Origin of the sequence: Streptomyces sp. NPDC055966, assembly GCF_042269865.1 — a bacterium.
Taxonomy (GTDB): Bacteria; Actinomycetota; Actinomycetes; order Streptomycetales; family Streptomycetaceae; genus Streptomyces.
This window is the reverse complement of the sequence record NZ_JBHJYK010000001.1, coordinates 278,570-507,186: the sequence shown is the minus strand read 5'-3', so window position 1 is coordinate 507,186 and position 228,617 is coordinate 278,570. Positions and strand designations below refer to the sequence as shown.

The 228,617-nt window shown below is 71.7% G+C and carries 204 protein-coding genes, 4 tRNA genes and 2 pseudogenes (1 of these 210 cut by a window edge); 140 read left to right on the top strand and 70 right to left on the bottom strand.

What is annotated here, in order from left to right; all coding sequences use genetic code 11:
- Positions 1–849 carry the 3' portion of a DMT family transporter gene (locus ACFC8N_RS02355; RefSeq protein WP_376285603.1) on the top strand. Its footprint begins 72 nt before the window's first position, so only the last 849 of its 921 coding nucleotides appear in the window; its start codon lies off the left edge, out of view; the stop codon is at positions 847–849.
- 59 nt (positions 850–908) lie between these two features.
- Positions 909–1,814, top strand: a complete 906-nt coding sequence (locus ACFC8N_RS02350) for a LysR family transcriptional regulator (protein ID WP_356022871.1) — start codon at positions 909–911, stop codon at positions 1,812–1,814.
- 117 nt (positions 1,815–1,931) lie between these two features.
- Here the strand turns inward: ACFC8N_RS02350 and ACFC8N_RS02345 are convergent, their stop codons facing one another.
- The gene (locus ACFC8N_RS02345) at positions 1,932–2,225 is read right to left on the bottom strand and encodes a hypothetical protein (protein WP_376285600.1); all 294 of its coding nucleotides are present in this window, start codon (positions 2,223–2,225) and stop codon (positions 1,932–1,934) included.
- A 112-nt stretch (positions 2,226–2,337) separates the two neighbouring features.
- Complete coding sequence (locus ACFC8N_RS02340; protein WP_376285598.1) at positions 2,338–2,823, bottom strand: DUF1203 domain-containing protein; 486 nt, start codon at positions 2,821–2,823, stop codon at positions 2,338–2,340.
- A 112-nt stretch (positions 2,824–2,935) separates the two neighbouring features.
- On the opposite strand from ACFC8N_RS02340, the gene pepN (ACFC8N_RS02335) reads away from it, so the two are divergent.
- Positions 2,936–5,512, top strand: a complete 2,577-nt coding sequence (pepN, locus tag ACFC8N_RS02335; protein WP_376285595.1) for an aminopeptidase N — start codon at positions 2,936–2,938, stop codon at positions 5,510–5,512.
- Positions 5,513–5,577: 65 nt separating this feature from the next.
- Here pepN (ACFC8N_RS02335) and ACFC8N_RS02330 read toward each other — a convergent pair whose 3' ends face one another.
- Positions 5,578–6,495, bottom strand: a complete 918-nt coding sequence (locus ACFC8N_RS02330; protein ID WP_376285592.1) for a LysR family transcriptional regulator — start codon at positions 6,493–6,495, stop codon at positions 5,578–5,580.
- A 57-nt stretch (positions 6,496–6,552) separates the two neighbouring features.
- Here ACFC8N_RS02330 and ACFC8N_RS02325 point away from each other — a divergent pair, with 57 nt between their 5' ends.
- Positions 6,553–7,734 (top strand): MFS transporter, encoded by a 1,182-nt coding sequence (locus tag ACFC8N_RS02325; RefSeq protein ID WP_356022859.1) that lies wholly within the window; start codon positions 6,553–6,555, stop codon positions 7,732–7,734.
- Between the two features lie 25 nt (positions 7,735–7,759).
- Here the strand turns inward: ACFC8N_RS02325 and ACFC8N_RS02320 are convergent, their stop codons facing one another.
- Entirely contained in the window at positions 7,760–8,779 is a 1,020-nt protein-coding gene (locus ACFC8N_RS02320) for an aspartate-semialdehyde dehydrogenase (RefSeq protein ID WP_376285588.1), read from the bottom strand.
- 308 nt (positions 8,780–9,087) lie between these two features.
- Between ACFC8N_RS02320 and ACFC8N_RS02315 the strand changes: the two genes are divergently transcribed.
- Together ACFC8N_RS02315 and ACFC8N_RS02310 are read left to right on the top strand one after the other, a co-directional pair.
- Entirely contained in the window at positions 9,088–9,633 is a 546-nt protein-coding gene (locus ACFC8N_RS02315; RefSeq protein ID WP_376285587.1) for an RNA polymerase sigma factor, read from the top strand.
- A 1-nt stretch (position 9,634) separates the two neighbouring features.
- Complete coding sequence (locus ACFC8N_RS02310; protein WP_376285584.1) at positions 9,635–10,516, top strand: hypothetical protein; 882 nt, start codon at positions 9,635–9,637, stop codon at positions 10,514–10,516.
- Between the two features lie 52 nt (positions 10,517–10,568).
- On the opposite strand, the gene ACFC8N_RS02305 is transcribed toward ACFC8N_RS02310, so the two are convergent.
- Positions 10,569–11,111, bottom strand: coding sequence for a CGNR zinc finger domain-containing protein (locus ACFC8N_RS02305; RefSeq protein WP_356022850.1), 543 nt, complete (start codon positions 11,109–11,111; stop codon positions 10,569–10,571).
- A gap of 124 nt (positions 11,112–11,235) precedes the next feature.
- Between ACFC8N_RS02305 and ACFC8N_RS02300 the strand changes: the two genes are divergently transcribed.
- The 6 genes from ACFC8N_RS02300 to ACFC8N_RS02275 all read left to right on the top strand — a co-directional run bounded on the left by ACFC8N_RS02300 (position 11,236) and on the right by ACFC8N_RS02275 (position 17,708).
- Positions 11,236–11,682, top strand: coding sequence for a VOC family protein (locus ACFC8N_RS02300; protein WP_356022847.1), 447 nt, complete (start codon positions 11,236–11,238; stop codon positions 11,680–11,682).
- Positions 11,683–11,684: 2 nt separating this feature from the next.
- Complete coding sequence (locus ACFC8N_RS02295) at positions 11,685–12,590, top strand: pyridoxamine 5'-phosphate oxidase family protein (RefSeq protein ID WP_376285581.1); 906 nt, start codon at positions 11,685–11,687, stop codon at positions 12,588–12,590.
- Positions 12,591–12,599: 9 nt separating this feature from the next.
- Positions 12,600–13,079: an NUDIX hydrolase gene (locus tag ACFC8N_RS02290; RefSeq protein WP_356022843.1), complete on the top strand. Its 480-nt coding sequence runs from the start codon at positions 12,600–12,602 to the stop codon at positions 13,077–13,079.
- A 210-nt stretch (positions 13,080–13,289) separates the two neighbouring features.
- Positions 13,290–15,047 carry a TIGR03767 family metallophosphoesterase gene (locus ACFC8N_RS02285; RefSeq protein ID WP_376285578.1) on the top strand — a complete coding sequence of 586 codons (1,758 nt, stop codon included), beginning with the start codon at positions 13,290–13,292 and terminating at the stop codon, positions 15,045–15,047.
- An 80-nt stretch (positions 15,048–15,127) separates the two neighbouring features.
- On the top strand, positions 15,128–16,276 hold the full coding sequence (locus tag ACFC8N_RS02280) for a serine hydrolase domain-containing protein (protein ID WP_362819588.1): 1,149 nt from the start codon (positions 15,128–15,130) through the stop codon (positions 16,274–16,276).
- A 151-nt stretch (positions 16,277–16,427) separates the two neighbouring features.
- Entirely contained in the window at positions 16,428–17,708 is a 1,281-nt protein-coding gene (locus ACFC8N_RS02275; RefSeq protein ID WP_376286244.1) for a glycosyltransferase, read from the top strand.
- Between the two features lie 17 nt (positions 17,709–17,725).
- Here ACFC8N_RS02275 and ACFC8N_RS02270 read toward each other — a convergent pair whose 3' ends face one another.
- The 3 genes from ACFC8N_RS02270 to pepN (ACFC8N_RS02260) form a co-directional block, all read right to left on the bottom strand.
- Positions 17,726–18,535, bottom strand: a complete 810-nt coding sequence (locus ACFC8N_RS02270; RefSeq protein WP_376285575.1) for an SGNH/GDSL hydrolase family protein — start codon at positions 18,533–18,535, stop codon at positions 17,726–17,728.
- 161 nt (positions 18,536–18,696) lie between these two features.
- A complete protein-coding gene (locus ACFC8N_RS02265) occupies positions 18,697–19,746 on the bottom strand; it encodes a hypothetical protein (RefSeq protein WP_356022834.1) in 1,050 nt (349 codons plus the stop codon).
- Between the two features lie 207 nt (positions 19,747–19,953).
- Entirely contained in the window at positions 19,954–22,551 is a 2,598-nt protein-coding gene (pepN, locus tag ACFC8N_RS02260; protein ID WP_376285572.1) for an aminopeptidase N, read from the bottom strand.
- Positions 22,552–22,712: 161 nt separating this feature from the next.
- Between pepN (ACFC8N_RS02260) and ACFC8N_RS02255 the strand changes: the two genes are divergently transcribed.
- Complete coding sequence (locus ACFC8N_RS02255; protein ID WP_356022830.1) at positions 22,713–23,369, top strand: DsbA family protein; 657 nt, start codon at positions 22,713–22,715, stop codon at positions 23,367–23,369.
- 123 nt (positions 23,370–23,492) lie between these two features.
- Here ACFC8N_RS02255 and ACFC8N_RS02250 read toward each other — a convergent pair whose 3' ends face one another.
- Entirely contained in the window at positions 23,493–24,140 is a 648-nt protein-coding gene (locus ACFC8N_RS02250) for a superoxide dismutase (protein WP_376285569.1), read from the bottom strand.
- Between the two features lie 124 nt (positions 24,141–24,264).
- Positions 24,265–25,656, bottom strand: coding sequence for an amino acid permease (locus ACFC8N_RS02245; RefSeq protein WP_376285566.1), 1,392 nt, complete (start codon positions 25,654–25,656; stop codon positions 24,265–24,267).
- A 390-nt stretch (positions 25,657–26,046) separates the two neighbouring features.
- Here ACFC8N_RS02245 and ACFC8N_RS02240 point away from each other — a divergent pair, with 390 nt between their 5' ends.
- Both ACFC8N_RS02240 and ACFC8N_RS02235 read left to right on the top strand, forming a co-directional pair.
- On the top strand, positions 26,047–26,652 hold the full coding sequence (locus ACFC8N_RS02240; RefSeq protein WP_356022824.1) for an acyl carrier protein: 606 nt from the start codon (positions 26,047–26,049) through the stop codon (positions 26,650–26,652).
- Between the two features lie 179 nt (positions 26,653–26,831).
- Positions 26,832–27,413 carry a biotin transporter BioY gene (locus ACFC8N_RS02235; protein WP_376285562.1) on the top strand — a complete coding sequence of 194 codons (582 nt, stop codon included), beginning with the start codon at positions 26,832–26,834 and terminating at the stop codon, positions 27,411–27,413.
- 112 nt (positions 27,414–27,525) lie between these two features.
- On the opposite strand, the gene ACFC8N_RS02230 is transcribed toward ACFC8N_RS02235, so the two are convergent.
- The gene (locus ACFC8N_RS02230) at positions 27,526–27,861 is read right to left on the bottom strand and encodes a hypothetical protein (RefSeq protein ID WP_376285559.1); all 336 of its coding nucleotides are present in this window, start codon (positions 27,859–27,861) and stop codon (positions 27,526–27,528) included.
- Positions 27,862–28,019: 158 nt separating this feature from the next.
- Entirely contained in the window at positions 28,020–29,444 is a 1,425-nt protein-coding gene (locus ACFC8N_RS02225) for an amino acid permease (RefSeq protein WP_356022817.1), read from the bottom strand.
- Between the two features lie 228 nt (positions 29,445–29,672).
- Between ACFC8N_RS02225 and ACFC8N_RS02220 the strand changes: the two genes are divergently transcribed.
- Positions 29,673–30,158: a ribose-5-phosphate isomerase gene (locus tag ACFC8N_RS02220; RefSeq protein WP_376285556.1), complete on the top strand. Its 486-nt coding sequence runs from the start codon at positions 29,673–29,675 to the stop codon at positions 30,156–30,158.
- A gap of 56 nt (positions 30,159–30,214) precedes the next feature.
- Positions 30,215–31,024 carry a DNA-formamidopyrimidine glycosylase family protein gene (locus ACFC8N_RS02215; RefSeq protein ID WP_356022812.1) on the top strand — a complete coding sequence of 270 codons (810 nt, stop codon included), beginning with the start codon at positions 30,215–30,217 and terminating at the stop codon, positions 31,022–31,024.
- A gap of 14 nt (positions 31,025–31,038) precedes the next feature.
- On the opposite strand, the gene ACFC8N_RS02210 is transcribed toward ACFC8N_RS02215, so the two are convergent.
- Positions 31,039–32,286, bottom strand: coding sequence for a GNAT family N-acetyltransferase (locus ACFC8N_RS02210; protein WP_376285553.1), 1,248 nt, complete (start codon positions 32,284–32,286; stop codon positions 31,039–31,041).
- Positions 32,287–32,484: 198 nt separating this feature from the next.
- Here ACFC8N_RS02210 and ACFC8N_RS02205 point away from each other — a divergent pair, with 198 nt between their 5' ends.
- Both ACFC8N_RS02205 and ACFC8N_RS02200 read left to right on the top strand, forming a co-directional pair.
- Positions 32,485–33,669, top strand: coding sequence for a PP2C family protein-serine/threonine phosphatase (locus ACFC8N_RS02205; protein WP_362819581.1), 1,185 nt, complete (start codon positions 32,485–32,487; stop codon positions 33,667–33,669).
- 101 nt (positions 33,670–33,770) lie between these two features.
- The gene (locus ACFC8N_RS02200) at positions 33,771–34,286 is read left to right on the top strand and encodes an HD domain-containing protein (RefSeq protein ID WP_376285550.1); all 516 of its coding nucleotides are present in this window, start codon (positions 33,771–33,773) and stop codon (positions 34,284–34,286) included.
- Between the two features lie 51 nt (positions 34,287–34,337).
- Here the strand turns inward: ACFC8N_RS02200 and ACFC8N_RS02195 are convergent, their stop codons facing one another.
- The gene (locus ACFC8N_RS02195; protein WP_376285547.1) at positions 34,338–35,531 is read right to left on the bottom strand and encodes an acyltransferase family protein; all 1,194 of its coding nucleotides are present in this window, start codon (positions 35,529–35,531) and stop codon (positions 34,338–34,340) included.
- Between the two features lie 431 nt (positions 35,532–35,962).
- Here ACFC8N_RS02195 and ACFC8N_RS02190 point away from each other — a divergent pair, with 431 nt between their 5' ends.
- Positions 35,963–36,157 carry a hypothetical protein gene (locus tag ACFC8N_RS02190; RefSeq protein WP_356022800.1) on the top strand — a complete coding sequence of 65 codons (195 nt, stop codon included), beginning with the start codon at positions 35,963–35,965 and terminating at the stop codon, positions 36,155–36,157.
- A gap of 68 nt (positions 36,158–36,225) precedes the next feature.
- On the opposite strand, the gene ACFC8N_RS02185 is transcribed toward ACFC8N_RS02190, so the two are convergent.
- Positions 36,226–36,296: transfer RNA gene (locus tag ACFC8N_RS02185), tRNA-Gly, on the bottom strand.
- A 191-nt stretch (positions 36,297–36,487) separates the two neighbouring features.
- On the opposite strand from ACFC8N_RS02185, the gene ACFC8N_RS02180 reads away from it, so the two are divergent.
- The 5 genes from ACFC8N_RS02180 (at position 36,488) to clpX (ending at position 41,296) form a co-directional block, all read left to right on the top strand.
- Positions 36,488–36,564, top strand: a tRNA-Pro gene (locus ACFC8N_RS02180).
- A gap of 190 nt (positions 36,565–36,754) precedes the next feature.
- Positions 36,755–38,140, top strand: coding sequence for a trigger factor (gene tig / locus ACFC8N_RS02175; protein ID WP_376285544.1), 1,386 nt, complete (start codon positions 36,755–36,757; stop codon positions 38,138–38,140).
- Between the two features lie 351 nt (positions 38,141–38,491).
- Positions 38,492–39,097 carry an ATP-dependent Clp protease proteolytic subunit gene (locus ACFC8N_RS02170; protein WP_351026752.1) on the top strand — a complete coding sequence of 202 codons (606 nt, stop codon included), beginning with the start codon at positions 38,492–38,494 and terminating at the stop codon, positions 39,095–39,097.
- 67 nt (positions 39,098–39,164) lie between these two features.
- Positions 39,165–39,839 (top strand): ATP-dependent Clp protease proteolytic subunit, encoded by a 675-nt coding sequence (locus ACFC8N_RS02165; protein WP_356022796.1) that lies wholly within the window; start codon positions 39,165–39,167, stop codon positions 39,837–39,839.
- A 170-nt stretch (positions 39,840–40,009) separates the two neighbouring features.
- Positions 40,010–41,296 carry an ATP-dependent Clp protease ATP-binding subunit ClpX gene (clpX, locus tag ACFC8N_RS02160; RefSeq protein WP_071374342.1) on the top strand — a complete coding sequence of 429 codons (1,287 nt, stop codon included), beginning with the start codon at positions 40,010–40,012 and terminating at the stop codon, positions 41,294–41,296.
- A gap of 147 nt (positions 41,297–41,443) precedes the next feature.
- Here the strand turns inward: clpX and ACFC8N_RS02155 are convergent, their stop codons facing one another.
- Entirely contained in the window at positions 41,444–42,454 is a 1,011-nt protein-coding gene (locus tag ACFC8N_RS02155) for a hypothetical protein (protein ID WP_356022794.1), read from the bottom strand.
- Positions 42,455–42,591: 137 nt separating this feature from the next.
- Between ACFC8N_RS02155 and ACFC8N_RS02150 the strand changes: the two genes are divergently transcribed.
- The 11 genes from ACFC8N_RS02150 to ACFC8N_RS02100 all read left to right on the top strand — a co-directional run bounded on the left by ACFC8N_RS02150 (position 42,592) and on the right by ACFC8N_RS02100 (position 58,069).
- Entirely contained in the window at positions 42,592–45,222 is a 2,631-nt protein-coding gene (locus ACFC8N_RS02150) for a valine--tRNA ligase (RefSeq protein WP_376285539.1), read from the top strand.
- 118 nt (positions 45,223–45,340) lie between these two features.
- A complete protein-coding gene (locus ACFC8N_RS02145; protein WP_356022789.1) occupies positions 45,341–46,855 on the top strand; it encodes a folylpolyglutamate synthase/dihydrofolate synthase family protein in 1,515 nt (504 codons plus the stop codon).
- 10 nt (positions 46,856–46,865) lie between these two features.
- Positions 46,866–47,228 carry a DUF4233 domain-containing protein gene (locus ACFC8N_RS02140; RefSeq protein ID WP_356022786.1) on the top strand — a complete coding sequence of 121 codons (363 nt, stop codon included), beginning with the start codon at positions 46,866–46,868 and terminating at the stop codon, positions 47,226–47,228.
- A 63-nt stretch (positions 47,229–47,291) separates the two neighbouring features.
- A complete protein-coding gene (ndk, locus tag ACFC8N_RS02135) occupies positions 47,292–47,705 on the top strand; it encodes a nucleoside-diphosphate kinase (RefSeq protein WP_071384776.1) in 414 nt (137 codons plus the stop codon).
- Between the two features lie 335 nt (positions 47,706–48,040).
- A complete protein-coding gene (locus ACFC8N_RS02130; RefSeq protein ID WP_071374336.1) occupies positions 48,041–49,060 on the top strand; it encodes a rod shape-determining protein in 1,020 nt (339 codons plus the stop codon).
- A gap of 162 nt (positions 49,061–49,222) precedes the next feature.
- A complete protein-coding gene (gene mreC / locus ACFC8N_RS02125) occupies positions 49,223–50,164 on the top strand; it encodes a rod shape-determining protein MreC (RefSeq protein WP_356022783.1) in 942 nt (313 codons plus the stop codon).
- A gap of 14 nt (positions 50,165–50,178) precedes the next feature.
- A complete protein-coding gene (gene mreD, locus ACFC8N_RS02120; RefSeq protein WP_356022781.1) occupies positions 50,179–50,856 on the top strand; it encodes a rod shape-determining protein MreD in 678 nt (225 codons plus the stop codon).
- Positions 50,857–50,972: 116 nt separating this feature from the next.
- Positions 50,973–53,231 (top strand): penicillin-binding protein 2, encoded by a 2,259-nt coding sequence (gene mrdA / locus ACFC8N_RS02115; RefSeq protein WP_356022779.1) that lies wholly within the window; start codon positions 50,973–50,975, stop codon positions 53,229–53,231.
- Complete coding sequence (gene rodA, locus ACFC8N_RS02110; RefSeq protein WP_376285531.1) at positions 53,228–54,421, top strand: rod shape-determining protein RodA; 1,194 nt, start codon at positions 53,228–53,230, stop codon at positions 54,419–54,421. Before mrdA ends, rodA begins: the two co-directional genes overlap by 4 nt.
- 92 nt (positions 54,422–54,513) lie before the next feature.
- Positions 54,514–56,037 carry a CHAD domain-containing protein gene (locus ACFC8N_RS02105; protein WP_376285528.1) on the top strand — a complete coding sequence of 508 codons (1,524 nt, stop codon included), beginning with the start codon at positions 54,514–54,516 and terminating at the stop codon, positions 56,035–56,037.
- Positions 56,038–56,107: 70 nt separating this feature from the next.
- Complete coding sequence (locus ACFC8N_RS02100; RefSeq protein WP_356022772.1) at positions 56,108–58,069, top strand: TIGR03960 family B12-binding radical SAM protein; 1,962 nt, start codon at positions 56,108–56,110, stop codon at positions 58,067–58,069.
- Between the two features lie 238 nt (positions 58,070–58,307).
- Here ACFC8N_RS02100 and ACFC8N_RS02095 read toward each other — a convergent pair whose 3' ends face one another.
- Positions 58,308–58,985, bottom strand: a complete 678-nt coding sequence (locus tag ACFC8N_RS02095; RefSeq protein ID WP_362819571.1) for a GAP family protein — start codon at positions 58,983–58,985, stop codon at positions 58,308–58,310.
- 419 nt (positions 58,986–59,404) lie between these two features.
- Between ACFC8N_RS02095 and ACFC8N_RS02090 the strand changes: the two genes are divergently transcribed.
- From ACFC8N_RS02090 to ACFC8N_RS02060, 7 genes are all read left to right on the top strand, one after another.
- A complete protein-coding gene (locus ACFC8N_RS02090; protein WP_376285524.1) occupies positions 59,405–59,995 on the top strand; it encodes a hypothetical protein in 591 nt (196 codons plus the stop codon).
- A gap of 113 nt (positions 59,996–60,108) precedes the next feature.
- Positions 60,109–61,461, top strand: coding sequence for a Dyp-type peroxidase (locus ACFC8N_RS02085; protein ID WP_376285521.1), 1,353 nt, complete (start codon positions 60,109–60,111; stop codon positions 61,459–61,461).
- Between the two features lie 53 nt (positions 61,462–61,514).
- Positions 61,515–62,645, top strand: a complete 1,131-nt coding sequence (locus ACFC8N_RS02080) for a catalase family protein (protein ID WP_376285518.1) — start codon at positions 61,515–61,517, stop codon at positions 62,643–62,645.
- Positions 62,646–62,833: 188 nt separating this feature from the next.
- The gene (locus tag ACFC8N_RS02075) at positions 62,834–63,343 is read left to right on the top strand and encodes a hypothetical protein (protein ID WP_356022760.1); all 510 of its coding nucleotides are present in this window, start codon (positions 62,834–62,836) and stop codon (positions 63,341–63,343) included.
- A 47-nt stretch (positions 63,344–63,390) separates the two neighbouring features.
- Positions 63,391–64,542 (top strand): DUF4331 family protein, encoded by a 1,152-nt coding sequence (locus tag ACFC8N_RS02070; RefSeq protein ID WP_376285515.1) that lies wholly within the window; start codon positions 63,391–63,393, stop codon positions 64,540–64,542.
- On the top strand, positions 64,542–65,609 hold the full coding sequence (locus tag ACFC8N_RS02065; protein ID WP_376285512.1) for a tetratricopeptide repeat protein: 1,068 nt from the start codon (positions 64,542–64,544) through the stop codon (positions 65,607–65,609). Before ACFC8N_RS02070 ends, ACFC8N_RS02065 begins: the two co-directional genes overlap by 1 nt.
- Positions 65,610–65,659: 50 nt before the next feature.
- Complete coding sequence (locus ACFC8N_RS02060; RefSeq protein ID WP_376285509.1) at positions 65,660–67,027, top strand: Dyp-type peroxidase; 1,368 nt, start codon at positions 65,660–65,662, stop codon at positions 67,025–67,027.
- 1,312 nt (positions 67,028–68,339) lie between these two features.
- Here ACFC8N_RS02060 and ACFC8N_RS02055 read toward each other — a convergent pair.
- On the bottom strand, positions 68,340–69,026 hold the full coding sequence (locus ACFC8N_RS02055; protein WP_376285506.1) for a hypothetical protein: 687 nt from the start codon (positions 69,024–69,026) through the stop codon (positions 68,340–68,342).
- 332 nt (positions 69,027–69,358) lie between these two features.
- Between ACFC8N_RS02055 and ACFC8N_RS02050 the strand changes: the two genes are divergently transcribed.
- From ACFC8N_RS02050 to ACFC8N_RS02015, 8 genes are all read left to right on the top strand, one after another.
- Positions 69,359–69,964, top strand: coding sequence for a hypothetical protein (locus ACFC8N_RS02050; protein WP_376285504.1), 606 nt, complete (start codon positions 69,359–69,361; stop codon positions 69,962–69,964).
- A 209-nt stretch (positions 69,965–70,173) separates the two neighbouring features.
- Positions 70,174–72,711, top strand: coding sequence for an amino acid permease (locus tag ACFC8N_RS02045; RefSeq protein ID WP_376285501.1), 2,538 nt, complete (start codon positions 70,174–70,176; stop codon positions 72,709–72,711).
- 199 nt (positions 72,712–72,910) lie between these two features.
- Positions 72,911–73,777: a tyrosinase family protein gene (locus ACFC8N_RS02040; protein ID WP_356022743.1), complete on the top strand. Its 867-nt coding sequence runs from the start codon at positions 72,911–72,913 to the stop codon at positions 73,775–73,777.
- Positions 73,778–73,961: 184 nt separating this feature from the next.
- Positions 73,962–75,374: a condensation domain-containing protein gene (locus ACFC8N_RS02035; RefSeq protein WP_376285497.1), complete on the top strand. Its 1,413-nt coding sequence runs from the start codon at positions 73,962–73,964 to the stop codon at positions 75,372–75,374.
- 259 nt (positions 75,375–75,633) lie between these two features.
- A complete protein-coding gene (locus ACFC8N_RS02030) occupies positions 75,634–75,879 on the top strand; it encodes a hypothetical protein (RefSeq protein WP_356022738.1) in 246 nt (81 codons plus the stop codon).
- Between the two features lie 30 nt (positions 75,880–75,909).
- Positions 75,910–76,281 (top strand): hypothetical protein, encoded by a 372-nt coding sequence (locus ACFC8N_RS02025; RefSeq protein WP_376285494.1) that lies wholly within the window; start codon positions 75,910–75,912, stop codon positions 76,279–76,281.
- A 111-nt stretch (positions 76,282–76,392) separates the two neighbouring features.
- Entirely contained in the window at positions 76,393–76,641 is a 249-nt protein-coding gene (locus ACFC8N_RS02020; RefSeq protein WP_356022734.1) for a hypothetical protein, read from the top strand.
- A 333-nt stretch (positions 76,642–76,974) separates the two neighbouring features.
- Positions 76,975–77,319, top strand: a complete 345-nt coding sequence (locus ACFC8N_RS02015; protein ID WP_362819559.1) for a hypothetical protein — start codon at positions 76,975–76,977, stop codon at positions 77,317–77,319.
- A 96-nt stretch (positions 77,320–77,415) separates the two neighbouring features.
- Here ACFC8N_RS02015 and ACFC8N_RS02010 read toward each other — a convergent pair whose 3' ends face one another.
- The 3 genes from ACFC8N_RS02010 to ACFC8N_RS02000 all read right to left on the bottom strand — a co-directional run bounded on the left by ACFC8N_RS02010 (position 77,416) and on the right by ACFC8N_RS02000 (position 78,898).
- Complete coding sequence (locus tag ACFC8N_RS02010) at positions 77,416–77,697, bottom strand: hypothetical protein (protein ID WP_356022729.1); 282 nt, start codon at positions 77,695–77,697, stop codon at positions 77,416–77,418.
- A 235-nt stretch (positions 77,698–77,932) separates the two neighbouring features.
- Positions 77,933–78,220, bottom strand: coding sequence for a hypothetical protein (locus tag ACFC8N_RS02005; RefSeq protein ID WP_071384760.1), 288 nt, complete (start codon positions 78,218–78,220; stop codon positions 77,933–77,935).
- A gap of 210 nt (positions 78,221–78,430) precedes the next feature.
- The gene (locus ACFC8N_RS02000; RefSeq protein WP_356022726.1) at positions 78,431–78,898 is read right to left on the bottom strand and encodes a hypothetical protein; all 468 of its coding nucleotides are present in this window, start codon (positions 78,896–78,898) and stop codon (positions 78,431–78,433) included.
- A gap of 469 nt (positions 78,899–79,367) precedes the next feature.
- Here ACFC8N_RS02000 and ACFC8N_RS01995 point away from each other — a divergent pair, with 469 nt between their 5' ends.
- From ACFC8N_RS01995 to obgE, 10 genes and pseudogenes are all read left to right on the top strand, one after another.
- On the top strand, positions 79,368–80,147 hold the full coding sequence (locus ACFC8N_RS01995; RefSeq protein ID WP_376285488.1) for a hypothetical protein: 780 nt from the start codon (positions 79,368–79,370) through the stop codon (positions 80,145–80,147).
- Between the two features lie 75 nt (positions 80,148–80,222).
- Positions 80,223–80,498: a hypothetical protein gene (locus ACFC8N_RS01990; RefSeq protein ID WP_356022722.1), complete on the top strand. Its 276-nt coding sequence runs from the start codon at positions 80,223–80,225 to the stop codon at positions 80,496–80,498.
- Positions 80,499–80,693: 195 nt separating this feature from the next.
- Positions 80,694–81,221 (top strand): peptidylprolyl isomerase, encoded by a 528-nt coding sequence (locus tag ACFC8N_RS01985; protein WP_356022719.1) that lies wholly within the window; start codon positions 80,694–80,696, stop codon positions 81,219–81,221.
- A gap of 85 nt (positions 81,222–81,306) precedes the next feature.
- Positions 81,307–82,139, top strand: a pseudogene (locus tag ACFC8N_RS01980) (hypothetical protein).
- 46 nt (positions 82,140–82,185) lie between these two features.
- A complete protein-coding gene (locus ACFC8N_RS01975; protein WP_356022715.1) occupies positions 82,186–82,962 on the top strand; it encodes a TIGR03936 family radical SAM-associated protein in 777 nt (258 codons plus the stop codon).
- 262 nt (positions 82,963–83,224) lie between these two features.
- Complete coding sequence (locus tag ACFC8N_RS01970; RefSeq protein ID WP_376285483.1) at positions 83,225–87,406, top strand: Rne/Rng family ribonuclease; 4,182 nt, start codon at positions 83,225–83,227, stop codon at positions 87,404–87,406.
- Positions 87,407–87,565: 159 nt separating this feature from the next.
- Entirely contained in the window at positions 87,566–88,627 is a 1,062-nt protein-coding gene (locus ACFC8N_RS01965) for an iron-containing alcohol dehydrogenase family protein (RefSeq protein ID WP_356022710.1), read from the top strand.
- Between the two features lie 189 nt (positions 88,628–88,816).
- Positions 88,817–89,137 (top strand): 50S ribosomal protein L21, encoded by a 321-nt coding sequence (rplU, locus tag ACFC8N_RS01960; protein ID WP_009188585.1) that lies wholly within the window; start codon positions 88,817–88,819, stop codon positions 89,135–89,137.
- A 14-nt stretch (positions 89,138–89,151) separates the two neighbouring features.
- A complete protein-coding gene (gene rpmA, locus ACFC8N_RS01955; RefSeq protein ID WP_071384751.1) occupies positions 89,152–89,406 on the top strand; it encodes a 50S ribosomal protein L27 in 255 nt (84 codons plus the stop codon).
- A gap of 125 nt (positions 89,407–89,531) precedes the next feature.
- Positions 89,532–90,977 carry a GTPase ObgE gene (gene obgE / locus ACFC8N_RS01950; RefSeq protein ID WP_356022708.1) on the top strand — a complete coding sequence of 482 codons (1,446 nt, stop codon included), beginning with the start codon at positions 89,532–89,534 and terminating at the stop codon, positions 90,975–90,977.
- A 59-nt stretch (positions 90,978–91,036) separates the two neighbouring features.
- Here obgE and galU read toward each other — a convergent pair whose 3' ends face one another.
- Both galU and ACFC8N_RS01940 read right to left on the bottom strand, forming a co-directional pair.
- Entirely contained in the window at positions 91,037–91,981 is a 945-nt protein-coding gene (galU, locus tag ACFC8N_RS01945; RefSeq protein WP_376285477.1) for a UTP--glucose-1-phosphate uridylyltransferase GalU, read from the bottom strand.
- A 40-nt stretch (positions 91,982–92,021) separates the two neighbouring features.
- A complete protein-coding gene (locus ACFC8N_RS01940) occupies positions 92,022–94,325 on the bottom strand; it encodes a bifunctional glycosyltransferase family 2 protein/CDP-glycerol:glycerophosphate glycerophosphotransferase (RefSeq protein ID WP_356039531.1) in 2,304 nt (767 codons plus the stop codon).
- 538 nt (positions 94,326–94,863) lie between these two features.
- Between ACFC8N_RS01940 and proB the strand changes: the two genes are divergently transcribed.
- The 5 genes from proB to ACFC8N_RS01915 all read left to right on the top strand — a co-directional run bounded on the left by proB (position 94,864) and on the right by ACFC8N_RS01915 (position 99,835).
- Positions 94,864–95,991, top strand: a complete 1,128-nt coding sequence (gene proB / locus ACFC8N_RS01935) for a glutamate 5-kinase (protein ID WP_356039534.1) — start codon at positions 94,864–94,866, stop codon at positions 95,989–95,991.
- A gap of 167 nt (positions 95,992–96,158) precedes the next feature.
- Positions 96,159–96,584: a hypothetical protein gene (locus tag ACFC8N_RS01930; protein WP_376285473.1), complete on the top strand. Its 426-nt coding sequence runs from the start codon at positions 96,159–96,161 to the stop codon at positions 96,582–96,584.
- Positions 96,585–96,689: 105 nt separating this feature from the next.
- Entirely contained in the window at positions 96,690–97,976 is a 1,287-nt protein-coding gene (locus ACFC8N_RS01925) for a glutamate-5-semialdehyde dehydrogenase (RefSeq protein ID WP_356039540.1), read from the top strand.
- A 92-nt stretch (positions 97,977–98,068) separates the two neighbouring features.
- On the top strand, positions 98,069–98,665 hold the full coding sequence (locus ACFC8N_RS01920) for a hypothetical protein (RefSeq protein WP_356039543.1): 597 nt from the start codon (positions 98,069–98,071) through the stop codon (positions 98,663–98,665).
- 90 nt (positions 98,666–98,755) lie between these two features.
- Positions 98,756–99,835, top strand: coding sequence for a hypothetical protein (locus ACFC8N_RS01915; protein WP_376285469.1), 1,080 nt, complete (start codon positions 98,756–98,758; stop codon positions 99,833–99,835).
- Here ACFC8N_RS01915 and ACFC8N_RS01910 read toward each other — a convergent pair.
- Positions 99,801–100,880 carry a M48 family metallopeptidase gene (locus ACFC8N_RS01910; protein WP_376285466.1) on the bottom strand — a complete coding sequence of 360 codons (1,080 nt, stop codon included), beginning with the start codon at positions 100,878–100,880 and terminating at the stop codon, positions 99,801–99,803. The two genes, ACFC8N_RS01915 and ACFC8N_RS01910, sit on opposite strands and share 35 nt — an antisense overlap.
- 102 nt (positions 100,881–100,982) lie before the next feature.
- Between ACFC8N_RS01910 and ACFC8N_RS01905 the strand changes: the two genes are divergently transcribed.
- The 10 genes from ACFC8N_RS01905 (at position 100,983) to ACFC8N_RS01860 (ending at position 106,082) form a co-directional block, all read left to right on the top strand.
- Positions 100,983–101,147 (top strand): hypothetical protein, encoded by a 165-nt coding sequence (locus ACFC8N_RS01905; protein ID WP_356039552.1) that lies wholly within the window; start codon positions 100,983–100,985, stop codon positions 101,145–101,147.
- A 120-nt stretch (positions 101,148–101,267) separates the two neighbouring features.
- Positions 101,268–101,423: a hypothetical protein gene (locus ACFC8N_RS01900; RefSeq protein ID WP_177235161.1), complete on the top strand. Its 156-nt coding sequence runs from the start codon at positions 101,268–101,270 to the stop codon at positions 101,421–101,423.
- A 56-nt stretch (positions 101,424–101,479) separates the two neighbouring features.
- Positions 101,480–102,106, top strand: coding sequence for a nicotinate-nucleotide adenylyltransferase (gene nadD / locus ACFC8N_RS01895; RefSeq protein WP_356039555.1), 627 nt, complete (start codon positions 101,480–101,482; stop codon positions 102,104–102,106).
- Between the two features lie 16 nt (positions 102,107–102,122).
- Positions 102,123–103,847: a LytR C-terminal domain-containing protein gene (locus tag ACFC8N_RS01890; RefSeq protein WP_376285462.1), complete on the top strand. Its 1,725-nt coding sequence runs from the start codon at positions 102,123–102,125 to the stop codon at positions 103,845–103,847.
- Between the two features lie 121 nt (positions 103,848–103,968).
- The gene (gene rsfS / locus ACFC8N_RS01885) at positions 103,969–104,412 is read left to right on the top strand and encodes a ribosome silencing factor (protein ID WP_356039560.1); all 444 of its coding nucleotides are present in this window, start codon (positions 103,969–103,971) and stop codon (positions 104,410–104,412) included.
- Positions 104,412–105,080: a histidine phosphatase family protein gene (locus ACFC8N_RS01880; protein ID WP_356039563.1), complete on the top strand. Its 669-nt coding sequence runs from the start codon at positions 104,412–104,414 to the stop codon at positions 105,078–105,080. The genes rsfS and ACFC8N_RS01880 overlap by 1 nt, the downstream gene beginning before the upstream one ends.
- Before the next feature lie 128 nt (positions 105,081–105,208).
- A tRNA-Ala gene (locus ACFC8N_RS01875) sits at positions 105,209–105,281 on the top strand.
- A gap of 190 nt (positions 105,282–105,471) precedes the next feature.
- A complete protein-coding gene (locus ACFC8N_RS01870; RefSeq protein ID WP_225100930.1) occupies positions 105,472–105,645 on the top strand; it encodes a hypothetical protein in 174 nt (57 codons plus the stop codon).
- A gap of 3 nt (positions 105,646–105,648) precedes the next feature.
- Positions 105,649–105,882 (top strand): hypothetical protein, encoded by a 234-nt coding sequence (locus ACFC8N_RS01865; RefSeq protein ID WP_006136074.1) that lies wholly within the window; start codon positions 105,649–105,651, stop codon positions 105,880–105,882.
- Positions 105,883–106,009: 127 nt separating this feature from the next.
- A tRNA-Ala gene (locus tag ACFC8N_RS01860) sits at positions 106,010–106,082 on the top strand.
- A gap of 61 nt (positions 106,083–106,143) precedes the next feature.
- Here ACFC8N_RS01860 and ACFC8N_RS01855 read toward each other — a convergent pair.
- Both ACFC8N_RS01855 and ACFC8N_RS01850 read right to left on the bottom strand, forming a co-directional pair.
- Positions 106,144–107,754: an NADH-ubiquinone oxidoreductase-F iron-sulfur binding region domain-containing protein gene (locus ACFC8N_RS01855; RefSeq protein ID WP_356037571.1), complete on the bottom strand. Its 1,611-nt coding sequence runs from the start codon at positions 107,752–107,754 to the stop codon at positions 106,144–106,146.
- Positions 107,751–109,040 (bottom strand): cytochrome b/b6 domain-containing protein, encoded by a 1,290-nt coding sequence (locus ACFC8N_RS01850; protein ID WP_356037569.1) that lies wholly within the window; start codon positions 109,038–109,040, stop codon positions 107,751–107,753. The genes ACFC8N_RS01855 and ACFC8N_RS01850 overlap by 4 nt, the downstream gene beginning before the upstream one ends.
- 430 nt (positions 109,041–109,470) lie before the next feature.
- On the opposite strand from ACFC8N_RS01850, the gene leuS reads away from it, so the two are divergent.
- The 9 genes from leuS to holA all read left to right on the top strand — a co-directional run bounded on the left by leuS (position 109,471) and on the right by holA (position 121,283).
- Entirely contained in the window at positions 109,471–112,353 is a 2,883-nt protein-coding gene (gene leuS / locus ACFC8N_RS01845; protein ID WP_376285455.1) for a leucine--tRNA ligase, read from the top strand.
- A 130-nt stretch (positions 112,354–112,483) separates the two neighbouring features.
- Positions 112,484–113,221: a hypothetical protein gene (locus ACFC8N_RS01840; RefSeq protein ID WP_376285452.1), complete on the top strand. Its 738-nt coding sequence runs from the start codon at positions 112,484–112,486 to the stop codon at positions 113,219–113,221.
- A 71-nt stretch (positions 113,222–113,292) separates the two neighbouring features.
- Positions 113,293–114,138 (top strand): DegV family protein, encoded by an 846-nt coding sequence (locus tag ACFC8N_RS01835; RefSeq protein WP_362823190.1) that lies wholly within the window; start codon positions 113,293–113,295, stop codon positions 114,136–114,138.
- A 121-nt stretch (positions 114,139–114,259) separates the two neighbouring features.
- Complete coding sequence (locus tag ACFC8N_RS01830; protein WP_376285449.1) at positions 114,260–115,309, top strand: helix-hairpin-helix domain-containing protein; 1,050 nt, start codon at positions 114,260–114,262, stop codon at positions 115,307–115,309.
- Positions 115,306–118,002 carry a ComEC/Rec2 family competence protein gene (locus tag ACFC8N_RS01825; RefSeq protein WP_376285446.1) on the top strand — a complete coding sequence of 899 codons (2,697 nt, stop codon included), beginning with the start codon at positions 115,306–115,308 and terminating at the stop codon, positions 118,000–118,002. The genes ACFC8N_RS01830 and ACFC8N_RS01825 overlap by 4 nt, the downstream gene beginning before the upstream one ends.
- 4 nt (positions 118,003–118,006) lie before the next feature.
- A complete protein-coding gene (locus ACFC8N_RS01820; protein WP_376285443.1) occupies positions 118,007–118,780 on the top strand; it encodes an arylamine N-acetyltransferase in 774 nt (257 codons plus the stop codon).
- Between the two features lie 195 nt (positions 118,781–118,975).
- Positions 118,976–119,857, top strand: coding sequence for a YceI family protein (locus ACFC8N_RS01815; protein ID WP_356037541.1), 882 nt, complete (start codon positions 118,976–118,978; stop codon positions 119,855–119,857).
- A 63-nt stretch (positions 119,858–119,920) separates the two neighbouring features.
- The gene (locus tag ACFC8N_RS01810; protein ID WP_356037538.1) at positions 119,921–120,166 is read left to right on the top strand and encodes a hypothetical protein; all 246 of its coding nucleotides are present in this window, start codon (positions 119,921–119,923) and stop codon (positions 120,164–120,166) included.
- Between the two features lie 127 nt (positions 120,167–120,293).
- A complete protein-coding gene (gene holA, locus ACFC8N_RS01805; RefSeq protein ID WP_356037536.1) occupies positions 120,294–121,283 on the top strand; it encodes a DNA polymerase III subunit delta in 990 nt (329 codons plus the stop codon).
- 192 nt (positions 121,284–121,475) lie between these two features.
- On the opposite strand, the gene rpsT is transcribed toward holA, so the two are convergent.
- Entirely contained in the window at positions 121,476–121,742 is a 267-nt protein-coding gene (rpsT, locus tag ACFC8N_RS01800) for a 30S ribosomal protein S20 (protein WP_004001350.1), read from the bottom strand.
- Between the two features lie 226 nt (positions 121,743–121,968).
- Between rpsT and lepA the strand changes: the two genes are divergently transcribed.
- From lepA to hemW, 4 genes are all read left to right on the top strand, one after another.
- Positions 121,969–123,843, top strand: a complete 1,875-nt coding sequence (gene lepA / locus ACFC8N_RS01795) for a translation elongation factor 4 (RefSeq protein WP_376285439.1) — start codon at positions 121,969–121,971, stop codon at positions 123,841–123,843.
- Between the two features lie 271 nt (positions 123,844–124,114).
- Positions 124,115–125,989, top strand: coding sequence for an AMP-dependent synthetase/ligase (locus ACFC8N_RS01790; protein WP_356037530.1), 1,875 nt, complete (start codon positions 124,115–124,117; stop codon positions 125,987–125,989).
- Positions 125,990–126,112: 123 nt separating this feature from the next.
- Positions 126,113–127,933, top strand: coding sequence for a SpoIIE family protein phosphatase (locus ACFC8N_RS01785; RefSeq protein ID WP_362823212.1), 1,821 nt, complete (start codon positions 126,113–126,115; stop codon positions 127,931–127,933).
- 26 nt (positions 127,934–127,959) lie between these two features.
- Positions 127,960–129,192 (top strand): radical SAM family heme chaperone HemW, encoded by a 1,233-nt coding sequence (hemW, locus tag ACFC8N_RS01780; RefSeq protein WP_356030842.1) that lies wholly within the window; start codon positions 127,960–127,962, stop codon positions 129,190–129,192.
- A 33-nt stretch (positions 129,193–129,225) separates the two neighbouring features.
- Here the strand turns inward: hemW and ACFC8N_RS01775 are convergent, their stop codons facing one another.
- Together ACFC8N_RS01775 and ACFC8N_RS01770 are read right to left on the bottom strand one after the other, a co-directional pair.
- Entirely contained in the window at positions 129,226–130,038 is an 813-nt protein-coding gene (locus ACFC8N_RS01775; protein ID WP_376285435.1) for a DUF3097 domain-containing protein, read from the bottom strand.
- 34 nt (positions 130,039–130,072) lie between these two features.
- Positions 130,073–130,795: an MBL fold metallo-hydrolase gene (locus ACFC8N_RS01770; protein ID WP_356030845.1), complete on the bottom strand. Its 723-nt coding sequence runs from the start codon at positions 130,793–130,795 to the stop codon at positions 130,073–130,075.
- A 173-nt stretch (positions 130,796–130,968) separates the two neighbouring features.
- Between ACFC8N_RS01770 and hrcA the strand changes: the two genes are divergently transcribed.
- From hrcA to ACFC8N_RS01745, 5 genes are all read left to right on the top strand, one after another.
- Positions 130,969–131,985 carry a heat-inducible transcriptional repressor HrcA gene (hrcA, locus tag ACFC8N_RS01765; RefSeq protein WP_356030847.1) on the top strand — a complete coding sequence of 339 codons (1,017 nt, stop codon included), beginning with the start codon at positions 130,969–130,971 and terminating at the stop codon, positions 131,983–131,985.
- On the top strand, positions 131,986–133,122 hold the full coding sequence (gene dnaJ / locus ACFC8N_RS01760) for a molecular chaperone DnaJ (RefSeq protein WP_356030849.1): 1,137 nt from the start codon (positions 131,986–131,988) through the stop codon (positions 133,120–133,122).
- 111 nt (positions 133,123–133,233) lie between these two features.
- On the top strand, positions 133,234–134,310 hold the full coding sequence (locus tag ACFC8N_RS01755) for a nitronate monooxygenase (protein ID WP_376285431.1): 1,077 nt from the start codon (positions 133,234–133,236) through the stop codon (positions 134,308–134,310).
- Positions 134,307–135,044, top strand: coding sequence for a 16S rRNA (uracil(1498)-N(3))-methyltransferase (locus ACFC8N_RS01750; RefSeq protein WP_376285428.1), 738 nt, complete (start codon positions 134,307–134,309; stop codon positions 135,042–135,044). The genes ACFC8N_RS01755 and ACFC8N_RS01750 overlap by 4 nt, the downstream gene beginning before the upstream one ends.
- A gap of 17 nt (positions 135,045–135,061) precedes the next feature.
- Positions 135,062–135,454, top strand: coding sequence for a VOC family protein (locus ACFC8N_RS01745; RefSeq protein WP_356030852.1), 393 nt, complete (start codon positions 135,062–135,064; stop codon positions 135,452–135,454).
- Here the strand turns inward: ACFC8N_RS01745 and ACFC8N_RS01740 are convergent.
- Complete coding sequence (locus ACFC8N_RS01740; RefSeq protein WP_356030854.1) at positions 135,396–135,770, bottom strand: hypothetical protein; 375 nt, start codon at positions 135,768–135,770, stop codon at positions 135,396–135,398. The two genes, ACFC8N_RS01745 and ACFC8N_RS01740, sit on opposite strands and share 59 nt — an antisense overlap.
- A 116-nt stretch (positions 135,771–135,886) precedes the next feature.
- Here ACFC8N_RS01740 and ACFC8N_RS01735 point away from each other — a divergent pair, with 116 nt between their 5' ends.
- The 5 genes from ACFC8N_RS01735 (at position 135,887) to ACFC8N_RS01715 (ending at position 142,155) form a co-directional block, all read left to right on the top strand.
- Entirely contained in the window at positions 135,887–136,438 is a 552-nt protein-coding gene (locus tag ACFC8N_RS01735; protein ID WP_356030855.1) for a hypothetical protein, read from the top strand.
- 147 nt (positions 136,439–136,585) lie between these two features.
- Positions 136,586–139,726: a S41 family peptidase gene (locus ACFC8N_RS01730; protein WP_376285423.1), complete on the top strand. Its 3,141-nt coding sequence runs from the start codon at positions 136,586–136,588 to the stop codon at positions 139,724–139,726.
- Between the two features lie 122 nt (positions 139,727–139,848).
- Positions 139,849–140,202, top strand: a complete 354-nt coding sequence (locus ACFC8N_RS01725) for a histidine triad nucleotide-binding protein (RefSeq protein WP_356030857.1) — start codon at positions 139,849–139,851, stop codon at positions 140,200–140,202.
- A gap of 6 nt (positions 140,203–140,208) precedes the next feature.
- Positions 140,209–141,114, top strand: coding sequence for a ribonuclease Z (locus tag ACFC8N_RS01720; protein ID WP_376285419.1), 906 nt, complete (start codon positions 140,209–140,211; stop codon positions 141,112–141,114).
- Between the two features lie 36 nt (positions 141,115–141,150).
- A complete protein-coding gene (locus ACFC8N_RS01715) occupies positions 141,151–142,155 on the top strand; it encodes an adenosine deaminase (protein ID WP_356030860.1) in 1,005 nt (334 codons plus the stop codon).
- A 137-nt stretch (positions 142,156–142,292) separates the two neighbouring features.
- Here the strand turns inward: ACFC8N_RS01715 and ACFC8N_RS01710 are convergent, their stop codons facing one another.
- A complete protein-coding gene (locus ACFC8N_RS01710; RefSeq protein WP_356030862.1) occupies positions 142,293–143,447 on the bottom strand; it encodes a transposase in 1,155 nt (384 codons plus the stop codon).
- A gap of 148 nt (positions 143,448–143,595) precedes the next feature.
- On the opposite strand from ACFC8N_RS01710, the gene ACFC8N_RS01705 reads away from it, so the two are divergent.
- From ACFC8N_RS01705 to ACFC8N_RS01650, 12 genes are all read left to right on the top strand, one after another.
- Positions 143,596–144,552, top strand: a complete 957-nt coding sequence (locus ACFC8N_RS01705; RefSeq protein ID WP_376285415.1) for a 5-dehydro-4-deoxyglucarate dehydratase — start codon at positions 143,596–143,598, stop codon at positions 144,550–144,552.
- Complete coding sequence (locus ACFC8N_RS01700; RefSeq protein WP_376285412.1) at positions 144,549–145,859, top strand: glucarate dehydratase family protein; 1,311 nt, start codon at positions 144,549–144,551, stop codon at positions 145,857–145,859. The genes ACFC8N_RS01705 and ACFC8N_RS01700 overlap by 4 nt, the downstream gene beginning before the upstream one ends.
- A gap of 118 nt (positions 145,860–145,977) precedes the next feature.
- Positions 145,978–147,135, top strand: coding sequence for a carbohydrate kinase family protein (locus ACFC8N_RS01695; RefSeq protein ID WP_376285410.1), 1,158 nt, complete (start codon positions 145,978–145,980; stop codon positions 147,133–147,135).
- Between the two features lie 168 nt (positions 147,136–147,303).
- On the top strand, positions 147,304–148,386 hold the full coding sequence (locus tag ACFC8N_RS01690; RefSeq protein WP_376285407.1) for a PhoH family protein: 1,083 nt from the start codon (positions 147,304–147,306) through the stop codon (positions 148,384–148,386).
- Positions 148,387–148,398: 12 nt separating this feature from the next.
- The gene (gene ybeY, locus ACFC8N_RS01685; RefSeq protein ID WP_071371042.1) at positions 148,399–148,896 is read left to right on the top strand and encodes an rRNA maturation RNase YbeY; all 498 of its coding nucleotides are present in this window, start codon (positions 148,399–148,401) and stop codon (positions 148,894–148,896) included.
- A 19-nt stretch (positions 148,897–148,915) separates the two neighbouring features.
- The gene (locus ACFC8N_RS01680; protein WP_356030868.1) at positions 148,916–150,220 is read left to right on the top strand and encodes a hemolysin family protein; all 1,305 of its coding nucleotides are present in this window, start codon (positions 148,916–148,918) and stop codon (positions 150,218–150,220) included.
- Positions 150,217–150,576 (top strand): MmcQ/YjbR family DNA-binding protein, encoded by a 360-nt coding sequence (locus ACFC8N_RS01675; RefSeq protein ID WP_356030869.1) that lies wholly within the window; start codon positions 150,217–150,219, stop codon positions 150,574–150,576. Before ACFC8N_RS01680 ends, ACFC8N_RS01675 begins: the two co-directional genes overlap by 4 nt.
- A 144-nt stretch (positions 150,577–150,720) precedes the next feature.
- The gene (locus tag ACFC8N_RS01670; RefSeq protein ID WP_356030871.1) at positions 150,721–151,248 is read left to right on the top strand and encodes a hypothetical protein; all 528 of its coding nucleotides are present in this window, start codon (positions 150,721–150,723) and stop codon (positions 151,246–151,248) included.
- 72 nt (positions 151,249–151,320) lie between these two features.
- Positions 151,321–151,674, top strand: coding sequence for a cytidine deaminase (locus ACFC8N_RS01665; RefSeq protein WP_356030872.1), 354 nt, complete (start codon positions 151,321–151,323; stop codon positions 151,672–151,674).
- A gap of 229 nt (positions 151,675–151,903) precedes the next feature.
- Positions 151,904–152,380 (top strand): hypothetical protein, encoded by a 477-nt coding sequence (locus ACFC8N_RS01660; protein ID WP_362823203.1) that lies wholly within the window; start codon positions 151,904–151,906, stop codon positions 152,378–152,380.
- A gap of 144 nt (positions 152,381–152,524) precedes the next feature.
- Positions 152,525–153,862, top strand: a complete 1,338-nt coding sequence (locus ACFC8N_RS01655) for a beta-xylosidase (protein WP_376285400.1) — start codon at positions 152,525–152,527, stop codon at positions 153,860–153,862.
- Positions 153,863–153,921: 59 nt separating this feature from the next.
- Positions 153,922–154,947 carry a WxL protein peptidoglycan domain-containing protein gene (locus ACFC8N_RS01650; RefSeq protein ID WP_376285397.1) on the top strand — a complete coding sequence of 342 codons (1,026 nt, stop codon included), beginning with the start codon at positions 153,922–153,924 and terminating at the stop codon, positions 154,945–154,947.
- On the opposite strand, the gene ACFC8N_RS01645 is transcribed toward ACFC8N_RS01650, so the two are convergent.
- Positions 154,841–155,179, bottom strand: coding sequence for a P-II family nitrogen regulator (locus ACFC8N_RS01645; RefSeq protein ID WP_071384702.1), 339 nt, complete (start codon positions 155,177–155,179; stop codon positions 154,841–154,843). The two genes, ACFC8N_RS01650 and ACFC8N_RS01645, sit on opposite strands and share 107 nt — an antisense overlap.
- Positions 155,176–156,522: an ammonium transporter gene (locus ACFC8N_RS01640; protein ID WP_376285394.1), complete on the bottom strand. Its 1,347-nt coding sequence runs from the start codon at positions 156,520–156,522 to the stop codon at positions 155,176–155,178. The genes ACFC8N_RS01645 and ACFC8N_RS01640 overlap by 4 nt, the downstream gene beginning before the upstream one ends.
- A gap of 140 nt (positions 156,523–156,662) precedes the next feature.
- Here ACFC8N_RS01640 and era point away from each other — a divergent pair, with 140 nt between their 5' ends.
- Positions 156,663–157,616 carry a GTPase Era gene (era, locus tag ACFC8N_RS01635; RefSeq protein WP_356030880.1) on the top strand — a complete coding sequence of 318 codons (954 nt, stop codon included), beginning with the start codon at positions 156,663–156,665 and terminating at the stop codon, positions 157,614–157,616.
- 210 nt (positions 157,617–157,826) lie between these two features.
- Here era and ACFC8N_RS01630 read toward each other — a convergent pair whose 3' ends face one another.
- Positions 157,827–158,681: a helix-turn-helix transcriptional regulator gene (locus ACFC8N_RS01630; RefSeq protein ID WP_376285391.1), complete on the bottom strand. Its 855-nt coding sequence runs from the start codon at positions 158,679–158,681 to the stop codon at positions 157,827–157,829.
- Positions 158,682–158,810: 129 nt separating this feature from the next.
- Here ACFC8N_RS01630 and ACFC8N_RS01625 point away from each other — a divergent pair, with 129 nt between their 5' ends.
- Positions 158,811–159,665 (top strand): NAD-dependent epimerase/dehydratase family protein, encoded by an 855-nt coding sequence (locus ACFC8N_RS01625; RefSeq protein WP_376285388.1) that lies wholly within the window; start codon positions 158,811–158,813, stop codon positions 159,663–159,665.
- A 19-nt stretch (positions 159,666–159,684) separates the two neighbouring features.
- On the opposite strand, the gene ACFC8N_RS01620 is transcribed toward ACFC8N_RS01625, so the two are convergent.
- From ACFC8N_RS01620 to ACFC8N_RS01605, 4 genes are read right to left on the bottom strand one after another with little or no spacing between them, the layout of a single operon-like run.
- Positions 159,685–160,950: an MFS transporter gene (locus tag ACFC8N_RS01620; RefSeq protein ID WP_376285385.1), complete on the bottom strand. Its 1,266-nt coding sequence runs from the start codon at positions 160,948–160,950 to the stop codon at positions 159,685–159,687.
- Between the two features lie 10 nt (positions 160,951–160,960).
- The gene (locus tag ACFC8N_RS01615) at positions 160,961–162,289 is read right to left on the bottom strand and encodes a GH1 family beta-glucosidase (protein ID WP_376285382.1); all 1,329 of its coding nucleotides are present in this window, start codon (positions 162,287–162,289) and stop codon (positions 160,961–160,963) included.
- Between the two features lie 58 nt (positions 162,290–162,347).
- A complete protein-coding gene (locus ACFC8N_RS01610; protein WP_356030889.1) occupies positions 162,348–162,614 on the bottom strand; it encodes a protealysin inhibitor emfourin in 267 nt (88 codons plus the stop codon).
- A 35-nt stretch (positions 162,615–162,649) separates the two neighbouring features.
- The gene (locus ACFC8N_RS01605; RefSeq protein WP_356030891.1) at positions 162,650–163,717 is read right to left on the bottom strand and encodes a M4 family metallopeptidase; all 1,068 of its coding nucleotides are present in this window, start codon (positions 163,715–163,717) and stop codon (positions 162,650–162,652) included.
- 318 nt (positions 163,718–164,035) lie between these two features.
- Here ACFC8N_RS01605 and leuA point away from each other — a divergent pair, with 318 nt between their 5' ends.
- Both leuA and ACFC8N_RS01595 read left to right on the top strand, forming a co-directional pair.
- The gene (gene leuA / locus ACFC8N_RS01600) at positions 164,036–165,757 is read left to right on the top strand and encodes a 2-isopropylmalate synthase (protein WP_356030892.1); all 1,722 of its coding nucleotides are present in this window, start codon (positions 164,036–164,038) and stop codon (positions 165,755–165,757) included.
- 183 nt (positions 165,758–165,940) lie between these two features.
- On the top strand, positions 165,941–166,630 hold the full coding sequence (locus ACFC8N_RS01595) for a TerB family tellurite resistance protein (protein WP_376285378.1): 690 nt from the start codon (positions 165,941–165,943) through the stop codon (positions 166,628–166,630).
- A gap of 39 nt (positions 166,631–166,669) precedes the next feature.
- On the opposite strand, the gene ACFC8N_RS01590 is transcribed toward ACFC8N_RS01595, so the two are convergent.
- Together ACFC8N_RS01590 and ACFC8N_RS01585 are read right to left on the bottom strand one after the other, a co-directional pair.
- Positions 166,670–167,353, bottom strand: coding sequence for a response regulator transcription factor (locus ACFC8N_RS01590; RefSeq protein WP_356030895.1), 684 nt, complete (start codon positions 167,351–167,353; stop codon positions 166,670–166,672).
- 122 nt (positions 167,354–167,475) lie between these two features.
- Positions 167,476–168,717, bottom strand: coding sequence for a sensor histidine kinase (locus ACFC8N_RS01585; protein ID WP_376285375.1), 1,242 nt, complete (start codon positions 168,715–168,717; stop codon positions 167,476–167,478).
- A 192-nt stretch (positions 168,718–168,909) separates the two neighbouring features.
- Between ACFC8N_RS01585 and ACFC8N_RS01580 the strand changes: the two genes are divergently transcribed.
- From ACFC8N_RS01580 to ACFC8N_RS01570, 3 genes are read left to right on the top strand one after another with little or no spacing between them, the layout of a single operon-like run.
- On the top strand, positions 168,910–170,001 hold the full coding sequence (locus ACFC8N_RS01580; RefSeq protein WP_376285372.1) for an ABC transporter permease: 1,092 nt from the start codon (positions 168,910–168,912) through the stop codon (positions 169,999–170,001).
- Positions 169,998–170,735, top strand: coding sequence for an ABC transporter ATP-binding protein (locus tag ACFC8N_RS01575; protein WP_356030899.1), 738 nt, complete (start codon positions 169,998–170,000; stop codon positions 170,733–170,735). Before ACFC8N_RS01580 ends, ACFC8N_RS01575 begins: the two co-directional genes overlap by 4 nt.
- Complete coding sequence (locus ACFC8N_RS01570; protein ID WP_376285368.1) at positions 170,732–171,952, top strand: exo-alpha-sialidase; 1,221 nt, start codon at positions 170,732–170,734, stop codon at positions 171,950–171,952. Before ACFC8N_RS01575 ends, ACFC8N_RS01570 begins: the two co-directional genes overlap by 4 nt.
- Here the strand turns inward: ACFC8N_RS01570 and ACFC8N_RS01565 are convergent.
- Together ACFC8N_RS01565 and ACFC8N_RS01560 are read right to left on the bottom strand one after the other, a co-directional pair.
- Positions 171,930–172,871, bottom strand: a complete 942-nt coding sequence (locus ACFC8N_RS01565) for a metallophosphoesterase family protein (RefSeq protein ID WP_376285365.1) — start codon at positions 172,869–172,871, stop codon at positions 171,930–171,932. The genes ACFC8N_RS01570 and ACFC8N_RS01565 overlap by 23 nt on opposite strands.
- Positions 172,868–173,317: a cupredoxin family copper-binding protein gene (locus tag ACFC8N_RS01560; protein ID WP_356030903.1), complete on the bottom strand. Its 450-nt coding sequence runs from the start codon at positions 173,315–173,317 to the stop codon at positions 172,868–172,870. Before ACFC8N_RS01560 ends, ACFC8N_RS01565 begins: the two co-directional genes overlap by 4 nt.
- A gap of 122 nt (positions 173,318–173,439) precedes the next feature.
- Here ACFC8N_RS01560 and ACFC8N_RS01555 point away from each other — a divergent pair, with 122 nt between their 5' ends.
- From ACFC8N_RS01555 to ACFC8N_RS01545, 3 genes are all read left to right on the top strand, one after another.
- Entirely contained in the window at positions 173,440–174,042 is a 603-nt protein-coding gene (locus ACFC8N_RS01555) for a sigma-70 family RNA polymerase sigma factor (RefSeq protein ID WP_376285362.1), read from the top strand.
- Between the two features lie 25 nt (positions 174,043–174,067).
- Complete coding sequence (locus ACFC8N_RS01550) at positions 174,068–174,829, top strand: anti-sigma factor family protein (protein WP_376285359.1); 762 nt, start codon at positions 174,068–174,070, stop codon at positions 174,827–174,829.
- 131 nt (positions 174,830–174,960) lie between these two features.
- Positions 174,961–175,374: an ATP-binding protein gene (locus ACFC8N_RS01545; protein ID WP_376285356.1), complete on the top strand. Its 414-nt coding sequence runs from the start codon at positions 174,961–174,963 to the stop codon at positions 175,372–175,374.
- 17 nt (positions 175,375–175,391) lie between these two features.
- On the opposite strand, the gene ACFC8N_RS01540 is transcribed toward ACFC8N_RS01545, so the two are convergent.
- Genes ACFC8N_RS01540 through ACFC8N_RS01520 form a run of 5 tightly spaced genes read right to left on the bottom strand, consistent with a single transcriptional unit; the run spans position 175,392 to position 181,894 of the window.
- Positions 175,392–176,318: a dihydrodipicolinate synthase family protein gene (locus tag ACFC8N_RS01540; protein WP_356030909.1), complete on the bottom strand. Its 927-nt coding sequence runs from the start codon at positions 176,316–176,318 to the stop codon at positions 175,392–175,394.
- A complete protein-coding gene (locus ACFC8N_RS01535) occupies positions 176,319–177,335 on the bottom strand; it encodes an oligopeptide/dipeptide ABC transporter ATP-binding protein (RefSeq protein ID WP_376285353.1) in 1,017 nt (338 codons plus the stop codon).
- Positions 177,332–179,299, bottom strand: coding sequence for a dipeptide/oligopeptide/nickel ABC transporter permease/ATP-binding protein (locus tag ACFC8N_RS01530; RefSeq protein WP_376285350.1), 1,968 nt, complete (start codon positions 179,297–179,299; stop codon positions 177,332–177,334). Before ACFC8N_RS01530 ends, ACFC8N_RS01535 begins: the two co-directional genes overlap by 4 nt.
- Complete coding sequence (locus ACFC8N_RS01525; protein ID WP_376285347.1) at positions 179,299–180,255, bottom strand: ABC transporter permease; 957 nt, start codon at positions 180,253–180,255, stop codon at positions 179,299–179,301. Before ACFC8N_RS01525 ends, ACFC8N_RS01530 begins: the two co-directional genes overlap by 1 nt.
- Positions 180,256–180,259: 4 nt before the next feature.
- A complete protein-coding gene (locus ACFC8N_RS01520) occupies positions 180,260–181,894 on the bottom strand; it encodes an ABC transporter substrate-binding protein (protein ID WP_376285344.1) in 1,635 nt (544 codons plus the stop codon).
- Between the two features lie 190 nt (positions 181,895–182,084).
- Here ACFC8N_RS01520 and recO point away from each other — a divergent pair, with 190 nt between their 5' ends.
- Both recO and ACFC8N_RS01510 read left to right on the top strand, forming a co-directional pair.
- On the top strand, positions 182,085–182,834 hold the full coding sequence (gene recO, locus ACFC8N_RS01515; RefSeq protein WP_071370650.1) for a DNA repair protein RecO: 750 nt from the start codon (positions 182,085–182,087) through the stop codon (positions 182,832–182,834).
- Between the two features lie 24 nt (positions 182,835–182,858).
- Complete coding sequence (locus tag ACFC8N_RS01510; RefSeq protein WP_356030918.1) at positions 182,859–183,710, top strand: isoprenyl transferase; 852 nt, start codon at positions 182,859–182,861, stop codon at positions 183,708–183,710.
- Positions 183,711–183,830: 120 nt separating this feature from the next.
- On the opposite strand, the gene ACFC8N_RS01505 is transcribed toward ACFC8N_RS01510, so the two are convergent.
- The 4 genes from ACFC8N_RS01505 to ACFC8N_RS01490 form a co-directional block, all read right to left on the bottom strand.
- Positions 183,831–184,247: a Fur family transcriptional regulator gene (locus tag ACFC8N_RS01505; RefSeq protein ID WP_071381702.1), complete on the bottom strand. Its 417-nt coding sequence runs from the start codon at positions 184,245–184,247 to the stop codon at positions 183,831–183,833.
- Positions 184,248–184,308: 61 nt separating this feature from the next.
- Complete coding sequence (locus ACFC8N_RS01500) at positions 184,309–185,223, bottom strand: metal ABC transporter permease (RefSeq protein WP_356030920.1); 915 nt, start codon at positions 185,221–185,223, stop codon at positions 184,309–184,311.
- Entirely contained in the window at positions 185,223–185,975 is a 753-nt protein-coding gene (locus ACFC8N_RS01495; protein ID WP_356030921.1) for a metal ABC transporter ATP-binding protein, read from the bottom strand. The genes ACFC8N_RS01500 and ACFC8N_RS01495 overlap by 1 nt, the downstream gene beginning before the upstream one ends.
- Positions 185,976–185,995: 20 nt before the next feature.
- The gene (locus tag ACFC8N_RS01490) at positions 185,996–186,955 is read right to left on the bottom strand and encodes a metal ABC transporter substrate-binding protein (protein WP_362821510.1); all 960 of its coding nucleotides are present in this window, start codon (positions 186,953–186,955) and stop codon (positions 185,996–185,998) included.
- A 163-nt stretch (positions 186,956–187,118) separates the two neighbouring features.
- On the opposite strand from ACFC8N_RS01490, the gene ACFC8N_RS01485 reads away from it, so the two are divergent.
- Positions 187,119–188,501 (top strand): glycine--tRNA ligase, encoded by a 1,383-nt coding sequence (locus tag ACFC8N_RS01485; RefSeq protein ID WP_356030924.1) that lies wholly within the window; start codon positions 187,119–187,121, stop codon positions 188,499–188,501.
- Positions 188,502–188,570: 69 nt separating this feature from the next.
- Here the strand turns inward: ACFC8N_RS01485 and ACFC8N_RS01480 are convergent, their stop codons facing one another.
- Positions 188,571–189,614, bottom strand: coding sequence for a chitinase (locus ACFC8N_RS01480; RefSeq protein WP_376285338.1), 1,044 nt, complete (start codon positions 189,612–189,614; stop codon positions 188,571–188,573).
- 160 nt (positions 189,615–189,774) lie between these two features.
- On the opposite strand from ACFC8N_RS01480, the gene ACFC8N_RS01475 reads away from it, so the two are divergent.
- Both ACFC8N_RS01475 and ACFC8N_RS01470 read left to right on the top strand, forming a co-directional pair.
- On the top strand, positions 189,775–190,785 hold the full coding sequence (locus tag ACFC8N_RS01475) for an aldo/keto reductase (protein ID WP_356030927.1): 1,011 nt from the start codon (positions 189,775–189,777) through the stop codon (positions 190,783–190,785).
- Positions 190,786–190,825: 40 nt separating this feature from the next.
- Positions 190,826–191,422: a TetR family transcriptional regulator gene (locus ACFC8N_RS01470; protein WP_376285334.1), complete on the top strand. Its 597-nt coding sequence runs from the start codon at positions 190,826–190,828 to the stop codon at positions 191,420–191,422.
- On the opposite strand, the gene ACFC8N_RS01465 is transcribed toward ACFC8N_RS01470, so the two are convergent.
- The 3 genes from ACFC8N_RS01465 to ACFC8N_RS01455 form a co-directional block, all read right to left on the bottom strand.
- Positions 191,403–191,855, bottom strand: a complete 453-nt coding sequence (locus ACFC8N_RS01465) for a hypothetical protein (RefSeq protein WP_376285331.1) — start codon at positions 191,853–191,855, stop codon at positions 191,403–191,405. The two genes, ACFC8N_RS01470 and ACFC8N_RS01465, sit on opposite strands and share 20 nt — an antisense overlap.
- 194 nt (positions 191,856–192,049) lie before the next feature.
- Positions 192,050–192,268, bottom strand: coding sequence for a hypothetical protein (locus ACFC8N_RS01460; protein ID WP_362821513.1), 219 nt, complete (start codon positions 192,266–192,268; stop codon positions 192,050–192,052).
- A 97-nt stretch (positions 192,269–192,365) separates the two neighbouring features.
- Positions 192,366–193,796: an MFS transporter gene (locus ACFC8N_RS01455; RefSeq protein WP_362821514.1), complete on the bottom strand. Its 1,431-nt coding sequence runs from the start codon at positions 193,794–193,796 to the stop codon at positions 192,366–192,368.
- Between the two features lie 100 nt (positions 193,797–193,896).
- Between ACFC8N_RS01455 and ACFC8N_RS01450 the strand changes: the two genes are divergently transcribed.
- Positions 193,897–194,796, top strand: a complete 900-nt coding sequence (locus tag ACFC8N_RS01450; protein WP_356030936.1) for a helix-turn-helix transcriptional regulator — start codon at positions 193,897–193,899, stop codon at positions 194,794–194,796.
- Here ACFC8N_RS01450 and ACFC8N_RS01445 read toward each other — a convergent pair.
- Positions 194,793–196,235 carry an MFS transporter gene (locus tag ACFC8N_RS01445; protein ID WP_356030938.1) on the bottom strand — a complete coding sequence of 481 codons (1,443 nt, stop codon included), beginning with the start codon at positions 196,233–196,235 and terminating at the stop codon, positions 194,793–194,795. The genes ACFC8N_RS01450 and ACFC8N_RS01445 overlap by 4 nt on opposite strands.
- A 148-nt stretch (positions 196,236–196,383) precedes the next feature.
- Between ACFC8N_RS01445 and dusB the strand changes: the two genes are divergently transcribed.
- Positions 196,384–197,517 (top strand): tRNA dihydrouridine synthase DusB, encoded by a 1,134-nt coding sequence (gene dusB, locus ACFC8N_RS01440; RefSeq protein ID WP_376286239.1) that lies wholly within the window; start codon positions 196,384–196,386, stop codon positions 197,515–197,517.
- An 11-nt stretch (positions 197,518–197,528) separates the two neighbouring features.
- On the opposite strand, the gene ACFC8N_RS01435 is transcribed toward dusB, so the two are convergent.
- From ACFC8N_RS01435 to ACFC8N_RS01425, 3 genes are all read right to left on the bottom strand, one after another.
- Complete coding sequence (locus ACFC8N_RS01435; protein WP_376285326.1) at positions 197,529–199,340, bottom strand: CDP-alcohol phosphatidyltransferase; 1,812 nt, start codon at positions 199,338–199,340, stop codon at positions 197,529–197,531.
- A 116-nt stretch (positions 199,341–199,456) separates the two neighbouring features.
- Complete coding sequence (locus ACFC8N_RS01430) at positions 199,457–201,397, bottom strand: glycogen debranching N-terminal domain-containing protein (protein WP_356030939.1); 1,941 nt, start codon at positions 201,395–201,397, stop codon at positions 199,457–199,459.
- A complete protein-coding gene (locus tag ACFC8N_RS01425) occupies positions 201,394–202,884 on the bottom strand; it encodes a hypothetical protein (RefSeq protein WP_356030941.1) in 1,491 nt (496 codons plus the stop codon). Before ACFC8N_RS01425 ends, ACFC8N_RS01430 begins: the two co-directional genes overlap by 4 nt.
- 132 nt (positions 202,885–203,016) lie before the next feature.
- Here ACFC8N_RS01425 and ACFC8N_RS01420 point away from each other — a divergent pair, with 132 nt between their 5' ends.
- Together ACFC8N_RS01420 and ppdK are read left to right on the top strand one after the other, a co-directional pair.
- A complete protein-coding gene (locus ACFC8N_RS01420) occupies positions 203,017–204,261 on the top strand; it encodes an ROK family protein (RefSeq protein ID WP_376285322.1) in 1,245 nt (414 codons plus the stop codon).
- Between the two features lie 453 nt (positions 204,262–204,714).
- Entirely contained in the window at positions 204,715–207,435 is a 2,721-nt protein-coding gene (gene ppdK, locus ACFC8N_RS01415) for a pyruvate, phosphate dikinase (protein WP_376285319.1), read from the top strand.
- A 140-nt stretch (positions 207,436–207,575) separates the two neighbouring features.
- Here ppdK and ACFC8N_RS01410 read toward each other — a convergent pair whose 3' ends face one another.
- The gene (locus ACFC8N_RS01410) at positions 207,576–208,130 is read right to left on the bottom strand and encodes a DUF4232 domain-containing protein (RefSeq protein WP_376285316.1); all 555 of its coding nucleotides are present in this window, start codon (positions 208,128–208,130) and stop codon (positions 207,576–207,578) included.
- Between the two features lie 283 nt (positions 208,131–208,413).
- On the opposite strand from ACFC8N_RS01410, the gene ACFC8N_RS01405 reads away from it, so the two are divergent.
- From ACFC8N_RS01405 to ACFC8N_RS01395, 3 genes are read left to right on the top strand one after another with little or no spacing between them, the layout of a single operon-like run.
- Positions 208,414–209,667, top strand: coding sequence for an ABC transporter substrate-binding protein (locus ACFC8N_RS01405; RefSeq protein WP_376285313.1), 1,254 nt, complete (start codon positions 208,414–208,416; stop codon positions 209,665–209,667).
- On the top strand, positions 209,664–210,566 hold the full coding sequence (locus ACFC8N_RS01400; RefSeq protein WP_356030962.1) for a sugar ABC transporter permease: 903 nt from the start codon (positions 209,664–209,666) through the stop codon (positions 210,564–210,566). The genes ACFC8N_RS01405 and ACFC8N_RS01400 overlap by 4 nt, the downstream gene beginning before the upstream one ends.
- Positions 210,559–211,392: a carbohydrate ABC transporter permease gene (locus tag ACFC8N_RS01395; RefSeq protein WP_356030963.1), complete on the top strand. Its 834-nt coding sequence runs from the start codon at positions 210,559–210,561 to the stop codon at positions 211,390–211,392. Before ACFC8N_RS01400 ends, ACFC8N_RS01395 begins: the two co-directional genes overlap by 8 nt.
- Before the next feature lie 3 nt (positions 211,393–211,395).
- Here ACFC8N_RS01395 and ACFC8N_RS01390 read toward each other — a convergent pair.
- The 6 genes and pseudogenes from ACFC8N_RS01390 to ACFC8N_RS01365 all read right to left on the bottom strand — a co-directional run.
- A pseudogene (locus ACFC8N_RS01390) lies at positions 211,396–211,991 on the bottom strand (SDR family NAD(P)-dependent oxidoreductase); the annotation flags it as partial.
- Positions 211,992–212,342, bottom strand: a complete 351-nt coding sequence (nirD, locus tag ACFC8N_RS01385; RefSeq protein WP_356030964.1) for a nitrite reductase small subunit NirD — start codon at positions 212,340–212,342, stop codon at positions 211,992–211,994.
- A complete protein-coding gene (gene nirB / locus ACFC8N_RS01380; protein ID WP_376285308.1) occupies positions 212,339–214,954 on the bottom strand; it encodes a nitrite reductase large subunit NirB in 2,616 nt (871 codons plus the stop codon). Before nirB ends, nirD begins: the two co-directional genes overlap by 4 nt.
- A gap of 129 nt (positions 214,955–215,083) precedes the next feature.
- Positions 215,084–215,761, bottom strand: coding sequence for a class F sortase (locus ACFC8N_RS01375; RefSeq protein WP_376285306.1), 678 nt, complete (start codon positions 215,759–215,761; stop codon positions 215,084–215,086).
- Positions 215,762–215,884: 123 nt separating this feature from the next.
- Complete coding sequence (locus ACFC8N_RS01370; protein WP_362821524.1) at positions 215,885–216,397, bottom strand: hypothetical protein; 513 nt, start codon at positions 216,395–216,397, stop codon at positions 215,885–215,887.
- Positions 216,398–216,854: 457 nt separating this feature from the next.
- Positions 216,855–217,193: a hypothetical protein gene (locus tag ACFC8N_RS01365; RefSeq protein ID WP_376285303.1), complete on the bottom strand. Its 339-nt coding sequence runs from the start codon at positions 217,191–217,193 to the stop codon at positions 216,855–216,857.
- On the opposite strand from ACFC8N_RS01365, the gene ACFC8N_RS01360 reads away from it, so the two are divergent.
- Positions 217,183–217,698, top strand: a complete 516-nt coding sequence (locus ACFC8N_RS01360) for a hypothetical protein (RefSeq protein WP_376285300.1) — start codon at positions 217,183–217,185, stop codon at positions 217,696–217,698. The two genes, ACFC8N_RS01365 and ACFC8N_RS01360, sit on opposite strands and share 11 nt — an antisense overlap.
- 75 nt (positions 217,699–217,773) lie before the next feature.
- Here the strand turns inward: ACFC8N_RS01360 and ACFC8N_RS01355 are convergent, their stop codons facing one another.
- The gene (locus tag ACFC8N_RS01355) at positions 217,774–219,087 is read right to left on the bottom strand and encodes a M4 family metallopeptidase (protein ID WP_376285297.1); all 1,314 of its coding nucleotides are present in this window, start codon (positions 219,085–219,087) and stop codon (positions 217,774–217,776) included.
- Here ACFC8N_RS01355 and ACFC8N_RS01350 point away from each other — a divergent pair.
- Positions 219,080–219,511 (top strand): gamma-glutamylcyclotransferase family protein, encoded by a 432-nt coding sequence (locus tag ACFC8N_RS01350; RefSeq protein ID WP_376285294.1) that lies wholly within the window; start codon positions 219,080–219,082, stop codon positions 219,509–219,511. The genes ACFC8N_RS01355 and ACFC8N_RS01350 overlap by 8 nt on opposite strands.
- Before the next feature lies 1 nt (position 219,512).
- Here ACFC8N_RS01350 and ACFC8N_RS01345 read toward each other — a convergent pair whose 3' ends face one another.
- The gene (locus ACFC8N_RS01345) at positions 219,513–220,343 is read right to left on the bottom strand and encodes an arylamine N-acetyltransferase (RefSeq protein ID WP_356031413.1); all 831 of its coding nucleotides are present in this window, start codon (positions 220,341–220,343) and stop codon (positions 219,513–219,515) included.
- A gap of 14 nt (positions 220,344–220,357) precedes the next feature.
- The gene (locus tag ACFC8N_RS01340; protein WP_356031410.1) at positions 220,358–221,047 is read right to left on the bottom strand and encodes an ElyC/SanA/YdcF family protein; all 690 of its coding nucleotides are present in this window, start codon (positions 221,045–221,047) and stop codon (positions 220,358–220,360) included.
- A 183-nt stretch (positions 221,048–221,230) separates the two neighbouring features.
- Between ACFC8N_RS01340 and ACFC8N_RS01335 the strand changes: the two genes are divergently transcribed.
- From ACFC8N_RS01335 to dnaG, 4 genes are all read left to right on the top strand, one after another.
- Positions 221,231–222,022 carry a sirohydrochlorin chelatase gene (locus ACFC8N_RS01335; protein ID WP_356031407.1) on the top strand — a complete coding sequence of 264 codons (792 nt, stop codon included), beginning with the start codon at positions 221,231–221,233 and terminating at the stop codon, positions 222,020–222,022.
- Positions 222,023–222,055: 33 nt separating this feature from the next.
- On the top strand, positions 222,056–223,330 hold the full coding sequence (locus ACFC8N_RS01330; RefSeq protein WP_356031405.1) for a deoxyguanosinetriphosphate triphosphohydrolase: 1,275 nt from the start codon (positions 222,056–222,058) through the stop codon (positions 223,328–223,330).
- A 104-nt stretch (positions 223,331–223,434) separates the two neighbouring features.
- Entirely contained in the window at positions 223,435–224,700 is a 1,266-nt protein-coding gene (locus ACFC8N_RS01325; protein ID WP_356031403.1) for an FAD-dependent oxidoreductase, read from the top strand.
- A gap of 141 nt (positions 224,701–224,841) precedes the next feature.
- Positions 224,842–226,737, top strand: coding sequence for a DNA primase (gene dnaG / locus ACFC8N_RS01320; protein WP_376285289.1), 1,896 nt, complete (start codon positions 224,842–224,844; stop codon positions 226,735–226,737).
- Between the two features lie 7 nt (positions 226,738–226,744).
- On the opposite strand, the gene ACFC8N_RS01315 is transcribed toward dnaG, so the two are convergent.
- On the bottom strand, positions 226,745–227,089 hold the full coding sequence (locus tag ACFC8N_RS01315; protein ID WP_376285287.1) for a hypothetical protein: 345 nt from the start codon (positions 227,087–227,089) through the stop codon (positions 226,745–226,747).
- Between the two features lie 254 nt (positions 227,090–227,343).
- Between ACFC8N_RS01315 and ACFC8N_RS01310 the strand changes: the two genes are divergently transcribed.
- Positions 227,344–228,522: an RNA polymerase sigma factor gene (locus ACFC8N_RS01310; protein ID WP_376285284.1), complete on the top strand. Its 1,179-nt coding sequence runs from the start codon at positions 227,344–227,346 to the stop codon at positions 228,520–228,522.
- Positions 228,523–228,617: the final 95 nt, after the last annotated feature.

The window sequence follows — 228,617 nt, the reverse complement described above, 5'->3', positions numbered from 1 at the left end:
CCCGGCCTCGTCTGCGCGGCCCTCGCGACGGTCGTCTGGTCCGGCAGCTTCGTGACCTCCCGCGGTCTGCACGACAGCGTCCCGCCGATCCAGCACGCCTTCTGGCGCTGGGTGATCGCCCTGCTCGCCGTGGCACCGTTCGGCGCCCGGCAGGCCTGGCGCGGGCGGGCCCTGTTCCGCCGCCACGCCCGCTACGTGCTCCTCACCTCGCTGCTCGGCGTGGCGGTCTACAACACCCTCGTCAACCAGGCCGGACTGACCACCCCGGCTGCCACGATGGGCATGATCATGGCCGCCTCGCCGGTGCTCATGGCGGTCTTCGAACGGCTGGGCGGTGTACGGCTCGGCGCGCGGCGCGCCACCGGGCTGCTGATCGCCTGCGCGGGCGTGGCCCTGCTCGTGGGCGGCGCCGCGCGGTTCTCGGCGGGCGACCTGTGGATGATCGCGGCCGCCTGCTGCTTCGCGGGCTACAGCGCGCTGCTGCGTCGCAAGCCTGCCGAACTCGGCGGCACCGCCTTCCTGTTCAGCACGTTCGTCATCGGCGCCCTCCTGCTCCTGCCCGCCCAGGCGGCGAGCGTGGCCGTCCAGGGCGGCTTCACCCCGGCCCCCGGCACGGTCCTGCCGCTCCTCTACGTGGGCGTGGCCTCCTCGGCCGTGGCCTTCTTCGCCTGGAACAAGGCCATCACCCTGATCGGCCCGACCCGCGCGGGCATCGTCTACTACCTTCAGCCGATCTGCGTGGCCCTGCTCTCCTGGGTGCTGCTCGGCGAGACGACCGGATGGCCGCAGCTGCTGTCGATGGCGCTGATCCTGGGCGGAGTCGTCCTGGGCGCAGGCTCCCGGAGGTGACGGCGGCGCCGGATGCCGTGCACCGAGGTGCGCCGCGGGGCGGCGTGTAGCGTGCGCGCATGGTCGAGTGGGACATCCGTAAGCTGCAGATCCTGCGTGCCCTGCGGGAGCGCGGGACGGTGACCGCGGCGGCCGAGGCCCTGCACATGACCCCCTCCGCGGTCTCCCAGCAACTGACCAATCTCGCCCGGCAGCTCGGTGTGCCCCTGCTGGAGGCGCGGGGCCGCCGGGTGCGGCTCACCGACGGGGCCCGGCTGGTGCTGGCGCAGACGGAGCCGGTCTTCGAGCAACTGGAGCGCGCCGAGGCGGCGTTGGCGGCGTACGCCGAGGGGGAGGCGGGGGAGGTCCGGGTGGGCGCCTTCGCCACCTCGGTGCCCGCCCTGGTCGTACCGGCCGTAAGAGCCCTGCGGGACACCCACCCCGGGGTGAGCGTCCGCGTGCGGGAGGCGGAGGCGGCCGAGGCCTACGACCTGCTGACCGCCGGCGACGTCGACCTCGCCCTGTCCCTGGCGGCCGAGGCCCCGAGCGCGGCCGACCCCCGCCTCACCCAAGTCCCGCTGCTGGCCGACCCGTTGGACGTGGCCCTGCCCCCCGATCACCCCCTGGCGTCGGCCCCCGCCCCGACCCTGACCGACCTGTCCGCCGAACCGTGGATCTTCGGCGGCAGCGGCCCCTGGTCGGACATCACCCGCCGGGCCTGCGAAGCGGCCGGCTTCAGCCCCCACCAGGGCCACTCCGCCTCCGGCTGGACCGCGATCCTCGCCATGGTCGAGGCGGGCATGGGCGTGGCGCTGGTCCCCCGGATGGCCGCGGGCCGGCGGGACGGGGTGGTGCTGCGGGACCTCGGCCCGGACGGTCCGGTCCGGCACGTCACGGCGGCGGTCCGCAGGGGCGGCGAGTCGGGGCGGGCGGTGAGCCGCGTACTGGAGGCCCTGAAAGGCGCGGTGGCGGCGGGCGGGCTCTGACGGCTGCCGTCGCCGCGGCGCCGCCCGACGCGAAGGCCCCGCACCGGTCACGGTACGAGGCCTTCTGCATCCACTCGGAGACCCACACATACGGTTCACCGACGGCCGGACGGACTGTCAGCGATCGCAGTCGGTACCCATGTCGGTGTCCTGCCCGCCGGGGCTTCCCTCGCCGTTGAGCAGGTTGCCGGCCAGCCCGTTGAGGATGCCCACCTCACCCAGAATGTCGAGATTCTGGTTGTGTGTTCGGCATCCACCGCCACCGTGCATCTGCACCGCGGGCTGGGCAAGGGCGGGACCGGCACCCATCACACCGACACCGGTGATGACGGCGGCCGCAACGGCGAGCTTGGATATCAGGCGCATTTCTGCCTCCTCGGGCTGAATGGAGCGCACCATCAGAAGATCCACATTGCGCTCATCTCGGAGGCTAGGCCGCCGTCCGCCGCGGCGCTCATCGGGGACGCCATTCGGGGCCCGGCCATTCGGGGCCCCGAAACCCGATCAGGGCGCGCGTGATCGGTCACCGGCCCCGCCGCACCTCGTACAGAAAGCAGCCGTACTCCACCGCCCGCACATGCACCAGCGCCACCTCCGGATCGGCGAAGGCCTCCGCGAGGGCGTCCGGGAAGTCCGCGGTCACCAGGCGGCCGCCGAGGATGCGGCCCTCGCGGGAGTAGCGGCGCAGCACGCGGGGGGCGTTGGCGAAGGGCAGCTCGGCGGGGTCGGCCGGGCCTGCGCAGTCCTCGGCGTGGACGAAGACCGGGCCCTGTTCGTCGTAGGCGCCGGGGCGGGCGCCGGTCTCGGCCGCCCAGCGGCGCAGCGGGGCGTACGAGACCAGGGCGATCCGCTCGCCGGGGGCGCTCCTGCGCAGGCAGCAGCGCAGCGGGGCGCCGCCCTCGGCGTCGGTGTAGGGGACCGCGGGGCGGCCCGCGTCGTCGGTGACCCGCAGGGACCGCAGGACCTCGGGGGTGATCGGACGTGCCGTGTGTGCCGTTGTCGTCGTCATGCCCCAAGCGTCCGTTCCGGCCGCCGTGGTCACCGGCGGGATGCGGACATCGCGTTCCGTGTGGATCCCATGGAAGGATGACGCAACCGACACATAACGAGGAGATGACCGCGTGCCTGGCACAAACCTGACTCGCGAAGAGGCGCAAGCGCGGGCCGAGCTGCTCACCGTTGACTCGTACGAGATCGATCTCGACCTCTCCGGCGCGCAGGAGGGCGGCACCTACCGGTCCGTGACCATGGTGCGCTTCGACGTCGCCCGCGGTGGTGCCGAGTCCTTCATCGACCTGGTGGCGCCCACCGTCCACGAGGTGACCCTGAACGGTGACCCGCTCGACCCCGCCGAGGTCTTCGCGGACTCGCGGATCGCGCTGCCGGGGCTGCTGGAGGGCCGCAACTGGCTCCGCGTGGTCGCCGACTGCGCGTACACCAACACCGGCGAGGGGCTCCACCGCTTCGTCGACCCCGTCGACGAGCAGGCGTACCTCTACACCCAGTTCGAGGTGCCGGACGCCCGCCGGGTCTTCGCCTCCTTCGAGCAGCCGGACCTGAAGGCGGCCTTCCAGTTCACCGTGCGGGCGCCCGAGGGCTGGACGGTCGTCTCGAACTCGCCGACGCCCGAGCCGAAGGGCAACGTCTGGATCTTCGAGCCGACCCCGCGCATCTCGTCGTACATCACCGCGCTGATCGTCGGCCCGTACCACTCCGTGCACAGCGTGTACGAGAAGGACGGCCGGTCCGTGCCGCTCGGCATCTACTGCCGTCCCTCGCTCGCCGAGTTCCTCGACTCGGACGCCGTCTTCGAGGTGACCCGGCAGGGCTTCGACTGGTTCCAGGAGAAGTTCGACTGCGCGTACCCCTTCGCCAAGTACGACCAGCTGTTCGTGCCGGAGTTCAACGCGGGCGCGATGGAGAACGCCGGTGCCGTCACCATCCGCGACCAGTACGTCTTCCGGTCCAAGGTGACCGACGCGGCGTACGAGATGCGGGCCGAGACGATCCTGCACGAACTTGCCCACATGTGGTTCGGCGACCTCGTCACCATGGAGTGGTGGAACGACCTGTGGCTGAACGAGTCGTTCGCCACCTACACCTCCATCGCCTGCCAGGCCGCCGCCCCCGGCTCGCGCTGGCCGCACTCGTGGACCACGTTCGCCAACTCCATGAAGACCTGGGCGTACCGGCAGGACCAACTGCCGTCCACGCACCCGATCATGGCGGACATCCGCGACCTGGACGACGTGCTCGTCAACTTCGACGGCATCACGTACGCCAAGGGCGCGAGCGTGCTGAAGCAGCTCGTCGCGTACGTCGGCGAGGACGAGTTCTTCAAGGGCGTGCAGGCCTACTTCAAGCGCCACGCGTTCGGCAACACGCGCCTGTCCGACCTGCTCGGCGCCCTGGAGGAGACCTCCGGCCGGGACCTGAAGACCTGGTCGAAGAAGTGGCTGGAGACGGCGGGCATCAACGTCCTGCGCCCGGAGATCGCCACCGACGCCGACGGTGTCATCACCTCCTTCGCGGTGCGCCAGGAGGCCCCGGCGCTGCCCGCCGGCGCCAAGGGCGAGCCGGTCCTGCGCCCGCACCGCATCGCGATCGGCCTCTACGACCTCGACGCCGCGAGCGGCAAGCTCGTGCGCACCGAGCGCGTCGAGCTGGACGTCGACGGCGAGCTGACGGCCGTACCGCAGCTGAGCGGCACGCGCCGCCCGGCGGTCGTGCTGCTCAACGACGACGACCTGTCGTACGCCAAGGTCCGCCTGGACGAGGAGTCGCTGGCGTTCGTCACCGAGCACCTCGGCGACTTCGACGCCTCCCTGCCGCGCGCGCTGTGCTGGGCGTCGGCCTGGGACATGACGCGGGACGCGGAACTGCCCGCCCGTGACTACCTGTCCCTCGTTCTGTCGGGCATCGGCAAGGAGTCCGACATCGGCGTCGTGCAGTCGCTGCACCGCCAGGTCAAGCTCGCCATCGACCTGTACGCCGACCCGGCCGCCCGCGAGTCCCTGCTGACCCGCTGGACCGACGCGACCCTGGCCCACCTGCGCGCGGCCGAGCCCGCGAGCGACCACCAGCTGGCCTGGGCCCGTGCCTTCGCGGCGACGGCCCGCACGCCGGAGCAGCTGGACCTGCTGGAGAGTCTGCTGGAGGGCACCCACACCATCGAGGGCCTTGCCGTGGACACCGAGCTGCGCTGGGCGTTCGTGCAGCGGCTCGCCGCGGTCGGCCGTTTCGACGAGGCGGAGATCGCGGCGGAGTACGAGCGGGACCGGACCGCGGCCGGTGAGCGGCACGCGGCGACGGCCCGCGCCGCCCGCCCGACGCCGGAGGCGAAGGCGGAGGCCTGGGCTTCGGTCGTCGACTCCGACAAGCTGCCGAACGCCGTGCAGGAGGCCGTCATCGGCGGCTTCGTGCAGACCGACCAGCGCGAGCTGCTGGCGCCGTACACGGACCGGTACTTCGAGGTTCTGAAGGGCGTCTGGGACTCCCGCTCGCACGAGATCGCCCAGCAGATCGCCATCGGCCTGTACCCGTCGGTCCAGGTCAGCGAACAGACCCTGGCCAAGACGGACACCTGGCTCTCCGCGGCCGAGCCGAACGCGGCCCTGCGCCGCCTCGTCTCCGAGTCCCGCTCGGGCGTCGAGCGCGCCCTGAAGGCCCAGGCGGCGGACGCGGCGGCGGGCAAGTAGTACACCTGGTACACCGAGTGAGGGCGCCCGGCCCCTGTGCCGGGCGCCTTCGCGTCATCCCGGGGTCAGCGGTCCTCGCGCACCGAGACCATTGCCCTCAGCACCCGCGCGAACGCGCGGACCGTCTCCGTCTCCGCGTCCCGGTGCCAGACCAGGCCCAGCTCGGAGTCGGGCAGGCCGTCCACGGGGACGTAGGCGATGTCGTCGCGGTGGTGGTGGGCGGCGGTGGGACGGCAGAGCAGCAGCGCGCCGCGGCCGGCGGCGGCCAGGGAGAGGGCCTCCTGCAGGGTGGTGGCGGCGGGGCCGGGCAGTGGGCCGGGTGCGCGGGCGGCGCGCCAGTAGGCGGGAGCCGGTGACGCAGCGCCGATCAGTGGCTCGGTCGTGAGGTCCGCCGCGGCGATCCGGTCCCGGGCGGCGAAGCGGTGGTGCCGGGAGACGGCCAGTGTGTGGCGTTGGCGGGAGAAGACCGGGCCGAGGACCAGGTCGGGTTCCTCGACCGGCAGGAGCACCACCGCCGCGTCCACCGCACCGCGCCGCAGCGCTCCGAACGGATCCGCGTACGGGACCTCCACCAGGTCGACGCCGCGGGCCGGGTCCGCCGCCTCGAAGGCCGCGACCGCCGCCAGCAACTGCGCGTAGGCCGTGCCCTGGAAGCCCAGCCGCAGCGGTCCGGCCCCGCCCCGGGCCACCGCCCGGGCGTCCGCGACCGCCGCGTGCAGATCGTCGTACGCCGGACGCAGCCGCTCCAGGAAGCGTTCGCCGAGCGGGGTCAGGGCCACCCGGCGGCTGGAGCGGTGCACCAGCCGGGCGCCGACCCGGCGTTCGAGCGCGGCCAGCAACTGGCTCACCCGGCTCTGCGAGACGAACAGCCGCTCACCGGCCCGGCCGAAGTGCAGTTCCTCGGCGAGCACGAGAAAGCACTCCAACTCCCGCATTTCCAGCCCGGACACGCAGCCTCCCCGGCATCGATCACTCCCGCTCATGCAAGGGTGAGGACTTCGCCGTTGTTCCCGGACCGGGCTCGTAAAAGGCTCTCGGGCATGGCTTCCACGCAGCTCACCGCATCCAGCACCGGTTCCTGGACGGGCGTGTGCACGCTCGCCGCCGCCACCTTCGGCGTCGTCACCACGGAGATGCTCCCGGTAGGACTGCTCACCTCGCTCGCCCGCACGCTGCACGTCTCCGTCGGCACCGCAGGCCTCACCCTCACTCTGCCCGGCCTCGTCGCCGCCGTCGCCGCCCCGCTGCTGCCGGTCGCCGTGCGCCGCGCCGACCGGCGTACGGTGCTGTGCGCGCTGCTGCTCCTGCTCGCCGCCGCCAACCTGCTCGCGGCGCTCGCCCCCGCCTTCCCCGTGCTGCTCGCCGCCCGGCTGCTGGTCGGGGTGTGCATCGGCGGCGTGTGGGCGGTGGCCGCGGGGCTCGGCGCACGGCTGGTGCCGGGGCCGGGTGCCGGGCGGGCCACCGCCGTCGTGTTCAGCGGGATCGCGGTCGCCTCGGTGTTCGGGGTGCCCGCGGGGACCCTGCTCGGGGCGGTGGCGGGCTGGCGGTGGGCGTTCGCGGCGATGGCCGGTCTCGCGCTGGTGGTGGCGGCCCGGCTGGCCGCCGTCCTGCCGCCGCTGCCCGCCGAGGACGCCGTCCGCCTCGGCGTGTTCCCCCGGCTGCTGCGCGTCGCGCGGGTCAGGTGGCTGCTGGTCACCGTCGTGCTGCTGGTCACCGGGCACTTCGCCGCCTACACCTACGTCCGCCCCGTGCTGCAGCGGACGCCGGGCACCGGACCGGGCCTGGTCAGCGCTCTGCTGCTGGGCTACGGACTCGCGGGCGTCGCCGGGAACTTCGCGGGCGGTGCGCTCGCGGCCCGCGATCCGCGTCGTGCGCTGCGGCTGATCTCCGGCGCCCTCGGCGCCGTCGTCCTGTTCCTGGTTCCGGCCGCCGCCTCCACGGCCGCGTCGGGTGCGCTGCTCCTGCTGTGGGGACTGGCCTACGGCGGTGTGTCCGTGTCCGCGCAGCGTGCCCTGTCGGCGGCCGTACCCGAGGCCCCGGAGGCGGTGTCCGCCCTGTTCGCCGGGGTGTTCAACGCCGCCATCGCGTTGGGCGCGTTCGCGGGCGGGCGACTCGCGGACGGGCCGGGGCCGACCGCCGTCCTGGTCACGGGTGCCGTCCTCGCGGGGCTGGCGGCCCTCGCACCGGCCGGGCGGACGGCAGGGGCGGCCACGCGTGCGTGACCGCCCCTGTGCCGTGCCGGGTGCCTTACTCGGCGGACAGCTCCGCCGCCACCAGTTCCGCGATCTGGACCGCGTTCAGCGCGGCGCCCTTGCGGAGGTTGTCGTTGGAGATGAACAGAGCGAGGCCGTTGTCCGCCGTCTCGTCGCGGCGGATGCGGCCGACGTACGACGGGTCCTGGCCGGCCGCCTGGAGCGGGGTCGGGATGTCGGAGAGGGCGACGCCCGGGGCCGCGGCGAGCAGCTCGGTCGCGCGCTCCGGCGGGAGCGGGCGGGCGAAGCGGGCGTTGACCTGGAGGGAGTGGCCGGAGAAGACCGGGACACGGACACAGGTGCCGGAGACCTTCAGGTCCGGGATCTCCAGGATCTTGCGGGACTCGTTGCGCAGCTTCTGCTCCTCGTCGGTCTCGTTCAGACCGTCCTCGACGAGGTTGCCGGCGAAGGGGAGCACGTTGAAGGCGATGGTGCGCTTGTAGACGTTCGGCTCGGGGAAGTCGACCGCCGCACCGTCGTGGGTGAGCTTGTCGGCTTCGGCCGCGACCTTCTGCACCTGGCCGTGCAGTTCGGCGACGCCCGCGAGGCCCGAGCCGGACACCGCCTGGTAGGTGGCGACGACGAGGCCCTGGAGGCCGGCCTCCTCGTGCAGCGGCTTCAGGACCGGCATCGCGGCCATCGTGGTGCAGTTCGGGTTGGCGATGATGCCCTTGGGGCGGTCGGCGACCGCATGCGGGTTCACCTCGGAGACGACCAGCGGGACCTCGGGGTCCTTGCGCCAGGCCGAGGAGTTGTCGATCACGACGGCGCCCTGGGAGGCGACCTTCTCGGCCAGCGCCTTGGAGGTCGCGCCGCCCGCGGAGAAGAGCACGATGTCCAGGCCGGTGTAGTCGGCGCTCGCCGCGTCCTCCACCGTCACGCCGTCCAGCACGGTCCCCGCCGAGCGGGCCGAGGCGAACAGGCGCAGCTGCGTGACCGGGAAGTTCCGCTCCACGAGGATCCTGCGCATGACCGTGCCGACCTGACCGGTGGCTCCGACGATTCCGACCCTCACGGCGACTCCCTCTAGGTGTTCTCTGCGTGTACGCGGCTTTTCCATCATGCGGCCGACCCCGGTCCGCCTGTCCAATTCTTTGCGTGTCATGCCCGAGTGCTGGGACACCGGAGCGCGACGGACGGTTGCGGAACTCCCGCCGCACCCCTTCCGAGCTGGAGAAATTCACCCAACGGCACCCCTTCGCCGCAAGCCGTGCAGCTCCGTGCGCCGGTGTGACGTACGCCTCGACGCGCATTCCGGAAACCCGGTCGAACGTTTCCGTGCGCAGCGGCGTCGTAGAGGAAACGCGGTGAGGGGGGTGGCCGGTGCTGCGCGGAAAGGCCCGCCGTGTCCACGGGGACGATCAGACCGATCCTCTGGACGCGGCCCAGGAACGCCGGGTGCGGGCGGTGCTCGCGCTCGGCGGGGTGCCGCAGTCGGATCTGCCGGACGGGGTGCAGCAGGTCCGGCTGCGGCTGCTGGAACGGACCGCGAGCGGTCAGGAAGCGCCGCGGGACGTGTCGGCGTGGGCGGCGGTCGTCGCCTCCCGGCTCGCCATGGACTGGCACCGGGCCAGGCGGCGCCAGGACCGGCTGGGCGAGCGGCTGGCCGCGCTGCGCGCACCCGCGTATCCCTCCGGCGAGGAGACCAGCCTGCTCTCCCTCGCCGTGGCCCGGGGCCTCGACGAACTGCCCGCCGCCCAGCGGCAGGTGCTCGTGCTGCGCTTCTTCGCCGACCTGCCCGTGCGCGACATCGCCGGGGAACTGGGCATTCCGGAGGGCACGGTCAAGAGCAGGCTGCACACGGCGGTCCGCGCCCTGCGCGACCGGCTGCACGAGGACTACGGGAACCGCGGGGACGGGGTGGTGTGAGATGACCGCCGAGCACGGGGGTACGCCGGGCGCGGCCGGCGGCGGGAGCGGCCGGGAGGCCGGGAGCGGCCGGGAGTACGACGGCATGGACGCGTTGATGGCCGCCGTCACCGGGGAGCCGCTGCCGGAGGAGGCCCGCCGGGATCCCGTCTTCGTCGCCGAGCACCGCGCGGCCGAGGCCGACGTGGCCGTACTGAGGGAGCAACTCGCCTGGCTGGGCGAGGCGTTGGCCGGAGAGGCGGAGGTGGAAGGGGAGAAGAGGAGGGCGGCCGTCGCGCATCCGGTAGGCCCGGTACAGCCGGTACATCCCGTACGGCCGGTGCGGTCGCCGCGCCTCGCCCGGCCTGCCCGCCCCGGCCGCCGCCGGGCGCTGCGCCTCGTGCTCGGCTCGCTCGCCGGTGCCGCGGCCTTCGCGCTGGTCGCCGGCTTCGGCTGGCTGGTGACGCACGGCAGCGGTGCGGCCGGCGGCGCGAGTACGGCTTCCGACGCCAAGAGCGGCCCGGTCCGAGGGGCGGACCAGGGCCGGCCGGCCGACCCGGGGCGCGAACTCGCCTGCTCCCGGCTGGTGGTGGAGGGCACCGTGGCCCGGGTGACGCCGGAGAAGGCATCCTCCTGGAAGCGGGTCACGCTCACCGTGACCCGCTCCTACAAGCCCGCCCGCGGCCCGGCCGAGGTCGCCTTCCTGCTGGACGGCGGCGCGCGGCCGGCCCCGCGCGCGGGGCAGCACGTGCTCGTCACGGTCCTCGCGGGCGAGGGGAGCGCGCACCTGTGGGCCGTCGGAGACGCCCGCGTGGCCGTCGACCGGGCCTGGATCACCGCGTCGCTGCCCGCCTCGCGGCACCTCACCTGCCCGTCGGGCGAGCCCTCCCGAGCGGGGCGGTAGCGGGACGGCAGTGGGGCCGGTGGCGGGACGGTACGGCGCCGACGAGGGTGGGTCAGCCCTCCTTCGAGCGCGCGTAGTGCCGGGACGCCTTCGCGCGGTTGCCGCACGCGGCCATCGAGCACCAGCGGCGGGTGCCGTTCCGGGACGTGTCGAAGAAGTGCAGGATGCAGCTGCCGCCGGCGCACGTGCGGATCCGCTCCGGGGCCCGGGTGAGCAGCTCCAGGTAGTTGCGGGCGGCGAGCCAGGCCGGGCCCCACGCCGGGTCGGCGAACTCGGGCTCCTCGGCGGGGCCCTCGGCGGTCAGCCGGGCCCGGATCCGGCCGTGTGCGAGGACGGCGTCCACGAGCGGCGCCGCCTGCCCCGGCGAGCCGTGCACGGCGGCCGTGAGCGCCTCGCGGGCCTCGCGCAGATGGCGCAGCGCGGCCGCGTCGGCCGGGTACGCGCCGGCCAGCCCGTTGCTCGCGAGCCACACCGCGAGTCCCTCGGGGGCGTCGAGCAGGTCCTGGGTCTCGCCCTCCCGGTTCCACCGGGTGTTGAGCAGGTCGAGGGCGAGGGGCTCGCCGGTGAGCGGGCGGGGATCGGGGGCGGCGGGCATCGGACTCTCCTTCTCCTCTAACCGCTCAATCGTACGTGACCGGTTGACGTGCGCGCATCTAACCTTCTAACGTGAATGACGAAGGTTAGCCATCTCGGCGACCCGAACTCGAAGGAGAACAGTCATGGCGCCCCGCCTCGCGCACGCCGGCCTGAACGTCACCGACCTCGACCGCTCCCTCGCCCTCTACCGCGACCTCCTCGGCTTCGCCGTGCTCGCCGAGGGCAAGGAGGACGGCCGGCGCTGGGCGCTGCTGGGGGAGAGCGGCGGCCCTCCGCTCGTCACCCTCTGGCAGCAGGCGCAGGGGTCGTACGACAGCGGCCGGCCCGGGCTGCACCACCTGGCCCTCAGCGTGGACACGATCGACCAGGTCCGCGCCTACGAGGCCGCGCTGCGGGCCGCCGGGGCCGACTTCGCGCACGAGGGCGTCGTCGCCCACCGGGAGGGCGGCGCCTCGGGCGGGATCTTCTTCCACGACCCGGACGGCATCCGCGTGGAGATCGCCGCACCGCTCGGCCCCGAGGGCGCCCCCGCCCCGTACGAGGCCGCTCCGACCTGCGGTTTCTTCTAGTCATGGGTGCCTATCACGCGGGCTCGCTGGCCGTGCAGGAGCTGCTGGGCGTCCGCGACCGCGCCGACCACGTCGGCCGCTCCCTCGGCCAGGACATCAAGCCGGTCGCGGCGGCCTTCCTGGAGCTCCAGCCCCTGCTCGTCGTCGGCGCGGCGGACCCGGGGACGGGGCGGGTGTGGACGGCGGCGCTGACGGGGACGCCGGGCTTCGTCCGGGCGACGGGTCCCCGGCAGATGTCGGTCGTCACCCCGCAGGACCCGCCCCCGGCCGGCCGCCCGGACCCGCCACTCGCCTCGGCCCTGCGCACCCCCGGCACCCGCGTCGGCACGATCGCCCTCGACCCCCGCACCCGCCGCCGCATGCGCCTGAACGGCCGGCTGCGGCCCACGGCGCGGGGCTTCGCCGTCGAGGCGGACCAGGTCTTCTCGAACTGCCCCAAGTACATCCAGCGCAGGCAGTCGTACGAGACGGTCACCGGCCGCGCGCCCGGCACCCCGCGGCTCCTCGCCGAACTGGCCGAGGAGCAGCGGGAGTTCGTCCGGCGGGCCGACACCTTCTTCCTCGCCACCGTGCACGACGGCGGCGCCGACGTCAGTCACCGCGGCGGCAACCCCGGCTTCGTCCGGGTCGTCTCACCGCGCGAACTCAGCTGGCCCGACTACGCCGGCAACGCCATGTTCCTCACCCTCGGCAACCTGCGCGCCGACCCCCGCGCCGGGCTGCTCTTCCTCGACTGGACCACCGGCGACACCCTCCAGCTCACCGGCGAGGCGCACACCGCGTTCACGGCCGACGGAGGGCGCAGCGTCCGCTTCACCCTCACGGAAGCCCGGTGGACCCCGGGCGCCCTGCCGCTGCGCTGGTCCGCCCCCGAGTATTCACCGGCGAATCCGGACATCACGCGCTAACGTCCGCGCATGCGACGGAACTTGAGGGTGGCGGCCTACGCCGTGTGCGTCCGCGACGGACAGCTCCTGCTCGCCCGCTCGCCGGGCCCCGACGGCAGGCCCGAGTGGGTGCTGCCCGGCGGCGGCATGGAACACGGCGAGGATCCGTACGACACCGTCCGCCGTGAGGTCACCGAGGAGACCGGCTACCGGATCCGGGTCACCGAACTCCTCGGCGTCGACTCCCTCCGGCTGGTCGGCCGTCGGCGCGTCGGCCGGCGCACGGACCACCACGGACTCCGGATCGTCTACGCCGGCGAGGTCACCGGCGGCGAACTCCGCTACGAGGTCGGCGGATCCACCGACCTCGCCGCCTGGCAGCCCCTGGACGCCGTACCCGGACTCAACCGCGTACCCCTCGTCGACATCGCCCTCGGGCTGTGGCGCGAGCGCCCGCCCCACGGACGCCCCGAGACAGGGCCCCTGCCCCGGCAGATGAACGAGGAGTGACCGGCCCCCGGCCGTGCGCGAACCGCTCCCCGTCCACTCCATGGCCGCGGACAGGACCCGTGATCCACGTACGGTGATCGGCGCCGCGCGTTGCCGCCGTGTTCACGCACAGGCCATTCCCGGTGCCAAGCATCCAGTGCGAGCGGGGCGTTCGCGCCTGCGACGGCCCGCGACCACCGCCGACGCGTTCGCACCCGGGGAGATCGCGCCATGTCGCGCACACGCTCTGTCGCCACCTCCACGGCCTCCGGCCCGGGGGTCCCTCGCCGTTCCGTGCTCGCCGCCGCCGGAGCGGTCTCGCTCTCCGCGGGCGTCGGCTACGCCCTGCGCCCCACCGACAGCGCGGCCGCCACCGGCGACGACGTGCCCGTCGCCCACTCCCGGCAGGCCACGGCCGGCGCGCTCGCCCCCTACACCAGGGGCACCACCCTCGCCTCCGTCGCCACCCCGCGCAGCGGCGGCACCTACCGCCGCCTCGGCGACGGCCCCGGCTGGCAGCGCGTGGTGCGCGAGGAGCTGGCCGCGCCCAAGTCCGGCCGCGCGGGCCGCCGTACGGCGCTCGCCGCGTTCGTGCAGTTCACCGACCTGCACCTGATGGACGTCCAGCACCCCCTGCGCTGGGAGTTCCTGCGCGCGGCGGACGTGCACTCCTGGCGCCCGCAGGAGCTGCTCACCGTGCCCGGCGCCATCTCGCTCGTCGAGCGGGTCAACGCCCTGCGCGGCGCCCCCGTCACCGGCGCCCCGCTGCACTTCGTGATGACCACCGGCGACAACACCGACAACAACGCCCACTCCGAACTGGAGTGGTTCATGAAGGTGATGAGCGGCGGCCGCATCACCCCGAACACCGGCGACCCGGGGCACTACGAGGGCGTGCAGAACAGCGGGCTGAAGCTGTACTGGCAGCCCGACTCCCCCCTGCGTGACCGCGACAAGACACTCGGCTTCCCGCATCTGCAGGGCTTCCTGGCCGCCGCGACCCGCGAGGTGCAGAGCCCCGGCCTCAACCTGCCCTGGTACTCCACCGTCGGCAACCACGACACCCTGCCGCTCGGCGCCTACGGCTCCCACGGCGACCGCTACCTCGCCGAGGCGGCCGTCGGCGGCAAGAAGCTCATGGACGTACCGGCCGCCGACGCCAGGAAGCTGCTCGACAGCATCAACCACGCCACCGACCCCAAGGGCACCGGCTACCGCGACTTCCTCAAGGCCCACGCCCGCTCCATGCGCTCGGTCACGCCGGACGAGCGGCGGGCGCCGTACACCCCGGCCGACTACCTCAGGGCCCACCTCGACCCCGCCCACCAGGGGCTCGGCCCGGCCGGTCACGGCTACTCCCCGGCCAACCTCGACGCCGGCACCCAGTACTACGCCTTCCGCATCTCCGACGACGTCGTCGGCATCAGTCTCGACACCACCGACGCCGGCGGCCACTACAACGGCTCCGTCGGCACCGCCCAGCTGAACTGGCTCGCCAGGACGCTGAAGGACCACAAGGACTCCCACGTCGTCGTCTTCAGCCACCACACCAGCAAGACGATGAACAACACCCGCCCCGACCCGGCCCGCCCCGGCGAGCAGCGGCACACCGGCGCCGAGGTGCTCTCGCTGCTCGCCGCCCACACGAACGTCCTGGCCTGGGTGAACGGCCACGTCCACCAGAACGTCATCACCCCGCACCAGGGCTCCGGCGGCCGCTCCTTCTGGGAGATCTCCACCGCCTCCCACATCGACTTCCCCCACCTCGCCCGGATCATCGAGCTGGTCGACAACAAGGACGGCACGATCTCGCTCTTCACCACTCTGATCGAGTCCGCCGCCCCGCACCGCACCGACTTCACCGACCTCTCCCAGACCGGCCTCGCCGCCCTCTACCGCGAGCTGGCCCGCAACGCCCCCGGCGCCGACACGAGCCTCGGCGGCACCGCGGCGGACCGGAACACCGAGCTGGTGCTCAAGAAGAGCTGAAAATCACCCAACTGGCCTAACGCTGAGCAACCTTCACGCCTCCGGCACCGGTTTCATCCCCCGACCGCACCGTTCATCACATGCTGGGGGAAGACATGCGTGTTCGTACGACTCTGCTGGGCGCCACCGCCCTGCTCGTCTCGGCCGCCCTGGCGGCTCCGGCGTCCGCCGCCGAGGGCCTCGCGGGTGGCGGGCACAGTGCCACCCGCAAGGCCGTCGAGGCCGCCGTCACGGCCGGGGTGCCCGGCGCGACCGCCACCGCGCGGGACGCCCACGGCACCTGGTCCACCACCGCGGGCGTGGGCGACCTGGGCACGGGCAGGCCGCGCTCGGCGGCCGACCGCTACCGCGTCGCCAGCATCACCAAGACCTTCGTCGCCACCGTGCTGCTCCAGCTGGAGGCGGAGGGCCGGCTGTCCCTGGACGACACGGTGGAGACATGGCTGCCGGGCCTCGTCCGCGGGAACGGCAACGACGGCAGCCGCATCACCGTCCGCCGGCTGCTGAACCACACCAGCGGCATCCACGACTACCTCGCCGACACCGACTTCCAGCGCGCCTACTTCACCCCGGACGGCTTCTACGCGCACCGCCACGACACCGTCACCGCGCACGACCTGGTGGCGATCGCGATGCGGCACCGGCCGGACTTCGAGCCGGGCACCTCCTGGAACTACTCCAACACCAACTACGTTCTCGCCGGAATGGTGATCGAGAAGGTGACCGGCCACGCGTACGCCACCGAGATCGACCGCCGCATCATCCGGCCGCTGCGGCTGACCGCGACCTCCGTGCCCGGCACGAGGACCACCCTGCCGCGGCCGAGCAGCCGGGCGTACTCGAAGTTCGCGAACCCGAGCGGCCCCACGTACGACGTCACGGAGCTCAACCCGTCCATCGCCTCCTCCGCCGGCGAGATGATCTCCGACTCCGCCGACCTGGACCGCTTCTACGGCGCCCTGCTCGGCGGAAGGCTCCTCCCGCCCCGGCAGCTGAAGGAGATGAAGACCACCGTCGACAGCCGGATCGCCCCGGGCGTCCGCTACGGCCTCGGCCTCATGGACACCGAACTGGCCTGCGGCGTCCACGTCTGGGGCCACACCGGCGGCATCCACGGCTCGGTGTCCGAGGCGGCCACGAGCGAGGACGGACGGCACTCGGTCGCGGTCAACCTCAACGGCGACTGGACCGGGAACACGGGCGCGGTCGTCGAGGGGGAATTCTGTTAGCCGACGTTTCATTCCCGTCCTTCCGTGTTAACCCGGATGCAATGTCCGTACCGCCTCATATCGGCTAACCCGCTGTTCACGGGGATGGCTCGATCTTCTCGATCGTTGATGCAAGGCGGGTGGTCGTGTGCGCTCCACGCACGGACTGCGGGTGCTGTCGGTCTACGAGGGCTTCTTCTCCGGAGGCGCCCGGATCGTGCACAGCGACGTCGTACTGGGACTGGCCGAGGGCGGCCAGTCCCACCGGGTGCTGAGCATCCATGGCGAGGTGCGCCGCGAGGCCACCCGGCAGCGCATGGAGGACGACGCCTGCTACCGGGCGCTGACGGCCGCCGGGGTCGGCGTCACCTCGCTCGGCCGCAGCGCCGGGCTGGTGGACGGGGCGCTGGCGGCGAACGTTTTCAGCGGCCCGGAGCTGGCCGAAACGGCCCGTGCGATGGCGGGCGCGGACGTCATCCTGTCGCTGAAGGAGCAGCCGCTGGCGCTGGTCAACCAGGCCGGTCTGCCCCGCCGCCCGGTCGTGGTGGCCCTGCACCGCTCCGACCCGGAGAACCAGGGACCCGCGCTGGACGAGCTGACGGCCGCCATCGCGGACGGCACGGTCGTGGCATGCGTGTGCTGCGCCGAGTCGACCCGGGCGGCGTACGAGGCGGCGGGCATCCCGGCCGCCCTGCTGCACGTGATCCCCAACGGGGTGGACCTGCTGAGGTACCGCCCGGACCCGGCGGCGCGCCTCGCCTTCCGGACGGCCCTGGGGATCGCCGCCCCGGCCCCGGTGATCGTCTTCGCGGCCCGGTACGCCCCGATGAAGAACGTCCCGCTCCTCCTCGCCGCCGCCCGCACCTGGCTGGCCCGCGAACCCGAGGGCCGCGTGCTGATGTGCGGGGCGGGCATGACCGGCGAGAACCCCGCCCTGCGGGCCGACATCGAGGTCGCGTTCGGCGAGGACCGGCACCTGGCGGAGCGGATCGGGCTCCTCGGCGTCCGGCACGACATGGAGGCCGTGTACGCCGGTGCCGACGTCGTCGCCCTGACCTCCGTCTCCGGCGAGGCTGCCCCGCTGTGCCTGATCGAGGGCATGATGTGCGGCGCGGTCCCGGTGACGACCGACGTCGGCGACAGCGCGTCGATCGTCGAGGGCCTCGGCTTCGTCACCCCGCCGGACCCGGCCGCGATCGCCCTGGCCTGGTCCGCCGCCATCACCAGCCGCGCCGACCTCGCGCCGGCCCTGGAACTGAGCCGCGAGCGCTTCAGCCGCACGCGGATGATCGCGGCGTACGCGACCCTGCTCGACGCCGTCGCGCCCCTGCCGGTACCGGAGGACGACGCCGCGCGGTACGCCCTCGCGAGTGAACCCGGCCTGTTCCAGGGCCCGTTGCCCGCCGACGGCCTCGGCCTCGATCCGCATCAGGAGCTGCCGGACGAGCTGTAGGAGGGCCCTGCCACGGCTCAGGAGAGCCGGTCGAGGGCCGGGAAGTAGCCGCGTGCCTGGCCCGGTGCCGTCGGGTGGTACGACTCGGTCAGCGCGAACGGGTCGACGCTGTGCAGCCAGGGGCTGCGGGAGCAGATCTCGTGGCCGGCGAAGGCGTCCCTGACGTCGGCGAAGGAGAACCCGTGGCCGGCCGCGCGCCCGGCGATCACGGCGTCCAGACGGTCCACGGCGCTGTCGATGGCGGCACGCTCGGCGTCCTGGAGGCCGCTTCGGCAGGTGCCCTTGAGGTGGTACAGGTGCGGATAGCCGAGCACCACGACGCGCGCGGCGGGCGCCCGGTCCCTGATGGCCGAGTAGAGCCGGTCCAGGCCGTGCGGGAGGGCGTCCGCCATGACGGCGCGCGCCTGGGAGACGGCCGCGAGACAGGCGACGGGGCCGCCCAGCGCGCAGATCGCCATCGCGGAGCCGAAGCCCACGTCGCTGCCGCCGACGGTGAGGGTGACCAGCCGGGTACCGGGGCCGAGCGCGCCGAGCTGGCCGGTCAGGACGTCGCCCACCTTGGCGCCGTTGCACGCGGGGAAGGCGAAGGACGCCGCGTGGTGCGCCGCCGCCCACAGCATCGGGTACGACCGGCTGCTGCGCTTGCACTCCGTGCGGCCGGGGAGGTAGTCACCCGCGCCGACGCCGGAGGAGTAGGAGTCGCCGAGGGCCACGTAGCCCGGGGCCGGCGTCCGGGGCGCGCCCTGTGCCGTGGCGGGGGCGGTGGCGAGGCAGGCCGTGGCGAGCAGGAGGGCGGAGCAGCATGCGGCCATCCGGGTGTGTCGCATACGTCCCGGTGTACCGCGGCCCCGGCGGCACCGCCCGCCCGGCTCGGCCGGCCGGGTGAGAGCGGAGCGTCACGAAACGCCGAGGAGGGGCCACCGGAGTCCGTCCGGTGGCCCCTCCTCTCCCCTCCTGCATCCCCCGTCGGTGCTCCTCCGGTCCGTCACTACCGGGGGAGCACCACGACGTACGCGGCCGGGTCGCGGTCGGCGGACGCCATCAGGGCCGTACGGATCACCGTCGCCTGCTGCTCCGGCGACTCGCGGAGCTTCTTCGGCGTGACGTACACGACCGTGATCCCGAGGCGCTCCAGGTGCTCGCGCTTGCGGGTGTACTCCGACCAGAGCGCGTCGTCGTCCTGGCGGGGCGCCCTGGTGTCCAGCTCGACCGCCACCGCCTGGTCGGGCCAGTACGCGTCCAGGCCGCCGAGGTGCGGGCCGCCGGGCAGGCGCAGGTCGATGTTCCAGACCGGGTCGGGCAGGGCGTGGTCGCGGACCATCCGGTACAGGCGGTCCTCGGCGATCGAGCGGCCCTCCGCCAGCAGGGAGTCCACGGCGTCGATCACATGGGGGAGGTTCAGCAGCTTCGCATGGGTCAACTCCCGTACCACCGCCGCCGGTTCGCAGTGGCCGCCGCGCACCGCCTCGGTCAGCAGCCGCCGTACCGTCTGTCCGTCGGTCAGCTCCGCGACCGCGTCCGCCAGCGCCCGGGGCACCGGGGCCACCGGCAGACCCGTCACCGTGCGGGGCGTGGGCAGGGCGGGGGTGCGCAGGACGCGGACGTAGCCCGCGGAGCGCAGCCGGCGCCGGCGCGGGACGAGGACGTGCACGTGGTCCAGGGAGGTCAGCGGCGGAGTGGCCGAGAAGCCGTACAGGGCCAGCGCGGCGAGACCGGTGATCATCACCTCGGGATAGGCCGGGCGGCGGGCGTCCCGCGGCGTCGGCTGGGACGGCACGCCCGGCGTCCTGTCGGGCGCGTGCTCACGGGCCGCGTACAGCAGGGCCCCGTGCAGCCACTCCTCGCCCGTGGGCGGGCCGGGGTGGAGGAGGACCACGTGCGGGAGCAGTTGCTGCCAGGGGCCGCCGGGGCGGCACTGCTCGTTCAGCTCGGCCGTCGTCACGCCGTGGGCGCGCAGCCGGCCCGCCGTCATGACGCGGCGGTGGGCCTGGGAGAGATGACGGAGGGGGCGGGGGGAGAGCGGGGTGTTGTGCGTCATGGCGTCGGCATTCCCGCGTCTCGTCCCCCCTTTAACCGCTGTTACACGGCCGTCGAAGAATGCGGACAAGCCGGGACTAAAGGTCAGGTGTTCGGGTGCCGAATAGGCAGCGAAAACCCCTGGTCCGAATGGGCGCGGGCCAGGGGTTACGGCTGCGTTTGACCGAATTTCGTAACGGTCACCTACCGGGCAAGCTCAGGCCAAGGCTCAGCGGGTACCGGCCGCTGCGTCGCACTCCTGTGCGCGCAGCGCCCGCGCCAGGTCGTCCCGCGCCTCCAGGACGAGCCGGCGCAGCGCAGGGGCCGCGTCCCGGTGCTCCTGAAGCCACGCGTCCGTCGCCGCCAGCGTCTGAGGCCGGTCCTGGAGCCCCGGGAACAGACCCCGTACGACGTCCATGCCGATCTGGATCGACCGCTCCCGCCACACCCGCTCGATCGCCGCGAAGTACTTCTCGGCGTACGGCGCGGTCAGCTCCCGCTGCGAGGCCTGGTCGAAGCCCGCGATCGTCGCCTCCACCAGCGCGTTCGACAGCGCGTCGGACTCCACGACCTGCGCCCACGCCTGCGCCTTGACCGCCGCCGAGGGGCGGGCCGCGAGGCAGCGGACCTGGTGGCGCTTGCCGGACGCCGTGTCGTCGCGGGCCAGTTCGGCCGCCAGCACCGGCTCGTCCGCCACGCCGTGCGCGGCCAGCGGCTCCAGGAACGCCCAGCGCAGCTCCTGGTCCACCTCCAGACCGTCGATCGCCGTCGTGCCGTCCAGCAGCCCGGTCAGCAGCTCGAACGCCTCCGGCGCGTCGGCCACGCGCGCGTAGAACCGCGCCCACGCCAGCTGGTGCTCACTGCCCGGCTCGGCGGCGTACAGCTCGGCCGAGGCGCCCCGGCACAGCTCCCGCCCGGCCTCCGCGCGCCGCCCGGGCGCGGTGTAGTGCACCGCTGCCGACTCCGCCCACGCGTGCAGCATCTGGAGCACGCCGATGTCGGACTCCCGGCCCGCGAACCTCAGCACCAGCGCGATGAAGTCCCGCGCCGGCAGCAGCGCGTCCCGCGTCATGTTCCACAGCGCCGACCAGCACAGCGCCCGCGCCAGCGGGTCCGTCAGCTCGCCCAGGTGGCCGCGCAGGGTGTCCAGCGAGGCCGCGTCGAAGCGGATCTTGCAGTACGTCAGGTCGTCGTCGTTGACCAGGACCAGGTCCGGGGCGTCGGCGCCCGCCAGCTCCGGGACGAGCGTGCGCGGGCCCTCCACGTCGGTCTCCACGCGCGCGTACCGCTCCAGCGCGCCCTCGGCCGTACGCCGGTACAGCCCGACCGCGACCCGGTGCGGACGCAGTTCGGGGTGGGTCCCGGGCGCCTCCTGCACCACCGCGAGCTCACGGACGCGGGAGTCTTCGAGCAGCACCTGCGGGGTCAGCGAGTTGACCCCGGCCGTCTGGAGCCAGGAGCGCGCCCACGCCGACATGTCCCGGCCGCTGGTCTCGCCGAGCGCCGACAGCAGGTCGCCGAGGCGCGTGTTGCCGTACGCGTGCCGCTTGAAGTAGCGGCGGGCGCCCTCCAGGAACGCGTCCTGGCCGACGTACGCCACCAGTTGCTTGAGCACCGAGGCGCCCTTGGCGTAGGTGATGCCGTCGAAGTTCAGCTTGGCGTCCTCCAGGTCACGGATGTCCGCCGTGACCGGATGCGTGGAGGGCAGCTGGTCCGCGCGGTACGCCCACGCCTTGCGGCGGTTGGCGAAGGTGATCCAGGCATCGGTGAAGCGGGTCGCGCCGACGTTGGCGAACGTGCCCATGAAGTCCGCGAAGGACTCCTTCAGCCACAGGTCGTCCCACCACTCCATGGTGACCAGGTCGCCGAACCACATGTGCGCCATCTCGTGCAGGACGACGTTGGACCGTGCCTCGTACGACGCCTGCGTCACCTTGCCGCGGAAGATGTACTCCTCGCGGAAGGTCACCAGACCCGGGTTCTCCATCGCGCCCAGGTTGTACTCGGGCACGAAGGCCTGGTCGTACTTCCCGAACGGGTACGGGTAGTCGAAGTGGTCGTGGAAGAAGTCCAGGCCCTGCTTGGTGACCAGGAAGACGTCGTCGGCGTCGAAGTGCGGGGCGAGCCCCTTGCGGCACATCGCGCCGAGCGGGATCTCCAGCTTGGAGCCGTCCTCGAAGGTGCGGGTGTAGGAGTCGGTCACGTAGTGGTACGGCCCCGCCACCACGCACGTGATGTACGTCGAGATCGGCTTGGTCTCCGCGAACTTCCAGACGCCGTCGGCCAGTTCGCCCGCGCCGTTGCTCCACACCGTCCAGCCCTCGGGTGCCCGGACCTCGAAGCGGTACGGCGCCTTCAGGTCCGGCTGCTCGAAGTTCGCGAACACCCGGCGGGAGTCGGCCGGCTCGTACTGCGTGTAGAGGTAGACCTCGCCGTCCTCGGGGTCGACGAAGCGGTGCAGGCCCTCGCCGGTGCGGGAGTAGGCGCACCGGGCGTCCACCACCAGCTCGTTCTCCGCCGCCAGGTCCTCCAGGAGGATCCGCGCTCCGTCGAAGACCTCGCCCGGGTCCAGGTCCCGGCCGTTGAGCGACACCGACGTCACGCTCGGCGCGACCAGATCGGCGAAGCTCGCGGCGCCCGGCTCGCTGCAGCGGAAGCGGATCGTGGTCACCGAGCGGAACGTGCGCGGCGCTCCTGCCCGGCCGTCCGGTCCCTCGTCCCCGTCGCCGACGGCGGACCGCAGGTCCAGGGACACGTCGTATCCGTCGACCGACAGCAGGGCGGCCCGCTCCCGGGCCTCGTCGCGGGACAGATTCTCACCGGGCACGGGCGGCACTCCTTGGCTGGCGTTCGGTATGTGGACAGGGCCGATCCTGCCATGTGCCCCTGACAGGGGGCAGCGGGGAATCCCTACCGCATCGGTGTCGTTGGCCTTGTTGAGGCTTCAAAAGACCGTTTCGCTGAATGACCGTTTCGCTGAGGAGAGCCATGTCCGAGACCGCGCCGTCGACCGGCAGGACGCCCGTCGACTTCTGGTTCGACCCGCTGTGCCCCTGGGCCTGGATGACGTCCCGCTGGGTGCTGGAGGTGGAGAAGGTCCGGGACATCGAGGTCCGCTGGCACCTGATGAGCCTCGGCGTCCTCAACGAGAACAGGCTCGACGAACTGCCCGAGGAGTACCGGGAGCTGCTGGAGACCAAGGCGTGGGGTCCGGTCCGCGTCGTCATCGCGGCCCAGCAGGAGCACGGCCCGGAGGTGCTCGGCGACCTCTACACCGCGCTCGGCACCCGCATCCACAACCAGGAGGAGGGCCCGGAGAAGTCGACCGTGGCGGCCGCCCTGAAGGACGTCGGGCTGCCCGAATCCCTCATGGACCACTGGGACTCGACCCCCTACGAGGCCGAGCTGCGCGCCTCCCACCAGGAGGGCATCGACAAGGTGGGCCAGGACGTCGGCACCCCGGTCATCGCGGTCCCGGGCCCCGGCGGCGAGCAGATCGCCTTCTTCGGCCCGGTCGTCACCCCCGCCCCGAAGGGCGAGGAGGCGGCCCGCCTGTGGGACGGCACGGTCGCCGTGGCGTCGGTGCCGGGCTTCTACGAGATCAAGCGGACCCGCACCAAGGGCCCGGACTTCAGCAACCTGTGAACAGGTAGCGGCAGGGGAGGACCCCCGCGAGTCACGTCCTCGCGGGGGTCCTCTCTCATCCGCCTGCCGTCGTGAAGGGTGAGAAGACGATCACGAGGCAGGACGATCAGGGAGCCCGGGGGCTCAGGGGGCGAGCAGCAGCGCGTTCGCGCGGGACTTCGCTGCCTCGTAACGCCGGGCCACGTCCTGCCAGTTGACGACGGCCCACATCGCTTCGACGAAGTCGACCTTCTGGTTCCGGTACTGGAGGTAGAAGGCGTGCTCCCAGGCGTCGAAGACCAGGACCGGGGTCGAACCCTGGCCGACGTTGCCCTGGTGGTCGTAGACCTGCTCGACGATCAGCCGCCCGCTCAGCGGCTCGTACGCCAGCACGCCCCAGCCGGAGCCCTGGGTGGTGGCCGCGGCCTTGGACAGCTGGGTCCGGAACGCGGCGAAGGAACCGAAGGACTCCTTGATCGCCTCGGCCAGCCCGCCCACCCCGTCGGCCGCGAGCGGCTCCCCGCCGCCGTCCTTCGGGCCGGTCATGTTCTGCCAGTAGATGCTGTGCAGGATGTGCCCGGAGAGGTGGAAGGCCAGGTTCTTCTCCAGCCCGTTGACCGAGCCCCAGCTCTCCTCGTCCCGCGCCTGCGCCAGTTGCTCCAGCGTGTCGTTGGCGCCCTTCACATAGGCCGCGTGGTGCTTGTCGTGGTGCAGCTCGATGATCTCCGGGCTGATCACGGGGGCGAGCGCGGAGTAGTCGTACGGCAGGGCGGGCAGCGTGTAGACGGGCATGGGTGATCCCCTCCGGAACCTTATTGCAAAGTGCTTGCAAGTGCAGGCTAGCAACAAGAGTGTGGGGGCAACAGAAAGGCCCCCGCGTGTCGCACGCGGGGGCCCCGGTGGGCGGGCGGAGGCGTCAGCCGGTCTTGGCACGCATCTTCTGCCGGGCGTAGCCCACGCCCGCCAGCACCGCCGTCATGCCGCCGGTGAAGTACAACTGGACGCGGGTGTCCGCCTCGCGGGCCATCAGGACGAAGATCGCGGCCATGCCGGCCAGGGCGACCCAGGTGAGGACGGGGAACGCCCACATGCGGACGACCAGCTTCTCGGGGCTCTCGCGTTCGATGCGGCGGCGCAGCAGCAGTTGGGAGACGGCGATGAAGATCCAGACGACCAGGATGACCGCGCCGATCATGTTCAGCAGCCACTTGAAGATGTCGTTCGGCCGCCAGTAGCTGAGCAGCACGCACACGAAACCCAGCACGGAGGAGGTCAGCACCGCGACGCGCGGGACGCCGCCGGACAGCTTCGCCAGCACCTTCGGGCCCTGGCCGCGGGCGACCAGGGAGTAGGCGATGCGCGAGGCGCCGTAGATGTTGGCGTTCATCGCGGAGAGCAGGGCGACCAGGACGACCACGTTCATCAGCCGGCCCGCGCCGGGGATGCCCAGGTGGTCGAGCGTGGCGACGTAGGGACCCTCGGAGACGACCGCCCCCGAGTTCCAGGGGACCAGGGTGACCACGACCGCCATCGAGCCGATGTAGAACAGCGCGATGCGCCACATCGCCGTACGGACGGCGGACGCCACGCCCCGCACCGGGTTCTCCGACTCGGCCGCCGCGATGGTGACCGTCTCCAGGCCGCCGTAGGCGAAGACGGACGCGAGCAGGCCGATGATCAGGCCGTTGCTGCCGTGCGGGAGGAAGTCGGACAGGTTCGCGGTGCCGGGCGCGTCCGTGCCGGGCAGGACGCCCGCGATGGCCAGCACGCCGAGGACCAGGAAGAGGGAGATCGCGCCGACCTTCAGCGTGGCGAACCAGAACTCGAACTCGCCGAAGTTCTTCACGGCGGCCAGGTTCGTCCCGCAGAAGACGACCATGAACAGGGCCACCCACAGCCACTCGGGCGTGCCGGGCAGCCAGCCGGAGACGATGTGGGCCGCGCCGATGCCCTCCAGGCCGACGGCCGTGCACAGCAGGATCCAGAAGGACCAGCCGGCGGCGAAGCCCGCCCACGGGCCGATCGCCCGCTCGGCGTGCGCCGAGAAGGAACCCGAGGACGGGTAGGCGGCCGACATCTCGCCCAGCATCCGCATCACCAGCATCACGAGGAGGCCGGAGACCGTGTAGGCGATGACGATGGACGGCCCGGCGGCGGCGATCCCCGCGCCGGAGCCGACGAACAGACCCGCGCCGATCACCCCGCCGAGGGCGATCATCGACAGATGGCGCTGTTTGAGGCCGTGCGAGAGAGAGGCGCCACCCTGTTGCTGGGGCGGCGTCTTCGTCGTCGGTTCCGGTGCGGGCATGGGCGCGGCTCTCCCCCTGCAATGGGCGGGCAAAAACCCCGCCAGTCTGGGCGGCCCGTCCGCTGAGGCGAAGGGTCTGCCCACTATCCGGACACCTGCCGTACGCACTGTGAACATCCGGTTACGTGATCGCGACCGCAGCGGCCACAGGCCGCCGGACCGGTCCGACGCCAGGCGGCACGCAGTTCGTGGAGGGCGTGCACACAGCCGGCACAGGCGCGGAGAACATCCGCGGCGGCCTTGGGGAGACGGGACGCCGCCGCGAGGATCGCACTGAATCCTCCGAGGACGGCCAGGACGTGAGTGACACTCATATGGACCACGGTCGTCGCACACAGGCGCCGCAGGACGAATTCCTACGGCAGCCGACACCATCGGACGGGGGAACGGATGGGCACTCCGGGGCAGTTCAAGAAGCCGTCTCTGCCGCCGGGCCGGCTGCGGGACCTCAACGACGCCCTCCATGCGCTGCATCTCGTCGCAGGGCAGCCGAGCCTGGAGACCATGCACCGGCTGCTGCTGAAGCGGATCTCCCGTACCCGGTTGCACGATGCCTTCACCGAGCCGCGGCTGCCGCCGTGGGACACGGTCGATGCGCTGGTCGAGATCCTCGGGACGCGCGCTCCGGGCACCACACCCCAGGAGGTGCTGCCCGAGATGCACGCCCTCTGGGTGCTCGCGTCCCGGCAGAGGTCGCTGCTCAATCCGTATGAGCGCGAGGTGCGGGACGAGATCGTCGCGATTTTCGCGCAGCAGCTGGGGATCAGACCGCGTGAAGTGGAGCTGGACGTACCTCTGGTGGAGATGGAGGTCGATTCCTTCGCGTTGCTCGAAGCCGCGGGCATCATCGAGAGGTGTTTCGACGTCACGTTGGACCCGGAATTCGGCCTCGCGGAAACGGTCGAGGAGGTGGTGCGGCTGACCCTCTCGGCACTGAAGGCGGCGCGCGAGGACTTTGGCGGAACCCCACAGTCCGGCGCCGGTACGCCGGAGTGACCGAAGCGTCCCGGCCTCAGTGACCGGTATCACGCCGTACCGCGTGTCATCGCCACCCTTTGTGTGAAGGGCACGAAGCCGCCGTTCCTCCCTTTGTCGACCGCCGACGGTGATCGTCTCGCGGCCGCTGGGATAGCGTCACAGGGTCCCGACGTGCCCACACCACCCGCGGAGTCCTCATGAGCACCGCCACCGCCACCGCTCGCCCCGGCGCAGTCCTCGCCGACCTGCTGCCCGCGTCCCGCGTCCGCGACGCGGCCTTCGTCGTCGGCGGAGCCGTGCTCACCGGCATCGCGGCCCAGGTGGCCGTCCCCGTGCCCGGCTCCCCGGTGCCGGTGACCGGTCAGACCTTCGCCGCGCTGCTCGTCGGCACCACGCTCGGCGCCCGCCGCGGCTTCCTCTCCCTCGCCCTGTACGCGCTCGCGGGCGTGGCCGGTGTGCCGTGGTTCGCGCAGGGCGGCTCCGGCGCGGGCGCGGTCTCCTTCGGCTATGTCCTCGGCATGCTGCTCGCCTCGGCCGCCGTCGGCGCCCTGGCCCGGCGCGGCGCCGACCGCTCCCCGCTGCGCATGGCGGGCGCGATGGTCCTCGGCGAGGCGGTCGTCTACGCCGTCGGCGTGCCGTACCTGGCCCTGGCCGCCCACCTGTCCCTCTCCCAGGCGGTCGCGGCCGGCCTCACCCCGTTCCTGATCGGCGACGCCCTCAAGGCCGCCCTGGCGATGGGCGCCCTGCCCACCGCCTGGAAGTTCGCCGACAAGCGCTAAGCGCTCCGCTGGAAGTACCGCGATGGGCCGTCGTTCGTCTGCGGCGCCGTCGTGGCCGGTCGCGCAGTTCCCCGCGCCCCTTCGGGGCGCGGTCAACTTCGCCGACCCCGCTTTAGACGCCGTAGTTCCTGCAAGCGCTAGACCCCGTAGTTCCTGCGGAAGAGGCTCGCCCGGGTCGTACGTCTCCTTGACCCGGGCGAGCCTCTTTCGCGTATCGGGGTCGTACAGGCCCGCGCCCCGGTCGCCCGCCCCGAAGACGAAGTCGAGCGACCGCCCGAGGGGGCCCCGGCCGGCACCGCGAACGCCGCGACCACCTGCCCCCAGCGCACCCGGCCTGCACCCGGACGGTACGGGCCTCGGCGTCGACGGTGAGCCCGTCCATCCGCCCGGTGGTGACGAGCAGCCCGCCCTCGTACCCGCCGGGCAGCCCGTGCCCGGTCGCCCGCACCCCGACCGGCAGGCCCTCGGCGGCCGCCTACCGCACGGCGGCCACCACGCCGGCGGCCGAGCGGGCAAGGACGCAGCATGGCCGCACAACCTGACAGGTGGCGTCAGATCATGCGGCCATGTTCCGGATCCTTGCCCGGAGGGCCGGCGTCCGCGGCGTCAGCCGGTGGTGACCTTCTCCGTCTCCTCGACGGCGGCGGCCGGCGCGCGGCCCGCCTCGACCTTCTGCTTCACCAGCGAGATCACGACGACGACCGCCGCCACGCCCACCGACAGCAGCACGGTCGTACGGCCGCTGCTCTCGCCTTCCGTGTCGGTCAGCATGTAGCCGAGGACGAAGACGATGAAGGCGGCCGTGATCCAGGTCAGGTACGGGTACAGCCACATCCGCACGACGAGCTTCTCCGGCGCCTCCCGCTGGATGATCTTCCGCATCCGCAGCTGCGAGAAGCAGATGACCAGCCACACGAACAGGGCCACCGCACCCGAGGAGTTGACGAGGAAGAGGAAGACGGTGTCCGGGTAGGCGTAGTTGAAGAAGACCGCCACGAAACCGAAGACGACCGACGCCAGGATCGCCGCCATCGGCACACCGCGCGCGGTGGTACGGGCGAACGCCTTCGGCGCGTCACCGCGCTCACCCAGCGAGAACGCCATGCGGGAGGCGGTGTACAGGCCGGAGTTGAGACAGGACAGCACTGCCGTCAGCACAACGACGTCCATGATCTGGCCGGCGTGCGCGATCCCGAGGGAGTTCAGCGCGGCGACGTACGAGCCCTGCTTCGCGAGGGACGGGTCGTTCCACGGCAGCAGCGAGACCACGACGAGGATCGAGCCGAGGTAGAAGACGCCGATCCGCCAGATGATGCTGTTGGTGGCCTTGGTGACCGCGCGCTGCGGGTCCTCCGACTCGCCGGCCGCCAGGGTCGCGATCTCGCTGCCCATGAAGGAGAAGACGACCAGCAGGACGCCGGTGAGGATCGTGCCCGGACCGTGCGGCAGGAAGCCGCCGTGGCTGGTGAGGTTCCCGAAGGACGCCTTGTCGGTGTGCGCGCCCGGCAGGACGCCGAAGATCGCGAGCAGGCCGACGACGATGAACGCGCCGATCGCCACGACCTTGATGCCGGCGAACCAGAACTCGAACTCGCCGTAGGAGCCGACGGAGACCAGGTTGGTCGCGGTCAGCACGGCCATCACGATGAGCGCCCAGCCCCACTGCGGTACGGCCGGCACCCAGCCCGCGAGGATCTTGGCGCCTGCGGTGCCCTCGACGGCCAGCACGACGACCCAGAAGAACCAGTAGAGCCAGCCGATGGAGAAGCCGGCCCAGCGGCCCAGCGCACGGTCGGCGTGCGCGGAGAAGGAGCCGGAGGTGGGGTTCGCGGCGGACATCTCGCCCAGCATCCGCATCACGAGGACGACGAGGGTGCCGACGAGCGCGTACGACAGGAGGATGCCGGGTCCCGCGGTCGCGATACCGGAGCTGGAGCCGACGAAGAGGCCGGCTCCGATGACGCCACCGATCGCGATCATCGTCAGATGGCGGTTCTTGAGTCCTGCTTGGAGTCCCGAACCAGGGGTCATGGACGGTTTCCTTTACGCCAGGTGTGGAGCAAATTCGCACGAGCGGTGTACGAGTCGGACCAGTGAATCGGAGGCGAACGGATTCGGGAACCTCCGAAACGGGATCGTTACTTGAGGTTCCCTTGAGGTTCTATGGTTTTGCTCACACATTTCGGACTCAACGGCGGTCGCGTCCGGGGCCCGGCACCCGGGGCTGCTGCGCCGCATGGGTCATGTCACACTCATGGCATGCGCGTGTACCTCGGCTCCGACCATGCGGGCTACGAACTCAAGAACCACCTCGTCGACTGGCTCAAGGCGGCGGGGCACGAGCCCGTCGACTGCGGGCCGCACATCTACGACGCCCAGGACGACTACCCGCCCTTCTGCCTCCGCGCGGCGGAGCGTACGGCCGCGGACCCCGAGGCCCTCGGCATCGTGATCGGCGGCTCCGGCAACGGCGAGCAGATCGCCGCGAACAAGGTCAAGGGCGTGCGGGCGGCGCTGGCCTGGAGCGAGGAGACCGCGTCGCTGGGCCGCCAGCACAACAACGCCAACGTCGTGGCGGTGGGCGCGCGCATGCACACGCAGGACGAGGCGACGAAGTTCGTCGAGACCTTCCTCGGCACCCCGTTCTCGGGCGACGAGCGCCACATCCGCCGCATCGACATGCTGTCGGCCTACGAGACGACCGGCGACCTGCCCCCGATCCCGGCCCACCACCCCCAGCAGTAGGGACCCCGGGGGCTCCGCCCCCGGCCCTCCGCCCTGCCTGAAAGGACAGCTCAGCCTTGCCGGAAGGGCACACCATTCACCGGCTGGCCCAGGACTACGCCGAGCGTTTCCGGGGCACCGCCCCGCGGGTGACCAGCCCCCAGGGCAAGTTCTCCGACGCCGCCGCCCTGCTGGACAGAGCCACGCTCACGGCCACCGAAGCCCACGGCAAGCACCTCTTCCTCCGCTTCCGGGACACCGACTGGGTCCACATCCACCTCGGCCTCTTCGGCAAGGTCGGCTTCGGCAGCGCCCCCGCACCCCCGCCGGCCGACACCGTCCGGCTCCGGCTCGTCAACGACACCGCCTACGTCGACCTGCGCGGGCCGACCACGTGCGCGCTGATCACCGACGCCGAGAAGGACGCCGTACACGACCGCCTCGGCCCCGACCCGCTGCGCGAGGACGCCGACCCGAGCGCGGCCTACCACCGTGTCTCGCGCAGCCGCACGACGATCGCCGCCCTGCTCATGGACCAGAAGATCGTCGCCGGCGTCGGCAACGTCTACCGCGCCGAAGTCCTCTTCCGGCACCGCATCGACCCGTACCGGGCGGGCCGGGACATCACCCCGGCGCAGTGGGACGCCGTCTGGGGCGATCTCGTCGCGCTGATGCGCGAGGGCGTGCGGAACAACCGCATCGACACCGTCCGGCCCGAGCACACCCCCGAGGCCATGGGCCGCCCGCCGCGCGTGGACGACCACGGCGGCGAGGTGTACGTCTACCGCCGCGCCGCCCAGGCCTGCCACGTCTGCGGCGACGAGATCCGCACCGCCGGCCTCGCCGCCCGCAACCTCTTCTGGTGCCCCACCTGCCAGAAGCCCTGAACCGGGCAGCGGCGTCAGAAGCCGTGCGGCAGCCACGGCGGCACCGGTGAGCCGAACGCCACCGACGCCTCCGTGAGCGCCCCCGGCCGCAGCTCCTGCACCCGCCCGGCGCGCGCGAGCGACAGCAGGCTCACCCCGCCGAGGTAGGCCGCCCCCAACTCCCGTACCGACAGGGCGAGATCGGCGGCGTCCGTGGTCCGCTCGCAGGACGCGCCCTTCGGGTCGCCCGTGAGCCGCACACGGCCCGCGTTCCAGGGGCAGAAGGCGTCCTCGACCTCGAACACGACGTCCAGCGGGGTCTGGTACGTGCGGGCCGACAGGGCCGCGGCGACATCGACCAGGCGGACGTGACCGGAGTCCCGCAGGCGCGGGCGGCAGCGGCGGATGTCGCTCACCAGGTACTGCCAGGCGTCGTCCACGGGGCGCCCGTGCAGGCTCAGCGTCGACATCAGGTCGATGCCGAACAGGAAGCGCCACAGCGCCGCGTCCGTCGCCGGGTCCAGCGCGGCCAGGTCCTCCAGCTTCACCGTGCCGTCGTGCCCGTCCGGCCCCCAGCCGAGCTTGGTGCGGTAGCGGGCGTACCCGGTGACCCGTCCGTCCCGCTCCGCGACCACGCAGCGCAGCGCCGACGCGCCCTCCCGCTCGCTCTCCGGGTCCAGCAGACCCACCCGCTCCCAGCCCGGCTGCCGGGCCAGCATCCCGGGCCGGCCCGGCACCAGGGCCGCGTACACCGACTCGCACGCGTCGAGCACGCCGACGGGCTCCGCGTACCGCACCCGCACGTCCTCCGTGCCGGCGGGCAGCGTGAGCGAGACCCGGCTCGTGTCGATCTCGGCCGTCAGCTGGAGGGCAGCCGCGCCGTAGCCGAAGCGGCCGTAGATGGCCGGCTCGGACGCGAACAGCACCGCCAGGGGCTCGCCCAGCGCACGGACGTCGTCCAGCTGCCGGCGCATCATCGAGGTCAGCACCCCGCGCCGCCGGTGCGTGGCCGCCACGCTCACCATGGTCACGCCGGCCGCCGGGACCCCGGCACCGCCCGGCACGGTCATCCGGAAGCTGAACGCCCCGGCCGTCCCGACGATCTCGTCCCCGTCCAGGGCGGCCAGCGAGCGGTCGAACTCCGTGAGGGAGCGGTCCAGTTCGCGCTCCTCGGCCGCGGCGACCCCGCCGAAGGCCCGCACCAGCCCGTCCCACCAGCGGTCGAAGTCCTCCGGCCGCAGCACCGTCAACCCGGTCGCGTGATCTGTCCGCTCTGTCCCCATGACCCATGCCTATCAAGGCGGCCCGGACCGGGCCAGCGAATTTGCCCGGGACCGGAGCACGGCGGCCGCGCGTGCCGTTCACTGTGAGGACCAACTGTGCCCAGGAGCCCTGGAAAAGCCGTCGGGGGAGCCCCGGAGGGGGGACAAGTGGGACCTCCCGTGCCAAGGAACCGGTCCGATGGATAGGGTCGCGAACTAATGGCAGCAGGACGAGAGCGGCGCGCGAAGGCCGAGACGTTCACGGCCCGGTGGAAGATGCAGTGGCACCGGGTCCGCACCGGCCTGCGCAGAAGCGCCGTGGACTACTTCCGCGGCGACGGCTCCGACTGGATCGCGTTCGCCGGACTGCTGCTGACCATCCCGGTCCTCATGGCCATGACCCTGGTCGACTCGGTGTGGTGCTCCCCGGCCACGCTGGTGCTGCCGATCGTCGCGGGCGGCCTGCTGCTGCGCCCGGCGAGCCTGCTCGGACTGTACGCGGCCGGGGCGACCGCCCTGATCGTGGAGTCGGTCCGGCTGGGCCCGTACACGGAGGGACCGAGCCGTGTCACCCCGGGCGTGGTCCTCGTCGTCGCGGCCTGCGGCTTCTTCGGCCTGCTCACGGCCCAGTTCCGCAGCCGGGTCGGCGTGCCCTGGCGGCGCGGCGGCACCATGCTGTTCGACCTGCGCGAACGGATCCGGGTACAGAGCAAGCTGCCGAAGCTGCCGCAGGGCTGGCACCACGAGATGGCGCTGCGGCCGGCCGGCGGCCAGTCCTTCTCCGGCGACTTCGTCGTCGCGGCCCGTACGAACGGCGGCCGCACCCTGGAGGTCGTGCTCACGGACGTCTCCGGCAAGGGCATGGACGCGGGCTCGCGCGCCCTGCTCCTGTCGGGCGCCTTCGGCGGCCTCCTCGGCTCCCTGCCCCCGCACGCCTTCCTCCCCGCCGCGAACGGCTACCTCCTGCGCCAGGACTGGGACGAGGGCTTCGCCACCTCCATCCATCTCGTCCTGGACCTCGACTCCGGGGACTACGAGCTGTACACCGCCGGCCATCCGCCGGGCCTCCAGCTCAGCGCGGGCAGCGGCCGCTGGGAGGAGAAGGCCGCCGAGGGCCCGCTGCTCGGCGTGTACGACGGCGCACAGTTCGACCCGGTGAAGGGCTCGCTGCGCCCGGGCGACGTCCTGATGCTCTTCACCGACGGGCTGGTGGAGACCTCCGACCGGGACATCGTCGAGGGCATGGACCGCCTCACCGGCGAGGCCGACCGCTACGTCGCCGGCGGCTTCCACGGCGCCGCCTGGCATCTGATCGAGGCCGTGGCCAAGGACGTCAACGACGACCGGGCCCTGCTCCTGATCTGCCGCCAGTCACCGACACCGACACCACCGCAGCTCCACTGACCCACCGCGTGCCTCCGCCGGCGGGGGAGCAGCCGGGGTTCCGGTGGGCGGGCGGGGCACCGGGTGGACGGAGCGCGCCGGGGACGGGGCACACTGGGGCGATGACACAGCCCACGCCCGCGTCGTCGCCCGTGCCCGAGCCGGTGGCCGCGCCTTCGTCCGCGCCCGCGGCCCTGCTGACGCTCGCCGAGGTGGAGGCCCTGGCGCGGGCCGCCCACGCGGGGCAGACCGACAAGGCGGGACGGCCGTACGCCGGACACCTCGCCGCCGTCGCCGAGGGCGTGCGCGTCCGCGGCGGGGACGCGGAGCAGATCGCGGCGGCCTGGCTGCACGACGCCGTCGAGGACGACGCGCTCAGCCGGGAGTGGCTGGCGGCGGCCGCCCTGACCGAGCGCACCAAGGCCATCGTGGACGCCCTCACCAAGCGGGCGGGGGAGGAGCCGGCGGCGTACGCCCGGCGGATCCTCGCCACCCCGGGCGCGCGCCTGGTGAAGGAGGCCGACCTGGCCCACAACGCCGACCCCGAGCGCCTCGCGGTCCTGGCCGAGCCGACCCGCGGACGACTGACCGAGAAGTACGCGGCGATGCGCGCGCTCCTCGGCCTCGGCGAGGAGTGAGCCGAACCCCCAGCCGCGTCGTCGCCGCTCGCCGACCCCGCCCCCGACCTCCTAGACGGCGACCGACTCCCGGGCCGCCGCCCTCTCCTTCTTCTCCCGCTCGCGGGAGAGCTCGGCCGCGTCCTGCCGGAACGCCCACTCCATCCTCGGCTCCATCGCGAAGCGGAAGACCCGCTGGACCGGCCTGGTGCACAGCAGCGTGACGACGGAGCCGGCCAGCAGCGTCACGAGGATCTCGCCGAGCGGGCCGTGCAGCCAGGCGTGGTCGAACCAGCCGCCGTAGGTGGCGGTCTTCACCACGAAGCCGTGCAGCAGATAGCCGTACAGCGTGCCCGCGCCGAGAGCGGTGAACCACGTCCTGCGCCGGGGCACCCACGCGAAGAAGACGGCGGTCAGCAGCAGCGCACAGGCGAACAGCGCCAGCGTCATGAGCGGGCCGGTCCACCACGGCGCGCCCAGATTCTGCGCGGCGCTCTCCCGGTAGAACCAGTTGTCGTCCAGGCGCGGCGCGGTCCACCAGCCGACAGCCAGCGCCGCCGCGGCCACCGGCACCGACGCGATCCGCACCCACCTGCGGCGCAGCGCGGCGAAGTGCTCGGGTTCCAGCTTCAGGCCCAGCACGAAGAAGGGCAGGAACTGCAGGACGCGTCCCAGGTCCAGGGCGCCCCCGGTGCCCACGGAGACCGAGCCGACCACGGCGATCCCGAGCGCGACCGGCACCGGCCGGCGCACCAGCTTCCACAGGGGGCTGCTCAGGCGCCAGACGAACAGCGCGCACAGGAACCACGTCAGGTACCAGGGGGAGACGAGGTCGAACGGCTCGGGGGAGTGGCCGACGAAGTGCCGGAACAGCAGATACGCCGTCTGGAACACGACGTACGGCACGGCGATCCCGGTGACCAGGCGCTTCAGCCGGTCGGGGCGCATGTCGAAGCTGCGCGAGAAGTAGCCGGAGATGATGACGAAGGCCGGCATGTGGAAGGTGTACACGACGTTGTACAGGCCTTCGAGGACGCGGCTGTCGCTCTTGAGCGGCGCCCAGGAGTGGCCCGCGGCCACCAGCACGATCGCCAGGAACTTGACGTTGTCGAAGAACGCGTCGCGCGATGCGCCCGGTCTCCCGGCGGGAGGCTGCCGCTCCTGCGCACCGGCCGGGGTACGCGGACCGGGCACCCTGTCCGCCGGCTCGCGCGACGGAGGAAGTGCCCTGCGGAAGTGACCGAGAGGCGAGGCGGCATCGAACATCTGAGGCACCCTAGCCTCGGCTGTGGAATTTCGTAAAACCCGCCCAGGCATTCCTGGTTAATGTCTTCGAATGTCCCCTGATTTACATGCGCTTGGATCGTTGGTTCACCCTAGATGTCCCGATTCATCCCCACTAAATGGGGCATATTGCGGCTCTGTGCGATCAATTCGAATTACCTGCGCACGAGATGTGTGGAGGTGGAAACGAAGTAGGGTAATTACCAGGGGAGTCGGTCCGGTCTCGGTGGCCGAATTACCGTGTACCGCATCGCTCGGACCGGTCCGGTATCCGGCACCCCGCCCCTGATGTATCCCCGACGTTCCGTCACAGGCCGCATAGGGTGCCCCTGTTGGTGGCACGATGGTTCTGGCGGGGGTGCGGGCCGTACCCCCGGGCCGGGAGAGCGGACCGACCTAGGGTGTGATCAGTTGTGGCCATTTCACTGTCTGTGGTGCTGCTGTTGGCGGTCATCCTGGTGGTGCTGATCCGCGGGGGCAACATCAAGGCGGGCCCCGCCATCGTTGCCATGCTTTTCGGCTTCTTCCTGGCCTCCACCGGCATGGCCCCCTCCATCACACGGTTCCTGGACTCGATAGCGCAGTCCATCAACTCGATCAAGTTCTGAGCGGCCCCGGGACGACCGAAGGCCCAGACGGAGGAGGACGTCCTCTCGACTGGGCCTTCGGCATACAGAGCGGGCGACGGGAATCGAACCCGCGTAGCTAGTTTGGAAGACTAGGGCTCTACCATTGAGCTACGCCCGCAAGCGTGCGCCGCAGGTCGGTGACCTCGGCACTGGAGGCATCGTAGCGGGTCGCCCGGCGCCGAGGCCAACGGCTTCCGCTCCGGCGCTCCGGCGGACTCCCGCGAGCCCCGGCGAGCCCTCCCGTGCGCCGCCCCGAAGAATGCGGCCGACGCGGGCGGCCGGGGCATGTACCCTACGTGTCGCACCAGACGGGGTGTGGCGCAGCTTGGTAGCGCGTCCGCTTTGGGAGCGGAAGGCCGTGGGTTCAAATCCCGCCACCCCGACCACCGGCTCACGACGTCGTGACGATCGGTCGCGATGATCGCCTTTTGGGGCGCTGACCGGCTGCGGTTACTATGCAAGCTGCGCGCCCGTGTGTCCCGGCCCCATGGCCTACGTACTCCTCCGGGCGGCGAATCCGCCGGACCTGTCTGGCTCCGGCAGAAACCAAGAAGTCAGCCACAAGGAGACCGAACCGTGAAGAGCGCCGTGGAGACCCTGAACCCGACCCGGGTTCGGCTCACTGTCGAGGTGCCCTTCGAGGAGCTCAAGGACAGCCTCGACGCGGCGTACAAGAAGATCAACCAGCAGGTCACGGTGAAGGGCTTCCGCAAGGGCAAGATCCCGGCCCGGGTCATCGACCAGCGGTTCGGTCGCGGTGCGGTGCTGGAGGAGGCGGTCAACGACGCGCTCCCGAAGTTCTACACCGAGGCGGTCAACGAGGCCGAGCTGGACCCGCTGGGCCAGCCCGAGGTCGACATCACCGAGCTGAAGGACGGCGAGACGCTGAACTTCACCGCCGAGGTCGACGTCCGCCCCGCCCTGGAGATCCCGGACTACTCCGGCATCGAGGTCGAGGTCGACGCCGTCGAGGTCACCGACGAGGACGTCGAGAAGTCGGTCGAGCAGCTCCGTGAGCGCTTCGCCTCCACCTCCCCGGTCGAGCGCGCCGCCGAGGACGGCGACGTCGTCACCATCGACCTGGAGGCCAAGGTCGACGGCGAGGTGCTGGAGGACGGCATCGCGAGCGGCGTCTCCTACACCATCGGCTCCGGCGAGCTGCTCGACGGCATCGACGACGCCGTGAAGGGCCTGGAGGCCGGTGGCGAGGCCACCTTCACCTCCGAGCTGAAGGGCGGCTCCGCGGCCGGCAAGGAGTCCGAGGTCACCGTCAAGGTCACCCAGGTCGCCGCCCGTGAACTCCCCGAGCTGGACGACGACTTCGCGCAGCTCGCCTCCGAGTTCGACACCCTGGACGAGCTGAAGGCCGACAGCCGCAAGCGCCTGGCCAACATGAAGCAGTTCGACCAGGCCACCCAGGCGCAGGAGCGCGTCCTGGAGAAGCTCCTGGAGCTGGTCGAGGTCCCGGTCCCCGAGAAGCTGCTTGAGGACGAGGTCAACACCCGCAAGCACAACCTGGAGCACCACCAGCTCGGCCAGATGGGCCTCGACCTCGCGAAGTACCTGGAGATCCAGGGCAAGACCGCCGAGGAGTTCGAGACCGAGACCCGTGAGGCCGCGGTCAAGGGCATCAAGACCCAGTTCGTCCTCGACGAGCTGGTCAAGAAGGAGCAGCTGAACGTCAACCAGGAGGAGCTCACCGAGCACCTCATGCGGCGCGCCGCCTCCTCCGGCATGTCCCCCGACCAGTTCGCCCAGGCCGTCGTCGAGGGTGGCCAGGTGCCGCTCCTGGTCGGCGAGGTCGCCCGCGGCAAGGCCCTGGCCGTCGTGGTCGAGGCCGCCACGGTGAAGGACACCAACGGCGAGATCGTCGACCTGGACGACGAGGACGAGGAGACGGAGACCGAGGCCGCCGAGGCGTCGGAGACCTCCGAGGCCTCCGAGGAGAAGACCGAGGGCTGAGCGGCCCTGCCGCGCCTCTGAAGCGCGTACGACGGGCCCCTGGGACACTTCCGCCCCGGGGGCCCGTTCGTCGTACCTGGGGACTGACCGACCTCAAGGGGCGCGGGCGGTGTCGACATCCGGCTCCGCCGGGTGGGCGCGACAAGCCACAACGGACCCGCAGCCGCCGGCGCACCGCACATCCAACGGCGAGAAGGCACCCGGCACCCGGCGGAGCCGCTACGCCCCCGGCGAACACCGTCATCTGCGGGATTCCCGGAAGGGAGCATCGCGTTAGGGTCCATGAAAGGCAGAACAATGAGACGGCCCGGCGCCGTCGTAAGACGAGCAGGTGGATACGTGACGAATCTGATGCCCTCCGCCGCCGGCGAGCCTTCCATCGGTGGTGGCCTCGGCGACCAGGTCTACAACCGGCTGCTCGGCGAGCGGATCATCTTCCTCGGCCAGCAGGTTGACGACGACATCGCCAACAAGATCACCGCACAGCTGCTGCTCCTTGCCGCCGACCCCGACAAGGACATCTACCTGTACATCAACAGCCCCGGCGGCTCGGTGACGGCAGGCATGGCGATCTACGACACCATGCAGTACATCCCGAACGACGTGGTCACGATCGGCATGGGCATGGCGGCCTCGATGGGCCAGTTCCTGCTCACCGGCGGCACCGCCGGCAAGCGGTTCTCCCTGCCGCACACCGACATCATGATGCACCAGGGCTCCGCCGGCCTGGGCGGTACGGTCTCGGACATCAAGATCCAGGCCCAGTACCTGCTGCGCACCAAGAAGACGATGACCGAGCTGACCGCGCAGCACTCCGGCCAGAGCGTCGAGACGATCCTCCGCGACGCCGACCGCGACCGCTGGTTCACCCCGGAAGAGGCCAAGGAGTACGGTCTCATTGACGAGATCATCACGCACGCCTCGGGTGTTCCGGGAGGCGGCGGCACCGGTGCCTGACCGGCCCGGCCACGCCACGCACCGCCGAGACCCCAGCCCCCCGAACGCCACCAGGACGGTGAACCCCATGACCAATTTCTCCGGCTTCTCCGGCGCCGCCAGCGGCATGTACGAAGGGCCCCGCCCCGACGCCCGCTACGTCGTCCCGCGCTTCGTCGAGCGCACCTCCCAGGGCATCCGCGAGTACGACCCGTACGCGAAGCTCTTCGAGGAGCGCGTGATCTTCCTGGGCGTCCAGATCGACGACGCCTCCGCCAACGACGTCATGGCGCAGCTGCTGTGCCTGGAGTCGATGGACCCGGACCGGGACATCTCGATCTACATCAACAGCCCCGGCGGCGACATGACCGCCCTCACGGCGATCTACGACACGATGCAGTTCGTGAAGCCCGACATCCAGACGGTCTGCATGGGCCAGGCCGCCTCCGCCGCGGCCATCCTGCTCGCCGCCGGAACGCCCGGCAAGCGCATGGCGCTGCCGAACTCGCGCGTGCTGATCCACCAGCCGGCGGGTTCGACCGGCCGCGGCCAGCTCTCCGACCTGGAGATCATCGCCAACGAGTTCACCCGGATGCGTGAGCAGCTGGAGAACATGCTGGCCAAGCACTCGAACCAGCCGATCGAGAAGGTCCGCGAGGACATCGAGCGCGACAAGATCCTCACGGCCGAGGAGGCGCTGGAATACGGCCTCGTCGACCAGATCATCTCCACCCGCAAGCTGAACAACGCCGCGGTCCGCTGACGCGGAGCGGCATACTCTGAGCCCCTCTTGGCGCGGTGCACGTCAAAGTGAACCCTGCCAAGGGGGGCCCGAACACGGGGCCCGGCAAGGTACCGTCGACATAAGGCAGCACCAGGAGCCGCTGGACTCGAAAGCGTCCGGTCGTCTCCCAGGCGAAGGGGAAGCACACCGTGGCACGCATCGGTGACGGCGGCGATCTGCTCAAGTGCTCGTTCTGCGGCAAGAGCCAGAAGCAGGTCAAGAAGCTCATCGCAGGGCCCGGTGTGTACATCTGCGACGAGTGCATCGATCTCTGCAACGAGATCATCGAGGAAGAGCTCGCGGAGACCAGCGAGGTGCGCTGGGAGGAACTGCCCAAGCCCCGCGAGATCTACGAGTTCCTCGAAGGCTACGTAGTCGGCCAGGAGGCGGCGAAGAAGGCCCTCTCCGTCGCGGTGTACAACCACTACAAGCGGGTCCAGGCGGGCGAGAACGGCGGCGCGAGCGGCCGTGACGACGCCATCGAGCTGGCGAAGTCCAACATCCTCCTGCTGGGCCCGACGGGCTCCGGCAAGACCCTCCTCGCGCAGACCCTGGCGCGCATGCTCAACGTCCCCTTCGCCATCGCCGACGCCACGGCGCTCACGGAGGCGGGCTACGTGGGCGAGGACGTCGAGAACATCCTCCTGAAGCTGATCCAGGCGGCCGACTACGACGTCAAGAAGGCCGAAACCGGGATCATCTACATCGACGAGATCGACAAGGTGGCCCGCAAGAGCGAGAACCCCTCGATCACGCGCGACGTGTCGGGCGAAGGCGTCCAGCAGGCGCTGCTCAAGATCCTGGAGGGCACCACGGCCTCGGTCCCGCCCCAGGGCGGCCGCAAGCACCCGCACCAGGAGTTCATCCAGATCGACACGACGAACGTCCTGTTCATCGTGGGCGGCGCCTTCGCCGGACTGGAGAAGATCATCGAGGCCCGTGCGGGCGCCAAGGGCATCGGCTTCGGCGCCACGATCCTCTCCAAGCGCGAGCTGGAGTCCAAGGACGTCTTCGAGGACGTCATGCCGGAGGACCTGGTCAAGTTCGGCATGATCCCGGAGTTCATCGGCCGTCTCCCGGTGATCACCTCGGTCCACAACCTCGACCGCGAAGCACTCCTGAAGATCCTCGTCGAGCCCCGCAACGCGCTGGTCAAGCAGTACCAGCGCCTCTTCGAACTCGACGGCGTGGAGCTGGACTTCGAGCGCGAGGCCCTGGAGGCCATCGCCGACCAGGCCATCCTCCGCCAGACCGGCGCCCGCGGCCTGCGCGCCATCATGGAGGAAGTCCTCCAGGGCGTGATGTACGAGGTCCCGTCCCGCAAGGACGTCGCCCGCGTCGTCATCACCGCCGACGTCGTCCTCTCCAACGTCAACCCGACCCTGATCCCGCGGGATTCGCGGGGCCGGGGCTCGGGGGAGCAGAAGTCGGCGTAAGCAGCTCTGCGAAACAGGGCGCCCGACGCACCTGCGTCGGGCGCCCTCAGGGGCTGGAAAGGCCGTACGCCGCCGCCTGCGTAGCGGAAAAGGGCCCCTGCCGACGGCGAACCGTCCGGGGCCCTTCCGTTTTGACGGCCGACGGTGTCAGGCCTTGACGCGCACGTCGTTGCGCAGCTTGGCCGCGATCGACGCCGTGTCGTCGACCGTGCCGCCGTCGCCCGAGGCGATGGAGGCGACGCTGTACGCCGTGACCAGGGCGACGGTGCTGTGGTCACCCCAGATGCACACCGGCATCTTCACGGTCTTCGGCACCCCGGACTGCGCGGAGCCGGAGGTGTCGAGCTGGGCCACCTGGCACTTCATGACGGCGTTGGAGAGGCCCGAGGGGTTGACGGTCTGCGGGCTGCCGATCAGCTTGCCCTGGAAGCCGGAGTCGTCGCTCTGGTTCTTCTCCGAGCCCGCCTTGGCCTTGGCGAACATGGCATCGACGACCGCCTCCGGATCCTTGATGGTCCCGTACACGCCCTTGAAGTTGAGCCCCTTCTTGGTGAGCCCCGTGCCGCTCTCGTAGACACCGGTCACCTGCTGGGGGTTGCTCACTCCCCACTTCTCGAAGTCCGAGCGGTCCGAGTCGGTCATGGTGTCCGAGGAGCCGGCGTCGGCGTTCTTCGTGTAGGTGCCGTTGATCACCGACTGCGGCGCCACCAGCTTGTGGGCACCGTCGTCCGCGACGGAACCCCCGCCGCCACCCCCGCCGATCACCAGGTACGCCCCGACCGCGATGGCCGCCACGACCGCCACCGCGCCGATGATGACGGCCGCCTTCTTGCCACCGCCCCCGGCGGCCGGCGGCTGCGGCACCCCGTACGGCTGCTGACCGTAAGGCCCCGGCTGCTGGCCGTACGGGTTCGGCTGCGGCGGCACGCCGCCCTGCTGCGGGTAGCCGTAACCCGGCTGCGGCGGGGCGGCCGGCGGGGCCTGCTGGGGGTAGCCGTAGCCGGGCTGCGGAGCCTGCGGCTGCTGGCCGTACGGGCCCGGCTGCCCCGGCTGGCCGTAGGGCCCCGGCTGACCGTACGGACCCGGCTGCCCCGGCTGGCCGTACGGACCCGGCTGCTGGGGCGGCTGGCCGTACGGGCCCGGCTGGTTGTTGCTCATCTCTGGGGTCCCCCTTGGATGCTTATGTGTTCCAGACATCCTGGACCAGCCACCGGGAACTCATGGCACCGGGGTGCGCACCGTTACACAACAAACGCGTTTCGGGACCACCCCGTGACACCTCTAAACTGACCCCCGTGACCGAGAACGCTCAGCAGCAGCCACCCGCGCCCGACCCCGAACTGCCGACCCAGTACGCGCCGGCCGATGTAGAGGGGCCGCTGTACGAGCGCTGGGTAGAGCGCGGTTACTTCGAGGCGGACGCGAAGAGCGAGAAGCCGCCGTTCACCGTCGTCATCCCGCCGCCCAACGTCACCGGCAGCCTCCACCTGGGCCATGCCTTCGAGCACACGCTCATCGACGCGCTGACGCGCCGTAAGCGCATGCAGGGCTTCGAGACGCTCTGGCAGCCGGGCATGGACCACGCCGGCATCGCCACGCAGAACGTCGTCGAGCGCGAGCTGGGCAAGGAAGGAAAGTCCCGGCACGACCTGGGACGGGACGCCTTCGTCGAGCGCGTCTGGCAGTGGAAGGGCGAGTCCGGCGGGCAGATCAGCGGGCAGATGCGCCGCCTCGGTGACGGCGTCGCGTGGTCGCGTGAGCGCTTCACCATGGACGAGGGCCTCTCGCAGGCCGTCCAGACCATCTTCAAGCGGCTCTACGACGACGAGCTGATCTACCGCGCCGAGCGCATCATCAACTGGTGCCCTCGCTGTCTGACGGCCATCTCGGACATCGAGGTGGAGTACCAGGACGACGACGGCGAGCTGGTCTCGATGAAGTACGGCGAGGGGGACGACACCATCGTCGTCGCCACGACCCGTGCCGAGACGATGCTGGGTGACACGGCGGTCGCCGTCCACCCCGAGGACGAGCGCTACAAGCACCTCGTCGGCAAGCTCATCCGGCTCCCGCTGACCGACCGCTCCATCCCGGTCGTCGCCGACGAGCACGTCGACCCGGAGTTCGGCACCGGCGCCGTCAAGGTCACCCCGGCCCACGACCCGAACGACTTCGAGATCGGCCAGCGGCACGACCTGCCGTCCCGCACGGTGATGGACGAGCACGCCGTCATCACGGTCCACGGCCCCTTCCAGGGCATGGACCGCCTGGAGGCCCGCTCGGCGATCGTCGCCGCGCTGCGCGCCGAGGGCCGGATCGTCGCCGAGAAGCGGCCGTACGTCCACTCCGTCGGCCACTGCTCGCGCTGCAAGACCACCATCGAGCCGCGCCTGTCGATGCAGTGGTGGGTCAAGGTCGGCCCGCTCGCGAAGGCGGCCGGTGACGCCGTCCGCGAGGGCAAGGTCAAGATCCACCCGCAGGAGATGGAGAAGCGGTACTTCGACTGGGTCGACAACCTCCACGACTGGTGCATCTCGCGGCAATTGTGGTGGGGTCACCGGATTCCGGTCTGGTACGGGCCGAACGGCGAGGTCGTCTGCGTCGGGCCGGACGAGCAGCCGCCCGGCACCGAGGCGGAGGGCTGGCACCAGGACACCGACGTCCTCGACACCTGGTTCTCCTCCGGCCTGTGGCCGTTCTCCACCCTGGGCTGGCCCGAACAGACCGAGTCGCTGGCGAAGTTCTACCCGAACTCCGTCCTGGTCACCGGCTACGACATCCTCTTCTTCTGGGTCGCCCGGATGATGATGTTCGGCCTGTACGCGATGGACGGCACCCCGCCGTTCCACACCATCGCCCTGCACGGCATGGTCCGCGACCAGTTCGGCAAGAAGATGTCGAAGTCCTTCGGCAACGCGGTCAATCCGCTGGACTGGATGGACAAGTACGGCTCGGACGCGCTCCGCTTCACGCTCGCCCGCGGCGCGAACCCCGGTGTCGACGTCCCGATCGGCGAGGACTGGGTCCAGGGCTCCCGCAACTTCGCCAACAAGATCTGGAACGCCACCCGCTTCGCGCTGATGAACGGCGCCACGGTGGAAGGCCCGCTGCCGGACGCCGCCGCGATGTCCGCCACGGACCGCTGGATCCTCTCCCGCCTCAACTCGGTCGTCGCCGAAGTCGACGCGTTCTACGAGGACTTCCAGTTCGCCAAGCTCTCCGACGCCCTCTTCCACTTCGCGTGGGACGAGGTCTTCGACTGGTACGTCGAGCTGTCCAAGACCGTCTTCATGGCGGGCGGCGCCCCGGCCGAGGTCAGCAAGCGCGTCCTCGGCGAGGTCCTGGACGTCACCCTGAAGCTCCTCCACCCGGTCGTCCCCTTCGTCACCGAGACGCTGTGGACGACGCTGACGGGCGGCGAGTCGATCGTGATCGCCGACTGGCCGAAGGACAGTGGCTTCCGCGACCGGGCGGCCGAGCAGGAGATCGAGTCGCTCCAGTCGGTCATCACCGAGGTCCGCCGCTTCCGCGCCGACCAGGGCCTCCAGCCCGGCCAGCGCGTCCCGGCCCGCCTGACCCTGGACGGTACGGCGCTGGCGCCGCACGAGGCAGCCATCCGCCAGCTCCTGCGTCTCCAGCCGGAGGGTGACTCGTTCACCGCGACGGCCACCCTCCCGGTCGCCGGCGCCGAGGTCGCCCTCGACCTCTCCGGCACGATCGACGTGGCGGCCGAGCGCAAGCGCCTCGCGAAGGACCTGGCCGCGGCCGAGAAGGAGAAGGCCCAGGCGAACGCCAAGCTCGGCAACGAAGCCTTCCTGGGCAAGGCCCCGGACCACGTGGTGGACAAGATCCGCACCCGCCTGGCCAAGGCGGAGGAGGACATCGCGCGGATCACGGCCCAGTTGGAGAAGCTGCCGGCAGCTTGATCGAGTGACTGGTCTCCGCCGTCGCGGAGGAACGCGGGCCCGGTGTCGAACAGACGCCGGGCCCGCGGCCGTACAAGCCGCCGCACCCTTTGTCACTCCCCCTCCGTAGACTGACCCTGTGAGCGACCACCCGCACGAAGACGACCGGCCCGACCCTCTCGACAGCTTCGACGAACTCGTCGAGGCCGAGACCACGCGCGACCCCGACCTCGCGGTGATCGAGGCCGGCAGCCGTACGCTGCGCACCCAGGGCGGGCAGCCGCAGGCCGAGGTACCCGGGCGGCCCGAGGACCCTGAGGTCGACCGGGCCCTGCGCGAGGTCGAGACGGAGCTGGCCGGCCGCTGGGGCGAGACCAAGCTGGAGCCCTCGGTCAGCCGCATCTCCGCGCTGATGGACCTGCTCGGCGAGCCGCAGCGCTCGTACCCCTCGATCCACATCACGGGCACGAACGGCAAGACCTCCACCGCCCGCATGATCGAGGCCCTCCTCGGCGCCTTCGAGCTGCGCACCGGCCGCTACACCAGCCCGCACGTGCAGTCGATCACCGAGCGGATCAGCCTGGACGGCGCCCCGATCTCCGCCGAGCGGTTCATCGAGACGTACCAGGACATCAAGCCGTACGTCGAGATGGTCGACGCCGCGCAGGATTTCCGGCTGTCCTTCTTCGAGGTGCTCACGGGCATGGCGTACGCCGCCTTCTCGGACGCGCCCGTCGACGTCGCGGTCGTCGAGGTCGGCATGGGCGGCTCCTGGGACGCCACCAACGTCATCGACGGCGACGTCGCCGTGATCACGCCCATCGACCTGGACCACACGGACCGGCTGGGCGAGACGCCCGCCGAGATCGCCGGTGAGAAGAGCGGGATCATCAAGCAGGACGCGACGGTGATCCTGGCCCAGCAGCCGGTCGACGCGGCACAGGTGCTGCTGAAGAAGGCCGTCGAGGTGGACGCCACCGTGGCCCGCGAGGGGCTGGAGTTCGGGGTCGTGGCGCGGCAGGTCGCCGTCGGCGGGCAGATGCTCACGCTGCGTGGCCTGGGCGGCGAGTACCCCGAGGTGTACCTCCCGCTGCACGGCGCCCACCAGGCGCACAACGCGGCCGTCGCGCTCGCCGCCGTCGAGGCGTTCTTCGGCGTCGGTGCCCAGCGCGCGCAGCCGCTCGACATCGACACCGTCCGCAAGGCCTTCGCGGCTGTGTCCTCCCCGGGCCGGCTGGAGGTCGTACGGCGCTCCCCGACCGTCGTGCTGGACGCCGCGCACAACCCGGCGGGCGCCGCGGCCACGGCCGAGGCCGTGCGGGAGGCGTTCGACTTCACCCGGCTGATCGGCGTCGTGGGCGCGAGCGGCGACAAGAACGTGCGCGGCCTGCTGGAGGCCTTCGAGCCGATCTTCGCCGAGGTCGTCGTCACGCAGAACTCCACCCCGCGGGCCATGGACGCGGACGAGCTGGCCGCGATCGCCGTCGAGGTGTTCGGCGAGGAGCGCGTCCAGGTCGAGCCGCGGCTGCCGGACGCCCTGGAGGCCGCGATCACGCTGGCCGAGGAGGAGGGCGAGTTCGCGGGCGGTGGCGTGCTGGTCACCGGTTCTGTCATCACGGTCGGCGAGGCCCGGCTGCTGCTGGGGAAGGGCTGAGGCTCAAGAGATGCGTACGCTGTGCTCCTCGACCTTGATCGGCGAGTTCTTCGTCATCGGCTTCGCCGGGCTCGTCGCGATGAAGGACCCGAGCCTGTCGGTGTCGACGGTGTGGCTGGTCAGCGGTGTCGCCATGGTGCTGTGCGTGCTGATGTGCGCCATGGTGACCCGGCCGGGCGGGGTGGCCCTCGGCTGGGTGCTCCAGATCGCGCTGATCGCCTCCGGCATCTTCGTCCCGACCATGTACTTCATGGGCGCGGTGTTCGCGGCCCTGTGGTGGGCGTCGGTGCACTTCGGCCGAAAGGTGGACGAGGCGAAGGCCGTATTCGCCGCCCGCGCGGAGTCCGCCTCCTCTACACCTGACGCTGTGTGACGGGCGCACGGACACGCCCTGTAGCCTCGTCCCACCGCACACGTCAGTCGTAAGGAGCACCTCGTGACCCAGCGCACCCTCGTCCTGCTCAAGCCCGACGCCGTCCGTCGTGGCCTGACCGGCGAGATCATCAGCCGTATCGAGCGCAAGGCCGGCTGGCAGATCACCGCGCTGGAGCTGCGGACCCTGGACCAGGAGACCCTGGAGCAGCACTACGGCGAGCACAAGGGCAAGCCCTTCTACGAGCCGTTGGTCGCGTTCATGTCCTCCGGTCCGGTGGTCGCGCTGATCGTCGAGGGCGAGCGGGTCATCGAGGGCGTGCGCGCGCTCGCCGGCCCGACCGACCCGATCGCCGCCGCGCCGGGCTCCGTCCGCGGGGACTACGGCGTGATCGTCCGGGAGAACCTGATCCACGCCTCGGACTCCGAGGAGTCCGCCGAGCGCGAGGTGAAGATCTTCTTCCCGGGCCGGGCGTGACGGGTCGCGCCTGAACAGCGCGAGGAGTTTTCGCTAATTTTTCTGACGGAGTGTCAGATCGATTCGGACCGGTTCGACGACACCCCACCAGGGGCGGCCGTACATTTCCGGCCGTCCCTTGGCATATGCCTTGCCGATCGGGGGAACGCGTGCCTCCGATGGACCGTCTCCACAGGCGAGGCGGCCCGCCATCTGGTGACAATGGCGGAGACCCTCGCGCAGTGGCCGTGCAGGCGCGTTTACGATGGAAGCCTTCACGTCACAGCACCCGCCTCGCCGACCTGATATGCCCTCAAAAGCACAGGAAGGCCAGATGAATCCGGATGGGGAACTCAATGTCGTTCATCGGCCGTGACATGGCTGTCGACCTCGGGACCGCCAACACGCTGGTGTACGTCAGGGGTCGCGGGATCGTACTGAACGAGCCGTCCGTCGTCGCGATCAACACCAACACGGGTGGGATCCTCGCGGTCGGTGCCGAAGCGAAGAAGATGATCGGCCGGACGCCGGGCAACATCGTGGCCGTCCGTCCGCTGAAGGACGGCGTGATCGCCGACTTCGAGATCACCGAGCGGATGCTCCGCTACTTCATCCTGAAGATCCACAAGCGGCGGTATCTCGCCAGGCCGCGGGTCGTCGTCTGCGTGCCCTCGGGCATCACGGGCGTCGAGCGCCGCGCCGTGATCGAGGCGTCCACCCAGGCCGGCGCCCGCCAGGTGCACATCATCGAGGAGCCCATGGCCGCCGCCATCGGCTCCGGCCTGCCGGTCCACGAGGCCACGGGCAACATGGTGGTGGACATCGGCGGCGGCACCACGGAGGTCGCGGTCATCTCGCTCGGCGGCATCGTCACCGCCCAGTCCATCCGCGTCGCGGGCGACGAACTGGACAACGCGATCATCCAGTACATCAAGAAGGAGTACAGCCTTCTGCTGGGCGAGCGCACGGCCGAGCAGATCAAGATCACGATCGGTTCGGCGTACGACCTCGACGCCGACGAGCACACCGAAGTGCGCGGCCGGGACCTGGTGTCCGGGCTGCCCAAGACCGTCGTCATCTCGGCCGCCGAGGTCCGCAAGGCGATCGAGGAACCGGTCAACGCGATCGTGGACGCGGTCAAGACGACCCTCGACAAGTGCCCGCCGGAGCTGTCCGGCGACATCATGGACCGAGGAATCGTTCTGACCGGCGGCGGAGCCCTGCTGCGCGGCCTGGACGAGCGGCTGCGCCGGGAGACCGGCATGCCCATCCACATCGCCGAGGACCCGCTGGACAGTGTCGCGCTCGGCTCCGGCAAGTGCGTCGAGGAGTTCGAGGCGCTCCAGCAGGTGCTGGACGCCCAGCCGCGCAGATGACGTAACTCTTCGATTCCGCCGTACGAGACATACTCCTCTCGTGCGGCGGATCGTTGATATAGAGGCATAAGCTCCCCTGAACGGGCCCCTTTGGTCTGCGTTTCGCACACCGCCGCAAAGGGGCTCCCGAATTCCTATTGAGGAAGGGCACGGCCGCAGCACGTGAGGGACACGAAAGAGAGCCGGCTGCTCCTGGTCCTGCTGGTCGCCATCGCGTTCGCGCTGATCACGGTGGACATCCGAGGGGGTCGGAACTCCCCGGTCGACGGTGCCCGGCAGGCCGCGGCCGCGGTGTTCGGCCCCGTCGAGAACGGCCTGTCCTCGGCGGTCGATCCCGTCGGCAACGCCGTCTCCGCGATCCGTGACTCCGGCACCCGCCACAGCCGCCTGGCCGCCCTGGAGAAGGAGAACGCGGCCCTCAAGGCGAAGCTGGGCAGCGACGACCGCAACCGCAGCCGGCTGAACCAGCTCGACAAGATGCTGAAGATCGCCGGCGAGGGCCAGTACGGCATCAAGGGCGCCCAGGTCATCGCCATAGGGTCGGCGCAGGGCTTCTCCTGGACCGTCACCATCGACGCCGGTGCCAACGACGGCATCAAGCGGGACATGACCGTCCTCAACGGCGACGGACTGGTCGGCCGGGTCACCACCGTCGGCCCGGACACCGCGACCGTCCTGCTCGCCAACGACCCCGACTTCACCGTGGGCACCCGGATGGAGGGCAGCGACGAACTCGGCTTCGCCTCCGGGCAGGGCGACCGCCCGCTGCGCGTCGAACTGCTCGACGGCAAGGCGGAGGTGCACAAGGGCGACCGCCTCGTCACCTTCGGCTCGCAGAACGACCGCCCGTTCGTGCCGGGCGTGCCGGTCGGCGTGGTCTCCCGGGTCGACCCGTCCAACGGCGGCCTGACCCGCACGATCTACGTCACCCCGTACGTCGGCTTCACCAAGCTCGACATCGTCGGTGTGGTCGTCGAGGCCCCGAAGAAGGACCCGCGGGACACCGTGCTCCCGGCCCAGCCCAAGCCGGTTCCGACGCCGACGGTCACCGTCACGGTGACCCCCTCGGCCAACGCGTCCGACTCGTCCGGCCAGCAGCACTAGGAGCTGACTTCCCCATGCGCTTCAACCGGATCCTGCTCTCCAGCGCGCTGGTCGTCGTGGCCCTGGTGATCCAGGTGAGCGTCCTCGCCCGCCTGCATCTGCCGGGTGCCGTCCCCGACCTGCTGCTGCTCACCGTCCTCGGTCTCGCCATGGTGTACGGCCATGTCGGCGGCGCGCTCGTCGGCTTCGGCGCCGGCCTGCTCGCCGACCTCGCCCCGCCCGCCGACCACGCCGCCGGCCGTTACGCGCTCGTCCTGTGCGTCACCGGCTACTTCGCCGGGCTGATCAGGCCGGAGAACGGCCGGCTGAAGTCGGCGACCGGCCCGATGGCCGTCGTGGTCGCCGCCGCCATCGGTTCCACGCTGCTGTACGCGGGCGTGGGCGCCCTGGTCGGCGACACCGCCGCCCGCCATGTCGGCCTGCCCGGCCTGCTGATCTCGGCCGCCCTGTACGACCTGCTGCTCGCCCCCTTCGTGGTCCCCGCGATCATGTGGCTGGCCCGCCGCGCCGACAACGACCCGCTGACCGAGACCGGCCCCGCCGCCAAGGCCGGGGACGTCACCGCGGGCTGGCTCTCGTCCGGTACCGGGCTGCGTATCGGCAGCCAGCGCGGCGGTCTCGGTGTGCTCAAGGCCAAGGCCCGCACCCGCACGACCCGGGTCGGCCGGATCAAGGGGGTCAAGCGGCTGTGAGCGGCGCCGAGTTCACCCGAACGAGTCAGCCGTCGCGGAACGCGCGTTCACAGGCTGGTCGTTCATCATTCGTACGCGTACTCGCATTCGTGCTCTGAGAGGGGGAGGCAGCCGCAGTGACCAACATCCCCGAGACCGGTCGGACCCCACGCGTCCAGATCCGGCTCGTCGTGATCCAGATCCTCGTCCTCTCCCTCCTCGGCACGCTCGGCGGCCGCCTGTGGTACCTCCAGATCCGCGAGGGCGCGCAGTACCAGAAGGAGGCGTCCGGCAACCACGTCCAGCAGGTCGTGGACCCCGCCGTGCGCGGCGACATCCTGGACGCCCGGGGCGTGCCCCTCGCCGACAACGAGACCCGCCTGGTGGTCTCCGCCTCCCGCACCGACCTGCTCAAGCAGCCGCACGACGGCAAGGCCGTCCTCACCAAGCTGGCCGGCGTCCTCGGCATGAAGCCCGAGGAGGTCATGCAGAAGGTCCGGCTGTGCGACGCCAAGACCCCCCAGCCGTGCTGGAACGGCTCGCCGTACCAGCCGATCCCGATCACCGACAAGGCCACGCCCAGGCAGGCCCTGCAGATCCGCGAGGCCTCCGAGGACTACCCCGGCATCAGCGCCGAACCCGAGGCCGTGCGCAGCTACCCCGGCCCGGGCAACTCCAACACCGCCCAGGTGCTCGGCTATCTCTCGCCCGTCACCGACGCCGAGATCCAGCAGGCCAAGAACAGCGAATCGCCCTACCTGCGTTCCGACATGGTCGGCCGCTCCGGCCTGGAGCGGGAGTACGACAAGGAACTGCGCGGCAAGGCCGGCGTGACCCGCTACGAGGTGGACAACCTCGGCCGCGTCATCGGCAAGGCCAAGGCGACGCCGCCCGAGTCGGGCTCCAACCTGGTGACCAGCATCGACTCCCGGGTGCAGCGCGTCGCCGAGTACGAGCTGGACAACGCCATGAAGGCCGCCCGCCAGCAGTTCGACAAGAACACCGGCGAGAACTACAAGGCCGACTCCGGCGCCGTCGTCGTCATGGAGGCCAAGACCGGCCGGATCGTCGCCATGGCCTCGGCGCCGACCTACGACCCGAACGTCTGGGTGGGCGGCATCTCCGCCAAGGACTACAAGGACCTCACCGGCAAGGACTCCGACTACCCGCTGCTCAACCGGGCCATACAGGGTCAGGCGGCCCCCGGTTCGACGTTCAAGGTGGTCTCCACTGCCGCCGCGGTCCAGGCGGGCTACGCCTGGGACGGCGGCTACCCCTGCACCAGCTCCTACTCGGTCGGCGGCCAGGTCTTCAAGAACTTCGAGGGCGAGAACTTCGGCCCGATCTCCCTCGGCCGCGCCCTGGAGGTCTCCTGCGACACCGTCTTCTACGGCCTCGGCGACAACGAGTGGAAGAAGGACGGCGGCATCAACCCCAAGAAGGGCCAGCCGAAGGACTGGTTCTTCAAGACGGCCCACCAGTTCGGCCTCGGCAAGGAGACCGGCGTCGACCTGCCCAACGAGGTCACCGGCCGCGTCCCCGACCGCCAGTGGAAGCTCGACTACTGGAAGGCCAACAAGGACGTCTGGTGCAAGTACGGCAAGAAGGACGGCAGTTACGTCCAGAAGATCTATTACGAGAACTGCCTCGAAGGCAACAAGATGCGCGAGGGTGACGAGATCAACTACTCCATCGGCCAGGGCGACACGCTCGTCACGCCGATCCAGGAGGCGATGATCTACGGCGCCGTCGCCAACGGCGGCACCGAGTACGTCCCGACCATCGGCAAGGCGGTCATCAGCCCCGACGGCAAGACCGTCCAGGAGATCAAGCCCAAGGTCGCGCGCAAGCTCCCGGTCAGCCAGGCCACGCTCAAGGGCATGAACGACGCCTTCGCGGGCGTCATCACGCGCGGTACGGCGGCGTGGAAGTTCAACGGCTGGCCGCAGAACAAGATCACGCTGCACGGCAAGACCGGCACGGCGGAGGTCTACGGCAAGCAGACCACCGGCTGGCTGGCCACGTACTCCAAGGACTACTCGGTGATCATGACGATCTCCCAGGCCGGTACGGGTTCAGGCGCCGCCGGTGAGGCCGTGCGCAACATCTACAGCGCGCTCTACGGCGTCCAGGGCGACGGCTCCATCGACAACAAGAAGGCGCTGCTGCCCGAGCCGCAGAAGACCCTGCCGAAGGTGCGCACGGACGGCACGATCGCCGCCCCGAAGGTCACCGGCGACCCGGGCAAGGACGAGGAGGCCTCGCAGCAGAACAACCCGAGCAACGGCACCGACCAGCAGCCCGCCACCTCGCCCTCGCCCACCACGGGCAACCGCAACACCCGCAGGCGGCCGCGACGGACCCCGAAGCGGGGAAGCCGGAGGCTGCCCTCATGACCGGCAACAGCTTCTCCGTCTCCGGGTACGGCCCGGCGCGGGCCGGCTGGACCAGGCTGTTCGCCCGCGACTCGCTGACCCGCCGGCTGGACTGGCCGATACTCCTCGCCGCGCTGGCGCTGTCCCTGCTGGGCTCGATGCTGGTGTTCTCGGCGACCCGCAACCGCACGGAGATCAACCAGGGCGACCCGTCCTACTTCCTGGTCCGCCATCTGATGAACCTCGGCATCGGGTTCGCCCTGATGATCGGCACGATCTGGCTGGGCCACCGCGCCCTGCGCAACGCCGTGCCGATCCTCTACGGCCTGTCGGTCCTGCTGGCGCTCGTGGTCCTCACCCCGCTCGGCGCCACCATCAACGGCCAGCGCAACTGGATCGTGATCGGCGGCTTCTCGATCCAGCCCGCCGAGTTCCTCAAGGTCGCGATCATCCTCGGCATGGCGATGATGCTGGCCACGCGGGTGGACGCGGGCGACAAGACGTACCCGGACCACCGGACCGTGGCCCAGTCCCTCGGCCTCGCGGCCGTGCCGTGCATGATCCTGCTGCTGATGCCGGACCTCGGCTCGGTGCTGGCCATGGTGGCCATCATCCTGGGCATCCTGCTGGCCTCCGGCGCCTCCAACCGCTGGGTGTTCGGCCTGCTCGCCGTCGGCGTGATGGGCTGCGTCGCCATCTGGCAGCTGCACATCCTGGACCAGTACCAGATCAACCGCTTCGCGGCCTTCGCCAACCCGAACCTGGACCCGGCGGGCGTGGGCTACAACACCAACCAGGCCCGGATCGCCATCGGTTCGGGCGGTCTGACCGGGCAGGGCCTCTTCCACGGCTCGCAGACCACCGGCCAGTTCGTGCCCGAGCAGCAGACGGACTTCGTCTTCACGGTCGCGGGGGAGGAGCTGGGCTTCCTCGGCGCGGGCCTGATCATCGCCCTGGTCGGGGTGATCCTGTGGCGGGCCTGCCGCATCGCCCGCGACTCGACGGAGCTGTACGGCACGGTGGTGGCCGCCGGGATCGTCGCCTGGTTCGCCTTCCAGTCCTTCGAGAACATCGGCATGACCCTCGGCATCATGCCGGTCACCGGCCTGCCGCTGCCGTTCGTGTCGTACGGCGGCTCGTCGATGTTCGCGGTCTGGGTGGCCGTCGGGCTGCTCCAGTCGATCAAGGTGCAGAGACCCATGTCGGCGTGAGGTCGTTTTTCCGGGTGGATGACCGGAGTTTTCCCGCCATTCACCCGGAGTGGGCCCTGCCGCTTCGGCCCGCGCCGCACTAGATTCAGTCCATGGCGGATGCGAAACGCGAGATCGAGCGCAAGTACGAATCCGACGACAGCGGGCTGCCCGACCTGACCGGCGTCGGCGGGGTGGCGGCCGTGCTCGACAAGGGCGTGGTCGACCTCGACGCCACCTACTACGACACCGCCGACGAACGCCTGGCCGCCGCCTCCCTCACCCTGCGCCGCCGCACCGGCGGTTCGGACGCCGGCTGGCATCTGAAGCTCCCGGTCGCCCCCGGGGTCCGCGACGAGATCCGCGCTCCGCTCTCCGACACCGTCCCCGAGGAACTGGCCGCCCTCGTCCGCTCCCGGGTCAGGGACGCCGAACTGATCCCATTGGTCCGCCTCCGCTCCGCACGCGACGTCCGCCATCTGCTCGACGCCGACGGCGTACTGCTGGCCGAGGCGAGCGTCGACTCCGTGACCGCGCAACGCCTCACCCGCAAGGGCGGAGCCGCCCAGTGGACCGAGATCGAGGTGGAACTGGCCGACGACGGCGACCCCGCCTTCCTGGACCTGGTGGACAAGCGGCTGCGCAAGGCCGGCGTACGCCCCTCGACGTCGCCGTCGAAGCTCGCCCGGGCCCTGGAACAGACCTCGGGCCGGGGGCACCACGGGAAGAGCAAGGCCGGACGGCGGAGCAGGGGCGCCCGGCCGCCGGTGACGGCCGGCGACCACGTCCTCGCCTACCTCCGCGCCCAGCGTGACGTACTGGTCGAGCTGGACCCCGCCGTCCGCCGTGACGTGCCCGACTCGGTGCACCGGATGCGGGTCGCCACCCGCCGCGCCCGCAGCACCCTGCGCAGCTTCCGCTCGGTCCTCGACCGGAGCGTCACCGACGCCATCGGCGCGGAGCTGAAGTGGCTCGCGGGCGAGCTGGGCGTCGACCGCGACCAGGAGGTGCTGGCCGACCGCCTGATCACCGCCCTCGACGCCCTCCCGCCCGACCTGGTCACCGGCCCGGTCCGCGCCCGCCTCGCCTCCTGGGCCGAGGCGCGCCACGGCAGCGCGCACGGCCATCTCACCGGCGTCCTGGACTCCCGCCGCTACCTGACCCTGCTGGACACCGTGGACACCCTCCTCGCCACCCCGCCCCTGCGCCCCGCGGCCGGCAAGCCGCCGAAGAAGGTGCTCGACAAGGCCGTACGCAAGGACCTCGCGACCCTGTCGGACCTGATCGGGCAGGCGCTCGACGCCCCGCCCGGCGAGGAGCGCGACATCGCCGTGCACGAGGCCCGCAAGAAGGCCAAGCGCACCCGGTACGCGGCCGAGGCGGCCACCGAGGCCCTCGGCAAGCCGGCCCGCGCCCTCACCAAGGACATGAAGTCCCTCACGACCCTCCTCGGCGAGCACCAGGACAGCGTCATGGCCCGCCGGACCCTGCGCGAGCTGTCCGCGGGGGCGCACGCGGCGGGGGAGAGCGGGTTCACGTACGGGCTGCTGTACGGCAGGGAGGAGGCGCGGGCCGCGGCCGCGGAGGCGGAGCTGCCCGGCCTGTGGCGGGAGATCACGCACCGGACCCCCGGCTGAGCGTTCGGGACGACCGCCCGGCCGGGTTAGGCTTGATGGTCACCCCTGTCAGCTCACAAAGGTTCCCCCGATGTCTGTCGAGTCGGTGTTCCCGCAGCTCGAAGCCCTGCTCCCGCATGTGCAGAAGCCGATCCAGTACGTGGGCGGCGAGCTGAACTCCACCGTCAAGGAGTGGGACAGCTGCGACGTCCGCTGGGCGCTCATGTACCCGGACGCGTACGAGGTCGGTCTGCCCAACCAGGGCGTCATGATCCTCTACGAGGTGCTCAACGAGCAGGACGGCGTCCTCGCCGAGCGCACGTACAGCGTGTGGCCGGACCTGGAGGCGCTGATGCGCGAGCACCGCGTCCCGCAGTTCACGGTCGACAGCCACCGCCCGGTGAAGGCCTTCGACGTGTTCGGCCTGTCCTTCTCCACCGAGCTGGGCTACACCAACATGCTGACGGCGCTGGACCTGGCGGGTATCCCGCTGGAGTCCAAGGACCGCACGACCGACGACCCGATCGTCCTCGCGGGCGGCCACGCGGCCTTCAACCCCGAGCCGATCGCCGACTTCATCGACGCGGCGATCATCGGCGACGGCGAGCAGGCCGTCCTCGACATGACGAAGATCATCCGCCAGTGGAAGGCGGAGGGCAGCCCGGGCGGCCGCGAGGAGGTCCTCTTCCGCCTCGCGAAGACCGGAGCGGTCTACATCCCGGCGTTCTACGACGTCGAGTACCTCCCGGACGGCCGTATCGCCCGCGTCGTCCCGAACAAGAGCGGTGTCCCCTGGCGCGTGTCGAAGCACACCGTCATGGACCTCGACGAGTGGCCGTACCCCAAGCAGCCCCTCGTGCCCCTGGCCGAGACGGTCCACGAGCGCATGTCGGTCGAGATCTTCCGCGGCTGCACGCGCGGCTGCCGCTTCTGCCAGGCGGGCATGATCACCCGCCCGGTGCGCGAGCGCTCGATCACGGGCATCGGCGAGATGGTCGACAAGGGCCTGAAGGCGACGGGCTTCGAGGAGGTGGGCCTCCTCTCCCTCTCCTCCGCGGACCATTCGGAGATCGGCGACATCGCCAAGGGCCTGGCCGACCGCTACACGGAGGACAAGATCGGCCTCTCGCTCCCCTCCACCCGGGTCGACGCCTTCAACGTCGACCTGGCGAACGAGCTGACCCGCAACGGCCGCCGCTCCGGCCTGACCTTCGCCCCCGAGGGCGGCTCGGAGCGCATGCGCAAGGTCATCAACAAGATGGTCTCGGAAGAGGACCTCATCCGTACGGTCGCGACGGCCTACGGCAACGGCTGGCGCCAGGTGAAGCTCTACTTCATGTGCGGCCTGCCGACGGAGACCGACGACGACGTCCTCCAGATCGCCGACATGGCGACACACGTCATCCAGAAGGGCCGCGAGGTCTCGGGCTCGAACGACATCCGCTGCACGGTCTCGATCGGCGGCTTCGTCCCCAAGCCCCACACGCCCTTCCAGTGGGCCCCGCAGCTCTCCGCGGAGGAGACGGACGCCCGCCTGGCCAAGCTCCGCGACAAGATCCGCGGCGACAAGAAGTACGGCCGCTCGATCGGCTTCCGCTACCACGACGGCAAGCCGGGCATCGTCGAAGGCCTCCTGTCCCGCGGCGACCGCCGCATCGGCGCCGTGATCCGCGCGGTCTACGACGACGGCGGCCGCTTCGACGGCTGGCGCGAGCACTTCTCCTACGACCGCTGGATGGCCTGCGCCGAGAAGGCCCTGGCCCCCTTCGGCGTGGACGTCGACTGGTACACGACGCGCGAGCGCTCCTACGAGGAAGTCCTCCCCTGGGACCACCTCGACTCCGGCCTGGACAAGGACTGGCTCTGGGAGGACTGGCAGGACGCCCTCGACGAGACGGAGGTCGAGGACTGCCGCTGGACCCCGTGCTTCGACTGCGGCGTCTGCCCGCAGATGGACACCCACATCCAGATCGGCCCGACCGGCAAGAAGCTGCTGCCGCTGACGGTCAAGAACGCAGGTCCGACGCCGGCGGCGAGTGGTCACGCGCACTGAGGTGGGCGAGGCACTCGATCGGGTGGTTGAGGCGCTGACGGGGTGAGCGAGGGGGAGGTGGCGGCGGCGTTGGCTGCGGCCGGTGCTTCGAGCTCTCGTCCGTCGGCGTCGCCAGCGTCCTCCCGGACGCCGGTGCCGGGCCCTGGACGAGCTCCACACATCGTCTCCGAGGTGGAGTGGGTCTGAGGTCCGTTCCAGGTCTGTGCGCGGACCACACCGTCATGCCTGGGTAAGCCTGTCAGGAGACGAGGATGGAGATGCCGTCTCCAAGCAGCTTCAGCCCGAGGACGAAGAACAGGACCGCCATCACGGCGACATTGTGCTGAGCTGCCCAGTTCTTCCAGCTGCCGAGCGTGGTCCTGGCTCGTTCTCCTCCGAGCAGGAACACTCCCAGTGGGGCCAGCAGGCCGAGGGTGGCGATCAGGACGAAGATCGCCAGAGATGCGATCTGCTGCCCCACCGGCAGGCCGGCCGAGCCGATCGCGGCCCCCGCGGCGATGGTCAGCGGGGCGTTCTTGGCGTTGAGCGCGGCCAGGGCCAGTCCGAGTGCGAAGACCCTGACCGGGGTGAGGCGGTCGATCGCGTTCATCCACTTCGGCAGTTGGGCTTGTGAGGGATCCCTTGGGCGCCGGTGCCATTGCCGGGCGCCGAAGAGGACGAGGAACAGGCCCAGGGCGAGCTTGAGGGCTCCCACCCAGGTGGCCGGGTGGTTGCGGGCGGAGGCACCAGCCGGGGAAGCGATCGCCAGCATCACCGCGCCCAGTGCCGCGAGTCCCAGGATCCAGCCGACGGTGAAGAGGACCCCGTTGAGACGTCCCCGAGGCGTGGCGAGTATGAGGATGACGGCGATGATGGGGAGCGGGCTGACTGCGACGGCGGCCGCGAAACCCAGTACGTCACCGAGAACTGCGCCCATGATTGCCTCCGCATGAGGTCAGGGTGGCGATCCGGTCGAGCAGGGCATGGCGCGAGAGGGTGCCCCGGCCGCCTCGGCGGCGCAACGGGTCGGTGTGCGATCGGCCGGGCCGCTCTCTCCAGGGCCGTGCGCAAGCGGCTGCCCGGAAACGGTGACGAGACGTACTCGGCACGGCCTACCCGTTCCATTTTCCTGCCCTTGGCCGGATCTGTCCTCGGGAGCCTCTCGGGACGGGAGGGATCGGGCCGGTCCCCGCAGTGTCGGAGTTTCCCGGGGATCCGCCTCAGGCGACCACGTCGGCCGGGGCCCGGGATGCGCGGCGGTGTGTCCGTGGTGAGGATTGATTTGTGAGGGCGATGGCGCCTCATGGTCGGGCGCTTGGCGACCCTCGGACCGAGCCGTGGCAGGAGGACGGCACGATGAATGCGACGACAGGTGCAACCCAATCGGCTCACCCCGAGCGTCCGGGCAGGTCGGATGGGGTTTGTAGCGAGTTCACCGTCTATACGGAGATCAAGCCGGGCCATGCTGATGCGTTGCGTGAGGATCTCGCCGCGCTCACCAGCGGGTCGTCCAGGGAGGGCTCCCGTGCGGCGCTGCGCCAGATCGGCACGCTGCATGACGCACGGCACGTGATCTTCGACAATGACACCCGGTTCATGTTCGCCAGCGTCTTCGACGGCTCCTGGGACACCTACATCGACGACTTCGCCCATACGGTCATCGGGGCGAACTTCGACAAGATCTTCTCGCACAGCGTTGGGTTCCCCGGCGTCGCTGACCCAGGGGTGAAGGACTGGTTCGTCGCCCACCAAGCCCCCGCAGGAGCCTTCGTCAGCTCCTATCCCGATCTGACCGTTCAGCAGATCTGGAAGGACCACCGCGTGGACGAGGCGTTCGAGGAGGTGCTGGACACTCCCCAGTTCCGGGCGATGCTGGAGAACCCGGCCAACGCGGAGTTGGTGGCCACGCCGGCCTTCCAGAAGCTGCTGGAGGAAGCCTCGGCCTAGCAGTCGGACACAACCAACCCTCAGAACGACCCAAGATCGGTGGACCGTGTCGGGCGCGGGTCGGCCGCTGCGGGTCTGCCCAGGCAGAGGCCGATGTGGAGGCACAGGCGATCATGAACACGGTGGCAAGCAGCGGCGCAGCCGATATGGGCGTTGAGATCGATGACGTCCAGAGCGGGGCACTGCGTCCACGGCCCGTGCCCTACGAGGGAAAGTTCATCTTCCTGCGGGTCGACGACCGTCACGCCGGGCGCGCCCTGCTGCGGCGGCTGCTTCCGGTGACGGCGGGTGGTCTGCCCGACGTGGACCCGAGCCGGGATGCCTGGGTCGCGGTGGCGTTCACCTATGAGGGGCTGAGGGCCCTGGGGGTCCCCCAGGAGTCGCTGGACAGCTTTCCGCGGGCGTTTCGTGAGGGCATGGCCGCTCGGGCGGAGCTGATCGGCGACGTGGGTGAGAGTGCGCCGGCCCATTGGGAGGCACCGTTCGGAACCGGCGATGTCCACATCGCGTTGAGCGCCCTCGCCTCCGATGCGGCGCAGCTGGGCAAGGAGCTGGAGCGGGCCCGTGTCGCCTTCGAGGACACACCCGGTGTCCAGGTGATCTGGCAGCAGGACGTCCACCAGCTCCCGACCGGACGCACCACCTTCGGCTTCCGTGACGGCATCAGCCATCCGAACATCGAGGGCGTCGGACTGCCCGGCTCCAACCCGCGGGAAACCCCCATCAAGGCCGGCGAGTTCATCCTCGGCTACCCCGACGAAACCGGCAGTCTGCCGCCCATGCCCAGCCCCGATGTGCTGGGACGCAACGGCACCTACGCGGCCGTCCGCAAGATCCACACCAACGTGGCGGCCTGGCGGCAGTACCTGCGCGCGAACACCTCCAGCGCCGAGGAGGAGGCACTCCTGGCGGCCAAGATGGTCGGGCGCTGGCCGAGCGGCGCCCCGCTGACACTGACTCCGGAGCACGATGATCCGGAGCTGGCGGCCGATCCGCACCGCGTCAACAACTTCCTGTACCGGGAGAACGACGACCGGGGGTACCGGTGCCCCGCCGGTGCACACATCCGGCGCACCAACCCCCGCGATGCCACCATCATCGGCGACGCGCGGATGCACCGTCTCATCCGCCGCGGCACCACCTACGGCCCACCTCTGCCCGAGGGCGTTCTGGACGACGACGGCGCCGACCGCGGCCTGATCGGAGTCTTCATCGGCGCCCACCTGGAGCGGCAGTTCGAGTTCATCAAGGCCGAGTGGGTCAACGACGGCAACTTCATCGGCTATCCCGGCGAGAAGGATCCGGTGGCCGGGCATCACGGCGGAACCGGCACTGTGACCATCCCGGAGAAGCCGGTCCGGCGTCGTCTGCAGAACCTGCCCAGCTTCGTGGTCACCCGGGGCGGTGAGTACTGCTTCGTGCCAGGACTGCGCGCCCTGCGCTGGCTCGCCGAACTTGAGGACTGACAGCGGTTCCCCCCTGAGGTCCGATCACGCTCTGCGAGGAGAGGTCGAAGGTCATGGCAGCACAGTTCGTCCGCTACACGCCTGACGTCGAAGACGACGACCCGGACTTCGACCGCAACGTTCAGACGGTGATCGAAAAGACCGAGAGCTACATCGCCGGGTCGGTCACGGCCGGCGGCACCGGACGAGCCCTCCGCGACGCTCATGCCAAGGGCTACGGACTGGTCCGCGGGGAAGTGGAGATCCTGGCCGGGCTCCCCGCCGAGTACGCCCAGGGCATCTACGCGACCCCGGGAACCCACGACGCGCTCATCCGTTTCTCCAACGGCTCGCCCCATGCCGGAGCCGACGCACGCCTGGGCACCGCCACCGGACTGGCACTGAAGATCTTCGACATCCCCGGCCCGACCCTGCTGGAAGACGAACCGGACACAGGCACCTTCGACTACGCCAACATCAACGGCCTGATCTTCTTCTGCAACACGGTCGAGCACTACCTGTTCATCCAGGACCTGTTCCTGGACGCACCGGCCTACTTCTCCCAGGGTCGCCCAGGCGCACATCGCTTCTACACCGAGTTCGTGACCGGAAAGGGAACCCTGGACCAGGCCAACTGGGCATGGGACGAGTTCCTTGCCTTCCTCCGCCTGTCGAAGAACCCTCCGGCGAACCTGCTGCTGTCGAGCTACTGGACGATGGGCGCGGTCCGGCACGGGGACTACATCGCCAAGGTGCGCATCACCCCCGACCCGTCCAGTGCCGCCGCGGTGGTCCGGCGCACCATCGACCCGGCCTCCGCGGCAGAGGTCTTCCGGCCGGCTCTGCAAGCCGAGTTGCAGGAGCGGCCCTACGTCTTCGACATCCAGGTCCAACTGTGCACCGACCTGGAGCGCATGCCGGTGGAGGACACCACCGTGGAGTGGCCCGAGCAGCTCTCGCCGCCCGTCACCGTGGCCAAGCTGCGGCTCCCGCAGCAGGACATCTCCGGCCCGGAGAACCTGGAGAAGATGGACGCACTCTCCTTCACACCCTGGCGGGTCACCGCCGAACACGCCCCCCTGGGCAACATCATGCGGGCCCGCAAAGAGGTCTACCGGCGGTCCTCCATCGCCCGTCACAAGCTCAACCAGCAGCCGCGCACAGAGCCGCGAAGCGCCGACGACGTACTTGGCCCGGCACAATGACGCCGGATGCCATCTGTGGCGCATGTGGTTGTGAATGGCTCCCCGAGGTGGACGTCGACCCGGGGGCCTGATCGGCTTGCCGACACCCCGGGGGGCGACAAAGCTGGCTATGTGGGCCTTCCGGAATGTACTCAGAAGGGAGGGGAGCCCGCAGCCCAGCCGGTAGACGATCAAAGGGAGAGGGAGTCATGACGGCACAGAGCTCCGCCAGGTCGGCGACTCCAACCGTGGCCAGGCAGCCCGACGGTCTCGGCAAGCGGATCGGGGAGGTAGCGGAAATCACCGTTCTCCTCGATGCCAAGCCAGGCGGGGCAGAGAAGTTCCACCAGAACGCCGCCAAGATCCAGGACGACGCCTTTCGGTACGAAAAGATCGTCGGCACTGTCCACGACTTCCGTGTCACGTTCATCAACAATGACACCCAGGTCATAGGCGCGGTCACCTACGACGGTGACTTCAAGCCGTACATGGCTGACATCTTCGCCAATGCCGCGCCGTGGTTCGATGAGATGTTCGAAGGTGTCGTCGAGGGCTGGCCCGGGGCGACCTCTCCGAACATCGTCGACTGGCTGGCGACGAAGATCGTGGAGGCCGACATGTGGTACGCCTCCAATCCGACCATGACGGTCGAGGACACCGCCAAGGCGCAGAAGGTCACGCAGGCGTTCAACGCGTTGCTGGACACGGCGTCCAGCTAGCAGCTGTCCCGCGTCCGCTCGGGCCCGTCAGCGGAGGTCGCAGCATCATGTCCGACCATCTTTCCGGCACCCGCGCCCTGGCCGATCCGGCCATAGACCTGACCGACCTCTATGCCTTTCCCAGCCCCTCCCGGCCGGGCCGGCTCGTCCTGGTCATGAATGTCTTTCCCAACGCGCGGCCGGGAGCCCTGTTCTCCGACGCTGCCGGCTATCGCTTCCGCGTCCGTCCGGCATCCGTGCCCACGGGAGATTCCGGTTCACTCCTCGATGTCGGCACCGACGAATTCACGCTTTCCTGCACCTTCTCGATTCCGGTCGGACCGGATGACGACGGGGAGGTGACGCAGCGGGGAACGTGCGTACTGCCCGACGGCGAATCGGTTTCGTTGCTGGTGAATGACGAGCGGGGCGGCGAAGGCCATGGCGTGCGATGCTACGCCGGGCTGCGGCTGGATCCCTTCTTCATGGACGTGGCCAAGGAGGTGGAGACACGGGCGAGGCGGCGGCTCGCCTTCGTACCGAAGGGCACCAACTCACTGGAGGGCGCCGACGTCCTCACCGTCGTGGCAGAGCTCGACGTCGCCAGGGTGTTCGGGGCGGCCTCGGGGAGCGTCTTCGCCGTTGCGGCGGAAACCGTCACGGTCGGACCGTATCCCGTGCGCCTCGAACGTCTCGGCCGCCCCGAGGTCAAGAACATCCTCCTGTCGGACAACGGGGTCGACGCCGCCAATAAGGTCGTTGACCTGCGCGATCTCTACAACGAGGAGGACCCGTTCCGGCTGGGCCCGAGCTACGTGGACGCCTATCGCGCACGTCTCAACGCCAACCTGGTCTTCTTCGACGGCCTCGACGGCAAGGCGGACTGGACGACGCAGCCGGACGGGACGCATCCGCTGACGGAGCTGCTGCTCGCGGACTTCCTGGTCGTGGACGTGGCCAAGCCGTACGCCGAAGACAGCTATTTCGAGATCGAGCGGGCCTTGCTGGAGGGCCGGGAGCATGAGACCTGTGGCGGCCGGTCGCTCAACGACGATGTCATCGACACGCTCTACACGCTGATCGTCAACGCGGGCCATGGTCCGCGCGTGAGCGACGGCGTCGACGGGACCGTCCCGGCTTCGCGTGAGTTCCCGTACCTGGCACCGCCCAACCCCGACCCGCCCGAACCCGTTTCCGTCCCGACGGCCGCCGCAAGCTGATGAGCGGTTCCACGGCGGCCACGCATGCCGGTGGTGAGAGCGGGCCCGATCTCGCGGGCGGGCCGCCCACGACGGCCGGCGTCATCGCCATGGGCAACCTCGACGCGCGCATCGAAGGACTGACGTCGCAGGCGACACGCGGAAGGCTCACCGCTGACGGCTGGGGCGAGTTGGTGGAGCTGACCGCCCTGCGCGGGCACGTGCGGGGCCGCATCGACGAGGCCGAGCGCGCGGCGTCGCTGGCCGGGACGTTCGTCGACCAGGCGCCACGCGATCCTCGCTCGCTCATGGCGCGCGCCAGGCTGGCGGGCCTCTTCCACCGGTTCGCGGCGGCGCTGGACGATCTGGATGGGGCGGCTGCGCTGGGGCTCGATCGGAGAAGTGCGGACGAGGAGCGAGCAGCCGTCTGCCAGGCGGTCGGGCAGTACGAGGACGCGCTCGCGCTGCATCGGCAGGGGTTGTCGAGGGGGCGGGACTTCAGGACCCTCGGTGCCATGGCCCGCTGTCATGCCGAGAGCGGCGAGCCCGACGAGGCCGGGACGTGGTTTCTGGCGGCGAGAGGCGCCTACCGCGGGGTCAGCCCCTTTCCCCTCGCGGTTCTCGAATTCCAGTGCGGGCAGATGTGGCTGGCCCAGGGCAGGCTGGTGAGCGCGCGCGTCTGGCTGGAGTCGGCCGCTCGCCGACTGCCGTCCTATGTGCCGGCCCAGGGTCGGCTCGCTGAGACCGACGCCGCCGAAGGCCGGACGGCCGTGGCGACAGAGCGTCTGCGCCGGCTGGCCCTCGTCAGCGACGATCCCGGCTACGCGACCCGGCTTGTCCGCCTCCTGGGCGGGGGCGAGGCGTCGGCGGAGGCTCGGTTCTGGCGTGCCCGCGCTGCCGCGCGCTACGAGGAGTTGATGGCGCGCCACCCGGAGGCGTACGCCGATCACGCGGCGGAGTTCTGGCTGACCGTCGGCGGCGATCCCCAGCGAGCGCTTCGGCTCGCGCGGTGGAACCTTGCGCTCCGCGCGACCCCGCGCGCTCAGGCGCTCGTCAATCGCGCGATGTGCCGTGTCGGACAGCACTGAAAGTAGCGGCAATTGGTACAAAGTCGCCGATAGTCGACCGGAAGGACGTCATGACAGCGACTGAAGCCCCGCCGCTGCAGCTGGACGAGATCCAGGGCATCGTGCTGCGCGACCGGCCGTCACCGTACGTCGGCACCTACATCCTGCTGCGTGTGGACGATCCCGGCGCCGGGCGCGAGTTGATGGGGCGTCTGGCCGAGCTGGTCGACTCCGCTGCCAACTGGTGGCAACCGGACCTGCCCGCGCTGCTCAACGCCGGACTGACGTACCGGGGACTCGAAGCGCTCCAGGTCCCGCCGGCCGCCCTGAACACCTTTCCTGACGAGTTCCGGCAGGGCATGGCGGCACGCGCCGAGTTCATCGGGGACACCGGGGAGAGCGCGCCCGCACGCTGGGAGCCGCCCTTCGGCACCGGCCAGGTCCACGTCGTGCTGTCCCTCCTGGCCGCCGACCAGGAGTCATTGGCGGTCGTCCTCGAACGTGCGCGCAAGGCCCACGCGCAGCTCGCCGGTCTTCAGGTCGTCCATCGGCAGGACTTCTACCAGCTGTCCACCGGGCGCACCAGCTTCGGCTACAAGGACGGCATCGGCAACCCCACGATCGAAGGCAGCGGCGCAGAGAGTCCGCCCGGCGACGGTTCCGTGCTCAAGGCGGGCGAATTCGTGCTCGGCTATCGCGACGAGACCGGAAACCTGCCGCCGATGCCGGAGCCGGCCGAGCTGGGCCGCAACGGCACCTTCGTGGCCTGGCGGAAACTGCACACGCGCGTCGCGGCCTTCCGCCGGTATCTCCACGACAACTCCGGCAGCCCGGAGGAAGAGTCGCTGCTCGCCGCCAAGATCGTGGGCCGCTGGCAGAGCGGCGCCCCGTTGGTCCTGGCGCCCGAGCACGACGACCCGGCCCTGGGGGCGGACGACCAGCGCAACAACGGCTTCCGCTACGCGTCCGATCCGCATGGTGCCATCTGCCCCCACGGCGCCCACGCCAGGCGAGCCAACCCGCGCGACTCGGAGATCATCGGCGACGTCCGCCTGCACCACATGATTCGACGGGGCACCAACTACGGCCCCCCGCTTCCGGCCGGCACGCTGGACGACGACGGCGCCGACCGCGGCATCGTCTTCGTCTTCATCGGCTCGCACCTCGACCGCCAGTTTGAGTTCGTGAAGTCGCAATGGCTGAACGACGGCCATTTCACCGGCCTCGACCAGGAGAAGGACCTGCTCACGGGCAACAACGACGGCACGGGCATCTTCACGATCCCGCAGCACCCGGTCCGGCGCCGCCTGCACGGCGTGGAGCGTTTCGTCATCACCCGCGGCGGAGAGTACTTCTTCCTGCCGAGCCTCAGCGCGCTGCGTTGGCTGGCGAACCCCGACGCGGCCCCGGCGCCCGCTTCGAGCGGCCACGCGCACTGACAGAGGGCGTTCGAGCACGGCTGTTATGAGGTGAGGATGGAAATTCCGTCTCCGAGCAGCTTCAGCCCGAGGACGAAGAACAGGGCCGCCATCACGGCGACTTCCGCGACGGCATCGGCCATCCGAACATCGAGGGCGTCGGGCTGCCCGGCTCCAACCCGCAGGAACCGCCCATCAAGACCGGCGAGTTCCCTCGGATACCCCGACGAGACCGGCGATCTGCCGACCATGCCCCACCCCGATGTGCTGGGGCGCAACGGAACCTACGCGGCCGTCCGCAAGATTCACACCACCATGGCGGCCTGGCGCCGGTACCTGCGCGCAGCGGGGCACCGCTGACGCTGTCGCCGGAGCACGACGACCCGGACGACCGAGGCTTCCGGTGCCCCGCGGGTGGGCCCATCCGGCGCACCAACCCGCGCGATTCCACCATCATCGGCGACGCCCGGATGCACCGCCTCATCCGCCGCGGCACCACCTGCGGCCCGCTCCTGCCGGACGGCGCACTGGACGACGACGGCGCGGACCGGGGCCTGGCCGGCGTCTTCTGCGGAGCCCACCTGGAACGGCAATTTGAATTCATCAAATCCGAGTGGATCAACGACGGCGAGCCGGTCCGGCGCCGTCTGCGGAACCTGCCCGGCTTCGTGGTCACCCGCGGCGGTGAGTACTGCTTCGGAGAGCGATTCCTCCCCCTGGGACCCCTGACCCGCTCTCGAAGGACGCGAAAGCTACATCACCGACTCGGTCGAGGCCGACGGCACTGGCCGGGCCCTCCGCGATGCCCACGCCAAGGGCTACGGGCTGGTTCGAGGGCAGGTGGAGATCCTGGACGGGATTCCCCCCCGCGTACGCCCGAGGCATCTGCGCCACGCCGGGAACCCACGACGCGCTCATCCGCTTCTCCAGCGGCTCGGCCACGCCGGAGCCGCCGCACGACGGGGCAGCGCCACCGGACTGGCGCTGAAGATGTTCGACATACCCGGCCCTGTCGAGCCACTGGACGACGGGCGCTGTCAGTCACGGGGACTACATCGCCAAGGTGCGCATCACGCCGGACCCGCAGTCCGCCGCCGCGGTGGTCCGACGCGTCATCGACCCGGCCTCCGCGCCGGAGGCCTTCTGTCCGGCCCTCGAAGCCGAGCTGCGGGAGCGGCCCTACACCCGCAAGGCGGTCCACCGGCACTCGTCCGTCCTGCGGCACAAGCTCAACCAGCAGCCGCGCACCGAGCCGCGCGGCGCCGCCGAGGTGCTCGGTCCGACGGGGGGCGTGAGGCGCCGACGGGGGCGTGGAGATGCCGGGGCGCCGTGGTCAGTCGTCGGAGCGGCGCCGGCGGTGCCAGGCGGTGGCGAGCATTCCGAGGAGCGTGAGCAGGCCGCCCGCCGCGATCAGGACGTGTTGTGTGCTGAGCAGGCCGGTGCTCCAGCCGGCGGCCGTTCCGTCCCGCGGTGCCGGGGCGTCCTTGCAGGGCGAGGCGGAGGAACTGCCGCCGTGCGGGCGGTCGCGGTCTTCGCCGTCGCTGTCGTTGTGGTCGTTGCAGCGGGCTTCGGGGAAGGGGAAGGCGCGTTTGTGGTTGTCGTAGGTGTTCACGACGAAGAGCGGGTGCACTCTGAAGAATTCCTTGATGGCGAACGCGTACTGGCCGGTGGTGGTGGCGGAGTAGTTCACGTCCAGGAACTTCGCGACGGTGAAGCTGCCCCAGGGTTGCTCCGGTGACCAGGTCTTGGATTTCGGGGTTCCCTTGAGTACGAGGGCTTCCGGTCCGCGCCGGCCGTTGGTCAGGAACGCTCTGAGGGTCGGGGTGATGAGGACGACGCGGCGGTGGCTGTGGCAGTCGCGCCAGGGGTTGCGGTGGTCGTCGTCGCGGCCTCCTTCACGCACCCGCAGGGAGGCGGGCGGGTGCCGTAGGGGCGCGTGCGCGGCGGCGCCGACCGGTGGGGACGCGAGGGCGATGACCACGCCCGCCAGTGGTGCTGTAACCCAGGGGCGATGGTTCATCCCGTGACCTCCGTGAGTGGCGGACGCAGGCTGCCACCTGCTGGCCTGAATGTCCGAATCCCGGAAGAACGTATAGAAATCAGCTCGCCATATCGCGAACGTCTTCGGGTGCCGTACTGCTTGTCACTCAACCGGGTGCAGCGGCGAACCACGGTGAAAGCAGCCGGGGTTCGTGACCTGGATGCCGGGCGTCGATCAGCGGCGACGGGTTACCCGTTTGGGTCCCTGCCGTCACACTGGTGATTTATCTGAAATGCCGGTTGTCGGGGCTGTCGGTACGTTCGTCGCAGATCGGTCGCCCGGCCGACGTCCGCGCGACAGAGAGAAGTGACATGTCTCCGCGTACCTTTGCTGTGCTCGGCACCGGAGTGGGCGTGACCGTCCTCGTGGCCGCCGGCATCCCTTACGCCTCGGCCGACGGATCCGCCCCGACGCCCTCCGCCGTCCACCAGGCAGCCCGGCCCGCGCACCGAGCCGCTCCTGCCGTGGCTCCCGCTGCTCCCGCTGCCCCGGTGGGCGGCAGGAGCGCAGGCGGAGAGAGGGGGGAGGGCCGCGACGGCGGTGGACGCGACCACGGCCGTGACGGAGGCGGACGCGGCCGTGAACGAGGCGGAAGGATCTACTTCAACGAACGTACGTACTCCGCCTCCGCCGAGGGCTGCATCACCGCGACCGGCTCCAGCAGCTTCAGCGTCTTCAACGACAGCCGCAGGACCGTCGAGGTCTTCCGGGGCTTCACCTGTGACGGCGGCGCTCCGGTCACCACCGTGGGTCCCCACGGCGAAACCTTCGGCGAGGTGACCCGTACCGACCACGGGGGCGTCTTCGGTGCCGAGGGAGTGTTCGGCCGCGGGGGCGTCTTCGGCGACGGGGGCGTGTTCGGTGAGGACGGTGTCGTCGGCAGCTTCCGGGTGGTCGGTCATCACGGTGAGTGGTGACAGCCCGCCCGCATCGGACCCGTAGGACCCGTACGACCCCCGTTGCGCTGTCCTGAGCCCGGCGTCCGGCGGCACGGGCAGCTGTTGCGGAGGGGGGCCGCCCGGCGGTGCAATCAAGTGTGAGGCACTTCGGCGGCGCCGTGCCGGTCGACCGCCCCGCTCCCGGTACGGGGGCCGGCCGGAAGGGGCTCAAACACGACGCCCTTGGCATGTTCTCTTCGGTTGCCATGGGCCTTGCCTCCACCGGCCCGGCGTACAGCCTGGCCGCCACGCTCGGCGTGATCGTGGCCGGGGTCGGACTGCAGGCCCCGATCGTCACGATGCTGGCGTTCATACCGATGCTGCTGGTCGCGTACGCCTTCCGGGAGCTCAACGCGAGCAACGCCGACTGCGGCACCACCTTCACCTGGGCCACCCGCGCCTTCGGACCACGCGTCGGCTGGATGGCCGGCTGGGGCATCATCGTCGCCGACGTGATCGTCATGGCGAGCCTCGCCAAGATCGCCGCCGCCTACGGCTTCCGGCTGGTGGGCCTGGACGGACTGGCGGACAACCGGCTGTGGACCACCGTGGCGGGGATCGTCTGGATCGCCGTACTGACCGCGGTCTGCTACGTCGGCATCGAGTTCTCGGCGGCCGTCCAGCGCTGGCTGCTGTGCCTGGAAGTCGTGGTGCTGGTCGTCTTCGCCGTCGCCGCGCTGGTCAGGGTCTACGTCGCGCCGCCCGCGACGGCGATCCACGTCTCGGCCACCTGGTTCAACCCCTTCGAGGTGCCCTCGGCAAAGGCCCTGACCTCGGGCGTCCTCGCGGGGGTCTTCATCTACTGGGGCTGGGACACCGCGTTCTCGGTCAACGAGGAGACCGTCGACAGCGCGCACATCCCCGGACGCGCCGCGGTCATGACCACCGTGCTGCTCCTGGTCATGTACGGGCTGGTGTCCACGTCGGCGCAGGCGTTCGCGGGAGTCGGCACCTCGGGCATCGGACTCGGCAACACCCGCAACTCGGACGATGTGCTGTCCGGGCTGGGCGCGGCCGTGTTCGGACGCCACGGCACGGGGCTGCTCCTGTCGAGGCTGCTGATCCTCATGGTGCTGACCTCCGCCCTGGCCTCCGCCGAGACCACCATCCTGCCCCTGGCCAGGACCGTCTTCTCCATGGCGGTCCACAAGGCGGTCCCCTCCCGGTTCGCCCGGATCCACCGCAGGTTCCTCACCCCGACCTGGGGCACCCTCGGCATGGGCGCTGTCTCGATCTCCCTGTTCGTGCTGCTGTCGTCGTTCAGCCGGAACGTCCTGGCCGACTCGATCGACTCGGTCGGTCTCGCGATCGCGTTCCAGTACGCGGTGACCGGCTTCGCCTGCCTCTGGCACCACCGCAAGGTCCTCGGCCGCAGCACCCGTGACCTGGTCTTCAAGGGCGTACTACCGGGGCTCGGCGGGCTGATGATGGCCTTGCTGTTCCTGTACGCCGCGTTCGTCGTCTACGCGGACCCCGCGTACGGCACGACCGCCGTCGACCTGCCGCTGATCGGCAGGACGGGCGGGGTCACGGTCCTCGGCCTGGGGGCGCTGCTGGTCGGTGTCCTGCTGATGCCGGCGGTCACCCGTGGCTACGGCGTGGCCCTCAAACTCCAGCGGGGCCTGCTCCCGCGCCGTCTGCCGCGGCACGCCGCCGTCGGATCGGCGAGCCGCTACGTGCCCGCCGACAACAGATCCGGGGTGGGTGGCGACTGGTACGACGTCATTCCCCTGTCGGGCACCCGGGTCGGCCTGGTCGTCGGGGACGTGCTCGGGCACGGCCTGGGCGCCGCGGCCACCATGGGCCGCCTGCGGACGGGGGTGCGCGTGCTGGCCCGGCTGGACCTGAGCCCGGACGAGCTGCTGTCCCGCCTGACCGACCTGGTCGAGCAGACCGCGCACGAGGCCGGGGCAGGCCGCCGGATACCGCACGCCGACGCGGCCCTGGGCGTGAGCTGCCTGTACGCGGTGTACGACCCCGTCTCGGGCAAGTGCGGCGTCGCGCGGGCCGGGGAACAGGTGGGGCTGGCGATCGTCCCACCGCGCACCGGCGTCGCCGGCTGTCCGGAACTGCCGCTCGGGCCGCCGCTGGGCATCGGCGGCCTGCCCTACCAGAGCACGGAACTGGACCTTGAACCGGGCAGTCTCCTCGTCCTCTTCACGGAGGGTCTCCTCCAGGCGGCCGACGGCCGTGACGCCGGGCTCGCCCAGCTGTACCGCGTCCTGGCCGGCGGCCGGGGATCCCTGGAGGAGCAGTGCGACAGCGTGGTGACCAGTCTGCTGCCCGGGCCCGCGGACGTGGACGCGACGCTCCTCATGGTCCGCACGCGCCTGCTCGACCGGAACCAGCACGCCGAATGGGCGGTGCTCCCGGAACCGGCGGCGGTGGCCGCCATCCGCACCGCCGTCAGCAAGCAGCTCGGCGACTGGGGGCTGGGCGACCTGGCGTTCGCCACGGAGCTCATCGTCAGTGAGCTGGTCACCAACGCCATCCGCTACGTCGGCGGTCCGATCCAGGTACGCGTGATCCGCGACCGGACCCTGATCTGCGAGGTCTCCGACACTGGCCACACCTCGCCCAATCTGCGGCACGCCGCGAGTGATGACGAGGGGGGCCGCGGCCTGTTCATCATCGCCCAGATGACCCACCACTGGGGCACGCGCTACACCTCCACCGGCAAGACCATCTGGACCGAGCAGGACCTGCAGCCGGGCGTCGCCCCCTGACCTCGTCCGCCAACTGTCGTGAGAAAAAGCAATTCTGAATGCCAATCGGAGAAGCGTGCTGCCCGCACTGCTCCGTCACCGGTCCGGCCGCACGGCGGTGACCTGGAGGATCGCCCGGCAGTTACCGCTTCGGCCGACGAACCGGACTGCCGCAGGGCCGACCACTGCCGCTCGGGGCCGGTGCACGAGGAGGGCGAGCATGGCGTACACCCGTAAGAACGTCAACAGGCTGACCCGGTCCGAGCGACGGCGGCTCGTGAGCGCTCTGCTGGAAATCAAACGCCGCGGTGAATACGACGAGTTCGTGCACATCCACATCACGCACAACTCGCCCGACGGCGAACACCATCTGCGTACCGCCCACATGACGCCCTCCTTCCTGCCCTGGCACCGCAAGCTCCTGCTGGAACTGGAGCGGGCGCTGCGCCGGGTGGACGAGTCGGTGACCGTGCCGTACTGGGACTGGACCCGTGACCGCACGGCGAACTCCCTCCCGTGGACCGACGACCTGCTCGGCGGCAACGGACGGCGCTCGGACCGGCAGGTGATGACCGGCCCGTTCGCCTACCGGGCGGGTCACTGGAGGCTCAGCGAGCGCGTGACCGACGTGCAGTACCTCACCCGCGACCTCGGCCGCGCCCGCAGCCCGATCCAGCTGCCGACCGGCGACGAGCTCGAATTCGCGCTGGCCGACCCGGTCTACGACGTCTGGCCCTGGAACTCGACGGTCACCCGCGGCTTCCGCAACAAGCTGGAGGGATGGGGGAGGGGCCGGGGCAGCGTCTCCTGGCACAACCACAACCGGGTGCACCACTGGGTCGGCGGCGTGATGCTCGGCGCCGCCTCCCCCAACGACCCCGTCTTCTGGCTGCATCACGCCTTCATCGACCTCCAGTGGACCCGCTGGCAGCAACGGCACTCCGGCAACGGGTACCTCCCCGTCGAGCCCCCGGGCGCGCGCGACATCGAGCGCGGCCGGGTCGTGGCCCGGGACCAGAGGCTGCCGCCGTGGGACGTCACACCGGCCGCGCTGGAGGACATGAGCGGGATCTACCAGTACGAGTGAGGGGCGTTCCGGTGTCACGGGAACCGCCACGCGGGCAGAGTCCTTGGTGACAAAGGCCGTTGAGGGGTCGCTTCTCCGTTCGAGACATCACACGTCCCGCTGAAAAGCCGACGACACAGCGACCACCGCTCGCGTACGGCTCCCCCTTGATCAAGCTGGTGTCTTCTGCGAAGGAGACGCCACTGTGCGAGTTTCTGACATTCAGCGCTGTGAGGTCCGGCCCGGGCGGCTCGTCGAGTGGACGCTCAGCCCGGCGACCATCGCGGCCGCGGCGGCCCTGCCGCCGGATCCGCGACCGCCGGCGTACATCCAGGAGTCGCACATCAGAACGGCCCGTTCGGTGCGGGAGGACGGGCTGTTCGTGCCGACCTGGATCGGCGCGGCGTTCGACCTGCCGGGCCGGGCCGACCTCGACGCGCTGGAACAGGCGTTGCGCGGCTGGACATTGCGCCACGAGACGCTGCGCAGCGGCTTCAGATGGGCCGGGGAGGACATGCACCGGTTCACGCTCGACGAGAACGACGTGACCCTGCGCCGCGAGGTGGTCGGCGACTTCGCCGACGCGGGCGCGCTGATCCGGTACCTGCAGGACCGGTTCGACACCGCGGCGGACGCGCTGGGCTGGCCGAACTTCATCTACGCGGCCGTCGTGCGCGAGGACTCCACCAGCGTGTACCTGGCCTTCGACCACACCAACGTCGACGCCTACTCCCTCCAGCGCATCCCGGACGAGGTCCACGCGCTGTACACGGCGGGCGTCACGGGCCGGTCCGTCACCGGTACGCCCGTGGGGAGTTACGTCGACTTCTGCGAGCTGGAGCGGGCGAACGCGGACGGCATCGACGACACGCACGCGATCGTCGCGCGCTGGCGGGAGTTCATCGGCCGGTGCGACGGAAGGCTCCCGGAGTTCCCCGTCGACCTCGGACTGCGGCCCGGTGGGGTGCTGCCCGCCCAGAAGCTGGTGTGCGAGCCGCTCGTCGACGCGGACGCCGCCGCCGCGTTCGAGGCGCACTGCCGACCCTACGGCGGCAGCCTCGTGGGCATCCTGGCGGCGACCAGCCTGATCGTCCACGAACTCGGCGGGCAGCCGGTCTACCGCACGGTCGTGCCGTTCCACACGCGGGTGAAGTCCGCGTGGTCGGACTCCGTGGGCTGGTACGTCGGCGGCGCACCGATCGAGGTGCCCGCGGCACCGGACTTCGCGAGCGCGCTCGGCACGGTCCGCGCCGAACTGCGGGCCAACCGGTCGCTGGCCCGCATTCCGCTGGCCCGGGTACTGCGGCTGCTGGGCGCGGACTTCAGGCCGACGTCGCCGGACATGTACTCGATCATCTCGTACGTGGACGCGCGCCTCATCCCCGGCTCGGCCCGCTGGACCGAGCAGAAGGCGTACGGACTGCTCCGGGTGTCGTACGGCGACCAGGTGTGCGCCTGGATCAACCGGCTGGACGAGGGGCTGTGGTTCGCCTGCCGCTACCCGGACACCGACCTCGCGTACAAGAACGTGCGGCGGTACGCCGAGGCGTTGCGGGACCTGATCGTCTCGGTTCCCGCGGGCGATCGTCCACGGGTCGCGGAGCCGGCGTTCTCCTGACGCAACTCTCCTCGGCTTCACCCGTGTTGGTGCCGGTGCCGTACGGCACCTGACGCGGGTCCGCGTGCCGTGACGGCCTGCGGTGCCCGGCAATCCAGGCCTTTTATCGGTCAGTTGGCACCCATCCGGTGATTCTGCGGGGCTATATCCCCCTCGGGATGGATGTCCGTTGTGGAATGCTCCACGTTGCTACTGCTAGTGTTTAACTCGTCACTCTAGGCAATCAGCTTCGCTGTACCAGCACAGAACCGAGGGCTCCATGCGCAAGCTTCAGCAGGTCGTGATCGCGGCACTGGCGGCCGGTGGCCTGTCCGCCATCGGCGCCGGCACTGCCATCGCCGACTCCTACGGCGGTGACCAGCCGCAGCAGGTCGACCTCTTCCGTCCGTACCAGGAGTGCAGCCCGCAGGAGGCGGGTGTGGCCAACGTCCCGGTCGGCGTGCTCGGCCTCGCCGACAACCTGGAGAGCAACTGCGGCCAGTTCAACCAGGCCTTCGCCGGCTGAACGGCACCTCTGTAAAGGAAGGCGCGTCTCATGTTCAGCAGGAAGAAGATCGCGGCCGTCTCGGGGCTCCTCGGCGGCATCGCCGTGTCCTGCATCGGCATCGCCCAGGCGCACGCCGCAGGTGGTCCGGGAGGCTGCACCAGCGACCTCCTGGGCAATCTCACCTGCACCCAGCGGATCCAGGGCGTGGTGCCCGAGGGCGAGTCCCCTCCGCACCAGGAGACCTGCAAGCCGGTGCAGCCCGTGACGGTGCCCGGATTCCTGGGCGGCGGGATCGAGCGGCTCGGGCCCGAGGTGACGTGTTCACCCCAGACGGTCGGAGTGCCGGCAAATGCACCTAAGACGGTGGGAGTTCCCGTCGGCGTCAACGGCAGGCGGATGCCGCTCGACATGCCCCGTTGAACCACGTGACGCGACATGTGGCGTAGATCCTCAATAACTACGGAGCGTCTGTATATGCTCACATTAAGTAGTCAAGCCAGGCGCTCCGCCTGGGTAACGAAGGGTCTATCCATGCGTAAGTTTCAGCGCGTTGCAGTTGTAGCGGCGGCGGTTGCGGGGCTGTGCGCCCTCGGCGCCGGGGTCAGCTCCGCAGCCGGCGGCGAGGACGCGCCCCCGCAGATCACCGCCGTGGCCAACTCGACGGCCAACGCCGTTGCCACCGGCGGTAACTTCTACGCTCCGCCGCAGGGCCACGGGCCGCAGGAGCAGGGCCCCGAGCAGGGCTACGGCCCGCAGGGCGGCCCTGAGGGCGGCGAGTAAGACCGCACCGAGGGCTCATCCCCTCGTCGCCGCCACGGGCGCATCGACCCTCTTCGGAAACCTGATGCGTATCGCACGAGCTCGGCATCCCGGACCCGCACCGATTCGGTCAGTTCACCGGCCTGCTGAGTGATACCCGTGGCAGAGGCAGCCCGGACGCACGACGGCCCCGCCGGGGCACGCGTCCGGGCTGTGGCACTCCCGCAACTGGCGCGCACCGTACGTGTCCAGGAGCGGGATCCTCTGTTTCGACCCTCTCGGGCCCGGGCGCACGCCAGTCACTGGCGCAGGCGCCCGGGCCTTCGTCGTAAAAGGAAGAAAGGAAGACAAGACATGTTCAGTCCGCGGAAGATCGCTACCGTCTCGGGACTCGTCGGAAGTCTCGCCGTGTTCTGCGTCGGCGCCGGACACGCGTACGCAGAGGGCCCCAGGGGCGACTGCAGGACCACCGAGCAGGGCAGCACGGTCTGTGTGCGCAAGACCGAGACCCGCTCGGACAAGGACGGCAAGCACGTCCTCCAGCAGGCGCAGGACTGCTCGACGGAGGGCCGTCCGCGCGTGGTGTTTCCGGACGGCCCGCTGATGGACGGCGGCTCCGCCAGTGTCGGGCCGGTCGTGGACTGCTCCAACACGGCAAAGCTGCCCAAGGGCTTCAGGAAGCCGCACATCGAGATCTGAGAGCTGCCGGAGCAACGAAAATCCCCGGTGTCCCAACCAGTGGTCGGGATACCGGGGATTGTCGTTCGGCGCTACTCGCCGGCCTTGCCTGCCGGCCTACTTGAACGAGTTGCTGCACCCCATGTTCGAGCCCAGGGAGGACTGCTGGGCTCCGGCGTTGCCCTCGCCGTTCAGCAGGTTGCCGCCCAGGCCGTTGAGGATGCCGACCTCGCCGAGGACGTCGAGGTTGAGGTCGTGCGACTTACAGGTGCTGCTCTGCGTGACGTTGAATTCGTCGCCCTTGCCCCCGCCCTGACCGGCGTGGGCGGTGCCGGCACCCAGGAGGCCGAGGCTCCCGAACGCGGCGAGGAGAACGGCAGCGGTGCGGACCTTGTGCATGAGATCTCCGTGGAATGAGGTGGATGTGATGCGCGATAAATCGCCATCTATGCCGTGATGAATGGTGATACGAAATACCCGAAGGAATCGAGCGACGCGCCGAACCGAATGCTTTTCGCTTGCTTTTCTCTGCAGCGGGGATTTGTCGGCGCACATGAATGGTCCCGACACCCGGCCCGCGGCCCGGTGTCGGGACCAGTTACCCGACCGGCGGTTCAGCGCCGTGGGTGCGGCCTCAGAAGGCGCTGTTGTTGCAGCCCATGGTCGAGCCGATGCTCGTGGCCTGGGCGCCCGGGTTGCCCTCGCCGTTCAGGGCGTTGCCCAGCAGGCCGTTGAGGATGCCGACCTCGCCGAGGACATCGAGGTTCAGGTCGTGCGACCTGCACTGCGAGCTCTGCGTGATGTTGAACTTGTCCCCGTGCTCGCCGTGGCCGCCGCCCTCGCCGGCGTAGGCCGTGCCGCTCACGAGGCCGATGCTGCCGAGTGCGGCGACCAGAACGGCAACGTTGCGAAGCTTGCGCATGTCATCTCCGTGGAGTGAGTGGATGCGATCTGTGGCAGATCGACTTTCTACAGTTACGGGAGATTAGTAGCAAATACGCTAAAACCGGCAACGACGCGCCGCTTTCGTGATCAAACAGCAGAAACACGTAAAAGTCATATAAGCCTGCAAAAAGGCCCCTTGATCGTGATGGTCAAGAGGCCTATTCGCGGGCGGAGTTGAGGAATTCTGTCAGCCGTGCAGCGCGTTGGCGAGGGCGTTCGACTGGGTGTTGGCCTGGGTGCAGTCGATGCCGCGGGTCTGGGCGGCGCCGAGCAGGCCGACCGGGACGTTCGCGCCGAGCAGGGTCTGCGGGCTGCACTCCTGGGACGGGTGGAACAGGTTGGCCTGGCCGACCGGGCCGCCCTGCACCGACTGCGGCGTCTGGGGCGAAATCTGGGGGTTGATCTGCGGGTTCAGCTGGGGGTTGAGCTGCGGGGCGACGTCGGTGCCCCGCGACGGGGCCTGCTGCGGCGTGCCGTAGCTCTGCGCGGTCGCCGCGGCGGAGGTGGCCGAGGTGGCCTGGGCGTCCGGCTGTGAAGCGGGCGGCGGCACAGCTCCGTTGTAGGCCGGGGTGGCGGCGGAGCTGGGGCCGGCACCGACGGCGGTCAGACCCCCGGCTGCTGCGATGACGAGCGCGACTTGCTGGAGCTTGCGCATGGAATCCTCGGCCCTTCATTGACCTGTTCACGGAACCTGGTGAAATGCGGGATGGGGCAGCGCAGTTGTGGCTGTGACAACTGCCTTGAACGGCTGCGGTGGACCATCGTTCTCGCTCCGTGGGGAACGAGGTGCGCGCGAACCCGGATACGGGTTCCGGACCGTGGTCACCCATTTGTCGTAAGAGCGCCGGGGCTGCGACGTGCGTTCCGGTGGCTGGCAAATGGGTGACGGGTCTTCGGATGCCGTGACCACGGTGCGGGAATCGTCGTTCCGACCAGGAGAGGGCAGCGACCGTGGACTTCGAAGTGGGGTGAGGGAATTCGCTCCCGGCTCCGATGCGATGTCCGCGTGCTACTCAGGAGTACCGCTGCTGACGGTGCCGTGCGAGTACCGCACCGACTGCACGCGTGACCGCATTGAATGCAATGGATTTCCCCTTTTCAGGTATCGAAGGGCCGAGGGTTTCATGCGCAAGCTTCACAGGGCCGCGCTCGTTCTAGCAGCGGCAGGTGGTCTGTCCGCCATCGGTGCCGGCGTCAGCCATGCCGACTCCCCTGTCGGATATGGATACGGATACGGCGGTCCCGCTCCGGCACCGGCTCCCGAGCAGCCGGTACCGCAGTACGCCCCTCCGGCACCTGCTCCACAGCCGGCACCGCAGTACGCCGCTCCGCCGCCCCAACAGGCCGGCTACGCCGCCGCCTCGGGCACGTCGCGGGGCATGGCACAGGTCACTCCCCCGCCGTACCCGCAGCAGTACGCGCCTCCACCGCAGTACGTGCCGCAGCCGGCGCCGCAGTACGCCCCTCCGCCGCCCCAGCAGACCGGCTACGCCGTCGCCTCGGCATCGTCGCAGGGGGCGGCGCAGGCCAACACCTCGCCGTACCCGCAGCCGCAGTACGCCCCGCAGCCGCAGTACGCGCCTCCGCAGCCGCAGTACGCCCCGCCCCAGCAGTACGCGCCTCCGCAGCAGTACGCGCCCGCACAGCCTGCTCCGCAGGTCGTGCCCCAGGTCATGCCCCAGGTGATGCCGCAGGTCACCCCGAAGCTGGGCATGCCCGAGGGGGGCCCGACGGACGGCCCGACGCGTGTCACCCCGCAGGTGAACCCCCAGGTGAACCCGCAGGTGAACCCGCTCGTCAACCCGCTGGTCGGGGCGCCGAGCGTGCCCGAGCTGTCCCCGGTCGGCCTCGGCCAGGTCGCGGCACCTCCCGTCGGCCAGCTGGGGCTTCCGCAACTCGGCTGACCGCCGCCCGCAATCGTCCGCAATCCCGACTCTCGACCCTGTTGCAGATCCATCTGCCCGACCAACGGAGAACCAATGCGCAAGTTCCAGAGGGCCGTCCTCGTGGGTGCCGTCCTCGGCAGCGTCGCCTCGTTCGGCGGCGCCTCCGCCTACGCACACGGCGAGTCCGACCGTGACTTCGACGTCACGCAGAACACCGAGTGCCGCTCGCACGACATGAACGTCGAACTGCTCGGCAACGTCAGCGCCCTCACCGGCGTGCTGGCCAACGCGCTGAACGGCGAAGGCAACCCGGGTGCGCAGCAGAGCCACCTCGGCTCGGACATGGGCTGCAACAACCAGGCCTTCTGACAGCCCGTACCCCGGCCACCGCGCAGAGCCCCTTCCCCGCCCGGGAAGGGGCTCGCCGCTGTCCGTGCCCGCGACCGGGCACACGACCCCCTGTCACTCGTTCGGCGGTAATGCCGCAGCCCGCGCGGCCAACCGGGCATACGGCACCCAGGGTCGTGTCACGATCACGTGACGATCAGTCAGAGAGGTGTGACGGTGGCAGAGCAGCTGTACGCGACGTTGAAGACCAATCAGGGCGACATCGAGATCCGGCTCTTTCCGGACCACGCGCCGAAGACGGTGAAGAACTTCGTCGAGCTGGCGCGGGGCGAGCGGGAGTGGGTCCATCCCGAGACGGGTGCGAAGACCACGGACCGGCTCTACGACGGCACGATCTTCCACCGGGTCATCGAAGGCTTCATGATCCAGGGCGGTGACCCGCTGGGCAACGGCACGGGCGGGCCGGGGTACGAGTTCGCCGACGAGTGTCATCCCGACCTCGCCTTCACCAAGCCCTACCTGATGGCCATGGCCAACGCCGGGCCGGGGACGAACGGTTCCCAGTTCTTCATCACGGTGGGCCCGACCACGTGGCTCACCGGCAAGCACACCATCTTCGGCGAGGTGGCCAACGAGGCCGGCAAGAAGGTGGTCGACGCCATCGCGGGGGCGCAGACCAACCCGCGCACCGACCGGCCCGTGAACGACGTCGTCATCGAGTCCGTCGTCGTCGAGACCCGCTGACCGGTCCGGACGGCCGTCGCGGTCGTGACGGCATCGCAGTCCGGGAGGAGGATCCGGGCCGGCGGGCCGGGGCGTCGTGACGGGTATGGAACCGCAGAAGCCGTCGCCCGGGCCCCGGCAGCCCGAAGGGTGTCTCGTCGTCGCGATCCGGATCCCGGTCCGGATCGTCGTCCTCGTCCTGGTCGTACCGGTGCGGGTGGTGTGGGACGCGCTCGTCGTCGTCGGGCGGTTTGCGCTGGACACGCTGCTGCGGCCGCTCGGGCGCGCGCCGGCGTGAGTGGGGCGGGTGCTGTTCGTCCTGCCGGTCGTCGGGCTGTGCGGTATGTCCTGGTGCCAGTGGGCGGCGCGCTCGGGTGGCTCGGGCGCGTGCTCGTCGTCGTACCGGCCTTGTGGCTGCACCGGTCGGTGCTCACGCCCCTCGGGTACGGGCTCGCCCTGCTGGGGCGGTGTCTGCTCGCCGTGCCCGCGCGGTGGCTGTACACCCGGGTCCTCGCCCCCGTCGTCGGCGCCGTCGGCCGCGTCCTCGCCGTCGTGGCGCGGGAGGCGGGGGAGGCCTTCACGCACGCGTGGCGGGTCGCGGGGCGGATGTCGCGGGCCGTGGGGCGGGGGCTCGGGGCGGTCCTGCGGTGGATCCTCGTCGAACCCGTGCGCCGGGTGTACCGGAGTCTCCTCGCGCCCGTCGGGCGCCTCGTCCGCGACGCCGTCCTGCGGCCCGCCGCCCAGGGCGCGCGTGCGGCGGGGCGGGCCGTCCGCGGGGCGCCGGCCGGCGCGCGGGACACGGTGCGGCAGGTCCGCGCCGACGTACGGCGGGTACTGCTCGGCGAGCCCCGGCAGCAGGTCGCGGTGGACCGGCGGGAACCTCGGGGGCTCGCTGCACGTAGTCTTGGTAGCAGTACGACCGCTCTCACGAAGGACTAGGACACTGGGCAAGCGACAGCCCGAAGGCCCGCCGCCCGCACCCGCGGTGCAGCGCATTCGACTGCGCTACACCAAGCGCGGCCGCCTGAGGTTCACCAGCCACCGAGACTTCCAGCGCGCCTTCGAGCGTGCGCTGCGCCGCGCCGAGGTGCCCATGGCGTACTCGGCGGGGTTCACGCCGCACCCCAAGGTGTCGTACGCCAATGCCGCACCCACCGGCACGGGCAGCGAGGCGGAGTACCTGGAGATCGCGCTCACACAGGCGCGTGACCCGCAGACGCTGCGCGTCCTCCTCGACGAGTCGCTGCCCGCCGGGCTCGACGTCGTCGACGCGGTCGAGGCGCGGACCTCGGGCCTCGCCGACCGGCTGACAGCCTCCGTCTGGGAGCTGCGGCTGGACGGCGTGGACCCCGTCGACGCCGAGCGCGCGGTCGAGGCCTTCACCAAGGCCGAGACCGTCGAGGTGCAGCGCACGACCAAGAACGGCGTCCGCACCTTCGACGCCCGCCCGGCCGTGGTGAGTCTGGAAACGCACAGTTCACCGGCTGATAGGCCGACCGACCAGCCCTGTGCGATACTGCGGCTGGTTGTTCGGCACGTGACGCCTGCCGTACGACCCGACGACGTCCTGTCCGGTCTCCGCGCCGTGGCCGACCTGGCGCCGCCGGTCCCCGCAGCGGTGACCAGGCTGGCGCAGGGGCTGTTCGATGAAGAGACCGGCACGGTGACCGACCCGCTCGCGCCCGACCGCGAGGCAGCCGAGGCCCTGACGGCCAGACCGGCTGCCGCCGCGACGGCGCCGACGCCGGAAGGTTCCGTGTAGGGACGGACGTCGTAGCGCCGCCCTCGTACTCGGGAGCCACCTGGGTCGGGCAGCGCACCGACCAGAAGACTTTCGCCAGGCCGTACCGACAAGGCGTACGGAACCGGCGAGACAGGACACAGAGTGCTCCCGTGCGGCGCCCGCGCCCCGGACGGCGGCCATCGCGCATCGCGCGGGCCGCGGACGTCAACGGCGGACGGCCCTTCGAGGCCGGCGCCGGACCAGGTGCGGCGCCCGGGAGCCTGACGGGAGAAACGCCCGCATGCTCGAACCGACTGAGCCCGTTGAGGGCTCCGAACCGAACACCCCGAGCGACACCCTGCCGCCGCGCAGGCGTCGCCGTGCCGCCTCCCGCCCGGCGGGCCCGCCCGCCGCGGCCCGGGCAGCCACCGAGGTGACCCTGCCGGCCATACCGGCCGATGAGGACATCGAGGACACCGAGGACATCGAGGAAGCCGCGGCACTGATCGTCGCCGAAGGCGACGACACGGCCGTCGAGGCCGAGGAGACCGCCGAGGCGCCGGCCGCCGCGCGTCCGCGCCGTCGGGCCACGCGCCGCGCGTCCGCTCCCGCCGGGGCACCGGCGGCCGCCGAGGCCGTAGCACCGGCCGCGCCCGCCGCCGCGGAGACCGAGCGGCCCGCCGCCGTGGCCGAGGCCGGCGAGGTCGTCGTCGGCGAGGACGCCGCACCGCGCCGCACCCGCCGCCGGGCGACCCGCACCGTTTCCGCACCGACCGCCGTCGAGACCGTCCAGACCGCCGAGCCCGCTGCCGCCGAGGCGGTCGCCGAGCCCGCCGTCGAGGAGGCTCCGGCCGCCGCGCGTCCGCGCCGTCGCGCCGCACGCCGCGCCTCCGCGCCCGCCGGTGCCCCGACGGCCGCCGAGGAGACGCCGGCCGTCGCCGAGGCCGAGCCCGCCCCGCAGGAGAACCTGCCGGAGAGCGCCGTGGTCGAGGCCCCCGCCGCCGTCGAGGAGGCTCCGGCCGCCGCGCGTCCGCGCCGTCGCGCCACGCGCCGCGCCTCGGCGCCCGCCGGTGCCCCCGCGCAGGAGGAGACCGCCGAGGCCACGGTGAGCGAGGAGGCTCCGGCCGCCGCTCCCGCCGAGGAGGCCGCTGCCGAGGAGGCCGCCCCGCGCCGCACCCGTCGGCGTGCCACCCGCCGGGTGTCCGCGCCCGACGGTGCCCCCGCGCACGAGGAGGCCGCCGTGGCCGAGGAAGCCCCCGCCCCCGCTGCCGAGGAAGCCGCGCAGGCTCCGGCCGAGGAAGCCGCTCCGCGGCGTGCCCGGCGTCGGGCCGTACGCGCCGCGTCGGGGTTCTCCGCGTCCGCGCGGTCCGCGAAGGCCGAGGTCACCGAGGCGGCCGAGCCCGCGGAGTCCACCGAGTCCTCCGAGTCGTCTGCGATCCGCTCTTCGCGCAGGCCCGCCCGTCCCGCCGTCGCCGTGTTCCAGGCGCCGGTGTTCGCCGAGCCGAGGTTCCAGACCCCGCAGCGCGCCGCCGCCGAGGCCGCGGCCGAGGCCGCCGGGGCAGAGGAGCCCGAGGAGGCCGACGAGTACACCGAGGAGCGCCCCGAGGCCGGTGCGCGCCGCCGCCGGCGCCGTCGGGGTGCCGCCGAGGAGCCGCAGGCCGTCGAGGCCGCTGCCACCGTCGAGGAGACGGAGGAGACGGCCGCCGAGGCCGCCGGACCCGCCGAGGATCTCGGTGAGATCGAGGGCGAGGAGGCCGACGAGACCGAGGGCGCCGAGGGCTTCGAGGAGTCCGGCTCCCGTCGCCGCCGCCGTCGGGGCGGCCGCCGCCGCCGTCGCGGTGAGGCCGCCGACGGCGAGGGCGCCGAGGCCGACGAACTGGCCGCCGAGCAGGCCGAGCAGGACGCCGAGGACACCGCCGAGCAGGAGGAAGAGGACGCCGAGGAGGCTCGTGGCGACGAGGCCGGCGGTTCCAGCTCCAGCCGCCGTCGCCGTCGCCGCCGTCGCCGCGCCGGTGACACCGGTACCGACGCCGAGCCCGGCGAGGGCGACCCGGAGCGTACGGTCGTCAAGGTCCGCGAGCCGCGCAAGCCGAGCGAGCCGTCCGACGAGGTGCAGTCCATCAAGGGCTCGACGCGTCTGGAGGCCAAGAAGCAGCGCCGCCGCGAAGGCCGTGAGCAGGGCCGCCGGCGCGTTCCGATCATCACCGAGGCCGAGTTCCTGGCCCGCCGCGAGGCCGTCGAGCGCGTGATGGTCGTGCGCCAGTACGGCGAGCGCACCCAGATCGGCGTGCTTGAGGACGGCGTGCTCGTCGAGCACTACGTCAACAAGGAGCAGTCGACCTCGTACGTCGGCAACGTGTACCTGGGCAAGGTGCAGAACGTGCTGCCGTCGATGGAGGCCGCCTTCATCGACATCGGCAAGGGCCGCAACGCCGTGCTCTACGCCGGTGAGGTCAACTTCGAGGCGCTGGGCATGGCGGGCGGCCCCCGCCGCATCGAGTCCGCCCTCAAGTCCGGCCAGTCCGTCCTCGTTCAGGTCACCAAGGACCCGATCGGGCACAAGGGCGCGCGTCTGACCAGCCAGGTCTCGCTCCCCGGCCGCTACCTCGTGTACGTCCCCGAGGGCTCGATGACCGGCATCAGCCGCAAGCTGCCCGACACCGAGCGGGCCCGGCTGAAGACCATCCTCAAGAAGATCGTCCCCGAGGACGCGGGCGTCATCGTGCGCACCGCCGCCGAGGGCGCGAGCGAGGACGAGCTGCGCCGCGACGTCGAGCGGCTCCAGGCGCAGTGGGAGGACATCCAGAAGAAGGCGAAGAACGGCAACGCCCCGACGCTGCTGTACGGCGAGCCGGACATGACCGTCCGGGTCGTGCGTGACATCTTCAACGAGGACTTCTCCAAGGTCATCGTCAGCGGCGCCGACGCCTGGGAGACGATCCACGGGTACGTCTCGCACGTCGCGCCGGATCTGGCGGGCCGGCTCTCGAAGTGGACCTCCGAGGTCGACGTCTTCGCCACCTACCGGATCGACGAGCAGCTCGCCAAGGCGCTGGACCGCAAGGTCTGGCTGCCGAGCGGTGGTTCGCTGGTGATCGACAAGACCGAGGCGATGGTCGTGGTCGACGTCAACACCGGCAAGTTCACCGGCCAGGGCGGCAACCTCGAAGAGACCGTGACCAGGAACAACCTGGAGGCGGCCGAGGAGATCGTGCGTCAGCTGCGGCTGCGCGACCTGGGCGGCATCGTCGTCATCGACTTCATCGACATGGTGCTGGAGTCCAACCGGGACCTGGTGCTGCGGCGCCTGCTGGAGTGCCTGGGCCGGGACCGTACGAAGCACCAGGTCGCCGAGGTGACCTCGCTGGGCCTGGTCCAGATGACCCGCAAGCGCGTCGGCCAGGGCCTGCTGGAGTCCTTCTCCGAGACCTGCGTCCACTGCAACGGCCGCGGTGTCATCGTGCACATGGAGCAGCCGAGCGTGTCCGCCGGCGGCGGTGGCGGCAAGCGCAAGAAGCGCGGCAAGGGCGGTGAGGTGCACGAGCACGCGGCCGCGGAGCACGTGCACGAGATCGCGGCCGTGGCCGTGGAGACCGGCGAGGCCGTCGAGCCCGAGGTGGCGGAGAGCGCCGCCGAGGTCGCTGCCGAGGCCGCCGAGCCGGTCGCCCTGCCCGCGCCCGAGTTCGCGCCGGACGAGGAGCTGTACAGCAGCGTCGCCGAGGCGGAGGCGGCGGCCACCCGTGGCCGTTCGCGGCGCCGGGCGAGCCGTCGTGCGTCGGCTCCGGCGGGCGCGCCCCGGGCGGAGAGGGCCGAGAAGGCCCAGCGGTCCGAGAAGGCCGAGCCGGTCGAGGAGGCCCCCGCGGCCGCCGAGGTGCCGGTCGTCGAGGTGCCCGCTGCCGAGCCGGTCGTCGAGGAGCTCGCCGTCCCGGAGCCGCAGGCCGAGGCCGTCGAGGAGGCCGCGCCCAAGGGCCGTACGCGCCGTCGCGCGACCCGCAAGGTGTCCGCGCCGGCCGGTTCCCCGGCCGGGACCGAGGAGACCGTGGTGACGGTGTCCGAGACCGTGGCCGTGGCAGAGGCGCCGGTGGCCCGGCCCGAGGCCGAGGCCGCCTCGTCGGCCCCGGTCGAGGAGGCGCCCGCCGAGAGCGCCGCCCCCGCCCGCCCGCGCCGGCGTGCCGTGCGCAAGGCCACCGCGCCGACCGCGTCCGAGGAGGCGGCCGTCGTGGTCGTCCCGTCGGCGACGGAGGCCGCGGAGGCGCCCGAGGCCGAGGCCCCGGTCGAGGAGGCGGCTCCGGCCAAGAAGGCGGCCCGCAAGACCGCCAAGAAGGCCCCGGCGAAGAAGGCGGCGGCCAAGAAGACCGCGGCGAAGAAGACGGCCGCGAAGAAGACGGCGGCCAAGAAGACCACGGCCAAGAAGGCGGTCAAGACGGCCGCCGCGAAGTCGACGGCGAAGAAGACCACCACGGTCGCCACCGCCGACGACTGATCAGTCGCCGTACCAGGTGTGGCCCTGTCCGTTCGCAGACAGGGCCACACCTGTGTTTCCGCCTGTTCTGCTGCGGGTCCCGTGAGACGGACGTGAGACGAAGGAGAGAACCCCGATGATCGGCAACCACGACGACCTGGCCGGGGGGCGGGGGATCGCGTGCCAGTACTGACCCGGCTGACGCCTTCGCCGGTCGTCGTGGACATCCGTCCGGGTGCCCTGGACGACTTGGGGGCCGTGCTCGCCGACGAGCGCATCGCGCAGTCCGGCCGGCTCGCCGTCGCCGTCAGCAGCGGCTCCGGCGTCAGGCTGCGCGAGCGCATCGCCCCCTCGTTGCCCGGCGCCGCCTGGTTCGAGGTGGGCGGCGGCACCCTGGACGACGCGATCCGGCTGGCCGCCGAGATGAAGTCCGGCGCGTACGAGGCGGTCGTGGGCATCGGCGGTGGCAAGGTCATCGACTGCGCGAAGTACTCCGCGGCGCGCATCGGGCTGCCCATGGTCGCCGTCGCCACCAACCTCTCGCACGACGGCATCTGCTCGCCCGTCTCCAACCTGGACAACGACGCGGGCCGCGGCTCGTACGGCGTGCCCGCACCGATCGCCCTCCTCATCGACCTCGCGGTGATACGGGAGGCTCCGATCCGGTTCGTGCGCTCGGGCATCGGCGAGGCCCTGTCCAACATCTCCGCGGTCGCGGACTGGGAGCTGGCCCACCGGGTCACCGGCGAGAAGCTCGACGGTCTGGCCGTGGCCATGGCCCGCCAGGCCGGTGAGGCCGTGCTGCGCCACCCGGGAGGATGCGGTGCCGACGGCTTCCTGACGGTGCTGGCCGAAGGGCTGGCGCTGTCGGGCATCGCCATGTCGATCGCCGGGCACACCCGCCCCTGCTCCGGCGCCTGCCACGAGATCAGCCACGCGCTCGACCATCTGTATCCGCACCGGGCGGCGAACCACGGCGAGCAGGTGGGCGTCGGCGCCGCCTTCGCGACGCACCTGCGGGGCGAGCCCGGCATGGCCCGGCTGATGGCCGAGGTGCTGCGCCGGCACGGTCTGCCGGTGGTGGCGGAGGAGCTCGGCTTCAGCGACGAGGAGTTCGTCCGGGCCGTCGGGTTCGCCCCGGAGACCCGGCCCGGCCGGTACACGATCCTGGAGCATCTCGCGCTGTCGCCGAGCGGCATCAGGACGGCGTACGCCGAGTACGTCAGCGCGGTCACGGGCTGATCGAGCCGTCCAGTTTGACCCCCACAGCCCGGCCCCGTAACCTTGACCGTCGGCGTGTCACTGAGCGCGCCACATCCCCGTAAACCTCATCCTCCCGGGCGCAGTGCGGGCCGGGAGAGGTCGCCCGTGTGTTGTCGGGCGGCTGGCCTGCGGGGGTGCCGGTTCTGAACGAGCGAAAGAGAGATCCGCGTGTACGCCATCGTGCGCAGCGGTGGTCGCCAGCACAAGGTTGCTGTCGGCGACATCGTTGAGGTTGACAAGATTTCCACCGCCAAGGTTGGCGACACGGTCGAGCTCTCGACCCTGCTCGTTGTCGACGGCGACGCCGTGACCAGCGACCCGTGGGTGCTGGCCGGCATCAAGGTTCAGGCCGAGGTCGTGGACCACCACAAGGGCCAGAAGATCGACATTCTGCGCTACAAGAACAAGACCGGCTACCGCCGTCGGCAGGGCCACCGCCAGCAGTACACGGCGATCAAGGTCACGTCGATCCCCACGGCTGCGAAGTAAGGGACTGAGGAGACATGGCACACAAGAAGGGCGCATCGTCCACCCGGAACGGTCGCGACTCCAATGCCCAGCGGCTCGGCGTGAAGCGCTTCGGCGGTCAGGTCGTGAACGCTGGTGAGATCCTGGTCCGCCAGCGCGGCACCCACTTCCACCCCGGCGCCGGTGTCGGCCGTGGCGGCGACGACACGCTGTTCGCCCTCGAGGCCGGTGCGGTGGAGTTCGGTACCCACCGCGGCCGCAAGGTCGTGAACATCGTTCCGGTCGCCTGAATCGCCTGATTCAGCGCCGAACGCTTCACTTCGCGAGGCGGACCTCACTTCCCGGTCGGGAAGGCGGGTCCGCCTTTCGCGTGTTGACATAGGTAATACCCGTGAGTTTCTGGAGGCACTGAACCATGACCACCTTCGTGGACCGCGTCGAACTGCATGTCGCCGCGGGTAACGGAGGCCACGGCTGTGCCTCCGTCCACCGCGAGAAGTTCAAGCCGCTCGGCGGCCCGGACGGCGGCAACGGCGGACGTGGCGGTGACGTCATCCTCACCGTCGACCAGTCCGTGACCACCCTGCTCGACTACCACCACTCGCCGCACCGCAAGGCCACCAACGGCAAGCCCGGCGAGGGCGGCAACCGGTCCGGCAAGGACGGCCAGGACCTGGTCCTGCCCGTGCCCGACGGGACCGTCGTCCTCGACAAGGCCGGCAATGTCCTCGCCGACCTGATCGGACACGGGACGTCGTACATCGCCGCGCAGGGCGGCCGCGGCGGGCTCGGCAACGCGGCGCTGGCCTCCGCCCGCCGCAAGGCCCCCGGCTTCGCGCTGCTCGGCGAGCCCGGTGACCTGCGGGACGTCGTCCTGGAGCTGAAGACCGTCGCCGACGTGGCCCTCGTCGGCTATCCGAGCGCCGGCAAGTCCTCGCTGATCTCCGTGCTCAGCGCGGCCAAGCCGAAGATCGCCGACTACCCCTTCACGACCCTCGTGCCCAACCTCGGTGTGGTGACGGCCGGTTCGACCGTCTACACCATCGCCGACGTGCCCGGTCTGATCCCGGGCGCCAGCCAGGGCAAGGGCCTCGGCCTGGAGTTCCTGCGGCACGTGGAGCGGTGCAGCGTGCTGGTGCACGTGCTGGACACCGCGACCCTGGAGTCCGACCGTGACCCGGTCTCCGACCTCGACATCATCGAGGAGGAGCTGCGCCAGTACGGCGGGCTCGACAACCGGCCCCGGATCGTCGTCCTGAACAAGGTCGACGTGCCCGACGGCAAGGACCTCGCCGAGATGGTCCGCCCCGACCTGGAGGCCCGCGGCTACCGCGTCTTCGAGGTGTCGGCCGTCGCCCACATCGGGCTGCGCGAGCTGTCCTTCGGGCTCGGTGAGCTGGTCGCCCAGGCGCGTGCCGCGAAGCCGAAGGAGGAGGCGACGCGGATCGTCATCCGGCCCCAGGCCGTGGACGACGCGGGCTTCACCGTCACGCGCGAGGAGGTCGGCGGCGAGCTGCTGTTCCGGGTGCGCGGCGACAAGCCCGAGCGCTGGGTCCGCCAGACCGACTTCAACAACGACGAGGCCGTCGGCTACCTCGCCGACCGCCTCAACCGCCTCGGTGTGGAGGAGGAGTTGATGAAGGCGGGCGCCCGGAACGGCGACGGCGTCGCCATCGGCCCCGAGGAGAACGCGGTCGTCTTCGACTGGGAGCCGACGGTCATGGCCGGCGCGGAGATGCTGGGCCGCCGCGGCGAGGACCACCGCTTCGACGCACAGCGGCCCGCGGCGCAGCGCCGCAGGGACAAGCAGGCGGAGCGGGACGAGGCCGGCCGGGAGTTCGACGACTTCGAGCCGTTCTAGGCGGCAGGCGCACAAGAGGGCGGGCCCGGAGGTTTCCTCCGGGCCCGCCCTCTTGTGTTTCAGACGTCAGCTTCCGCGTCCGTCAGCTCCTCGGCTACGTAACCGCGAAGCCAGGTCCGGAAGTCCGGGCCCAGGTCTTCACGTTCGCACGCGAGTCTGACGATGGCACGCAGATAGTCGCCGCGGTCGCCGGTGTCGTAGCGTCGGCCCTGGAAGACGACGCCGTGCACCGGTCCGCCGGCCTTCCCCGCGGCGGTAGCCGCTGATGAATGCGTCTGGGCGAGTTGCTGGAGGGCGTCGGTGAGCTGGATCTCGCCGCCGCGGCCCGGCTCGGTCCGGCGGAGTATGTCGAAGATGTGCGGGTCGAGGACGTAGCGGCCGATGACCGCGTAGTGCGACGGGGCGTCCGCCGGGTCCGGCTTCTCGACCAGTCCGGTCACCTTCACGACGTCGGTGTCGGCGGTGGCCTCCACGGCCGCGCAGCCGTAGAGGTGGATCTGCTCGGGAGCGACCTCCATGAGGGCGATCACGCTGCCGCCGTGCTGTTCCTGGATCTCGATCATGCGCTGGAGCAGCGGGTCGCGGGGGTCGATCAGGTCGTCGCCGAGGAGGACGGCGAAGGGCTCGTGGCCGACGTGCGGGGCGGCGCACAGGACGGCGTGGCCCAGGCCCTTGGGGTCGCCCTGGCGGACGTAGTGCATGGTCGCCAGGTCGCTGGACTCCTGGACCTTGGCGAGCCGGCCGGCGTCGCCCTTCTTCTGAAGGGCCGATTCCAGCTCGTAGTTGCGGTCGAAGTGGTCCTCCAGGGGACGCTTGTTGCGTCCGGTGACCATGAGCACGTCGTCGAGACCCGCCGCCACGGCCTCCTCGACCACGTACTGGATCGCCGGCTTGTCGACGACCGGCAGCATCTCCTTGGGAGTGGCCTTGGTGGCCGGCAGGAACCGCGTACCGAGGCCTGCCGCAGGGATGACGGCCTTGGAGATGGAGGGGCGGGAAACCACGTGGTGCTCGTCTCTCTCGTTCTGTACGTCAGGCCGTGCGTCAGGCGCCGATGAGGCCACGCTCTGCGGTCGGCTGCCGCGGAATGCGCGCCTTGGCGACGACGCCCGGCGCGGGAGCCGGAGTCCGCTCGTCCAGGGGCAGCACCGCGGGACCCCGGTCCTGGCCGAGGAACAGCCGGCGCACGACGCGCTCCGCCGCGTTGCCGTCGTCGAACTGCACGAACCGCTCGCGGAACGCGGCCCGCAGCTCGGCGGCCTCGGCGCTGTTCCAGGCGCCGGAGCGGAAGACCGAGATCAGCTCGTCCTCCGTGGTGGCGGTCGCGCCCGGGGTCTCGCCCGGCTGCCCGGAGAGAATGTCGAAGTAGACACCGCGGGCCTTGCGGTAGACCTCCCAGTCGTCCGCGTAGCTGACGATCGGGCGGTCGAGGCACGCGTAGTCGAACATGATGGACGAGTAGTCCGTGATCAGGGCGTCGGCGGCCAGGCAGAGGTCCTCGACCACCGGGTACCTCGACACGTCCTTGATCAGCCCGCGCTCCTGGAGGGCCGCCAGCCGGGGGTCGGCACCGTAGAAGTAGTGGGTGCGCACCAGGACGACATGGTCGGGCCCGAGCTCGCGGCAGAAGCGCTCCAGGTCGATGCGGGGCACGTAGCCCTTCTGGTAGTCGCGCACCGTCGGGCAGTAGAGGATGGCGGTCTTGCCGTCCTCGATGCCGAGTTCACGGCGGATCCGCGTGACGTCCTCGGCGGTGGCCCGGAAGTAGACGTCGTTGCGCGGGTATCCGAACTCGACGGCCTCGAACGCGCAGGGGTACACCCGCTCCCAGATCTCCGTGGAGTGCTGGTTGGAGGTGAGGCTGAGGTCCCACTTGTCGGCCCGCTCCAGCATCTTGGCGAAGCTCATGTTCTTGGCCGCCGCCGGGTACTTCTGCTGGTCGATGCCCATCTGCTTCAGCGGGGTGCCGTGGTGGGTCTGGAGGAAGACCTGCTCGGGCCGCTTGACGATGTTGTTCGGGAAGTTGACGTTGTTGACGAGGTACTTGGCCCGGGCCATGACCTCCCAGTAGCGCGGCGAGTTGGCCACCACGTAGTCGACGCCCTCGGGGACGGTGTCCACCGCGTCGCGCTTCACGACCCACACTCCGTGGACGTTCGGGGCCAGCTCCTTCGCCTTCTCGTAGACGGCTCCCGGGTTGCAGGCGACACCGCGGTTCCAGTAGGCCGCGTAGACGGCGAGGTTCTCGTCGACCGGGCGGCGCAGGTGCAGCTGGTACAGCCGGTTGTAGGCGGTCTTGCCGAGCTTGGTCTTGACCTTGGTGGCCCGCTGGATCACCTGGCGACGGGTGTTGCTCGCGGCCATCACCGTCGCGTACGCCGTGTAGGAGCCGCGCTCCAGCAGCTGGAACCTGGTGCCCTGCGTGCCCTCGGGGAGGACGAGGCCCTTCGGCTTGAAGCGCTTGTAGTCGGCGGCCGCCAGCTTGAAGAACTCCGCGCGGTCCTTGGGGACGATGCGGTCCTCACGGGCCAGGGTGAACAGGTAGTGGCTGGCGGCGCGCTCGAACAGCAGGGCCCGCACGGGCTCCAGGTGGGGGCGCTCGTCGAGGAACGCGAAGAGCCGCTGGTACTGCTCGAAGATCCCGAAGTGCTTGCGTCCGGGCGTGCGCATGGAGTTGCCCTGGCGGCGCTGGCGGTACTCGACGCAGACGTGGTCGGTGGCGGCGATGCGCTCCGCGGTCAGCATGGTCTTGTAGACCATGAGGGCGTCTTCGTAGATGCCGTCGGTGAAGGTGAAGCGGTGGTCGTCGACGTAGAACTCGCGGCGGTAGGCGCGGTTCCACACCACGGCGAACATGCCGAGGTACTCGGGACGCTCCAGTGCCGTGAAGACGTCCGTGCCGGCCGCGGCGAGCAGTTCGCCGGCCGCGCTCGCCTGCACACGGTTGTTCCAGTACGTGCGGACGTGGTTGAGCAGGAGGATGTCGGGGTTGTCCGTGACGGCCAGCCGGTCGGCCATCGCCTGGAGAGCGCCGTCGGCGAGGGTGTCGTCGCTGTCGAGGAACAGGATGTACTCGCCGCGTGCCTTCAGCGCGCCGGCGTCACGCGCCTTGCCTATGCCCTGGTTCTCCGCCAGGTGCACGGGTATGACGCGCTCGTCCAGGGCGGCGTATTCGTCGAGTATGCGGCCGCAGGAGTCGGGGGAGTGGTCGTCGATCGCGACGATCTCGAAGTCCTCGAACGACTGGGAGAGAATGGAATCCAAGCATGCGCGCAGATATCCCTGAACTTTGTAGACAGGGACGACCACGCTTATTTTGGGCGAAGTGTTTCCATTCGCGAGGGGCATGCTTGGGGCTCCTGGACTGTCGATCAGACTCACCCGCGTCCCGCTGCTGACATGCGGCGCGGGTGGCGAGAGGCACAAGGAGTGCAAGGTTAAGGTTGGTTTAAGCCTATCCTAACGTCACTCGTGAGACGTTCTTACCACAGCCCGTCCGCCGCTGGTCAGCGGGGATGTGGCAGGACTCACCCCCGACTCCGGGCCTGCGGTCAAGGTGTGCGAGCCCCTCCAAAGGTAAGAAGAGGAAAAGAGGCGCTGTCCGTATTTTTGGCGCGCAAACAGGACATTCCATGCCGGAAATGGTTCGGCGGAGAAGTGCGGGCTTCGTGACGCGCGCCCGCTCTTTTTGACCGCTTGTGGCCGATATTCAGTGAGGGGGGCGCGGGATTCGTGATGCGCGCCCGGCGGGCGGGCGCGCGAGCCGGGTACGCGAGCCGGGCACGCGGACCCGCGCGTCCGCAGAGCGGACCTGCGCGATGCCCCCTCTCCTCTTCGCGTAGATTTTGGCTGCGAAGCCGACCTACGCGAGGGGACAGTCAGCACCGTGGCAAGGGCAAGGCAGGCCGTACGCGAGGCCCGCAGGATCGTCGTCAAGGTGGGCTCCTCCTCCCTGACCACCGCCGTCGGCGGCCTCGACGCCGACCGCGTCGACGCGCTGGTCGACGTGCTGGCCAAGATCCGCAGCGGCGGGGAGCGGGAGATCGTCCTGGTCTCCTCCGGTGCCATCGCCGCGGGCCTCGCCCCGCTCGGCCTGCGCCGCCGCCCCAAGGACCTGGCCCGCCAGCAGGCCGCCGCCAGCGTCGGCCAGGGCCTGCTCGTCGCCCGCTACACCGCCTCCTTCGCCCGCTACGGCGTCCGCGTCGGCCAGGTCCTGCTCACGTCCGACGACATGAGCCGCCGCGCCCACCACCGCAACGCCTCCCGCACCCTCGACAAGCTGCTCGCCATGGGTGCCTTCCCGATCGTCAACGAGAACGACACCGTGGCCACCGACGAGATCCGCTTCGGCGACAACGACCGCCTCGCCGCCCTCGTCGCCCACCTCGTCCACGCCGACCTGCTCGTCCTGCTCTCCGACGTCGACGGCGTCTACGACGGCGACCCCGGCAAGCCCGGCACCTCGCGGATAGCGGAGGTGACGGGTCCCGAGGACCTCGCGGGCGTGGACGTCGGCAGCACGGGCAAGGCCGGGGTCGGCACCGGCGGCATGGTCACCAAGGTCGAGGCCGCCCGGATCGCCGCCGCCGCCGGCATCCCCGTCGTCCTCACCAGCGCCGTGCACGCGGCGGACGCGCTCAGCGGCGGCGACACCGGCACCTACTTCCACCCCACCGGCAAGCGCTCCGGCGGCCGGCTGCTGTGGCTCCAGCACGCCTCCACCCCGCAGGGCGCGCTGACCCTCGACGACGGCGCCGTCGAGGCCGTCGTCAAGGGCCGCAAGTCGCTGCTGCCCGCCGGAATCGCCTCCGTGGAGGGCGAGTTCAGCGCCGGCGACCCCGTCGAACTGCGCGACGCGGCCGGCCGCGCGGTGGCCCGGGGCCTCGTCAACTTCGACGCCAAGGAGATCCCCCGGCTGATCGGGCGCTCGACCCACGAGCTGGCCCGCGAACTGGGCCCGGCGTACGAACGCGAGGTCGTACACAGGGACGACCTGGTGCTCCTGCACCTCTGACAGTCGCAAGACCGCTCGTAAAACAGGGCGTACGGCACGCCCCCGGTGGGGGACGTTCCGTAAAACCACCACGCGGAGCCCTGCGGCCTGCTCAACTTTGTCTCGGGGGCATGTTGGCAGGACACGCCTTCCGTCAAGGGGCCGAGCGAGCCATGAAGGAGGCCGTCGTGAGACGAGTGCGCCCTGGGGCGACGTCGCGCGGTGCTCTGACGAGCGTCGTGGCCGGGGACACCTACGAGGAGCCGAAAGACCTGCCCCGGCTGTGGCACGTCACCCTCAGCGTCTCCGGGGACACCGTTCCCCTGTCCGATCTGCGCCGGGCCCTGGAACAGCTGGCCCATGACCACCCCTTCCTCCTGACCAGCAGATACGCGACCGATCACGCCGAGATCCGGTACTGGGAGGAGGCCCGCGACCTGCACGACGCCGCGGCCGTCGCCCTGCGCCTGTGGGGCGAGCACCGGCAGAGCGCCGGACTGCCCGCGTGGGAGATCGTCGGCCTGGAGGTCATCGACCGCGAGACCTACCACCACCGCATCGCCGAGGGCTACGGCCCGTCGCCCGCGACACCCGTAGGGGTCCACCCCTTCTGATCCCACCCCTTTTGATCCCGTGCGTTCTGGTCCCGTACGGGGGGTTTCGTCTCGGGGTGTGGGACGTGCTCCGGAGGCGTACGCGGCGCGCACTACCCTTCCCTCATGACCACGCTCTCGCCGTACGACTCGATGTCCCCGGTCACCCAGGCCGCCTACCGGGCCAAGGCCGCGGCCGCGGACCTCGCGCCGCTGCCGCGCGCCGTGAAGGACGACGCGCTGCTCGCCATCGCCGACGCGCTGGAGGTACGGACCGCCGAGATCGTCGAGGCCAACGCCAAGGACGTGGCCAGGGCGCGGGAGAACGGCACCAGCGAGTCCGTCGTGGACCGGCTCACCCTCACTCCCGCGCGGGTCCGCGCCATCGCCTCCGACGTCCGCGACGTCGCGAAGCTGCCCGACCCGGTCGGCGAGGTCGTCCGCGGCTCCACCCTCCCCAACGGCATCGACCTGCGCCAGGTCCGCGTCCCGCTCGGCGTCGTCGGCATCATCTACGAGGCCCGCCCGAACGTCACCGTCGACGCCGCCGTCCTGTGCCTGAAGTCCGGCAACGCCGTCCTGCTGCGGGGCTCCGCGTCCGCGTACGAGTCGAACACGGCGCTGGTGCGGGTGCTGCGCGACGCCGTGGGCGGCGCCGGGCTGCCCGCCGACGCCGTGCAGCTGGTGCCGGGCGAGAGCCGGGACTCCGTGCGCGAGCTGATGCGCGCCCGCGGCCTGGTCGACGTCCTCATCCCGCGCGGCGGCGCCTCCCTGATCCAGACCGTGGTCAGCGAGTCCACCGTCCCCGTCATCGAGACCGGCACCGGCAACTGCCACGTCTACGTCGACGCGGCCGCGGACATCGACATGGCGATCGACATCCTGATCAACTCCAAGGCCCAGCGGGTCAGCGTCTGCAACGCCGCCGAGACCCTCCTGGTCCACCAGGACATCGCCGCCGAGTTCCTGCCGCGCGCCCTGGACGCCCTCGCCGAGGCCGGTGTCACCGTGCACGCCGACGAGCGCGTGCTGGCCCACGCCAAGGACTCCAAGGCGACCGTCGTCGAGGCCGTGGCCGAGGACTGGGAGACCGAGTACCTCTCGTACGACATCGCCGCCGCGGTCGTCGACTCCCTCGACAAGGCCGTCGAGCACATCCGGCTGTGGACCTCCGGCCACACCGAGGCGATCGTCACCACCTCCCAGCAGGCCGCGCGCCGCTTCACCCAGCTGGTCGACTCCACCACCGTCGCCGTGAACGCCTCCACCCGGTTCACCGACGGCGGCCAGTTCGGCTTCGGCGCCGAGATCGGCATCTCCACCCAGAAGCTGCACGCCCGCGGCCCGATGGGCCTGCCCGAGCTGACCAGCACGAAGTACATCGTCACCGGCGACGGCCACGTACGCCCCTGAGAATCACCCGTTCGGCCGTACGTCCGGGGATCCGGGCGGGCGGCCGAAAGGCGTCTCACCAGTCAGACGAATTTCCCTACCGTCTGCCCAAATTGACCCCTCAGGTCTACTCTGGACGTGTGCCGGAGGACGTGGGGGGCACGCCGTTCCCTGACGGCTGGGAGCCCGACGACGACCACGACCGCGGGGTGTCGGACGAAGAGTTCGCCTCCGTGGTCTTCGACGAGGCCTTCGTGCAGGCGGCCACGGTCCATGAACCGACCGCCGTGGAGCGCCTCCTCGCCGCCGCGCAGGCGAGAGCCGAGGCCTCCGAGGCGGAGGCCCGCCGTGCCCGCGCCCGCGGCGAGCGCTACGACGACACGTACGCCCCCGAGGGCACCGATCCGGGCCAAGATCGCGACGACGACCTGGACGACCTCTACGTCCTCGACGACGGCGACGGCCCCTTCGGCGCCCACGGCAGACAGGTCCGCTGGCACCGCCCCGTGGCCTGGGTGCTCGCCGTCGTGATGGGCATAGGCATGGTCGCCCTCGCCTTCGCCGCGGTCTACCGCGGCGGCTCCTCCGGCGCCCGCGACCGGGTGCCCGCCCCCGCCTCGACCGGTGTGGAACAGGGCGGCGCCGCCGCGCCCTCCGTCTCCGCCGACACCGGCCAGCCGGTCGCCTCGGCCACGCCGCGCACCCCCTGAGCGCACCCGCCCGCCCCTTGGTGAGAACCTGTCAGAAGTTGTCGTGTACCAGGGCGTTTACCTGAGGCCCCTGCGACCTACCCTGAAGGTATGGGCGGGCCAGGAGACCCACCGGAGGGGACACCCGAGGGCGGCCCCGCAGGTGGCGAGGACGAGTACCGACCCGTCGTGTTCGACGAGTCGTTCGTCCGCGCTGCCCGCCTCCAGGAGTACTCCGCCGAGGAGCGGATGGCCGACCACACGCCGGCCGTACGCCGCCGCCCGCCCCTGCACCGCGGCCTGCACCGGCAGTTGCTGGTCCTCGTCGTGCTGTTCGCCGTCGCCATGGGCACCGCCGTCTACATGAGCGTGCGCCATCCCTACGGCTCCCCGCAGGTCCGGCGCTCCGCCGAACCCCTGCGGACCACGGTGATCCCGCTCGCCCCGACGGCCGAGGTGCCCGGCGGGGCCGACGCCGAGAGCCTGTACGCGCACAGCCCCGCCGCCCAGTTCGAGGTCGGCGCCGAGGGGATCCCGCTGCCGGTCGCGCGCGGCACCGTCCACTTCTCCGACAGCCAGGTGGTCACCGCGCTCACCAGCGCCAAGGACTACATCGTGCGCTCCGCGCTCTACCCCGAGGTGCTGACCGGCCGTCAGAGCGCCCCCGCCCGGGCCCTTGTCGACGCCGACCAGCTCGACCAGTTCGACCAGAGCTTCGCCCGTCCGGCGGCCGACGGGCGGCACGCCGCCACCGGCTGGGTGGTCCGCTTCGACCCCGCCCGCACCCAGCTCGCCGACGACCGGATCCGGGTCCAGGGCGACCTCCAGGCCGTCGAGGCCGACGCGGACACGCTGGAGGTCACCGCCGACCACACCCTGGTCTACGCACTGCGGCCCACCGGCGCCCCGGCCGGTGCGCGGGCCTCCCTGTTCACCGTGCGCCGCGAGCTGACCTTCAGCTTCACCCGCGACGACCTGCGCACCCACCAGGTCCAGCTGCTCACGTCGTACGTCCAGGCGGGTCCCCTCGCCTGCGCCGAGGACTCCTCGGCGTACCTGCGGCCGCTGCTGGCCGGGCAGACGGCCCGCAGCGGGGGCCCGGCGGGCACCGACCCGTTCGCCACGGACAGCCCGGCGGCGCTGTGCGGGACCCTGGCTACTCCTCGTCCGTCGGCCCCTCCTGCGCCGTAGGCGGGCCGCTCTTGAAGCCGTCGAAGCCGCGCCGCACCCGGCCGCCCAGGTCGCCCGCGCCGCCCGCGAGGTCCGAGACCAGCTTCATCAGCGGGTCCTTGGAGGTCTTGACGTCGCTCGCGTAGGCGGCCGCCGACTCGCGGAAGGAGTCGCTGACCGAGGTGTCCTTGTCCTCGTCGCGGTGTGCGTAGTGGCCGTCCATGATCCGCTGGAAGTCCCGGGACTCGGACCACTTCTTCAGCTCGGCCGCCCGCACGGCGGCGAAGGGGTGCGAGCGGGGCAGCACGTTCAGGATCTTCAGCACCGAGTCGCGCAGGTCGCCCGCGGCGTCGTACTCCTCGGCCTGCTCCAGGAAGGCGTCCACGTTCATCTCGTGCAGGTGGTTGCCGCCCGCGATCTTCATCAGGCCGCGCATCGAGGCCTGTGCGTCCTGGCCCACCAGCAGACCCGCGCGGTCGGCGGACAGCTCCGACTTGCGGAACCACTCCCGCAGGGCGGTGATGATCGCCATGATCGCGAAGTTGCCCAGCGGGATCCAGGCGACCTTCAGGGCGAGGTTGGTCAGGAAGAGCAGGATCGTGCGGTACACGGAGTGGCCGGACAGGGCGTGGCCCACCTCGTGGCCGACGACCGCGCGCATCTCCTCCTCGTCGAGGAGCTCCACGAGGCCCGTCGTGACCACGATGATCGGCTCGTCCAGGCCGATGCACATGGCGTTCGGCTGCGGGTCCTGGTTGACGTACATCGGCGGGACCTTCTCCAGGTCCAGGATGTAACAGGCGTCCAGCAGCATGTCGTGCAGATGCCGGAACTGCCGCTCGGAGACGCGGACCGAGTCGGACAGGAACAGCAGCCTCAGGCTCCGCTCGGGCAGCAGCCCGCTGAGCGCCTTGAAGACCGTGTCGAATCCGCTCAGCTTGCGCAGCGCGACCAGGGCCGAGCGGTCGGCCGGATGCTCGTAGGCACGCGAGGAGATCCCCGGGAAGCGCCTGCGCTGCCTGCTCGGCACGCGCTCGTGCCCGGTCTGCTGGCCGTCGTCGGACATGTCGTCCCCCAAGTGCGTGTGAGTGCCCACTGTGCCCCCGAGGCAGGGCCCAGCCTAGGCGGAGATACCGTGGACGGGCAGTACAGCCGAAGGAGTCCACCGATGGATCACCACCCCGCAGCCGCCTGGCTGACCGAGGCCGCCACCAGCGCCGTCCAGCAGCACGGGTCCGGGAATCTGCTCCGCGTCGTTCTGGTCGTGATGGTCCTGGGCTGCGCGCTGACCGCCTGGTTCCTGCTCAGGGGCTACAAGCGCAAGGACGACTGAGCGGCGGCGAAAGTTCCCCGCCGGGCCCCAACGGCGGAGTCGGCGTGATCGTCGCCGGACCGCCCGCATACGATGAGCCGACATCTTTATCCCGCCCACACGCGTTAGGTCCTGCCGAAGATGAGCCTTCACAGCGCCGCAGCCCAGATGGTCACCCTCGCCGAAGCCGAGGGCGGCCACCACAACAGCCTCAACCCGGCCATCACCGGCGGCAGCGCCTTCGTCATCCTGCTGCTCCTGCTGTGGATCACCACGCGGTTCAACCGCGACCGCTGAGCCGGAACCCCGTCCCCGGCGGGACCTTCGAGGCCGGGCCGGTAGGGTCTGCACGCATGGGAGAGCAGGACATGCCTACCGGCCCCGTGCACACGGGCAAGCGACGCCTGGGCGTCATGGGCGGGACGTTTGACCCGATCCACCACGGACACCTGGTGGCGGCCAGCGAGGTCGCCGCGCAGTTCCAGCTGGACGAGGTGGTGTTCGTGCCCACCGGCCAGCCGTGGCAGAAGTCCCACCGCAAGGTCTCCCCGGCCGAGGACCGCTACCTGATGACGGTCATCGCGACCGCCGAGAACCCCCAGTTCTCCGTCAGCCGCATCGACATCGACCGCGGCGGTCCGACCTACACCGTGGACACCCTGCGCGATCTCAGGGCCCTCAACCCCGACACCGACCTGTTCTTCATCACCGGTGCCGACGCGCTCGCCCAGCTGCTGACCTGGCACGACAGCGAGGAGCTGTTCTCCCTCGCGCACTTCATCGGCGTCACCCGGCCCGGCCACCACCTGACCGACCCCGGCCTTCCCGAGGGCGGCGCCTCGCTGGTCGAGGTTCCCGCGCTCGCCATCTCCTCCACAGACTGCCGTGCGAGAGTCGCGAAGGGAGACCCCATCTGGTACATGGTGCCGGACGGAGTCGTGCGCTACATCGCCAAGCGCGAGCTGTACCGCGGCGAGTGAGCCGAGAGGGGCACCGGTGAACGACCGATACGACACGGGCAATGGCGGCTACGGCGCCGACCCGTACGAGATCGTCGGCTACGACGAGTACGGCCGGCCCGTCTACCAGCAGGTCCCGGCACAGCAGGCCCAGCACACCCAGCAGCCCGGCTACGACCCGTACGCCCAGCACCAGGGCTACGGCTACGACCCCTACGCCACCGGCCAGCAGCCGCCCGTGCCCTCCTACGACTCGGGGCAGCAGCCGGCGTACGACCCCTATGCCGCCCAGAACCCGTACGACCCGTACGGGACCGGCACCCAGCAGGTGCCCGGCTACGACCCGTACGGGCAGGGCGCGGCTGGCGGGCAGCAGCCCCGGGCCGCCGGACAGACCGCCCACATCCCGCACCAGCCCGGCCCGGCACAGGGGCCGGGGGAGCCGGGGGAGCGGCACTCGGAGACCCGGGACGGGGTCGAACGGGACTACCGCACCGAGCAGTTCGCGTTCGTCGAGGACCCGGAGGGTGACTCCGAGGACGTCATCGACTGGCTGAACTTCACCGAGAACCGCACCGAACGCCGCGAGGAGGCCAGGCGCCGCGCCCGCGGCCGGCTGATCGCCTTGGTCGTCGTCCTCGCCCTGGTCGCCGTCGGCGGTGTCGGCTACCTCTGGTACGCCGGAAAGCTGCCCGGCCTGTCCTCCGCGGCCGCCAAGCCCGGCGCGGCCACGCCCGTCGGAGCCCAGAAGCGCGACGTGATCGTCGTCCACCTGCACAACACCGACAAGGGCGGCACGTCCACGGCGCTGCTGGTCGACAACACCACCACCAAGCAGGGCAGCACCGTGCTGCTGCCCAACAACCTCGCCCTGAGCGACGACTCGGGCGCCACCACGACGCTCGCCAAGTCGGTGGACGGCGACGGCTCCTCCGGCACCCGCGACCAGCTCGGCACCGTCCTCGGCACGAACATCCAGGCCACCTGGCGCCTCGACACCCCCTACCTGCAGAACCTGGTCGACCTGGTCGGCAACATCGACATCGACACCAACGCCGACGTGCCCGACCCGAGCTCGAAGAAGGCCGGCGCCGAGCCGCTCGTCCACAAGGGCAGCCAGCAGACGCTCAGCGGCAAGACGGCCGTCGCCTACGCCACCTACCGTGCCCCGGGGGAGAACGAGAACGCCCAGCTGGAGCGGTTCGGACAGGTCATGCAGGGCACGCTGCGCAAGCTGTCGTCCGACCCGTCGGCGGCGATCACCACGGTGCAGACCCTGGCGCAGATCCTCGACCCGCCGCTCACCGACAAGGACCTCGGCACCTTCCTCGCCAAGCTCTCCGACCTCGCCAAGAGCGGTGCCTACAAGACCGCCCTGCTGCCCGTGCAGACCGACGGCACACTGAGCGCGAAGACCAGCGACGGCGTGGTGAAGGACATCCTCGGCGGCACCGCGAAGAGCCCCGACGCCGGCTCCGCGATCCGGGTCTCCGTGCAGAACGCCACCGGTGTGAAGGACGACACGGAGAAGGCCCGCGTGGTGCTCCTCAACGGCGGCTTCACGTTCCTGGAGGGCGGCAGCGCCACCGGCACCCAGGCCGTCTCGAAGGTGCTCTACTCGGACGCCTCCCACAAGCAGAACGCCACCGAGGTCGCCAAGACCCTCGGCCTGCCGAGCGGCGCCGTGGCCAAGGGCACGGTCTCCTCGGGCGCCGACGTCTCGGTCGTACTCGGCCAGGACTACCGACCGTCCGCCTCCTGACCGTCCGCCTCCTGGCCGCCTCCCGGCCGGGGCACCCTGCGCGACCCTTTAATCACGTGGGGTGCCCCGGGCGGTCCGTGAGACCCTTGAGGGCAAACGACCGCCGACGGAAAGCCATGTAGTGACCGCCACCGACCGTTCCCTTGAGCTCATCCACACCGCCGCCCAGGCGGCGGCCGACAAGCTCGCCCACGACGTCATCGCCTACGACGTCAGCGACGTGCTGTCGATCACGGACGCCTTCCTGCTGGCCTCCGCGCCGAACGACCGCCAGGTCAAGGCCATCGTCGACGAGATCGAGGAGCGCCTGCAGAAGGAACTCGGCGCCAAGCCGGTGCGCCGCGAGGGCGACCGCGACTCCCGCTGGATCCTGCTCGACTACGTCGACATCGTCGTCCACGTCCAGCACAGCGAGGAGCGGGTCTTCTACGCCCTGGAGCGGCTGTGGAAGGACTGCCCCGAGCTGGAGCTGCCCGCCGACGCCAAGGCCACCCGCGGCAAGGCCGAGGAGCACGCGAAGCAGCAGGCCGCCGAGGCCGACCAGGGGCCGGGCGGGGAGTGGTGATGAGCGCCACCGGCGAGGTCACCGACCGCAAGGGCCGCGGCCGCCGCATCATCCTGTGGCGGCACGGCCAGACCGCGTGGAACGTCGAGCGCCGCTTCCAGGGCAGCACGGACGTCGCGCTGACCGAGACCGGCGTCGGCCAGGCCCGCCGCGCCGCCCGGCTGCTGGCCTCCCTGGGCCCGGACGCGATCGTCTCGTCCGACCTCCAGCGGGCGGCGCACACGGCCGCCGAGCTGGCCGCCCTCACCGGCCTCGACATCACGCGCGAGGAGGGCCTGCGCGAGACGTACGCGGGCGTGTGGCAGGGGCTGACGCACGAGGAGATCATCGCCCGCCACGGCGCGGAGTACGCCGCGTGGAAGCGCGGCGAGCCGGTCCGCCGCGGCGGCGGTGAGCTGGAGACCGAGGTCGCCGACCGGGCCGCCCCCGTCGTGCTGCGGCATGCCGAGAAGCTGCCCGAGGACGGCACGCTCGTCGTCGTCAGCCACGGCGGCACCATCCGCACCACCATCGGCCGGCTCCTCGGGCTCGCGGCCCGGGACTGGGAGAGCCTCGGCGGTCTGTCCAACTGCTGCTGGTCCGTGCTGGGCGAGGGCGCCCGCGGCTGGCGCCTGCTGGAGCACAACGCCGGCACCCTCCCGGAGCCCGTCCTCGGCGACGACGACTGACCCGCCGGCCGACCCGCCGGGGCTCGCGCACCCCGGATTTCACTTTCCGGCAGGTCACAGGCTAGAGTTCTTCTTGTTCGCCCCGCCGAGCGGGAAGCGAAACATCATGCGGCTCCGCCGCGTGACAAGGGGCTATAGCTCAGTTGGTAGAGCGCCTGCATGGCATGCAGGAGGTCAGGAGTTCAATTCTCCTTAGCTCCACTGATCGACACTCTGTCGAGTGTCAGAGATCGGTGAGAAGATCCCGTCCCCTGAGGGGGCGGGATCTTCTGTTTGTCGGCGGCGGCCTTTGAGTCGCTCGGGGTCCCGTGCTCGTATACCCCTCCGGAGGCGTTCCCGTGGCAGAATCAAACGGCCGGAAGGGGGCGCGGCCCGACGGGAGGGAGTAGCGATGCCTGCGAGCATCCTTGGGGAGGGCGGCGACCTCCTCGGTGCGGCATTGATACGGAACACGACGACCCGGCTGCTCTGCCCTTCCTGCGGTTCCGCGCACGTGGCCCAAGTCCTCGGCGACAACGGCGGAATCTCCTACGTGTGCACGGCCTGCGGCCACAGCTGGAGCTGATCGATGGGTGCACACAGGCGAAAGTGCGACTGGTGCGGCAGCGGTACGCCGATCGTCCGTGACATGGAGCCGATCAACCCCGACTACCAGTACTGGTGCGAGGAATGCGCGCGGGCGCTGATCATAAAGGGCGACCCGATCGAGACGTACCGGGAGCTGGAGGGCGAGCCGATCTACGGCCGCCTCCTCGAAGAGCACTGCACGCTCAAGCGGTTCTACTCCTTCGTGACGGCCTGACAGCTTCAGTGCAAAAGCGGACATACGTGAGCGTATTGGTGCGGCTCCGAAACCGATTTTGCGCTCCGCTCCCGGCCCTGTAATGTTTACGACGTCGCCGGGGGAACCGGGCGAAACAACAAAACAAGGGGCTATAGCTCAGTTGGTAGAGCGCCTGCATGGCATGCAGGAGGTCAGGAGTTCAATTCTCCTTAGCTCCACAGAAGTCGAAGGCGGACCATCCCGAGGATGGTCCGCCTTCGACGTGTTGGGCGGGTCCGCTCAGCGGCCCAGGGCCCGCCGGCCGCGGCCCTGCGAGAGAACCGGCAGGTTGCGCGACGGTGCCTGGCCGCGCGTGTCCTCCTCCAGGCGCAGGGCGAGCGCCGGGCAGCGGCGCACCGCGCGCAGCGCCTTGGCCTCGGCGTAGCGCGGCACCTGCGCCTGGGCGACGGTCGGGAAACCGTCGGCGCCCAGCTCGAACACCTCGGGCAGGATGTCGGCGCACAGCCCGTGGCCCCGGCACAGCGTCCAGTCGACGTAGATCTTCTGGCGGCTGGCGCCGGTCTCCTCGGGCTCTCCGCCGCCCGGGATGCCCGTAGGGGTTCTGCCGCCCTCGAAGAGCGGCAGAACGCCTTCCACGGGCCGTCCGCAGCCGTTGCCGAGGACGTGGGCGGCGAGGTCGTCGGTGAACGCCTTGATGGTCGACTCCAGGAACATCGCCGAGCCGTCCGGGTGCGAACACGCCCCGCGGCGCTTGACGTTCTTCGCGACCTGTTTGAGCGCCTCCAGGGCGGCCGGTCCGCCGCCGTTGAGAATGTCCTCCATCCCGCGCGCGGCGGCGGGCAGTCCGAGGTAACAGGGGCCGCACTGGCCCGCGCTCTCCTCGGCCAGCCACTGCGCTACCCGCAGCGACTCGCCCAGCGGGCAGGTGTCCTGGCTGATCGGCAGGATCGCGCCCGCGCCCAGCGAACCGCCCACCGCGTCCAGGGAGTTGCGCGAGACGATCGCCTCGTCGACGGTCGCCGCGTCGATCCACTTGCCGTGGTAGCCGCCGGTCAGCACGCCCTGCGGCACCGGCGGGGCGCCCGCCAGCTGGAGCACGTAGCGCAGCGGCACGCCCGTGGGGACCTCCAGGACCATCGGGCGGGCCACCGCGCCGGACACGGTCAGCATGACCGTGCCCGGCTCGTCGTACAGGCCGGTGTTGCCGTAGCGCTCCGGGCCGATGCGGGCGGCGATGGCCAGCTGCGCGAACGTCTCGGCGTTCGACAGCAGCGTGGGTGCCCCGCCGACACCGCTCTGCGAGGCGCTGATCTTGCGGCCGGGCGGGATCGCCGGGCCGCCGTCGACCGAGCGGATCAGCGACGCGGCGGCGCCGGTGACCATGCGCACGGGGTTGCGCTGCACCCACGCGCGCAGCGCCGATCTACGGCTGTTGCTCAGCCCGCGTTCGGCGAGCGCGGCCTCCATGGAGCGCTGGGTCGACTCGCGGGTGACGCCGATCACGAGCGTGCGCGCGCCGAGCGCCTCGGCGCACAGCAGCGCGCCGTCCAGGATCAGGTGCGGGGCGCGGTTGATCAGCACCGTGTCCTTGCGGCAGGCGGGCTCGTCCTCGCTGCCGTTGACCACGACGACGGGCCGCACCCCGCGCTTGATCGCCGACTCGGCGACCGAGCGCAGCTTCTTGTGGAAGGGGAAGCCGGCGCCGCCGCGGCCCTTGAGGTTGATGTTCTCGGCGAGCTGGGCGAGCTGTTCGCCGCCCAGGGGGTCGAGCGGCCCGTGCACCTTCAGGTGCATGGGCAGGTCGAGTCGTTCCACAAGGTCGAAGCCCGACGTCAGCTGGGGAAGGCCGACGACGCGGACCTCGGGGACGTCGGGCAGGGCCTCGTTCACTTAAAGCCTCCGGACGGGGTGTTCCAGGACTCGCCCGAACCCGGTGCGTCGAAGGACGAACCGGGCAGCGGTCCGGTCGAGGGACCGTTGTTGTACGTGTCACTGGCGTTGTACGTGTCATACCGGCCGTTTGTCTCACCGGTGTCGTACATCTCACTTCCGCCGTATCCGGACGTGCCCGGATTGTCGTAGACCGGGATGTTGAATCCGGTGTCCTGGAGCGGGTCGTAGGCGGACGGCGGGGCCTCGCCGACCGGCGGCGGGGAGGGGATCGGCCAGCTGCCCGAGGTGCTGGAGGGGCCGTCCACGCGCGGGAGGGCCTCCGTGGCCTGGAGGTCCAGCGGCAGGTCCATGCGGGCGGTCTGGCCGGCCGCGAACGGCTGCTGGGCGCCACCGCGCGGGGACACCGCGCGGTAGGCGGCCGCGAACCCCGACGCCGGCTGCCCGGAGGGGGCTGCGGGGGTCTGGTACAGCGGTGCCGCCGTGGCCGCCGTCGCCTCGGGCTCGCGGGGCTCGCGGGCGCTTCCGAAGCCCGCGAGGCCCGCCTCGGCGACCCGGGAGCGGCTCGCGTCCAGCTCGTCGAGTCCCGGCCGCTCCGAGCTGCCGAACAGCGCCACGAGGCGGTCGGCGACCCTGCGCTTGACCGGGCGCGGGGCGGCGCGCAGCGCGAGGGCGGCCATGACGGCGATCAGCGACAGCGCGTACGCGTAGGTGAAGAACGGGCTCTTCACCGGACGGCCCGCGTACAGGCCGTGGACCAGCGCCGCGCACCAGGCCGGGTAGGACAGCATGTGCATCGCGCGCCAGCGGGCGGCGACCGGGGCCGGGGTGGCGAAATTGCTGCGCAGGGCGCCGGTGATGCCCACGAAGATCATCAGAAGGCCCGCCACCGACCCCAGTCCGATCAGGCCGCCGATTCCGGTGATGCCGAGGGAGAACGGAATGATCGCGGCGATCACCTGCGTGTGGCCGAGCGCGATCTTCGTGACGATGTGCAGCAGGAGGAACGCGATCGACGCGATCCCCAGCGTGCGGTGCACCGCCTGGCCGACGATCCGCTGCCGGATGTTCAGGAAGATCCGGTCCTGGGCGAACAGGCCCCAGATCACCGAGCAGCTGAGCGAGACCAGGGACATCACGCCCGCGCCGAAGTTCAGGAAATCGACGTACTGGGTGCCTCCGACCAGCACGCTGACGGGTATCAGCAGCAGGGCGACGGCGGTCGCCACTCCGTAGGCCGAGCGGCCCGGTTTGGGGAGGGAGCTGGTACTACGACGAGGGTTCATGGGGGCAACTCCGAGCAGTTTCGGGAAAGCGGTCCCGCTGCCGAACTCTAAGCGGCGCCATACCGATCGGTACGGGGTTTCAGTTATTGCGTTGTTATCAACGGGCAATATGACTGGACGGTGTCCCTTAGGGGACAGTACGCGATGTATTTCTTGACCTTGGTTCAGTTCCGGCGGGTTCCTGGCATGTCCACAAGGGATACGGACGCGCGTCCCGGCTTGCTCAAGGCCGTCGCGGCCCGCTCGGGGCCTGCGGTACCCTAACGCCATGCGTGCCGTACGCCTTCTGCTTAGCGGGCCGCGCTGATCAGCACCGACCCCGGTCGTACCCGTGAGGTCGGCATCGGCGCGGCGTCCCCTCCTGTGTGAGGGGATTTTTCGTTTCTTTGAACAGCCGCAGGCAGAGACGATCGATGGAGCTTTGAGGATCATGAGCGAGACGAACCCCGCTGCCGCCGCCGCCACGTCGGCGGAGGTCGCGCCGCACCGCTACACGGCCGCCATGGCGGCCGACATCGAGGCACGCTGGCAGGACTTCTGGGATGCCGACGGCACCTACGCGGCCCCGAACCCCAAGGGCGACCTGGCGGGCGCCCCTGAGATCGTCGCCCGGCCCAAGAAGTTCATCATGGACATGTTCCCGTACCCCTCCGGTGCGGGCCTGCACGTCGGCCACCCGCTGGGCTACATCGCCACCGACGTCTACGCCCGGTTCCAGCGCATGACCGGCCACAACGTCCTGCACACCCTGGGCTTCGACGCCTTCGGCCTGCCCGCCGAGCAGTACGCCGTGCAGACCGGCACGCACCCGCGTGTCTCCACCGAGGCCAACATCGAGAACATGAAGTCCCAGCTGCGCCGGCTGGGCCTGGGCCACGACAAGCGCCGCTCGTTCGCCACGATCGACCCGGACTACTACAGGTGGACCCAGTGGATCTTCCTGCAGATCTTCAACTCCTGGTACGACGAGGAGGCGAGGAAGGCCCGCCCGATCGCCGAGCTGATCGCGCAGTTCGAGTCCGGTGAGCGTGCGGTCCCGGGCTCCACGCGCGCGTGGAGCGAGCTGAGCGCCGGCGAACGCGCCGACGTCCTGGGCGAGTACCGCCTGGCGTACGCCTCCGACGCGCCCGTGAACTGGTGCCCGGGCCTGGGCACCGTGCTGGCCAACGAGGAGGTCACCGCCGACGGCCGCTCCGAGCGCGGCAACTACCCGGTCTTCAAGGCCAAGCTGCGCCAGTGGAACATGCGCATCACCGCCTACGCCGACCGGCTGCTGGAGGACCTGGAGGAGCTGGACTGGCCCGAGGCCATCAAGCTGCAGCAGCGCAACTGGATCGGCCGCAGCGAGGGCGCCCGCGTCGACTTCCCGATCGACGGCGAGAAGATCACGGTCTTCACCACCCGCCCCGACACCCTGTTCGGCGCGACCTACATGGTGCTGGCGCCCGAGCACCCGCTGGTCGAGAAGTTCACCGCGGCGGCCTGGCCCGAGGGCACGCACGCGGTGTGGACCGGCGGTCACGCCACCCCGGCCGAGGCCGTCGCCGCCTACCGCGCACAGGCCACCTCGAAGTCCGACGTCGAGCGCCAGGCCGAGGCCAAGGACAAGACCGGCGTCTTCATCGGCGCGTACGCGACCAACCCCGTCAACGGCGAGCAGGTCCCGGTCTTCATCGCCGACTACGTCCTGATGGGCTACGGCACCGGCGCGATCATGGCCGTCCCCGCGGGCGACCAGCGCGACTTCGAGTTCGCGCGCGCCTTCGAGCTGCCGATCCACTGCGTCGTGGAACCCTCCGACGGCCGTGGCACGGACACGTCGACCTGGGAGAACGCCTTCGGGTCGTACGACGCGAAGATCATCAACTCTTCGAACGACGACATCTCCCTGGACGGCCTGGGCGTCGCCGAGGCCAAGGCCCGCATCACCGCGTGGATGGCGGAGCGGGGCATCGGCGAGGGAACCGTCAACTTCCGCCTGCGTGACTGGCTGTTCAGCCGCCAGCGCTACTGGGGCGAGCCCTTCCCGATCGTCTACGACGAGGACGGCACCGCCCACGCGCTGCCCGAGTCGATGCTGCCGCTGGAGCTGCCCGAGGTCGAGGACTACAGCCCGCGCACGTTCGACCCGGACGACGCCGACACCCAGCCCGAGACGCCGCTGTCGCGCAACGAGGAATGGGTCAACGTCACCCTGGACCTGGGCGACGGGCCGAAGAAGTACCGCCGCGAGACCAACACCATGCCCAACTGGGCCGGCTCCTGCTGGTACGAGTTCCGCTACCTGGACCCGCACAACGACGACAAGCTGGTCGACCCCGAGGTCGAGCAGTACTGGATGGGCCCGCGCGCGGGCCAGCCGCACGGCGGTGTCGACCTGTACGTCGGCGGTGCCGAGCACGCCGTGCTGCACCTGCTGTACGCGCGCTTCTGGTCCAAGGTCCTGTACGACCTGGGCCACGTCTCCTCCGCGGAGCCGTTCCACAAGCTGTTCAACCAGGGCATGATCCAGGCCTACGTCTACCGCGACAGCCGCGGCATCGCCGTGCCGGCCGCCGAGGTGGAGGAGCGCGACGGCGCCTACTACTACCAGGGCGAGCAGGTCAGCCGCCTGCTGGGCAAGATGGGCAAGTCCCTGAAGAACGCGGTGACTCCGGACGAGATCGCCGCCGAGTACGGTGCCGACACCCTGCGCCTGTACGAGATGGCGATGGGCCCGCTGGACGTCTCCCGGCCGTGGGACACGCGCGCGGTGGTCGGCCAGTTCCGGCTGCTGCAGCGGCTGTGGCGCAACATCGTCGACGAGGACACCGGCGAGATCACGGTGGTCGACACGGCCCCCGACGAGGACACGCTGCGTGCCCTGCACAAGGCCATCGACGGCGTCGGCCAGGACCTGGAGGGCCTGCGCTTCAACACCGCCATCGCCAAGGTCACCGAGCTGAACAACCACCTGACCAAGGCCGGTGGCGCGGTGTCGCGTCCGGTCGCCGAGTCGCTGGTGCTGATGGTGGCCCCGCTGGCCCCGCACATCGCCGAGGAGCTGTGGCGCAAGCTGGGCCACAGCGACTCGGTCGTCCACCAGGACTTCCCGGTCGCCGACCCGAGTTACGTCGTCGACGAGACCGTGACCTGCGTCGTGCAGATCAAGGGCAAGGTCAAGGCCCGCCTGGAGGTGGCACCGGCGATCTCCGAGGAGGAGCTGGAGAAGGTCGCCCTGGCCGACGAGGCCGTCGTGCGGGCACTGGACGGCGCGACCGTCCGCAAGGTCATCGTGCGCGCGCCGAAGCTGGTGAACATCGTCACGGGATGATCTCCCAGCGCTGACCCCTACGGGGAGACTCGGGGCAGGTTCGGGGTTCTTCCGGAACTCCGGGCCTGCCCGCGGCGTTTACCGTGGGGAGTGCGGCGGTGAGTGCCGCGTCCGCCGGAGGAGGAGCGTCGTGGAAGCAGTGATCGCCGTCTTCGCCCTACTCGTCCTGGTGCTCATCGGCCTGGGCGCGTACGCCACGGTGAAGGCGATCACCGCCGCCAAACGCGGCGTGGACCGCACGATCGAGCAGGCCCGGCGCACGGTCGAGGACCACACCCTGCGCGCGAAGTCCTTCGTCCAGGTCGGCCCCACCGCAGAGATCGCGCAGCTGAGGCTCACGCTGCGCACGTCGATGCGCGCCACCCAGGACGCGCTGCGCACGGGCTCCGCCGAGGACGAGTCCCTCAAGGAGTCCCTCGGCCTCTTCGAGCGGCTCAGCGCGCACGGGCATCAGCTGGACGCCGACCTCAGGCGCCTGGAGGCCGATCCCGACCGGGCCGAGGTCAAAGAGCGGCTGGCCGAGCTGCGTGGCCGTACCGAGCGCGTCATCAAGTCCGCGGACTCCCTGCGCTGGGCCGTGCGCGACCGGGCCCGCCGCTTCTGCGACGACGATCTCGGCGCGCTCAGCGACCAGATCGACCTGGAGGCGGACGCCCTGCGCCACTGGACGCCGGCCGGGCCGGCCCAGCCGCCGCCCACGCCGTGGCCCGACGCCTCCGACGCCGGGGACCGGGCGGCGCAGCACACCCAGTCCTGGGCCCCGGGCTCCGGTCCCGCCGAGGACCCGGCTCCGCAGGCGATCACCCCGCCGGCACCCCGCCCCGCCTACCCCTGGCAGAAGAAGCCCCGCCCGGAGAGCACGGCCTGAGCGGAGCGCCGCGTTCCCCTCGACGGGGGCCGGGCTGCCGCGTGCGCGCTACGGCAGGTAACCTCCAGCTCATGTCCCGCCATGTCGCGATCGTCACCGATTCAACGGCCTACCTGCCGCCCCGGACGATGGAGCGTCACGGCATCACCGCGGTACCCCTGACCGTGGTCCTCGGTGACGAGGCGCTCGAAGAGGGCACGGAGATCTCGACCCGCTCGCTCGCCCAGGCGTTGCAGAAGCGCCGCCCCGTCACGACGTCCCGGCCGAGTCCCGAGGTGTTCGCGGAGACCTATCGCAGGGTCGCCGCGTCCGGCGCCGCCGGCATCGTCTCGCTGCACCTGTCCGCCGAACTGTCCGGCACCTACGACGCGGCGGTCCTCGCGGCGCGTGAAGCGCCGGTGCCGGTGCGGGTGGTGGACACCGGCATGGTCGCCATGGCCCTCGGCTTCTGCGCGCTCTCCGCGGCCGAGACCGCGGAGGCAGGCGGCACGGTGGACGAGGCCGTCACGGCCGCGGAGAAACGCGCCGCGGGCACGTCCGCCTACTTCTACGTCGACACCCTCGACTACCTGCGCCGCGGTGGCCGCATCGGAGCCGCCCAGGCTCTCCTCGGCTCCGCGCTCGCCGTCAAACCCCTGCTCCAGCTGGACGGTGGCCGTATCGAGCTGCTGGAGAAGGTCCGTACGGCGTCCAAGGCCATCGCCCGCCTGGAGGAGCTGACCGCCGAGCGGGCGGGCGACGCCGACGTCGACATCGCCGTCCATCACCTCGCCGCCCCCGAGCGCGCCGCCGCCCTCGCCGACCGGCTCCGGGCACGGGTGCCGGGCCTGGCCGACCTGTATGTCAGCGAGGTCGGAGCGGTGATCGGGGCACACACCGGGCCGGGGCTGCTGGGAGCGGTGGTCTCGCCCCGCTGACCGGGGTGGACGGGTCTCCCGTCTCACTCGTGCGGGTGGCGGAGTTTTCCACAACCGGGCGGTAGTACCCGGGAATTAACCAAGATCATCGCGAGTCGGCGGGATGTTCCATCCTCGTCGCATGGCACTTCGATCACGTACACGCATCACCGCTGCGAGCAGTGGACCCGGCCGCGGGCCCGCGTCGGACGGGCGGGTCCGGTATCACCGTCGCGCCGGTCTCCGCCCGTCGCCGCCGGGAGACGAACTGCGCCGCCGAGCGGAACTCCTCTTCGGCGAACGAGCGGTGCGGCGGCTGGAGTCGGACCACGGGCCGCCGCAGGGGGAGGTGCGGGCGCCGGCCACGGCGACGCTCGACCCCGAACCAGCCGAATCCACGGGCCCGTTGGAGCCGCTGTCACCCGCCGGTCCCGGCGGTCCCGCCCCTACTGGTGTACGGGAGCGGGTGGGCCTGGCGGTGCGGGAGCGGATGCCGGTGTGGTTGCAGACGCGGTGCGGGGTGGAGCGGCGGGGCGTCGTCGCGCTCACGGTGCTGCTCGTGGCCGCCGCCGTGTTCGCCGTCCAGCACTTCTGGGCCGGGCGGCCCGAACCCCTGAAAGCCCCTCAGGTGGTGCGTGCCGAGGCGCCGTACGCCAAGAGGGGCGAAGGGCAGGGGCAGAACGCGAAGACGGGTGCGGGCGTCGGGGCGAGTGCGGGGGTGAGCACGGGCGCCTCGGGGGCGCCGGGCGGGGAGATCGTCGTGGACGTCAGCGGCAAGGTGCGGGAACCGGGGATCCGGCGGCTGCCGGCCGGCTCCCGGGTGGCCGACGCGCTGCGGGCCGCCGGCGGGGTCCGTCCGGGCGTGAGCGTCGAGGGGCTCAACCGGGCCCGCTTCCTGGTCGACGGCGAACAGGTCGTCGTCGGCCTGCCCGCCTCGGCGGTGCTGCCCCCCGGTCCGGCGGGAGGTCCGGCCTCCGCGGCGGCGGGCGCGGTCCCCGCGGCCCCGGTCTCCCTCAACACGGCCACGGCGGACCAGCTCGACGCCCTGCCCGGGGTCGGCCCGGTGCTGGCCCGGCACATCGTCGACTACCGCACCCAGCACGGCGGTTTCCGCTCGGTGGACGAACTGCGCGAGGTCAACGGCATCGGCGACCGCCGCTTCCGCGACCTGCGCGAGCTGGTACGGCCATGAGCCGCGCGACCGGCACCGGGCCGCCCGGGACCACCGCGGGCCGTGGCCCTGAGGGGCGGGAGGCATCGCGCGAGGCGCGGGGGAGTTCGCGCGGCGACCGGGCGGGGCCCCTGGACCTGCGCCTCGTGCCGCCCGCACTCGCGGCCTGGGCCACGGCGGCCCTGACGCTGGACGCACCGGCCGGCTGGACCGCCGCGTCGGCAGGGGTCTGCCTGGCGGGCGGCGCCGCGCTGCTGTGGGCACGCGGGACCGGCGCTGTGGTGATGCCGAGGCGGTTCGCATGGGCCCGGGCCTCGGTCGCCGCCGTGCTGCTCTGCGTGGCCGCGGCCGCCGTCTCCGCCGGGCTGCACGGGGCCGACGCGCGGCGCGGGCCGGTGCCCGAGCTGGCCCGGCGGTTCGCGACCGTGACTGCCGAGATCGAGGTGAGCGGCGACCCCTGGCTCAGCCGGCCGAAGGTGCGCGGAGATCACACGGCACCCCTGGCGGTGCTGGCCCGCGCGGAGGTGCGCGGCGTCGAGCGGAGCGACGGGACCCGGGTGCGGACCCGGAGCCCGGTGCTGCTGGTCGTCGACGCGGACGTCCCGGCACCGGAGGGGAACGCCGGAGGAAGGAGCGGTGCGGCGGACGGCCCGGCGGAAGGGAGCGGGGTCTGCGGGGCGACCTCGGCGGCCGCCGCCCGGCGGGCCCAGGAGACGCGGGCCGCCTGGCTCGGGCTGCTGCCGTCCACGCGGCTCCGGCTGGGCGGACGGCTGGCGCCCGCGCTGACGGGCGGCGACCGGACCGCGGCCGTGCTGCGGGTGCGCGGGCGGCCGGGGCCGCGGATCGTCGAGGGGCCCAGTGGGCCACAGCGGCTGGCGGGCCGGCTCAGAGCCGGGCTGCGGGCGGCGACGGACGGCCTGCCGGAGGACGCGCGGGCGCTGCTGCCCGGGCTGGTCGTCGGGGACACCACGCGGATCACCCCCGAGCTGGACGAGGCGTTCAAGGAGACCGACCTGGCGCACACGCTCGCCGTGTCCGGCAGCAACCTCACCGTGCTGCTCGCGCTGCTCATCGGGCCGCCCGGACTGGCCCAGCGGGCCGAACGCCGCGGCCTGGCCCCGCGTCTGGGGCTCTCGCTGCGGGCGACCGCGCTCGCCGCCGGGGCGCTCACCCTGGGTTTCGTGGTCGTGTGCCGCCCCGACCCCAGTGTGCTGCGCGCCGCCGCCTGCGGCGCGCTCGCGCTGGTCGCACTGGCCACCGGGCGCCGCAGATCCCTGGTCCCGGCACTGGCCACGACCGTCCTGCTGCTGGTGCTCTACGACCCCTGGCTGGCCCGGAGTTACGGCTTCCTGCTCTCCGTGCTGGCCACCGGCGCGCTGCTCGTGCTGGCACCGGGCTGGAGCGAGGCGCTGCACCGGCGCGGGGTGCCGGCGAGGCTCGCGGAGGCGCTGGCGGCGGCCGCCGCGGCGCAGGCGGTGTGCGCGCCGGTCGTGGCGGTGCTGTCGGCCCGGGTGAGCCTCGTGGCGGTGCCGTGCAATCTGCTGGCCGAGGCGGCGGTGGCACCGGCGACCGTGCTGGGGTTCGCGGCGCTGCTGACGGCACCCGTGGCGATGCCGGTGGCCACGGCGCTGGCCTGGTGCGCGAGTTGGCCCGCGGGATGGATCGCCGGGGTCGCCCGGACCGGGGCGGCGCTGCCCGGCGCGGGCGTGGACTGGCCGGGGAGCTGGCCGGGGGCGCTGGCACTCGCGGCCGTCACCGTGGCCGTGGTCCTGGCCGGGCGGCGGTTGTCACGGCACCCGTGGTGGTGCGGGCTGCTCGGGCTGCTGCTCCTGCTGGCGGTGGTCCGGCCGGCACCGCTGACCCGGGTGCTCACGGGCTGGCCGCCGCCCGGCTGGCGCTTCGCGATGTGCGATGTCGGACAGGGCGACGCGACGGTGCTGGCGGCGGGGGACGGCGCCGGGGTGGTCGTGGACGCCGGACCGGATCCGGTGCCGGTGGACCGCTGTCTGCGACAGCTGGGCATCACACGGATCCCGTTGCTCGTCCTGACCCACTTCCACGCGGACCACGTCGCGGGACTGACCGGTGTGCTGCGGGGCCGCACGGTCGCCGCGATCGAGACCACCGGCTTGGAAGAGCCCGCCGACCAGGCCGAGTTCGTCAGGAAGGAGGCGGCGAGACGGCACATCCCGCTCATGCGGGCCGTGGCCGGGGAGGAGCGGCGCACCGGTCCGCTCGCCTGGCGGGTGCTGTGGCCCCCGCCGAGTGGCGGTGCGCCGCCGGACCCGGGGGTCCCCGGACGGCCGGGCACGATCGCGGGATGGGCGCCGGTGCCGGACGGGCCGAACGATGCCAGCGTGGCGATGCTGGTCCGCTCGGGCGGACTGCGGCTGCTGCTGCTCGGTGACCTCGAACCCCCGGCCCAGCAGGCGCTGTTGCGGTCCCCGCGGGCGGCGGAGCTGGCCGGTGTGGACGTGCTCAAGGTGGCCCATCACGGCTCGGCCTACCAGGACCCGGACCTGATCCGGCTCGCCGCGCCCCGGGTGGCCCTGATCTCCGCCGGGGCCGGCAACCCGTACGGCCACCCGGCACCGGCGACCCTGGCCGCGCTGCGGGCGGGCGGCGCGCTGGTGCTGCGCACCGACCGGGACGGCTCCCTCGCGGTCGGCGGGACGGGAGGGCCGGGCGGTGAGGTGCGGGTGACGAGAGACTGAGCGCATGAACTCACGCCAGGCCGACGCCTACCTCCACCGGATCGGGGCCGGGCGCCCGCAGCGGCCCACCGGCGAGGCGCTGCGCGAGCTGCATCTGCGCCATCTGCGGACCGTTCCCTTCGAGAATCTCTCCGTCCACCTCGGCGAGGAGATCGCACTGGAGGAGGAACGGCTGCTGGACAAGGTGGTCGGGGCGCGCCGGGGCGGCTTCTGCTACGAACTGAACGGCGCCTTCGGCGCGCTGCTCACCGCTCTCGGCTACGAGGTCGAGCTGCTCGCGGCGCGGGTGTACGGGGACGAGGGGCGGCTCGGTGTCCCGTACGACCATCTCGCGCTGCGGGTGCGGACGGCGGAGGGGGACGTTTGGCTCGCCGACGTCGGGTTCGGGGCGAACAGCCACTACCCGCTGCGGTTCGCCGAGCGTGGGGAGCAGGCCGACCCGGGCGGGCTGTTCCGCGTCGCGGAGGCGGGACCGGACGCGGCAGGGGTGCGCGGCGACGGCCCGGCGGGGTCCGGGGAGCCGGACCTGGACGTCGTACGGGACGGGGTGCCGCAGTACCGGCTGGAGACGCGGCCCCGGGTGCTCGCGGACTTCAAAGCCGGTGCCTGGTGGCACAGCACCTCGCCGCTGTCGCACTTCACCGGGTCGCTGGTCTGCTCACGGGTCGCCGGCGACGGAGGGCGGATCACGCTCAGCGGGCGGTCGCTGACCACGACGGACGCGGACGGTGCGCGCGGGACAAGGGAGTTGGGGACGGACGAGGAGGTGCTGGCGTAGTACCGGGAGCGGTTCGGGATCGAGCTGAGCTGTGTTCCGGCTGTGCGAAACCGGAAGCTGAACCCCTGATTCGGCTCAGTTCCGGCACATGGGCCGGATTCCAGCGATGTGGGCCCGTGTTGCCCCGAAAGCCGCACCAGTGATCGAATAGACCTTCGACAGCAGGTGATGTCGAGGCGTACAGGGGTGTCGTAGATGTTCGGCCGCTGGCTGGGTAACCGGACGAACCAGAAGGAACGGACGAGTCCCCTGGTGGCGGTGCGGACACCGCCGGGCGCCGGGGTGCTCAGCTGCCGGGTGGTCGATCCGGTCGACGAGCCGGTCGCGGGCGCCGAGTTCACGGTCAGCGACACCATGGGCCGCAAGGTCATGTGCGGCGGCACGGACCCCTACGGGACGTTCATGGCGACGGTGCCGGCGGGGGAGTACCGGCTCGCGCTGTCGGCCGAGGGCTACACGCCCTACCGGGCCACCGCGCTGGTCGGCGAGAACTCCCTCGCCTCGCTGGGCGACGTGACCCTCCAGGTGTCCCATCCGCCGGAGCCGCCCGCGCCGGGCGACTGGGAGATCGAGCCCATGCACTCCTCGATCGGGTTCACCGCGCGGCACATCGGACTGGCCCGGATCCACGGACAGTTCACCTCCTTCGCCGGGGCGGTGCGGATCGGCGAGCGGGTGGAGCGGTCGGCGATGCACGTCGTGATCGACGCCGCCTCCATCGACACGGGGGTGCGGATGCGGGACGACCATCTGCGGTCGGCGGACTTCCTCGACGTGCAGCGGTTCCCGGCCCTGGAGTTCTACAGCGAACGGTTCGTGCACAGGGGCGGCAGCCGGTGGGCGATCACCGGCGCGCTGTCGCTGCACGGGGTGACGCGCACGATCACGCTCGACACCGAGTACCTCGGCCTCGGCAACGGCATGGAGGGCGAGGTACGGGCCGCCTGCCGGGCCACCACCGAGCTGCACCGGGACGACTTCACGGTCAACTGGCAGTCCATGCTGGCGCGAGGCATCGCGGTGGTCGGTTCCAGCGTCCGGGTCGACCTCGACGTGCAGCTCGTGGCCAAGGGCTGACCGGGCCGTGGTCAACGGCTGACCTGGCGGTTTCGCCGCCCGGGGGTGCCGGAGAATGGGTGCGTGAGCGATGTGAGACACGTGCTGGTGCTGCCCGACCGGGAGGCCGCCGAGGAGGCGGCCGAGGCGCTCGGGGAGCGGTTCGGCCTGGCCGAGGAGCCCCAACTGGTCCGGGACGCCCTGGCCGGCGAGGACGACGCCGAGGACGCGCAGTGGCTGCTGGTCCTGCGCGACGAGGGCGAGCGGCTGGACCCCGCCGAACTGGACGCGTTCGCCGGGGAGTGGGACGGCTGGCGCGAGGAGCCCTGACCGCGCGAGCCCGCCCCCGGATCCGGCCCCCGAGCCGGACCCCCGAGGCGGGCTCCGGGTCTGTTCAGGGACCGCTCAGGGTGCGCGGGCGGACTCGATGTCAGTGCCGCGTGGGATGCTGTAGGCGATGGCCAGGAAGACTGCGAATGACGACCCTCTCGCCCCGGTGACACTCGCCGTGGGCCAGGAGGACCTCCTGCTCGACCGTGCCGTGCAGGAGGTGGTGGCCGCCGCCAGGGCCGCCGACGCCGACACGGACGTACGCGACCTCACCCCGGACCAGTTGCAGCCCGGCACGCTCGCCGAGCTCACCAGTCCCTCGCTCTTCGCCGAGCGCAAAGTCGTGGTCGTACGCAACGCACAGGACCTTTCGGCCGACACGGTCAAGGACGTCAAGGCGTATCTCGGTTCGCCCGCCGAGGAGATCACCCTCGTGCTGCTGCACGCGGGCGGGGCCAAGGGCAAGGGCCTGCTGGACGCCGCGCGCAAGGCGGGGGCGCGGGAGGTGGCCTGCCCGAAGATGACCAAGCCGGCGGACCGGCTGGCGTTCGTGCGGCAGGAGTTCCGCGCGGCGGGCCGCTCGGCGACGCCCGAGGCGTGCCAGACGCTGTGCGACGCCATCGGCAGCGATCTGCGCGAGCTGGCCTCCGCGGTGTCGCAGCTGGTCGCCGACGTGGAGGGGACGATCGACGAGGCGGTCGTCGGGCGGTACTACACCGGCCGGGCCGAGGCCTCCAGCTTCACGGTCGCCGACCGGGCCGTGGAGGGGCGTACGGCGGAGGCGCTGGAGGCGCTGCGCTGGTCGCTGGCCACGGGGGTGGCGCCGGTGATGATCACCAGCGCGCTGGCCCAGGGTGTGCGGGCCATCGGAAAGCTGTCGTCCGCGCGCGGCGGGCGGCCGGCCGACCTGGCCCGTGAGCTGGGCATGCCGCCGTGGAAGATCGACCGGGTGCGGCAGCAGATGCGGGGGTGGACGCCGGACGGTGTCGCGGTGGCGCTCCGCGCCGTCGCCGAGGCCGACGCCGGAGTGAAGGGCGGAGGCGATGATCCTGAGTACGCGCTGGAGAAGGCGGTCGTGACCATCGCCCGGGCCGCCCGGTCGCGCGGGCGCGGATAGGCGGCACCGGGACACCGAAAACCCCGGTATCCGCCCTGGGGAAGGGAGAGATACCGGGGTCTGCGATTCAAGCTGGTGGATTCGCACCCGCGTGGCGAACGCAGGCCGCGTGCGAATCCGTGGATGCCGAAAGGGAGCGGATGAGAGAGGGCCCGCTCTGGGTCCGTCCGGCGGTCAGATCAAAGGGAGAGTTCAGCCCTTGAGGCTCGCGACCTTGGAAGCGAGCGCCGACTTCTTGTTGGCAGCCTGGTTCTTGTGGATGACGCCCTTCGAGACGGCCTTGTCGAGCGCACGCGCAGCGGCGCGCTGGAGCTCGGTGGCCTTCTCGACGTCACCCGCGGCAGCGGCCTCACGGGCCTTGCGGATCGCGGTCTTCAGGGAGGACTTGACGGCCTTGTTGCGCAGCCGCGCCTTCTCGTTGGTCTTGATCCGCTTGATCTGGGACTTGATGTTCGCCACGAAGGAGCCTTTTCAGGTTCTGGTGCGGGGCCGCTCGGGTCCCGTACCGGTGATCCAAAATTTCTCGGACGTGCCTCGCGCTGAGAGGGCATGAGGCACAGCCATCTACAGTACCAGCGGCCCAGCCGGCAGCCCAAAACGGTCCCCGGTCGCTCCCCGTGGGACCATGGAGACTACGTATCGATCCGACCCGAGGCATAAGGCGCCTCAAGAGACAGGACCCTGCGTGCCCGCGACCCCTAAGCATGTGCCCGAGCCGAGCCGTACCGCCCCGGCGCTGATCCGCAATTTCTGCATCATCGCGCACATCGACCACGGCAAGTCCACGCTCGCCGACCGGATGCTCCAGCTGACCGGTGTGGTCGAGCAGCGGCAGATGCGTGCTCAGTACCTCGACCGGATGGACATCGAGCGCGAGCGCGGCATCACGATCAAGTCCCAGGCGGTGCGTCTGCCCTGGGCCCCCACCGAGGGCCCCGATCAGGGCACGACCCACATCCTCAACATGATCGACACCCCGGGGCACGTCGACTTCACCTACGAGGTCTCGCGGTCGCTGGCCGCCTGCGAGGGGACCGTCCTCCTCGTCGACGCCGCCCAGGGCATCGAGGCGCAGACCCTCGCCAACCTCTACCTGGCGATGGAGAACGACCTCACGATCATCCCCGTGCTGAACAAGATCGACCTGCCGGCCGCCCAGCCGGAGAAGTTCGCCGAGGAGCTGGCGAACCTGGTCGGCTGCGACCCGTCCGACGTGCTGAAGGTCTCCGCCAAGACCGGCCTCGGCGTGGAGGCGCTGCTGGACAAGGTCGTCAAGGAGATCCCGGCCCCGGTCGGCGTCGCCGACGCCCCCGCCCGCGCGATGATCTTCGACTCGGTCTACGACTCCTACCGCGGCGTCGTGACGTACGTGCGTGTCATCGACGGTCAGCTCAACAAGCGTGAGCGGATCAAGATGATGTCCACCGGCGCCACCCACGAGCTGCTGGAGATCGGCGTCAGCTCGCCCGAGATGCTGCCGGCCGACGGCCTCGGCGTCGGCGAGGTGGGCTACCTCATCACCGGCGTGAAGGACGTCCGCCAGTCCAAGGTCGGTGACACCGTCACCAGCCAGCAGAAGGGCGCGACGGAAGCCCTCGGCGGCTACAAGGACCCGAAGCCGATGGTCTTCTCGGGCCTGTATCCGCTGGACGGTTCCGACTACCCCGAGCTGCGCGAGGCGCTGGACAAGCTCCAGCTCAACGACGCCGCGCTGGTCTACGAGCCGGAGACCTCCGCGGCCCTCGGCTTCGGCTTCCGCGTCGGCTTCCTCGGCCTGCTGCACCTGGACGTGATCCGCGAGCGGCTGGAGCGCGAGTTCGGCCTCGACCTGATCGCCACCGCCCCCAACGTGGTCTACCGCGTGGTCATGGAGGACGGCAGCGAGCACGTCGTCACCAACCCGAGCGAGTTCCCCGAAGGCAAGATCAACGAGGTGTACGAGCCGGTCGTGCGCGCCACCATCCTGGCGCCCACCGAGTTCATCGGCTCGATCATGGAGCTGTGCCAGACCCGGCGCGGCACCCTGCTCGGCATGGACTACCTCTCCGAGGACCGGGTCGAGATCCGCTACACGCTGCCGCTCGCGGAGATCGTCTTCGACTTCTTCGACCAGCTGAAGTCCAAGACCCGCGGCTACGCCTCCCTCGACTACGAGCCCACCGGCGAGCAGACGTCCAGCCTGGTCAAGGTCGACATCCTGCTGCACGGCGACAAGGTGGACGCCTTCTCGGCGATCACCCACAAGGACGCGGCGTACGCGTACGGCGTGCGGCTCGTGGCCAAGCTGCGCGAGCTGATCCCCCGGCAGGCCTTCGAGGTGCCCATCCAGGCCGCCATCGGCTCCCGGGTGATCGCCCGCGAGACCATCCGCGCCATCCGCAAGGACGTCCTCGCCAAGTGCTACGGCGGTGACATCTCCCGTAAGCGGAAGCTGCTGGAGAAGCAGAAGGAAGGCAAGAAGCGGATGAAGATGGTGGGTTCCGTGGAGGTTCCGCAGGAGGCCTTCATCGCCGTCCTGTCCAGTGATGACAGCGCGGGGTCGGCCAAGGGCAAGAAGTAACCACGGGTAACAACGGGTTGCGTCCGCAAACCGGGCATGAAGGGGCTCGTCGTACGAAAGTGCGGCGGGCCCCTACGCGCGCGTAACGTCGCTCTGCGTGGAACGTGCGGGGAAACAGACAGCCCGATGCCCCTTACGCAGCGGCCGGTCGCGGCTTACTCTGATCCCTGCTCGATAGTTACTCGCGAGTTAAACAACACGCGCGAACCCCACCGTGAGTCACCCCAGCCGCACTGAGCCAGCCGCACCGTCGCGGGCCCCGGAGGATGTCGTGAGCGACACACAGACCCTGATCGAGAACCGTCCGCCGTCCGTGGCGTCCCTCTTCCTGGAGCGCGTCGCGGCCACACCGGACGCCGAGGCCTACCGCTACCCGGTGCCGCCGTCCTCGGGCCAGGGCCCCGACGACTGGAAGTCGCTGAGCTGGGCGCAGGCGGCCGAGCGGGTGTACGCGATCGCGGCCGGACTCATCGAACTGGGCCTTCAGCCCGAGCAGCGGGTGGCCCTCGCGGCCTCCACCCGCGTCGAGTGGATCCTCTCCGACCTCGGCATCCTGTGCGCGGGCGGTGCGACGACCACGGTCTACCCGCAGACCAACGCCGACGAGTCGGCCTTCATCCTCTCCGACTCCGAGAGCCGGGTGCTCATCGCCGAGGACGCGGCGCAGGTCGCCAAGGCCGTCGAGAAGCGCGCCGAGCTGCCGGAGCTGACCAAGGTCGTCGTCATCGACCCGGCCGGCGTCGAGACGGACGACTGGGTGATCACCCTCGCCGAGCTGGAGCTGCGCGGCGCCGCCCACCTGGAGAAGCACCCCGAGCTGATCAAGGAGCGGGTCGGCGCGATCACCAGCGACCAGCTCGCCACCCTCATCTACACCTCCGGCACCACCGGCCGCCCCAAGGGCGTGCGCCTGCCGCACGACAACTGGTCGTACATGGCGAAGGCCATCGCCGCGACCGGCCTGGTCACCATCGACGACGTGCAGTACCTGTGGCTGCCGCTCGCGCACGTCTTCGGCAAGGTGCTCACCTCCGGACAGATCGAGGTCGGGCACGTCACCGCCGTGGACGGCCGGGTCGACAAGATCATCGAGAACCTTCCGGTGGTGCAGCCGACGTACATGGCGGCCGTGCCGCGCATCTTCGAGAAGGTCTACAACGGCGTCGCCGCCAAGGCCCGCGAGGGCGGCCCGGCCAAGTACAAGATCTTCCAGTGGGCCGCCGAGGTCTCCCGCGAGTACGCCAAGGTCACCCAGGACAACTTCCGCCGCACCGGCACCCACGCGGCGCCCTTCGCCCTCGCCGCCAAGCACAAGGTCGCCGACACCCTCGTCTACGCCAAGCTCCGCGAGGCCTTCGGCGGCCGGCTGCGCGCCTGTGTCTCCGGCGCCTCCGCGCTCGCGCCCGAGATCGGCTACTTCTTCGCCGGTGCCGGCATCCACATCCTGGAGGGCTACGGCCTCACCGAGTCCTCCGCCGCCTCCTTCGTCAACCCCGGCGAGGCCTACCGCACCGGCACGGTCGGCAAGCCGCTGCCCGGCACGGAGGTCCGCATCGCCGAGGACGGCGAGATCCTGCTGCGCGGCCCCGGCATCATGCAGGGCTACCACAAGCTGCCCGACAAGACCTCCGAGGTGCTGGAGTCCGACGGCTGGTTCCACACCGGCGACATCGGCGAGCTGTCCCCCGACGGCTACCTGCGCATCACCGACCGCAAGAAGGACCTCATCAAGACCTCCGGCGGCAAGTACGTCGCCCCGGCCGAGGTCGAGGGCCAGTTCAAGGGCGTGTGCCCGTACGTCTCCAACATCCTGGTGCACGGCGCCGACCGGAACTACTGCACCGCCCTCATCGCCCTCGACGAGATCGCGATCCTGGACTGGGCGAAGGCGAACGGGTTGGAGGGACGGTCGTACGCCGACATCGTCGCCGCGCCGCAGACGGTCGAGATGGTCGACGGGTACGTGCGGGAGCTCAACGCGGGGCTCCAGAAGTGGCAGACGATCAAGAAGTTCCGGCTGCTGCCGAGGGACCTCGACGTGGAGCACGGCGAGATCACGCCGAGCCTGAAGTTGAAGCGGCCGGTGGTGGAGAGGGAGTACAAGGCCCTCATCGACGAGATGTACGCCGGGACGAGGGAGAAGTAGCGCGTGGTTCCCCGTGCCCCGGGGAGTTTGCGCTCGACCTTGTTCAAAAGTGGCCCTCTTCTGGCCACTTCGATAACTGAGCGCTTCTGATCGCCCCCTGTCTGTCACCCTGGCCGCATGGACATGGCGGCCATACCCACGCAGCGGGAGAGCGGGCCACGGGCCAGGGAGGCACGGGGGCGGGCGGCGCTGCCCGGGAGTGCGCTGGCGCCCGGGGCGGCGCGGGCGCTGGTGCGGGCCGCGCTCGCCGGCGAGCCGGGCGTGGCGCCGCGGCTCGCCGACGACGCCATGGCCGTCGTCAGCGAGCTGGTCACCAACGCCGTCGTGCACGCCGGTACGGACGTCGAGGTCGAGTGGCGGCTGGAGGAGAGCGGCGCGCTCACCGTGGAGGTGTGCGACCGGCACCCCTCGCGCGCCCCGCGCGACCCCCTCGGCGGCGAGGCGCCGTACGACGCCCACGAGTACGGGCGCGGGCTGCGGCTGGTCGCCACCCTCGCCGAGTCCTGGGGCGTCACCTACCGCGTCGGCGCCAAGACCGTCTGGGCGCGGCTGCCCCCGGGCGGCGTCGGCGAGCCGGACGGACCGGCCCCGGGCGCCGCCCTGGCGGTCGCCGAGGAGCTGGCCCCGCAGCCGCTGCGGGCCGACGGTGGGGGCGAGTGGCTCGGGCGGGGCGCGCTGTCCTTCCTCGCCGAGGCCTCCGACCTGCTCGCCGGACAGCTGGACGAGTCCCTGGTCACCGCGCTCACCGGCCAGCTCATCGTGCCCCGGCTCGCCGACTGGTGCGCGGTGTGGCTGGAGGACGAGGCGAGCGCGCGCGGCGGCCTCGGCGGCGGACCCGCCCGGGTCTGGCACACCTGCGAGAGCCATGTCGAGGAGCTGCACCGCGCCCTGGAGAAGGAGCCGCCCGCCCCGCGCGAGGGGCTGCGCTCGGGCCCCGAGCCGTACCCCTGGCCCGGGGACGCGCTCGGCCCGCGCGGCGCCGAGGGCACGGCGCTGGCGTACCGGCTGATCGCGGGCGGCCGGCCGCTCGGCACGCTGGTCATCGGCCGCTCCGGCCCCGCCGCCTTCCCCGACGAGGTCACCGGGCTCGTGGAGGACCTGGGCCGCCGGGTGGCGCTCGCCATCGGCGCGGCCCGCCAGTACGCCCGCCAGGCCACCATCAGCGCCGTGCTCCAGCGCGGGCTGCTGCCCGGCGCGGTCGCCCAGATCCCCGGGATGAGCAGCGCGCTCGTGTACGAGCCGTGCGACAAGGGCGGCCCCAGCGGCGACTTCTACGACCTGTTCCCGGCGGGCGACGGCCGCTGGTGCTTCGCCATCGGCGACGTCCAGGGCAAGGGCCCCGAGGCGGCCGTCGTGATCGGCCTCGCCCGGCCCTGGCTGCGCCTGCTCGCCCGCGAGGGCTACCGGGTCGCCGACGTCCTCGACCGCCTCAACCAGCTCCTCCTGGACGACGCCACCGAGGCCGCCGACGCCGCCGCCCGCGCCCTGGTCGCGGTGGGCGGCCGCCCCGTGGCCCCCGGGGACGGCCCGCAGACCCGCTTCCTCTCCCTCCTCTACGGCGAGCTGACGCCGCACGCGGACGGGGTCCGCTGCACCCTCGCCTCCGCCGGCCATCCGCTGCCGCTCGTCCTGTGCCCCGACGGCACGGTGCGCACGGCGGCCCGCCCGCAGACCCTGCTCGGCGTGATCGAGGACGAGACCTACACCAGCGAGACCCTCGACCTGCGGCCCGGCGACAGCCTGCTGTGCGTCACCGACGGGGTGACCGAGCGGCGCTCCGGCTCCCGCCAGTTCGACGACGGCGACGGACTCGCCCGCGCCCTGTCCGGCTGCGCGGGCCTGGACGCCGAGCTGATCGCGGAGACGATCCGCCGCCTGGTGCACGACTTCGGCGGCGGCCAGCCCGAGGACGATCTGGCGCTGCTCGTCCTCCAGGCGGAGTGACGCCCCGGGTGCTGGACAATGGGGACATGCCTTCCGCACTCCCCGACGGCGAGCCCGTCCCCGCCGACGGCGCGCTGCCCGCGCACGCGCTCGCCGGGGCCGCAGACCGCCCGCTCGGCTTCTACCTGCACGTGCCGTACTGCGCCACCCGCTGCGGCTACTGCGACTTCAACACCTACACCGCGACCGAGCTGCGCGGCACGGGCGGGGTGCTGGCGTCCCGTGACAACTACGCGCAGACGCTGACGGACGAGATCCGCCTCGCCCGCAAGGTGCTCGGCGACGACCCCCGGGAGGTCCGCACGGTCTTCGTCGGGGGCGGTACGCCGACGCTGCTGGCCGCCGACGATCTCGTCCGGATGCTGGGCGCGATCCGCGACGAGTTCGGCCTGGCGCCGGACGCGGAGGTGACGACGGAGGCGAACCCGGAGTCGGTCGACCCGGCCTATCTCGCGACCCTCCGCGAGGGCGGCTTCAACCGCATCTCCTTCGGCATGCAGAGCGCGAGGCAGCACGTGCTGAAGGTCCTGGACCGGACCCACACCCCCGGCCGCCCCGAGGCCTGCGTGGCGGAGGCGAGGGCGGCGGGCTTCGAGCACGTCAACCTCGACCTGATCTACGGCACGCCGGGCGAGAGCGACGACGACTGGCGGGCGTCGCTCCGGGCGGCGCTGGGCGCGGGCCCGGACCACATCAGCGCGTACGCCCTGATCGTGGAGGAGGGCACCCAGCTCGCCCGCCGGATCCGCCGGGGCGAGATCCCGATGACCGACGACGACGTTCACGCCGACCGCTATCTGATCGCCGAGGAACTGCTGTCCGCGGCGGGCTTCGACTGGTACGAGGTCTCCAACTGGGCCACCTCGCAAGCCGGGCGCTGCCTGCACAACGAGCTGTACTGGCGCGGCGCCGACTGGTGGGGCGCGGGCCCGGGGGCGCACTCGCACGTGGGCGGCGTGCGCTGGTGGAACGTCAAGCACCCGGGCGCCTACGCGGCGGCCCTGGCCTCCGGCCGCTCACCGGGCGCCGGGCGCGAGCTGCTCTCCGACGAGGACCGGCGGGTCGAGCGCGTCCTGCTGGAGCTGCGCCTGCGGGAGGGCGTACCGCTGTCCCTGCTGAGGCAGGAGGGGCTGGCGGCTTCCCGGCGCGCGCTGGGGGAGAGTCTCCTGGAGCCGGGGCCGTACGACGAGGGGCGCGCCGTGCTGACGCTGCGGGGGCGGTTGCTGGCGGACGCGGTGGTGCGGGACCTGGTCGACTGAGACCGCGCCGAGGCACGAGGCGCCCGCGTTCCGCTACGCGGGCCCCGTGACGAAGTCGATCAGCTCCTCCACCCGCCCCAGCAGCTCCGGCTCCAGGTCCTTGTAGGAGCCCACCCGCTTCAGGATCGCCTGCCACACCGCGCCGGTGTTGTCCGACGGCCAGCCCAGGGCGCGGCACGCGCCCGTCTTCCAGTCCTGGCCGCGGGGGACCCGGGGCCACTCGGCGATGCCCAGGGCGGCCGGCTTCACGGCCTCCCAGATGTCGATGTACGGGTGGCCGACCACCAGCGCGTGCTCACTCGTCACGGACTCGGCGATGCGCCATTCCTTCGTGCCGGGGACCAGGTGGTCCACCAGGACGCCCAGGCGGGCGTCGGGCCCGGGAGCGAACTCCGCGACGACCGACGGCAGATCGTCCACGCCCTCCAGGTACTCCACCACCACGCCCTCGACGCGCAGGTCGTCACCCCAGACCTTCTCGACCAGTTCGGCGTCGTGCCGGCCCTCGACGTAGATGCGGCCGGCGCGGGCCACGCGCGCGCGTGCGCCGGGGACGGCGACCGAGCCGGAGGCCGTACGGGTGGGCCGTACCGGACCGCGCGACGACGACGGCCGTACGAGCGTGACCACCCTGCCCTCCAGCAGGAAGCCGCGTGGCTCCAGCGGGAAGACGCGGTGCTTGCCGAAGCGGTCCTCCAGGGTCACCGTGCCCGCCTCGCAGCGGGTCACCGCCCCGCAGAACCCGGTGCCGGGCTCCTCCACCACCAGTCCCGGCTCCGCCGCCACCTCCGGCACGGGCGCGGACTTCTTCCACGGCGGGGTCAGATCGGCGGAGTACTGGCGCATTCGAGTGACGATAGGAGAAGTCGCGGACCAGCGCCTACGACACGCCGAAACGGGCCGCCAGTCGATCGCGCTGCCGTCGTACGAACGCCGCGTCCACCACCGCTCCGTGACCCGGCACGTACAGAGCGTCCGCACCGCCCAGCGCCAGCAGCCGGTCGAGCGCGGCGGGCCAGTGGGACGGGACCGCGTCCGGGCCCGCCTGGGGTTCGCCGGACTCCTCGACCAGGTCGCCGCAGAAGACCACCTCACGGTCGCCGGGGACCAGGACCGCCAGGTCGTTCGCGGTGTGGCCGGGGCCCACGTTGGCCAGCAGGACCTGGCGGCCGGCGCCCAGGTCCAGGGTCCACTCGCCCGACACCTGGTGGGCGGGCGGGACCAGCGCGTCCGTCGCCTCGTCGGCGTCGGCGACCGGCAGGCCGTTCCTGATCGCGTCCAGGCGCAGTTCCTCCCGCTCGTGGGCGAACACCGCGTCCACCCCCACCGCCGCGTACACCCGCGCCCCGGCGAACGCCGGGACCCCGAAGACATGGTCGAAATGGGGGTGGGTGAGCGCGAGATGGGTCACACGGCGGCCGGCCAGTTCCTCGGCCTGCCCCCGCAGCCGCGCGCCTTCGGTCAGACTCGACCCGGCGTCCACCAAGAGCGCCGCACCCTCGCCGAGGACCAGCCCCACCGTGCAGTCCCAGCCCGGCAGCCGGCACCGCCCGACCCCGGCGGCCAGCCGTTCCCACCCCAGCTCTTCCCAAGTCACGGTCATACCGCGACGCTAGCCGTACGACGCGTGGCGAGCGCACCGACCTTGCCCCGGGTGTACCGGACAGCCGTACACTGGGGCCGGGAAAGGGCTGGCACTCGTATGGGAAGAGTGCCAGGAGGCCGACCCCGACGGACGAGCGGGGCGAGGGGACGACGTGCTGGAGGTGCGCGCGCATGCTGAGTGAACGCAGGCTCCAGGTGCTGCGCGCGATCGTCCAGGACTACGTCGGGACCGAGGAGCCGGTCGGCTCCAAGGCGCTGACCGAGCGGCACAACCTCGGGGTCTCCCCGGCGACCGTCCGCAACGACATGGCGGCCCTGGAGGACGAGGGCTTCATCGCGCAGCCGCACACCAGCGCCGGGCGGATTCCGACCGACAAGGGCTACCGGCTGTTCGTCGACAAGCTCGCCGGTGTCAAGCCGATGACGGCTCCGGAACGGCGGGCCATCCAGAACTTCCTGGAGGGCGCCGTCGATCTCGACGACGTCGTGGCCCGTACCGTACGGCTGCTCGCGCAGCTCACGCGGCAGGTCGCCGTCGTGCAGTACCCGTCCCTGACCCGGTCCACCGTCCGCCACGTCGAGCTGCTCTCGCTCGCGCCCGCGCGCGTGATGCTCGTGCTGATCACGGACACCGGCCGGGTCGAGCAGCGGATGGTCGACTGCCCGGCGCCGTTCGGCGAGGCCTCGCTGGCGGATCTGCGGGCGCGGCTCAACAGCCGGGTCGCGGGGCGCCGGTTCACGGACGTGCCGACGCTGGTCGAGGATCTTCCGGACGCCTTCGATCCGGAGGACCGCGGTACGGTCTCCACGGTGCTCTCCACTCTTCTGGAGACACTCGTGGAGGAGAACGAGGAGCGGCTGATGATCGGCGGCACCGCCAATCTCACCCGCTTCGGACATGACTTTCCCCTCACGATCCGGCCCGTCCTGGAGGCCCTTGAGGAGCAGGTCGTGCTCCTCAAACTCCTTGGCGAGGCGAAGGATCCGGGCGTGACCGTGCGTATCGGTCACGAGAACGCACACGAGGGACTCAACTCCACGTCCGTCGTGTCGGTGGGCTACGGTTCGGGCGGCGAGGCGGTTGCCAAGCTCGGCGTGGTCGGACCGACCCGCATGGACTACCCGGGAACGATGGGAGCGGTACGCGCAGTGGCACGGTACGTCGGACAGATCCTGGCGGAGTCGTAAGTGGCCACGGACTACTACGCCGTTCTCGGCGTGCGCCGCGACGCGTCGCAGGATGAGATCAAGAAGGCGTTCCGTCGGCTCGCGCGCGAGCTGCACCCGGACGTCAACCCCGATCCGAAGACCCAGGAGCGGTTCAAGGAGATCAACGCCGCTTACGAGGTGCTGTCGGACCCGCAGAAGAAGCAGGTCTACGACCTCGGCGGCGACCCGCTCTCGCAGAGCGGCGGCGCGGGCGCGGGCGGCTTCGGCGCCGGTGGCTTCGGCAACTTCTCCGACATCATGGACGCGTTCTTCGGCACGGCGTCGCAGCGCGGGCCGCGCTCGCGCACCCGGCGCGGCCAGGACGCGATGATCCGCATCGAGGTCGAGCTGGACGAGGCGGCCTTCGGGACCACCAAGGACATCCAGGTCGACACGGCGGTCGTCTGCAACACCTGCAACGGCGAGGGCGCGGCGCCCGGTACGACCGCCCAGACGTGTGACATGTGCCGCGGCCGCGGCGAGGTCTCGCAGGTCACCCGGTCCTTCCTGGGTCAGGTCATGACCTCGCGCCCCTGCCCCCAGTGCCAGGGCTTCGGGACCGTCGTGCCGACCCCGTGCCCGGAGTGCGCGGGCGACGGCCGGGTCCGCTCCCGGCGCACGCTGACCGTCAAGATCCCGGCCGGTGTCGACAACGGCACCCGGATCCAGCTCGCCGGCGAGGGCGAGGTCGGCCCCGGCGGCGGTCCGGCCGGCGACCTGTACGTCGAGATCCACGAGCTGCCCCACTCGACCTTCCAGCGGCGCGGCGACGACCTGCACTGCACGGTCACGATCCCGATGACCGCGGCCGCGCTCGGCACCAAGGTGCCGCTGGAGACCCTGGACGGCATGGAGGAGGTCGACATCCGGCCGGGCACCCAGTCCGGCCAGTCGATCCCGCTGCATGGCCGCGGTGTCACGCATCTGCGCGGCGGCGGCCGGGGTGACCTGATCGTGCATGTCGAGGTCATGACCCCGACCAAGCTGGACCCCGAGCAGGAGCGACTGCTGCGCGAGCTGGCCAAGCTGCGCGGCGAGGAGCGTCCGCAGGGACAGTTCCAGCCGGGTCAGCAGGGGCTGTTCTCGCGGCTGAAGGACGCGTTCAACGGGCGCTGAGCCCCGGGGGACCAGGGGCGTACGGGGTGCTCGGACGACCCGTATGCCCCTGTCCTATGCCGTGGGAAGCCCGGATTCGGACTTGTTCGGAGGACGTGACAACATGCGGTCATGTCCTCCGCGCTGACCGATCTCCTCCCCCACCCGATCGTGCAGGCCCCCATGGCGGGCGGCGTCTCCGTCCCGCAGCTCGTCGCCGCCGTCTCCGAGGCCGGCGGCCTCGGGTTCCTCGCCGCCGGTTACAAGACCGCCGACGGGATGTACCAGGAGATCAAACAGCTGCGGGGGCTGACGAGCCGCCCCTTCGGCGTGAACGTGTTCCTGCCGCAGCCCGAGCTGTCCGAATCGGGCGCCGTGGAGGTCTACGCGCATCAGCTGGCCGGCGAGGCCGCCTGGTACGAGACCGAGCTGGGCGACCCCGACAGCGGCCGGGACGACGGCTACGACGCCAAGCTCGCCGTACTCCTCGACAACCCGGTGCCGGTGGTCTCGTTCCACTTCGGCGTGCCGGGCCGGGACGTGCTCGACCGGCTGCGCCGGGCCGGCACCCTCACCCTGGTCACCGCCACCACCGCCGAGGAGGCACGCGCGGTCGAGCGGGCCGGGGCGGACGCGGTGATCGCACAGGGCGTGGAGGCGGGCGGCCACCAGGGCACGCACCGGGACCTGCCCGAGAACGACGGCTCCGCCATCGGTCTGCTGTCGCTGGTCGCGCAGATCCGGGAGGCCGTGAGCCTGCCGGTCGTCGCCGCCGGCGGCATCATGCGCGGCGGTCAGATCGCCGCCGTCCTCGCGGCCGGCGCCAGCGCGGCCCAGCTCGGCACCGCGTTCCTCGCCACCCCCGAGTCCGGCGCCCACACCCTGCACAAGCGGGCGCTGACCGACCCCCTGTACGCGCGCACCGAGCTGACCCGCGCGTTCTCGGGCCGCCCGGCGCGCGTACTGGTCAACCGCTTCGTGCGCGAGCACGGCCCCTACGCCCCCGCCGCCTACCCCGAGGTCAACCACCTGACCTCGCCACTGCGCAAGGCCGCCGCCCGGGCCGGGGACGCGCAGAGCATGTCGTTGTTCGCGGGCCAGGGCCACCGGCTGGCCCGGGAACTGCCCGCCGGAGAGCTGGTGGAGGTGCTGGCGGCCGAACTCGCCGCCGCCCGGACAGCGTTGTCGGCCGGAGGTGACGCGCGATGACCGCACCCGTCTTCGTCGTGGACCGACTCGACCTCACCGGACCGGAGTTCGTGCTCGACGGACCCGAGGGACGGCACGCCGTGTCCGTGAAGCGGCTGCGGCCCGGCGAGGACGTGGTCCTCACCGACGGGCGCGGCCGCTGGGCCGAGGGCGTCGTCAAGGCGGCCGAGGGCAAGGACCGGCTCGTGGTGGACGTGGCGTCGGTCCACGAGGAGCCGCCGGCCGTCCCCCGCATCACCGTCGTCCAGGCCCTGCCGAAGGGCGACCGGGGCGAGGTCGCCGTGGAGACGATGACCGAGGTCGGCGTCGACGCGATCGTGCCCTGGCAGGCGTCGCGCTGCATCACCCAGTGGAAGGGCGAGCGCGGCCTGAAGGCGCTCGGCAAGTGGCGGGCGACCGCGCGCGAGGCCGGCAAGCAGTCGCGCCGGGTCCGCTTCCCGGAGGTCGCGGACGCGGCGACCACCAAGCAGGTGTGCGCACTGCTGGCCACCGCCGACTTCGCCGCCGTCCTCCACGAGAGCGGCGAGGGACGTCTCGCCACCGCCGAACTCCCCGCCGAGGGCGACATCGTGCTGGTCGTCGGCCCCGAAGGAGGCGTCTCCCCCGAGGAGTTGGCACTCTTCGCGCAGGCCGGTGCGCGGCCGTACGTCCTCGGGCCCACCGTGCTGCGCACATCCACCGCCGGCACCGCCGCCGCGGCCCTGCTGCTGGGCTGCACCGGCCGCTGGTCCTGACACACCTGGGGGACACCGTGGAACTCGCCCAAGTCCGGCTCCTGGTCACCGACTTCGCCGCCTGCTACCACTTCTACGCCGACGTCCTCGGCCTGAAGCCGCAGTCCGGCGCGACCGAGGGCCCGTACGAGAAGTTCAGCCCGCACACCGGTTCCGCCGGGATCGCCCTCCAGGACCGGGCGATGATGGCCGAGATCCTGGACGAGCTGGGCGACACCGTCAACGGCCACCGCTCCCTGGTGGTGCTGCGCGTGGACGACCTCGACGCCTACTGCGCGCGGATCACCGCCCGCGGCGGGACGGTGATCCACGGCCCGGCCCCCATGACCGACCGCATGCGCGTGGCCCACCTCAAGGACCCGGAGGGCAACCTGGTGGAGCTCCAGGAGTGGCTGCTGCTGCGAGGCTGACGACGACGCCGGGCAGCAGCGCCCACCCGTCCACCTCGCCGCCCGTGGCCTCCCGGCGCCGCACCGCGTCCACGAACGCCCGTACGACGCCGGGCTCGTGCAGATTGACGGCGTTCCCGTGGCGGTCGGCGACGAGACCGGAGTGCCCGTAGGCGCCACCCGTGCCCGGGAAGACGATCCGGACCGGCGTCCTGTCCCGGTACAGCGTCAGCACCTCCTGGCAGAGGCCGCCGTCCCGGTGCCGGTGCCGGACCGTCCACCCCCACACGGCTGCGTCCGGCAGCACGAGCCGCCTCAGCCTGCGTTCACTGCGCACCCGGCCACACTACGTTCGCCGCGCGCGGCACCGGACGGGCAGGTCCGGCACTCCGAACGGGTGAGTGGCCGTATGCCGCCTTCCCCCGGGGACGGGACGGTGGCACTCTGCCCTGCATGGGGGCTTTCAGGCGGATTGGGTACGGGGCGCGCGGGGTGCGGGTCGCGGGTGCGGTGGGGGCCGTCGTCGTGGCCGGCGGGGCGCTGGCGGGCTGTCAGCCGGCCGATCTCAACTCCTCCTCCGCCGCCTACACCACCGGCACGACCGCCACGGCCAGGCTGAAACAGCAGCACGTGGACGTCAGTTGGCTCAGCTGCACCGGCAACTACGGGAACAACGGGAAGGCGGGCACGCCCTCGCCGACCGAGACCACCGTCGTCTCCGTCGAGTGCCAGGGCGAGACCCGGAGCCGGAAGAAGATCACCGTCACCGGGAGGGTCACCAGGGCCGTCGACGGGGCGTGTGTGCGCGGCTCCCTGACCGCCAGGGTCGGGGGCCGGCAGGTGTTCCACGTGAGCGGGCTCGGTGACTGCGCTGCCACGCCCGGGCCGACGTACGAGCCGCCCACGTACCACCCCGGCGGCGGGCAGCCCACCGTGACGGTCACCGTCACCCGGACCCTCTGGTGCAAGGGCGATCCGACCTGCTGGCCCGTCCAGGGCAAGTGATCGAAACACGGGCGGGGCACGCCGGTCGCTGCGTACAGTGACGGGGTGACTCAGGGTGCTTCGACGGTAACGACGGGAACGACGGGAACGGCCGGAACCCCGGCGTCCTACGGCTATCTCCGATTCCCCCACGTACACGGCGACTTGGTGACCTTCGTCGCCGAGGACGACGTATGGCTCGCCCCCCTCGACGGCGGCCGCGCCTGGCGGGTCAGCGCCGACAACCGGCCCGTGACCCACCCCCGGATATCCCCGGACGGGCGCCGTATCGCCTGGACCTCCACCCGGGACGGCGCGCCCGAGGTGCATGTCGCCCCCGTCGACGGCGGCCCCGCCGAACGGCTGACGTACTGGGGCAACCGCCGTACCGACGTGCGCGGCTGGACCGCCGACGGGCGGGTCCTCGCCCTCGGCGCGCAGGGCCGCCCCAGCTTCCGCCAGAGCTGGGCGCATGCCGTCCCGCTGGACGGCGGCCCCGCCGAGACCCTGCCGTACGGCCCGGTCGGCGACGTGGCGCCCGGCCCGGCCACCGTGCTGCTGTCCGCGCAGATGGGCCGCGAGGCGGCGTACTGGAAGCGCTACCGCGGCGGCACGGCGGGCAAGTTGTGGATCGACCGGGAGGGGAGCGGGGAGTTCGTCCGGCTGCACGCCGAGCTCGACGGGAACCTGGAGTGCCCGGTCTGGGCCGGCGACCGCCTCGCCTTCCTCTCCGACCACGAGGGCACCGGCGCCCTGTACTCCTCCCTCGCCGACGGCTCCGACCTGCGCCGCCACACCCCGATCGACGGGTTCTACGCCCGCCATGCCGCCGGCGACGGCACCCGCGTCGTCTACGTCTCGGGCGGTGAACTCTGGCTCCTGGACGACCTGGAGGGCGCCGAGCCGCGCCGGCTGGACGTGCGCCTCGGCGGACCCCGCATCGACCTGCGCCCCCGCCCGGTGAACGCCGCCCGCTGGTTCGGGGCGGCGTCGCCCGACCACACCGCGCGCGGCAGCGCCGTCTGCGTACGCGGCGGGATCCACTGGGTCACCCACCGCTCCGGCCCAGCCCGCGCCCTCGCCGCCACCCCCGGCGTGCGCGCCCGGCTGCCCCGCACCTTCCGCGCCGACGGCGAGGAGTGGGCGGTCTGGGTGACGGACGCCGAGGGCGACGACGCCCTGGAGTTCGCCCCCGCCACCGGCAACGTGCCCGGCGCGCCCCCGCGCCGCCTCGCCGCCGGACAGCTCGGCCGGGTCCTGGAGCTGGCCATGGCCCCCGACGGCAGCCGCGCCGCCGTCGCCGCGCACGACGGCCGGCTGCTGCTCGTCGAGCGCGAGACCGGCGAGGTCCGCGAGGTCGACCGCAGCGACGACGGCGAGGTCTCCGGCCTCGCCTTCTCACCCGACTCCGCCTGGCTCGCCTGGGCCCACCCCGGCCCCCGGCCGCTCTCCCAGCTGCGCCTCGCCCACACCACCGACCTGACGGTCACCGAGGCGACCCCGCTGCGCTTCATGGACTACGCCCCCGCCTTCACCCTCGACGGCAAACACCTGGCGTTCCTGTCCAACCGCGCCTTCGACCCGGTCTACGACGAGCACGTCTTCGACCTCGCCTTCGTGGTCGGCGCCCGCCCGCACCTGATCACCCTGGCGGCCACCACGCCCTCGCCCTTCGGCCCGCAGCGGCACGGCCGCCCCTTCGAGACCCCGGACAAGGACGAGACCCCGGACAGCGAGGGCACCCCCGCCACCCGCGTCGACCTGGAGGGCCTCGCCGACCGCATCGTGCCCTTCCCGGTGGAGGCGGGCCGCTACTCCACCCTCCGCGCGGCCAAGGACGGCGTCCTGTGGCTGCGCCACCCCGTGCACGGCGTCCTCGGCACCGCCCGCGCCCACCCCGAGGACCCCGACCCGCACACCGAGCTGGAGCGCTACGACTTCGCCCAGCGGCGCCTGGAGCAACTGGCCTCCGACGCCGACCACTTCGAGGTCAGCGGCGACGGCAAGCGCGTCCTGCTGTGGAGCGACGAGCGGCTGCGCGTCGTGCCGGGCGACCGTCGCACCGGCACCGACGACGACGGCGACACCAGCGTCACCGTCGACCTCGCCCGCGTCCGGCAGACCCTGGACCCGGCCGCCGAGTGGCGCCAGATGTACGACGAGACCGGCCGCCTCATGCGCGACCACTTCTGGCGCCCCGACCTGGGCGGCACCGACTGGACGGCCGTCCTCGCCCGCTACCGCCCCCTGCTGGCCCGCCTCGCCACCCACAGCGACCTCACCGACCTGCTGTGGGAGGTGCAGGGCGAACTCGGCACCTCCCATGCCTACGTCATCCCCGCCGGCGGCCACGGCGGCGCCCGGCACGGACTGCTCGGCGCCGACATCTCCCGCCACGAGGACGGCAGTTGGCGCATCGACCGGATCCTGCCCTCGGAGACCTCCGACCCGGACGCCCGCTCCCCGCTCGCCGCACCCGGCGTCGCGGTCCGCCCCGGCGACGCGATCATCGCCGTCGCCGGCCACCCGGTCGACCCGGTGACGGGCCCGGGCCCGCTCCTCGTCGGCACGGCGGGTCACCCGGTCGAACTGACCGTCGCCCCGGCGGGCGGCGGCGAAGTGCGCCACACGGTCGTCGTCCCCCTCGCCGACGAGGAACCCCTGCGCTACCACGCCTGGGTGGCGGACCGCCGCGCCCATGTCCACGCGGCCTCCGCCGGCCGCCTCGGCTACCTCCACGTCCCCGACATGCAGGCCCCCGGCTGGGCCCAGATCCACCGCGACCTGCGCGTCGAGGTCGCCCGCGAGGGCCTGGTGGTCGACGTCCGCGAGAACCGCGGCGGCCACACCTCCCAGCTCGTGGTCGAGAAGCTGGCCCGCCGCGTCATCGGCTGGGACGTCCCGCGCGGCATGCGCCCCACCAGCTACCCCGTCGACGCCCCGCGCGGCCCGGTCGTCGCCGTCGCCAACGAGTTCTCCGGCTCCGACGGCGACATCGTCAACGGGGCGATCAAGGCCCTCGGCATCGGCCCGGTCGTCGGCACCCGCACCTGGGGCGGCGTCATCGGCATCGACAGCCGCTACCACCTGCTCGACGGCACCCTGGTCACCCAGCCGAAGTACGCGATCTGGCTGGAGGGCCAGGGCTGGGACGTGGAGAACCACGGCGTGGACCCGGACGTGGAGGTCGTCCAGCGCCCCCAGGACTGGGCATCGGGCACGGACGCCCAGCTGGACGCGGCGGTGAGGCTGGCGCTTGAGGCCCTGGAAGCGGCACCTGCGAAGACGCCCCCGGGGTTGCCGACTTAGGGGCGCGGGGCCGTATTGACATGCGGCTCCGCCGCGTGGGCGCGAACAACCACAGACCATCCGCACCCGAACGACTACGATTGCCCCCCGTATCGATCACTGGCGAAAGCGAGCGCACGCGTATGGCAGGCGAACCGCAGGACGACTGCCTGTTCTGCAAGATCGTCGCGGGACACGTCCCGGCGACGATCGTCCGCGAGACAGACACCACTGTCGCCTTCCGGGACATAAACCCCCAGGCGCCGACCCACATCCTGGTGATCCCCAAGGTCCACTACCCGGACGCGGCCTCGCTGGGCGCGGGCGACCCGCAGAGCGCGGCCGACGTCCTGCGCGCGATCGGCGAGGTCGCCGCGGAGGAGAAGCTGGAGAGCTACCGCACCGTCTTCAACACCGGTTCCGGCGCCGGACAGACCGTCTTCCACGCCCACGCCCACCTCCTCGGCGGCCGCGGCATGCAGTGGCCCCCCGGGTGACCCACCGTGTCCGTACGTGAACTGGTGGTCCTCGGCACCGCCAGCCAGGTCCCGACCCGGCACCGCAACCACAACGGCTACCTGCTGCGCTGGGACGGCGCGGGCATCCTGTTCGACCCCGGCGAGGGCACGCAGCGCCAGATGGTGCGCGCCGGGGTCGCCGCCCACGACCTGAACCGCATCTGTGTCACGCACTTCCACGGCGACCACTCCCTCGGCCTCGCCGGCGTGATCCAGCGGATCAACCTCGACCAGGTGCCGCACGAGGTCACCGCGCACTACCCGCGCTCCGGGCAGCGCTTCTTCGACCGCCTGCGGTACGCGACGGCCTACCGGGAGACGGTCGGCATCACCGAGGCACCCGTCGCCGCCGACGGCATCCTCGCGGTGACCTCGTCGTACACCCTGGAGGCCCGCAAGCTGTCCCACCCGGTCGAGTCCTACGGCTACCGCCTCATCGAGCCCGACGGCCGCCGCATGCTGCCCGAACGGCTCGCCGCGCACGGGATCGAGGGGCCGGACGTCGGCCGGCTGCAGCGCGAGGGGCGGATCGGGGACGTCGCGCTGGAGGACGTCAGCGAGGTGCGGCGCGGACAGCGGTTCGCGTTCGTCATGGACACCCGGCTCTGCGACGGCGTGCACGCGCTCGCGGAGGGCTGCGACCTGCTCGTGATCGAGTCGACCTTCCTGGACGAGGACGTCGAACTGGCCCTGGAACACGGCCACTTGACCGCCGGGCAGGCCGCCGCCGTCGCCCGGGACGCGGGCGTGCGGCACCTCGTCCTGACCCACTTCAGCCAGCGCTACGCCGAGCCGGAGGAGTTCGAGCGGCAGGCGCGGGCCGCGGGTTTCGAGGGCGAGCTGACCGTGGCGCACGATCTGCTGCGCGTGCCGGTGCCGAAACGGCGCTGACGCGAAACAACGGCAGAGCCCCCGTACGATACGTCGATGCCCCTCCCGAAAGCAGAACTGCACCTCCACATCGAAGGCACCCTGGAGCCGGAGCTGGCGTTCGAGCTGGCCGCCCGCAACGGCGTGACCCTCCCGTACGCGGACACCGACGAACTGCGCAAGGCGTACGACTTCGAGGACCTCCAGTCCTTCCTGAACCTGTACTACGAGCTGATGGCCGTCCTGCGCACCGAGCAGGACTTCGCCGACCTGGCGAACGCCTACCTCGCCCGCGCCGCCGCACAGGGCGTCCGGCACGCGGAGATCTTCTTCGACCCGCAGGCCCACCTCGCGCGGGGCGTGTCCATGGGCACCGTCGTGGAGGGGCTGTGGCGGGCGCTCGGCAGCAGCGAGGAGAACCACGGGATCTCCACCCGGCTGATCCTCTGCTTCCTGCGCGACGAGTCCGCCGAGTCGGCCCTTCGGACGCTCGACGCCGCGAAGCCGTATCTCGACCGGATCACCGGCGTCGGGCTCGACTCCGCCGAGGTCGGGCATCCGCCGGTGAAGTTCCGCGAGGTGTACGAGGCCGCCGCCGCGCTCGGGCTGCGGCGCGTGGCGCACGCCGGTGAGGAGGGGCCGCCGGCGTACATCACCGAGGCCCTGGACGTGCTCGGCGTCGAGCGCGTCGACCACGGGCTGCGCTGCATGGAGGACCCGGCGCTGGTCGAGCGGCTGGTCCGGGAGCGGATCCCGCTGACCCTGTGCCCGCTGTCCAACGTCCGGCTGCGGACGGTCGACACGCTCGCCGACCACCCGCTGCCGGCCATGCTCGACGCCGGCCTCATGTGCACGGTCAACTCCGACGACCCGGCGTACTTCGGCGGCTACGCGGGCGACAACTTCGCGGCCGTGCACCGCACCCTCGCCCTGACCGAGGACCGGCTGCGCGAGCTGGCCCGCAACTCCTTCCTCGCCTCCTTCCTGGAGGACGACGAGGAGCGGCGGGCGCGTTACCTGGCCGAGGTGGAGGCGTACGAGTTCGGGGACGCGATGTCGTAAGCGAGATACCCGGCCGTCACCTTCTTGGTCGCGAACGGCAGAGCTTGTGCACTCGGTCGTTCACACCTCGTCGCGCTCCCGACTGTCCCCTACGACAGGACGGTCACGGGTCGCATCCACCCTCCCACTGGCGGCTGTCAGAGGGAGGGTGCGGGTGCGGTGACGAACACCCAGGCCGAGCGTGCGCGGTCGCGCACGTTGACCCCGGCGACGTGGTCGGCGGGGCCAGCGAGCCCGCACCGACGACAGTGGAAGTGGTCCCGGGTGGGCCGGTTGGCCCGCTCGGTGTGCCCGCAGCGCGGGCAGCGCTGCGAGGTATGGCGCGGGTCCACCTCGAGGAACGGCACCCCGGCCTTCTTGGCCTTGTAGGCGAGGTGTCGTCCGAGCTGGTGGAAGGGCCAGGAGGAGAGGATGCTCCGCTGGTCGCAGCGTAGCCGTACCCGCTCGCGGATCCCGCCGAGTTCCTCGACGGCGACACCGCGACCGGTGCGTTGGGCGACGGACACGATCTCCTTGCTGATCTTGTGGTTCACATGCGTGGCATGGCGGCGCTCCTTCTGTGTGCGGCGGGCGAGGCGGCGGGTGGCCGATCGGGTCTGCTTGGCCTGGAGTTCCGCGCGCTTGCGGGCATGCCAACGCCGGTAGCGGCTCAGACGGCGACCCTGGTAGTTGACGCCGTCGCTGGTCGTGGCCAGGTTCGTGATGCCGCGGTCCACGCCGATCCAGTCAGCGGGCTCGTACACCTCGGGATCCGGGATGTCGCAGGTGGCCACCAGGAACCACTTGCCGCCCCTCTGGACCAGGTCGCTCTCGCCCTTGCGGCAGGTCACGAGCGTCTTGAGCTGGTCGGGCGAGCAGGCGAACCGGAGGTTCTTCATACGCCCGTCCACGGTCCAGATGGAGACGGTGCGTGCGTCGTACTGCCAGGACAAGCAGCGGTCGTCGAACGGCTGGGCTGCCTCCGGGCGGAAGGCGATCGGAGTGCCGACCACCTTGCGGAGCCGCTTGGAGGTGGGCGGGCCCAGGTTCCCCGCCCGCAGATTGGCCTTCAAGGTGGCGTAGGCGTCGACGACCTTCTTCACCGCCCGCACCACCGGTTGCGCGGACAGCCCGAAGGTCGCCTTCAGGTCCGAGTACACCTCTTTCTGGAGACTGTTGCGGTCCTTGAGGTCCTTGGTGAAAGCGACGATGGAGGCGTAGGTGGCGGCCCGGTTGCAGGCGCGCAGGGTTGCGTCGAGTGTCGACGCCTGCTCGGGCGTCGGCAGCAGCTTCACCTGCACTACCAGCTTCACAGCCCTGGACATTAGTGCGGCATGCGCTCACGCAATCGGCATCTGCCCGGCAGTCGCCATAACGGGTGACCTGTTGCCGCCTCATTGACGGGCGCTGTCTGTATATCTAATCTCTGTTCTCATATGTGGAAGACTTCTGTAAAGGGAGATGATCGCGGTGGACGGCGACCCGAGTCCGCAGCAGGTGGCGCGGCACTTGCGGGAGGGCATGACACGGGGTGTGCTGTCCTTCCCGCTCACCGCCTTCCACGACGACGGCTCCCTCGACCCCGACGGCTTCCGTGCCCATGTCGCCGGCCGGCTCGCCGCCGGCCCCGGCGCCGTCTTCCCCGCCTGCGGCACCGGGGAGTTCTTCTCGCTGGACGAGGAGGAGTACCGGACGGTCGTCTCGATCACCGTCGAGGAGGCGGCGGGCCGGGTGCCCGTCGTGGCCGGGACCGGGTACGGCTGGGCGCAGGCCGCCCGGTTCGCGCGGATCGCCGAGGAGGCCGGCGCCGACGCCCTGCTCGCCCTGCCCCACTACCTCGTCGAGGCACCGCAGGCCGGCCTCGCCGCCCAGCTCGCGCAGCTCGCCGCCCGCACCCGGCTGCCGCTGATCGCCTACCAGCGCGGCCAAGTCGCCTACGGCGCCGAGACGCTGAAGCGCATCGCGGACATCCCGAACGTCATCGGCCTCAAGGACGGCCACAGCGACCTCGACCGGCTCCAGCGCCTCACCCTCGCCGCCCCCGACGGCTTCCTCTTCTTCAACGGCGCCGCCACCGCCGAGATCCAGGCCCGCGCCTACGCCACCGTCGGCGTCCCCGCCTACTCCTCCGCCGTGCACGCCTTCGCCCCCGAGATCGCCGGCGCCTTCTTCACGGCGCTCGGCGACGGCGACCGGGGGACCATGGACGAACTGCTGCGGGAGTTCTACGTCCCCCTCGTCGAACTGCGCGACCGCACGCCCGGGTACGCCGTGTCCCTGGTGAAGGCGGCGGCCCGGCTGCGCGGACAGCGCGTCGGACCCGTGCGCGCCCCGCTCACCGACCCCGCGCCCGCCGACCTCGCCGACCTCAAGGCCCTGCTCACCACCGGACTCGACCTCGTAGGAGCCGCCCTGTGACGACCGCGACGACCGCACCGACCCGTGACCTGACCATCGCCGAGGTACGCCTGACGCCGATCCTGGTGGCCGACGCGCCGCTGCTCAACACCCAGGGCGTGCACCAGCCGTACACCCCCCGGCTGATCGTGGAGATCGTCACCGCCGACGGGATCACCGGGCTCGGCGAGACGTACGGCGACACCAAGTACCTGGAGACCGCCCGCCCGTTGGCGGAGCGGCTCACCGGGCGGTCGGTCATGGATGTGAATGGGCTGTTCGCGCTCGACCTCGGCGTGGACGCGTCCCGGGTCCAGGGACAGGTCGACGCGGGCGGGCTGCGCGGGGTGCAGAGCGCCGACAAACTCCGGCTGTCCGTGCTCTCCGCCTTCGAGGTCGCCTGCCTCGACGCCCAGGGCAGGGCGCTCGGCCTGCCCGTGCACGCGCTGCTCGGCGGCAGGCTGCGCGACTCCGTCGAGTACAGCGCCTACCTGTTCTACAAGTGGGCCGGCCACCCGGCGGGCGTCACCGCCGAGCCCGACGACTGGGGCGCCGCCCTCGACCCGGCCGGGGTCGTGGCGCAGGCGCGGACGTTCAAGGACCGCTACGGCTTCACCTCGTTCAAGCTCAAGGGCGGTGTCTTCCCGCCCGACGAGGAGATCGCTGCCGTCCGCGCCCTCGCCGAGGCCTTCCCCGGGCACCCGCTGCGCCTCGACCCCAACGGCGCCTGGTCCGTCGAGACCTCGCTGAAGGTGGCGAAGGAACTCGGCGACGTCCTCGAATACCTGGAGGACCCGACGCTGGGCACCCCGGCGATGGCCGAGGTCTCGGCGGGGACCGACGTGCCGCTCGCGACCAACATGTGCGTGACCACCCTCGGGGAGGTCAAGGAGGCGTTCACGAAGGACGCCGTCCAGGTGGTCCTCTCCGACCACCACTACTGGGGCGGGCTGCGCAAGACCCGCGAACTCGCGGCGATCTGCGCCGCGTTCGGGGTCGGGGTGTCCATGCACTCCAACACCCACCTCGGGATCAGCCTCGCCGCGATGACCCAGGTCGCCGCCACCGTCCCGAACCTGCACCACGCCTGCGACTCCCACTACCCCTGGCAGTCCGAGGACGTCCTCACCGAGCGGGTCGTCTTCGACGGCGGCCGGGTCGCCGTGTCCGACACGCCGGGCCTCGGCGTCACCCTCGACCGCGACGAACTGGAGCGGCTGCACCGCAGGTGGGCCGAGGACGACGGCTCGCTGCGCGACCGCGACGACGCGGCGGCGATGCGGATCGGCGAACCGGGGTGGCGGCAGCCGGTGATGCCGCGCTGGTAGCCCCGGGCCTACGGCGCGCCCCCCGCACACACCCCGCGCACATCCCCTCGTACGCCCCTCGCGCGGAGCGCTCCCTGGTGCACACTGGCCAGACCCGCACCATGTCAGGGAGCGCACCGTGACCGCCTCGCACGCCATCGCCGCAGAGGAACCGGACCACCTCACCCGGGCCGGGAGCCGACGGGCCGACGTCGACCCGCTCGCCGCGCTGCGCGCACCCGGCGATCCGCCCTGGGACGTCTACCTGACCGGCACGGTCTTCCTCGACATCATCTTCACCGGCCTGGACTCGGCGCCCGTGCGCGGCACCGAGTCCTGGGCCCGGGGCATGGGCTCCAGCCCCGGCGGGGTCGCCAACATGGCCACCGCCCTGGCCCGGCTCGGCCTGCGGACCTCCCTCGCGGCGGCCTTCGGCGACGACCACTACGGCGAGTACTGCTGGGACGCGCTCGCGCAGGGCGAGGGCATCGACCTCACGGCCTCACGGACCGTGCCCGGCTGGCACTCGCCGGTGACGGTGTCGATGGCGTACGAGGGCGAGCGGACGATGGTGTCCCACGGGCACGAGCCGCCCTCCGGGGCCGTGTTCCTCCAGGAGGGCGCGCCGGACCGCCCGCCCCGCGCGCGTGCCGCCGTGGCCTCGCTGACGCCGGGCACGCGCGCGCCCTGGATCGCGCAGGCCGCCCGCGAGGGCACCCGGATCTTCGCCGACGTGGGCTGGGACGACACCGGGGCCTGGGACCTGTCGGGCCTCGCCGACCTGGAGCACTGCGAGGCGTTCCTGCCGAACGCGGAGGAGGCGAAGCGGTACACGGGGGCCGGCTGCCCCCGCGTGGCCGCCCACGCGCTGACCGCGTACGTGCCGGTGGCCGTCGTGACCCTCGGCTCGGAGGGGGCGTACGCGGTGGACCGGCGGACGGGGGAGGCGGCGGAGGTGCCCGCGATCGCCGTGGAGGCGCTGGATCCGACCGGGGCGGGGGACGTGTTCGTCGCCGGCTTCGTGACCGGGTCCCTCGCGGGGTGGCCGCTGGCCGACCGGCTGGCGTTCGCGGGGCTGACGGCGGCCCTGTCGGTGCAGGAGTTCGGGGGGTCCCTGTCGGCGCCGGGGTGGTCCGAGATCGGGGCGTGGTGGCGCAGGGTGCAGGCCCTTCCCGGGCAGGATCCGGCGGCCCTGCGGCGGTACGCGTTCCTCGACGGGATCGTCCCGGAGGAACTGGACCGGCCGTGGCCGCTGCGGCGGGCGGTGCCGACGATCGGGTTCCGGCGCTCGGGGTGACGCGGTGACGGGGGCGGGCGGGCTTCCTGCACGCCAGGGAGGCATGCCGTGGAGGCCCGGGAAAAGTCCTACGGCGTTGTCAGCCCTCCGACGTACTCTGGAATCGCGAGGCCGCCCTCAGCCAGGCGGCCGTGACGAGGAGGAAGCGCAGGCCTTCAGAGCCGGCCCATGACACAGACATCCACAGCTCACACCACCCCCGCGCAGGAGCAGGCGAGAGCGCAGTTCACCGTCCCCGCCCAGCACCCCATGGTGACCGTGCTGGGTTCTGGCGACTCCCTCCTGCGCGTCATAGAGAGGGCCTTCCCGGCGGCCGACATCCACGTCCGGGGCAATGAGATCAGCGCGGTCGGCGACCGGAACGACGTCGCCCTCATTGCGCGCGTGTTCGACGAGATGATGCTGGTGCTCCGCACCGGGCAGCCGATGACGGAGGACGCAGTGGAACGCTCGATCGCCATGCTCAAGGCGAGCGAGAACGGGACCAGCGACGGCCCGGAGACCCCGGCCCAGGTGCTGACGCAGAACATCCTGTCCTCGCGGGGGCGGACCATCCGCCCGAAGACCCTCAACCAGAAGCGGTACGTCGACGCGATCGACAAGCACACGATCGTCTTCGGCATCGGCCCCGCCGGTACCGGAAAGACCTACCTGGCCATGGCCAAGGCCGTCCAGGCCCTCCAGTCCAAGCAGGTCAACCGCATCATCCTCACCCGCCCCGCGGTCGAGGCCGGCGAGCGGCTGGGCTTCCTGCCCGGCACGCTCTACGAGAAGATCGACCCCTACCTGCGCCCGCTCTACGACGCGCTGCACGACATGCTCGACCCGGATTCGATCCCGCGGCTGATGGCGGCGGGGACGATCGAGGTCGCGCCGCTCGCCTACATGCGCGGCCGCACGCTCAACGACGCCTTCATCATCCTGGACGAGGCCCAGAACACGAGCCCCGAGCAGATGAAGATGTTCCTCACCCGGCTCGGCTTCGACTCGAAGATCGTGATCACCGGTGACGTGACGCAGGTCGACCTGCCGAACGGCACCAAGTCCGGTCTGCGGCAGGTGCAGGAGATCCTGGAGGGCGTCGAGGACGTCCACTTCTCCCGGCTCTCGTCCCACGATGTCGTACGGCACAAGCTGGTGGGCCGTATCGTCGACGCGTACGAGTTGTACGACAGCAAGCACGGCACCGAGAACGGCACCCACAAGGGCGGCCACGGCAAGTCCGGTGCCAAGGGCTCCAAGGGGAAGTAGACCAGCACGACCATGTCGATCGACGTCAACAACGAGTCCGGAACCGAGGTCGACGAGCAGGCGATCCTCGACATCGCCCGCTACGCACTCGCGCGGATGCGCATCCACCCGCTCTCCGAGCTCTCGGTGATCGTCGTGGACGCCGACGCCATGGAGCAGCTGCACATCCAGTGGATGGACCTGCCCGGGCCGACCGATGTCATGTCGTTCCCGATGGACGAGCTGCGGCCGCCGTCGAAGGACGACGACGAGCCCCCGCAGGGCCTGCTCGGCGACATCGTGCTGTGCCCCGAGGTCGCCGCCAAGCAGGGGGCGGACGCCCCGACGCAGCACTCCATGGACGAGGAGCTCCAGCTGCTCACCGTCCACGGCGTGCTGCACCTGCTCGGGTACGACCACGAGGAGCCCGACGAGAAGGCCGAGATGTTCGGGCTGCAGGCCGCCATCGTCGACGGCTGGCGGGGCGAGCAGGGTCTGACCGGCCCGTCCCCGGCGCCGACGGTCTCGTAAGCGGATCGGTCGTCGTCCGATGTCCCCGCAGATCGTGATCGGCGCGATCGCGCTGGTCGTCGTCGCCTGGCTCGCCGCCTGCGCGGAGGCGGGCCTCGCGCGCGTCTCCAGCTTCCGCGCCGAGGAGGCCGTCAAGGCCGGCCGGCGCGGCAGCGCCGGGCTCGCGCAGGTCGCCGCCGACCCCACCCGCTATCTGAACGTGGCCCTGCTGGTCCGCGTCGCCTGCGAGATGGCGGCCGCGGCCCTGGTGACGTACGCCTGCCTGAAGGAGTTCAGCGCCACCTGGGAGGCCCTGCTGGTCGCCATCGGGGTCATGGTGCTGGTGTCGTACGTCGCGGTCGGCGTGTCGCCCCGCACCATCGGCCGTCAGCACCCCCTCAACACCGCGACGGCGGCGGCGTACGTGCTGCTGCCGCTCGCGCGCGTGATGGGCCCGATCCCGTACCTCCTCATCCTCATCGGCAACGCCCTCACCCCGGGCAAGGGCTTCAGGCGCGGTCCGTTCGCCTCCGAGGCGGAGCTGCGCGCGCTGGTCGACCTCGCCGAGCAGGAGTCGCTGATCGAGGACGAGGAGCGCCGGATGGTGCACTCGGTCTTCGAACTCGGTGACACGCTGGTGCGCGAGGTGATGGTGCCGAGGACCGACCTGATCACCATCGAGCGCTTCAAGACCATCCGCCAGGCGCTGACGCTGGCGCTCCGCTCGGGCTTCTCCCGGATACCGGTCACCGGCGAGAGCGAGGACGACATCGTCGGGATCGTGTATCTGAAGGACCTGGTCCGCAAGACGCACATCAACCGCGACTCCGAGAGCGACGTGGTCTCGACCGCCATGCGGCCCGCCGTCTTCGTGCCCGACACGAAGAACGCCGGTGACCTGCTGCGCGAGATGCAGAAGGACCGCAATCACGTCGCGGTCGTCATCGACGAGTACGGCGGCACCGCCGGCATCGTCACCATCGAGGACATCCTGGAGGAGATCGTCGGCGAGATCACCGACGAGTACGACCGCGAACTGCCGCCCGTGGAGGAGCTCGGCGACGACCGCTACCGGGTCACCGCCCGCCTCGACATCACCGACCTGGGCGAGCTGTACGGGCTGGACGAGTACGACGACGAGGACGTGGAGACGGTCGGCGGACTCCTCGCCAAGGCCCTCGGCCGCGTGCCCATCGCGGGCGCGTCCGCCGAGGTCGAACTCCCCGACGAGCGCCGCCTGAAGCTCACGGCGGAGGCCGCCGCCGGCCGCCGCAACAAGATCGTCACGGTCCTGGTCGAACCCTCCGGGAAGGACGGGCCGGCCACGGAGGAGAAACCCGAGTGACCCCCGAGGAACTGCGCGCCTTCTGTCTGTCGTTCAACGCGGCCGTGGAGGACTTCCCGTTCAATCCGGAGACCTCGGTCTTCAAGGTGCTGGGCAGGATGTTCGCCCTGTCGCACCTCGACGGGCGCCCCCTGACGGTCAACCTCAAGTGCGACCCGGAGGACGCGGTCCGGCTGCGCGCCGAACACGAGGGCCTGATCGTGCCCGGCTGGCACATGAACAAACGGCACTGGAACACCGTGACGGTGGACGGTGAGCTGCCGCCGCGTCTGGTCCGGGAACTGATCGAGGACTCCTACGACCTCGTCGTCGCGGGCCTGCCGCGGGCGGAGCGACTGCGGCTGGACCGGCCGTGATCGCGTGATCGCGTGGTCGGGTCCGTGCCCCGCAGCGGCGGGGTGACGGGAACTTCCCCGCTCGTTCGCGCGTTGCGGAGGAGGACCTGATCGTTCGATGTGTGATGCGGCGGCGGTGCCGTCGTCGGGGGAAGTGGGCAACCCATGGCCATGGTCGGCCTGTTCTGGATCGCCGAGGGTGATGTGTACGTGGGCGCCAAGCCGGCCGGGCCGGCTCCCGGGGTGCGGCTGAGCCCCGGGGGCGTGGTGGCGCTCGGGGACGGACAGGCCGGCCTCCACCTGTGGGAGGACGTGCACGCCCTGACGGTGGCGGACGTTCCCGTGAAGTCGCTGATGCGGCAGGTGAACGCGGTCAAGGACCTGGCGCTGAACACGGTGCTGGAGCTGGCCACGCCCCTCGGCTCGGCCTGGGGGGACGACGCCCCGCCGCTGATGACGGTCCGCGTGGCGGCGTCCGACGGCGAGCACGAGTTGGCCGCCTACTCCGCCGCTGCCGTCGGCTACTCCCAGACCGAGGCCGACCTCTCCCGCGCCCTCCTGGCCCGCCTCACGGAGGGCGCCGCGACGATGGAGACGACGCTGGCGGCGATGTCGCAGTGGGGCCGTGGGTGGGAGGGCGGATCGCCCCGCGGGACGGAGCGGGAGGAGCTGTTGCGGGGGTGGCTGGGGTAGCGCCGCCCGCCCGGTCGGCGGATGCGGTCTCCCGGGCGGTGTTGTCGGCTCGTGGATCTCTAAGCTGGGGGCATGACCGAGAGCAGCGCGCTTGATCCCGAGGACCGCAAGATCGTGACCCTGGCCCGTTCCGCGCGGGCCCGCAACGGTGTGCCCGAGGGGGCGGCCGTACGGGACGAGACCGGGCGGACGTACGTCGCCGGGTCGGTGGAGCTCGCGTCGCTGCGGCTGAGCGCGTTGCGTACGGCTGTCGCCATGGCGGTGGCGTCCGGGGCGACGTCCCTGGAGGCGGCGGCGGTGGTGAGCGAGGCGGAGTCCGTGCCGGCGCAGGATCTGGCCGCCGTGTCCGACCTCGGCGGCCCGCAGACGCCGGTCCTGCTCGCCGGGCCGGACGGAACCGTCCGGAGCACCGTCTCCGCGGGCTGATCCGCGGGCCCGCCCGCCGCTTTCACGGGCCGCGCCGGCCGAACGAAAGGTCGGCTGGAATTCAGCCTTGTTCGGTTCCTGCCCTTGCGCATCAATGGAGCCGTAACTTTCCGACGGACCGTCAGATCCGCATCGCCGTGCAGTGTGCCCGCACCCGCCTGCTCAGGCCTCTTCGTCCGTCGGCCCCCCACATGGCACTCCCCACCATAGGGAAGGGAAGCGGATCTCCATGAGAGGCAAGCGCACGGCAATGGGTGCGGCACTGGCCGCCGGGGCCCTCGCGGTCACCGGTCTCGCCTTCGCACCCTCCGCGGCCGCCGTCACCCCACAGTCGGCGACCATCACCGCGAGCTGCGGCATCTTCGGCGGCGGATCGGCGACGCTGACCGCCACCCAGAGCGGCACCTCGGCCACCATCACCCTCAGTACCTCAGCGATCACCGCGCCGGTCGCGGTGGCCCAGGACTCCATCACCTCCACCCTCACGATGGCCAACTCCGCCGGCGGTTCGGTCGTCTTCAGTGGCACGAAGAACCCCGCCATGGCCGCCGGTGGCTCGGTCAGCGTCGGTCCGCTCCCCGGCACCGTCGCGTCCGGCGACAGCCTCGACGCCTACGGCGGCTCGCTGACGATGGTGATCTTCGGGGTCACCGTGAACTGCACAGCCAGCGGTCCCCAGTCGCCCGGCCCCTTCGTCTTCGACTGACCCCAACTCCCCCGGGTGCCGCAGAAAACTGATGATACGTCAGTTCTCTGCGGCATCTCCATTGACTTCTCACCTCCGCTCCACATCAATGCCCCCTGTCGGCGCAGCCGAGCCGCTGCGCCCGCAACCCTCAGGAGGGGGCTCATGGGTGCCACACCCACAAGCTCACGAAGATCCCCGCGATGGCGCTGGATCTCACTGTTCGGGGCCACCGCGCTCGCGGTCACCGCGGGCGGCGCGCTGGCCTGCCCCGCCGGTGCCGCCGGCACGAACGTGGACTTCGCCACGCACTGCATCCCGCCCGCCGTCGCGGGCCTGCCGCCGATCGACGGCACGACCACCGCCGGTGTCTCGGTGGACAACGCCAGCCCGAAGGTCGGCGACACCGTCACCGTCACGTACACGGTGGTCACGGCAGCCGCGGCCAATCCCACCGACCTCGCCCTGCCCGCCGACATCATGACCCCGACCGGGAAGGTCACCCTCGGCGGCGCACAGACGGGGGACGTGACGGTCGCCGGGCCGAAGAAGAACCCGCCGGTGCCCGGGAAGGCCGCGTTCCCGTCCTTCTCCATGACCGGCACGTTCACCGTCACCAAGCCGGGCCGCATCACCCTCTCGCCCGGCGACTACAACATCCACACCAGCTACATCCTGGAGCTGGACACCCCCTGCACGGTCACCACCCCGCCCGCCCCGGTCTCCGAGACCGTCACGGCGACCAGCGGCACCCCGGCCAACACCCGTACCGTCTCGCTGAGTTCGGCCTCCGGCAACCCGGGCGCGAGCGTCACCGTCACCGGCGGCAACTTCACGCCGGGTGCGAGTGTCACCCTCGCCGGGCGGGCCGGGGACCGGCAGACGGCCGACACGGCCACCGTGACCGCGAACGCGCAGGGCTCCTTCAGCGGGTCCCTCGTCGTCAACGACAAGGCGACGACGGGGATCGTCGCGTACGAGGGCGGCTCCTGGAACGCGGACACGGGCGCCGGGCCCGCCGCCTACGTCGTCAACGACACCACGCCCGTCCCGCCGGGCAGCCAGAAGCTGACGACCAGCGTCAAGGCGGGCACGCTGGCCATGTCCCAGGCCGGGGACTCCGTCGCGCTGTCGGCGGTCGACTTCGGCCAGGGCGGTGCCTCGACCGGCACGCTCCGGACGGTGACCGTCAAGGACTTCCGCGGCGGACCGGCCGGCTGGTCGCTCACCGGCAAGGTCACCGACTTCGGCGGACCCGGCGCGAAGATCGACGCCGGCAGGCTCAGCTGGACTCCCGCCTGCGCGACCAAGGCGGGCAGCCCCAGCACCTGCAAGGCGGGTTCGGCGGGCACCGTGGGCGGCTCGGGAGCGACCCTCGCGCAGACGCCCGACGGCACGCTCACCGGCGGTGAGTTCACCGTCGACGCCGGACTCTCCCTGGACGTACCGGCGTTCACGCCTCCGGGCGCGTACTCCGGCGTGCTCACGCTGACGCTCACCTGAGCGTGCGGGCGTCCGCACCCGCCCGTCCCTCCGTCTCCCGCCCGTGGGGGTCCGCACCCATGCGCAAGCCGTACGTCCTCCTCCTGAGCCTCCTCGGCCTCCTGCTCACCTGGCAGGCCACGCCCGCGCACGCCGCCGACAACGGCAGCTGGTCCGTCTACCCGGTCGCCTCGAAGGTCGCCGCGCGCCCCTACTTCTACCTCTCCGCGGATCCGGGCCAGACCCTCGCCGACGAGGTCGCCGTCCAGAACAAGACCGGCGGCCCGCTCACCTTCCGCCTCTACGCGGCCGACGCCTACAACACCGCCCGCGACGGCGGATTCGCGGTCCGCGGCCCGGCGGAGCGGATGCGCGGGGTGGGCGCCTGGGCGAAACCGGCCACCTCCCAGATCACCGTGCCGGGGCACCGGACCGTCACCGTGCCGTTCACGCTGCGCGTGCCCGACGGGGCAGAGCCCGGCGACCACCCCGGCGCGATCGTCGCGCTCGACGAGCACGTCGACCGCGGCTCCTCCGGCGGCTCTCCCGCCCTCGGTGTGCAGCAGGCCGTCGGCGCCCGCGTCTATCTCCGGGTCGTCGGGCCCACACTGCCCGCCGTGTCCGTGGAACACGTGCGGATCAGCCATCACCAGCCGCTGGTCCCGGGCCTCGGCGCCAGTACGGCGACCGTCTCCTACACCCTGCGCAACACCGGCAACGTCACCGTCGACCCGAAGGTGGAGCTGACGGCACACGGGCTGTTCGGCCGCACGCTGCTCGACCGCGCCCTCACCCGGGTCCCCTCCGAGCTGCTGCCGGGGCAGACGGTACGGCTCACCGAGCCCTGGTCCGGGGCGCCCCAACTCGACCGGGCGGACGTGACGTTGACCGCGAGCGCGCCGGGCACCCGGCAGTCGGCGAGCGCCTCGTTCCTCGCGCTGCCGTGGCTCGCCGTGGCGCTGGTGTTCCTCGCGGGCGTGGCGGCCGGCGTGCTGCTGGTCAGAGCGCGTCGGGGCCGTGTTCGCCGGTCCGCACCCGTACGACGGTCTCCACGGGCACGGACCACACCTTCCCGTCCCCGATCTTCCCCGTCCGCGCGGCCCTGACGACCGCGTCGATCACGGCGTCGGCGTCCGCGTCCTCCACGACGACCTCGATGCGCGCCTTCGGCACCAGGTCGACCCGGTACTCGGCGCCCCGGTACACCTCGGTGTGGCCGCGCTGCCGGCCGTAGCCGCTCGCCTCGGTGACGGTCAGGCCGTGCACGCCCAGCTCCTGGAGGGCGGTCTTGACCTCGTCGAGGCGGTACGGCTTGACGATGGCGGTGATGAGCTTCATGCCTGGCGCTCGACCTTCTGGACGGGGGAGACGGCGGAGGGGACGACGGACGCGCTGACCGGGGCGCCGTGGCCCAGGACGCCGTGATCGTATGCCGTCTCCGCGTGCACCGTAAGGTCCAGGCCGGTGTGCTCCTGTTCCTCGCTCGCCCGCAGGCCCAGCGTCCTGTCGAGCAGCTTGCCGAGCCCGTACGTCACCGTGAAGGCGTACACCGCGACGACCACCACGGCGAGCAGCTGCCTGCCGAGCGGGGCGAGTCCGCCGCCGTAGAGGAGGCCCTCGGCGCCGCCGGTCATCGCCTTGTCGGCGAACAGCCCGATCAGGAGCGTGCCGATGATGCCGCCGACCAGGTGGACGCCGACGACGTCGAGGGAGTCGTCGTAGTTCAGCCGGAACTTCCAGCTCACCGCGGAGGAGCAGACGACGCCCGCGGCCAGGCCCACGACGAGGGCGCCGAGCAGGGAGACCGTGCCGCAGGAGGGCGTGATCGCGACGAGACCGGCCACCGCGCCGGAGGCGGCGCCGAGGGTGGTCGGGTGGCCGTCACGCCGGTGCTCCACGAAGAGCCAGCCGAGCAGGCCCGTGCAGCCGGCGGCCATGGTGTTGAGGAAGGCGGCCGCGGCCAGGCCGTTCGCGCCGAGCGCGCTGCCCGCGTTGAAGCCGAACCAGCCGAACCAGAGCAGACCGGCGCCGAGGATCACCATGGGCAGGTTGTGCGGGCGCATGGCGTCCTTCTTGAACCCGAGCCGGGGCCCGAGGACCAGGCACAGGGCGAGACCGGAGGCGCCGGAGGTGATCTCGACGGGCAGACCGCCCGCGAAGTCGAGCGCGCCGAGCCTGTCCGCGATCCAGCCGCCGGGGCCCCAGACCCAGTGGGTGACGGGCACGTATACGACGAGGGCCCAGACGGGGACGAGGACCAGCCACGCCGAGAAGTTCGTCCGGTCGGCCACCGCGCCGCTGATCAGGGCGGCGGTGATGATCGCGAAGGTCAGCTGGAAGGTGGCGAAGAGGAGGGTGGGGACCGTGCCGTGGACGCTGCCCGGGCCGAGGCCGCGCATGCCGGCGTGGCCGAGCCCGCCGATCAGTCCGCCGAACGCGTCGTTCCCGAAGGCGAGGGAGTAGCCGGCGGCCAGCCAGACCACGGTGACCAGGGCGATCGACACGAAGCTCATCATCAGCATGTTGAGGACGCTCTTCGTGCGGACCATGCCGCCGTAGAACAGGGCGAGACCCGGCGTCATCAGCAGGACGAGGGCGGTCGCGGCGAGGAGCCAGGCGGTGTCGCCGGTGTTCACGGTGTGAACCTGGGGCGCGGCGGAGAGGGGCACGGGCGTCTCCAACGGGGTGGGGGCTGCGTCAGAGGGTCACCGGCGCGCGTTTCCGGTCGTGTACGGGTGTGTTTCCGTGACGTTTCATTGCCTGAGGGTTACCGAAACCTCACGGTGCGGCGGGGGGTCGTGGATCAGGGACAATGAACGGCATGAGCGTGCGTACCCAGTCATCCGAGCAGTCGGCCGAGGCCGTCCACCGTGCCGGCTTCGCCTGCTTCGTGGGCCGCCCGAACGCGGGCAAGTCCACCCTCACGAACGCTCTGGTGGGGCAGAAGGTGGCGATCACGGCGAACCAGCCGCAGACCACGCGGCACACCGTGCGGGGCATCGTGCACCGGGAGGACGCCCAGCTCATCCTGGTCGACACCCCTGGGCTGCACAAGCCGCGCACGCTGCTCGGCGAGCGGCTGAACGACGTCGTACGCACCACCTGGGCCGAGGTGGACGTGATCGGCTTCTGCCTCCCGGCGAACGAGAAGATCGGCCCGGGTGACCGCTTCATCGCCAAGGAGCTGGCGGGGATCAGGAAGACCCCGAAGGTCGCGATCGTCACCAAGACGGACCTGGTGGACTCCAAGACCCTCGCCGAGCAGCTGATCGCGATCGACCAGCTGGGCAAGGACCTGGGCATCGAGTGGGCGGAGATCGTGCCGGTGTCGGCGGTGGGGGACAAGCAGGTGAGCCTGCTGGCCGACCTCCTGATCCCGCTCCTGCCCGAGGGCCCGGCGCTCTACCCCGAGGGCGACCTCACCGACGAGCCCGAGCAGGTCATGATCGCCGAGCTGATCCGCGAGGCCGCGCTGGAAGGCGTCCGTGACGAGCTGCCGCACTCCATCGCGGTGGTCGTCGAGGAGATGCTCCCGCGCGAGGACCGTCCGGCGGACAAGCCGCTGCTGGACATCCACGCCAACGTCTACATCGAGCGCCCCAGCCAGAAGGGCATCATCATCGGCCCCAAGGGCAAGCGCCTGAAGGAGGTCGGCATCAAGTCCCGCAAGCAGATCGAAGCGCTGCTGGGTACGCCGGTCTTCCTCGACCTGCACGTGAAGGTGGCCAAGGACTGGCAACGCGACCCGAAGCAACTGCGCAGGCTGGGTTTCTAGTCCGCTTTCCCATCTGCCTGCCCGTCTCGGTCGGCTGAGCAGTACCGCCATGGGGCTGCGCTTCGGACCCTGGGTGGCTGGTGCGCATCGAGGTGTTGCTGGGCACGTCGGCCGCGCGGCGGTGGCCGCACGTCGATGCAGCCTCGATCTGCACGTGAAGGTGGCCAGGGACTGGCAACGCGACCCGGAGCAACTGCGCAGGCTGGGTTTCTAACCAGTGGTGGCCTGCGGGGTCATGTCCTGCAACCCCACCACCCGCAGCAGCTGGAGTCGTTCGTAGGAGTCCGTTCCCGGGCGGGCTGTGTGGACGACGAGGAGGTGGTGGTGCTCGTGGCTGAGCATGACCTCGCAGTCCAGGTCCAGCAGGCCGACCAGCGGGTGCTGGAAGCGCTTGGTCGCCCGGTGGCGCGGGGCCACCTCGTGTTCGTCCCAGAGCCGTGCGAACTCCTCGCTGGTGGAACGGAGTTCGGCGACCAGGTCGGCCGGTTCCGGGTCGTCGGGACGGGCGGCGGCCACCGCGCGCAGGTTGGCCACCGAGGCGCGTGCGTGCGGCTCGTGGTCCTCCGCCGGGAACAGTGAGCGCGCGGCCGGGTCCAGGAAGAAGCGGCGCACCAGGTTCCGTTCCGGCCGGGGGCGGGACATCACGTCGCCGACCAGCGCCTTGGCCATCGCGTTCTGGGCCAGGACCTCTCCGCAGTCGTTCACCAGCTGCGCCGGGGTGTCGTACAGGCGGTCCAGGATCAGCAGCAGGCCGGGCCGGACATGCGTCGACGCCGTCTCGCGGCGCGGCGGCTCCTCGCCGACCAGATGGAACAGATGGTCGTGCTCGGCGTCCGTGAGGCGCAGCGCACGCGCCAGCGCCGTCAGCATCTGGCGGGACGGACGCGGGCCCCGGGACTGTTCGAGCCGGGTGTAGTAGTCGACCGACATGCCCGCCAGCGACGCCACCTCCTCCCGGCGCAGGCCGGGCGTACGGCGCCGGGCGCCCAGGGTGAGGCCCACGTCGGCGGGGTTCAGACGGGCACGGCCGCGGCGCAGGAAGTCGGCGAGTTCGCTCCGGTTCACCCCTCCAGCGTGCGGCAGCCCGCCCGGCTTATCCAGGGACTGCCGATCCCCTGATCGGGAGGTCTCTACCGGCCGCCCCCGCGCCGTCCCACCGTGGTGGTGAACACGGCGAACAGCGAGGAGACGAACATGCTGACACTGGTGACCGGTACGACAGGGCAGGTCGGGCGGCGCTTCGTGCCCCGGCTGCTGGCGCAGGCCCGGCCGGATGAGCAGGTGCGGGTCCTGGTCAGGGACGCCTCCCGCGCGGACCGCTTCGCCGATCTCGGCGCCGAGGTCGTGCTCGGCGATCTGCGGGACGAGGACGTGCTCGGCAAGGCCGTCGCGGGCGTGGACGCCGTCGTGAACGTCGCCGCCGCCTTCCGCGGGGTGCCCGACGAGGAGGCCCGGGCCGTCAACCGGGACGCGGCCGTGGCCCTGGGCCGGGCCGCGCAGGCCGCCGGTGTGCGGCGGTTCGTGCAGGTCAGCACCGGGCTCGTGTACGGCACCGGGCGCGGCAGGCCGCTGGTCGAGGAGGACGAGAGCCGGCCCGGCGGGTCCATGTGGGGCGCCTATCCCGAGTCCAAGGCGGCGGCCGAGCGGGAGCTGCTCGCACTCGACGGCCTGGACCTGCGGATCGGCCGGCTCCCCTTCGTCTACGGCGAGGGCGACCCGCACCTCGCCGACTCGCTGCGCTGGGCCGCGCACTGGGCGCCGGCCCAGCGGCTGCACATGGGCCACCACGCCGACGTCGCCCAGGGCCTGTTCCGCCTGCTGTACGCACCGGCGGTGAACGGCCCCGTGCACAACATCGCCGACGACACCCCCGTCACGGCGGTCGACCTGCACCAGGTCAACGGCGCCGAACCGCCCGAGGGCATGGACACCCGGACGGACCCCGACCCGTGGCTCGTGATCATGTCCACCCAGAAGATCCGCCGCGACCTCGGCTACCGGCCGCTCTACCCGAGCGTCTGGTCCGCCCGCGACGCCGGCGCCCTGTAGCCCGCTCGCCCTGCCCCGCTCACTGCACCCCGCGTATCCGGCCCACCAGCACCGCCCCCGCCAGCCCGATCACCGCCGCCACCAGGTACAGCACCCGGTATCCGCCCAGGTACGTCACGATCGGCGCGGCGAGGGCGGGGGCGGCGACCTGGGGCAGGGCGTTGGCCACGTTGATCACCCCGAGGTCCTTGCCCCGGTCCAGGGCCGTCGGCAGCACGTCCGTCATCAGCGCGAAGTCGACCGAGGTGAACACGCCGAAGCCGATCCCGAGGACCGCCGACGCGACGATCGCGCCGGGCCAGGTCTGCCACCCGGCCAGCGCCGCCGTCGCCACCGCCATCAGCACCCCGGACCAGACGACGAACGGCTTGCGCCGGCCCGCCCGGTCCGACCACACCCCGCCCGCCACCACGGTCGCCACCAGCGTCAGGCTGTTGACGGCCGTCAGGATCAGCACCCCCTGGCCGGGGTCGGGGTAGCGCAGGCGGTCGCGCAGGTAGTACAGCAGGTAGAGCAGCACGAGTGAGTTGCTGAGGTTGATCAGGAACCGGGTCAGCCACGCCCAGCCCAGGTCCGGATACCGGCGCGGGCTCAGCCAGAACCCCGCCAGGAACGCCCGCCAGGACCACGGCGGGCGGTCCCGCGCGGACAGCCGCAGATCCGGATACCGCAGGACGTACGGCAGCACGCCCGCCACCGTGCACACCGCGCACGCCACGTACCCGGCGCCGATCCCGCCGGCCGCCGTCGCGAGGCCCGTGCCGCCGACCACGCCCAGGATCTGCGCGGCCCCCAACCAGCCGCCCACCGCGCCCCGTTGGCGCCTCGGCACCCGGTCCGGAACGGCCGCCGTGACCGCCGCGAACGCCGCGTTCAGGGTGAGCTGCACCAGGCACCAGCCCGCCGCCAGCGACCACACCCCGCCGGCCCGCGCGAGCAGCAGCAGCGACAGCGCCCCGCCCGCCGCCCCGGCCACGATCCACGGCGTACGGCGGCCCCGGCGGGCGGTCGTCCGGTCCGACAGGGCGCCGAAGAAGGGGTTCGCGACGAGCGACACCAGCGCGCCGATCCCGGTCACCCAGGCCAGCATCGTCTCCTTCGACATCCCGGAGCCGGGCGCGAAGTCCTTGGCCTGGGAGGCGAGCAGGATCTGCAGCGGGCCGAACCAGCCCACCCAGATCGCCCCGTTGGCCAGCGACAGTGCCGCCGTCCAGCCCCGGCCGACCGGCTCCACCGGCTCCGACAAGGAGGCCGGGGGCCGGACCGGCTCCGGCACCGTGGTCATCCCGGCGCCGTCAGCCCTGGTTCCGGAGCACGTCCCGGAACCAGTGGTAGGAGGCCTTCGGGGTGCGCTCCAGCGTGGTGTAGTCGACGTGCACCAGGCCGAAGCGGCGCGCGTAGCCCTCCGCCCACTCGAAGTTGTCCATCAGCGACCACACGAAGTAGCCGCGCACGTCCACCCCGGCCGTGAGCGCGGTGTGCAGGGCGCGCAGATGGCCGTCCAGGTAGGCGATGCGGTCCTGGTCGTCGAGGCCCTCGTACGAGCAGCCGTTCTCGGTGATGACGATCGGCGGGAGCCGGTCGCCGTAGCGGTCGCGGAAGCCGGTCAGCAGCTCGGTCAGGGCCTCCGGGACGACCGGCCAGCCGAAGTCGGTCGTCGGCCGGCCCTCTATCTCCCGTACGGAGAAGGGGAGTTCGGCCGGGAGGGCGAGTCCGCCGTACTCGCTGTCCGTGCCCCCGGGGGCGCCCACCCGGGTCGGCGCGTAGTAGTTGATCCCGTACCAGTCGACGGGCTCGGCGATGACCTTGAGGTCGGCCGAGACGTCGTGGCCCGGCATCAACTCGCCCATTCCGTCCGGGTATTCGCCGAGGATGACCGGCTCGGCGAACAGGCGGTTGAGGAGGACGTCGTAGAAGCCCGCCGCCTCCAGGTCGGCCGGTTCCTCGGACGCGGGCCAGGTGGGGCCGTGGGAGTTGGCGATGCCGATGTCGCCCGCCCCGGCCGCGCGCAGGGCCCGTACCGCGAGACCGTGGGCGAGGAGCTGGTGGTGGGCGACCGGGAGCGCGTCGAACAGGAGCCGCCTGCCCGGGGCGTGGGCGCCCAGGGCGTGCCCCAGCAGGGTGTGTTCGGCGGGCTCGTTGAGGGTGATCCACTTCGGCACCCGGTCGCCCAGGCGCTCGGCGACCACGCTCACGTGGTCGGCGAACCGGGCCGCCGTGTCGCGCGCCAGCCAGCCGCCCGCCTCCTGAAGCGAGACGGGCAGGTCCCAGTGGAAGAGGGTGGGCACGGGCCGGACGCCCGCCGCGCACAGCTCGTCCACCAGACGGTCGTAGAAGTCCAGCCCGCCGGGGGAGTTCACCCGCGGCCAGGAGACCGAGAAGCGGTACGCGCCCACGCCCAGGCCGGCGAGGAGGGCGACGTCCTCGGGGTAGCGGTGGTAGTGGTCGCAGGCCACCGCCGCCGTCGAGCCGTCCTTCACCCGGCCGGGCTCGGCCGTGAACACGTCCCACACGGAACGCTCGCGTGCGTCGGCCGCGCCCTCGATCTGATGGGCGGACGTCGACACGCCCCACAGGAAGCCGTCGGGGAACCGGGGTATCGGGTCACCTGCGTCAGTCGCCATGGCCGGGATCATCCTTACCCCCGGTAACGGAAGTCAATGCCCCGGCGGCAACCGCCGTCTACGCCCCTTCCTTCAGCAGCCGGGTCACCAACTCCCGCTGGTCCTCGGTGAGTCGGGGATCGGCCGCGTACACGGTGCGGCCGTCCACGGTGATCTCGTACCGGAAGCCGTCCGGGACGCCGGCGGGCGGGGCGCCCGGGCCGGACGCGAGGACGCGCTCGGCCAGGGCCTGCCACTCGGCGGCGTCGGGCCGGGCCGAGGTGTCCACCTCGGCCCGGCGCTCGATCCCCGCGAAGCCGCCCGTGCGTCGAATCTGGATGCGCATGGGTCCGTGTCTAGTACGGAACGCCGCCGGCCGCACTACGACGTGTGCACTCCGACCTGTTCCCACGCCTTCTTGACGGCCTCCAGTTCGTCCCCGGTGCCGAACAGCGTCTGGGCCGCCTGCACCGTCAGCCTGGCGAAGTCGGTGAACTGCGCGCCCGACGCCAGCTCGCCGCCGGTGAGCACGGCGTACCAGATCCGCCCGGCCTTCTCCCAGGCGTTGCCGCCGATGGCCGTGGCGAGCAGGTAGAAGGCGTGGTTCGGGATGCCGGAGTTGGTGTGGACGCCGCCGTTGTCGTCGCTGGTGTCCACATAGCCCGCCATGGTCGCGGGCTGCGGGTCCTTGCCGAGCCTCGGGTCGTCGTACGCGGTGCCCGGGGCCTTCATCGAGCGCAGCGCCGTGCCGTGGACGCCGGGGGCGAGCAGGCCCTCGCCGATCAGCCAGTCGGCCCGGTCGGCGCTCTGGCCCAGCGAGTACTGCTTGATGAGGGACCCGAAGACGTCCGAGACCGACTCGTTGAGGGCGCCGGACTGGCCCTCGTAGTCCAGGTTCGCGGTGTACTGCGTGACGCCGTGGGTCAGCTCGTGGCCGATGACGTCGATGCTGCTGGTGAAGTCGACGAAGACCTGGCCGTCGCCGTCCCCGAAGACCATCTGGTCGCCGTTCCAGAAGGCGTTGTCGTAGCCGGTCTGGTAGTGCACGGACGCGTTGAGCGGCAGCCCGTGGCCGTCGATGGAGTCCCGCTGGTACGCCTTCAGGTAGAGCTCGAAGGTGGCGCCGAGGCCGGCGTAGGCGCGGTTGACGCTGGCGTCCTGCACCGGGTCCTGGCCCTCGGCGCGGACCTCGGTGCCGGGCAGGTCGCTGCCGTGCCCGGCGTCGTAGATCGTGCGCTTCGGCTTGCTGCCGGCCGGGGCGGCGCCGGCGGCGGCGCCCCGGGTGCGGACCGCGGTCTCGCGGCGGCGGGTGCGCAGCGCGGAGTCGTGCTCCAGGGTGCGCTGCGCGCGTTCGGCGATGGCGGAGTCCTCGTGCCGGGCGAGCCGGTCGAGGATGTGCGGCGGCACGATCGTGCAGAAGACGGGCTGGAAGCCCCCGTTGGTCGTCATGACAAAATGCTGGCATTGTGTGACGCCAGTGTCACTACCCGCAACCGTGATTGGTGAAATATCGGGACGCCCGGCCACCCTCCGTAGTCGGAAGTGGTATGGCGCACTTTTTGTCCCTTTTATTCGTGCGGTCCCGCATACTGATACAGGCCCTCGTACCCGGCGCGGCTCGGCTAGGCTGCGGAGCATCATGCGTTTCGGGCTGCTTCTTCTTAGCTGCCGCGGCGAGGGCCTGTAGTCCAGGTCGACTCCCTCCCCGCGGAGCTTCGTGTTGCGTCGTCGGCCGTCCTTCCGGACACCCTGAGGAGCCCACGCACCATGGTCAACCGCCAGCAGCCCAGCACCATGCCGATCCACAAGTACGGCCGCTACGAGCAGGTCGACATCCCGGACCGCACCTGGCCGGAGCAGCGGATCACCGTCGCCCCCCGCTGGCTCTCCACCGATCTGCGCGACGGCAACCAGGCCCTGATCGACCCGATGTCGCCCGAGCGCAAGCGCCGGATGTTCGACCAGCTGGTCGCGATGGGCTACAAGGAGATCGAGGTCGGCTTCCCCGCCTCCGGCCAGACCGACTTCGACTTCGTGCGCTCGATCATCGAAGAAGAGGGCGCGATCCCGGACGACGTCACGATCTCCGTGCTGACCCAGGCCCGCGAGGACCTGATCGAGCGGACCGTGGAGTCCCTGAAGGGCGCCAAACGGGCCACCGTCCACCTGTACAACGCCACCGCGCCGGTCTTCCGCCGGGTCGTCTTCCGCGGCTCCAAGGACGACATCAAGCAGATCGCCGTCGACGGCACCCGCCTGGTGATGGAGTACGCCGAGAAGCTGCTGGGCCCCGAGACGGAGTTCGGCTACCAGTACTCGCCGGAGATCTTCACCGACACCGAGCTGGACTTCGCGCTGGAGGTCTGCGAGGCGGTCATGGACGTCTACCAGCCGGGCCCGGGCCGCGAGATCATCCTCAACCTGCCCGCCACCGTGGAGCGTTCGACCCCGTCCACGCACGCGGACCGCTTCGAGTGGATGAGCCGCAACATCTCCCGCCGCGAGCACGTCTGCATCTCCGTCCACCCGCACAACGACCGCGGCACGGCCGTCGCGGCCGCCGAGCTGGCGCTGATGGCCGGCGCCGACCGCGTCGAGGGCTGCCTGTTCGGACAGGGCGAGCGCACCGGCAACGTCGACCTGGTCACCCTGGGCATGAACCTGTTCTCCCAGGGCGTCGACCCGCAGATCGACTTCTCCGACATCGACGAGATCCGTCGCACGTGGGAGTACTGCAACCAGATGGAGGTCCACCCGCGCCACCCGTACGTGGGCGACCTGGTCTACACGTCCTTCTCCGGCTCCCACCAGGACGCCATCAAGAAGGGCTTCGACGCCATGGAGGCCGACGCGAAGGCCAAGGGCGTCACGGTCGACGACATCGAGTGGGCGGTGCCGTACCTGCCGATCGACCCGAAGGACGTCGGCCGCTCCTACGAGGCCGTCATCCGGGTCAACTCGCAGTCCGGCAAGGGCGGTATCTCCTACGTCCTGAAGAACGACCACAAGCTGGACCTGCCGCGCCGCATGCAGATCGAGTTCTCCCGGCTCATCCAGGCGAAGACGGACGCCGAGGGCGGCGAGATCACGCCGAAGGAGATCTGGGCCGTCTTCCAGGACGAGTACCTGCCGAACCCGGACAACCCGTGGGGCCGCATCCAGGTCAGGACCGGCCAGTCCACCACGGACACCGACGGCGTCGACGCGCTGACGGTCGAGGCCACGGTCGACGGCGAGGACACCGTCCTGACCGGTACCGGCAACGGTCCGATCTCGGCCTTCTTCGACGCCCTGGAGTCCATCGGCGTCGACGTACGCCTGCTGGACTACCAGGAGCACACGATGAGCGAGGGCGCCTCCGCGCAGGCCGCCTCCTACATCGAATGCGCGATCGACGGCAAGGTCCTGTGGGGGATCGGCATCGACGCGAACACGACGCGTGCGTCGCTGAAGGCGGTCGTCTCGGCGGTCAACCGCGCGGCCCGCTGATCCCTCTGACCGGGGGTTTCGACGCCCCGACCGCTGTATACGGCGGTCGGGGCGCCGCCGTTTTCGGCCACTGTGCCGGGCAGGTAACAGAAAGGTCTCTTCCGGGGTACTGACTCAGCCTCCGTGATGTGGCTAACATCACGCCAGCACGGCGATGTTGCCGCGCGGTTACGGAGGTGCGACGTGCTGCCAGTACGGGGACGAAACGGCCGGGTCCTGCGCCTCCTCGGCGCGCGCACCGCATGGACGCCCGTGGGCGACGGCGAGTTCTACTGCCCGGGCTGCGGGGGCGACCGCAACTACCAGCGGCTCACCGGCCGTCGCCGGCTCACCTTGCTCGGGCTGCCGCTGCTGGCGCGCGGGACGGCCGGACCGGTCGTGGAGTGCGCGGCGTGCGCCGAGCACTACGGCACCGACGTCCTCGACCACCCCACCACCCGCCGTTTCTCCGCGATGCTCCGCGACGCCGTGCACACCGTCGCCCTCGCCGTGCTCGCCGCGGGCGGCACCGGTTCCCGTACGGCCCTGGAGAGCGCCGCCGCCGCGGTCCGCGCGGCCGGCTTCGAGGACTGCACCGAGGACCGGCTGGCCGCCCTGGTCGAGGCCCTCGCCGCCGACACCGGCCGGGTCTTCGAACAGCCCTGCGGCGCGAGCCTGACGATAGAGCTGCACGAGGCCCTGGACCCGCTCGCCCCGCACCTCGCCCCCGCCGGCCGCGAGTCCCTGCTCCTTCAGGCCGCCCGCATCGCGCTGGCCGACGGCCCCTACACCCCGGCCGAGCGCGACGCCCTCACCACGGTGGGCGCCGCCCTGACCATCTGCGCCCCCGACGTCACCCGCCTGCTGGCCGCGGCACGGACGACCCCCTCCTGACGGGCACGGGCACGGGCACAAGCACAGGCTCGGTCGCGTTCACGGCCGCCGGATGAGACCGAGGTCGGTGGCCGCGGCGACGGCGGCGGTGCGGGAGTCGACGCCCAACTTGGCGTAGACGCGGGCCAGATGGGACTTGACCGTGCCCTCGGTGAGGTGGAGCCGGCGGCCCACGGCCTGGTTGGACAGCCCCTCGGCGACCAGGGCGAGCACCTCGGTCTCGCGCCGGGTCAGTGACGTGCCGGGGGCGCGCAGCCGGTTCATGAGCCGGTCCGCGACCGCGGGCGCCAGCGCGGTACGGCCGGCGGCCGCCGAGCGCACGGCCGCGGCCAGCTCCTCCGGGGGAGCGTCCTTGAGCAGGTAGCCGGTGGCACCGGCCTCGATGGCCGGGAGGGTGTCGGCGTCGGAGTCGTAGGTGGTGACGATCACGACCCGGGGGGCGCCCGGCCGCGCGGTGATCGCGGCGGTGGCCTCCGCCCCGCCCATCCCCGTGCCGAACCGGAGGTCCATCAGCACGACGTCGACGTCACCCGCCCCGGCCCGGACGACGGCCTCCTCGGCGGTGGCCGCCTCCGCCACGACCACGAGCCCCGGCTCGGTCTCCAGCACGGCCCGCAGCCCGGCCCGCACGACCGGGTGGTCGTCGGCGAGGAGCAGCCGGACGGGGAGGTCCGTGTGGTCGGCGGGGCCGGTGTGGCCGGTGGGATCCGGGTGGGCGGTCACGGGCGGGCCTTCGTCTCGGCGGGCAACTGCCGCGGCGGCGGCCGCGATGTCGGTGCGGGCGGGCCGGGGGAGGTCCGTGTGGTCGGTGGGGCCTTGGTGGTCGGTGGGGTTCGGGTGGGCGGTCACCGGTGGGCCCCGGTCTCGGCGGACGTGGTCCCGGCGTCGGCGGTCCGGGTCCGCGTGAGCGGGAGCCGGGCGGTCAGGGTGGTGCCGTGGCCCGGGGCGGAGTCGACGGCCAGGGTGCCGCCCAGGGCGCGGATGCGGGCGTGCATGGCGGCCAGGCCGAAGCCGCCCGTCTCCGGGTCGGGCGCGGGCAGCCGGCCGGGCTCGAAGCCGGCGCCGTCGTCGACGACCGTGAGGACGGCCTCGTCGTCGAGGCGGCCGAGGGTGACCTCCACGGCGGTCGCGCCCGCGTGGCGGACGGTGTTGGCGAGCGCGGACTGGGCGATGCGCAGCAGGGCCACCTCGTGTGCGGTCGGCAGGGCGAGCGGCGCACCGACCGGGCGGAACCGGGCGGTGAGCCGGTGCCGGGTGCCGGTGGTGGCGCACAGCCGCTCCAGCGCGTCCGGCAGGGTGCTGCCCTCCAGGGCGGGCGGGGCGAGGGCGGCGACGAAGCGGCGGGCCTCGGCGAGGCTGTCCACCGCGGCCTGGCGGGCCTGGCCGACGTGCCGCGCCGCGCTCTGCGCACCGTCGGGCAGGGTCCGCTCGGCGGCCCGCAGCAGCAGCTGGATGCTGGACAGGCCCTGCGCGAGGGTGTCGTGGATCTCGCGGGCCAGCCGCTCGCGCTCGGCCAGCACTCCCGCGGTGTGCTGGGCCTCGGCCAGGTCGGCGCGGGTGGCGGTGAGTTCCTCGATCAGGCGCCGGCGCCGCTCGCTCTCCCGGTACAGCGCCTGGTATCCCCAGACCACCGCGACCGCGACGGCGGCCCCGAGCGCCGGACCGATCGCCATGGCCGCGCTGAAGCCGCCCTGATGCGCGGCGAACGCGGCGATCGCCGCGCCCGCGGTCGCGGCCACGGCGGCCAGGCCCGAGCGGCGCGGCAGCAGATGGAGCTGGAGGAAGTACAGCGGGAAGGCCACCCACACGCCGTCGGCGGACAGCGCCAGCAGCACCAGCCACGCCGCGCCGACGGCCGCCAGCCACCAGGCGGCGGCCCGCCGGTCGCCGCGGACCCGGGGCAGCAGCGGGCCCGCCGCGTACACCAGAGCGCACCCGGCGGCCCCGGCGAGGGTCGGCGCGGCGTGCGGCCGGCCGTCGGTCACGGCCCGGACGGCGGCGAGCGCGAGCAGGCCGACGACGAGCAGGTGCAGGCACCAGGACAGGGCCCGGGTGGTCGGGGTCAGGGCGGGGGCGGCGGTGTTCACGGTCGTACCAGCGTGGTTCACAGTCCCCCCAGGGTACGGAGACGAGCCACGGCCCGGCCTCTGTCGAAAGTTGCAATCCGGGCACCGCCGTTCGATCCGCGAAGTGACCTCCGTCGCCAGATGCCTGCGGCGGGCGCGGGCGGCGACGGTGGAGGCACACTCCGTCCACCTCCGCAGAGAGCAGTCGCAGCCGTGTTCGTCGCCTGGAGAGACCTGAGGTTCGCCAAGGGCCGGTTCGCCCTGATGGGGACCGTCATCACCCTGATCACCCTGCTGGTCGGGCTGCTGTCCGCACTGACCGCCGGTCTGGGCCGGCAGAACATCTCCGCGATCACCGGCCTGCCCGCCGACCGGATCGCCTTCGCCGCCCCCGGACCGGGGCGGAGCCTGTCGTACGGCGACTCCACCGTCACCGCCCGGCAATGGCAACGGTGGGCCGAGGTGCCCGGCGTCTTTCGCGCCGAACCGCTCGGGATCACCACCACCAAGGCCACCGCGGGCGACCGGAGCACCCCCGTCTCCGCCTTCGGTGTCCGCCCCGGCTCCCGCCTGGCCCCCGACGGCGCCGCGATCCACGACCGTACGGCGGTGCTGTCCACCACCGCCGCCGCCGGCCTCGGCGGCCTCGCACCCGGCGACACCTTCACCCTGGCCGGCCGGAAGCTGACGGTGGCGGCCGTGGCGGGCGACGCCTCCTTCAGCCACACCCCCGTGATCTGGACCGGCCTCAGCACCTGGGGGAGCGTGGCGCCTCCCGGCGCCGCCGGTGCCGGAGCGACGGCGACGGTGATCGCCCTGGACACGACCGGCGGCGCCGATGTCGCGGCCGCCGACCGGGTCATCGGCACCAGGACCGTCACCAAGGACGGCTCGCTCTCCGCGATCGGCTCCTACGCCTCCGAGAACGGCTCCCTCCAGCTGATGCGCGGCTTCCTGTTCGCCATCTCCGCGCTCGTCGTCGGCGCCTTCTTCACCGTCTGGACCATCCAGCGCGGCGGCGACATCGCCGTCCTGAAGGCGCTCGGCGCCTCCACCGCGCACCTGCTGAGGGACGCCCTCGGCCAGGCCGCCGCCCTGCTCGTCGGCGGCACGCTCCTCGGCACCGGCATCGCCGCCGCGCTCGGCGCCCTCGTCGTACCGGACACGGTGCCCTTCCTCCTCACCCCCGCCACCGTCCTCGCCCCCGCCGCCGTCATGATCCTGCTCGGCGCGCTCGGGGCCGCCCTGTCCGTCCGCCGCATCACCTCGGTGGACCCGCTGACCGCCCTGGGGAGCGCCCGATGAGCCTCGACCTGTCCGACGTCACCCTCACCTACCCCGACGGCGACGACCGCCTGACCGCCCTCGACCACGTCACCCTGCACGTGCCCAGGGGCACCCTGACCGCCGTGGCCGGGCCCTCCGGCTCCGGCAAGTCCAGCCTCCTCGCCGTCGCCGCCACCCTCGTCACGCCCGACGCCGGCACGGTCAGCGTCGACGGTGCCACCACGGCCGGTCTGAGCCGCGCGGAACTGACCGAGCTGCGCCGCCGCACCATCGGCATCGTCTTCCAGCAGCCCCATCTGCTGCCCTCGCTCACCGCGGTCGAACAGCTCCAGCTCATGGCCTCGATCGACGGGCGCTCACCGGCCAGGGCGCGCGGCCGGGCCCTGGAGCTGCTGGCCGCGGTGGGCCTCGCCGACCGGGCCGGCCGGCGCCCCCACCAGCTCTCCGGCGGCCAGCGTCAGCGGGTCGGCATCGCCCGCGCGCTGATGAACGAGCCGACCCTGCTCCTGGTCGACGAACCCACCAGCGCCCTCGACCACGAACGCGGCGCCGCCGTCGTCGACCTGATCACCCGGCTGACCCACGAGCGGGGCACCGCCACCGTCCTGGTCACCCACGACCGCACGCACCTGCGCGCCGCCGACCGCGTCGTCGAGGTCCGCGACGGCCGCCTCGGCGTGCCGCCTTCCGGCAGCGGCACGAGCGTGGGCTACCCGCCGGAGGGAGGGGTTGCGACGACGATGAGCGGATGACCCCGCTCCGCCGCACCCCGCTCACCGCCCTCGTCCTCCTCACCGCCCTCGGCCTCTTCCTCCCGCTCGCCGCCGCCCTGCCCGCCGGGGCCGCACCCGCGCCCCCCGCGCACGGCTGCGCCTCCTCCGTCCCCTACGTCTCGGGCCTGGGCGGCTACCACACGTACCGGATCCCGGCGGTCGTCCGGACCCGGCAGGGCACGGTGCTGGCCTTCGCCGAGGGGCGGCGGTACGACGCGGGGGACACCGGTGCCATCGACGTCGTCCTGCGCCGCTCCACCGACGGCGGCTGCACCTGGGGTCCGCTGACCGTCGTGACGCCCGGGGACGGGGACACCCGGGGCAACCCGGCGCCGGTCGTGGACCCGCGCACCGGCGCCGTCGTGCTCGTGACCTGCGGGAACAGCGGGGCGGCGACGGAGGGTGAGATCATGAGCGGCGAAGGGGAGCGCCGGGTGTACGTCCAGCGCAGCCGGGACGACGGCCGCCGCTTCTCACCCCCGGCCGACATCACCGCTCAGGTGAAGCGATCCGACTGGCGCTGGTACGCCACCGGCCCCGGCCACGCCGTCGCCCTCACCCGGGGCCCGCACCGAGGCCGTCTCCTCGTCCCCGCGAACCATTCCGTCGCCCCGCCCGCCGGCTCCTCCGGTTCCGCCGGCTCCGGCCGCGACGGCGGCCACGCGCTCTACAGCGACGACAGCGGCCGCACCTGGCACCTGGGCTTCGTGACGGACAGCACCCGCGGTGTGACCAACGTCAACGAGACGACGGCGGCCCAACTCCCGGACGGCAGGCTCTACTTCAACGCCCGTGACCAGTACGGCAGCGCCCCCGGCAACCGCCTCGACAGCTACTCCGGGGACGGCGGCCGCTCCCTCGACCGCCCGTACGCCCGTCAGCCGAGCCTGTCCGACGTCCCCGTGGTCCAGGGCAGCGTCCTCCAACTCCGGGGACCGGGCGCCCCGTTGCTGTTCTCCGCCCCCTCCGTGCCGACCGCTCGCCGGGCGCTCGCCCTGTGGACCAGCACGGACGCCGGCCGCACCTTCACCAAGCGGCTCACCCTCTCCGACCGCCCGGCCGCCTACTCCGACCTGGTCCAGCTGGGCCCCGCCACGGTGGGTGTCCTGTACGAGACGGGCACCGCCGGGAGCTACGAGAGCCTGGAGTTCCGCAGGCTGGACGTGCCCTCGCTCATGCCAGCCGCTGGTCCTTGACCGCCAGTTCCCGGTCGCCCTGCCGGTACCCCACGGTGCGGATGCCGAGCGCGGCCCTGAGCTGCCGGGCGGGTACGACCTGCGGGGTGGGGGCGGGGGCCCGGCCCGGCTTCGGCAGCGGGTAGGCGGTGGTGGTGGCGGAGTGGAAGGTGATGTTGCCCTCCGTCTTGGTGAACAGCTGGTGGACGTGTCCGTTGAGACAGGTCACCGAGGAGAACCGGCGCAGGAGCGCGATCACCTTCAACGCGTCGTCCGTGCTCCAGCCCCACCGGGGGTACATGGCGAACAGCGGGATGTGGCTGAAGACCACGATCGGGGTGTCCGGCGACTGCCCCGCCAGGTCCCGCCGCACGAAGTCGATCTGCTCGGTCCCGAGGTGGCCCAGCTTCTCCAGGCTCAGGGTGTTGACCAGGGCGACGAAGTGCACTCCGTGGGTGTCGAAGCTGTACCAGCCGTCGCCGAGCGTGCCCCTGCCGAAGACCTGCCGGTAGGCGCGGCCCGCGTCGCCGATGGAGTCGTGCTCGCCCGGCACGGTGAAGACGCGGTCCGTCCGCAGCCGGGTCATCATCTGCCTGACCTGGTCGAACTGGCCCGTCGTGGACAGGTGGGTCAGATCGCCGCTGTGCATGACGAAGTCGGGCCGGAAGCCGAGTGCGTTGACCTGGTCGATGGCTTCGGTGAACGAGCCGGCCACGTCCAGGTTCGCCGGCCCGTGGAAGCCGATGTGGCTGTCGGAGACCTGCACGAACCGCAGGGCGCCGGTGGTCGGCGCGGCGGCCTCCGCGACGGTGTCCCGGGGGCCGGCGATGTGGCTGACCACCTCTCCGCCGGCCACGGTCAGCACGACGGCCCCGCCGAACCACCCCGCGTGCCGTATGAGTTGACGTCGTGTCATGTCGTGCTCGCGGTACCCGGTCATCGGGTCACCTCCACCGTGGCCGTCATGAAGGGATGGATGGTGCAGAGGTAGGCGTAGGTGCCCGGCTCGGTGAACCGGTGGCTGTAGCCGGCGTGGGTGGCCAGGGCGGGCGAGTGCAGCGGTCCGCCCGCGGTGGCGCTGGTGACGGTGTGGGCGTCGGTGTCCTGGTTGGTCCAGGTCACCGTCGTGCCCGCTTTGATCTTCAGGGTGGCCGGGGTGAACGCGAAGCTCCTGATCGTCACGGTGCTCGCCGCGGGGTCCGGTGCGGAGGCGCCGGGCATCCCGGCCATCTGGTGCTGACCGGGACCGGCCGTGATGGCGCCGACCGAGGTGGCGTGCGGGGACTGGCCGCACGCGCTGAGAAACCCCAGTCCGGCCGCCGTCACGGTGGCGAGCCCGGCCGTGACGAGTGAGCGCCGGACGGAGTGACCGAAGTTCGGGTGCATGGTGTTCGCTCCTCACCTCTCAGGAAGGGGATGTGTCTGCCCTTTCCTGACTTCACGGGCGGTGCTGCCGACCGGTTCGGTCGATACGCGACAAAAGTGAGCAAATGCGTAATGATCTGCTTATGCCATGGAGCGCCCGCAGACGTGGCGGGACAGCCGATACGGATCGCTCCGCGCGCCGTGTCCCTGGTGAAGGGACCGTGCCGGCCACGGATGAGGAGCTGATCCGCACTCTGTACGCCGAGCACGCGGGGCCCCTGTTCCACTACGCGCTGCGCCTGACGTCAGGAGACCGGCAGTGGGCCGAGGATGTCGTACAGGAGACGCTGCTGCGGGCGTGGCGGCATCCCGCCGCGTTCGAACCCCGCCGCGGTTCCGCCCGGGCCTGGCTGTTCACGGTCGCCCGGCACCTGGTCATCGACGCCCACCGGGCCCGGCAGGCCCGGCCCGCGGAGACCGGCGGCGACGCCCTGGACCGGGTCGCCGAGCGGACGGCGGGCGAGGACCGGATCGAGCAGGCGCTGCAGAGCTGGGCGGTGGCCGACGCAGTCCGGACGCTGTCTGCGGACCACCGCGCCGTACTGGTCGAGACGTACTACCGGGGCCGGACCATGGCGGAGGCGGCGGACGTGCTGGGCATCCCGCTGGGCACCGTCAAGTCGCGGACGTACTACGCCCTGCACGCCCTCCGGCTCGCGTTGCAGGAGCGAGGCATCGAGCCATGACCGAGGCACGGAGGAGGCGCCGGCCGTGAACGCGGACCACGAGGCTCTGCGGATGGCGCTCGGCGGGTATGTCCTGGGCGCGCTGTCCCCGGCCGAGACGGAACAGGTGCGCGCCCATCTGGCGACGTGCGACGCGTGCCGGGCGGAGTACGAGCAGCTGGCCGGACTGCCGGCGCTGCTCGCGACGGTCACGGCTGCCGAGGCGGCGGGCGGTGCGGTGCCCGCGGGCGACGAGGAGCCGGCCGACCGCCTGGTGCGGGCGGCCGGGAGCGCGCCGCCCGCGGCGCCCCGGGCTCCCGGGGCCGGGCTGCTCGACGGGCTGCTCCGGCGGGCCGCGGCCAGGCGCCGCAGGACCGTGCGGTGGCAGCTGGCCGGCGCGGCCGCCTCCCTGATGCTGGTCGCGGCGGCGGCGGTCGGCGGCACCTGGCTGGTGACCGGCGCGTCCGTGACGAGCGAGGGCAGGCCGCCCGGGGCCGCCACGTCGACTCCGTCGCGCACCTTCTCCGGAAGCGATGCCACGACCGGCGTCACCGCCTCGGTGGAGGTCTTCCCGTCGGCCTGGGGCAGTGTCCTGCGGGTCTCGGCGCATGGTGCGCCGGCCGGCATCGTCTGCCGGTTGCAGGCGGTCGGGTCCGGCGGGGCCAGGGCGGACGCCGCCACCTGGCGGGCCGGCGCGTACCCGGCCGGGACGAGGATCCCGGGAGCGGTCCCCATGTCTCCGGGAGCCATCGAGCACTTCGAGATCGTCGCCGGCAACGGCCAGAAGCTGGTCACGATCCGGGCGTGATCCGGGCGGAGAAATCCGGGCGTAAAAAGGTGCAAATCGCTCGAACCGTACGCCCGTCGCCGTGCGTATTACCGGATGAGCGCTCACCTACAGCTTTCGCACCCACACAGAAGAGCCGGAAGACCATGTATGTGACCGATCCCGGGCGCACCAGCCCAGGGCCCTGCTCCCAGCGGGCGACGCTGACCCTGCCCGCACGGGAGGCACACGTCTCCGCCGCGCGTCACTTCACGGCGGATCTGCTGGAGTGCTGGAGCGTGCCCGAGAGCGAGCGCGACTCCGCCGTCCTCATCGTCGACGAACTCACCGCCAACGCCGCCCGGTACGGCCGCGAGTGCATGACGCTGGTGCTCGTCCTCGACCAGGGCGCCCTGTCCATCGTGGTCAGCGACTCGGGCACCGCGGTGGAGCACGGTCCGCACGACGTCGCCCCGGACGAACACGGCCGCGGCACCGGCATCGTCACCTGCCTCGCGCAGTCGACCGAGATCCACCAGACACGCGGCGGCCGGGAGGTCCGCGCCTGCCTCCGCTGCCCGGCCTGACCGCCCCGGCACACCCCCTAGAGCAAGCCCGCCGCCGCCAGGAACTTGCCGACCTTCTCCGTCTCCTCGCCGGACAGCGGCACCTGCGGCTCGGCCGTCACCGGGCAGTCGATGATCCCGCGCAGCTGCAGGGCCGCCTTGAACGCGCCCAGCGCCGAGGAGCTCCCGCCCATCCGACCCGGGTCACCGACCCCGACCAGCCCGAACAGCGCGCACAGCCGCTCCTGTTCGGCCCGCGCCCCCGCCCAGTCGCCCGCCCGGCACAGCCGGTACAGCCGGACGTACCCGTGCGGGTCGACGTTGCCGAGCCCCGGCACGCAGCCGTCGGCGCCGAGCGCCAGCGCGGAGTCCACGATCAGCTCGGAGCCGGTCAGCACGCTGAACCCGGCGTGCGCGCGGGCGCCCGTGACGACCTCCCGGAAGGCGCCCAGGTCCCCGCTGGAGTCCTTGAGCCCCGCCAGCACCCCGTCGGCGGCCAGCCCCAGCACCAGATCGGCGGGCAGCTTGGTGTGCACGGCCATCGGGATGTCGTACGCGATGACGGGCACCTCGCTCACCGCCGCGAGCCGCCGGTAGTGGCGGACGATCTCCGCGGGGTGGGTGCGGGTGTAGAAGGGCGCGGTGACGACCACCGCCTGTGCCCCGGCCGCCGTCACCGCCGTGACATGGTCCAGGACGCGGGGCGTGGTCATGTCGATGGCCCCGGCGATGACGGGCAGTTGGCCGCCCACGTGCGCGACGACCGCCGACACGACCTGCCGTCGCTGCCGGTCCGTCAGAAAGGCCGCCTCGGAGGTCGAGCCGAGCAGGAACAGCCCGTGCACCCCGCCCCCCACCAGATGGTCCACCAGCCGGAGCAGCGAGGGCACGTCCACCTCGCCCTCCGGTGTCAGGGGAGTGCAGACGGGCGGGACGACACCGGTGAGCGGGACGGGGAACGTCATTCAGGGCTCCTGTGGCAGGCTCTGTCGGGCCAGGTCGAGGGTCGGCCGGTCCTCCTCCACAGGATGGTGGCAGCGGTAGCGGTGTCCGGGCCGTGACGCGGCCGAGAAGTCCGGCATCGACTCCGCGCACACCGCGTCCGCCTTCCAGCACCGGGTGCGGAACGGGCAGCCGCTCGGCGGCCGGGTCGCCGACGGCACCGGCCCGGTCAGCGGGATCGGGTCGACGGGATCCAGCAGTCCGGGCGTGGCCGAGAACAGCGCGCGGGTGTACGGGTGCCGGGCCGCGTCCGTCACCCGGTCGGCCGGGGTCTCCTCCACGATCCGGCCCAGGTACATGGTGATCACCCGGTCGCTCATCCGCCGTACCGTCTGGATGTCGTGCGAGACGAACACCAGCGCCAGCCCGAGCCGGTCCTTCAGGTCCAGCAGGAGGTTGAGGATCTGCGCGCGCACCGACACGTCGAGCGCGCTGGTCGGCTCGTCGGCGACGACCAGCGCCGGGTCCAGGGCGAGCGCGCGGGCGATGGCGACGCGCTGGCGCTGCCCGCCGGAGAGCTGCCCGGGCAGGGCGTCGGCGAGCGCCCGGGGCAGGCCCACCAGGCCCATCAACTCCCTCACGCGCACGTCCCGTTCGGCCCGGCTGCCGCGCTCGTGGACGTCCAGCGGGTCGCGCAGGATCCGGCGCACGGGCAGCCGCCGGTTCAGCGCGGTCGCCGGGTCCTGGAAGATCATGCCGACGCCCGCGCCGACCGTGGCCCGCCGCTCCCCGGCCGACATCGCCCACAGGTCCCGCCCCCGGAACGCCACCGCCCCCGGGACCGGCCGCTGGACACCGACCAGCACCTTCGCCAGCGTCGACTTCCCGCACCCCGACTCGCCGACGACCCCGACCGTCTCACCGGCCGCCACGGACAGATCGGCGCCGGTCAGGGCGTACACCCGGTCGCGGGCGAACAGACCGCCGCCGCGCGCCTTGTGGACGACATGGGCGTCCCGTACGTCGATGATCGCGGTCACTGGAGCGCCTCCTCCACGGGTTCCACGGGCACGGCAGGGTGGTGACAGGCCGCCGTGTGCGTGGCCGTGCCGGCGAGGACCGGAGCGCGCTCGTGGCACACCTCGCTCGCGCGCGGGCAGCGGTCGGCGAAGCGGCAGCCCGCCGGGAAGTCGGCGGGGGAGGGCACGACTCCCCTGATCTGCGTCATCCGTTGCTCGGCCGACTCCAGCGACAGCACGCTGCCGAGCAGCCCGCGCGTGTAGTGGTGGGCCGGCGCCGCCACCAGGTCGGCGGTCACCCCGCTCTCCACGATCTGCCCGCCGTACATCACCACCACCCGGTCGGTGACGTCGGCGATCAGCGCGAGGTCGTGCGAGACCAGGAGCAGCGCGAAGCCCAGCTCCTCGCGCAGCCGCAGCAGCAGCTCCATCACCTGGGCCTGCACGGTGACGTCGAGGGCGGTCGTCGGCTCGTCGGCGACGATCAGCCCGGGTTCGCGGGACAGGGCCATGGCGATCAGCACGCGCTGGCGCTGCCCGCCGGACAGCTCGTGCGGATAGCTGCGCAGGGTGCGCTCCGGGTCCAGCCCGACCAGCTCCAGCAGCTCGCCCGGGCTGCGACGGCCCCCGCGCCGCACCAGCTGCCGCAGCTGGGCGCGGATGGTCATGGCGGGGTTCAGCGAGGACAGGGCGTCCTGGTAGACCATCGCCATCTCGTGCCCGAGCAGCCGGCGCCGTACCCGCATCGGCTCGGCCGGCAGGTTCCGCTGCTGGAACCGCACCTGCCCGCGCACCCGGGCCTGTCTCGGCTGGAGGCCCATGATCGTGAGCGCGGTCAGCGACTTCCCGCAGCCCGACTCGCCGACCAGGCCCAGCACTTCGCCCGGGTACACCTCGAAGCCGACGCCGGCGACGATGTCCACGCCCCGGTGCCGGTCCGGGAAGCCGATGGCGAGGTTCTCCACGGCGAGCACCGGCTGACCGCCGCGGCCGGGCCGGGGCCGGGCGCGCGCACGCAGCCGCCGCGCGGCCTGGGACAGCCCCGGCAGGGGGAGCACGTCGCCCGGTACCGCCTTCTCCAACTGGTCCTCGGGGGCCGCGACTTCACGGGCGGCGGGCGCGGCCCACGCGTCCGACACCCCCTCGGAGAGGATGTTCAGCGACAGCACGGTGAGCAGGATCAGCAGCCCGGGGAAGACGGTCGCCCACCAGCCGCCGGTCAGCACCATGTTCTTGCCGTCGGCGATGACACTGCCCCAGGACGGATCCGGCGGCCGCACCCCCGCCCCGATGAACGACAGCGACGCCTCGAACACGATCGCCTCGGCGACCTGGACCGTGCAGAAGACGAGCACGGGCGCGGCACAGTTGACGGCCACGTGCCGCAGCACGATGTGCGGGGTGCGGGCCCCGATGACCCGCTCGGCGGTGACGTAGTCCTCCCCGTACTGGTCGAGCACGTTGGCGCGTACGACCCGGGCGACGGGCGGCGTGAAGAGAAACGCGATGGCGCAGATCAGGACCCCGATCCCGCCGCCGAACACCGCGACGAGGACGGCGGCGAGCGCGATGCCGGGAAACGCCATGACGACGTCCAGGCAGCGCATCAGCGTCTCGTCGACCCCCTTGCGGGAGGTGGCCGCGACCGCCCCGACGACGGCGCCGACGACCAGCGCGAGCCCCGTCGCCCCCAGCCCGATGGCCAGCGACCAGCGGGCGCCGTACATCAGCCGGCTCAGGATGTCCCGGCCGAGGCTGTCCTGTCCGAGCCAGTGCGCGGCCGACGGATGCCCGCTGCCGCCGGCCGGGGCCTGCTGGTCGAGCGGATCGTCGGGGGCGAGGAGCGGGGCGCACACGGCGACCAGGATCACGACCGCCAGGAAGCAGACGGCGAGCTTCGACGGCAGCGGCAGCCGGCGCCAGCCGCGCAGCCGGACGCCGCCGGGCCGGGTGAGCCGTTCGACGAGACCGGTGCGGGTGTTCATCAGGCCGCCCTCAGACGTGGGTTGACCAGCAGATACAGGATGTCGATGACGAGGTTCACGACGACGAACCCGGTGGCCGTGGTGAGCACGACCCCCTGCACCACGGCCGGGTCGCCGTTCTGCACGGCGTCGATCATCAGCTTGCCCATGCCGGGCAGCGAGAAGATCGTCTCGATGACGACGGCACCGCCGAGCAGATAGCCGACCCGCAGCCCGAGCACGGTGAGCGGATTGACGAGGGCGTTGCGCAGTACGTTCCGCCCCACCACCACGAGGGGCGGCAGCCCGCTCCCGATCGCCGTCCGGACGTAGTCCCTGTCCAGCTCCTCCACGACGGACGTCCGCACGATCCGGATGAGCTGGGCGGCGACCGGCAGCGACAGCGCGAAGGCGGGCAGCGCCATCGTCCTGAGCCAACCGGTGAGCGAATCGGCCGGGTTGATGTATCCGCCGGTCGGGAACCAGCCCCGGTCCACCGCCAGGTACTGGATCATCAGCAGCGCCAGCCAGAACCCGGGCGCGGCGACCCCGACGAGCGAGACGACCCGGATGACCTGGTCCGGCACCCGGTCCCGGTACACGGCGGCCGTGACCCCGCCCGCCAGCGCCAGCACCACGGCGACGCCGAGGCCGAGGAAGGTCAGCTGGAGGGTGAGCGGCAGCGCGGTGGTGACCTGGTCGACGACGGGCGCGCGGGTCAGGGCGCTGGTGCCGAGGTCGCCGTGCAGCAGGCCGCCGACGAAGCGGACGTAGCGCACGGGCAGCGGGTCCAGCAGTCCGTTGCGCTCCCGGAAGTCGTGCAGCTGCCGCGGGGTCGGGTTCGCGCCCTGGAAGAACGCGGACGCCGGGTCGACGTCGGAGAACCGCATCACCAGGAACACGAACAGCACGATCCCGAGCAGCAGCGGCACCAGCAGGGCGACACGGCGCAGCAGGATCCGTACGACGGCCGTCATGCCGTCAGACCCACTTGGCCTGGAGCACGTTGATCCCGGGGTACGGCTGGGCCCTTATCCCGGTGAGCCTGCGCGGATCCCAGGCCGTCATCAGCTCGTTGTGGACGACGGGGTACAGCACCGCCTGCTCGGCGACGACGTCGATGCAGTCCTGGACGAGCGCCTTCTTCCTCGCGGGGTCGGGCTCTGCGGTCGCCCGGTCCATGTCGGCGAAGAGCCGCTGGGCGACGGGATCGCCGGCCCACCGCGTGTACCCCATCCACAGGTTCTGCGGCCCGTAGTTGTAGTGCATGATCAGGTCCGCGTCGAGCCCGAACTGATTGGGATTGGAGGCCGCCGCCACCACCTGGTAGTCCTGCTTCTGGTCCATCTTGGTGAACACGGCCGTGGTCTCCTGCGGCGCCAGCGTCGTCTCGACACCGATCGCGTCCCAGGAGGACTTGATGGTCGGCAGGCAGTCCACGATCCAACTGACGTTCACCGCGAGGATGTTGACCTTCAGCCCGTTGACCCCGGCGGCCTTCAGCAGCGCCTTCGCCTTCTCGGGGTCGTGGTCGTAGACGGTCTTCGCCCGCCGGTACGACGGATTCCCCTCGTTGAGGAAGGAAGAGGCGGGCTTCCCGTGCCCCCGGAGGGCGACCTGCACCATCTTCTGCCGGTCGATCGCGTAGTGGAGCGCCTGCCGCACGCGCACGTCGTCGAAGGGCTTGTGCGCGGTGTTGAACATCAGGAAGAGGTTGTTCATCCCGGCCCCGCCCGAGACCGTCAGCCCGCCCTGCTCCAGCCGCGCGATGTTGGCGTACGGGATGTTGTCCGCGATCTGCGCGCCGGCGTCGGACCCGGAGATCTTCGCGACGCGCGGCGCCGCGTCGACGATCGTCAGCCAGTTCATCCGCCGGAAGGCGGCCGGGCGCGGCCCGTTGTACGCGGCGAACGCCTCGAACGTCGTGTTCGACTTCGGATGATGCGCACTCTGCCGGTACGGCCCCGAGCCGACCGCCAGCCCCGTGATCGCCCTGTCCCAGCCGCCGGGCCGGGAGAACACGTGCTTCGGCATGATCTTGGCCAGGGTGAGCCGCGAAAGCCCGTCCGGGAAGGGGAACTTGAGGACGAGCTCGACGGTGCGGTCGTCCACCTTCCGGACTTCCTTCAGCCAGCTCTCGAAGAACCCCTTGGCGAGGGTCGGGGTCCTCGGGTCGAGGATCCGGTCGAAGACGAACACGACGTCGTCGGCGGTGACGGGCGTGCCGTCGTGGAAGGTGGCCCCTTTCCGCAGGCCGAACTTCCAGGTGGTGGCGCCGGGATCGCCGGGCACCTCGGTGCCGAGGGCGGGATACGGCACCCGGCTGATCGGATCGGTGTCCAGCAGGCCCTCGTAGATGTGGTTGTTGGCGGCCATCGAGAAGGCCGACGCGGTCTGGGTCGGATCCCAGCTGCCGTCGTTGCCGTACCCGATCACGGCGGTCAGCGTCCGGTCCTTCCCGCTGCCGCCGCCCCCGGTGTCGTTCGTGGACTGCGGCCCGCCCGAGCAGGCGGCCAGCGTGGACGGCAGGGCGGTGGCCAGCCCGAGCGCGCCGGCGCCTTTCAGGAAGGACCGGCGGCGCGGGGCCGGCGGGTCGCGGGTCACGTCGTCACGCACGGGGCCTCCAGCGAGGTCGGGGAGGTGAGAGAGGAGGTACGACGTCCTACGTCCGGTTCGGTCAGCGTGACCATAAAAGGGGCTTTGGGGGCGGTCAAGGGGGCGCACAGGGAATGGCCCCCTCCATGCATATCGGCTGTTTTCACCCGGACGGACAGCGCAGTGGTCCCCGTACGTGAGAATGGACGGCATGAGCCTGTTCCGCGACGACGGCATCGTGCTGCGCACCCAGAAGCTGGGTGAGGCGGACCGGATCATCACGTTGCTCACGCGCGGTCACGGGCGGGTACGCGCCGTGGCGCGCGGGGTGCGGCGGACGAAGTCGAAGTTCGGGGCCCGGCTGGAGCCCTTCTCCCACGTCGACGTGCAGTTCTTCGCGCGCGGGAGCGAGCTGGTCGGGCGCGGGCTGCCGCTGTGCACGCAGAGCGAGACCATCGCGGCGTACGGCGGCGGGATCGTGACCGACTACGCCCGCTACACCGCCGGGACGGCCATGCTGGAGACCGCCGAGCGGTTCACCGATCACGAGGGGGAGCCGGCGGTGCAGCAGTATCTGCTGCTCGTGGGCGCCCTGCGGACGCTTGCGCGCGGGGAGCACGCCCCGCACCTCGTCCTCGACGCCTTCCTGCTGCGCTCCCTCGCCGTCAACGGATACGCCCCCAGCTTCGGCGACTGCGCGAAGTGCGGGATGCCCGGACCCAACCGGTTCTTCTCCGTGGCCTCCGGCGGCTCCGTCTGCGTCGACTGCCGGGTGCCCGGCAGCGTCGTACCCTCACCGCAGGCCCTGGTTCTCCTGGGGGCCCTGCTTACGGGAGACTGGGAGACGGCGGACACGTGCGAGGCGCGGTACGTCCGCGAGGGCAGTGGGCTGGTGTCGGCCTACCTGCACTGGCATCTGGAGCGCGGGCTGCGCTCGCTGCGGTACGTGGAAAAAAGCTAGCGGTAGTAGGGAGACGAGAAGCACATGGTCGTACGCGGGATCCTGGGGCGTCAGCGCCGCGAGTACCAGGCGCCGGAGCCGCACCCGTCGGGTGCCCGCGCGCCGAAGCTCCCCGGCGAGCTGGTGCCGAACCACGTGGCCATCGTCATGGACGGCAACGGGCGCTGGGCGAAGGAGCGCGGGCTGCCCCGGACGGAAGGGCACAAGGTCGGCGCCGAGCGGGTCCTCGACGTGCTGCAGGGCTCCATCGAGGTCGGGGTGCGCAACATCTCCCTGTACGCCTTCTCGACGGAGAACTGGAAGCGCTCGCCCGACGAGGTCCGCTTCCTGATGAACTTCAACCGCGACTTCATCCGCAAGACCCGCGACCAGCTCGACGCGCTCGGGATCCGGGTGCGCTGGGTGGGCCGGATGCCCAGGCTGTGGAAGTCGGTCGCCAAGGAGCTCCAGGTCGCCCAGGAGCAGACCAAGGACAACGACCTGTTGACGCTGTACTTCTGCATGAACTACGGCGGCCGTGCCGAACTCGCCGACGCCGCCAAGGCGTTGGCCGAGGACGTGAAGGCGGGCCGGCTCGACCCGGCCAAGGTCAGCGAGAAGACCATCCAGAAGTACCTGTACTACCCCGACATGCCGGACGTCGACCTCTTCCTGCGGCCCAGCGGCGAGCAGCGCACCTCCAACTACCTGCTCTGGCAGAGCGCGTACGCCGAGATGGTCTTCCAGGACGTGCTGTGGCCGGACTTCGACCGGCGCGACCTGTGGCGGGCTTGCATGGAGTTCGCCTCCCGCGACCGGCGCTTCGGCGGGGCCGTGCCGAACGAGGAACTGCTGGCCATGGAAGCCGCCATCAAGGGGAACCAGGCCACTTCGTAGCCACGGACGGCGAGGACGGCGATCTCGTCCTCGCCCTGTGGGCCAAGGCCCGCGCAGCGTGCTGCGCCGCCTCTTCACGAAGCCGTTCGTCGACTCGGGCGGTGCTTCGGCCGCGGCCGGCTAGGACGCGCCGCCCGCGCAGTCCGCGCACGTACCGAAGATCTCCACCGTGTGGGCCACGTTGACGTAGCCGTGCTCCGCCGCGATCGCCTCGGCCCACTTCTCGACGGCCGGGCCCTCGACCTCCACGGCCTTGCCGCAGGCACGGCACACCAGGTGGTGGTGGTGCTCGCCGGTCGAGCAGCGGCGGTAGACGGACTCGCCGTCGGAGGTGCGCAGGACGTCGACCTCGCCGGCGTCGGCGAGGGACTGCAGGGTGCGGTACACCGTGGTCAGCCCGACCGAGTCGCCCTTGTGCTTGAGCATGTCGTGCAGTTCCTGCGCGCTGCGGAACTCGTCCACCTCGTTCAGCGCCGCCGACACGGCTGCCCGCTGTCGGGTCGCGCGGCCCTTCACGGGCGGTCCAGCGGTCGTCACCGGTTGCCTCCTCACGTCTCGCCTGTGCCCGGGCCATTGTGCCAGCCCGGGCTGCCGGCGGTCAGACGCCGATCTCGTCCCCGGCCCCTCTCGTGGCCGGAATCGTGGTCGGGATCGTGCACTCCGCCGGGTCCCCGGCGGGCCCGGCCTGGGCCGCCGCGCGGGCGCGTCGCCGGGCCAGCGGGGTGGCCAGCGCGGTCAGCGCGACGAACGCGGCGATGGTCAGCAGAACGATCGTCGCACCGGGCGGGACGTCCTGGTAGTAGGAGGTGATCGTGCCGCTGACGGTCACGGCGATGCCGATCGCGACGGCGATCACGAACGTGGCGGTGAAGCTGCGGGTGAGCTGCTGGGCCGCCGCCACCGGCACGACCATCAGCGCGGACACCAGCAGCAGCCCGACCACGCGCATCGCGACCGTGACCGTGACCGCCGCCGTCACCGCCGTCAGGAGGTTGAGCGCGCGCACCGGCAGGCCGGTGACCCGGGCGAACTCCTCGTCCTGGCTGACCGCGAACAGCTGGCGGCGCAGCCCGAGGGTGACCAGCACCACGAACGCGGCGAGCAGGCAGATCGAGACGACGTCCGACTGCGACACCGTGGACAGCGAGCCGAACAGGTACGACGTCAGGTTCGCGTTGGAGCCGCCCGGCGCGAGGTTGATGAACATCACGCCGCCGGCCATGCCGCCGTAGAAGAGCATGGCGAGGGCGATGTCGCCGCGCGTCTTTCCGTACCAGCGGATCAGCTCCATCAGGACCGCGCCGAGGACCGAGACCGCCGTCGCCATCCACACGGGGGACGTCGACAACAGGAAGCCCAGTCCCACCCCCGTCATCGCCACATGGCCGATGCCGTCGCCCATCAGGGCCTGGCGGCGCTGGACCAGGTAGATGCCGACGGCGGGGGCGGTGATGCCGACCAGGACGGCGGCGAGCAGTGCCCGCTGCATGAAGGCGTAGTTCAGGAAGTCCATCAGCTCAGCAGTCCCGTGTGGATCGACTCGTGGGGGTGGACGTGGTCGTGGCCGGGGAGCGCGTGCTGGCCCAGGGCCTGCGGGGGCGGGCCGTCGTGCAGGACGCAGCCGTCGCGCAGGACGACCGCGCGGTCGATCAGCGGCTCCAGCGGGCCGAGTTCGTGCAGCACGAGGAGGACCGTGGCGCCCGCCGCCACCTGCTCCTTCAGGGTGCGGGCGAGGATCTCCTGGCTGGCCAGGTCGACGCCCGCCATCGGCTCATCCATGATCAGCAGCTCGGGTTCGGCGACGAGCGCGCGGGCGATCAGCACGCGCTGGTGCTGGCCGCCGGAGAGGGCGTTCACCGAGTCCTTGGCGCGGTCGGCCATCCCGACCGCCGCCAGGGCCCGGTGCACGGCCTCCCGGTCGGCCCGGCGGAAGACGCCGAAGCGGGTGCGGGAGAGCCGCCCGGAGGAGACGATCTCGGTCACCGTCGCGGGGACCCCGCCGGCGGCCGTCGTGCGCTGGGGTACGTAGCCCACGCGCGACCAGGCGCGGAACGAGCGGCGCGGGGTGCCGAACAGCTCGATCGTGCCGCCGCTCGCCGGGACCTGGCCGATGACCGTGCGGATCGCGGTGGACTTGCCGGAGCCGTTCGCGCCGAGCAGCGCGACGACCTCGCCGCGGCCGACGGTGAGGTCGATGCCGCGCAGCACGGGACGGGCGCCGAGTTCGGCGGTCACCCCGCGCAGGGCTATGACGGGCTCTCCCATGATCCTGCCCTCCCTGCCGGTCACTTGGCGCCCAGCGCCTGCTGGAGGGCCTTGAGGTTGGCCTCCTGGACGGCGAAGTAGTCCTTGCCGCGGGACTTGGCGGTGATGCCCTCGATGGGGTCCAGGACGTCGGTCCTCAGGCCGGCGTCGCCCGCGATGGTCCGGGCGGTCTTGTCGCTCACGAGCGTCTCGTAGAAGACGGTGGAGACGCCGTCGGCCCTGGCCATCTTCTCCAGGTCCCGGACCCGGGCGGCGCTGGGCTCGGACTCGGGGTCGAGGCCGTTGATGGCCTCCTCGGTCAGGCCGTAGCGCTCGGCGAGGTAGCCGAAGGCGGCGTGCGTGGTGATGAAGACCTTGGTCTTCGTGCGGGCCAGGCCGTCCTTGAACTGCTTGTCCAGGTCGGTCAGTTTCCCGACCAGCGCGGCGGTGTTCTTCTCGTAGTCGGCCGCGTGCTTCGGGTCGGCCTTCTCGAAGGCCTTGCCGACCCCCTGGGCGACCTGGGCGTAGCGCACCGGGTCGAGCCAGATGTGGGGGTCCTCGGCGCCGGACTCCTCGCCGGGGTGGGTGTCGTGGGAGGCCGCGTGGCCGCCGACCTCGTTGCCGTGCTTCTCCAGCGTGGTCAGGGCGGCCGCGTCGATCTTCGTCTTCACCGGGGACTGGGCCACCGCGTCGTCGACGGAGGGCTGGAGGTTCTTCAGGTACACGACCGCGTCGGAGTCCTGGAGCATCGCGATCTGCTTGGGGCTGATCTCCAGGTCGTGGGGTTCCTGGCCGGGGGAGGTGAGACTGGTGACGTGCACATGGGCGCCACCGATCTGCTCGGCCAGGAAGGCCATGGGATAGAAGGACGCGACGACGCCGAGCTTGCCGGTGTTCGCCGCCTCGGCCTTGTCGCTGGAGCAGGCGGACAGCGTGCCGATACCGAGGGCGGTGACCGCGGTGAGCGCGGCGGTGGGTATGAGGCGTCGTCGTACGTTCATGACAGTCATTTTCAACAAATATGGAAACCGTTGTCAACAAGCCTGGTGAGCGGTACCGATTTGATTGAGGGGGAGCCCCCGCCGGTACCCTGAATCATTCGCAAGCAAGCTGGATGCATCTCGCTCCATCGCCCGTCGTCGTAATCGTCATGAAGAGAGCACCGTGGCCGCCGACAAGATCGACACCATCGTCAGCCTGAGCAAGCGCCGTGGCTTCGTTTTCCCGTGCAGTGAGATCTACGGCGGTCAGCGCGCCGCCTGGGACTACGGACCGCTGGGTGTCGAGCTCAAGGAGAACATCAAGCGCCAGTGGTGGCGCTACATGGTGACGTCGCGCGAGGACGTGGTCGGCATCGACTCGTCCGTCATCCTGGCCTCCGAGGTCTGGGTCGCGTCCGGCCACGTCGCCACCTTCACGGACCCGCTGACCGAGTGCACCGCGTGTCACAAGCGGTTCCGCGCCGACCACCTGGAAGAGGCGTACGAGGAGAAGAAGGGCCACGCCCCGGCGAACGGCCTCGCTGACATCAACTGCCCGAACTGCGGCAACAAGGGCCAGTTCACCGAGCCCAAGCAGTTCTCCGGCCTGCTGTCCACCCACCTCGGCCCGACCCAGGACTCCGGCTCCGTCGCGTACCTGCGTCCCGAGACCGCCCAGGGCATCTTCACCAACTTCGCCCAGGTGCAGACCACCTCGCGCCGCAAGCCCCCGTTCGGCATCGCCCAGATGGGCAAGTCCTTCCGCAACGAGATCACGCCCGGCAACTTCATCTTCCGCACCCGCGAGTTCGAGCAGATGGAGATGGAGTTCTTCGTCAAGCCGGGCGAGGACGAGAAGTGGCAGGAGTACTGGATGGAGCAGCGCTGGAACTGGTACACGGGCCTCGGCCTGCGTACCGAGAACATGCGCTGGTACGAGCACCCGAAGGAGAAGCTCTCCCACTACTCCAAGCGCACCGCCGACATCGAGTACCGCTTCCAGTTCGGCGGCAGCGAGTGGGGCGAGCTGGAGGGTGTCGCCAACCGCACCGACTACGACCTCGGCGCCCACTCCAAGGCCTCCGGCCAGGACCTGGCCTACTACGACCAGGAGGCCCAGGAGCGCTGGACCCCGTACGTCATCGAGCCCGCGGCCGGTGTCGGCCGCACGATGCTGGCCTTCCTGCTCGACGCCTACGTCGAGGACGAGGCGCCGAACGCCAAGGGCAAGATGGAGAAGCGCACGGTGCTGCGCCTGGACCACCGCCTGGCCCCGGTGAAGGTCGCCGTCCTGCCGCTGTCCCGCAACCCCGAGCTGTCCCCGAAGGCCAAGGGCCTCGCCCAGGCGCTGCGGCAGAACTGGAACATCGAGTTCGACGACGCCGGCGCCATCGGCCGCCGCTACCGCCGCCAGGACGAGATCGGCACGCCGTACTGCGTGACGGTCGACTTCGACACCCTTGAGGACAACGCCGTCACCGTGCGTGAGCGCGACTCGATGAAGCAGGAGCGCGTGTCCCTGGACCAGATCGAGGGCTACCTGGCGCAGCGTCTCATCGGCTGCTGACGCCCACCGTCGCCGACGCCCACCCTCCAGCCGACTCGGTCGGCCGGAGGGTGGGCGTTTTTCCTTGCCTCAACGCCCTTGCAACGCCTTCACGTTGTCCCCGAACGTCCAGTTCTTCGAACCGTCCCAGTTGATCGACCAGTCCATCAGGCCCTTGAGCGCGCCGCCGTAGTGCTGCCAGGCCTGGGAGACGAGCGACGGTGACAGGTAGCCGCCGCCCGCGCCGGGCTGTGCGGGCAGGCCCGGGACCTGCTTGTCGTAGGGCACCCTGACGGTCGTGCCCTGCACCACCAGCCCCTTGTCCAGGCAGTCGGTCTGCGCCGTGAAGCCGGCGACCGTGCCGGCCTCGTAGGAGTCGCCGGAGCAGCCGTACATGCTGCCGTTGTAGTACTGCATGTTCAGCCACCACAGCCGGCCGTTGTCCGCGTACTTCTTGACGATCGGCAGGTACGCGCCCCAGATCGAGCCGTAGGTGACGCTGCCGCCGGTGACGTACGCCGTCTCCGGGGCCATCGTCAGGCCGAAGCCCGACGGCATGCGCGCCAGGATCCCGTCGATGATGCGGATCAAGTTGGCCTGGGACGTGGACAGTTGGCCGATGTTGCCGCTGCCCGTCAGGCCGGTCTCGATGTCGATGTCGATGCCGTCGAAGTTGTACTGCTTCAGGATCGGGACGATGGTCGAGACGAACGTGTCCGCCACGGCGGTCGAGTTGAGGTCGATGCCGGCCGTGGCGCCGCCGATCGAGAGCAGGATCGTCTGGCCGGAGGCCTTCGCCGCGCACATCTGTGCCGGGGTGGCGACCTTCACGCCGGTGTCCATGCCGTCCTCCCACAGCGCCGTGCCGTCGGACCGGATCACCGGGAAGGCCGCGTCGATCACGTTGTAACCGTGCGCGGGGATACGGGAGTCGGTGATCGGGGTCCAGCCGAAGGGCGGGTGGACCCCGTTGGCCGAGCCGTCCCAGTTCTCCCAGTAGCCCTGGAGGACCTTTCCGGCCGGCCGGGACTTGACCGCGCAGGTGTCGGCGGCGGAGGCGGTCGGGGCGGCGGCGATCGAGAGGGGGGCGAGGGCGGCGGCCGTGAGCGCGGCGGCGAGCAGACGTCTGAGCATGCGAGGCCTCCCGGTGGGGGTGCGGCGAGGTGTCGTAGGCATGACAGTGCTCGTGGTCCAGACCTCTCGTCAATAGGTCTGGACCATTTTCCCGAATTCGCTGACATAGTTGGACTGACAGATATTGAAATTTGTCAGTCGTCGTGTCACAGTGGGGGACATGACGATGCGAACCCGAAACCTCGGAACCACCGGCCCGACCGTCTCCGCCCTCGGCCTCGGCTGCATGGGCATGTCCGCGCTCTACGGCGACGCCGACCGCGCGGAGTCCGTCGCGACCGTCCACGCCGCCCTGGACGCGGGCGTCACACTCCTCGACACCGGCGACTTCTACGCCATGGGGCACAACGAGATGCTGATCGGCGAGGCCCTGCGCACCGCCCCGGCCGCCCTGCGCGAGAAGGCCCTGACCAGCGTGAAGTTCGGCGCCCTGCGCGACCCGGAGGGCAACTGGACCGGCTACGACGGCCGCCCGGCCGCCGTGAAGAACTTCGCCGCCTACTCCCTCCAGCGCCTCGGCGTCGACCACATCGACGTCTACCGGATCGCCCGCCTCGACCCGGACGTGCCGATCGAGGAGACCGTCGGCGCCATCGCGGAACTGATCGAGAAGGGCTACGTCCGGCACGTCGGCCTCAGCGAGGTCGGCGCCGAGACCGTCCGCCGGGCCGCCGCCACCGCTCCGATCGCCGACCTCCAGATCGAGTACTCGCTGATCAGCCGGGGCATCGAGCGGGAGATCCTGCCGACCGTCCGCGAGCTGGGCATCGCGATCACGGCGTACGGCGTGCTGTCCCGCGGCCTGATCTCCGGCCACTTCACCCGTGACCGGCAGCTCGCCCCGACCGACTTCCGTGCCCACTCGCCCCGCTTCCAGGGCGAGAACCTCCAGCACAACCTGAACCTGGTCGAGGCCCTGCGCAAGATCGCCGAGCAGAAGGGCGCGTCGGTCGCGCAGACCGCCATCGCCTGGGTCCTCTCCCGCGGGGACGACATCGTCCCGCTGGTCGGCGCCCGCACCCGCGAGCGGCTCACCGAGTCGCTCGGCGCGCTGGACGTCACCCTGGACGCGGCCGACCTGGCGGCGATCGAGGAGGCCGTGCCGGCGGACGCGGCGGCCGGCGACCGCTACCCGTCCGCGCAGATGACGACGCTCGACAGCGAGCGCTGACCCGGCGGCCGTACCAGGCCCATGACGTACGGTCTATGACATGACACCGCCCACCGGGACCCTGACCGCCGAGCGCATCCTCGAAGCCACCGAGGAGGTGCTGCGCCGGCACGGCCCGGCCAAGGCCACCGTGGTCGACGTGGCCCGCGCGCTCGGCGTCAGCCACGGCAGTGTCTACCGCCACTTCCGCACCAAGGCGGCACTGCGCGAGGCCGTCACCAAGCGCTGGCTGGACCGCACGTCGCAGCGGCTGGCCAGCATCGTCTCCATGGACGGCACCCCCGAGGAGCGGCTGCGGGCCTGGCTCGTGGCGCTGTTCGACGCCAAGCGGCACAAGGCGGGCGACGACCCCGAGCTGTTCGCGACGTACACGGTGCTGACCGACGAGAACGTCGCGGCGGTCGCCGAGCACATCGACGAACTGACCGGGCAGTTGACCCGGATCATCGCGACGGGGGCCGAGTCGGGCACCTTCCCGGTACCCGACCCGGCCCCTGCGGCCCGCGCCGTCTTCCAGGCCACCGGCCGTTTCCACGACCCCTGCTACGCCAGGGAATGGACCGGCCCCGGCATCGACGAGGAGTTCACGGCGGTGGTGGACCTGTTGGTGAGGGGACTCAGCTCACCTTCACCGTGACGGTCGGCGAGACGGCCTTGCCGGCCTTGTTCGCGCTCACGACCCGCAGGACGTGTGTGCCCTTGGGCAGTTTGGCGGTCATGGCGTAGGAGTTGTTCTTCTTGACCACCGTGGTCGGGGTCAGCTTGGTCCACTTGCCGTTCACCTCGTGCTGGAGCACCAGCGGGGAGCCGATCTTCAGGCCCGAGGTGCGTCCGGCGAGCTTCACCGATTCGCCGGTCTTCACCGTGGTCGGCTTGGCCGTCAGGGTGATCGAGGCCTTGTCCATGCTGGGGCTGGACGTGGGCTTCGGCTTGCCCGTCATGTGTGTGGTGGGTGAGGGGCTCGGCTTCTCGTTCGCGGCGAAGGCTGCGGCCGTACCGGCCGACAGCAGGGCGAGGGAGAGGGTGCCGGCGGCGAGCGCTCGGGCGCAGCGGCTCCGGGTGAAGCTCATGTGGGTCTCCTGTTTTCGAGGGAGTTCCCCCCTGTCGCGAGCGGCCCTCGCGGGGCCTGCTCGCCAGTCCAGGCTCACCCGAGTGCGGCGCAGCGGCATGTCGAACGGGCCGCGGCAGCCGTTGAAACGTCTATCGCTTTGCGTAAAGCCGCAGGTTGGACAACGTTTTCCCAATCCTCTCCGTTACCCGTTTTTTACCCTTGGTGACTGCCCGCCGGGTCGACCGTCGCCTGGTGGACCTCGGCCAGATGCTCCTCCGCCTTCAGCCACGGCAGGAACTGCGCGCTTCTGCGCCAGCCGCAGGTGTCGCATCTGATCAGCCGCTGCACGCCCGTGCGCTCCACGCGTACGACGTGCTCCCGGCCGTGCCGGTCCCAGCGGCTGACCTTGCTCGTGCTGTTGTCCTGTGCCATCCCTGCCTCCGTCTCTGCGTGCCCGCAGGGAGTGTGCAGCAGAATCAACATCAACAGGGAGTTGTTCACGGTCAGTTGGGCGAGTCGTGGCCGGGGCTCAGCCGATCTCGCGCGGCAGCCGCAGGCTGAGCAGGCCCGTCAGCACGATCCCGGCCAACTGCGCCAGCAACGCGACGAGCAGTGCCTCCCGCATGCCCACGCGCGGTACGAGGGTGAGGAACAGCGTGCCCAGGGTGGCCACGCCGAGGGCGAGCGCGGACTGCTGGGTGGTGACCATCACGCCGCTGCCGACCCCGGCCCGGGCCGGCGGCACCTCGGACAGCACCAGCCGCATCACATTGGGCAGTTGGAGCGCCTGTCCGACGCCTGCGACGGCCGCGCCCGGCAGCAGCGGGGCGAGGCCGAGGTGCGGCCAGTCCCGCCAGGCGGCCAGCACCAGCAGCAGGATGCCCACGCCCTGGACGACGGCACCGGCGGTGACCACCCGGGTGCCGTACCGGGCGATCAGCCGGGGGCCGGCGAGGGAGGTGAGCAGGAACGTCACGGCCATCGGCGCGAGCGCGAGCCCGGCCGGCACCGGGGAGAGCCGGGCGCCCTGTTGCAGCGCCAGCGCGATCACGAACATGAAGCCGCTGAAGCCGATCGAGAACGGCACGATCAGCAGCAGACCGCGCCGCAGCGAGGCCAGCGCCAGCAGGCTCGGCGGCACCAGCGGGGTCCGCCCCGCCCGGTCGGCCCGCCGCTCCACGGCCCAGAACGCGCCGACGGCGAACGGGAACACGGCCAGCGACAGCCACGTCCACAGCGGCCAGCCCGCCGCCCGGCCCTCGGTCAGCGGCGCGAGCAGCGTCAGCAGGGACACCGCGAGCAGGACGGTGCCGGGGCCGTCGACGGGCTCGGGGTGCGGCGAGCGGGTCTCGGGCACGAACCGTACGGCGAGGAGCAGACCCGCCACGACCACGGGCACGTTGACGAGGAACACGGCCCGCCAGCCGGTCCCGGCGATGTCGGCGGCGACGAGCACTCCGCCGAGTATCTGCCCGGCCACCATGGCCAGTCCGGCCGTCGCGCCGTACAGGCTCATGGCCCGCGCCCGGTGCGCGCCGCGCGTGGTGGCCTGGATGGTGGCGAGCACCTGCGGCAGCATCGCGGCGGCCGCGGCGCCCTGCGCGACCCGCGCCGCGACCAGGCTCCACGCGTCCGGCGCGAGCCCGCAGGCCAGCGAGGTCAGCCCGAACGCGGCCATCCCGCCGAGGAACAGCCGGCGCCGGCCGAACAGGTCCCCGAGCCGCCCGCCGAGCACGAGCAGCACCGCGTACGCGACGCCGTACCCGGCGACGACCAGCTCCAGCACCGCCTCGCTCGCGGCGAGGTCGGTGCGGATGGTCGGCAGGGCGACGTTGACGATGAAGAAGTCGATCAGCGGCAGTGCCGCGGCCAGCAGCACGGTGAACAGCCCGGGCCCGCCGAGTGCGGGCGGCGCGGCCGTCGTACGGACGGCCCGGGTGGAGACGACGGTTTCGCTCATGCCTCGACCCTGTGCCCCCGCTCAGACGGGTACCAGAGTGTGTTCATCCTGGTAGAAGAAATACCTGGCAACAGGATCGGCCCGGCGGCACCCTGGACGCATGACGACCATGGCACAGGACGGCGCGGCGCAGTCCGCCCGGGGCGCGGAGATCCGGCGGCACGAGCTGGCCGCGTTCCTGCGCAGCCGTCGCGAGCGCATCACCCCCGAGCAGGTGGGCCTGCCCCGCGGGGCCCGGCGCCGTACGCCCGGACTGCGCCGGGAGGAGGTCGCGCACCTCTCCGCGGTCGGCGTCACCTGGTACACGTGGCTCGAACAGGCCCGCAACATCCAGGTCTCCGTGCAGGTCCTGGACGCCCTGGCCCGCACCCTGATGCTGGACGCCAGCGAGCGCGCCCATCTGTTCCAGCTGGCCGGTGCCACCGACCCGACGCCCGCCGCGAGCTGCCCGAGCGTCACCCCGGCGCTGCGCGAGATGCTGCGCCGGCTGGAGCCGCTGCCGGCCTGCATCCAGAACAGCCGGTACGACATCCTCGCCTACAACCGCCCCTACGGCCGCCTCCTCGGCGACCTGGACGCGATCCCGCCCGAGGACCGCAACTGCATGCTGCTCGTGTACACCAACAAGGAGTGGCAGGAGGCGGTCGTCCACCTGGAGGAGACCCAGCGGCTGATGGCCGCCCGGCTGCGTGCCTCCCTCGCCGGTCACCTGGGCGAACCGGCCTGGAAGATGCTCCTCAAGCGCCTGGAGGCGGCGTCCCCCGCGTTCTGCGAGCACTGGGAGCGTTACGAGGTGGTCGGCGCCCGCACGAAGACCAAGGAGTACCACAACCCCTACGTCGGCCACCTCCGGCTGGTGCACACGGACCTGTGGCTGGGCCCCGAGGCGGGCGCCCGCATGGTGATGTACACGGCGAAGGACGAGGAGACCCGGGAGCGCCTGGAGAGGCTGTACGAGCTGTCCCGCGAACCGCTGCCGGCCGTCGGCGGGCCGCTCTAGGAGGTGCCCACCGGCTGGCGGATCTCCGGTGCCCGGAGGCTCTCCGCCGTGCGGGTCGCCGTCGCGCGGGCCCAGCGGCCGCTGGTGAGGAGGCCGAGGACCAGGACGGCCAGTCCGCACCCCGTGAGGATCCACCAGCCGGGGCGGGCCGCCGCGACGAAGGCATGGTGGTACGAGGCCGAGCCGATGCCGGAGGCCAGGACGGCGCCGATCACCGCGACGCCGAGGGTCTGGCCCAGCTGCCTGCTGGTGGAGGCGACGGCGGCGGCGACCCCGGCCTGGGCGCGCGGCATGCCCGACACGGCGGTGTTGGTGATCGGCGCGTTCACGAAGCCGAAGCCGATGCCGAACAGGACGTAGCAGAGCAGGCGGCCGGCGTTCGAGGTCTGCGCGTCGAAGGCCGCGAACAGGACGCCGCTCGCCGTCATCGCCGTACCGGCGATCAGGAGCGGGAGGCGGGGGCCGCGGGTGCCGACCAGGCGGCCGGACAGGGGCGCGCACAGGAAGGTGGGCGCCGCCATCGGGAGCATCCACAGGCCCGCGTGCAGGGCGTCCAGGCCGCGGACGTTCTGGAGGTACAGCGTCGAAAGGAACAGGAAGCCGCCGAGCGCCGCGAAGGCGGCGACCGCGATCACGGTGGCCCCGCTGAACGGCGCCGAGCGGAAGAAGCGCAGATCGATGAGGGGTTCGTCGCGGCGGGGCTCGTACCACAGCAGCGCCAGGAGGGCCACGACGGCGACGGCCACGAAGGGGGCGACGACGGACGCGGTGGAGTCCGGCGCCTCGATGATCGCGTACGTCAGCGAGCCGAACAGGGCGATGACCAGGAGCTGGCCGACCGGGTCGGGACGGCGGGCCCTGGGTGCGCGGGACTCGGGGACGAAGCGGAGCGTGAGCAGGAGGGCGACGAGGCCGACCGGGAGGTTGATCCAGAAGATCGAGCGCCAGCTCACCGACTGCACCAGCAGCCCGCCGACCAGCGGGCCGGCCGCCATGGATATGCCGACCACCGCGCCCCACACGCCGATCGCGCGGGCGCGCTCACGGGCGTCGGTGAAGGTGTTGGTGATGATCGACATGGCGACCGGGTTGAGCATCGAGCCGCCGACGGCCTGCACCATGCGGAACACGATCAGCAGGGAGAGGTTGGGCGCGAGCGAGCAGAGCACGGAGCCGACGGTGAAGACCAGCAGGCCGGTCATGAAGACCTTCTTGCGGCCGATCCGGTCGGCCGTCGAGCCCGCGAGCATCAGCAGCGAGGCGAGCACCAGGGTGTAGGCGTCGATCGTCCACTGGAGGCCGGAGGTCGAGGCGTGCAGTTCGCGCTGCATGGAGGGCAGCGCCACGTTCAGGACGGTGTTGTCGAGACTCACGATGAGCAGGCTCATGCAGCAGATCGCGAGCACGAGCAGACGGCGGCGAGGGCTCAGCTCGGGCATGCGTTCCATCGTACGCCGATTTCGATAGTGCGTCTAACTAATGACTGCTGCATGATCCGGAGCGGCCGGCCGGGCTGCCGGGGGAGTGAGGGACAATGGGTTCTTGCCCTCTGCCGTCACCGCCGTACGCCTGTTCCGGAGTCGTCTGATGTCCCACTCGCTCTCCATCGGCCCGCACGCCGTGCTGCCGCCGGTCGTGCTCGCACCCATGGCGGGCATCACGAACGCGCCCTTCCGCACGCTGTGCAGGGAGTTCAGCGGCGGCAAGGGGCTGTTCGTCAGCGAGATGATCACGACCCGGGCGCTGGTCGAGCGCAACGAGAAGACCATGCAGCTGATCAGGTTCGACGCGAGCGAGCAGCCGCGCTCGATCCAGCTGTACGGCGTCGACCCGGCCACCGTCGGCAAGGCCGTCCGCATGATCGCGGAGGAGGACCTGGCCGACCACATCGACCTGAACTTCGGCTGCCCGGTCCCCAAGGTCACCAGGAAGGGCGGCGGCTCGGCGCTGCCGTACAAGCGGAACCTGCTGCGGGCGATCCTGAAGGAGGCCGTGAGCGGGGCCGGTGACCTGCCCGTCACGATGAAGATGCGCAAGGGCATCGACGACGACCACCTCACCTTCCTCGACGCCGGCCGCATCGCCGTCGAGGAGGGCGTGACGGCCATCGCGCTGCACGGCCGCACCGCCGCCCAGCACTACGGCGGCACGGCGGACTGGGAGGCCATCGCCCGCCTCAAGGAGCACGTCCCGGAGATCCCCGTCCTCGGCAACGGCGACATCTGGTCGGCCGAGGACGCGCTGCGGATGGTGCGCGAGACCGGGTGCGACGGCGTCGTGGTCGGGCGAGGGTGCCTCGGGCGGCCGTGGCTGTTCGCGGACCTGGTGGCGGCCTTCGAGGGACGCCTGGACGATCTGGCCCGCCCGGTGCTCCGGGAGGTGGCCGACGTCATGGTCCGGCACGCGACGCTGCTGGGCGAGTGGCTCGGTGACGAGTCCAAGGGCGTGGTCGACTTCCGCAAGCACGTCGCCTGGTACCTGAAGGGCTTCGCGGTCGGCTCGGAGATGCGTAAGCGGCTCGCGATCACCTCGTCGCTCGCCGAACTACGGGCCGGACTGGACGAGTTGGACCTCGACCAGCCCTGGCCGGCCGGCGCGGACGGGCCCCGCGGCCGTACGTCCGGCAACAACCGGGTGGTGCTGCCGGACGGCTGGCTGAAGGACCCGTACGACTGCGCGGGGATCAGCGAGGACGCCGAACTCGACACCTCCGGCGGCTGACGGCCCCTCGGTCAGTTCGTCTTCGGGTGCGGAGTCGAGCCGAACGCCGTCAGGAAGCGGTCGCGGAAGGCGCTCATCTTCCACACCGGGGCGTTGTGCGCGGGGCGCAGGCCGTCGGTCCAGTTCCAGCTCGTGATCCTGTCGAGGAGCTTCGGGTCCTTGGCGACGATCGAGACCGGCACGTCACGGCTGGCGTGGTTGCCGCTGGCGTGGGCGTTCGGCTGGTGGTCGCCGAGGAAGACCAGCACGGTGTCCTTCGTGCCGTACCGTTCCAGCCACTCGGTCAGCGCCGTCACCGTGTACTGGACGGACTTGCCGTACTCCTGCTTGGTGTGCGTGTCGTCGGTGAGGGTGTAGGTGGACGGGTGGCCCGCCTTCTCGATGGAGTCGAAGACCGAGCCGTCGCCCAGCTGGTTCCAGGGGACCATCTTGGGGATCGGCGCCCAGGGGGTGTGGCTGGAGGTGAGGATGAGCAGCGACATCCGTGACTTGCCGGCGGCCGGCTTCTTGCTGTGCACCCGGTCCTGGAACTGCTGGAGCGTGTACTGGTCCGGCATGGTCGACCAGCTGAACTTCGGTCCCTGGTAGCCGAGCTGGAAGGCGTTGTAGACCTTGTCCAGGCCGTACCACTTCTGTTCCGGCCAGCCCTTCTGCACGCCCGGCATGACGCCGACCGTGTCGAAGTCGCCGGTCTTCTTGAACGCGTCGGTCAGGCTCATGTGGTCGCTCGCCATGACCGTGCGGTAGCGCTGCTGGTTGCTGATCCACAGGCCCGACATGGTCGTGGAGTGGCCGAGCCAGCTGCTGCCGCCGTACGTCGCCGAGGTCAGCCAGCCGCTCTTGGCGTGGAAGCCCGCCTGGGCCAGCGCCTTGGTGCGGGCGTCGAGGGTCGCGTCGACGCCGGGGGCCATGATCGGGTCCTCGACGGCGCTGCGGCCGTAGCTCTCGATGAACGTGAAGATCATGTCCTTGCCGCGCAGGTCCGGGACCAGCTGGCTGCCCGGGGTGTTCCCGAAGGCGTCGACCTTCGCCACCTTGCGGAACGCCGCCTCGTCCCTGATCGCGTTCGAGATCCGGTGGGCCTGGTCCTTCAGCGCGGTGGCGGTGGTGTCGGTGGCGAGCGGCATGCCGGACATCTGCAGGCCGAGCGAGGAACTGGTGATCCAGACGACTCCGGCGACCAGCGTGCCCCGGGTCGCGAGGCCGGGGTGCCGGGCGAGCAGATTGCTCAGCCGCACCATGGACAGCGCCAGCAGCACGAAGACCAGCAGCACGAGGAGGATCACGGCGGCCACGGCGGCCACCGCGGCGGTGTGCCCGAAGGAGTCCACCAGGTACGACTCCGCGTCGCCGAACAGGCTCCAGTCGAGCACGGCGTTGAAGCCCCGGCCGAGGTACTGGTTGAACCCCATGTCCAGCACGTTCAGCACGGTCATCGCGCCCAGCGCCACCCCGGACACGACGGCCAGCGCCACCCGCGGCCGGCGCGGCAGCGCGATCATCACCGCCGCCCCGATCACGGCCTCCGCCGGTATCCGCACGAACGTCGAGGTGTGCACCCGGTCCACGGAGTTGGGCATCCCCAGGGCGACGACGACGAGCACCGCGGCCAGCACGGTGACCGTGCCGGACAGCGCCCGCGCGGCGCCCGGATGCGCCGCCCGCCACCGCCGCGTCCGCGCCCGCACCGCGGCCCAGGGCCGGGGCAGGGCCCTGAGCCTGAGCGTGAGGGGGCGGTGGGGAGAGCGCGCGGGAGTTCCGTCGGGGATGGTGTCCGGCGCCTCGGTCTCCCCGTCCGTACCGGTTTCCTGGCGCGTGCTCATGTCCTGGGACAACCCGAAGGTCCTTCCGTGCGAGACCTGTACCGCAGTCTCGTACGGCCCCTCACGGGCCCCTGTTCAGGCCACAGGGCAAACACCGGGCAAATCCAACGCCCTGGCTAGACCCCGCCCACCGCCGTCAGCAGCGCGAGCGGCGCCGCGGCCGAACGCGACTCCCGCACACACGCGTGCGGGTACGGCACCGGCTCCGGATGCGTGTCCCGCCCGTACCCGGCCAGGACCTCCGGCAGCCGGTGTCCGGCGGTGCTCGCCGCGTCGACCAGCGCGTGCGCCACCGTCCGGGCCTCGTCGTGCAGCCCGTACCGCGCCAGCCCCAGCGTGATCAGCGCGTTGTCGTGCGGCCACACGGAGCCCCGGTGGTACGACAGCGGGTGGTACGCGGCCTGGCCCGCGGCCACCGTGCGCACGCCCCACCCGGAGAAGAAGTCCGGCTCCAGCAGCCGGCGGCCGACCGCCTCGCCGTACTCCTTGTCCAGCAGCCCCGACCACAGCAGATGCCCGGCGTCGGAGGCCAGCGCGTCGACGCGGCGGCCCCGCCCGTCGAGCGCGAGCGCGGGGAAGGAGTGCTCCGGCATCCAGAAGTCCCGCTGGAAACGGTCCCGCAGATCGGCCGCCGCCTGTTCCAGCAGCGCCGCGTACGTCTCGTCGCCCCACACCGTCCGCGCCACCCACGCCGTGCGGCGCAGCGCGTCGTACGCGTACCCCTGCGCGCCCGCCGCCATCACCGCGCCGGTGGGCCGGGTGCCGTCGGCACAGCAGATCGCGCCGGGGGAGTCCTTCCAGTTCTGGTTGGCGAGGCCGCCCTCGTCGGCGCGGTAGACGAGATAGCCGCGCGAGGTCAGCCCGCCGTGGTCCAGCATCCAGCCGACGGCGGCGCGGGCATGCCGCTCCAGGCCGCGGGCCAGGTCCGTGTCCCCGGTCTGCTCGACGTACGCGCCGAGCAGGACCAGGAACAGCGGGGTCGCGTCGACGGAGCCGTAGTAGCGCCCGAACGGCACCTGCCCGAAGTGCGCCAGCTCGCCGTGCCGCACCTCGTGCACGATCTTGCCGGGCTGGGCGACGCGCGACGGGCCGGCGGAGCCGGTCGCCTGGGTCGTGGCCAGGGCGAGCAGCGTGGCTGCGGCCGGCCGGGGCCGGTACGGCAGCGCGAACAGGGAGGTGAGCAGGGCGTCCCGGCCGATCAGCGTGAGGTACCAGGGGGCCCCGCCGGCCGGGACGCGCAGCTCCTCGCCGCCCGGTCCGCCGGCCGGCACCTGGAGCGCGGCCAGATCGGCGAGGCCGCGCGCGCACGCCTCCGCCAGCTCCGGCCAGCCGGTCGGGAAAGCCACGCCCTCCATGAACTCCGCTTCGCGCGCCTGGAGTTGCTCGTGCACGGCGGCGGGGTCGCGCGGCACCCGGACGGCCCGCTTCTCGCCGTGCGGGCGGGCGATCACGCGCAGCATCAGCTCGCTCGTGCCGTGCGCGGGCAGGTCCAGGGTCCACACCAGGCGGCGGGCGCCGGTGCCGGTCTCCTCCACGGCGTCGGGGGCCGGGTCGGCCGTGATCGCCGTGCGGGACGTCCATTCGGCGCGCCGGTAGGTGAACTCGATGCCGTCGCCCGTCACTTCGCGGGAGCGTACGGCGCCGGGCTTGACGTAGGTGCGGTGGTCGGAGCGGAGTTCGAACTGGTCGGTGAAGTCGGCGTCGACGGTGAGGGCGAGCCGGACCGTGGTCGGCACCGGGCGGTTGCTGGTGACCCGCAGCGACTCCACGAACGCGCTGTCGCCGACGGCCTGGTGACGGAAGACGGTGTGCGCCGGGGGTTCCCGGCGGCCGCCGCGCGGGACCAGGACGCAGCGGGCCGCGTCCCCCTCGGTGACCGGGGTGAGCACCTCGGGCACGGCGCCGTCGACGGTGAGCTGCCAGCGGCTGAGGTGCCGGGCGTCCCGTACGAACAACCCGTCCGGGGCGCCGCTGCCCCGCACTCCGCTGATGTCGCCCCGGTCGCCCACGGCGGCGAACGTCGCCCCGTGCACGAGCAGATGATGCCGGTCCGTCATCGCCGGTCTCCTCCTTCGTCACTCGTGTCGAACGTGCCGGTGACCGCGCTGGACACGCCCTCGCGGGCGCCCTTGACAAGCTCTTGGTACGGCTGGGGGCGGGGCTGGCCCTGCACGTCGTGATACAGGTCCAGGGCGAGTGCGGCGGTCCAGCCGAAGCCGGTCGCGCCGCAGGCCTCGCCGGTGCGCGGATCGACGTACTCCGCGAAGCCGGTGGCGTCGGCGAGGTGCAGCACGGCCGCCCGCAGGGTGTCGGCCAGTCGCGGCTCCCCGTGCGCGCGCAGGCCCCGCTCCAGCAGCCAGCCGGTGTTGAACCAGGCGGGCCCGCGCCAGTACCGGTGCGGGTCGAAGGCCTCGCCGAGGAGGTCGTAGCTCGGCACGAGCCGGGTGCGGTCGCCGGGCCCGTCCCCGCATCCGAAGTGCGGACCGCGCAGGGTGCGGACGAGCGTGGCGGCGATCTCGGGCGGCAGGCCGGGGAGCATGAGCGGGATCAGCCCGGAGACGCTGCGCTCGCGGACGAGTCCCTGCCCGCCCATGAGGTCCCGGCACAGGAACATGCCGGCCGCCGGGTCCCACAGCCGCTCCACCAGCGCCGCCGTCAGCCGTTCGGCCCGCGCGCGGCGGGCGGTGCCGGCCGCGCCCAGCTCCTCGGCGATCCGGGCGAGCGCGTGCTCGGAGGCGATGAGCAGGGCGTTGAACGCGGGGTCCTCGACGGCGAACTCGCCCTCCCCGTCGGCATATCGGCCGTCCCGGTAGTCCGCGGCCAGCCGCACGTACCGCCCGTAGTCCAGATCCGTCGGCCGGTCCTCGGCCGCCCCGTGGTCGAGGTCGGCCCGGCGGAAGGTGCGGGCCGGGGCCGGGGTGATCCGGGCCAGCGGGGCGTCCCAGCAGGGGCTGTTGTCCATGCCCTGCTCCCAGGGGTGGACCACCGACACGAGCCCTGCGCCGCCCCGGTCGCGCCGGTGCGTCAGATAGCGGTGCCAGGCGGCCAGGCGCGGGTACACCCGGGCCAGGAAGCCGCGGGAGCGCGAGAGCACCGGGTCGGCGCGGTGGACCAGCCAGGCCGCGAGCGCGTGGACCGGTGGCTGCACGATCCCGGAGGTCTGTACGGTGCGCGGGGCGCCCGCGGTGCGCCCGGCGGTGGCGGAGCGCCAGAAGTCGGGGCTCGGGAAGTAGGCGTCGAGCGGGACGGAGGGGTTGAAGACGATGTGCGGCACGCGCCCGTCGCCCCACTGGGCGGCCAGCAGCGTCTCCAGCTCGGTCTGGGCCCGCAGCGGCGAGACGTGCCGCAGGCCGATGGCGATGAACGCCGAGTCCCAGGACCACTGGTGCGGATACAGGCTCCGGGACGGGACCGTCGCGTTCCCGGTCCAGTTCGCCGCCAGTACCCGGGCCGCCCTGACGTGCAGACTGTCGCCGGAGGCCGGGGGATCGTATGCGATCGGGTGCTCCGTGGCGCGGGTGGTGAGCTGGGCAGTGCGATCCACTCGGGGCTCCCCGAAGACGAAGAACGCCCGGCCGGGTCGGCCGGGTTCGGTTGTGGCTACCGTAGGGTTACGTCTACTTAACACGCAAAACCCACTATGTAATGCAGGGTTGAGGAACACAAGGGGGTGCGCATGACCGGACGTCCGGGAAGAGCCGTCAGGACGAACGGCGGCCAGGCCGGCGCCGGCGACCTGCTCGAACTGGTGCGCAGCGGACGGGCGGTGACGCGGGGCGCGCTCCAGCAGGTCACCGGGCTGTCCCGGGCCACGGTCGGCCAGCGCCTGGACCGGCTGTTCCGGGCGGGCTGGCTGCGCGAGGGGGCCGGCGGCCCGGTCGGCTCGCCGCTCGGCGGGCGCCCTTCCATCACGCTGGAGTTCGACGGCTCCCACGCCGTCGTCCTCGCCGCCGACCTCGACACCCGGCACGCCCGCGCGGCCGTGCTGTCCCTGACCGGCGAACTGCTCGCCGAGCACGCGGGCACGCTGGTGGTGGAGGACGGGCCGGAAGCCGTGCTCGGTGAACTCGGCCGCTGGTTCGGCGCGTTGCTGGAGAAGGCGGGGCACACGGCGACGGAGGTCGCCGGCATCGGGCTGGCGGTACCCGGTCCGGTGGACAGCGAGACCGGCCGGGTGGTGCAGCCGCCGATGATGCCGGGCTGGGACGGCTACGACATACGGGGCCGTCTCTCGCGCGCCTTCGCGGAGCACACCGGTCACCGCGGCCGCGCCGGCGCCCCGGCCGCCGTCCCGGTCCTGGTCGACAACGACGCCAACCTCATGGCGTACGGCGAGCAGCGCGCCGGACACGCCGACTGCGGGGCGTTCGTCCTGGTCAAGGTGTCCACCGGGATCGGCGCCGGGGTCGTGGTCGACGGCTCGATCTACCGGGGCATCGACGGCGGCGCCGGGGACATCGGGCACATCCGGGTCGGCGCGGACGCGTTGTGCCGGTGCGGTTCCCACGGCTGTCTCGCCGCCGTCGCGAGCGGGGGTGCCGTGGCGGGGCGGCTGGCGGAGTCCGGCGTCCCGGCCGCGTCCGGCTCGGACGTACGGGACCTGCTGGCCGCCGGGCACCCGGAGGCGGCGGCGCTGGCCCGGGAGGCCGGGCGCCTGGTCGGTGACGTGCTGGCGACGGTGGTGACCCTGCTCAACCCCGGGGTGCTGATGATCGCGGGCGACCTGGCGGGCACGCCCTTCCTCACCGGCGTGCGCGAGCTGCTCTACCAGCGGGCGCTGCCCCGCTCCACGGCCCACCTGGACGTCGTCACCTCGGCGCTCGGCGACCGGGCCGCGCTCATCGGAGCGGGGGCACTGGTCGTGGAACACCTCTACGCGCCGGAGCGGGTGGAGGAGCGGCTGCTGGCGCTGGGGGTGTGAGGCCCGCTGCCGGCGGGTGCGTGACGAGGGGTTTCGAGGGGTTTCCGGGCGCGTTTCGGGTCTCGGACGACGGTCCGCATGGTGAAATCCCGGCCGCTGTGGCAGCGTGATTCTCGCCACCCTTGATAAGGGTTGCGCTCAGATGAGCGAATCATGGGCGACTGCACTTCTCCAAGGGGTGGCACTCGGTGCCACCCCTTGATCGTTCATCGATCGAAATCAGACGTGCGGGATCCCTGCTCATCTGAGCGATAGACCCGGTGTTGAGGGGTACTTGCCTTCAAGAAGTGAACACATCGGGCCGTGCCGGCTTGCCAAGCTTTGACTTTCGATCCGGTGGCGGACGGGTGGTTACAGGCGCATGACGCGCAAGTAGACGTACCCAGGAACCTTCGATCTGGGTATGTTCCTCGCCGTCAGGGCAGCCACCGTGGCCTCAAGGAGTCGAGACCCGTGTCGGAAAACAAAGAACCCCACGTAGCGAAGTTCGTTTACGACTTCACCGAGGGCAACAAGGACCTCAAGGACCTCCTCGGCGGCAAGGGCGCCAACCTCGCCGAGATGACCAACCTCGGTCTGCCGGTCCCTCCCGGCTTCACCATCACCACGGAGGCCTGCAAGGTCTACCTGGAGAGCGGCGAGGAGCCCGCGGCACTGCGTGACGAGGTGAGTGCGCACCTCGACGCCCTTGAGCGGAACATGGGCAAGAAGCTCGGCCAGCCGGACAACCCGCTGCTGGTCTCCGTCCGCTCGGGCGCCAAGTTCTCCATGCCTGGCATGATGGACACGGTCCTGAACATCGGCCTGTCCGACAAGTCGGTGCAGGGCCTGGCCAAGCAGGCCGGCGACGACCGCTTCGCCTGGGACTCCTACCGCCGCCTGATCCAGATGTTCGGCAAGACCGTCCTCGGCGTCGACGGTGAGCTCTTCGAGGAGGCCCTCGACAAGGCCAAGGAGGCCAAGAAGGTCACGGTCGACACCGACCTGGAGGCCGCCGACCTGAAGAAGCTGGTCACCACCTTCAAGAAGATCGTCAAGAAGGAGGCCGGCCGGGACTTCCCGCAGGACCCGCGCGAACAGATGGACCTCGCCATCGAGGCGGTCTTCAACTCGTGGAACACCGACCGCGCCAAGCTCTACCGCCGCCAGGAGCGCATCCCCGGCGACCTCGGCACGGCCGTCAACATCTGCTCGATGGTCTTCGGCAACCTCGGCCCCGACTCCGGCACCGGCGTCGCCTTCACGCGTGACCCCGCCTCCGGCCACCAGGGCGTCTACGGCGACTACCTCCAGAACGCCCAGGGCGAGGACGTCGTCGCGGGCATCCGCAACACGGTCCCGCTCGCGGAGCTGGAGTCGATCGACAAGAAGTCGTACGACCAGCTCATGCAGATCATGGAGACCCTGGAGAACCACTACAAGGACCTCTGCGACATCGAGTTCACCATCGAGCGCGGTCAGCTGTGGATGCTCCAGACCCGGGTCGGCAAGCGCACGGCGGGCGCGGCCTTCCGCATCGCGACGCAGCTGGTGGACCAGGGCCTGATCGACGAGACCGAGGCGCTCCAGCGCGTCACCGGCGCCCAGCTGGCCCAGCTGATGTTCCCGCGCTTCGACGAGCAGGCGAAGGTCGCCCAGGTCGCGCGCGGCATCGCCGCCTCGCCCGGTGCGGCGGTCGGCAAGGCCGTCTTCGACTCGTACACCGCCGTGAAGTGGTCGCGCTCGGGCGAGAAGGTCATCCTGGTCCGCCGGGAGACCAACCCCGACGACCTCGACGGCATGATCGCGGCCGAGGGCATCCTCACCTCCCGCGGCGGCAAGACCTCGCACGCGGCCGTGGTCGCCCGCGGCATGGGCAAGACCTGTGTCTGCGGTGCCGAGGAGCTGGAGGTCGACACCAAGCGCCGCCGGATGAAGGTGCCGGGCGGGCAGGTCGTGGAGGAGGGCGACCTCATCTCCATCGACGGTTCGAGCGGCAAGGTGTACCTCGGCGAGGTCCCGGTCGTCCCGTCCCCGGTCGTGGAGTACTTCGAGGGCCGCATGCACGCGGGTGCCCACGACGCCGACGAGCTGGTCGAGGCCGTGCACCGCATCATGGCCTTCGCCGACCGCAAGCGCCGGCTGCGGGTGCGCGCCAACGCGGACAACGCCGAGGACGCGCTGCGCGCCCGCCGCTTCGGCGCCCAGGGCATCGGCCTGTGCCGCACGGAGCACATGTTCCTCGGCGACCGCCGTGAGCTGGTCGAGCGTCTGATCCTGGCCGACACGGAGGCCGAGCGCGAGGAGAGCCTGAAGGCCCTTCTCCCGCTGCAGAAGCAGGACTTCGTCGAGCTGTTCTCGGCGATGGACGGCCTGCCGGTGACGGTCCGCCTCCTGGACCCGCCGCTGCACGAGTTCCTCCCGGACATCACCGAGCTCTCGGTCCGGGTGGCCCTGGCCGAGTCCCGCCAGGAGCCCCACGAGAACGAACTGCGCCTGCTCCAGGCCGTCCACCGCCTGCACGAGCAGAACCCGATGCTGGGCCTGCGCGGCGTACGCCTCGGCCTGGTCATCCCCGGCCTGTTCACGATGCAGGTCCGCGCGATCGCGGAAGCGGCGGCCGAGCGCAAGAACGCCAAGGGCGACCCGCGCGCCGAGATCATGATCCCGCTGGTCGGCACGGTCCAGGAGCTGGAGATCGTCCGCGAGGAGGCCGACCAGGTCATCGCCGAGGTCGAGGCGGCGACGGGCACCGAGCTGAAGCTCGCGATCGGCACCATGATCGAGCTGCCGCGCGCCGCGCTCACCGCCGGCCAGATCGCGGAGGCGGCCGAGTTCTTCTCCTTCGGCACGAACGACCTGACGCAGACGGTGTGGGGCTTCTCCCGCGACGACGTCGAGGCCTCGTTCTTCACGGCCTACCTGGAGAAGGGCATCTTCGGCGTCTCCCCGTTCGAGACGATCGACAAGGACGGCGTGGGCTCCCTGGTGAAGCTGGCGGCCGAAGCGGGCCGGCGCACCCGCCCGGACCTCAAGCTCGGCGTCTGCGGCGAGCACGGCGGCGACCCGGAGTCGGTCCACTTCTTCCACGAGGTCGGCCTGGACTACGTCTCCTGCTCCCCGTTCCGCATCCCGGTCGCCCGCCTGGAGGCGGGCCGCGCGGCGACGCAGTCGGCGGGCAGCGACCACCGCTGACCCCTCCGGGGCCGTATGAACCCCGGAGCCGCCGTCGGTCCCCGACCCTCACCGATCGGCGGCGGCCCCGGCGCACGAGAAGGAGAGGCGACACCCTGTGCGGGGGTGTCGCCTCTCCGGCGTTTTCGGGTGCCGTCCCTCTAGAACACCCCCTCCGTGTTCACCGGACCCACCTCGAAGAGCCCCGAGCACGTCGTCCACGACGCCGGTATCAGGACCGGGGTGCGGGACGCCGGGGGAAAGACGCGCAGGTAGGAGCCGGTGCGCAGGCAGGGGCCGCCCACCGGGCCGTTCGTGGTGCGCAGCACCGCCGAGGCCGAGTGGCCCGGGGCGAGGGCGACCGTGCGGTAGGAGGTGCCGCTGCGGGCGGCCGCCGGGCCGAGCTGGTGGTGAGCGGTGTCGAGGACGCTGACGCCCGGGTATCCGCGCAGGGCACAGCTGCCCGTACTCGTGTTGGTGAACCGCACCGGCCAGTACAGCGACCCGGCGGCCCCCTCCTTGCGGCCCATGGAGAGGTGCAGGTCGCTCGCCGTGCAGGTGCGCAGGGCCTTGGCGGCCGACGGTGCCGCCGCCGGCGCGCTCCAGGCCGCTCCCGCCGCCGTCAGGCCCACGACGGCCGCGGTGAGGACGGCCGCCGCGCCGCGCCTCGGCGACGTCCGGAAGAGCTTCAGAGGGTTCGGACAGTGAACTGACATATCCGCCTCCATCGGGCGAACGGGTGGATGAAGGTCACTGTGTTGGATGCGTCGCGGCCCGGAAAAGTTGTGCCTCGGGCCGGGCGATTTCGGCGGCCGCCGAACTGGGTGATTCCGGTGGGATCCGGGCTGGGTGACGGCGGCGGGAATCGGCCCGGGATCGTGACACCGTGCCCCCGCACGGTGACACACGGCTGCAACACCCCTTTCGTAATCATCGCGCAAGGTTGATCGTTGGGCCGTGCATCGATGACCGACACCGATACGTCAGGGGGTACGGACGATGGCCATGAGTCGCAGGGCACTGCTGGTCGCGGGGGCCGGAGTCGGGGCGGGGGCACTCGCCGCGTGCGGATCCGACACCGGGCGCGGGGGCGGGGGTTCGGGGGCGGCGCTGTCCCAGTGGTACCACCAGTACGGTGAGCCGGGCACCCAGCAGGCCGTGCAGCGGTACGCCGCCGCGTACAAGAAGGCGCACGTCACCGTGCAGTGGCGGCCAGGGAACTACGACCAGCAGACCGCCGCCGCGCTGCTGACCGACTCCGGGCCCGACGTGTTCGAGGTCAACGGGCCCACACTCGACCAGATCCAGGGCGGACAGGTCGTCGACCTCACCGACCTGCTCGACGGCGTCAAGGACGACTTCAACCCCGCCGTGCTCACGCCCAAGACGTACAAGGGGAGGATCTACGGCATCCCGCAGGTCGTCGACATGCAGCTCCTCTACTACCGCAAGAGCCTGCTGAAGGCGGCCGGGGTCCAGCCGCCCGCCACGCTCGACGCCCTCGTGGACGCCGCCCGCACGCTCACCACCAGCAAGGTCAAGGGCCTCTTCCTGGGCAACGACGGAGGTGCCGGTGTCCTCGGGGGAACTCCCCTCTACGCCGCCGGACTTGAGCTCGTCACCGAGGAGGGGAAGGCCGGCTTCGACGACCCGGCCGCCGCCCGCACCCTCGGCAAGCTGCGCCGGCTCTACGCCGACAAGTCCCTCCTCCTCGGCGCGCCCGCGGACTGGTCGGACCCGTCCGCCCTCCTCCAGGGCCTCACCGCGATGCAGTGGTGCGGGCTGTGGGCGCTGCCCCAGATCAAGCAGCAACTGGGCGACGATTTCGGGGTGTTGCCCTTCCCGGCGGACGGCGGACAGGGCAGGCCCACCGTGCCCGTCGGGGCGTACGGCGCCGCCGTCAGCGCCCGCAGCAGGCACCGGGAGGCCGCCAGGGAGTACGTGAAGTGGCTGTGGGTCGAACGGACCGACTACCAGGAGGACTTCGCCCTCTCCTACGGCTTTCACATCCCCGCCCGGATCTCCCTCGCCAAGAAGGCCACGCAACTCCACAGCGGTCCCGCCGCCGACGCCGTCCGCCTTGCCACCGAGCACGGGTACGCCCAGCCCCTGCTGTGGACACCGGCCGCGCAGACCGCCTACCAGGACGCGCTCAGCCGGATCATCAAGAGCGGCGCGGACCCGGAGAGCGAACTGCGGGCCGTCGTACGGAAGGTGTCCGGTGAGCTCGACCGGGTGAAGAGGACGTCGTGAGGCGGCGCCGGGTCCTCTGGTTCTGGGTGTTCGTCGGGCCGTTCGCCGCCGGGCTCGCGCTCTTCACCTACGTCCCGCTGCTGTGGAGCGTGGGCCTCAGCTTCTTCGACGCGCAGAACACCGTCACGCCCACGCACTTCGTCGGTCTGGACAACTACACGGCGATGCTGCGGGACGACGCGTTCACCGGCAGTCTGAAGACGTTCCTCGTCTTCACCGCCTTCATCGTGCCCGTCACCTATCTGCTGTCCCTCTCGCTCGCGCTCATGGTCAACCGGGTCCGGCGGGCGCGCGCGTTCTTCCGGTCCGTCTTCTTCCTCCCGGCCGCGTGCAGCTACGTCGTCGCGGCCCTGGTCTGGAAGATGTCGATCTTCAACGGGGTGCGGTTCGGGCTGGCCAACACCGTGCTGGACTGGTTCGGCGGCGATCCGGTGGCCTGGCTGTCCACCACCGACCCGCCCTGGTACTGGCTGGTCATCGTCACCGTACGGCTGTGGCTCCAGGCCGGCTTCTACATGATCCTCTTCCTGGCCGGGCTGCAGAGGATCGATCCGGTGCTCTACGAGGCGGCCGCCGTGGACGGGGCCCGGCCCGGCTGGACGGTGCTGCGGCACATCACCCTGCCGCAGCTGCGAGCCACCTCGGTCGCGGTGCTGCTGCTGCTCGTCATCAACGCCTTCCAGGCCTTCGACGAGTTCTACAACCTGCTCTCCGACGCCCGGGGCTATCCGCCGTACGCCCGGCCGCCGCTCGTCTATCTCTACTACACCGCGCTCGGGCAGGGGCAGAACCTCGGGCTCGGCAGCGCGGGAGCGGTGATCCTCGCGCTGATCATCGCGGTCGTCACGGTCGGTCAGGCGCGGTGGCTGCGGCTGGGAAGGACGGACGCCGATGGATGACGCCCTGGTGCGGGCCGGGCGGGCCCTGCGGGCGGTGCTGCTGATCGCGCTCGCCCTGCTCTTCCTCATCCCCTTCTATCTGCTCGTCCGCAACGGGCTGGCGAGCGAGCAGGACATCACCTCGCCTCGATGGACCTTCTTCCCGGGGGAGTTGAGGTGGGGCAACGTCCGGGAGCTGTTCGCCGATCCGTCCGTGCCCTTCGCCCGGTCCCTGGTCAACTCCGCGCTGATCGCCGTGGCCACCACCGCCGGGACGCTCCTGCTCGCCTCCCTCGCCGGGTACGGCCTCGCCCGCATCCCCTACCGGCACGCGAACAAGGTCTTCTACGGCATCCTCGGCACCCTCCTGGTCCCGGCCGCCGTCACCTTCGTACCGAGCTTCGTGCTGGTGTCGTCGCTGGGCTGGATCTCCACGCTCCGCGGGCTCATCGTCCCGACGCTGTTCTCGGCGTTCGCCTGCTTCGTCTTCCGCCAGTACTTCCTCGGCTTCCCGCGGGAGCTGGAGGACGCGGCGCAGGTCGACGGGCTCGGGTACTGGCGGACGTACTGGCTGGTGGTCGTGCCGAACGCGCGGCCGGTGTTCGCGGCGGTCGGGACGATCGTGTTCCTCGGCGCCTGGAACTCCTTCCTGTGGCCGCTGGTCATCGGGCAGGACCAGCGCGCCTGGACGGTGCAGGTCGCGCTGTCGTCCTTCACCACGTCCCAGGTCGTGCGGCTGCACGAGCTGTTCGTCGCCGCCGTCGTGTCCGTCCTGCCGCTGCTGCTCGTCTTCCTGTGCTTCCAGCGGTGGATCGTGGCGGGGGTGGAGCGCTCGGGGATCGACTAGTGCTCACAGTGTGGCGCCGCTGTCCACGCCCAGGTCGGTGCCGATGACCGAGGCCGCGTCGTCCGAGGCCAGGTAGAGGACGGCGGCGGCGACTTCCCCGGTGGTGGCGATGCGGCCGAGCGGAAGCGTGTTCTTCGCGCGCTCGGTCCGGCCCGCCTCGGTCTCGCCCGGCCGCAGGGACATGGAGGTCTCGGTGGCCGTGGGTCTGACCACGTTGATCCGGACGCCGTCCCGGACGTGGTCGAGGGCGGCGCCCCGGCTGAGCGCGGTCACGGCGGCCTTGGACGCGGAGCAGGCGGCCGCCCCGGGGGCTGCGGTGTGCCGTCCGAAGGTGGAGGAGATGTTCACGATCGAGCCCCCCCCGCCGACTGGCCGCGCATCTGGCGGATCTGAGCCCGCAGGGCCAGGAACACGCCGGTGACGTTGGTGGCGAGCCGGGTGTGCCAGTCCTGCTCCGGGAGGTCCACGAGGGGCTGCCCGCCCCGGAAGACGCCCCCGTTGTCGACCGCCACGTCCAGTGAGCCGTAGGAGTCGACGGCGGCCCGGACCACCGCGTCGGCATCAGCCGCGCGCGAGACGTCGGCGGTCACCGCGAGGGCCTACGCCGCCCGGACCTCGTACGCCGTCACCCGGACCGTCTCGTCGTCCAGGCACTCCCCGCTGGCCAGGTCGAAGCGCTGCTTCAGCAGGGGGGAGGCGACGAACGGGCGGCCCTCGTGGGTGCCGGTCAGGCCGCGGGAGAGGACGGCCGCGCCGGTGAACGGGTCGCGGTTGTCGATCGCGTAGAGGCGGTCCGCGCGGTCGCGGAACAGGGCGACCTGACGGCCGTCCGGCAGCAGGGCGGCGGCCCCGCGGCCCGGGAGCAGCGCGTGCACGTCGCAGGCCGTGAACCAGCCCTCGGCGAGCCGGAGTTGGACCTTCAGAGCGGTGGTCTCGACAGCCAGGGTCATCGCGGGGTGCTTCCTTCCAGGACGTCGGCGGCGGGCCGCCTGCCGATGGCGAGCAGCGGCAGGTCGGGCTTGATCTGGTCGCGCTCGGGGACGAAGGCGACGACCGGGTCGGGGGTGTCGGGGGCGTTCACGAACGACACGAACCGGGTGAGCTTCTCGGGGTCGCTGATCGTCTCGGCCCACTCGTCGCGGTAGCCCGCCACGTGCGCCCGCATCAGCGCCTCCAGCTCGTCGCAGATGCCGAGCGAGTCGTGCACCACCACGTCGCGTACGTGGTCCAGGCCGCCCGGGATCCGCTCCAGCCACACGCTCGTGCGCTCCAGGCGGTCGGCGGTGCGGATGTAGAACATCAGGAACCGGTCGATCAGCCGGACCAGTTCGGCGTCCGACAGGTCCTGGGCGAGCAGGTCCGCGTGGCGCGGGGTCGCGCCGCCGTTGCCGCCGACGTACAGGTTCCAGCCGTTCGCCGTGGCGATCACGCCGAAGTCCTTCGACCGGGCCTCGGCGCACTCGCGGGCGCACCCGGAGACCGCCGACTTGAGCTTGTGCGGGGAGCGCAGGCCCCGGTAGCGCAGCTCCAGGTCGATCGCCATGCGGACCGAGTCCTGGACGCCGTAACGGCACCAGGTCGAGCCGACACAGGACTTCACGGTCCGCAGGGCCTTGCCGTAGGCGTGTCCGGACTCGAAGCCGGCGTCCACCAACCGGGCCCATATCAACGGGAGTTGCTCCGCCCGCGCGCCGAACATGTCGATCCGCTGGCCGCCGGTGATCTTCGTGTAGAGGCCGAAGTCCCGGGCGATCTCGCCGATCACGATCAGCTTCTCGGGCGCGATCTCGCCGCCGGGGATGCGTGGCACGACCGAGTACGAGCCGTTCTTCTGGAGGTTGGCGAGGTGGTGGTCGTTGGTGTCCTGCAGGGCCGCCTGCTCGCCGTCGAGGACGTAGCCGCTCGCGCCGATCGTCGGGGCGAGGGAGGCGATGACCGACGCCACCGCCGGCTTGCAGATCTCGCAGCCCTCGCCGCCGCGGGCGCCCTCCCGGCCGTAGCGGTCGAGCAGGTCCTGGTACGACGTGATGCGCAGGCTCAGGACGATCTCGTACAGCTCCTCGCGCGTCAGGGCGAAGCAGCCGCACAGCCCCTTGTCGACCTCGACGCCGGACGCCGCCAGTTCGGCGTCGACCAGCTGGCCGAGCACCTTGACGCAACTGCCGCACGTCGTACCGGCCTTGGTGCACTTCTTGACCTCGGGCACGGTGGTGCACCGGTGCTCGGTGACCGCGCCGCGGACGGCGCCCTTGGTGACGTTGTTGCAGGAGCAGACGATCGCCTCGTCCGGCAGCGCGGCCGGGCCGAGCTGCGCCCCCGAGTCCGCTCCGGCGGGCAGGACGAGGGACTCGGGGGAGACGGGGGGCACCGAACCGGTCAGCGCGCGCAGGGTGCCGTACGCCTCCGCGTCGCCGACCAGGATGCCGCCGAGCAGCGTGCCGTCCCGGCCGATGACCAGCTTCTTGTACAGGCCCGCGCGGGCGTCGGAGTACACGACGTCGAGGCAGTCCTCGGTGGTGCCGTGCGCATCGCCGAAGGACGCCACGTCGACGCCGAGCAGCTTCAGCTTGGTGGACAGGTCGGCGCCGGTGAACGACGCCTCGGCGGCGGCGATGGTGGCGGCGGCCGTCTCCGCCTGCTCGTACCCCGGCGCGACCAGGCCGTACACCCGGCCGTCCGCCGCCAGCGCGCACTCTCCGATCGCGAACACGTGCGGGTCGGTGACCGTACGGCACTGCTCGTCGACGCTGATGCCGCCGCGCTCGCCGACCGTGAGGCCGCAGTCCCGGGCCAGCTGGTCGCGGGGGCGGACACCGGCGCTGAACACGACCATGTCGACGCCGAGCTCGGAGCCGTCCGACAGCTTCATGCCGCTGACGGCGCCCGCCGCCCCGGTCACGATCTCCTGCGTGCCCACGCCCGTGTGCACGGTCAGCCCCATGTCCTCGACGGTGCGCAGCAGCGCCGCGCCCCCGCCGTCGTCGACCTGCACCGGCATCAGGCGCGGCGCGAACTCCACGATGTGCGTGTCGAGTCCGAGCCCCTTGAGGGCGCCGGCCGCCTCCAGACCCAGCAGACCGCCGCCGACCACGGCACCGGTCCGGGCGCCCTTCGCGTACTCCTCGATCGCGAGGAGGTCCTCGATCGTGCGGTAGACGAAGCAGCCGTCGGCGTCCTTGTTCGGCACGGGCGGCACGAACGGGTACGAGCCGGTGGCGAGGACGAGGGTGTCGTACGCGAAGACCCGGCCGGACCGGGCGGTCACCGTCCGCGCCGCACGGTCGATGGCGTCGGCCGGGTCACCGACGTACAGCTCGATGCCGTGGGTGTCGATGAACCCCATGTCGGTCATGGAGAGTTCCTCGGCGGTCCGGCCCGAGAAGTACGAGGTGAGGGCGACCCGGTCGTACGCCGGACGCGGTTCCTCGCACAGGACGACCACGCGGTGCGTGGCGGTCAGGCCGCGCTCGGCGAGCGCTTCCAGGAAGCGCTCGCCGACCATGCCGTGGCCGACGAGCACGATCGTGGGGGTGGCTCCCGGGGTACGTGTATGCGAGGTCATGCCCCTGAGCGTGCGGTGCGGACGTTACCCGGCCGCATCACGTCTGTTTCCCGTGCGGAACGCTGCCCTCAGCCTGCGGCGCTTCGGCGTGTGAGGTCCGGGGGTGCGAGGGCCCCTGCGGGGCGCGGCTCAGGCACGGCTTCCCGTCAGGTGCGCGAACACCACCACGTTGCCCTGGTACCCCGTCGTCGGCGAGTAGCCGCCGCCGCAGGTGATGACGCGCAGTTCCGGGCGGCGGGCCGCGCCGTAGACCTTCTCGTCGGGGAAGTCACGGGCCGCGTACACCTCCACCGCGTCCACGCTGAACACGGCCACGGAGCCGTCGCGGCGGTCCACCTCGATGCGGGCGTCCCGCCTGAGCGCGCCGAGGTTGTAGAAGACGGCGGGCCCCTCGGTGTTGTCGACGTGCCCGGCGACGATCGCGGTGCCCGTCTCGCCGGGCAGGGTGCCGGCCTCGTAGTAGCCGGCCAGGTTGTTGTTCCCCGCGGGCGGCACGTCCAGGCTGCCGGAGCCGGTCAGGGCCAGGCCCATCAGCGGGGCGTTCACGCGGATCGCGGGTATGCGGATCCGGGTGGGCGGCGAGGGGGCCAGGGCGCGGGCCGCGGGGGGCTCGCCGCCCGGGTCCGGGCGGCCCTCCGCGGTGGCGGGCTGCGGCGGCGTGTGCGTCCCGGTGCCGCCGCCGAGCAGCCACACCCCGGAACCGAGGGCCACGACGGTGACCGTGGCTATCGCGGTGTCGCCGAGCCGGGCGCCGCGGCCGCGGCCGGCGCGGGCGCGGCGCCCGGCACTTCTGGCGCTTGTGCGCATGTCGATCCCTCTCCCGGGGGGCGGACCCCCGAAAATCCCCGGCCCCCTCCGGGCCGCGAGGGGCATCGGACCCGGAGGGGGCGGGAAGTGCGGTACCGGCGGACGGACAGCGGAGGGTGTCCGTCAGATCCCGTCGCCTCTCGCCCGGCGATGCAGGAGCCAGGTACCGCCCGCGGCGGCGACGGCCAGCGCCGCCACACCCGCCGCGGTGTGCACGGGGTCGGGGCCGAGTGCGCCGCCGACCCCCGTCTTCAGACTGCCGTGCGGCTGCACCTGCTCGTGCGCCGCGGTGAGGGCCACCACGAGGTCGCCCGTCACCCGCCGGTTGCCCTCCGCACACGTGGCGACGATCTCGTACGTCCCCGGCTGTGCGCTCTCCGGCACCGCGAACTGGCCGATCACGTCGCCCTCGTGTGCGCTGGGCGCCAGCAGGAAGGTGCCGGCGCCGACCGCGCCCGCGTCCCCGGTCGCGCCGCCGCTTTCGCGCCCGCAGGCGGCCGTGTTCACCGTGACGTGGGTGCCCGGAGCCACCGTGCCGGGAGAGACGTCCAGGCTGCCGGCGGTGCCGGCCCAGGCGGGCGCCGCGGCCGCCCCGACGAGCGCGATACCGGTCATCAGACGGGCAGTGCGGCGCATGGTGTTCCCCAGACCTTCGCGATTCGGCTGTTCGCTATCGAGGTAAGTCGCAGTCACGGGGTCCCGCCTGCTGATGACCCGTCAGGAATACGGCGAACGGGTGCCGCCCCCCGACCCCCGCACGGCCCAACCCGAGCGGGGTTTCAGCAGGTCGCAGGCGTGCGAGGGGTGCGCGGAAGCGGCCGGCGCGAAGAGCACCCTAATGCGGGAGCCGTGCGGCCAGGCCGTCCAGGACGACGTCGAGGCCGTACCCGAACTTGGCGTCCCGCTCCTCGGCGGGGTCCCGGACGGCCGTCGCGTCGGTGGCGGCGTAGGCGGCGGAGAGGCTGGCGTGACCGGCCGCGGCCTGCTGGGCCGCGGGCAGCAGGCGGGAGACGAACTCCGCCTCGGACGTTCGCCGCCGATCCGGGCCAGGTCGTCGCGCTGCGGATCGCGATGGGTGTCGGCGGGGCGCTGATCATGCCGGCTGCCGGTGCTCGCGGCGGCGGTGCTCACGCTCGCGGGCTTCGTGCCCGGGGAGAACGTCACCGCCTCCCCGATGGTCCCGCCGGTCCTCTTCGAGCAGCGCAACTTCAGCGGCGGTTCGCTCTCCCCGGCCCTGGTCCGGATCGGCAACGGCGGTCCGATGCCGGTCCTCACCCAGTACCTGCAGTTCGTCCTCGGCTACTCGCCCCATCGAGGCGGGCCCGGCCTTCCTGCCGCCGGCCGTGACCGCGATCATCGGCAACGCGGGAGGCGTGAAGCCGGCCGCGAAGACCGGCAACCGCGTGGTCATCCTCCTCGGCATGCTGATCATGGTCTCGTCCTTCGCGGTCCTCACCACGGTCGACGCCGGCTCCGGCTTCGCCGTCCCGGCGATCGCCCTGGGCCTGCTCGGCCTCGGTGCCGGTGCCGCCATGCCGGCGGCGGTCGGCGCGCTGATGGGCACGATCCCGCCGGAGCAGGCGGGCGTCGGCTCGGCCCTGAACGACACCATCCAGCAGGCCGGCACGGCCCTCGGCATCGCGATCCTCGGCTCACTGCTCGCGAGCGGCTACACCGACCGGATGCCCGCCGACGCCCCCGCCCCGGCCCGCGAGTCCATCGCCGGCGCGGTCGCCACGGCCCACCCGGCCCTCCTCCACGCGGCCCGCGAGGCCTTCGCCTCCTCGATGACCACCACCTTCACGGTCAGCGCGGCGGGTGTCCTGGCGGCGGCGATGCTGGCCACGGCCGTGATGCGCGACCGCAAGCCGCAGCAGCCCGCCCAGTCCCCGGAGCAGGAGCCGGAGCAGGAGCCGGAGCAGGAGTTGGCTGTCTGACCGGACGCGACGGGAAAGGCCGGTGCCCGCGGGGCACCGGCCTTCCGGGCTTCCCGGTTTCGCCCGGCCCGCACGTCAGTTGACGTTGACCGCGCCCCACGCCGCCGCCACCGCGTCGTACTCGGTGCTGCCCGCGCCGTAGAGGTCCTTGGCGCCGTTGATGGTCTTCGCGCCGATGAGGTAGTCACCGGGGTCGGAGGGGTTGTTCGCGTAGAACTCGACCATCGTGCCGAGGACGTCGGAGGTGGCCTCGTTCAGGCCGCCGGACTCGCCGGTGTACGCCAGGCCGGCCGTCTTGGAGGTGACGCCGTGGGTCATCTCGTGCCCGGCGACGTCGAGCGCGACCAGCGGTCCGAAGGTGGTGCCGTCACCGTCGCCGTAGGTCATGCAGAAGCAACTGTCGTCCCAGAAGGCGTTGTTGTAGCTGTTGCCGTAGTGGACGCGGTTGTACGAGCCCTTGCCGTCGCCGGCGATGCCGTTGCGGCCCAGCACGTTCTTGTAGAAGTCCCAGGTCATGTCGGTGCCGTACTGGGCGTCGACGGCCGCCGAGGCGCGGTCGGCGGTGGTGCCGGTGCCCCAGTGGTTGTCGGCGTCCGTGAACACCGTCGAGGGCGCGCGGGTGATGCAGATGCCGAAGACGCACAGGTCGGTCTGGTTCGCCGCGTCGCCGGTGTACGTGCCGCCGCGTGTCGGGTCGGTGAGGTCGTACGACGATCCCGACGGGGTCGTCTCCAGCGGCACCGTCCCGCTGTACAGCGACTTCCCGTCACCGGTGGCGGTCTCGATGCTTTCCCAGGCGTCGATCCGACGGCCGGTGCGGGCGTCGGTCAGCACCGTGCGGGCGACCGGGTTGCCGAGCGAGTCCCGGCCGGCCGCGTTGGTGCGCCAGGCGAGCTCCGGGGTGCCGTGCAGGGCGTCGACCACCAGCTCCGGCCGGGCCTCGACCTGCCTGAGCCCGTCGCCGAGGTGGACCGCCCGCAGCGCGTTCACCGCGAGGCCGGCGGCCTTCGGCGCGGATATGTCCGGGACGATCGAGGCCAGGGATATCGTGCCGCGACTCGCCCGGTCAGCGCCCAGGTAGCCGCCGTCCTTCCTCAGGTGGACCACGAAGTCGCCGCCGAGGACGGGGAGTCGGCGGTAGGTGCGGGTGTAGCGGACGTGCTGGGTGCCGTCCCGGTCCACGATCACGTCGCGGACGCTGGTGTTCTCGGCGGAGGTCAGGCCCAGGCTCGCGGCGTGGGCCAGGAGCGCCGAGGCCGCGTTCCGGATCGCGACCGCGGTGGTCGGCTCAGGGTCGGCGTGGGCGGCGGGGGAGAGGGCCACGGTGAGCAGGGTCGCGGTGGTGACGGCGACACCGGCGGTGGTGGGGAGAATGGTTTCCGTGATCACTTCGGAACCGGGGGCCCAACTGCCCTTCTTCGTCTACGGCACCCTGCGTCCCGGCGAGGCCAACCACGACCTGTTCCTGCGCGGCCGCACCGCCGCCGAGGAACCGGCCCGGCTGCCGGGCGCCGTGCTCTACGACGGGCCCGGCTACCCCTACGCCGTCGAGCACCGAGGCGCGGAGATACGCGGGGAGTTGGTCACCGCACACCCCGAGTCGTACGACGGCCTGCTCGCCGCCCTGGACCGGCTGGAGGAGTACACCCCGGGCGACCCGCGCAGCCGCTACGAACGCGTCGCCCGGCCCGTCGTACGCGCCGACGGCAGCACCGCCCCCGCCTGGGTCTACCTCGCCGCCCCGCCCGTCGCCGCCCGGCTGCGCGCCCACGGCACCCGGATCGAGGGCGGCGACTGGCTCTCCCGCCGCTGAGTCAGCGCAGCAGTGTCAGCCCCTCGGGCACGGCGATCCCGAACTCCTCGGCGATCACGCGCCGTGCCTCCGCCTCGTCCACGAGCCTGTGCTCGGTGGTGGTGCCGTCGGCGAGCGTCTGCGTCAACAGGTCGCCGTCCAGGGCGAGATGACGCTCGGCGGTGGTCCGCTGGAGATAGGGCCGCCGGTTGAAGGGGGAGCGGGGGCCGGTGGCGACGTACCAGTTGAACATCTCGTAGTCCGGGGCGGCGAACGGCTCCAGTGTGAACGCGTACTGCCCGGCCCAGTCCCGCGTCCGGCCGTCGTACATCTGCAACTCCAGCATGTCCGGCGACTGTTCGGAGGGGAGCGGCATCAGCCGGTGCCGGCGGCCGCCGCCCGCGGACTCGGCGCCGGTGACCAGCGGGAGCGGCACCAGCGGCGAACCGGCCGCGCCGAAGCCCACGTCCGCCAGATACGGCTGCGGCTCGCCCGGCACCTCGACCCGCAGCATCATGTGCGTGCGCGGCCGGCTCCACGGCGTCGGGGCGCCCAGCACCACCCGCGCGGCCAGCCCGCCCACCTGGAAGCCGAGCGCCTCCAGGGCGAGCCACATCAGCGTGTTGTGCTCGTAGCAGTAACCGCCGCGCCGCCCGTGGACCATCTTCGCCATGAGATCGCCGGGCGCCAGCGAGGGCGCCCGGCCGCTCAGCGGGTCCAGGTTCTCGAACGGCAGGGACAGCGCGTGGGCCAGATGAACACCCCGCAGTGTCTGCGGACCGGGCCGCCGGCCGCCCCGCCAGCCGATCCGCCCCAGGTAGGCGTCGAGGTCGAACTGCCCGGTGTCAGCCATACCGGCAATCTACGTCAGCGGGGCCCGCGCCCCGGCGCGGCGAGTGCCCGCGCGATCCCCGGCTCCTTCGGTCCGAGGAACTGCGGATCCGGACGGAACACCGCGTCCAGGACCGCCTTGCCGGCCGCGAACACCTCGCGGGTCCCGCCGTAGTACCAGGTCACGTCGTGCTTCTCGGCGACCCCCACCCCGTACGAGGTCACGCCCGCCGCCTCGCACAGCGCCACCGCCCGCCGGATGTGGAAGTCCTGGCTGATCAGCACCGCCCGCTCGACCCCGAAGATCTTCCGGGCCCGCACGCAGGAGTCCCAGGTGTCGAACCCGGCGTAGTCGCGCACGACCCGCCCGGCCGGTACGCCGTGCCTGCTGAGATAGGCGCGCATGGCGTCGGGCTCGTCGTAGTCCTCGCGGCTGTTGTCCCCGGTCACCAGGACGACCTTCACCCGGCCCGCCCGGTACAGCGCCGCCGCCGCGTCCAGCCGGTTCGCGAGGTACGGCGACGGCTCCCCGTTCCACAGCCCGGCCCCGAACACCACGGCGACCTGCGCCGCCGGCGCGTCGGCCACCGTGCGCAGCCGGTCCGCCGTGGACGCGTACAGCCAGGTCACCGGCAGCAGCGCCAGCACACACACGGCCATCACGGCCTGCACCAGCCGCCGCTGCCCGGCACGGGTGCGCGGCAGCCGCGGTCGACGGATCCTCATACGTCACATCCCCCCGACGTCCCCGGTGAGCGGTCCCGAAGCGAGCGGTCCCGACCATGGAGGACGCCGGCGGCCCGGATCCGGTTTCGCCTCACACCGCGCAGGTGTACGACGTGAAGCCGCGGAAAATACCCGTGACGGCCAGGCAACGGCCACGCAACGTGGCCCCGGCAGGATCCTCCCATGACGGCGTCGACCCCTCCCCGCTCCGGGCCCCGCGTCCGCCTGGTCCCCCCGCCCTGCCGCCGCCCGGACCGGCCCGCCCTGGTCCTGGTCGCCCACGGCAGCCGGGACCCGCGCGCGCTCGCCACCGTGACGGCCCTCAGGGACCGCGTACGCGAACTGCGCCCCGGGCTCTCCGTCCGCCTCGGCCACATCGAGCTGAACGCGCCGCTCCTGCCGGACACCCTCGCCGCGCTCGGCGGCGCCCCCGCCGTCCTCGTCCCGCTCCTGCTCAGCCGCGGCTACCACGTCAAGCACGACATCCCCGCGATGGCGGCCGAGGCACGGGCGCACGCACGCGTGGCGCCCCCGCTCGGCCCGCACCCGCTCCTGGCCGAGGCCCTGTACGACCGCCTGCTGGAGGCCGGCTGGCCGACGGCCCCGGACGAGGCCGCGCGCCGCTCCGGCGCGGTGGTCCTGGCCGCGGCGGGCTCCCGCGACCCCGACTCGGCCACGGACACCCGCCGCACCGCCCGCCTCCTCGCCGACCGCCTGGGCGTCCCCGTCCTCCCGGCCTACGCCGCGGCGGCCGGCCCGACGGTCCCGACGGCCCTGCGCACCCTGGCGGCGAGGGGCCGTCACCGGGTGGCGGTCGCGTCCTGCTTCACCGCCCCGGGCCGCTTCGCGACCCAGTGCGCGGCCGCGGCGCCCTGGCTCGCCTCGGCCCCGCTGGGGGACCATCCGGCGATGGCCCGGCTGATCGTGCGGCGTTACGAGCAGAGCCTGGTGACGCCGTCGGCGCAAGCCGCCTGAGGGGGAGCGGCCTGCCTGGCTTACTGTCGAGCCATGGAAGGCACCGCACCGAACGGAATCTACGGCTCCACCTCGGCCGAGCGCTACGCCCCCGAACCCGACAAACGCCCGGGCCGCACCGCCTTCCAACGGGACCGGGCCCGCATCCTGCACTCGGCCGCCCTGCGCCGCCTCGCCGGCAAGACACAGGTGGTCACCCCCGGCACCCGCAGCCAGGCCTGGGACGCCAGCCCCCGCACCCGGCTCACCCACTCCCTGGAATGCGCCCAGGTGGGCCGCGAGCTGGGAGCGGCCCTCGGCTGCGATCCCGACCTGGTCGAGGCGGCCTGCCTCGCCCACGACCTCGGTCACCCGCCCTTCGGCCACAACGGCGAACAGGCCCTGAACGACTTCGCGGCCGACTGCGGCGGCTTCGAGGGCAACGCCCAGTCCCTGCGGCTCCTCACCCGCATCGAGCCCAAACGGTTCGCAGCGGAACGTTCCGTCGGCCTCAACCTCACCCGCGCCACCCTCGACGCCGCCACCAAGTACCCCTGGCCGCGCGGCGCCCACCCCACCGACCCCGCGTCGCGGAAGTTCGGCGTGTACGAGGACGACCGCCCGGTGTTCGACTGGGTCAGAGGCCCGGCGCCGGGCACCCGCACCTGCTTCGAGGCCCAGGTCATGGACTGGTCGGACGACGTGGCGTACTCGGTGCACGACGTCGAGGACGGTCTGCACGCCGGTCACATCGACCCCAACTGCCTGTACGCCGAGTCCGAACGGCAGGCGGTGTTCGAGGTCGCCGTCGGCCGCTACGTCCCGGCGGACACCGACCCCGCCGAGCTCTCCGCCGCCCTCGACCGCCTCCAGGACGCGGAGTGGTGGCCGCACGGCTACGACGGCACCGCGGTCGCCCAGGCCCGGCTGAAGGACGCCACCAGCCAGCTCATCGGCCGATTCTGCCTGGCCGCCGAGGGCGCCACGCGCGCCGCGTACGGCACCGGCCGGCTCACCCGCTACGGCGCCGAACTCGTCGTACCCCGCGAGGCCCGGATGGAGTGCGCGGTGCTCAAGGCGGTCGCGGACCGTTACGTCATGCAGCGCGCCGAGCAGGAGCGGGAGCGCGCGGACCAGCGGGTGATCGTGGCCGAGCTGGCGCAGGCGCTCACGGTCCGCGCGCCGGACGGTCTTGATCCGCAGTTTCGGGCCCTGTTCGACGGGGCAGGCGACGACCACGCGCGCAAGCGGGTGATCGTCGACCAGATCGCCTCCCTCACGGACGTGTCCGCGCGGTCCCTGCACGCGAGACTGACGGGGCATATGTGAGAGGAAAGTGACCTGCGGTGGCCTGATCGGGTCACTCCCTCTTCCCGCAGGACGCTCCGTGCGGGACGCTCACACATGGCGACATCCTTACGAGGAGGCATCAAGTGGTCGACGCGGATCAGACATTCGTCATCGTCGGGGGCGGTCTCGCCGGAGCGAAGGCGGCCGAGACGCTCCGGGCGGAGGGCTTCACCGGCCGGGTGATACTGATCAGCGACGAGCGCGACCACCCGTACGAACGCCCGCCGCTGTCCAAGGGCTACCTGCTCGGCAAGGAGGAGCGCGACAGCGTCTTCGTGCACGAACCCGCCTGGTACGCGCGAAACGACGTCGAGCTGCACCTCGGCCAGTTCGTCGACCGCATCGACCGCGCGGCGAAGACGGTCCGCTTCGGCGACGACGGCACCCTCGTCCGCTACGACAAGCTGCTGCTGGTCACCGGCGCCGAGCCGCGCCGCCTCGACATCCCCGGCACCGGCCTCGCCGGCGTGCACCACCTGCGCCGGCTCGCGCACGCCGAGCGGCTCAAGGGCGTGCTTGCCTCGCTCGGCCGGGACAACGGGCACCTGGTGATCGCGGGCGCCGGCTGGATCGGCCTGGAGGTCGCGGCGGCGGCCCGCGAGTACGGCGCGGAGGTCACGGTGATCGAACCGTCGCCGACCCCGCTGCACCACGTGCTCGGCCCCGAACTGGGCAACGTCTTCGCCGAGCTGCACCGCGAGCACGGCGTCCGCTTCCACTTCGGGCGGCAGCTCACCGAGATCGTCGGCCAGGACGGCATGGTGCTCGCGGCCCGCACCGACGACGGCGAGGAGCACCCGGCGCACGACGTCCTCGCGGCGATCGGCGCGGCGCCCCGGACCGGTCTCGCGGAGGCGGCCGGGCTGGAGATCGCCGACCGGGCGCACGGCGGCGGCATCGTCGTGGACGAGCGGCTGCGCACCTCCGACCCGGACATCTACGCGGCCGGCGACGTGGCGAACTTCCCGCTCGCCCTGTTCGGCACCCGGCTGCGGGTGGAGCACTGGGCCTGCGCCCTCAACGGCGGCCCGGCCGCCGCCCGCGCGATGCTCGGCCAGGAGATCAGCTACGACCGGGTGCCGTACTTCTTCACCGACCAGTACGACCTGGGGATGGAGTACAGCGGCTGGGCGCCGCCGGGGTCGTACGACGAGGTGGTGATCCGGGGCGACGCCGGCAAGCGGGAGTTCATCGCGTTCTGGGTGAAGGAGGGGCGCGTGCTGGCCGGCATGAACGTGAACGTGTGGGATGTCACAGACCCCATCCAGAAACTGATCCGCTCCCGGGCCCAGGTGGACACGGACGCCCTGGCCGACCCGCACGTACCCCTGGAGGGCCTCGCCTCCTGACCGTCGGGAGTGTCCGTGGGGCCCGTGCTGCAATTCCCGGGGGACGCTGTATCCGATTGCCGCCGCGCGGCGGGCCAGACCCCCGGCCGGGGCCGGTCAGCGTGCCCCGGGTGTGTCAGTACGGCCCCGTAGAATCACCTCGTGGCAGGACGGATCAACGACGAGGACGTGAAGGCGGTACGGGACGCGGTCCCGATCGACGCCGTGGTCTCCGAGTACCTCCAGTTGCGCGGCGCGGGCGGCGGCAATCTCAAGGGCCTGTGCCCGTTCCACGACGAGAAGTCACCGTCCTTCCAGGTCAGTCCGAGCAAGGGACTCTTCCACTGCTTCGGCTGCCAGGAGGGCGGCGACACGATCACCTTCGTGATGAAGGTGGACCACCTCTCCTTCTCGGAGGCGGTGGAGCGCCTCGCCGCCCAGGCGGGCATCACGCTGCGCTACGAGGAGGGCGGGTACAACCCGGCCCACCAGCGCGGCGAGCGGATCCGCCTGGTCGAGGCGCACAAGGTCGCCGCGCAGTGGTACGCCGAGCAGCTGGCCACCAGCCCCGAGGCCGAGACCGGCCGGCTCTTCCTCGCCGAGCGCGGCTTCGACCAGGCCGCCGCCGTCCACTTCGGCGTCGGCTACAGCCCCCAGGGCTGGGACCACCTCACCCGCTATCTGCGCGGCAAGGGCTTCACGGACAAGGAGCTGGTCCTGTCCGGGCTGGCGCAGGAGGGCCGCCGCGGTCCCATCGACCGCTTCCGCGGCCGTCTGATGTGGCCCATCCGGGACATCGGCGGCGAGGTCGTCGGCTTCGGCGCCCGCAAGCTGTACGAGGCGGACAACGGCCCCAAGTACCTCAACACCCCCGAGACGGCGATCTACAAGAAGTCCCAGGTCCTCTACGGCGTCGACCTGGCCAAGCAGCACATCGCCAAGGCCAGCCGGGCCGTCGTCGTCGAGGGCTACACCGACGTCATGGCCTGCCACCTCGCCGGAGTGACGACCGCGATCGCCACCTGCGGCACGGCCTTCGGCGGCGAGCACATCAAGATCCTGCGCCGGCTGCTGCTGGACAACGGCTCGGCCCGGGTGATCTTCACCTTCGACGGCGACGCGGCCGGCCAGAAGGCCGCACTGCGCGCCTTCGAGGACGACCAGAAGTTCGCCGCCGAGACGTACATCGCGATCGCGCCGGACGGCATGGACCCCTGCGAGCTGCGCCTCGCGAAGGGCGACGAGGCGGTGGCCGACCTGGCCGAACCGCGCACCCCGCTCTTCGAGTTCGCGCTGCGCCAGATCGTGAACCGCTACGACCTGGACACCCCGGCGGGCCGCGCCGGCGCCCTGGACGAGGCGGCCCCCATCGTCGCCCGGATCAAGAACAGCGGCGCCCAGCACGAGGTCGCCGTCCAGCTGGCCGGCATGCTCGGCATCCTCGACACCCAGTTCGTGGTCAAGCGCGTGGCCCAGCTGGCCCGCTGGGCGCGCGAGCGCGGCGGCCAGGGCCCGGCCCCGGCGGGCCCGCGGTCGTACGAGGCGGCCGCCCGCCCCGTCACGGCGGGCCCCGCCCTCCAGCTCCGCAACCCGATCTACGCCACCGAACGCGAGCTGCTCAAACTCGCCCTCCAGCGCCCGGAGCTGGTCTCCCCGGCCTTCGACGCGTACGGCGTGGACGAGTTCACCGCCGCCCCCTACACCGCCGTCCGCCAGGCGATCCTGGACGCGGGCGGCGCCGAGTCCGGCATGCAGGACAGCCAGGAGTACCTGGTCCGGGTCCGCGAGGCGGCCCCCGACGACACGGTCCGGGCCATGGTCACGGAGCTGGCCGTGGAGGCGATCATGCGCCGCACGGTCGACGAGAACTACGCGGGCGAACAGCTCGTGACCGTCCGCCGCCGCGCCGTGGAGCGCCGCGTCCAGGAACTCCAGATCACCGCCCGCCGCCTGGAAGCCGGCGGCGACCCGGCCCAACTGGCCTCCGTGCACAACGAGTTGTGGGTCCTGCAGCAGTACGACCAGTCCCTGAAGACCCGGGGCGCGGAGGCGCTGTAAAGGGGGGCTAGCCCTCTTCCTGCGGCTGCCCGGGCGGTGCGATGCCGAGGTGGTCGGTGATCGCGCCGACTTGCGTGGTGAGCGTTCCGATCTGTTCCATCATCGCCACCTGGCCGGACACCAGGGCGCCGAGCAACTTGCCGTGCTCCGCCAGCGTCTTGCCGTGTTCGAGCTGGGTGTCCCGCAGAGCCCTGATCACCTGCATGTCCGCACGCCGCTGCACCTGGAGTGCCGCTACGTCACGGTCCGCCCCCACGGCGAGATTGTGAGTCGTCGTGCGCTCCGCCATGGCCTCGTCCACCAGCGCCTCCAGCGCCTCCACGCGCCGCCGCAGCTCGTCCATCTCGCTCATGCCTTCCATCCTGCCTCATGCCGGTGCGGCCCACTCCTGGCCGCATATGCCATTCGGATAGTCCAACGAGCTGAGTAACCACCCGGTCACGAGGCGAACGCAAAAAGTCACCGCACGCCCCTCGTGGCGGGGATGTGTCGTACTCCACACTGGGGGCGGTGCCCGAGTCCTCGGAGCGCAGGCCGTCGACTCTCCGCTCCCGAAGTACCGCTGCCGCACTCGGCCGGCAGCGATCATCCTGGAGGTCGCCCCCCGTGCAGACCCAGACCCTCACCCAGACCGACAGCGCCACCCGCACCACCCGCGCCACCACCGCCACCGCGGACGAGCCGGACGCGGAGCCGGACGTCCTCGGGGCCGTGCCCCCGCAGAGCCGCGGCGACCGGCACCCGCAGGGCACGCCCGCCGAGCCGGCCGAACCGCCGGCGGACGCGCTCACGGATGAGCCCCAAGAGCCCCAAGAGTCCGAGGAACCCGACGAACCCGCCGTCGCACCGGTCGCCGCACGGGCCGACTCCGGTGGCCCCTCCGCCGATCTGTTCCGCCAGTACCTGCGCGAGATCGGGCGCATCCCGCTGCTCACCGCCGCCGAGGAGGTCGAACTCGCCCGCCGCGTCGAGGCCGGACTGTTCGCCGAGGAGAAGCTGGGCAGCACCCCGGACCTGGACACCGGGCTGGCGCTCGACCTGGACCGGCTCGTCGTCATGGGACGGATGGCCAAGCGGCGGCTCATCGAGGCCAACCTGCGGCTCGTCGTCTCGGTCGCCAAGCGGTACGTCGGCCGCGGGCTGACCATGCTCGACCTCGTCCAGGAGGGCAACCTCGGGCTGATCCGCGCGGTGGAGAAGTTCGACTACGCGCGCGGCTACAAGTTCTCGACGTACGCCACCTGGTGGATCCGTCAGGCCATGTCCCGGGCGCTGGCCGACCAGGCCCGCACCATCCGCGTCCCGGTGCACGTGGTCGAGCTGATCAACCGGGTCGTGCGCGTGCAGCGCCGGATGCTCCAGGAGCGGGGGTACGAGCCGACGCCCGACGAGGTCGCCGCCCACCTCGACCTGCCGCCCGAGCGGGTCAGCGAGGTGCTGCGGCTCGCCCAGGAGCCGGTCTCCCTGCACGCCCCGGTCGGCGAGGAGGAGGACGTGGCTCTCGGCGACCTCATCGAGGACGGCGACGCCGCGAGCCCGGTCGAATCGGCCGCGTTCCTGCTGCTGCGGGAGCACCTGGAGGCGGTCCTGTCCACGCTGGGGGAGCGGGAGCGCAAGGTCGTCCAGCTCCGCTACGGCCTCGCCGACGGCCGGCCCCGCACGCTGGAGGAGATAGGCCGCATCTTCGGCGTCACGCGGGAGCGGATACGGCAGATCGAGTCCAAGACCCTCAACAAGCTCCGGGATCACGCGTTCGCGGACCAGCTGCGGGGCTATCTGGACTGAAGCGGGGGGGGGGGGGCCCGGGGGGGGGGGCCCCCCCCCCCCCGCCACCCCCCCCCCCCCCCCCCCCCCCCCGCGGGACGAACCCCCCGCCCCCC

Coding starts and splice junctions, on each gene's coding strand:
- ACFC8N_RS02350 (WP_356022871.1), top strand. CDS start 909: ATGGTCGAGTGGGACATCCGTAAGCTGCAGATCCTGCGTGCCCTGCGG.
- ACFC8N_RS02340 (WP_376285598.1), bottom strand. CDS start 2,823: ATGACGACGACAACGGCACACACGGCACGTCCGATCACCCCCGAGGTC.
- ACFC8N_RS02330 (WP_376285592.1), bottom strand. CDS start 6,495: ATGAGCGGGAGTGATCGATGCCGGGGAGGCTGCGTGTCCGGGCTGGAA.
- ACFC8N_RS02325 (WP_356022859.1), top strand. CDS start 6,553: ATGGCTTCCACGCAGCTCACCGCATCCAGCACCGGTTCCTGGACGGGC.
- ACFC8N_RS02310 (WP_376285584.1), top strand. CDS start 9,635: ATGACCGCCGAGCACGGGGGTACGCCGGGCGCGGCCGGCGGCGGGAGC.
- ACFC8N_RS02305 (WP_356022850.1), bottom strand. CDS start 11,111: ATGCCCGCCGCCCCCGATCCCCGCCCGCTCACCGGCGAGCCCCTCGCC.
- ACFC8N_RS02300 (WP_356022847.1), top strand. CDS start 11,236: ATGGCGCCCCGCCTCGCGCACGCCGGCCTGAACGTCACCGACCTCGAC.
- ACFC8N_RS02295 (WP_376285581.1), top strand. CDS start 11,685: ATGGGTGCCTATCACGCGGGCTCGCTGGCCGTGCAGGAGCTGCTGGGC.
- ACFC8N_RS02290 (WP_356022843.1), top strand. CDS start 12,600: ATGCGACGGAACTTGAGGGTGGCGGCCTACGCCGTGTGCGTCCGCGAC.
- ACFC8N_RS02285 (WP_376285578.1), top strand. CDS start 13,290: ATGTCGCGCACACGCTCTGTCGCCACCTCCACGGCCTCCGGCCCGGGG.
- ACFC8N_RS02280 (WP_362819588.1), top strand. CDS start 15,128: ATGCTGGGGGAAGACATGCGTGTTCGTACGACTCTGCTGGGCGCCACC.
- ACFC8N_RS02270 (WP_376285575.1), bottom strand. CDS start 18,535: ATGCGACACACCCGGATGGCCGCATGCTGCTCCGCCCTCCTGCTCGCC.
- ACFC8N_RS02265 (WP_356022834.1), bottom strand. CDS start 19,746: ATGACGCACAACACCCCGCTCTCCCCCCGCCCCCTCCGTCATCTCTCC.
- ACFC8N_RS02255 (WP_356022830.1), top strand. CDS start 22,713: ATGTCCGAGACCGCGCCGTCGACCGGCAGGACGCCCGTCGACTTCTGG.
- ACFC8N_RS02250 (WP_376285569.1), bottom strand. CDS start 24,140: ATGCCCGTCTACACGCTGCCCGCCCTGCCGTACGACTACTCCGCGCTC.
- ACFC8N_RS02245 (WP_376285566.1), bottom strand. CDS start 25,656: ATGCCCGCACCGGAACCGACGACGAAGACGCCGCCCCAGCAACAGGGT.
- ACFC8N_RS02240 (WP_356022824.1), top strand. CDS start 26,047: ATGGGCACTCCGGGGCAGTTCAAGAAGCCGTCTCTGCCGCCGGGCCGG.
- ACFC8N_RS02235 (WP_376285562.1), top strand. CDS start 26,832: ATGAGCACCGCCACCGCCACCGCTCGCCCCGGCGCAGTCCTCGCCGAC.
- ACFC8N_RS02225 (WP_356022817.1), bottom strand. CDS start 29,444: ATGACCCCTGGTTCGGGACTCCAAGCAGGACTCAAGAACCGCCATCTG.
- ACFC8N_RS02220 (WP_376285556.1), top strand. CDS start 29,673: ATGCGCGTGTACCTCGGCTCCGACCATGCGGGCTACGAACTCAAGAAC.
- ACFC8N_RS02210 (WP_376285553.1), bottom strand. CDS start 32,286: ATGGGGACAGAGCGGACAGATCACGCGACCGGGTTGACGGTGCTGCGG.
- ACFC8N_RS02205 (WP_362819581.1), top strand. CDS start 32,485: ATGGCAGCAGGACGAGAGCGGCGCGCGAAGGCCGAGACGTTCACGGCC.
- ACFC8N_RS02200 (WP_376285550.1), top strand. CDS start 33,771: ATGACACAGCCCACGCCCGCGTCGTCGCCCGTGCCCGAGCCGGTGGCC.
- ACFC8N_RS02195 (WP_376285547.1), bottom strand. CDS start 35,531: ATGTTCGATGCCGCCTCGCCTCTCGGTCACTTCCGCAGGGCACTTCCT.
- ACFC8N_RS02170 (WP_351026752.1), top strand. CDS start 38,492: ATGCCCTCCGCCGCCGGCGAGCCTTCCATCGGTGGTGGCCTCGGCGAC.
- ACFC8N_RS02165 (WP_356022796.1), top strand. CDS start 39,165: ATGACCAATTTCTCCGGCTTCTCCGGCGCCGCCAGCGGCATGTACGAA.
- ACFC8N_RS02155 (WP_356022794.1), bottom strand. CDS start 42,454: ATGAGCAACAACCAGCCGGGCCCGTACGGCCAGCCGCCCCAGCAGCCG.
- ACFC8N_RS02140 (WP_356022786.1), top strand. CDS start 46,866: ATGCGTACGCTGTGCTCCTCGACCTTGATCGGCGAGTTCTTCGTCATC.
- ACFC8N_RS02130 (WP_071374336.1), top strand. CDS start 48,041: ATGTCGTTCATCGGCCGTGACATGGCTGTCGACCTCGGGACCGCCAAC.
- mreD (WP_356022781.1), top strand. CDS start 50,179: ATGCGCTTCAACCGGATCCTGCTCTCCAGCGCGCTGGTCGTCGTGGCC.
- rodA (WP_376285531.1), top strand. CDS start 53,228: ATGACCGGCAACAGCTTCTCCGTCTCCGGGTACGGCCCGGCGCGGGCC.
- ACFC8N_RS02105 (WP_376285528.1), top strand. CDS start 54,514: ATGGCGGATGCGAAACGCGAGATCGAGCGCAAGTACGAATCCGACGAC.
- ACFC8N_RS02100 (WP_356022772.1), top strand. CDS start 56,108: ATGTCTGTCGAGTCGGTGTTCCCGCAGCTCGAAGCCCTGCTCCCGCAT.
- ACFC8N_RS02095 (WP_362819571.1), bottom strand. CDS start 58,985: ATGGGCGCAGTTCTCGGTGACGTACTGGGTTTCGCGGCCGCCGTCGCA.
- ACFC8N_RS02090 (WP_376285524.1), top strand. CDS start 59,405: ATGAATGCGACGACAGGTGCAACCCAATCGGCTCACCCCGAGCGTCCG.
- ACFC8N_RS02085 (WP_376285521.1), top strand. CDS start 60,109: ATGAACACGGTGGCAAGCAGCGGCGCAGCCGATATGGGCGTTGAGATC.
- ACFC8N_RS02080 (WP_376285518.1), top strand. CDS start 61,515: ATGGCAGCACAGTTCGTCCGCTACACGCCTGACGTCGAAGACGACGAC.
- ACFC8N_RS02075 (WP_356022760.1), top strand. CDS start 62,834: ATGACGGCACAGAGCTCCGCCAGGTCGGCGACTCCAACCGTGGCCAGG.
- ACFC8N_RS02070 (WP_376285515.1), top strand. CDS start 63,391: ATGTCCGACCATCTTTCCGGCACCCGCGCCCTGGCCGATCCGGCCATA.
- ACFC8N_RS02065 (WP_376285512.1), top strand. CDS start 64,542: ATGAGCGGTTCCACGGCGGCCACGCATGCCGGTGGTGAGAGCGGGCCC.
- ACFC8N_RS02060 (WP_376285509.1), top strand. CDS start 65,660: ATGACAGCGACTGAAGCCCCGCCGCTGCAGCTGGACGAGATCCAGGGC.
- ACFC8N_RS02055 (WP_376285506.1), bottom strand. CDS start 69,026: ATGAACCATCGCCCCTGGGTTACAGCACCACTGGCGGGCGTGGTCATC.
- ACFC8N_RS02050 (WP_376285504.1), top strand. CDS start 69,359: ATGTCTCCGCGTACCTTTGCTGTGCTCGGCACCGGAGTGGGCGTGACC.
- ACFC8N_RS02045 (WP_376285501.1), top strand. CDS start 70,174: ATGTTCTCTTCGGTTGCCATGGGCCTTGCCTCCACCGGCCCGGCGTAC.
- ACFC8N_RS02040 (WP_356022743.1), top strand. CDS start 72,911: ATGGCGTACACCCGTAAGAACGTCAACAGGCTGACCCGGTCCGAGCGA.
- ACFC8N_RS02030 (WP_356022738.1), top strand. CDS start 75,634: ATGCGCAAGCTTCAGCAGGTCGTGATCGCGGCACTGGCGGCCGGTGGC.
- ACFC8N_RS02025 (WP_376285494.1), top strand. CDS start 75,910: ATGTTCAGCAGGAAGAAGATCGCGGCCGTCTCGGGGCTCCTCGGCGGC.
- ACFC8N_RS02020 (WP_356022734.1), top strand. CDS start 76,393: ATGCGTAAGTTTCAGCGCGTTGCAGTTGTAGCGGCGGCGGTTGCGGGG.
- ACFC8N_RS02015 (WP_362819559.1), top strand. CDS start 76,975: ATGTTCAGTCCGCGGAAGATCGCTACCGTCTCGGGACTCGTCGGAAGT.
- ACFC8N_RS02010 (WP_356022729.1), bottom strand. CDS start 77,697: ATGCACAAGGTCCGCACCGCTGCCGTTCTCCTCGCCGCGTTCGGGAGC.
- ACFC8N_RS02005 (WP_071384760.1), bottom strand. CDS start 78,220: ATGCGCAAGCTTCGCAACGTTGCCGTTCTGGTCGCCGCACTCGGCAGC.
- ACFC8N_RS02000 (WP_356022726.1), bottom strand. CDS start 78,898: ATGCGCAAGCTCCAGCAAGTCGCGCTCGTCATCGCAGCAGCCGGGGGT.
- ACFC8N_RS01995 (WP_376285488.1), top strand. CDS start 79,368: ATGCGCAAGCTTCACAGGGCCGCGCTCGTTCTAGCAGCGGCAGGTGGT.
- ACFC8N_RS01990 (WP_356022722.1), top strand. CDS start 80,223: ATGCGCAAGTTCCAGAGGGCCGTCCTCGTGGGTGCCGTCCTCGGCAGC.
- ACFC8N_RS01970 (WP_376285483.1), top strand. CDS start 83,225: ATGCTCGAACCGACTGAGCCCGTTGAGGGCTCCGAACCGAACACCCCG.
- rpmA (WP_071384751.1), top strand. CDS start 89,152: ATGGCACACAAGAAGGGCGCATCGTCCACCCGGAACGGTCGCGACTCC.
- obgE (WP_356022708.1), top strand. CDS start 89,532: ATGACCACCTTCGTGGACCGCGTCGAACTGCATGTCGCCGCGGGTAAC.
- ACFC8N_RS01940 (WP_356039531.1), bottom strand. CDS start 94,325: ATGCCCCTCGCGAATGGAAACACTTCGCCCAAAATAAGCGTGGTCGTC.
- ACFC8N_RS01925 (WP_356039540.1), top strand. CDS start 96,690: ATGACCACGCTCTCGCCGTACGACTCGATGTCCCCGGTCACCCAGGCC.
- ACFC8N_RS01915 (WP_376285469.1), top strand. CDS start 98,756: ATGGGCGGGCCAGGAGACCCACCGGAGGGGACACCCGAGGGCGGCCCC.
- ACFC8N_RS01910 (WP_376285466.1), bottom strand. CDS start 100,880: ATGTCCGACGACGGCCAGCAGACCGGGCACGAGCGCGTGCCGAGCAGG.
- ACFC8N_RS01905 (WP_356039552.1), top strand. CDS start 100,983: ATGGATCACCACCCCGCAGCCGCCTGGCTGACCGAGGCCGCCACCAGC.
- ACFC8N_RS01900 (WP_177235161.1), top strand. CDS start 101,268: ATGAGCCTTCACAGCGCCGCAGCCCAGATGGTCACCCTCGCCGAAGCC.
- nadD (WP_356039555.1), top strand. CDS start 101,480: ATGGGAGAGCAGGACATGCCTACCGGCCCCGTGCACACGGGCAAGCGA.
- ACFC8N_RS01880 (WP_356039563.1), top strand. CDS start 104,412: ATGAGCGCCACCGGCGAGGTCACCGACCGCAAGGGCCGCGGCCGCCGC.
- ACFC8N_RS01870 (WP_225100930.1), top strand. CDS start 105,472: ATGCCTGCGAGCATCCTTGGGGAGGGCGGCGACCTCCTCGGTGCGGCA.
- ACFC8N_RS01865 (WP_006136074.1), top strand. CDS start 105,649: ATGGGTGCACACAGGCGAAAGTGCGACTGGTGCGGCAGCGGTACGCCG.
- ACFC8N_RS01850 (WP_356037569.1), bottom strand. CDS start 109,040: ATGAACCCTCGTCGTAGTACCAGCTCCCTCCCCAAACCGGGCCGCTCG.
- leuS (WP_376285455.1), top strand. CDS start 109,471: ATGAGCGAGACGAACCCCGCTGCCGCCGCCGCCACGTCGGCGGAGGTC.
- ACFC8N_RS01835 (WP_362823190.1), top strand. CDS start 113,293: ATGTCCCGCCATGTCGCGATCGTCACCGATTCAACGGCCTACCTGCCG.
- ACFC8N_RS01830 (WP_376285449.1), top strand. CDS start 114,260: ATGGCACTTCGATCACGTACACGCATCACCGCTGCGAGCAGTGGACCC.
- ACFC8N_RS01825 (WP_376285446.1), top strand. CDS start 115,306: ATGAGCCGCGCGACCGGCACCGGGCCGCCCGGGACCACCGCGGGCCGT.
- ACFC8N_RS01820 (WP_376285443.1), top strand. CDS start 118,007: ATGAACTCACGCCAGGCCGACGCCTACCTCCACCGGATCGGGGCCGGG.
- ACFC8N_RS01815 (WP_356037541.1), top strand. CDS start 118,976: ATGTTCGGCCGCTGGCTGGGTAACCGGACGAACCAGAAGGAACGGACG.
- holA (WP_356037536.1), top strand. CDS start 120,294: ATGGCCAGGAAGACTGCGAATGACGACCCTCTCGCCCCGGTGACACTC.
- ACFC8N_RS01785 (WP_362823212.1), top strand. CDS start 126,113: ATGGCGGCCATACCCACGCAGCGGGAGAGCGGGCCACGGGCCAGGGAG.
- hemW (WP_356030842.1), top strand. CDS start 127,960: ATGCCTTCCGCACTCCCCGACGGCGAGCCCGTCCCCGCCGACGGCGCG.
- ACFC8N_RS01775 (WP_376285435.1), bottom strand. CDS start 130,038: ATGCGCCAGTACTCCGCCGATCTGACCCCGCCGTGGAAGAAGTCCGCG.
- ACFC8N_RS01770 (WP_356030845.1), bottom strand. CDS start 130,795: ATGACCGTGACTTGGGAAGAGCTGGGGTGGGAACGGCTGGCCGCCGGG.
- hrcA (WP_356030847.1), top strand. CDS start 130,969: ATGCTGAGTGAACGCAGGCTCCAGGTGCTGCGCGCGATCGTCCAGGAC.
- ACFC8N_RS01755 (WP_376285431.1), top strand. CDS start 133,234: ATGTCCTCCGCGCTGACCGATCTCCTCCCCCACCCGATCGTGCAGGCC.
- ACFC8N_RS01750 (WP_376285428.1), top strand. CDS start 134,307: ATGACCGCACCCGTCTTCGTCGTGGACCGACTCGACCTCACCGGACCG.
- ACFC8N_RS01735 (WP_356030855.1), top strand. CDS start 135,887: ATGGGGGCTTTCAGGCGGATTGGGTACGGGGCGCGCGGGGTGCGGGTC.
- ACFC8N_RS01725 (WP_356030857.1), top strand. CDS start 139,849: ATGGCAGGCGAACCGCAGGACGACTGCCTGTTCTGCAAGATCGTCGCG.
- ACFC8N_RS01715 (WP_356030860.1), top strand. CDS start 141,151: ATGCCCCTCCCGAAAGCAGAACTGCACCTCCACATCGAAGGCACCCTG.
- ACFC8N_RS01705 (WP_376285415.1), top strand. CDS start 143,596: ATGATCGCGGTGGACGGCGACCCGAGTCCGCAGCAGGTGGCGCGGCAC.
- ACFC8N_RS01690 (WP_376285407.1), top strand. CDS start 147,304: ATGACACAGACATCCACAGCTCACACCACCCCCGCGCAGGAGCAGGCG.
- ybeY (WP_071371042.1), top strand. CDS start 148,399: ATGTCGATCGACGTCAACAACGAGTCCGGAACCGAGGTCGACGAGCAG.
- ACFC8N_RS01680 (WP_356030868.1), top strand. CDS start 148,916: ATGTCCCCGCAGATCGTGATCGGCGCGATCGCGCTGGTCGTCGTCGCC.
- ACFC8N_RS01670 (WP_356030871.1), top strand. CDS start 150,721: ATGGCCATGGTCGGCCTGTTCTGGATCGCCGAGGGTGATGTGTACGTG.
- ACFC8N_RS01665 (WP_356030872.1), top strand. CDS start 151,321: ATGACCGAGAGCAGCGCGCTTGATCCCGAGGACCGCAAGATCGTGACC.
- ACFC8N_RS01660 (WP_362823203.1), top strand. CDS start 151,904: ATGAGAGGCAAGCGCACGGCAATGGGTGCGGCACTGGCCGCCGGGGCC.
- ACFC8N_RS01655 (WP_376285400.1), top strand. CDS start 152,525: ATGGGTGCCACACCCACAAGCTCACGAAGATCCCCGCGATGGCGCTGG.
- ACFC8N_RS01650 (WP_376285397.1), top strand. CDS start 153,922: ATGCGCAAGCCGTACGTCCTCCTCCTGAGCCTCCTCGGCCTCCTGCTC.
- ACFC8N_RS01645 (WP_071384702.1), bottom strand. CDS start 155,179: ATGAAGCTCATCACCGCCATCGTCAAGCCGTACCGCCTCGACGAGGTC.
- era (WP_356030880.1), top strand. CDS start 156,663: ATGAGCGTGCGTACCCAGTCATCCGAGCAGTCGGCCGAGGCCGTCCAC.
- ACFC8N_RS01625 (WP_376285388.1), top strand. CDS start 158,811: ATGCTGACACTGGTGACCGGTACGACAGGGCAGGTCGGGCGGCGCTTC.
- ACFC8N_RS01620 (WP_376285385.1), bottom strand. CDS start 160,950: ATGACCACGGTGCCGGAGCCGGTCCGGCCCCCGGCCTCCTTGTCGGAG.
- ACFC8N_RS01615 (WP_376285382.1), bottom strand. CDS start 162,289: ATGGCGACTGACGCAGGTGACCCGATACCCCGGTTCCCCGACGGCTTC.
- ACFC8N_RS01610 (WP_356030889.1), bottom strand. CDS start 162,614: ATGCGCATCCAGATTCGACGCACGGGCGGCTTCGCGGGGATCGAGCGC.
- ACFC8N_RS01605 (WP_356030891.1), bottom strand. CDS start 163,717: ATGACGACCAACGGGGGCTTCCAGCCCGTCTTCTGCACGATCGTGCCG.
- leuA (WP_356030892.1), top strand. CDS start 164,036: ATGGTCAACCGCCAGCAGCCCAGCACCATGCCGATCCACAAGTACGGC.
- ACFC8N_RS01575 (WP_356030899.1), top strand. CDS start 169,998: ATGAGCCTCGACCTGTCCGACGTCACCCTCACCTACCCCGACGGCGAC.
- ACFC8N_RS01570 (WP_376285368.1), top strand. CDS start 170,732: ATGACCCCGCTCCGCCGCACCCCGCTCACCGCCCTCGTCCTCCTCACC.
- ACFC8N_RS01565 (WP_376285365.1), bottom strand. CDS start 172,871: ATGACCGGGTACCGCGAGCACGACATGACACGACGTCAACTCATACGG.
- ACFC8N_RS01560 (WP_356030903.1), bottom strand. CDS start 173,317: ATGCACCCGAACTTCGGTCACTCCGTCCGGCGCTCACTCGTCACGGCC.
- ACFC8N_RS01555 (WP_376285362.1), top strand. CDS start 173,440: ATGCCATGGAGCGCCCGCAGACGTGGCGGGACAGCCGATACGGATCGC.
- ACFC8N_RS01540 (WP_356030909.1), bottom strand. CDS start 176,318: ATGACGTTCCCCGTCCCGCTCACCGGTGTCGTCCCGCCCGTCTGCACT.
- ACFC8N_RS01530 (WP_376285350.1), bottom strand. CDS start 179,299: ATGAACACCCGCACCGGTCTCGTCGAACGGCTCACCCGGCCCGGCGGC.
- ACFC8N_RS01525 (WP_376285347.1), bottom strand. CDS start 180,255: ATGACGGCCGTCGTACGGATCCTGCTGCGCCGTGTCGCCCTGCTGGTG.
- recO (WP_071370650.1), top strand. CDS start 182,085: ATGAGCCTGTTCCGCGACGACGGCATCGTGCTGCGCACCCAGAAGCTG.
- ACFC8N_RS01510 (WP_356030918.1), top strand. CDS start 182,859: ATGGTCGTACGCGGGATCCTGGGGCGTCAGCGCCGCGAGTACCAGGCG.
- ACFC8N_RS01500 (WP_356030920.1), bottom strand. CDS start 185,223: ATGGACTTCCTGAACTACGCCTTCATGCAGCGGGCACTGCTCGCCGCC.
- ACFC8N_RS01495 (WP_356030921.1), bottom strand. CDS start 185,975: ATGGGAGAGCCCGTCATAGCCCTGCGCGGGGTGACCGCCGAACTCGGC.
- ACFC8N_RS01490 (WP_362821510.1), bottom strand. CDS start 186,955: ATGAACGTACGACGACGCCTCATACCCACCGCCGCGCTCACCGCGGTC.
- ACFC8N_RS01480 (WP_376285338.1), bottom strand. CDS start 189,614: ATGCTCAGACGTCTGCTCGCCGCCGCGCTCACGGCCGCCGCCCTCGCC.
- ACFC8N_RS01475 (WP_356030927.1), top strand. CDS start 189,775: ATGACGATGCGAACCCGAAACCTCGGAACCACCGGCCCGACCGTCTCC.
- ACFC8N_RS01470 (WP_376285334.1), top strand. CDS start 190,826: ATGACACCGCCCACCGGGACCCTGACCGCCGAGCGCATCCTCGAAGCC.
- ACFC8N_RS01465 (WP_376285331.1), bottom strand. CDS start 191,855: ATGAGCTTCACCCGGAGCCGCTGCGCCCGAGCGCTCGCCGCCGGCACC.
- ACFC8N_RS01460 (WP_362821513.1), bottom strand. CDS start 192,268: ATGGCACAGGACAACAGCACGAGCAAGGTCAGCCGCTGGGACCGGCAC.
- ACFC8N_RS01455 (WP_362821514.1), bottom strand. CDS start 193,796: ATGAGCGAAACCGTCGTCTCCACCCGGGCCGTCCGTACGACGGCCGCG.
- ACFC8N_RS01450 (WP_356030936.1), top strand. CDS start 193,897: ATGACGACCATGGCACAGGACGGCGCGGCGCAGTCCGCCCGGGGCGCG.
- ACFC8N_RS01445 (WP_356030938.1), bottom strand. CDS start 196,235: ATGCCCGAGCTGAGCCCTCGCCGCCGTCTGCTCGTGCTCGCGATCTGC.
- dusB (WP_376286239.1), top strand. CDS start 196,384: ATGTCCCACTCGCTCTCCATCGGCCCGCACGCCGTGCTGCCGCCGGTC.
- ACFC8N_RS01435 (WP_376285326.1), bottom strand. CDS start 199,340: ATGAGCACGCGCCAGGAAACCGGTACGGACGGGGAGACCGAGGCGCCG.
- ACFC8N_RS01430 (WP_356030939.1), bottom strand. CDS start 201,397: ATGACGGACCGGCATCATCTGCTCGTGCACGGGGCGACGTTCGCCGCC.
- ACFC8N_RS01420 (WP_376285322.1), top strand. CDS start 203,017: ATGACCGGACGTCCGGGAAGAGCCGTCAGGACGAACGGCGGCCAGGCC.
- ACFC8N_RS01410 (WP_376285316.1), bottom strand. CDS start 208,130: ATGTCAGTTCACTGTCCGAACCCTCTGAAGCTCTTCCGGACGTCGCCG.
- ACFC8N_RS01405 (WP_376285313.1), top strand. CDS start 208,414: ATGGCCATGAGTCGCAGGGCACTGCTGGTCGCGGGGGCCGGAGTCGGG.
- ACFC8N_RS01395 (WP_356030963.1), top strand. CDS start 210,559: ATGGATGACGCCCTGGTGCGGGCCGGGCGGGCCCTGCGGGCGGTGCTG.
- nirD (WP_356030964.1), bottom strand. CDS start 212,342: ATGACCCTGGCTGTCGAGACCACCGCTCTGAAGGTCCAACTCCGGCTC.
- nirB (WP_376285308.1), bottom strand. CDS start 214,954: ATGACCTCGCATACACGTACCCCGGGAGCCACCCCCACGATCGTGCTC.
- ACFC8N_RS01375 (WP_376285306.1), bottom strand. CDS start 215,761: ATGCGCACAAGCGCCAGAAGTGCCGGGCGCCGCGCCCGCGCCGGCCGC.
- ACFC8N_RS01370 (WP_362821524.1), bottom strand. CDS start 216,397: ATGCGCCGCACTGCCCGTCTGATGACCGGTATCGCGCTCGTCGGGGCG.
- ACFC8N_RS01360 (WP_376285300.1), top strand. CDS start 217,183: ATGCTGATCATGGTCTCGTCCTTCGCGGTCCTCACCACGGTCGACGCC.
- ACFC8N_RS01365 (WP_376285303.1), bottom strand. CDS start 217,193: ATGATCAGCATGCCGAGGAGGATGACCACGCGGTTGCCGGTCTTCGCG.
- ACFC8N_RS01345 (WP_356031413.1), bottom strand. CDS start 220,343: ATGGCTGACACCGGGCAGTTCGACCTCGACGCCTACCTGGGGCGGATC.
- ACFC8N_RS01340 (WP_356031410.1), bottom strand. CDS start 221,047: ATGAGGATCCGTCGACCGCGGCTGCCGCGCACCCGTGCCGGGCAGCGG.
- ACFC8N_RS01335 (WP_356031407.1), top strand. CDS start 221,231: ATGACGGCGTCGACCCCTCCCCGCTCCGGGCCCCGCGTCCGCCTGGTC.
- ACFC8N_RS01330 (WP_356031405.1), top strand. CDS start 222,056: ATGGAAGGCACCGCACCGAACGGAATCTACGGCTCCACCTCGGCCGAG.
- ACFC8N_RS01315 (WP_376285287.1), bottom strand. CDS start 227,089: ATGAGCGAGATGGACGAGCTGCGGCGGCGCGTGGAGGCGCTGGAGGCG.